We start from the raw sequence: 230,686 nt of genomic DNA on the forward strand, positions 1-230,686 counted from the left end.
TACCGGGGAGGGGCAACCCTGTTCATGTCATGACATGCCGGTCTACCGATGCCGCGCATTCTAGACCCGGTCGACCCATAAACATAATCAATATGATCTATTTTCGGTATTCATAAGATGAATATATAGCCAATCCCGGCCTTTAACCTTGCCTGGTGTGGCCGGGGCGAAGGCCGCTGGATGCAGGTATCCCGCCCAGACAGCTCTGCCCAGCGTTCTGACGTGACCTGTAAGTCAGCGTCAGCATCTTCGCCAAACCCCGGATTATGGGCCGCCCGAAAACCTCGTCCAGGGCGACGAAATCCACTCCCAGCTCGCTGAACTTCCTTCAAAAACATCGACCACTGAGACAGCCCCGACGCTTCTCCATAACGCCGTCATATTAGATGCCGAGACACAGTGACCCCCGCGCCCCTTTGCTACTATGATCGTCTCTGCACAGCGATTACGCCCAAGGTTGGCATGGAGAGTGCATTTCACGTCCAATAGACAGTCTGTGTACATGGAAATACCGATAAAGATAAGGAACGAGACTTTATGAAAGCGCTAAGCCCGGTGGATCAGTTGTTCTTGTGGCTCGAGAAACGCCAGCAACCCATGCATGTGGGTGGGCTGCAGTTGTTCCATTTCCCGGAAGGCGCCGGCCCCAAGTACGTCAGTGAGCTGGCGGAACAGATGCGTGAGTACAGCAGTCCCGTAGCCCCTTTTAACCAGAAGCTGACCCGCCGCCTGGGACAGTACTACTGGACCGAGGACAAGCAGTTCGATATTGATCACCATCTTCGCCATGAAGCGCTGCCCAAGCCCGGTCGTATTCGTGAGTTACTCTCGCTGGTATCTGCCGAGCATTCCAACCTGATGGATCGCGAACGCCCGCTCTGGGAAACCCATCTAATCGAAGGTATCCGCGGCCGCCAGTTTGCCCTTTACACCAAGATCCACCACTCCGTGGTTGATGGCATATCCGCCATGCGACTGGGCATGCGTGCCTTATCCAGCGACCCGGAAGAGCGTGACCTGCCACCGGTATGGGCCTATCAACCCAAAAAGCGGGGCCGCTCCCTGCCCAGCAATCCGGTGGATGTGGCTTCCAGCCTGGCTCGCCTTGGCGCAGGACTGAGCAAACAGGCCGCCACCGTCCCCGGGCTGGCCCGCGAGATCTACAAGGTCAGCCAGAAAGCCCGCAAGGACGAGAATTACGTTTCCATCTTCCAGGCACCGGACACCATTCTTAACCAGAGTATCACCGGTTCACGCCGCTTTGCGGCACAGAGCTTCAGCCTTTCGCGGCTCAAGGTCATTGCCCAGGCCTTTGGCTGTACCGTCAACACGGTAGTACTGGCCATGTGTGGCCATGCCCTGCGCGAGTACCTGATCAGCCAGCACGCGCTCCCTGATGAACCGCTGATTGCCATGGTGCCCATGAGCCTGCGTCAGGATGACAGTGCCGGCGGCAACCAGATCGGCATGATTCTGGCCAACCTGGGTACCCATATCTGTGATCCGGGTAACCGGATACGGGTGGTGCATGATTCCATTGAAGAAGCCAAGCAACGCTTCTCGCAAATGAGCCCCGAGGAAATTCTCAACTTCACCGCGCTGACCATGGCCCCCACCGGCCTCAACCTGCTCACGGGTCTTGCCCCCAAATGGCGGGCCTTTAATGTGGTCATCTCCAATGTACCGGGCCCCAAAGAACCCCTGTACTGGAATGGCGCCGAGCTCAAGGGCATGTATCCCGTCTCCATTGCGCTGGATCGCATTGCCCTCAACATCACCCTGACCAGCTACGTGGACCAGCTGGAATTCGGCCTGATTGCCTGCCGCCGCACCCTGCCCTCCATGCAGCGCCTGCTGGACTATCTGGAGCAGTCGATTCGCGAACTGGAGATTGCGGCGGGGATTAAGTGACAGGAGCGCGCTGAAAGTGAAAAGTTGAAACGCGGAACAGGGCGCCATTTTTTGCCATTGCCTGCCCGCGATTCACGGCGATGGCGCGGGCGCGGCCGTTCAAAACCGGGGACACACCACGCGCTTTTTCACTTTCAACTTTGAACTTTGAACTTTGAACTCGGACCGCAGGTAACGGATGACCTCATCAATCACGCAAATCACCCGTGGCGATCTTGCCTGTTGGCAGGTGCGTCATCGCGGCCAGACCCTGGTGATTGCCGAACAGGGTGCCCAGGTGCTGGAGTACCGACTATATAACGAGCCTCCCGTTATCTGGCTCAGTGAACAGGCCGAGTATCAACGCGGGAGCGGAGTACGCGGTGGTGTGCCGGTTTGCTGGCCCTGGTTCGGTGGGCTGGCATTCAATCCGGAACCCGTGCGCCAGCAATTTACCGTTACCGACGGGCCGGCCCATGGCTGGGTACGTACGCTGCCCTGGCAGCTGGCAGAGCAGGATCAAGACGAACAGCAAGTGACACTCATCTTCACGCCCGCTGCCGACAGCCTGCCTGAGGGAACCCCGGAGGTGGATCTGTGCCTACAACTGATCCTGGACGATGCCCTCACCCTCACCCTGATCAACCATAACCGCAGTGCTCAGCCGATCGCACTCAGCCAGGCACTGCACAGTTACTTCGCCGTCAGTGACAGCCGCAACGTGACCCTGCAAGGCTTCGATCAGAGCCCCTATGTGGACGCCATGGATCACTGGCAAAGCCACCGCCAAAGTGGCCCACTGACCTTCCGCGAAGAAACCGACAGACTCTACCTGCAACTGGGCCCAACCCTGCACATCGATGACCCTGACTGGCAGCGCCGTATCACTCTCTCCACCGTCGGCAGTCAATCTGCAGTGGTCTGGAACCCATGGGTGGAAAAGAGCCAGCGGCTCAGCCAGTTTGCCGATGATGCCTGGCAGAGAATGCTCTGTATTGAAACCGCCCGGGTGCTCGATGACATGCTTTTACTGGCTCCCGGAGAGCGTCACGAGATGTCTGTCAGATTTGTGACGAGTCCGCTATAACCGACTGATAACGGTCAATAAAAAGGGGTGGTGCTGGCCAAAAAAGGGGAGTAGAGTCGGAAGTGGCTGCGAATTATGGCCGGAGTTTGTGTTGGTAGTTGTCTTCCCTGCGTGAAGCTGAAGTTGTCTCCGAACACCCCATCATGGTTTGCAAGCAACACCCTAAGTAATAGATTTTGAGGTATAGATTCACATGGCTACTGGTACTGTGAAGTGGTTCAACGAGTCCAAGGGTTTTGGTTTCATTTCCCAGGACGATGGTGGTGCGGACGTATTCGTTCATTTCAGTGCAATCACTGGCTCGGGCTTCAAAACCCTGGCTGAGGGTCAGAAGGTTTCCTTCGAGATCCAGCAGGGTCCGAAAGGCCCTCAGGCTGCCAACGTAGTTGCTGAATAAGCGCTGCTCCGGCACACAAGAAAACCCGCTTCGGCGGGTTTTTTTGTTTTAGCACTCAACAACCCCCGCCAGCCCCCTAACTCCCCGCCTCTGCCGTAGGAGCGTCGGTTATTCGCTTCGCTCACCCCTTTCGGGGCCGCCTTGACAGACCTTCCTTCGCTGCGCTCGATGACGGCGCGATTCCAAACCAGGATCAGAACAAATAGGGTTCTAATTTCTGTGTACCCTTTGGCCTCTGTGGCCAATATCGCTTTTAAAGGGTTTTGGTGATCGCGCCGCGAGCGACGCTCCTACGGCGGGGAGGGGTTTCCCGTGTATGAGGTTATGGCTCTCTACAGCCAGACGGCATTCCAATAGGGATAAAAGCGGACGCTTGTTGTAATGCCTGCACGTAACGGGTTGGCAACGATATAGCGGGCTATCTGTACACGGTCTTCCTCTTCACGAAGAGCATGATCATGGAATCCCCGCTGCCAGATGGATTGCCCCATCGCTCTTGCTGTCTGGCTTTTCAGCATTCCGACTGTTTGTGACAGTGAATACTTGCCGGATAGAGACAACAGCCAATGAAAGTGGTCGGGCATGACCACAAAACACAGGGATTCACCCGCTCCGATATTTTCCATGGCGATGAAATTACGGCATAACAGCCTCGCAGCCTCTGTTTCATGAAACCAGGGAAGTCTGTTTCGGGTAACAGCAGTCACCAGATATTGTTGTTGCTGGATCGAGACACGTCCGCGTCGGAGCTTGTGTCCATGATGTAAGGAATCCATGAGCTCAAGGATGCTTGACGATGCTGCGCAGGGATAAGCGCCAAACGCTGAAAAAGGTGTAGGCAATACTCCAGCCTTGCCGTAGGAGCGTTCGCTTGCGGCGCGATCATCGAGCTTTTTTAGAAACGATGTTTGCACAGAGATCATCGGGCACGCAGAGAGTAGAACCTGCTTTCCTCAGTGAACTCTGTGCTCTCTGGGGTGCAATTGCTGTTGGTCTTGGTCTCGAATCGCGCCGTCACCGAGCGAAGCGAATAACCGACGATCCTACGCAAATGTATACGCCAGACGGTAACGCTACGGCTGGAACAGCGGTTGTTCGAGGATGGCCTTGCGGTGGCGCCAGTCGGGCATGCGGGCGTCCATGAGGGCGTGGAAGCCGGGACCGTGGTCCATGTGCTTGAGATGACAGAGTTCGTGCATCACCACGTAATCCAGCGCTTCAGGGGGGTAGTGCAGCAGCGCCATGTTCAGGTTGATGTAGCCGCGAGCAGAGAGTGACCCCCAGCGGGTGCGCATTTTCTTGATACGCAGGGTGGGCCGGGCAAAACCCTGTTGCTGAAACCAGTCAAACTGCCGCGCGATGCTGTGCTCAAACACCGGCTTTGCCTGCCGACGCATCCAGCCTTCCACCGCGGCGCGCACGGTGTTTTCGTCGTCCGGCTGCGCCACTCGCACCGACAAATAGCGACCACTGATCGCCACTCGCGTGCGCCCTTCACAGACATCCATCTGCAACGCCTCACCCCGCCAGGCCAGTACTTCACCATCCAGCCAGCGCTGGCGAGGACGGTCGGCCTGGCGCTGCTGCTGTTCAGCAATCCACTGGCGACGACTGTCCACAAATACCTGCACCAGCCGCAACGGCGCCCGCTGCGGTGCACGCACCTGCACACGGCCGTCTTCCAGAACACGCAGTTCCAGGCTGCGGCGTTTGCTGCGTATCAGTTCGTAGTCGGTCATGAATCAGCTACAAGCCTCAAGCTGCAAGCTAAAAGGCGCGGACAAACATTGTGGTTGCTTCCATGGCACTGCCCGCGACCAAGCCGATTGGAGCGCGGAGGAGATGACGTTCCGTATGGCCGCAACATAACCTCGCGTTGCAACTTGAAACTTGCTACTTGCAACTCAGTCCTCTCCATTAAAACGGGGTCGGGATCGCGCCGCTAGCGACGCTCCTGCTCCTGCGGTTGGCCCATCTCTTTATCCAGCTGCTGCTTTACTGCATCTGCGGGTGAGGCGTAGGGTGCCAGCCACTGGTACAGCACCGGGATAACGAACAAGGTTAACACGGTGGCGAACAACAGGCCGCCGAGGATAACCACACCAATGGTGAAGCGACTTTCTGCACCCGCACCGGTGGCCAACACCAGCGGAATGGCACCGAAGATGGTGGACACCCCTGTCATCAATACCGGCCGGAAACGCACGATGGCCCCCTGGTAAATCGCGTCTTTTACGCTACGCCCCTGATCGCGGAGCTGGTTGGCAAATTCCACAATCAGAATCCCGTTCTTGGCCATCAACCCCAGCAACATGATCATGCCGATCTGGCTGTAAATGTTCAGGCTGTCGCCGGTGACACTCATGGCCACCACGGCCCCGGCCAGGGCCAGCGGCACGGTGAGCATGATGATCAACGGATGGATCCAGCTTTCGAACTGTGCAGCCAGCACCAGGAACACAATCACCAGGGCCAGGGCAAACGTCACCAGGATCGCCGAAGACGAGCGCTGTAATTCTTCCGCCATCCCCTTGTAGCCAATCCGGGCGTCCAGCGGCAGGGTTTCATTGGCGGTTTTCTCGATGTATGCCATGGCACTGGCCATGTCATAGCCTTCGGCCAGGTTGGCTGACAAGGTGATGGCCGGCAGCCGGTCCACCCGGCGCAATTCCGGTGAATCCCCGGTGGTGCTGAGTTCCACCACACTGGAAAACGGCACCAGCTCGCCCCCCTCGCTGCGCAGGTAAATTGGCAATACATCTTGCGGGCCCTGGCTGGCACCTTCCTCGGCTTCCAGAATCACATCGTACTCGCGGCCGCGGTCCACATAGGTGGATACCGTGAGCGTGGCAAACATGGCTTGCAGGGTTTCCCCCACGTCGGTGGCATTGATTCCCAGATCCGCAGCCCGGTCCCGGTTCAGCGCCACATCCAGCTGCGGCTGGGTCTGTTCAAAATCCGTATCGATGCTGGTCAGGTTCGGGTTTTCCCGCATCCCGGCCATCAGGGTTTCGCTCCAGGCTTTCACCTGTTCGTAGTCCGGCCCGGCCACCACCACTTCCAGTGACTGGTCAAACGGACTCTGGCCCAGCCCGGGCGGGTTCACCGGGAAGGCGCGCAGGCCGGCGACCTGGGACAGCGGACCGCGAATGCTGTTAACGATTTCCTGCTGGGTGCGCTCTCGCTCGCCCCAGTCTTTCAGGCGCACAATGGTGAATGCCCGCTCGGCAACACCACGGAACCCAATGATTGCCAGTACCCGTTCGGCTTCTTCATTTTCCACCAGCGGCATGAGGATCTTTTCCAGTTGCCGGGCATGGTGCTCGCCATATTCCGTGGTGGAGCCCTGTGGGGCTGAGGCCGGAATAATGAATACTCCACGGTCTTCCGTGGGCGCCAGCTCCCGGGGAAGCTGGCGAAACAACAAAAGCGCAAAGGCACAAAGCAGCACGCAACCCAGCACCAGCGGCCACGGTGTATTCAGCGCCTTTTTTAACCCGGCCGCATAGCCTTGATTCAACCGATGCAGACCACGCTCCAGTGCATTACCCTGCCCTTGCTGTTCGCGCACGCTGTGCCGATGCAGCCAGCGCGAACTGAGCATGGGCGCCAGACTCAGCGCGACGATACTGGAGATAATCACGGCGGAGGCCAGGGTAAAACCGAACTCGCCGAACAGGCGACCCACGTTCCCGCCCATGAACGAAATGGGCACGAATACGGCCACCAGTGTCAGGGTGGTGGCCACTACCGCGAAGGCCACCTGCCTGGCGCCAAGGTAGGCAGCCACCAGACGACTCTCCCCTTCATCAATTCGGCGCTGGATGTTTTCCAGCATCACGATGGCATCATCCACCACCAGGCCGATGGCGAGAATCAGCGCCAGCAACGTCAATACATTGATGGAGAAATCCAGTGCGCCGAAGCCGATAAAGGCCCCCACAACGGAAACCGGAATCGTCACTGCCGGAATCAGGGTGGCGCGAAGATTCCCCAGAAAGGCAAAGATCACCGCGATGACCAGCGCCACGGAAATCCCCAGGGTGATCAGAACCTCGCGGATGGACGCACGGATAAACAGGGATTCGTCATAGTTGATATCCAGGCTGATGTCCGAAGGCAGGCTTTCCCGCACAGCCTCGATTTCAGCACGAACATTATCGGATACGGTTACGGTGTTGGCTTTTGACTGGCGCACCACGCCAAGACCAATGGCGGTCTGCCCGTTGGCGCGCAGTATCGAGTCATCATTTTCCACCCCCAGGGTCACGCGGGCCACATCCCCCAGGCGCAACAGGTAATCGCCGGAGCGGCGAACCACCAGGCGCTCAAAGGCAGCCACGGTATCCAGGCGATTGTCAGCCCGCACTGTGAAGGCACGGGATTCAGATTCCAGACGTCCCGCCGGCAGTTCCACATTATTACTGCGCAGGGCCTGCTCGATATCGGTGACCGTTATCTGGTTGGCAGCCATGCGTTGGCGGTCCAGCCACACGCGCATGGCGTACCGGCGCTCACCACCGATGATCACTTCGGACACGCCATCCAGCACTGCAAAACGGTCCACCAGGGAACGCTCGGCAAAGTCGGTCAATTCCTGCGGCGCCAGGGTAGTGCTGGTCAACGTTACCCAGATGATCGGACGGGCATCCGCATCGGACTTGGCAATCACCGGCGTTTCCGCTTCTTCCGGCAACCGGTTCAGTACCCGCGATACCGCATCGCGCACATCATTGGCGGCAATATCCACATCCCGATCCAGGGTAAATTCCGCGCTGGTACGCGCCGACCCCAGACGACTGCGCGATTCAATCTTGCGTACACCCTCCACCCCGGCCATGGCCCCTTCGATCACCTGCACAATCTGCGTGTCGATGACCTCAGGTGCCGCGCCGGCGTAATCCACCCGCACGGAGACTTCCGGCGGATCGATATCCGGGTACTCCCGCACCGGCAGTTTCATCAGGGCGCTGATGCCGAACACCACGATCAGCAAACTGATGACGGTGGCAAAAACCGGTCGCTTGATGGAGACATCCGACAGAATCATGCTGCCGCACCTTCTTTAGCTTCCGTTTCCTCTGCCGGATTCAGACTTGATGGATTCAACAGGGCACGCTGGCCCGGCAACAGGGCTTCCGGATCGTCGATCACATTGACTGCCTGGCCACTACCCAGCCGGCTGTGACCGTTGACGATCACATCCGGTTGCCCGCTCAGACCGCTGGTGATTTCCACCCAGCCATCCCGGCGTCCGCCCAGCGTCACCGGGTGGCGCACTGCCTGGTTTCCCTTGTCCACGGTAAACACATAGCTCTGCGCTCCCTGGGTAATGATGGCCTGTTCAGGCACCAGCAAGGCCGGTCGGCGGGCCAGCTGCACGGTAATGCGCAGGAACTGTCCGGGTAGCAGGGTGTTGCCGGGATTGTTGAGACTGGCCCGGGCAGTGAGGCTTCGGCTGTTGCTGTTTACCCGTGAATCCAGATGGGTAATCGATCCCTCGAACCGGGTATCGGGGAAGGCATCATTGCTGGCCAGTACTGCCAGGCCAACGGCCAGTTTGTCCAGAAAGCGCTCAGGCACCTGGAAATCCACTTCAATCTGCCCCTGGCTATCCAGGGTCGTAATGGGATTGCCGGTTTGCAGATAGGCACCGCCATCCACCTGGCGCAGCCCCAACACCCCGGCAAAAGGCGCACGGATGCTATGGTCATTCAGGTTGGCCTGGGCGGCCTCGCGATTGGCGCGGGCGGATTCCAGCGAGGTGCGGAAAGTATCCACTTCGGATTCGGATATGGCGCGCTTTTCCACCAGCTGCTGGCCTCGACGAAAATCATCCAGAGCGCGCTGGTATTCGGCTTCGGCACGGGCCAGATCGGCGCGGGCATTTCGATCATCCAGCGAAACCAGTAGCTCCCCGCGCTTCACTTTCTGGCCCTGCTCAAAATGGATCCTGGCCACCCGCCCTGGCACCTCGGCCAGCAACACCACAGCCTGGGCAGAGCGCGAGGTGCCTACGGCTTCGACCTGGTCAATCAGATCCCGCTCGATGCTTGGCGCCAGATTCACGGCAGTGGGTGGTCGTTGCCCGCGGGTAACCTCCTGCGGCGCCCACACCCACCAGACAGCCGCTACCACAGCAACAAGCAGCAGCCCCGCCGTTATTACTCGCCCCATGAAATTCTCCGTTTGATGATCATTGCCCAGTGAGTCTAGACATCAATTATGCAACTAATGCGTAGAGAGCGCGTTAGTGACAGCCAAATGTGAAGATAATTCAATGAAACACAACTGGCGGATGCAAACGCTGTTTCCCCCCGGAAGCCCGGGTACCGGTATCCGCTTGCCGGCACGCCTGGCGTGGCGAAACCCCATGTCGGGCTGCCTTTCGGAACGCGTCTATCGCAAGTCAGAATGTCATGGGCAAGACCCGCCGAACCTTCCAGCCTTTCCTAATCCCTTTGGCTAATAGGCGATAACCCTATCGACTGTTAGTGTGATGGCATTACGTCAATGCAGCCCATTTGGGTTCTTCAGGGAGTGAAGTCGCATGCGCTGGCTATTCAGCCTGGCTTTTTTGCCGGGCATTGTTCTGGCTGCCCCACCTTTTGAACGTCCCGGCCTCGGCCTGAATCCAGATACCCTGCAACAACACCGAATGGTGCTGGAACAGGGGCTGCCCGATGCCACCCTGGATCAACGTGGCAGCCCGGAAATCACCACTCTGGATTTCAACACCCTGCTGCGCTTGCGGGTGGTCAGCCGCATGGAAATCCAGGTGGGCATCAACAGCTACCGATACCAGAGATTTGAATCAGCCACTGACACTGGCGACCTGGACGGCCTTGGCGACAGTTCCATCGGCGCCAAGTTTGCCCTGTACCGGGGAGAAGTCTTCCGGGCGGCCCTGCTGGGCGGCATGTTGATGGATACTTCCAGTGACGGCTTCAGCGATGATGAAGACGGCAGCTTTGTGGCACTCAGTGGCGGCTGGTGGCTGGATGACCGTCATCAGCTGCAGTTGAGTGTGCGGCTCGACGACGACGGTACCGAATCCAGGACCACCGTGGTTCCCTCCTGGCATGCCCGACTCAACGATCAGTGGGCTGTGTTCCTGGATGCGGGTTTTACTCACAATCAGGACAATGGCGATGACAACCATCGCGCCGGCGGCGGCGTTACCTGGATGCTGACACCACAAGTTCAGTTTGACCTCTACGGCAGAGGCGCGCTGGAGTCGGACAGCGTGGATAATGAGGCAGGGCTGGGAGTAGCCATTGCGTTTTAGAAACGCAGACGCCAGCTCTTGCTGCCGTGGAGGTTAAAGAGTCGCCATGGCAGCAGGGGCTTCAACACAATGATTCTCGGTAATCATTATTCCTGTGGTAACAACCCAATGGTCGTTCTGATGCTGCCATTGGGGATAACAAGCTGTCCTAACCTGTCTGAACCGAAATAAACATCGGAGCTGACTACCTGACCAAGATCTGTCGGGGCAGGTGTAAGGCCTGAGATCCCATCTCCGAGGCGGGCTGCGGCGCTTCCCCCAAACACAATCTTGTTTGAAATTTCCAACTCGGGGCTTTCGCCATTGCCACCATGATTTCGTTCATACAATTCGATTTTGCTGTCTACGATGGCAAGGTCGCCGACGATATTGGCCAACCTGAGCTCTACGCCGGGGCGACCTGGTTCACTGATAGACCAGTAGGAGCCTCCTCCACTTGCCAGGACGCTATCCACGGTATCTGACAAAGGATAAAGTCGCATGGCAGCACTATATGCCAGATAATTTTCACCCGGCGGTGGGGGAGAAAGCCGGAAATTGATCCCCCCTTCCAGATTCAAATCCACATCTGCCACATGAACCTTGTCACTACCATCAGGCAAAGCCACACCGGCGAATTCTGCAGACAACTGCATCCGTGCCCGCGGAGACAGCAGATCGATACCACCCGCATAGGCTGAGGCATAACTGTCTGCCGGGGTATTCTTCAACCACACTCGCAGATCATCTGCCGCCAGCAGAAAGTTTGCATTCAACAAACCGATACCCATATTCACCGCCGGGTCCGTATCGGCAATCATGAAATGGGTACCTTTCGCCCAGTTTTCACCCTGATAACCTGAACCATCCAGCGTCTGTGTCATCAACAACAGATCAATCATGAAACCCTGATTTTCACTGTTTGAAGCAACATGAGACAGACTGCCACCGGGGTACATGGCAATGTTGGCATCAATATTCGCAAGCGTATAAATCAGACCCCAATTATAGGTTTCCGGCGCCATGGTATTTGAACTGACGGTAACCTGGTTTGAGTAAGCCAGGAGATTCCCGTCGCGTATGGCAGCCATAAGGGCACCGCTGCCAGTGCGATTCACCGCAGCGCTATACCCCCTGATCGTACCCACATCAAAGCCCAACATCTTGGCTCCACAGCCGCTGCCATGGGTCCCTTCACCCCAGCAGAGACCACCGGGGCCATTGCCTGCTGTAACCACGTCGAAAGTAATATTGGGGAAGTCAAAACCCAGGGGCACCCGCGTTGCGCCATTATGCAGGTTTATCCAGTCACCAAACTCGAGCAATACCTGCTCTCCCCCACCTTGACCAATTTGCCAACGCAAGTCTGTCGGCTTCACTGTGTCGCCCTGGTTCTTTTTGTAATTCCAGCCTACGCCAAAATTCAAACCCTGCGTACGAGCAGAAGTATCATACGCTCCACCGACTTCCGTTCCATCCCAGATTCCACCACCACGTACAACCAATTCAGTATCGTAAAGCGTTCCTTCCCAGCCAAAGTTGAGCATTCTCTTGTCATTGGCAGTCACCGTTGCCATGTCCTGGTCAGGATGGAATTTGTAAAGCAGATCAAAATTCAGCAAATAATTCACGTCACCAAAAATTCGCAAACCTTCGTTGGTAATACCAATGGAACCTTCCGGCATGTCCCAGACGAAATCCAGATTATCGAAGGTCAGGTTTGCGTGGTAATACCAGTTCTGCCGGTAAAACCACTTTGCATCGGTCAATGCGAAATAGAGCGAGGCGGGTTTGTTTGTCGTGTCATCAAAAAACAAGCCGCGATTCACCATTCGAAAATCCATACCGCCAACCAGTGCCCACTCCCCGAACGAACGGGAGGAATCCGAGAGCGTCATGGAGTTGAATGAAAAACGACTGATATCAAGGCGGCTATCAATACTCAGGTAGGCATCACCACTCACATCACTACCCACATCCACTTTCGTAGTCAGCCAGTTGTCTGCCGTCCCCGTTTGGGTCAGATTCAATGTATTGAGATACAGACCTTCAGCCTGACCCGCTGTTGGAGTATCCACCTGAATGGAGAATTGGTCAGCAGTAACGCCGGCCCCATTGAAATTGACTGTTACACCATCCCTACCTTGGACAGACGACATCTCACTTTCCGACATGGCTTCCAGTGCATAGGCCTGGGAAAAAAGCATCAAAAGGAAAATGAAATAACTTGATACTGTGGGAAGCTTAATTCTTCGCATTACCTTCCCCCTTAACAGAAGCGAGTGCTTCCGTGACAATTTTGTGCCGGCGTGAGATTAAACTCAGGATCCGTTAGCAGCAAACCTGGCGCACCAAGCAAAGCAATAGCTTCATCAACACCGCGATTGCCAAGATCTGCATTCGGGTTGTAAACATCCAGAAGCTTCACATTCGGCGCATTCAGCCACCACCCCGTATTGGCCGGTACTGAGTAAGCACTGTTACAACGCGGTGTAGCATAACCTGTATTACAGATATCAAACTCTGAACCGGTTAACTCCGAGTTAGGTGTAACCTTGCTATAACGGGGATAAGCAATAGGCTCTCGCTGAAATGACAGGAAAAAATCCGGTGTATCTTCAAATGTCATTTTATGAACATTTCTAAGATCCGTATTCATGCTTGCAAACACGGTGTCCATTACGGTTGCAGCAATACAAGCAATAGGGTTAAAAATCCCGCACGACCCACCAAAAATTTCCAATCTGTTTGTTTTGAGTTCAGCTGCCTGCAAACCTAGTGTCTGCATCCTTGTACCAGCCAGATCCTGGAAAAGTGCATCAGACAAATTTTCACCGCATGCATCTCTTCCGTTGTCATGTGTTCTGCCTGTACATCCTGTGGCAGTAACCGTAATCAAACTGACAAGGCGCGTTCTGATATCCATCGTTAGCGACAGTTCACTACCAAGGAAACCACTGACAGTATTGATTCCCGAATGACAACCCGCCGCGTTGGTGGCTCGCCCGGGAATACAGGTTGGTTCATAGGCGATGTTTTCCTGGTTAGTCGTGTTGGTGGTATAACGACGACCTGCGCTCATAGCCCCATCAGCACTTGCTGCACCAATCTTTATACCGGCCACTTCCCTCAGCGTCGGAGTACCATCGTTCTTGACGGCAACTTCAATATACGGACGAAGCAACGTAAAGAGACTCCCGGGCGCACCAAGATTTGTTCCATTTCGTCCCATCAACGACGCATAATCAATATCAATATCACAGCCAGCAAACCCCGTAAGGTGGTCATTGATACCACCACAGCCAAGCTGCAGCTTGGAAATATTCATATTCAGTTCAAGCCTTCCATTTAACCCCATACGATAGAAATCAAATGGGGAGGAATACTCGTTCGAGCCAGCCAATTCCGTTCCTGAAATATGGTCATTGAGTATCAGCCCTTGCCCTGAGATAGCCCTCATCTCGCTTTCTTCAAGTGCCTTCATTGACGAACTCGCCAATGTTTGCAGCGGGCATATCACTGTCATGAAAACCACGGAAACGATCATCCGGATAGTGAATTTTTTATTCTTTTTCATTTTCAGTATCCATACATTTTCACGTTACCATCGAACCGGATCTTTGCGGCTCCATCGATCCCGTTGGGTCCATCCGCCATTAACAGTCCGATGGCTGAGCCCGGTGTCATGTCTCTTAGATATCCTGGTGTTCCAGTCCCTGAATCATTGAATTCTGCAGCAACCTTACCCGCATGAAGAAACAACTCAGCATCCCCATAAAACGATTCTGAAGCCCCAAGGTCACTGTGGTCATAGCTGAGTTGGATTGCCGGTTTTCCATTGGGATCAAAACCTGAGAAGCGCGACAGACAATCTGCATCACACTTCCCAGATGCTGTTGAATCCATTCTTACGCCATCAACTCTCACTTCATTAAGGCTCATTAATCCGTAGTAATCCTTTACCACCAGCCAAGCGTTATCGACGCTATTGAATTGCAAGGCAAAACGGCAATCCGGTGTGCCAGATATTCCCGTCGATGGACATATATCCGGAATAATATTTCCCGCATTGTCTTGGGTTGCATTGATTAATACTTCGAGATTCAATGCGATTCCTTCTCGTGCCATCACACCCGAGAGAGCATCATCATCCAGTTCGGTTAGCTCACCTGATTTCCCCTCGCCACTGACCAGGAAAAGCAGGAGACCGGATATCACGTAAGCTAGCCTTATTCTCTTTAGCATCATTCAATCCTAGTATTGAGCACCAAGGCTGGTGAATCTGAATTCATTAATCATCAAGCCCTCAGCTCTGGAATCCCCCAAATTCGCAACACTTGTGTTAATTACAGGGATTGCGGTCGCGGAACCGGAACCAACGCCGAAGTAATACGCAGGATTTACCTTGTTTGCCGTGGTGAAATCTGTTCCAGCATTTATGCTGTATCCGCCACCATAGCCACAGCCGTAATCTGACCCTGATGACGGAGTACAGGAGGCTTGTTGACGGTAGTAACGGCCACCACCACCACGTGGTGTGTAGGCTCCACAGTTGGAACCACCCGGGCAGGTGTATTGACTTTGGCCTGGACGAACATCTACAGACGTCAGCATGAACGCCATGGCATTAAAATCTGAACAACCGGAGCACTTGCTGAAGAAGATGCCGTCCTCTGTGGAGTTGTAGCTATTCCTTTTAGCCACAATGTCTCCCATCGCATTGGTAATCGTTCCTGAGGACGGAACAGCAGGACAGCCTACTCCCTGACAGGGAAACCAATCCCCCCAGCGTGAGTATCCATGGGTTTTGTAATAGTTGGCTGGTACGGAAACAGCAGGCGTTGCACCATAGGTACTTTCAAGGATGGCAGCACGGGCGGTGGTATAACCTGCGTTTAGTGAATCAGAAACAGCAAGACTGTAGTGTCTTCGATATACCGCTAACTCATCAGGAATCGCATCAATCTGCAGGACAAAATTACCATCCTGAATTTCATTACCTGCCCCATCTTTAGGCACATCAATGGTTAACGCTTGATAAAATAACTGGCCTAACGGGATAAAGGCATCAACATTGCGGAAATGCAGACCTTCCTGATGATCAAAGGCAACCGGAACGCCCAGTTCATCGGACGATTTCCCGACCATTTGCCCCGCACTAAATCGAAAATCACCACGAAGTTGACTGTGATACATAATGGCTAAATTTTCATTACCCGGTTCCGTAAACTGAAAGAACCGAATAATGCTGTCAGCAGCATTACCCTGAATCAGGGTCTGGGTTTTTAACAATCCCTGATTTGTGCCAGCGCCAGGATTTTTGCCAGCCTCAATTTCGCCCCAGAATGAGAAACGGTATTCATCCTGTTCTGTCGGTGCCAGTAACTCGAGAACCGTCTTGGACGTTGAGGTATCACCGGTCCAGGTAACTACACCATTTCCAATCGCAGAGGCCGCACTTCCTTCGCCAGAATAATCCATGACTCGAAGCACATAGGGATTGTCATGTGCGGCAAAATCCGAGATTGTCCCGCCACGAGGACACCCCAACCCACCAAACCCCATATTGGCGCAGGCATCCATATTCCCGCCTGTTTCGGTCCAGTGCGTACCAGCACCAGTAGCAGAAACACTCAGGCCATACCATCGAAGGTCGCCACGTAAAAAAGTCGAAAAGGGATCCGCAGCACTCCCTACCTGTTCAAAGTAACTGGTGGGCTTGGTGAGCCAGCGAAAGTCTTCCCAGACAAACGCCATGCCTGCGCCACTGACGTCCGACATTGCAGCATCATCCAGGCGCTCAAGTGCTGTCATGCCGCTGAGAGGAAGCAGGGTGAGGGCGGCCACCAAGGCGATTGGGGCTGTGTTACACACTTTCCATATGCGTCGATGAGGCAATACCATCCCGCACTCTCCCGTTTATTTTGCTTATTCTTATTTCCTATCTGTTAACATTTGTTCATAGATGGTTTCTATAGTTCTACATAAATTGGCGCTAACCCGGCCATCCCGCAATTTCCATTAGGCGTTATTTTGTATACGCATTTTTATATTGTTGTTTTAAAAGGAAGTTCACCGTTTGTCCCAAGATGAGCGGAAAGGTCAGTTTTGGTTTTTTTGGGACAATCGTATGGAGGTAAGGCTTGGAAATGGGCTGGTTTCTGCCTGTTAGATCATTTCCACAGGGTGACTTGCGTTCCCCGCAGGGTTTTGCGGAAAACGGCCCGCCTTTTGCCCTCAGGTTCACTTTGTGGCAGGTGAGGTCAGCCTTTAAGAGTTCAACGGTCGTGGTATGGAAGCGGATTATTTGCCGATACAGAAGGAGGAGAAGATGCGGCCGAGCAAGTCGTCGGCGGTGAAGGCGCCGGTGATTTCTTCCAGCGCTTTCTGCGCGGCGCGCAGGTCTTCGGCGAGGAGTTCGCCGGCGGCGTGGCTGTGGAGTTGCGCTTTGCCGCTATCCAGGGCAGCGAGGGCCTGTTCCAGTGCGGTGATATGACGGCGCCGGGCGGAAAAACGGCTCTGGCCTTCGCCCAGGTAACCGGCCACATCTTTCAGGTGGGTACGCAGTTCTGCCAACCCTTCACCGGTGGACGCTGACAATATATAGGTGCCGTTATCTGCCGCCCCCGGCGACAGACCGGAAAGATCAGCCTTGTTGAGGATTACCGTGACTGGCAGATCCAGGTTTTCCAGCTGTTGTTGACTCTGTGGTAGCAAGCTGTGGATATCCTGTGGATCGACACCCTCTTCCCGGGAGTCCACCATCACCAGCAAGCGATCCGCCTTTTTGATTTCCGCATAGGCGCGGCGAATCCCTTCCTGCTCCACCACATCCCCGCTATCGCGTAGCCCCGCTGTATCGATGAGATTGAGCGGCATGCCATCCAGCTGAATGGCTTCACGCAGCACATCCCGGGTGGTGCCGGCGATATCGGTGACAATGGCGGCATCGAAACCGGCCAGGGCATTCATCAGGGAAGACTTGCCCGCGTTGGGCTTGCCCGCGATGACCAGCGTCATCCCTTCACGCACCAGGCGGCCCTGCCGCGCCTCATCCAGCACCCGTTCTGCCTGTTGATAAACCGCACTCAGATCTGCCGCCACCTTGCCATCGGAGAGGAAATCGATTTCCTCTTCCGGGAAATCAATGGCGGCTTCCACGTAGATGCGCAAACCGATCAGGTCTTCCACCAGCCGGTTTACTTCATCTGAAAACGCACCCTGCAAGGAATGCAGTGCCGCGCGGGCGGACGCCTCGGTCCCGGCATCAATCAAGTCCGCAATGGCTTCCGCCTGGGTGAGATCCATCTTGTCGTTGAGAAAGGCGCGCTGGGAGAATTCCCCCGCCAATGCCTGACGGCCCCCCGCATCAATGCAGGCCTTCACCAGCAGATCGAGGATCACCGGGCCACCGTGGCCCTGCAATTCCACCACCTCTTCACCGGTGAAAGAGTTCGGCGCGGGGAAATAAATGGCTAGCCCCTCGTCGATGACCTCATCGGTACCATCACGGAAACGGGCAAAATGGGCCATGCGCGGGGTCAGTTCACGGCCGCCGCAGATCGTTTTGGCGATTGGCAAGGCATCCGGGCCGGACAACCGTACCACGCCAACGCCGCCCCGACCGGGAGCGGTAGCAATGGCAACGATGGTGTCCTGACGTGTACTCGGCATGGCGCGATTATAGGGACTGTTCAGTTTCAGAGCGAATGACAGGCAATAAAAAGCCGGTCGTGGACCGGCTTTTTATCTAGCGTCTGGCGATTGCCAGCCGAGCTGTCACCCTTTCTCGATATTACGGGTGATCACCCACTGCTGAGCGATGGACAGAATGTTGTTGGTCAGCCAGTACAGCACCAGACCGGCAGGGAACCACAGCATGAACACGGAGAAGGCCACCGGCATCCACTTCATGACCTGCGCCTGCATGGGGTCAGCAGGCGTCGGGTTGAGGCGGGTCTGCAGGAACATGGAGGCACCCATGAGGATTGGCAGCACGAAGTACGGGTCCATCACTGACAGATCATTGATCCACAGGAAGAACGGTGCCTGGCGCAACTCCACGGATTCCAGCAGCACGTAGTACAGGGAAATGAACACCGGCATCTGAACCAGCATGGGCAGACAGCCACCCAGCGGGTTGATCTTCTCGCGCTGGAACAACTTCATGGTTTCCATCTGCGCTTTCTGACGGTCGTTCTTGTTCTGCTCCTTGATGCGCTGCATCTCGGGGGCGACCTTGCGCATTTTGGCCATGGAGCGATAGCTGGTTGCGCTCAGCTTGAAGAAGATGGCCTTGATGATAAAGGTCAGCAGAATGATGGCGACACCCCAGTTCACCACCCCAAAGCCCAGGTCGATATCCATACCGAATACGGAAACCTGACCGCTCTGCAGGAAGATCAGCAGGGCAAAGATGGGCTGGGCGATAAACCATACCCAGCCATAATCCACGGTCATGTCCAGGCCGCCGCTGATGGCGGCGAGATTATCCTGCTGTTTGGGGCCGGCATAGAACTCAGCGTAGAGGGCCTTTTCCTCACCGGGCGCCACAGTCACTGTGGGGCTCACAAAGCGCAGCAGATACTGGTCACGTTTGGGCAGGTACACGCTGGAGTAGTGATTACGCTGCTGCTGATCAGGCACCCAGGCAGACACGAAGTAATGCTGAACCATGGCAATCCAGCCGCCTTCAACGGTCAGGTTGAGGGCTTCTTCCTGCATGTCATCGAATTTCAGCTTGTTGTACTGCTTTTCGGAATCCCAGTACGCGGCGCCCAGGTAGGTGGGCATGGGGACCAACCCCTGATGGGAAGTGCCGGGATCTTCACTGCCATCGCGCTTGATCTGGCCATAAAGCGAGCCGGACCAGTCGCTATTCCCGCGGTTACGAACGATATGGCTGACACGCACCAGGTAGCTGCCACGCTCAAAGGTATAACGCTTGATGATTTCAGCGCCATTGTCCTGAGTCAGGGTCAGATCCACGTTCAGCTCACCGTCCCCCTCATTGAGGCTGTAACGGGTCTTGGCGGCAGACCACTGCGGGCGCCCTTTGCTGGAATCGGTCCCGTTCTTGCCCACCAGCCCACTCTGGGCCACGTAGGTCATGTCGGCGCCCTGCTTCATCAATACAAAGGGCTGGTCCGGGGTATCAACATGATTAGGGTATTCAGGCAGGGAGAGACGAACAATGTCCCCGCCCTGGGGATTGATTTCGAGTCGCAGCACATCAGTGCTGACCTCGATGAGGCTGGTCGCCGGGGTCGCGGCCCGGGCTTCTTCCACCACAGGTGCCTGGGCAGTGTCCTGAGGCGCGTCCGGCACAGTGCTGTCTTCAGCCTGAGGAGCAGGCAAATCATCGCCTGGCAGGCCGTTGGACTCGGCAACCTGTTCTACCGGGGTCGGCGTGGCGGGGTTGGCATAGTCGTTCTGCCAAGCCTGAATCATCAGGTAGGAGACGACGGCAATGCCGGTGATCACAAGAGCGCGCTGGATTTCCATAAATGGCTAGTCAGTGGCGTGAAAAACGGGCCGCAGTTTCTCAAGCTTGCCGACACTTAGCAAGCAGCTTGTCGAATAGTTGACCAAGTTGGAGGGTTACCAGCGCGGGGTCGGGGTGATCAATGCGGCCTCTTACCAGCAGAATGATGTCCATTCCGGCCAGTTCATCCTGCCTGAGGCGGAACTGCTCACGGGCGCGACGCTTGACACAGGCTCGGTCTACTGCGCGCTTGGCTCGCTTGCGGCCGATAACCAGCCCCAGACGGGGCTTGGATTGCTCACAGGGCGTAGCCAATAGCAAAAACGCCGCATTGCCCACCTTCCATTTGGGGTGGTCAAACACGGTTTGATATTGGGAACCGGTGAGCAGTCGGAGTTGGCGGGTAAAGGCCTGGGAGCCGGGCACAGTTACCTCTGCCGAAGGGAAGGGTAAAACGGTTGGCTTAGGCAGCCAACCGCTTACGACCCTTGGCACGACGAGCGGCCAGAATCTTGCGACCGTTCTTGGTGGCCATGCGGGCACGGAAACCGTGGGCACGCTTGCGCTTGAGTACGCTGGGCTGGAATGTACGTTTCATGTTCGCTTACCTGTGCTAGTAACAGCATTTCAGAAGGGCGGCAAGTCTATGGAATCGCTAGCGCAGTGTCAATGGGTGAATCGCTTCTGTTGGGCAGTCCGTCTGAAGATGGATATTTGATCGTGGTTCGCAAGGTCCTACTGGACTGCCCGCTTTTTAAAACGAATTGCATCGGCACCTGGACTCGGATGGCCTCCCTGAAACGGATACTGTTAATAGAATTAAATTATTTAAGTATTTATTAATTGTATTAGTAGTTGTAAGGGGTGCCGGTTTTCGTGGATAAGTTCTTTTTTGTTTTTATTTTCAGGGACTTGCGACATGGATAACTTGCGTATCACTGTGTGTAACCCCTGGGGGCGAGACGGGGACGACCTGTCATTAAATGTGGGTATAACTCGTCCCCATACTTTTCCACCGGGTTGTCCCTGTGGCCCCTAACAGGGTTATGAGCCTAGTTATCCACAGCCAAAACAGATAAAAAAAAGGCCGCTGGCCTGTGGATAGATGAGCGATCCTGAGGGTAGAATGGCTGGCTCGATTGGGGTTCATTGCCCCATCATTCATTTCTTTTTGAGCAAGGCGGTTTTGTGTCTGAGGAGCTCTGGCAACGCTGTCTGACGCGGCTAGAAGGTGAGTTGCCGTCGCAGCAGTACAACATGTGGATTCGCCCGCTTCAGGTGGCCGCATCCGCAGATGGCGCAGAGCTGACACTGTTTGCTCCCAATCGCTTTGTGGTGGACTGGGTGCGCGACAAGTATCTGGAGCGCATTGGTGAGGTGCTGGGCGAAATGCAGACGGGCGCCCTGCCCCAGCTTCGCCTGGAAGTGGGCTCCAGCCGGTCTGCGTCAGTAACCCCTGCCCCTGCACCCCAGCCGTCCAATAACGTCTCTGTGGCCTCTACAGGACCGTTACGCACCCCGGAGCCCGCGGACTCGCGTCCGCCATCAGGTCACGGAGAAGTGGGCGGCGCTCGCAAGCATCGCAGTAACCTCAACACCGGCTTCACCTTTGCCACCTTTGTTGAAGGCAAATCCAACCGTATGGCCGCGGCGGCAGCCCAGCAGGTTGCCGAGAACCCGGCCAGCCATGGCTATAACCCGCTGCTTTTATATGGAGGTGTGGGCCTGGGTAAAACCCACCTGATGCACGCGGTGGGTAATGAACTGATTCGCCGCAACCCCAATGCCAAGGTGGTTTACCTGCACAGTGAGCGTTTCGTGGCAGATATGATCTCGGCCCTGCGAAACAAGACCATCAATGAGTTCAAGCGCTTTTATCGCAGTGTGGATGCGTTGTTGATTGATGATATTCAATTCTTTGCAGGTAAAGAGCAGTCCCAGGAAGAGTTCTTCCATACCTTCAACGCCCTGCTGGAAAACGGCCAGCAGATCATCCTGACCTGCGACAAGTTTCCCAAGGAAGTGGATGGTCTTGAGGAGCGACTAAAGAGCCGGTTTGGCTGGGGACTGTCCCAGCCCATGGAACCGCCGGAACTGGAAACCCGGGTGGCGATTCTCAAGAAGAAGGCCGAAGAGGCCAAGGTGGATCTGCCCAACGATGCAGCCTTCTTTATTGCCCAGCGCATCCGGTCTAATGTACGGGAACTGGAAGGGGCGTTGCGCCGCGTTATTGCCCATGTGCGATTCACCGGCGCACAGATCGATATCGGTCTGATCAAGGAAGCCCTCAAGGATCTGATTGCCCTGCAGGCCAGACAGATCAGCATCGACAATATCCAGCGCGTGGTGGCTGAGTACTACAAGATCAAGATCAATGATCTGTTGTCGCCGCGGCGAACGCGCTCTGTTGCGCGACCGCGCCAGGTGGCCATGGCTCTGTCCAAGGAGCTGACCAGTCACAGCTTGCCGGAGATTGGTGAGAATTTTGGTGGCCGGGATCATACGACGGTATTGCATGCCTGTCGCAAGGTATTGGAACTGCGTGAGTCCAACCCGGAAATTGAAGAAGATTACCAGAACCTGCTGCGGACATTGACGTCCTGAGCAGGGTAAAACAGTGAAAGGCCCTGACAACCAGAACGGGAAAGCGCGATGAAATTCTCAATCAATAGAGAACAGCTCCTCAAGCCCTTGCAGCAAGTGGCCGCCGTGGTGGAAAAACGGCAGACCCTGCCGGTGCTGTCCAACGTCCTGCTGGAAGTCGGCGACGGGCAGCTCTCCATGACCGGCACCGACCTGGAGCTGGAGCTGGTGGCCCGTCTGGCCCTGGAGGGTGAGCTGCAGCCGGGGGAGACCACCGTGCCTGCGCGCAAGCTGGTGGACATTGCCAAGAGCCTGCCCGCGGAAGCCGAGATCCGCTTTGAGGTAGATGGTGAGCGCATGCTGGTACGTTCCGGTCGTAGTCGTTTCACGCTCTCCACTCTGCCCGCGTCAGAATTTCCCAGCCAGGACGAGGATGCCACTGGTTCCACGCTGGACATCCAGCCGGGTGTGCTGCGTAGCTTGATTGACCGCACCGCGTTTTCCATGGCCCAGCAGGATGTTCGTTACTACCTGAACGGCATGTTGTTCGAGCTCAAGCCGGGCCGTCTGCGTGCTGTGGCCACGGATGGTCACCGTCTGGCCCTGTGTGATGCCGAGCTGGAAGCGCCGGTTGAAGAGGCCTCTGTGATCCTGCCGCGCAAAGGGGTAATGGAATTGTCCCGCATCCTTGGTGATGCCGGTGAGCTGGCTCGCCTGACGGTGGGCCGCAATCATGTTCGCATCGTGGTAGGGGCTATCACCTTTACCTCCAAGCTGGTGGACGGCAAGTTTCCGGAATACGACCGGGTCATCCCCAAGGAAGGTACCCGGCACGTGATCGCCGACCGGGAAACCCTGCGTCAGGCCCTGGCCCGGGTGGCAATCCTCTCCAACGAGAAATACCGTGGAGTGCGGGTGCAGCTGTCAGAGGGTAGCCTGCGTATCGTGGCCAACAACCCGGAGCAGGAAGAAGCGGAAGAAGAAGTGTCCGTGGACTTCAATGGCCAGCCTCTGGAAATCGGCTTTAACGTGAGCTACCTGCTGGATGTGCTCAACACCATGAACGGCACCCAGGCGGAGCTGGAAATGGGCGACAGCAACAGTAGTGCGCTGGTGTTTGATCCGGAAAGCAAGGCGGCCCTTTACGTGGTGATGCCCATGCGCCTGTGATTGCCACGGCAATCCAGCCAATCCAAGAGCCCGGCCTGTGCCGGGCTTTTTTGTGCCCGTGGGAAATTTTGAGCCACGATCTACGAGCATTGCTACCTGTGGGTAACTCTGTGGGGAAGGTGTGCGTGGCTGTGGGTATCTCCGGGTGTCGAAAGTGAGCAACTCCCCTCCCCCTGCGCTACAATCTCTGGATGATTTTCACCTGCCTGCACTGCTGTCCATAGGATCCGGGATTTATGCTGAGTCGTCTCCAGTTGGGAGATTTTCGCAATTACCGCCATGCGGACCTGAGCCTGTCCCCTTCCCTGAATGTGATCCTGGGTGACAATGGCAGTGGCAAGACCAGCCTTCTTGAGGCTGTCTACTTTATTGGTAGTGGTGGTCGTTCCTTCAGGGGTGGTCGTCTTTCCCGGCTTGTTCGTGATGGAGCGGATGCTGCCACGCTTTATGCCGAGGTTCTCCACGAGAAAGAGTTGCACCGCCTTGGTGTGCGGCGAACCCCCGGGGGGATTGATGCGATCAAGCTGGATGGTCAGACCCCCAGGGCCTTGAGCGAGGTGGCCTCCCTGCTTCCGGTTCTTGCGCTTCACCCCACGTCTGTTGAGTTGGTTTTCGGGGCTTCAGCCCTTAGACGACGTTTTATGGACTGGGGAATGTTCCACGTGGAACATCAATTTATGCCCATTTGGCGACATGCCAGTGCAGCACTGAAGCAACGTAATGCCCTGTTGCGCTCAGGGGCAATAAACCCGCGAGAATTGGGCTTTTGGGATCAGCAACTGGCTGAGAGTTCTGATAGAATCGAAGGGTTACGCAGAGGCTATCTGGCTGCGTTACAAGGCGGTCTGGATCAGGTGATGGCAGTGCTGTCTCCCGAACTCAAAATCCGCCTCCAACTGCAGACAGGATTGCAGAAAGACGAAAATACCCTGGATGCGTTACTGCGTTTACGGCAGGACGATATTCGCCGGGGGTTCAGTCAGGCTGGTTTCCACCGCAGTGATATTCGAATTGCCACTGGCGATTTGGTGGCACGGGATCGTGTGTCCCGAGGCCAGGCGAAATTGATCGCCTATGGTCTGATGCTGGCTCAGTTACCGTTGATCAGCCAGGCCGGCAAGGTCTGCACCCTGTTGGTAGATGATCTTGCCGCCGAGCTGGATGAAGAGCATCGAAACCGGCTGCTGGGCTATCTGGCTGGCACCGGGCATCAGACATTGATTACGGCCCTGGACCAACCAGCCTGGGCTGCGGTTGTGAATGACAATAACGCACTACAGACGGTGGATAGCAAAATGTTCCACGTGGAACATGGCCAGTTACGGTCGCTGAAGCCAACCGGGAGTGAATAAGGAAAGAACATGGCGGAGAAAAATTACGATTCATCCAGCATCAAGGTGCTGAAAGGGTTGGATGCTGTTCGCAAACGCCCCGGCATGTATATCGGTGACACGGATGACGGCACCGGTCTCCACCACATGGTGTTCGAAGTGGTGGATAACTCCATTGATGAAGCCCTCGCTGGCTTCTGTTCCGAGATCAAGGTGGTGATCCACCCGGACGAGTCCGTATCCGTGCAGGATGACGGCCGTGGTATTCCGGTGGATATCCATGAAGAAGAAGGTGTGTCCGCGGCTGAGGTTATCCTCACCGTTCTGCATGCCGGCGGCAAGTTCGACGACAACACCTATAAAGTGTCTGGCGGCCTCCATGGTGTGGGTGTTTCCGTAGTGAATGCCCTTTCCGAAGAGTTGAAACTGACCATTCGCCGTAATGGCCAGGTTCACGAGCAGATCTATCGCCATGGGGTACCCGACAAGCCCCTGGAAGTTGTTGGCAATACGGAAACCAGCGGCACCAGCATTCACTTCCGCCCTTCCGGCGAGACCTTCAGCAATATCAAGTTCCACTACGATATTCTGGCCAAGCGCCTGCGTGAACTGAGCTTCCTGAACTCCGGTGTGCGTATTCATCTCAAGGATGAGCGAAACGGTGAAGAGGAAGTGTTTGAGTATGAAGGTGGCTTGAGCGCGTTTGTCAGCTACCTGAACACGAACAAGACCCCGCTCAACCAGGTGTTTCACTTCCAGTTTGACCGCGAGGAAGACGGAATCGCTGTAGAAGTGGCCATGCAGTGGAACGATTCCTATCAGGAAAACATCTTCTGCTTTACCAACAATATCCCCCAGCGGGATGGTGGTACTCACCTGGCGGGCTTCCGCGGTGCCTTGACCCGTACCCTGAACAACTACATGGACAAGGAAGGGTTGCTCAAGAAAGAGAAGGCCAATCCGTCCGGGGATGACGCCCGGGAAGGCCTGACGGCTGTGATTTCCGTGAAGGTGCCGGATCCCAAGTTCTCCAGCCAGACCAAGGACAAGCTGGTCTCCTCCGAGGTGAAAGCCGCGGTAGAGCAGACCATGGGTGAACTGTTCCAGGATTACCTGCTGGAAAACCCGGGCGAAGCCAAGGCAATTACCCAGAAAATCATCGATGCGGCCCGTGCCCGTGATGCGGCCCGCAAGGCCCGTGAAATGACCCGCCGCAAGGGCGCTCTGGATATCGCCGGCTTGCCAGGCAAACTGGCGGATTGCCAGCAGAAAGACCCTGCCCTATCCGAACTCTACATTGTGGAGGGTGACTCAGCGGGGGGCTCTGCCAAGCAGGGCCGTGACCGCAAGAACCAGGCGATTCTGCCGCTGAAGGGCAAGATCCTTAACGTGGAGAAGGCGCGCTTCGACAAGATGCTTTCTTCCCAGGAAGTGGGCACGCTGATCACTGCGCTGGGCTGTGGTATTGGTCGCGATGAATACAATGTGGAAAAGCTCCGTTACCACCGCATTATCATCATGACGGATGCGGACGTGGATGGTTCCCACATCCGTACCCTGCTGCTGACCTTCTTCTTCCGCCAGATGCCGGAACTGATTGAGCGTGGTTACATCTACATCGCTCAGCCGCCTCTCTACAAGGTGAAAAAAGGCAAGCAGGAAACCTATATCAAGGATGACCCAGCCATGGAGGAGTACCTCACTACTCTGGCGCTGGACAAGACGGCCCTGTATCCCGGTGATGATGCACCGCCGATCAGTGGTGAACCGCTGGCCAACCTGATTGCAGAATACCGCAATGTTATGAAAATTGTTGATCGTCAGTCCCGCGTCTTCCCGGAGGAAGTGCTGGAGCAGATGATCTACATGCCGTCCCTGACCGACGATAGTCTCAAGGATCAGGCAGGCATGGAGAGCTGGTGTGCGACCCTGGGCAAGCGTGTGGATGCCATTACCGATGCCACCCAGACGTTCACCATCACCGCCAAGCAGGATGAAGAGCGCGGCATCTATCTGCCACGTGTGCAAGTACTTGCTCACGGTGTACCCCGCGAATACCGGGTAACCATCGACTTCCTGCAGTCTCCTGACTACCAGAAGATCAAGGCGCTGGGTGAAACCCTTGAGGGCCTGTTGGCCGCGGATGCCTATATCCAGCGTGGTGAGACACAGCGCCCGATTCGACACTTTGCCGATGCCCTGGAGTGGCTGATGGCCCAGGCCCGTCGTGGCACGGCTATTCAGCGCTATAAAGGGCTGGGTGAAATGAACGCGGACCAGCTGTGGGAGACCACCATGGATCCGGAAAGCCGTCGCATGCTGCAGGTGACCATCGAGGATGCCATTGCAGCTGACCAGATCTTCACCTGTCTGATGGGTGACGATGTGGACCCGCGCCGTCAGTTCATCGAGTCCAATGCGTTGCAGGTATCCAATCTGGATGTGTAAACGCTGGGAAGCGAGATACGAGTAACGGGTTTCGAAAACCCGCATGTTCCGTTTCGGGTTCATGCCTTTCGAAACCCGCTCATCGCAACTCGCTACAGTGATTGAAGCATAAAAAAAGCGAACCCATTGGGTTCGCTTTTTTTTCGGCGTGTTGCCGGTTGCGTGCGATGACTCTACTTACACCGCAAAGTCTTCCAGCTTGGCGCCGTTTTCCAGGGCGGCCTGCAACCACAACGGGCGCTTGCCGCGGCCGGTCCAGGTGTTGCCGCTGTTGGCGGGATCGCGGTACTTCACCTTGGCAGGCTTGCGAACGCCGGCTTTTTTCTTGGCTGCGGTTTTCTTGCGAGTTGGCTTCTTCTTGTCGCCAGCACCCTTGAGAAGATCCTGCGGATCCACGCCCAGTTCCTTGGCCATCTTTTCCAGCACTGCCTGGGCATTTTTCAGCTCAGCCTTACGCTTTTTTTCCAGAGCAGCTTCCGCTTGCTTGATCAGTTTTTCCAGTTCGTCGATGGAAAGTTCATCAAGATTGATGGTCATTATTCAGCCCTTGTGATTAGTCATTTAACTGCGCGAGTGACTGTAGTTATTTTAAGGGGGGATGGCAATAAGGGGAGCTTAAAATGCTGTCAGCTACGAGCTACGAGCTACGAGCTACGAGCTACAAGCTACAAGCTACAAGCTACAAGCTACAAGCTACAAGCTACAAGCTACAAGCTACAAGCTACGCTTGGGTTGGATAAGAAAAGCCGACAAAGTTCCCGAAATCCTCTGCTTATCTACGCAGCTGCTGTAGGAGTTCCTCTTGAGGGACGAACCGTGCGGAGCATGGAATCGACTGTAGGGAGATCAGGGATTTCCGGGCTCGACATGTTTCTAAAGAATGATCTCCCTTCGGCAGCGTCGCTGAGTTCCGTTCCTACAGAGGGGAGGATTTTCCTTGAAGCTTGCCGTTGCTCTTTATTCAGAAAGAGCCCCAGGGTAATTGTCCCGGATCCACTGCTGCACCTCGCTGGTGACTTGCTGGGCTTTTTTGCCTTCCGTTTCAATGGTCGGGCTTATGCGAAGGGTGATGGTGCCGGGGTAGCGTAACCAGGAGCCTTTGGGCCAGCAATTGCCACTATTGTGGCTAATGGCAACCACTGGCACCTGGGCCTGGCAAGCCAGCATGGTGCCGCCATGATTGAATTTTCCCAGGGTCCCGGGTTGCTGTCGGGTGCCTTCCGGGAAGATCAGTACTGGCAGACCCTGATGGAGTCGTTCCTTCCCCTGCCTGAGCAGAGACTTGAGCGCGGCGTTGCCCTTGCTGCGATCTATGCGGATGGGATTGAGTAACGCCAGTCCCCAACCGAAGAACGGGACCCACAGCAGTTCACGTTTGACCACGGTGGTTTGTGGGCAAATCAGGGTTTGCAAGTAGAAGGTTTCCCAGCTGCTTTGATGGTTGGCAAGAATCACGCAGGGTTGATCAGGCAGATTCTCTGCCCCTTCCAGTTGAACCCTGACACGGTTGAGATGCCGGTCGAGCCACATGGCGCAGCGGGTCCAGCCATTGATAAAACGGTGGCGCGGGCGAATTGGCAGGAAGGGACCGATCAATACGCAGAGAAAACTGTAGAAAATACCGGCAAGGTTATACAGCACGAAAAACAGCGCGCTACGAACCTTGATCGACAGCGACGGTGCATCGTGCTGCATACCTAATCCTTCAAGGTGTGATCAACAAAGTCAGCAAGAGAATCAAAAACGGCCACGTCACCCAGTGAATCCGGCAGGCCCTTGTCCAGGGTTTTCTGCCCCTTCCCGGTGAGTACCAGTACCGGCTGGCAGTGGCGGGCCATTCCTGCTTCCAGGTCCCTAAGGCTATCACCAATCAGCGGTGCTCCGGTGACATCGCCATACTCGGTAACAATCTGGTCGATGAGCCCCGGTAATGGCTTGCGACAGTTGCAACCGTCATCCGGAGCGTGAGGACAGTGGAAGATCTTGCCCAGTTCGCCGCCCTGCTCTGCGACCAGGTTTCTCAGCCGTTCATGCATCGCTTCCAGGGTTTGCTCATCATAGTAACCCCGGCCAATCCCGGACTGGTTGGTTGCCACCACCACGGTATAGCCTGCCTTGCTGAGCCGGGCAATGGCGTCAATGCTACCGGGAATCGGGATCCACTCGTCCACGGTTTTGATGTAGGCATCGGAGTCTTCGTTGATGACCCCGTCGCGGTCGAGGATAACCAGTTTGTTCATGGGGTTCCTTGTACTTGCCGTAGGAGCGTCGCTGGCGGCGCGATAATCAGAGCCTTTAAAGCGATGTTTACCACAGAGGAAATAGAGCACACAGAGTTTAAACCGTCTTTTCTCAGTGAACTCTGTTCCCTCTGTGGTAAAACTGCTTTTGATCCAGGTCTTTTATCGCGCCGCCAGCGACGCTCCTACGGCGGTGCAGATTTATAAACAAAGGCCGCAGTATCTGCGGCCTCGGTTTTCGCGTGTTGCATGATGCAAGCCTGCTGCGTTATTCCTGCAGCAAACTGATATCCGCCACATTGAGGAACAGATCGCGCAAGAAGGCCAACAGGGCCAGCCGGTTGTTGCGCACCGCTTCATCATCCGCCATCACCATGACAGTGTCGAAGAAGGCATCCACCGGTTCACGCAATTCGGCCAGCATTTCCAGCACGCCCTGATAGTCGCCTTTTTCCAGCAGTGGTTCAGACTGCTCGTAGCTGGCCACTACCAGATTGGTGAGGGTCTGCTCGGCCTCATCTTCCAGCAGGGCACCGTCGATTTCTTCCGGCGGTTCCCCGTCCAGCTTGGCGAGAATGTTTGACACCCGCTTGTTGGCAGCGGCCAGCGCGGCGGCTTCTTCGCGTTTCTGGAAATCGGCCACGGCTTTCACACGACGGTCAAAATCCAGCGGCTTGCGACAGGCGTCGTCGATGGCCAGCACTGACAAAATCACCGGGGTAGCAATGCCCTGCTCCTGGTACATGGCGCGGTAGCGACCCTTGATAAAGTCGAAAGCGTCTTCCACCTGGGCAGCATCAATGCGCTCACCCAGCTGTTTGGCCGCCTGGTCCAGCAGCTCGCGCAGGTCGATCACCAGTTCGTTTTCGATGATGATGCGCAGCACACCCAGGGTCGCCCGGCGCAGGGCGTAGGGATCCTTGGTGCCACTGGGCTTCTGGCCAATGCCAAAGATGCCCACCAGGGTATCGATCTTGTCCGCCAGAGAGACGGCCATGCCGGTCTTGCTCTGCGGCAGGCTGTCGCCGGCGAAGCGCGGCAGGTACTGCTCGTACAGCGCCTTGGCCACCTCTTCCGGTTGCCCTTCTCGCTGAGCCAGGTAGTACCCCATGATGCCCTGCATGGTGTCGAACTCGTACACCATCTCACTGTTGAGATCGGCCTTGCTCAGTTCACCGGCCAGTTTGGCCTGGGCGGCATCACCACCAATCTGTTCGGCTATCGCTGCGGCGAGACCGCCGATGCGCTGGCACTTGTCGGCCACCGTACCCAGCTGCTGCTGGAATACCACGTTGGCCAGGCCTTCACCGTGCTGGGCCAGGGTCTTCTTGCAATCGTTGTCGTAGAAGAAGGCAGCGTCGGCCAGACGGGGGCGGATCACCTTCTCGTTACCGTGGATCACCTGCTGCGCATCCTTGGACTGGATGTTGCTGATGGTGATAAAGGTGGGCATCAGCTTGCCGTTGTCATCAAGCACGGAGAAGTACTTCTGGTGCTCTTCCATGGCGCTGATCAGCGCTTCCTGGGGAACGCGCAGGAAGTCTTGGTCGAAGCTGCCTGCCAGGGCCTGGGGCCATTCCACCAGTGCGGTGACTTCGTCAAGCAGATCCGGGTCGATCTGGGCGGTGCCACCAGCCTGCTTGCCGGCAGCGATGGCCTGCTCTTCGATCATGGCCTTGCGCCGATTGAAGTCGGCAATCACGTGGCCGTCATTTTCCATGCGGGCGAGGTATTCCCCGGCGTTGGCCAGTTCGATGGCGCCCGGCGCATGGAAGCGGTGGCCGTAGCTGGTGCGACCGGATTGCAGATCCAGTAGCTCGAAGGGAATCACCTCGTCACCGAACAGCGCCACCAGCCAGTGAGCCGGGCGCACGAACTGCACCTTGCGTTTGCCCCAGCGCATACGCTTGGGGATCGGCAGTTTCTGGATCGCCTGGGCGAAGAATTCCGGCACCAGTTCCACGGTGGGCTTGCCCTGCTCGGTGATCTTTGCCACCAGGCGCTCGCCTTTGCCGGTGTCCTGACGCCCCAGCTGGTCCACGGTGAGTCCCAGCGACGCGGCGAAACCTTCGGCTGCCTTGGTGGGGTTGCCGTCCTTGTCGAAGGCTGCCTGCACGGCCGGGCCCTGACGTTCGATATCGCGGTCGGCCTGCTTGTCATCCAGATCACGGACAAGCACCGCCAGACGGCGCGGTGCGGCAAAGCTTTCTACCTGGCCATGGGCAAGGCCGGCTTCGTCCAGCTGACGAACAAATTCATCGGTGAGGGCCGCGCTCAGGGTTGGCAGGGCTTTGGGGGGCAGCTCTTCGGTGCCCAGTTCAATCAGTAAATCGCGGGACATTATTTCTTCCCCTTCTTGTTCGCCTGCTTGGCGGCTTTCTCATCCTGCTTTTGCAGCTCAGCCATGACTTCCTCACGAATGGTATCGTCGGCCATGGGGAAGCCCAGCTTGCGGCGTGCATCGAAGTAGGCCTGGGCCACGGCCCGAGCGAGGGTGCGCACACGCAAAATGAAACGCTGGCGTTCGGTGACAGAGATGGCCTTGCGGGCATCCAGCAGGTTGAAGGTATGGGAGGCCTTCAGCACATATTCATAGGCAGGCAGCGGCAGGCCAGCCTCGATCAGCTTGGTGGATTCGCTTTCGAACAGGTCGAACTGCTTGAACAGTTCTTCCACGTTGGCGTGTTCGAAGTTGAAGGTGGACATCTCCACTTCGTTTTGCAGGAACACATCACCGTAGGTGACCTTGCCAAAGGGGCCATCGGACCACACCAGGTCGTAGACGGAATCGACTCCCTGGATATACATGGCCAGACGTTCCAGGCCATAGGTGATTTCTCCGGTGACCGGGTAGCAGTCAATGCCGCCCACCTGCTGGAAGTAGGTGAACTGGGTGACTTCCATGCCGTTGAGCCACACTTCCCAGCCCAGACCCCAGGCGCCCAAAGTGGGTGATTCCCAGTTGTCTTCCACAAAGCGGATATCGTGAACCAGCGGATCAAAGCCGAGCATACGCAGGGAGCCCAGGTAGAGCTCCTGGATGTTATCCGGGGACGGTTTCAGGACCACCTGGAACTGGTAGTAATGCTGCAGCCGGTTGGGGTTTTCCCCGTAACGGCCGTCGGTGGGCCGACGGGAAGGCTGCACATAGGCGCTGTTCCAGTTCTCCGGGCCGATGGCTCGCAGGAAGGTGGAGGGGTGAAAGGTGCCCGCGCCCACTTCCATATCCAGAGGCTGTACAACGACACAGCCCTGCTCTGCCCAGTATTGTTGCAAGGCCAGAATCAGGCCCTGGAAAGTCATGATGTCCGTCTGCGGTTGTTCCGCCATGGTGAATCCTGTTATTCGATTACGATTTGCCGCCAAAAAGCAGGCGCCAAGTATACCGGGCTGTGAGGACCGGTGATACCGTAGGGGATCACCCAACCATGATAAGGATTGTCAGCCCATGGAGCGTTGCCCCTGGTGCGGAGAAGACCCGCTGTATCAGCACTACCACGACCATGAATGGGGTGTCCCTGACTACGATGACCGCTCGTTGTTTGAGTGTCTGAATCTGGAGGGCGCCCAGGCGGGACTCAGCTGGATCACGGTGTTGCGCAAGCGCGATCGTTATCGGGAAGTGTTTGACGGCTTCGATGCGCAAAGGATCGTTGGCTATGACGACGCCAAGGTGGCCGAACTGTTGGCTGACCCGGGTATTATCCGCAACCGGCTCAAGGTCAGAGCAACAATCGGCAATGCCCGTGCTTATCTGGAATTGCGCGAAGAAGGCCGCAATTTCAGCGATTTTCTGTGGGATTTTGTCGATGGAAGCCCGCAGATCAATCACTACGCCACCCTCAAGGACGTCCCCGCTGCCACCCCCGAGGCCGAGGCCATGAGCAAGGCGCTCAAGAAACGTGGCTTCAAATTTGTTGGCCCCACCATTGTCTATGCCTTCATGCAGGCCACCGGGATGGTCAACGACCACCTTGTCAGTTGTCCGCGGCACCGGGAATTGAGCTGAAAAAACAAGCTACAAGCTGCAACACGGGGCACCGCTTGTGTGTATCTGCGGGAAAGCGATTCCGCGCTGAAACCCGGCAGCGCGGGCTCAGCGGTTCAGATTAAAGAACAAGCATTGATTCGTGTTGTAGTTTGCAGCTGGAAGCTTGCTCCTCAAAAGTTGGTACACCCCTTGCTCTGTTCTTCATTGAGGAGAGTGGAAAAACAGACAGGACGTCTGAAGGGTGCATCGTCATGAATAACAGCAAACCTATCGCCATTATCAAAACGGGCTCTACCTACCCGCAGATCAGCAATCATTATGGTGATTTTGAAGACTGGATAACCCAGGGGCTTGGCGTGGCGGCACCCGTTTGGGTGATCAATGTCCCGGCGGGGGACGCCATGCCGGAAGCGTCAGAGCTGGCAGGCGTTGTCATCACCGGTTCCCACGCTATGGTGACGGATCAGGCCGAGTGGATGACAGGTCTGATCCACTGGCTCTATCGCGTCATTCATCATCAGCCAGCTCTGCCGGTACTGGGGTTGTGCTTCGGCCACCAGCTGCTGGCCCAGACCCTGGGTGGCGAAGTGGCCGACAACCCCATGGGGATCGAGGTGGGAACGGTGGCGTTAAGGCTGACGCCGGCTGGCCACCAGGACGCCCTGTTAAGCGCCATGGAGAATCATCCGTGGGCACAAGTGGTGCACAAGCAGTCAGTGCTTACTCCGCCGCCAGGGGCTGCGGTTCTGGCCAGTAATGTCCATGATGCCTGTCAGGCCTTTCGCTACGGTGACCGGGTCTGGGGGGTGCAATTCCATCCGGAATTCAGCGCCGATGTGATGCGTGCGTATCTCCAGGCGCTCAGTGGCGACAGCCTGACCCAACAGCAGGTGGATACCTATCTACAGGACGTTCGCGAATGTGAGGATGCCAGCAGTATCCTGGCCGGGTTTGCGCGCTTGATTCTGCCGCAGGTGGCTTGAGAGCAGGAGCAAGCTACAACGCGGCAGTTATCGTCATGATCAGACCGTCTTGCCCGCGCACCCGGACGAGGTGCGCGGCGAGAGCATTTCGGAACACGATGAACATTCCCGTGGTGCAGCCTGTAGCTTGAAGCTTGCTTCTTATTCCGCCGGCTGGGTGTTGGAGCCGAACACCGCGCCGATCAGCGCACTGCCCTGCTGCATGGGGTTCTGGCGGATCAGGGTTTCCTGCTCACCGATGCGGGTATAGAGCTGGTCCATGCTGTTGTCGATAACATAGTTTTCCAGGTCCAGATTCGGCTTGTTAGTGAGCGGTAACTTATCGTAGGCGGCAAGGAACGTCTGGTATTGATCATAAAAACCGGTCTTGCGCAGGTTCTCTTCCACGATCGGCTGGAAGCGCTGGCGCAGGCTGCTTTCGGTCTCACCCCGGAAGTAACGGGTGGCGGCGGTATCCCCGCCCTGGATGATGCCCAGGGCATCGTCCACGCTCATGGCATTGATGGCGTTCTTGAACACCGGTGCCCCGGCGGCCACTGCCTTCTCGGCGCCACGGTTCATGGCGGTTTCCACCTGATCCACATACTTGCCCAGGCCAAACTGGCGGAGGGTGTTGGTAACCGGTTCGGCGGCTTCAGGCAACTTCAGATTCATGGCCCCTTCCTGGGACAGCTGCGCAGCCGCAGCATCGGTGCCCTTGATCAGTGCTGCCTTGATCCCGTCGGCCAGCTTTTCGTCGGTGTTGTACCCGGCGCTCTTGGCCATGTCATTACTCATGCTCACCCAGGGCATGACAGCTTCCATGTTCTGACAGCCGGCCAGGGCCAGGCCCAGAGAAAGAGGGACGATAGGCAGCAGTTTCTTCACGATGATCTCCTTGTTTTGGCTGTTCATGCTACTGCATAGGAAGGGGCTGCTAAACACTTCTTTGAGGGGCAAGTTGCAAGCTTCAGGCTGCAACGCGGATCAGGCTGGTTGTAACTGATGGAAGATGCGCCGCGATTCACGGATCAGTGTTGCGTGGGCATAGCCTTTCAGGGCTCAATAAGCATTCTCGTGCCTTGCAGCTTGAAGCTTGTAGCTTGCTCTATGACCGACGACGATTACCGCGAACAGCACAAACAACGCCTGGCCTATATGCCCTGGCTGTATGGCCGGCTGAAGCCGAAGCACCGCGCCTGGGCGGCGCCGTGGCAGGCGGCGATTCAGCAGCGGTTGATGCAATTGGAGACGGTACACTTCGGCGCGGACTGCTTTGTGGCACCCCAGGCTGTGCTGCTGGCTGAGCCGGGTCGCGACATTATCGTGGCAGATGGAAGCCAGATCGCAGCAGATTGCGTCATTCATGGGCCCGTTAGCCTGGGGCGTCGCGTCAGTATCAATCACCATGTGAGCCTGGATGGCGGGGCTGCGGGTATTCATATCGGCGATGACAGTCGCATTGCCGCCTACTGTACCCTCTACGCGTTTAATCACGGCATGGCTGCAGATCGCCCGGTTCGCGAACAGCCGGTGAGCTCACAGGGCATTCATATTGGTCGCGATGTCTGGATCGGCGCCCGGGTGGGTATCGTTGATGGTGTCACCATTGGCGACCATGCCGTGGTGGGCATGGGGGCGGTGGTAACGCGGGATGTGCCGCCCTGGACCATCGTGGCCGGCAATCCGGCCCGCCCCATCGGCCGCCGACCAGGTGCTCCTGAACAGCATGTGTCATAAGCCGTAACATTCTCTTTATTGAACATTGTTTAGCAGCTATGGCTAACTGTCATCAGTTAATTGAACATCGTTAAACAAAAACCGGTAAAGAGGGATTTTCAATGGATGAAAGCGCGATTCAACGCCACTCCAGCGGCTGGCTGTTCTATGTGAAGGCTGCCTTTGCCATCAGCCTGGGGCTCATGGTGCTGGGCATTGTCTGGCTGCCCACGGATCGGTGGATCAAGGGTTACCTGGTGATGGGCATCATGTTCGTGGTGGGCTCCACCATCACCCTGGCCAAGACCCTGCGCGATGACCACGAGGCACGGCGACTGATCAACCGTATCAGCGATGCCAAGACCGAGCGGTTGTTGAAGGAATATACAGAGTGAGACAGATCGGACGTCTGACGTCGGGAGTCGGACGCCAGAAGACAATAACGTTTTAGCGTCGGAGATCAGACTTCCGACGTCAGACAAGGAGATTTTCATGGCTACTGCATGGACCAAACTGAAAACCCTGATGCGCGGACAGGCGCGGGTGAGCATGGAACAGATCGTCAATGCCAACGACATGTTGTTGCTGGATCAGCAGCTGTATGAAACCGAGCAGGCATTACGTGATGCCCGCCGTCAGCTGGCGCGGTTGATGGCTGAGGAGAAGCTGAACCAACGCCGCAACACCGAACTGGCAGCCAAGGTACGGCATTATGAAGACGGTGCCCGCCAGGCACTGGCCGGGGATGATGAAACACTGGCGCTGGATATTGGCAAGCGACTGGCTGATCTGGAACAGCAGCAGAGCCGCCTTGCCCGCCAGGGGGTGACACTGGAACACCAGAAGACCGAGTTCCAGACGTTTATCAAACAGGCGGCGGATACCCTGAAAACCCTCCGTCAGGAACAATCCCTGGCGCGCACCCAGGAAGCGTTATTTGGTGAGTCGCAACAACGGGACAACGAACACCGCGGGCTGGCCCAGAGACTGTGTGACAGCCAACAGACGCTACAGCAGATTCAGCAACGGCAGGAAGAATGTCGCCTGTTGTGGCAAAGTGAGGTGCAACTGGGGGCGGACCTGACGGTATCCACAGGAGACAGCCTGGATCAGCGCATGGCGGAAGCGGGTATTGGCGATAGCCAGAGCCGTCGGGCGCAGGAGATACTGGCGGGGCTCCGTGAAGCAAAGGCTTAGGCATCCAAACAGTTTCCAGTTGCGAGTATCGAGTCTCGAAAGGCAAAACCTCACAGGAAAAACGGTTGTGAGAGATTCAGCTTGCTGAACGAAGCTTTTCGCTTTTCGCAACTCGCTTCTGGGCTTGGCGGAAATGCCCTGGGGCATTTCCGCCCACGACAAGATTAAAGAACAAGGAAATTCGGTGGCACGTCGTAACCAACACAGCCGTGAGGAACTGCAGGCCCTGGCCATTCAGGCGGTGCGGGATCTGGTGGCTGAAAACGGGCTGGAAAAGCTCAGTGTGCGCAAAGTGGCGGACCGTATCGGCTACACCGCCGGCATGCTTTACCACGTATTCGCCAATCTGGATGATCTGATTCTGCATGCCAATGCCGATACCCTGGCGCAGTTGCTTGAGGCCATGAAAGACTGTCCGGCCAGTACGCCCCGGGAACAGCTTCACCACATGGCCCGGGTGTATGTTTCCATGGCCCGTGAGCAAACCGCGCTGTGGAAGATGGTGTTCCTCCACCAGATGCAGAACGCCGCCGAGGTACCGGAATGGTATCGGGGAAAAACCGCTACCCTGTTCGAACTGGTGGAAAGCGGCATGTCGCAACTGGCGGAACGGCAAAGCGCCGAGCAGATTCATTTGGCTGCACGGACGTTATGGGGCAGTGTCCATGGTATTGCGGTACTGGCCGCGGATGACAAGCTGGTGGTAGCCGGGGATGTGGATGAGCAGGCGATGATTGAATCGTTGCTGCAGCATTATCTGAATAGCTGGGCGGGGGAGTAGGCAAGCTACAAGCTTCAAGCTGCAACACGGGGTCAGGTCTGCCCTTGCTGAAAGGAATGCGCTCCGCGCTGTGATGCTGCGGCGCGGCGTTGGCCTTTCCGTATGGCAACAATCTTGAGTCGCGTTGCAGCTTGCAGCTTGAAGCTTGTCTCTTCTGCAAACCAAGGAAGAAAAAGGCATCACCATGAAAAAAGGGTTGTTCTCATTACTGGCGTCACGTCGTTTCGGGCCGTTCTTTTTTACCCAGTTCCTCGGGGCCTTTAACGATAACGTTTTTCGTCAGGCATTGATCCTGCTGATCGCCTCCGGCGTGGTGACGTCGGTCAGCGTCAACACCCTGAACAACATGGCGTTGGCCTTGTTCATCGTCCCGTTTTTTCTGTTTTCTGCCCTGGCGGGACAAGTGGCAGACAAGTACGACAAGGCCTTTCTGGTGCGCAAGATCAAGTTCGTGGAGATCTGCATCATGGTCGTGGCGGCCATCGGGTTCTATTTTGATGCTGTTTACTTCCTGCTTGGCGTGCTGTTCTGCATGGGTCTGCAGTCCACCTTCTTTGGCCCCATTAAATATTCCATCATCCCCCAGCATCTGGATGACCGGGAACTGGTATCGGGCAATGCCCTGGTCGAGATGGGCACCTTCCTGGCTATCCTGTTGGGTTCCATTTCCGGTGTGTTGTTGAAAATGGATGGTGTAGGTGATGGCGTGGTGTCTATCGCCGTGATTGGTCTGGCGGTACTGGGTTATCTGGCCGCACGGGGTATACCCCATGCCCCCGCTGCAGACAGTTCAGTGAAGTTGAACTGGAATCTGTTCAAGGAAACCTGGCACATCATCGGCTATGCCCGTGAAGTGAAATCCGTCTGGATGTGTGTGCTGGGGATCTCCTGGTTCTGGTTTCTGGGCGCGGCCTACACCACCCAGCTCAAGGTCTATGTGGATGACTACCTGTTTGGTACCGATGGCCTGTATGCCCTGCTGCTGGGCACCTTCTCCATCGGTATTGGCCTGGGTTCTTTCCTCTGTGAAAAGCTGTCCGGCAAACGCGTAGAGCTGGGTCTGGTGCCATTGGGTTCCATCGGCCTGAGCATGTTCGGTGTTGACCTGTTTTTCTCTTACGCGGGGCTGGCAGGCGCTGGTCAGGTCGATGTGGCGGGCTTCCTGCAGCAGGCTGGTGGCTATCGGGTGTTGATGGATCTGCTGGGTATCGGGGTGTTCGGTGGTTTTTATATTGTGCCGCTGTTTGCCTTTATCCAGCACCGCTCCAATCCGCACCACCTGGCGCGGATCATCGCCGCCAACAATATTCTTAACGCCCTGTTGATGGTGCTGTCGGCGGCGGCGGGCATTGTGTTTATCGGCATGCTGGAATTCACCGTGCCGGAATTTTTCCTGGCCTTGGCCCTGGCCAACATTGTGGTAGCCGCCTATATCTATACCGTGGTGCCGGAATTCCTCATCCGTCTGCTGGTGTGGATGCTGACGCATACCATGTACCGGGTGAAGCACGAAGGCATGGATAACATTCCCGACGATGGCCCCTGCGTGCTGGTATGCAACCATGTGAGTTATGTGGATGCCCTGCTACTGGCCGGGGCCATCCGTCGCCCGGTGCGGTTTGTCATGTTCAAACCCATCTATGACATGCCTTTGCTGAACTATATTTTCCGTACCGGCAAAACCATTCCCATCGATTCGAAAACCCGCAACCCGGAAATCTACGAGCGTGCCTTTGTGCGTATCGAGGAGGAGCTGGCCGCGGGGGAAGTGGTTTGTATCTTCCCGGAAGGAAAGCTGACCGGCGATGGCGAAGTGGATGAGTTCAAAGCGGGTATCGAAAAGATCATCGCCACCACCCCGGTACCGGTGATCCCCATGGCCTTGTCCGGTCTGTGGGGCAGCTTTTTCAGTCACAAGGATGGTCCTGCCCTGTCGCGCCTCCCCCGCCGTTTCTGGTCACGGATCAAGCTGACCGTGGGTAAGGCGGTGGCTCCGGAGGCCGTGAATGCCGTGGATCTGCGCAATCGGGTAATGGCCATGCGCGAGAGGCCCTGACACAACAGATTAACCGTTCCTTTTACCGGGTTGCGCAATCCATACGCACAGTAACTTGCAGATTGGCGAAAACCCCGCACACTCAATAATAATGATCGGGGCGTTTACCTGCCCCCCATGACAATAACAACAGGAACATGGCGTGTCGGAATCTACCCTGTCTCCCTCTGGTTTACGGACCAAGCTACAGCAGCTGCTTTTGCAGCTGCCCCCGGTGCAACGTGCCGATGAACGCTTTCATCAGGTAGAGCACGATGTGCTGCAGAACCTCAAGCTGCGGCTGGAAGCGCTGCAGACCCCTGGCGAACTGGCGGCCCCCCCGGAAACACTGGGCCAGTTGCTGGATGTCTCCATGGAGCAAAGCCAGGCCCAGGCCCAGACCATGCTGGTACGGCAGATCCTGTCTGGGTTGTCTGCAGACGAAGCGCGCATTCTCGCGGCCCTGTCTGACGGCAGCGCCTTTCCCATGTTGACGGTTTACAGCGGTGGCCGATTTTCACGGGGAGATGTGGTGTGTCGGCATTCCAATGTGGGCCGGGCCGCCGGCACGCAATGCACCGACATGATCGGGTATTACCTGCACCGTCTTTTTCAGCGGGGCTGGCTCATGTCGACGGCGTTTGAAGAAGCGAATCGTACGGATTATGAGCTGCTGGAAGGCGACAGCGATTTTCGCAAGGCGCTGGGACAGTTACAGCAACACTGGCCCAAGCTGAAACCCCAACGGGAATCGCTGCGTTTCAGTCCGTTGGGCCATCAGCTGTGGCAGCAACTGGTCGCTGACGGGGAAGAGGGGTAAACCGTGATTACTGATCTGGATCTGATTCTGGCCGATCTGCAGGCCAACTGGCTGCTTTATCTGTCCATGCCCTTTGTGGCTGCGGCCATTGGTTATGGCACCAAGGTGGTGGCCATCAAGATGATGTTCAAGCCGCTCAAGTTTGTAGGGATTCGCCCCTATCTGGGCTGGCAGGGCATTGTGCCGAGCAAGTCCGCCACCATGGCCAGCATTGCCTGTGACCTGATGATGGAACGGCTGCTCAAACCGGAAGATGTGTTTGATCGTCTGGACCCCAACCGCGTCGCAGAAGAAATCCGCGAACCGTTAATTCGTTCAGTGGAAGACATCACCCGCGAGGTGGCGGCGAAATACCAGCCGGGGCTGTGGGAATCGGCGCCGGAGCGGGTCAAGACCATGATCATCCAGCGCATCCAGAATGAAGCGCCGCACATGGTCGAGCTGATCATGGAGGACATCAAGACCAACATCACCCGGGTGTTCGATCTCAAGGACCTGGTGATCAATGCGCTGGTGCGGGACAAGGAACTGCTCAACCGGGTGTTCCTCGAAGCGGGCCATGTGGAATTCAAGTTCATTCGCAACTCCGGCATCTGGTTCGGCTTTGCCATCGGTATTGTTCAGGCGGTGGTGTGGGCTTTTACCCACAACATCTGGGTGATTCCCCTGTTCGGGCTGTTCACCGGCTGGTTCACGGACTGGCTGGCCCTGAAGATGATCTTCAATCCGAAGACCCCTACCCGGTATCTGGGCCTGTTCGAGTGGCAGGGGCTGTTCCTCAAGCGTCGCAAACAGGTAGCGGCCCGCTATGGCGAACTGGTGGCCAGCGAGATCGTCACCCCGGCGGCAGTGATTGAAGCCATCCTCAAGGGGCCCCTGTCGGACCGTCTGTTCGGCCTGGTGCAAAAGCAGGTGCAACGGACCATGGATGAGCAGGCCGGTCTGGCCAAGCCGCTGGTGGTGTTTGCCGTGGGCAGCACCAAGTATCAGGAAATGAAGCGCACCGTGGCTGACAAGGTGATGGAGCACTTGCCGGAAACCCTCGGTCATATGGAAGCCTATGCCGAAGAAGCCATGGACCTGAAGAACCTGCTGGTGAACAAGATGCAGGAGCTGACCGAAGAGGAATTTGAAGGCCTGCTGCGACCCGCATTCCAGCAGGACGAGTGGATCCTGATTACGGTGGGGGCCGTGTTGGGCTTCCTGGTGGGCGAGCTACAGGTCCATGTGATGCTGCACTTTGCAGTGCCGATATCGTGAAAGGACCAATGTTATTGGCGGTCGTCACGCTGCTGTCGGGTTGTACCCTGGGCGGCAGCAGCGGGAGTTTTTCCGACTGGGATGATGATGAATGCGACCGCAACATGTACGGTCACAGCGCTGGCATGGCCGCCTATAATCAGCAATCTGCCCATACGGAAGAACTGCGGGAGTTCTGGGCGGAAGACCGCCGCTTCTATGAAGAGCGGGCCGGTGACGATTGTGATGACTGAGTCGGCGGATCAGTGTCTGCCTTCCTGCTCCGTCACCCTCCCTCTTCCGTCTCCTCCCTTCTCCAGGAGTGTGCAAATTCAGCAGGCTGAACGCCTGTTCACGTAAATGTAAGACATTAGCCACTATCCATCTTGTTTTTGCGCATTAAAATGTCCCGCTTGAATAATAAGGAGTGGGGGACATTGGAATGCTGGAACAACTCAAGAAACTGATGCCATTCAAGAGTGTGGCCGGGGCGGTGGTGATCGGCCTGGTGCTGCTGATCGTCGGTAACAAATCCATTTTTTACGCTGAGCCGGGTTACGTGTATCACGTGCGGACCCTGATGGGGAACGAAGAGGTGGTCTCTGATGTGGGCTACCAGTTCTACCTGTTTGGCCGCTGGAACTCCTGGAAGCGTGCGCTCACCGTGCAGGCGGTTCGCGGGGGTAGCGAGACCCTGGATTATGTGGAAGTGGAGAGTTCGGAAACTTCTGCGGCCCTGCCTCCCCAGAACATCATGTTCCTGGATCAGGTGGACGCCAACGCCCAGGCCACGGTGCGGTTCACCATCCCCACCGACAAGGAAAGCTTCCTGCATCTGGCCCACGAATACCGCACCCCGGAAAATCTGCTGCGCACAGCCTTGATTCCGGCGTTCAAGGAAACCCTGCAGGCCAATGCTTCTTTGATGAGTGCAGAAGAGTACTACTCCGGTGGCCGTACCGAGTTCAATACTGAATTTGAAAACCAGATGATCAACGGCATCTATATTGTCCGCCGTGAGGAAGTCAGCGAAAAACGGGTGGGAGATATCAAGGGCTCCGCCAACGTGGCCATGGGCACCGAGCAGCAAGACTATGGCGATGACAGCAAGGTGGTATTCGTGGTTCGCAAGATGACCGACGAAGCAGGTATTCCGTTGCGTAAATCCCAGCGTTTCATCGATTACGGGGTGACGGTTGTTGAAGCCCGTGTTACCCAGATGGATCCCAACCAGCGTTTTGTGGAGCGTATGCAGCTCAAGCAGAAAGCGTCTGCGGATCGTGCCATAGCCCGCGAGCAACGGGTGCAGGAAGAGGAGCAGCGTCTGCTGGCCATTGCCCGCGGTGAGCGTGAAGTGGCCGAGCGTCAGGCCAAGGCCAAGGTAGACCAGATCCAGCGCACCACCGAAGCGGAAACCGAGAAGCAGCTGGCGATTACCCAGGCACAGAAACAGAAAGAGCAGTCTGAAATCGAGAAAGAAACCGCACAGATCCAGCTGGAAAAGGCGCGCATCGAGGCCGAGACCCGTCGCACCCTGGCCGATGCAGAGGCCTACCAGAAGAAAGCGGTACTGCAGGCGGATAACGCCCTGGCGCAGAAGCTGGATGCGGAAATCGAGATCCAGAAGATCTGGGCCCAGGCCTTTGCCAACCGCAAGGTGCCCCAGTACGTGTTTGGTGGTGGCGATGGCAGCACCCCCACGGGCTCTGACGGGGAAACCCGCGCCTTCATGCAGATGCTGACCCTGGATGCGGCCAAGCGTCTCAGCTACGACCGGGATGTGAAGAAATAAGCTACAAGCTGCAACGCGACTCATTGTGAGCGCCAGCCTTATAGCCCGTGCCCGCGCCGATGCTATCAGCGCGGGGTCCGGGCAAAAGAGGATCCACAGGCCTGGCTTCGTGTTGTAGCTTGCAGCTTGAGGCTTGTACCCCTTTCCCTGCAGCCGCTACAGTAGCCCCATGCTGCAAATCACCCGTAACATCATCATCCCGGAAAACGAAATCGACCTGCAGGCCATCCGTGCCCAGGGCAGCGGTGGGCAGAACGTCAACAAGGTGTCCTCTGCCATCCACCTGCGTTTCGATATCCGCGCCTCCTCCCTGCCCGATATTTACAAGGAACGCCTGCTGGCCCTCAGCGACCAGCGCATCAATAGCGATGGGGTGGTGGTGATCAAGGCGCAGCAGTTCCGTACCCAGGAAAAGAACAAGGAAAACGCCCTCGCCCGTCTGGGCCAGCTGATCAAGAGCGTTACTGTGGAGCAGAAAACGCGCAAAGCCACCCGCCCGACGCTGGGTAGCAAGAAGCGCCGCATGGACAAGAAAACCAAGCGTGGCCAGATCAAGTCCCTGCGTGGCAAGGTAGATCCGGGGTAACCAGCCGCAAGCTGCAAGCTACAACGCGACTCACTATGAGTGCCGATTGTGATACTCGGGCCCGCGCCCATACCATCAGCGCGAAGTCCGGACAAAAAAACGGCACCGTCCTTGATCCGTGTTGCAGCTTGCAGCTCGCCGCTCATTGACACAATCCCTCTCCCCCCTTGGCATTATCGGACCGTCATCTTCACGTACACCTCTGTTAGTCTTGATCCGCACCGAACAACAGGGAGTGACGCCATGAAAGCCATTACCACCACCGGTTGGGGTTCCAACACCCAGCTGATTCTCACCGAGACCGATGCGCCTAAACGACTCGGTCCGGACGATGTGCGGGTAGAGGTGCATGCGGCGTCGGTGAACCCCAAGGACTGGAAACTCAATTATCACCTGGCCATGGCCGCCACGCCGGTGGCCACCCGCCGGTTGCCGCCGATCTTCGGTGATGATCTGGCCGGAGTGGTTATCGCCAAGGGCAGCAATGTCCGTCACTTCGAAATCGGCGATGAAGTCTATGGCATGGACATGCGCCTGCGTACGGCTTCTCTCGCGGAACAGACCATCATCAGCCAGCACCGGGTAGCGAAGAAACCCTCTACCCTCAGTTTCAACGAAGCCGCTTCCCTGCCGCTGGCGGCGCTCACCGCCTTGCAGGGCTTGCGCAAGGGCGGCGCCCGGGCGGGCAAGTCGGTGTTGATCATCGGTGCGTCTGGCGGCGTGGGCACCCTCGCGGTACAAATTGCCAAACAGATGAAGATGCATGTCACCGGAGTATGCAGTACCCGCAATCTGGATTTCGTTCGCGAACTGGGCGCCGATGCCCTGATTGATTACACCCAAGGGGATTACCGCAAGACTGCGGGAGAATTCGATATTGTCTTCGACGTGACGTCCTATGAAACGCCGCTTACCTGCAAGGCCCTGCTGGGTAAACGCGGACATTTCATTTCCACCGGGGGACAGGGCGCGTCCATGTTTGCTACCCCGTTGTATCGGGTGCTGGGCAAGAAGGCCGATACCGTGGTGGTAGAGTCCTATCGACAGGATCTCGATACCCTTGCCGACATGGTGGAGCAGGGACAGCTGAAGCCGATCATCGACAGTGTTTATCCGCTGGCAGACAGCGAAGCCGCCTACGAGCGCAATCGCAGTGGCCGCTGCCGCGGCAAGGTAGTGATTGAAGTCATCAAGGATTAGGCACATTGCGGTGCCGGTTGCCACGACCTCGCAACACGTCGCGAGATGGGCGGCAGGAAGCACCAGGTTCCAGAAGGCGTCACTCATACTGACGATGAGAAGAATCAAGCGAGACCGCGAAAAAAGTCTGAACCGGATGGACGGAGTTCAGCAAGGGAAAAACATTGATCTGTGTCTATGTCATGGACGGTAGCCACTGTTAGCGTGAGAGCCTGAATTCCTCCCGGAGGTGGAACATGCGTATCGCGTGGGGCCCGGAATATGAACTGGGCATATTGGTTATTGACCAACAGCACAAACGGATTGTGGACTATATCAATGCGCTGGATCGGCTCGCTGGGGAACCGGATGCCTATCTGGGTATTGCCCGCATTCTTTACGATCTTGTCGACTACACGGAATCCCACTTCAGTTTTGAAGAGGCGCTCATGGAGCGAGCCGGCTATAAGGAACTGGATGATCATCACCATGTTCATCGTCAGTTCACCCTGCGCATCGAATCCCTGCTGCGCAGCAACGAACAGGGCGAAGATGTGGCGGAGTCATTACTGCAGTTGCTGGAGAAATGGCTGCTACATCATATCCTGGAAGAGGATCGGGCTTACACGGATCAGGTCAGGAATTTCATCAACAGCATCGGTCGTGAACGACTGGGGGGCTGGGTGAACGAAAATGTCCGCAAGCATTTCCGGGTGTCCTAGGGCAGAACGTCAGCGTTAGCGTCACTTCTGTTTGGATGCCCAGATCGCCAACTTGTGCTGGATGGCAGGTTGCGACACCTGGTCTTCCGGCAACGGCTGGATAACCCCGTCATGGACCAGTAGCCGGTAGATGTACAGCAGCTTCTCGCTGGCAGAGTCCGTGGCTTCGAATTCCACCACTCCCCTTTCCTCTGCGTAGGCCACACCAATCTGCATGGCTTTCTTCACCAGCGCTTTCTCGTTCTTGAGCTTTTTCATGCCTGCTCCATGGAGGCTGGATCATTCAGGACAGCGTGACACAAAGTGGAATCAGCGTCTTGGCAAATCCACAGCGGAATGAATTCGTGGACGCGGTGTTGAGGCTTTATGGAAGTCTGTTTGGCATAAGGATATAAGCAAACAGCCTCAGAATAACGACTAATGCGGCAATATGCCGCACTCCTTTTGCGTGGCGCTCCCCTAGAATCCCCGCCGCCTTGCGACCAAAACGTTCCAGGCCGTAGTCGGCTTGTCAGGGGGAGTTCTTCATGCTGTTTCCGTTTGTCCGTAAAACCGTTGTTACCAGTCTGTGTCTGTGTGCACCCATGGTGGCCCTGGCCGTCGAGCCTGAGACCAATGAACTGGCGCCGATCCAGGTTGAAGGGCAGTCAGCGAACAGCGCAGAAGCGACAAAAGTAGAACTGCAGCGCGAGCAGACATTGACTCCGGGGGGCGTGACCCTGATCGAGGCAGAGGAACTGAAAGGGCGCAATGTGGTTAGCCTTGGGGACATGTTGCGCTATGTCCCGGGTATGTGGACCGCTACCGGTTCCACCGGTGACGGGACCTTTATTTCCAGCCGTGGCTCCAACCTGGATGCAGTTGCCTACGATGGCAACGGCATCAAGCTGATGATCGACGGTCTGCCGGTCACTGCTGCCGACGGCAATAACCACAACACGTTCATTGACCCCCTGGCGGCGCGTTATGCGGTGATTGCCCGTGGCGCCAATGCCATGACCTATGGCGCCAGCACCCTGGGCGGCGCCATCGACTTTATCAGCCCCACGGCGCGCACTACCGATAATCAGGCTTATCTGAGCGTGGGCAGCCACGGCACCGTGCAGAACAGTGTCACCGGTGGCACCGTGGCGGGCGATCTGGATGCGCTGGTGACGGTGGAGCAGCGCAGCTATGACGGTTTCCGTGGCCATCAGGAACAGCAGCGCAGCAGCGTCTATGCCAACACCGGCTGGCAGATTTCCGATAGCGTTGAAAACCGCTTTTACCTCACCTATGTGGACAACGATCAGGAACTGGCCGGCGCTCTGACTCAGGACCAGTTTGATGAGGATCCCTACCAGGCGGGCAGCAACAACGAGCGCGGCAACTTCCTCAAGAATGTGGAGAAGTGGCGGGTGGCCAATCGCACCCAATGGGACCTCAGCGATACCAGCAGTCTGGTGGTGGGCTTTTCCTTTGAAGACCAGTCTCTCTACCACCCGATTGTGGGCGGTGTGGCCCCCGGTGGTTTCAGCTTGTTGATTGATAATGATCAGACCACCTTCGGCAGCACCGTGCGTTATAACACCCTGATCGGCAATCACGATCTGCTGTTGGGCCTCAACTATGGCGAGACCCGGGTTAAGGGGGGAAATTACAATCATCTCGCCGGTATCCGTGGAGCACAGACTATCCGTACCGATAACCAGGCCAACAACCTGGAAGTGTTCGCCATGGATCGCTGGCACCTGAGCGACCGCTGGACTCTGGTGTACGGTGCTCAGGCAGTCACCGGTAACAGGGAAGTGCGCAACGTGGCCATCCCCAGTGGCGTTGAGCGCAATCCGGAAGACGACTATGAGTCCATCAACCCGCGCGTCGGGGTGATCTATCAGGTGGCGGATCGCAGCGAACTGTTCGCCAGCGTCAGCAAACTGTTTGAAGCGCCGACCGTCTATGAGCTGGAAGACGATGTGGCGGCCAACAACAACACTCTCGATGCCATGCAGGGGCAGGTGGCAGAAGTGGGTACCCGTGGTGCTGCAGCTCTGGGCGTCGCCAGTGAATGGAACTGGGAATTCACCGTTTACTATGCGCAGATCGAAGACGAAATTCTCTCTCTTGATGATCCCAATGCCACGGGCACCAGCCTGGCTACCAATGTGGATGACACCATCCATGCCGGTGTGGAAGCCCTGTTCGGTGCCAGCATCGCACTTGGCAACAGCGATCACCGTATCGCCCCGCTGGTCAGCCTGACCTGGAACGATTTCAGCTTCGACAATGATCCGCTCTATGGCGACAACCAGCTGCCGGTGGCCCCCGAATTCTTTATCAAGGGTGAGGTGATGTACCGCCACGCCAACGGCTTCTATGCAGGCCCCACCTTCGACATTGTTGATGATCGCTACGCAGACTTTGCCAACAGCTATGAGGTGGAAGGTTACGAACTGGTGGGCCTGCGCACCGGTCTGGATCGTGATCGTTGGGAAGTGTATCTGGAAGGTCGCAACCTGACGGACGAAGCCTATGTGGCCAACGTGAGCGCACGTAATGACCTGAGCGCGCCGGCCACCGCAGCGGGTGCAGCGATTCTGCAGGCCGGCGAGCCGCGCGCATTCTACGCCGGTGTTCGCTTCGACTTCTAGCCATCCATCAGGAACGGACCACCATGAACGCCACCGCGCATTCTTCATCTCGCCCCGGCCGCTTCCATGCAGCTGTGTGGCGCTGGCATTTCCTGATCGGAATGCTGGTGATTCCGTTCCTGTTCATGCTGGCGGGCAGTGGTGCCCTGATGCTGCTGAGCAAGCCACTGGATAACGCCCTGAACAAGGAGCTGCTGGTGGTGGAAGCCGAGGGCAATCCCCTGCCCGCGTCGCTACTGCTGGAACGGGTGCGAGAGGCATTTCCCCATGCCACGGTGAAACTGTATCTGCCACCGCAACAGCCAGATCAGGCCGCACGGTTCTCGCTGCAGAGCGGTCACGGCGGTGGCCACGGTGGTCATGGAGCACCGAGCACCGTGGCATACCTGAATCCCTATACCGGGGAATTGTTGGGCAGCAATGATCCTGCTGACAGTGTTTACGCCATGGTGAAGCAGTGGCATGGCTCGCTGTATCTGGGGCGCACTGGCGAGCTGCTGATCGAAATGGCCGCCGGGCTGGCGGTGTTGATGATCGTCACCGGCCTGTATCTTGCCTGGCCGAAAAAGGGCTGGCGTGCACTCATGCCAAGCCGTTCGCTGGCCAACCGTGCCGCCTGGCGGCGCTGGCACCTGAGCCTTGGCTGGCTGATCGCCGTGCCGCTGCTGTTCTTCCTGATCTCCGGCATGGCCTGGACCAGCATCTGGGGCGGCAAACTGGTACAGCCCTGGGGGTCCCTGCCCGGCACCCGCTTTGAGCTGCCGGAAAATCCAACCGCGCCCGCCATGGATCACGCCAGCATGAATGAGCACGGTCTGCACCGGGTGCCCTGGGCTGTGGAGCAAACGTCCCTGCCGCAAGGATCACCTGGCCCCGCCCGTCTGGACGTGGATGCCGTGGTCGGGCTGGCCGGTGAGCAGGACTTTGAAAACTTCCGCGTGCACTTCCCACAGGGGGAGCGCGGCGTCTGGACGGTGTCTGCCACCACCATTGCCGGCGACATCAGTAACCCGCTGGACGAACGTATCCTGCACCTGAATCCGGCCAACGGTGAACCCCTCAAGGACATCCGCTTTGCCGATTACCCGGCCATGGGCAAGGCCATGGCGGCGTCCATTCCGTTCCATCAGGGTGATCTGGGATGGTGGAACTGGTGGCTTAACCTGCTGCTGGTGACGCTGGTCATGGCGTTGGTGATCAGCGGCGCCATTGTCTGGTGGAAGCGTCAGTCCCGGCGGGCGCCGCCGAAAGGTGAGCGGTCTTCCGGGCGCGTGGTGGCGGTGTTGATGGTGGTCGTTGGCTGTGCGTTCCCGCTATCCGCCGCGGTGCTGGTGGGCATCATTCTGCTGGATGCCTTCTGGCCGCAACGGACAACAAGGAAACAGCAACAAGCCAACTAACGGTTTTTTTCACCTTGCCGTGGCGGGAAGTGTCCCGTCACGGCCGCCACACACAGATTCTGATACCGTGTCTTGAAGCTGGCAGACAGGGCACAGGATTCTCCCGAATGATTTCACAACTGGTCACGGTTATCCGCAGTACGCTGGCGTTTGTCTTGCCACCGCTGGTCGGCATGCTGTGGTTTCTGGTGTGTTTGCCTCTGGGGCGACGTCGCGCCATCAACAGCGGCATCCGTGTGGTCACCTGGCTGGGTCTGGGGCTGGCGGGCATCCGATTGCAGGTGGAGGGGGACGTCGCCCTGCTGGAACAACGCCCTGCCATCTTCGTGATCAATCATCAGAGCGGTACCGACCCGATTATTGGTGCCCGTCTGGTGCGCCATGACATGGTCGCCATCGGCAAATACGAACTGCAGTTCCATCCCCTGTTGGGGCCCTTGATGAAAGCCTTCGGTACGGTATTCGTCAAACGGGAACAGGGCATTGGCCCGCAAGTGCTGGCTCCGCTGTTACCGGCGCTGGCAGCGGGTGATGCGGTGGTGCTCGCGCCCGAGGGCAAGCGCAGCAAAAATGGTCAGTTGCTGCCGTTCAAGCCGGGTGCGTTATGGCTGGCACAACAATCCGGTGCGCCATTGATTCCGATCGTGCTGCATAACAGCGGTGACATACTGCCCGCCAAAGGCTTGCTGATGAAACCGGGCACTGTCAGGGTCACGGTGCTACCGCCGCAGCCGGCGAACCTGACCACCGAGCAATTGCGACAGGTGTTTGCCAATGCGCTGGATCGCTAGCGTCGTTTTGATGTTGCTGTGGCTGCCCGCCCTGGTTGCTGCCGAGGGTGTGGTCCGCACGCCCCTGCCCGGTCCGGACCGCTTCGAGTTGCAAACGGCACTCCCCATCCCCCTCCGTCAGTTGCTGCCGATACTGGAAACCCCCTGCCATGTGCGCCAGTGGATGCCAGGCATCGAAACCCTCACCATTCTTGATCGCCCCTCTGCAACGCAGACCCTGGTGTATATGGCGCGCAAGGCGCCCTGGCCACTGAGTGGCCGTGATGCGGTGACGCTCTTTGAGCGCCATCCCGGCGATCCGCTGGTGCTGACCATGTCGGGCCAACCCGATGCCTGGCCTGACCAACCGGGCCATGTGCGCGTCCCTTATACTGAAGGCAGCTGGACCCTCACGGCTCAGGGGAACACCACCCATGTCATATACCGACAACAGGTAGACCCGGGCGGCGGGATTCCGCAATGGCTGGCTGACCGGCTGGCCCCGGGGCAAATGGAAGCGGCACTGACCGCACTGGAGAGTTATGTACGCGATCCACACCGCAAGGACTGCGCTGCTGCTGATGATGCTGTGGGTGCAGGCAGCACAGGCCGACACTGACTGCGAGGAAGGATACTTCGCCCTTCAACAGGTGTTGCAGCAGGCCGGCATCGAGGATGCGCAGGCAACGACGTTGCCGGACCACCCCCATCTGGGCATCAACCGTTGGCTGGCATACCAGCAACAGCAGGCAAAGACCCCGGCACAGCAGCAACAGTGGATCCGGTTGGCCACGGAAAAAGCCTGGCAGGACCAGTCCCTGATGATCCAGCGGTTGCCCAAGGGTGGCGATGGCCCGACCCCTGACACCGCTCAGGCGCTCCTCGATCGCTGCTTGCCGATTCTGGCCGCGCGTACAGACTTCAGCCGTTTGCCCCAGGCCACCGTGGCGGACAGCTATGCGACCTGGTTGCGGGCAGTGGGCATTTATCCCCTCACGGCCTGGCTGGCTACGGGGTCCATCAAAAACTATCACGAAGAGATGCGCGCCCGGTTCAGCCAACCGGCACCCGAACCGCACCGGCAATATGTGCCGCCAACGGCGGTGGGCTTTCCGGTGGCACCCTCGGCCTTGTCCGAAAATCCCCTGCAAATTCCTCTGCCCACCGCCGCGCAGCGCCAAGCCCTGCTGCTGAACTACGCGCCCGTGCTGACGGTGGCAGATGGCCAACCCTGGAACCAGCCGGGGCGCATTGAGCTGGATGAAAACGGTGAGCCAGGCGTTTATACCCGCGAGCATGTGAGCTACACCTGGATCAGCTGGACCCGCTACCGTGAACAAAACCTGCTGCAACTCAACTACCAGTTCTGGTTCAGTGAACGCCCCAAAAGCAGCTGGCTGGATGGTTACGGGGGGGAGCTGGATGGTTTGATTTGGCGAGTCACCCTGAAGCCGGATGGCAGGGTGCTGTTTTACGACAGCATTCATCCTTGTGGTTGTTACCACAAAGTCTACCCGGTGGAACCGACGCTGAAAAAAGCGGAGATCGACGGGGACAAACCGGTTTTCTACCCCCATGCCGTGGCGGATGCGTATGAACAGCGGATCAGTCTGCTGCTGACGCCCGATACCCACTATGTGGTACGCATTGGTTCAGCACAGGAGCCATTGCCAACCGACAGCTATGGGTTCGTTGATGCAGACCGCCTGCGGGCCCTTCCCCGGCGCGATGGCCAGGTGGGCAGTCTGTTCAATGACAACGGCCTGGTCTCCGTGTCAAAACGGGGCGAGCGTTTCTATCTCTGGCCCATGGGCGTGCCGTCCGCCGGTGCCATGCGCCAGCCCGGCGAACATGCCATCGCCTTCAAGGGCCGTCGGCATTTTGATGACCCTGCATTGCCCGGCATCTTGTTTGAATAACAAACCCGGCCAGCCTTCGATTTGCCGCAGGGGTAACCCTTGAGGCGCGAACGGCCTGACGGCTTACGACGACACCAGATGAATAAGGTTGGCGGGGTTGGCGATCCAGAACGCCTGCATCCCCGCGGGCAGCGGCTCGATCTCATCCCGCCGCGTGCAACCCTGGGCATCAAACTGATAGCGGCACCGCGATAAAGCACAATGCCATGATAACGATCTGGTGGTCGAGGTTGTGGTAGGTAGCGGGCATAGGGGGTAGTCCCGGGGAGCGTGATAAAACTTATACGCGAGATACGGGAGGGTGGCTAGATGAGTGCGTGTTCCTTTCCTCCCCCTCGCTGATCAGCCGTGAGGCAAATCCAGCCACCAACCCAGGGCGGCAATAAGCAGAATAAAGCCAGTGAAAAATATAGCGCCCTGCCACATCGCCCTGTGTTTTTTCTTCTCGTGGCTCACGAAAAACGCATGCCGTTGATCCAGGTCCTGCACATAGCCACAGTGGGGACATTCTTTATCTGACAGATACATGTGCATTTTGCAGGCAGGGCAGTTTTCGGTTTCGTGGGTGACAAAGATAGAGCGGAACCAAACTGGTTCGCGTGACGGAAGCTGGGGCTTTTTTCCTTTTGCCACCTGCCAGTTATCCAGGGTTTCCCCATTGGCCGCTGCTGGACAGCCACAGGAAGCACAGCGATTGTCTTCCGCGTAATTGGCGTCGCCACAGGATTGGCATGACCAACGGTATTCAGGCATGGAGGCTTCTCGTCAAAAAAAGGCAATAAAAAAGGGCACGCGCAGACTTGGCAAGAAAAATCACAGGGTTACAGATTGCGGACTCTAGAAAAGCGTACGTGCCCCGAGTATTTTTTAACGCTACGCAGGAAATCCAAATAGAGTGACTCATGCTTTCCATTATGATTTTCCTTTCCAGGCTTTGTAAGAATACCTTTCGGAGGGATGTGGCTTTTGATGCACTTCTCAGGCGTTTGACTCCAGCGAATATTTACTGCGGCAAGCTTGGGAAAGAAGTACATTGATGAGTATTCAGGAACATTGTCATGAATCCACCACGCAAGTGCCTGCCAATCACCTGTTTTCTCGTAGTATTCAACAAACGAATTCACCACGATACAAGCAGTGGCGCCAATCTCCCCATTCTTATCCGTATAATCCCAAATGTGGTGAGCATAATTCGATTCATTGCTTGAGCAATTGTATTGATTTTTGTTTTCCGCACCTTTTGCATTGACAGCTGGACAGCGATATCCAGACCTGATTGAAATGCGCCCCAAAGCATCCTGAATGGGCTCGAGAACGTTTTGACACAGGCCACGTCCCGCCTCAATTGCTATTTCAGGATATTCCGGAACGTTTGGGATGCACTCGATTTGGGAGATTTCCGAGTACAAGAAATCCCTCATGAAAAAAGAATCAGACAAACGCACTCGACCTAGATCTTCAAGCGCCTTCACGGATTGAGGTGATCGCAAACTGCCCTCCCTGAGGAAATTTGCCACCTCCTCTGGTTAAGAGGAGGTGGCCACTAAAGCTGGGGGAACCACATGTCCTGCTGACTTGACTTGATACTAAGTTTGCTACCTGGAAACTTGAAAAATGCCATCTTGATTTTTTAACTCTATAATATATTGCCTAGGTATAAAAAAAGGCTCACCTGAATAGTACCCTTGGTTATTTGCCTTTCCTTCTCTGACATCTTTTCTAACCCCGGATTTTCCATCATACGCAATCTCACTAGCCAGAACCTCTACACCATCAGACTTCACTTCCACGACTTTAAGAGTTCCATACTTAAACTTTTGATCTGTGTCAGTAAATATCTCAGTAAAATCAACAGAGTAAACATCATTAACCGCTGGAGATTCAATAAAAGCCATTTCTTTTGCGTCAGTTTTAGCAGTTTGGATTTGCATCCAGAAGAACAAAACTGGAATTATCACGGCCCAAGCCTCGACAGGAATAAAAAACAATGAATGAGCAGGTGATTTTTTCTTTTTCCCTGATTCTTCATCAATAGTTACTTGTCTTTTTTTATAATTTAAAAAGTATCCAAGCGAAGCTATGAGTAATGAGATGAAAACAATAGCAACAATTTTTGGCCATTCATTGGCCTTATAAAAGCCTTCACCATATATAGAGTTGAGAGCAATTTGGGATAACAAAAAAGCCCCAAAAACTATTACTGGTATCAGCCAGCCAAAACCCCTCCAAATAACCAACATTATTCTAGTGCTCCTTTTTGTTTTAAATGTAAAAGTTCATTCAATTGCAGATGCGATATAACACTTTGCTGTATATCCCCGATCTATTCTTACCCAATAATCAATGCAAAACTCTTGCTGATCAGTGGCTTATCCGAAACCCGGGAATCACTCTCAACAGACTTTTCTTGCATCCGCTTTTTTGAAAAACCAATTTAGCTCAATCATTTACAAAAATATGTAAGCCATATCCTACAAATTCAACGTGCGCTCGGGTGAAAAACGGCCGACAGGCATCGCTTGCAGGCAAGCTCCTACGGCCAGGCAGTAGAGTCCTGGTCAGGCAGAATCCCACTACCATTTCAGCACGGCGATTCCCCGTTAGAGTGCGTCGAGGAACGGAATAATCTGAAGGCGTAGAGCAAAAAACCTGTCTGAGCGGAGCGAGTCTTTTTTGCGTCCTTCAGATTATGAGTACCGGAGTGTGCCTGCGGAGCAGGCCGAACGGAGTCGGGGTAAGGGGGCGTAAGCGGGGGTTTGCAAAGCATGTTTTGCCCGCTGGAGCGCCATTCCCATACCGGGGAATGGCCGGAACGCCAGAGGGGGCAGCCAGTTCCCCCTTTGGGAAGAAAGGGCTGCGTGCCCTCGACTCTCCTTTGTCCATGCTCGGCAATGAGGTCAGTAGGTGTTGGAAGATATCGCCGCGGTTACGCGTTGCTGTGAATAATTACTTGCTGATCGAGCATGTGAACAGCATATGCACTTCACAGCGAAACTCATCGTTGTTGTTCTTGTTGCAGCTTTTTTTGGCCAGTGTTCCGCTGCCTTTCTCGAGGCGGCCATGCTGTTTGGCACAGGAACTGGCGGCCGCGGTATAGGCATTTGTTTCTGCCAGGTTCAAGGCTTGTTCATGAGGAAAATGCATATCGGTAGTGCCATGAGACTCAATGCTTACCTTGGTATATTTTGTCCCTTTAACGGGCTCTTTCTGTTTGTTATTGCTATGTTTGCTGTGGCTTTTATCTATTGCATCCGCAACCATAATGGTTTCGTTCATTTCTTGTAGGCGGGCGGCATTTTGTCTGCTGTTGCGGCCTGAATTCTGGCTCGAGCTAGTGTCGGTAGTGCTGCCAGACGATGCCCATTGGCTACGCTGGTAAATTTGATCAGCCTCGCGGCGATAAGCATTCATGGTCTGATTATGATTGTTTGCAAAGGCTGCGGTTTGAGACATAACGCGGCTGTAGGTGTTAGCAAAATGTTCTGCACTTCGCTTTCTGTCTTCTTCACGCTTTTTGGCAAAGTAGGCACTTCTTGCTTCGTTTCTTTGTGAGTTTTCCTCCAGGTCTTCTTCGTAGCTTTTGCTAATGGCGCGAGCGCTTTCATCAACATATGCAGCAGCTTTCAGGAACGCGTCTGTATTAGTGAGTGGCTGATATAGCCTGGCTATATCAGGCTCTGCATCAAAACTGGTGAGACGAAAGTATTGCTTCACCCTGGCGGTTGTCATTTTAAGGTTTACGAGATTGCAGCCAATTGCTGGATCGATCAAGTTCTGAAATATCGCCAGAATCTGGCTTCCATCACCAACGACATATAACCGGTATGTGGTTTGGTTCAGCTTTGGGTTGTTGTAACTGTAATCCCAGAAAAAACTGTTTACACCTTGGTACTCATGCAAAATACCATAACGCTGGTCAATGGCCCGGCGTAGCCCATCATCAGTATCGGTAATATCAATCCCGGAATTCGGCCACAGTTTCCCGGCACGCAAGCAGGTCGTTTTGGCATAATGAATGTGTGGGATTTCACTCGATTGGTTGTTCGCGTCTTCTTTCTTTTTAGCTGTATAGTATTGAAAATCTTGAGTAGCAGAGTCGTACTGAGAATATTCAGAATTCGTAAAAGCTCCGTCCCTGAAATCATTTTCAAATCTATCCAAATAAAAATTTGCATAAAAAAGAGCCTGATCTTTATCGGGCTTGGGAGCAGAAAGGTACATTGTCGGTCCGCATCCGGCGAGGGAAATAGCCAGGAAAGCAACCATTGCCACTAACGAGGTTTTATGAGGTGTCATAGCGTTTTCCGGCACAATTGGCAGGTTGTTTAAATATTAAGAAATGATTTTCTGGCTATTTTCCAATCATACCTGTGTGGGGTTCGGGGATAATCACCCAATTAGGGTATATCAGGATATGGAACTGCGTTGGGGTTTCGAGACGGATGCCTCGATCAAGGAGGGTTTGCAGGACTGTCTCGTTGTTGGTCAGGAAAGGTGCTGCCTGCATGCGTCAAATCGCTTGCAGGCATACCCTAAAGGGCACAGAGAGCTACCACAGCAAAACTCGATCAGGCGATGCTGCCGAACACCTGGATGATGTTGCCGAGCCGGGCGGTGAACTTGTCGCCGCTGTTCAGCGGGCCGACGCCGGCGGGGGTGCCGGTGAAGACCACGTCGCCGGGTTCCAGGGTGAAGGTCTGGCTGATTTCGGCCAGCAGTTCGAAGGTGGGGAACAGCATCAGGCCGGTGTGGCCGTGTTGCTTCACTGCGTCGTTGATCTCCAGGGTCACGTCCAGGTTCTGGCGCACAGAGATGCCGCGGGCGTCGATGAATCCGGACACCGGGGCGGCACCGTCGAAGGCCTTGGCGCGTTCCCAGGGCAGGCCCTTTTCCTTCAGATGGTTCTGCACTTCGCGCAGGGTCAGGTCCAGGCCCACGCCGTAGGCGGCGATGCTGAAGCGGATGGCTTCCAGATCGGTTTCCTTGCGGATGCGCTTGCCGATCAATACCACCATTTCCACTTCGTGATGCACCGGGCCCTGCCCTTGCGGGATCACTACCGGTTCATGGAGGCTGGCCAGGGCGGTGGCCGGTTTCATGAACAGAATCGGCGACTCTGGCACTTCGTTGCCCAGCTCGCGGGCGTGATCCACGTAGTTGCGGCCCACGCAGACCACCTTGCCCACCGGGATGTCGATGGGGGCGCCGTCGATCCAGCGGTGTACGTAGCTGTCGTCGTCGCTGTTGAGGGTGATGGCGTCATCAAACATCGAACAGCTTCCCAGGGTTCATCACGTTGTTGGGATCGAATACCTGCTTTACGGCTTTCATGCAGGCGATTTCTTCCGGGCTGCGGGAGTATTCCAGGTAGGGCTTCTTGGTCATGCCCACGCCGTGTTCCGCAGAGATGGAGCCGTTGTACTTCTGCACGATCTCGAACACCCACTTGGAGACGTTGTTGCACTTGGCAAAGAAGTCTTCCTTGGCCAGGTCGGCAGGCTTGAGGATGTTGAGGTGCATGTTGCCGTCGCCGATGTGGCCGAACCAGACGATTTCGAAATCCGGGTAGGCATCCTGTACCACGGTGTCCACGTCTTCCACGAAGTCCGGCACCTTGGCGATGCTCACGGAGATATCGTTCTTGTACGGGGTGTGCGGGGCGATGGATTCGGAGATGCGTTCGCGCAGCTGCCACAGCTGGTCCAGCTGTTGCAGGGACTGGCTCATGACGCCGTCCAGCACCCAGCCTTCTTCCACACAACGTTCGAAGATGGCCATGGCCTGCTCGCCCACTTGCTCAGAGAGCTGTTCGAATTCCAGCAGGCAGTAGAACGGGCAGTCGGTGTCAAAGGGCTTCGGTACCCCGTGGTGCAGCACGTGGGCCATGGCCTTGTCAGAGAAGAATTCGAAGGCGGTCAGGTCGATGTCCTGCTGGAAGGCGTGCAGGATTTTCATCACTTCCCGGAAGCCCGGCGCGCCCAGTACCAGGGCGGTGAGGTCTTTGGGCTGGCGGGTGAGCTTGACGGTGGCTTCCACCACGAAGCCCAGGGTGCCTTCGGAACCAATAAAGAGATGACGGAAGTCGTAGCCGGTGGCGTTCTTGATCAGGCCCTTGTTCAGGTCCAGCAGCTCGCCCTTGCCGGTGACCACTTTCAGGCCGGTGATCCAGTCACGGGTCATGCCGTAGCGAATCACCTTGATGCCGCCGGCATTGGTGCCGATGTTGCCGCCGATCTGGCTGGAGCCCGCGGAGGCGAAATCCACCGGGTAGAACAGGCCTTTCTCTTCAGCGAAGTCCTGCAGCTGCTGGGTGATGACCCCAGGCTGCACGGTGACAGCGCGGTCGAATTCGTTGAAATCGAGCACCTTGTTCATGCGATCGAAGGCGACCACCAGCTCGCTGTTGGCAGCCACGGCACCGGCGGAGAGACCGGTGCGGCCCCCGGACGGTACCAGGTGCAGACCGTGCTCATTGGCGATTTCCACGATCTGCTGCACTTCATCAATGGTTTCAGGCAGGGCCACGGCGCAGGGAGACGGTGCCCACACCTTGGTCCAGTCGACCCCGTAGCGCTCGGCGCTTTCCTGGTCGGTGAGCAGGCGTTTGCCAAGCAAATCAGTCAGTTGCTCCATTGCGGCGTGGGCAAAAGCGGTCATCAAGGGTCTCCTGAACGGGGTAAAACGCGCGATCTTGAGGCGTTCTCACGCCAACTTGAGCAATCCGACTGCCGGGTTGCTCTCAATTTGAGCGCGCTATGTTAACATACGCGCCCATTTCACAGGCTACCGAGACTTCAATCATGGCCGATACTTCTCTTGAGAAGGACAAGATCCGCGTTCTCCTGCTCGAGGGCATCCACGAAAATGCCGTGGAGAACCTGAAGGCACACGGTTATTCCAACGTGGAGCTGCTGCCCACCGCGCTGACTGGCAGCGATCTGACCGACAAGATCAAGGATGCCCATTTCGTGGGTATTCGTTCCCGTACCCAGCTCACCGAAGAGGTGTTTGCGGCGGCGGAGAAGCTGATCGGTGTGGGCTGTTTCTGTATCGGCACCAACCAGGTGGACCTGAAGGCTGCGCTGGTACGCGGTATTCCCGTGTTCAACGCGCCCTACTCCAACACCCGTTCCGTGGCCGAGCTGGTGATTGCCCACACCATCAACCTGATGCGTGGCATTCCCGAGAAGAACGCCTCTGCCCACAAGGGTGGCTGGTTGAAGTCTGCCAAGGACAGCTACGAAATCCGTGGCAAGACCCTGGGTATCGTGGGTTACGGCAACATCGGCGCTCAGGTGTCTGTGCTGGCGGAATCCATGGGCATGAAGGTGAAGTTCTACGACGTGATTCCCAAGCTGCCGCTGGGTAACGCCGAGCAGGTCAGCAGCCTCAATGAGTTGCTGGGCCAGTCCGATGTGGTCAGCCTGCACGTGCCGGATACCGCCGACACCCGCTGGATGATCAAGGAAGAGCAGATCCGCGCCATCAAGCCCAAGGGCTACCTGATCAACTATGCTCGCGGCAAAGTGGTCGACATCGACGCCCTGGCGGCAGCACTGAAAGACGGCCACCTGCTGGGTGCCGCCATCGACGTGTTCCCGGAAGAGCCCAAGGGTAACGACGACGAGTTCATCAGCCCGCTGCGTGAATTCGACAACGTGATCCTGACTCCGCACATTGGTGGCTCCACCCAGGAGGCCCAGGTGAACATCGGTACCGAAGTGTCCGAGAAGCTGGCGCGTTACTCCGACAACGGCGCCACCCTGGGCGCGGTGAACTTCCCGGAAGTGGCCCTGCCCGCGCACCCGGAGATGCACCGCCTGCTGCACATCCACAAGAACGTGCCCGGCGTGCTGACCCAGATCAACACCGTTTTCTCCGAGAACGGCATCAACATCTGTGGCCAGTACTTGCAGACCAATGAAGAGATTGGTTATGTGGTGATCGATGTGGACAAAGGCTACAGCCAGCTGGCGCTGGAGAAGCTGCGCACCATTGAAGGCACCATCCGTACCCGGGTGCTGTTCTAATTCGGCAGCTGCCCGAGCGCTTCTGCGCTCGACAAAAAGCCGGAGCCAGACTACCTTGTCTGCTCCGGCTTTTTGTTTTGTACGCCTGATGTCCGGCGCCGGACGCCGGACGCCAGCATGCGGTTTTGAACCGACGGGGGCGCGGGCAGTCTGACTTTTTAAGCTGTTGGCTAATGATGGGAACAGGGATCACGCACCGTCTATGGACTGGATAAGAAAGGGATGTCTTTCGCTGGCTGTCATGGCTCTGCTGTCTGGCTGTGCCAGCCAATCGCTGTTTGTCTCCTACCCCAGCCAGGCGGCCAAGTGGAAGTCCGAGCTGGCGCATACCCCTGCGCAACCTGTTTTACCGGCCGCCGACGCCCAGACCGGCGAAAGCAGTAACGCTTCTCCCGCGGGCCTGGCCCCGGCCAATACGCTGGCCCCCAGCCCTTCCGTGAGCCCCGTGATCAGTAAACTGGAAGGTGCCACCGCAGGCGCTGACGGTGTCCTGTATCTGCAGGAACTGGGGCGGGTCAGCCAGTTGCAGGGCCGGCGTGAGGCCAGCCGTAATGCCTTTGCCTCGGCAGTTGCCGCCTATGATGCCGAAGATGCCAGTGCCAGGATTCAGGCTTCCTCTCTGGCCGCCACAGGCACCGCGCTGCTCACCAATGACAACGCCCGCCCTTATATTGCACCGGATTATGAGCGCATTTTCACCCGTGCCTACCAGGCGTTGAATTATTGGGCGGCCAATGATGCCACCGGCGCGGCGGTGGAGTTTCGTGCGGCGGCCCTGGAGCAGCAGGTGGCGGCCAACAAGCGTGAAAAGGAAATCGCCAAGGCCGAAGAAGAGGCGGAAGAAAACAAGATCGACCTGAACCAGTTTGACGGTTACTTCGACGGCCTCAATGCCGTGGCAGGTGAAGTGAAATCCAGCTTCCAGAATGCCTGGACCTTTTATCTGTCCGCCCTGTTCTGGGAGGCCCACGGCGAATACAACGATGCGCTGGTGGACTACAAGAAGGCGCTGGAGATACATCCGGATTCGACCATGCTGAAGGAAGATGTGCAGCGGGTGTCCGCAGCCATGGACCGCAAGCGCGGGGACGAGGGCGGACTGGTGGCAGTGATCTATGACCAGGACTTTGTGCAACCCCGTGCGGAATTCAGTCTGCCGATTCCTACCGTGCACGGTTTTTTCTCTGTGGCGTTTCCCACCTACTCCCTGCAGGACAAACCGCGGCCCAACAGCCTGAGGGTGCTGGATACCGGCAGTCAGCCGCTGGGAGAAACCCAAGTGCTGGCCGATGTGGGAGCACTGGCCGCCAAGGATCTGAAAGAACGGTTGCCCGGCATGCTGGTGCGCCAGACTCTGCGCGCCACCGCCAAGTACAATTTGCAGAAAGAAGCCAACGACAATTATGGCGCTCTGGGGGCCTTTGCCACCCAGATTTACAACCTGGTCAGTGAACAGGCAGACCGGCGCAGCTGGCTGACCCTGCCCGCCTACGCCCAGGCCACCCGTTTTTCCCTGCCCCAGGGTGAGCACACCCTGATATTGAGCACCCCGCAGGGCGATGCTACGTTGACGGTACCGGTGGTAAACCGGGGCCTCACCGTGATTCATGCCGTGGCCGTGCCCGGCCGTTTGATTACTCGCGTGTTACCCGTTCAGGAGGGACCCTTATGAGTATTTTTCGCCCGATGATGGCGTTGCTGGCAGCCCTGCTGCTCGCCGCCTGCTCGGCCAGCAACATGGGCCAGATGGAAGTGGATGAAAACGGTGAGACCGTTACCAAGGTCTACTCCAACAACAGCTTGTTGGGCAGCCGCATTTCCATTGCCGATCTGAAGCAGAAGAAGGTCGGTGATCTGTTGTATGTGCAGGCCACCCTGGAAAACGACTGGAAGTTCCAGCTCGACTTCCAGTACAAGATCAAGTTTTTCGATGCTGACGGCTTCGAACTGCAGCCGGAAGCCCAACCCTGGCGGCAGGTGGTCATGGCCGGCCGCAGCATGAACAGTGTCAAAGCCATCGCCCCGAATCCCAGTGCCGTACGGTTTGAAATCTGGGTTCAGGAGTAATTTCAGGATTTTTGCGGTCCAATCCGCTATCAAGGAGACAAAAGAATGCGACGTGTACTTACCATGATGATGCTGGGCGCGGCAGTGGCCCTTTCCGGCTGCGCCTCCAAGGTGGATTACGGGGATGCCCAGGCGCGGGAAACCGTGAATACCGATTTCGGTTCCACCGACCTGCAGATGATCGCCAGCAAGATGGTGGACGATATGCTGGTCTTCCCGCCCATTGTGCAGCTCACCCAGAACCGTCGTCCGGTGGCGTTTGTAGACAGCATCAAGAACAAGACCACCGAGCACATCGACACCGAATCCATCACCGACACCATCCAGTCCAAGCTGCTGAACTCCGGCAAGTTCCGTTTCGTGGACATGACCAAGGTAGAAAGCGTGCGTGAGCAGCTGGATTACCAGAGCGAATCCGGCCTGGTGGACCCGAATACGGCTGCCCAGATGGGCCGTCAGATTGGTGCCGAATTCATGATGTACGGCAACTTCTCTTCCATCGTTAAACGTGATGGCAGCACCAAGGACGTGTACTACAAGTTCACCCTGAAACTGATGAATATCCAGACCGGTATCATCGAGTGGGCAAACGAGAAAGAAATCCGCAAGACTCGCAACAAGAGCTTGTTCGGGTTGTAAAAAGGCGCGGCACGCAACTGCCTGCACGCAGACGGCCTCTGCCGTAGGAGCGTCGCTGGCGGCGCGATTCAAGCCCTGGATCAAAGGCAGTTCCACCACGGAGGGCACAGAGTAAAAACCGCTTTTTCCCGGTGATCTCTGTGCACTCTGTGGTAAATCATTCTTGGGCTATCGCGCCGCGAGCGACGCTCCTACGGCGTGGGTTGGTTTAACAAGGAGGTCACATGTACAAACGACTTTTCGCCCCGCTCTTCGCAGCGTTAATGCTGCTGTCGTCGCTGGGCCATGCACTCACCGAGACCGTGTCGGTAAGTGCCCGTGGCTTCGGTGACACTCCCGAGCAGGCCATGACCAATGCGCTGGTGGCAGCAGTGCGTCAGGGCGGCGGTGTCACTCTGGCCGTGGATCCCAACTTCCGTACCGACGTGTATGAGTGGGTGATCCAGTCCCAGGGAGATGTCTCCACCTGGATGGGCAAGGAAACCTCTGTGCCGGAACCGCAGCTGCCTACCCTGGGCAATATAAAGACCTACCAGGTGCAATCGGTAAAGAAAGTGGATGACGGCATGTGGCAGGCGGACGTGCAGGCGGACATCCTGCGTCCCAAATCCATCGGCCCGGATCGTTCTCATTTGCCTGGTATCGCCATTGCCAGCTTCGACACCCGTGCCAGCAGTTATGACCTGGGTGACGTAAAGGTGTCGGCCAGTGAGGTCCAGCGAGACCTGGCAGAGAATCTGTCCATGGCCTTCACCCAGTCCGGTCGCTTCCGGGTGCTGGATCGTGCCTACCTGGCCGATGTGGAAAAAGAGCTGGATACCGTCTCGGAAGGCAGCGTGGCGCCGGAAGAAATGGCACGCCTTGGCCAGCGTAAAGGCGCTGACCTGCTTCTGGTGGGCACCATTGAAGACTTCCAGATTGGTGACAGCGAGCGCGAGTTCTATGGCGCCAAGATGGGCGGCTATGAACCCTATGTGCGGGTGCGCTACCGCCTGATCGACACCACCACCACGGAAATCCTGTGGAGCGACCTGTACGTGTGGGACAAGTCCGAAGCGGAGATTCGTGAAGTGGCGCGACAGCTCAACATCGATGACCGCAACCATCCCGAGCGTCTGGCGGATGTGATGTATCCGGAGATCGCCCGGGCCATCGCCGGCGACGCCACCGACGTGCTCTACCCGGTGCAGGTGATCAAGGTGGATGGCAATACCGTGTTCCTGACCCAGGGCGAAGGCCGTCTGGAGCAGGACGGCATCATGAAGGTCTACCGCCCTGCGGGTGAGATGAAAGACCCGGACACCGGCATGACCATCAAGATGGAAGGTGCGGCACTGGCTACCCTGAAAGTGACGGATGTGCGCCCTGACTATGGCGTCGCCATGATCGAAGGCGATGCCAACACTCCCCTCAAGGTGGGTGATCGCGTGCGCCCGGACAAACAGGCTCGGGCCCAGGCGGCACGACCCGCCGGCCAGGCCGACAGCCCCGGCTCCTCGGCAGCGCCCATTCAGTGGTAATCAAACAGCCCCGCGAAAGCGGGGCTGTTTGGTTGGGGCTGGCAAGCCCTCCGCAGGAGCACCTCTCGAGGTGCGAACAGGCCGTTCTGTCTTCCCCAGGGCTGTGCCCGTCCCGGGCCGGTTTCGCACCTCGAGAGGTGCTCCTACATAAAAATCAGCGATTGCCTATATTTTGGAAAGGCATGTCAGGCCAGGATCCCTGTCATGACCACTATCTATCGCGGTGCGAGACTTCGCCAAGGGCGACATTCAGAAGAAGGGCGCATCTACCATGTCACCACCGTAACCAACGGCCGCTATCCGTTTTTTTCTGATCACCGGATGGCTGCCGTGGTGTGCCAGACGCTACAGTGGAGCGACCAGGCTGGAGCAACCTCGACACTGTGTTATGTGCTCATGCCCGACCATCTACACTGGCTGTTTCAACTCGGAGAGAATCAAACCCTTTCAAAAGTCATGCTGCGAGCCAAGGGCCGTAGCGGACGGCTTTGCGGTTCGGCCGTTTGGCAAAAGGGTTACCATGATCATGCCCTGCGAAAGGAGGAATCCCTCAGGGACGTGGCGAGGTACATTGTCGCGAATCCAATGCGCGCAGGATTAGTCCGCTCTCCCATACTGGAATGCCATCTGGCTATAGCGCCATCCCTCCGTAGGAGCACCTCTCGAGGTGCGAACCGACCCTTCTGTCATGGACCCAACCTGGGCCGGTGTTCGCACCTCGAGAGGTGCTCCTACGGTGGTGTAGGGTGCGGTTACGTATTCTGTACGGCGGGGGTGGCAATCGCGCCTTTACGCTTACGACTCGCTACCCTCGCCTTCCGTTTCTTCCACCAGATCACAATGCCGGTAAATGACAGCATGGCCACGGCGATGCCCATGATGGAAATAATGATGCGGCCCGGCAGGCCGGCGATGCGGCCGGAATGTAGCGGGAACTGCAGCTGGTTGAACACATCGGCGGCGGTACCGGTCCAGGGTACTTCGTCACCGATCAATTCACCGTTGTTGCCATCGTAATAGAGGCTTTTCACTTTCATGCCACCGCTGTCGTGGTCTTCACCGGGGTAGTAAAAGCGTGCACCGTACACCGCAAAGTTGTCACTGTAGAAGCCATCACCAAGGGGTTCAGCCCAGCCGCGGGCATGGGCTTCCTGGCGGGCCTTGGCAAAGAGTTCGTTCCAGCCCAGTTGTGGTTCCACCGGATCATGCAATGCCGTGGGGGTGCGGGTTTCAAACGGACCCGGGGTGGTTTCCGACACCGTGGACATGATCGGGTAGAACACTTCCCGGTACAGGTTCAGGGAAAACGAGGTAAAGGCCAGTATCAACAACAGGCCGAATACCCACAGGCCCACGGCCCGATGCAGGTCGAAATTCAGTTTGTAGGCGCCGGCACCCTGACGGATTTTCCATGCCGGTTTCCAGCGTTGCCACCAGCTTTTGCCGCTGGCGGTGCGTCGCTTGCGTGGCAGGGTCAGCACCATGGCGATAAAGGTATCGAACAGCCACACCAGGGCCGCGATGCCCATGAGCCAGACGCCCCAGCGATCCGTGCCTTTCCACTCTGGCAGATGCAGTGAAAAATGCAGCTTGTAGAGAAATGACATGAGGTGCTCAGGGTGCAGGGAGATCTGCCCCCACAGGCGCTTGCCGACAATCTCGCCAGTCACCGGATCCACGAACACATGGTCGTAGTCCAGCTCGTAGCGCCGCCCAGTGTCCGGGTTTTCTTTGGCATCCACCCAGATTTCCACGTTATGGCCCGGCTCGGCTTGCAGCGGGAAGAAGCTGGCCCGTACTCGCGGATCCGCGGCCTCAACCTGTGCCACCAGGTCCATGACGGGTAACGTCTGGCCCTGACTCTGGTTTTCGAACAGGTGGGGGTTCAGCCATTCGTCCAGCTCATGATCCCAGGAAATAATCGCTCCGGTGAGGCCGGCAATGATCAGGAAGACGGCGATAAACAGACCGAACCAGCGGTGGAGGACGACAAGCAGGGGGCGCATTTCACAGGCTCCGGATGAGAAAACCCGGCCACACTACCATGAATGCAAATCGTTATCATTAATATATGGGTGGGCTTTGCTTGCCCGGGCGCCATAACGGATAGGGAATTCCGGCCAGACGATTTATCAGGAAGGCCTGGCACACCAACAGGGCCACGGCACTGATCAGCACGGGCATCTGCTGGAGTTCGTGCATCAATCCCAATGAGACGATCAGTGCAGTGGCCCCGGCCGGGGGATGGGCAACCCGGAACAGGATCATCAGGCTGCTGGTGAGCCCCAGGGATAGTCCGGCGGCGGCCACCCGTGACCATTCCACCCCGGTGAGAAAGGCCGCGGGCGCGTCGTGAAGTCCAAACAACCATAGCGACGTCCAGCCGCACAGGGCTCCGATCACGTGAGCGGAAATGACATTGCGCGGACAGGCTGCCTCTGCCAGGGGAACATGGAACAGCAGAAAGGCGGTGGCACCCAGAGACGGGAAGATAAAGGCCTGTTGAGTCACCAGCGCGACCATGGCGATGAGGGCAATGCTCAGCCCGCCGTTCACCAGGTTGAATGCCGCCAGCACCAGGCGTGGATTGAAGCGCTGGCTCATCACTTCAAGGTGCAGTTGACGTAGCACTCCGGATACCAGCCGCTGTCGTACCTGATCGCTTTGTTCACTCATGCGTGCACTGATAGTGGGCAAAAAAGAGCGCGCATGGTAAGGCTTTCAAAGTGGCTGGGCAATTATTGTGCAGACATGCGCCCCTTGATGGTGCGTTACTCGGCATTGAAAAAGGGTGGCGGCTTCAGGAAGCCAACATGCTTGCCCCTTTGAGGTGAAATTCCGCTAGCATCGGCCCATCAACAAGGAGAGAAATGTGGACGGATTTTTTGCGCAGGCGCTGGCCTTGCTGGGCGCCACCCTGATCCTGTTGCCTCTGTTTCAAAAACTGGGGCTGGGCAGCATTTTGGGTTACCTCGCGGCGGGGATTGCAGTGGGGCCGCTGGGGCTAGCGTTGATCAGTGACGGCACCGATGTGCTGCACTTTGCGGAACTGGGCGTGGTGCTGATGCTGTTTCTGGTGGGCCTGGAATTGGCGCCGCAACATCTGTGGGCGCAGCGCCGCAGTCTGGTGGGGCTGGGTGCTACCCAGATGGTTGCCAGTGCCCTGCTGCTGACGGGGGCGTTTCTGCTGCTGGGGTTCGAAACCCAGGTCAGTCTGGCGATAGGGGTCATCCTGGCCCTGTCCTCCACGGCGTTCGTTATCCAGATGCTGGTGGAAACCAATCAGCTTGGCACGCCCCATGGCCGGTCGGCCTTTTCCATCCTGCTGTTCCAGGACCTGGCAGTGATTCCGATCCTGCTGCTGTTGCCGGTGTTGGCAGGGGGCGGCGCTGGCGAAGACGGGCCGCAATTGCTGGCGGGTCTGGCTGCCCTGGTGGGGATGGTGCTGGCAGGGCGTTATCTGCTTAACCCCTGGTTGGGCTGGCTGGCCAAGCTGCGTAACCGGGAATTGATGAGCGCCAGTGCCCTGATGCTGGTGCTTGGTGCGGCCGGGCTGATGGAGCATCTGGGTTTATCCATGGGCCTGGGTGCCTTTGTAGCCGGTGTGCTGCTGGCGAATTCTCCGTATCGGGAACAACTGGAAACCGATATCCAGCCTTTCAAGGGACTGCTGCTGGGGCTGTTTTTCCTGGCGATTGGCATGACCATGGATCTGCGTTTGCTAAGGGATTTTCCGGGTGAGATTGCGCTCTATTTAGGGGTGTTGCTGGCCGCCAAGGCGCTGGTGCTGATGGTCATTGCCCGGATTCGCAAGGCAGACTGGCGCGGCACCATGATGTTCGGCATGTTGCTGAGTCAGGGGGGCGAGTTTGCCTTTGTGCTCTTGACCCAGGCCGTGACCCTGAATCTGCTGGACACGACGCTGGCGGGGCAGCTCAACCTGGTGGTGGCCCTGTCCATGGGTTGTACCCCGTTGTTGATGAAAGCGGTGGCGACGCTGTGGCCGGAAGCGGACCGTGCAGAGCGCCATGACATGGAAGACGAAACCATGCCCAGCCACCATCCCCGTGTGGTGATTGCCGGACTGGGGCGCTTTGGCCAGATCACGGCACGGATTCTGGTGGGTCGTCAGATTCCCTTCACCGCCCTGGATTCCGATCCGGATGAGATCGACATGCTGCGTCGCTTTGGCAATGAAGTGTACTTTGGTGATGTGACCCGTCTGGATCTGTTGCGCAATGCCGGGCTGGAACATGCCCGGGTGCTGGTGGTGGCGGTGGATGATGCCGAGGCGGCATTAAAGACGGTGGAACTGGTGCGTGATCACTTTCCCCAGGTGGCCATCATTGCCCGGGCGCGGGATCGCTTCCATGCGTTTCAGTTGCGAGCGTTGGGGGTAAAGATGGTGATTCGGGAAACCTTTGAATCGGCGCTACTCAGTGCTCGCCTTACCCTCACCGAACTGGGGGTGCCCGAGTCCACCGCTATCGACCTGGTGCGCAGCTTCCGGGAACTGGATGAGCGCATGCTGGAAGAACAGGTGGAACACCGCGATGATCGGGAAAAACTGTTGGAAGCCAATGCCCGGGGGCGGGCGGAGCTGAGCTCACTGCTCAATCAGGAGTAGCCAGCCTCAGGCAGGAGGGGGAGCTTGCGGGCACAGCACCTGGCTGGCCCGCAGCGGGGCTTAAAGCTTGAGCTTCTTCAGCCCACGGCGGATCCCCTGATCCAGCGCGGCTTTAACGATCGGCCCGACCAGTGGCAGTTTGCCTTCGAATTCGATGGTGTAGTGAAGCATGCTGCCGCCGTTGCCGGTTTCGGAGAAGTGCATCACCCCCTGGTGGTTCTTCAATGGGCTGCCTTTGCTGATGGTGTAGCGGATCAGCTTGTTCTGCTCCACTTCGGTGACAGTCTCATGGAAGGCGGGGGCCAGTGGCAGTTTCATCCAGCGGGTGGAGCCCACACCGTTGACGCTGTCGCTGCCATCCTTGATGCGCTTGATCTTGGCCGGGACAAAGATCCGCTCCAGATTGTGGTGGTCACTGAGAAAGTCGAACAGCTTGTCCACGGAAAAAGGAAAAGTCTGGATAATTTCAATGCGTTGCATATTCGCTCCTGGGGCACCCGGTTACTGGGGAATGGCCACGGAAAAGTGGCAAGTAAACAAGGTGTCGATTCTGCCGCAACTGAGCCCGCTCACCAAGTTAGTTTGAGCCAGAGCAGCCCTCTGCCAGCCAGTGGGTAATGTCCGCTGCCGGTGCGTTCCGGCAGGCAGTGGCAAATTGCCCTGCCCACAACGGTGAGAAATCAGCGCTGCCCATGGCTTCGGCAGCCGCCCTGAGTGGCCCATTCGCGTTTCCTGCAAGGGGGAACTCGGGGGCCTGCACGGGAAAGCAGCCCAACTCTTCCATGAGGCGATTCACCATGCCCCGGGCCGGCCGCCCGGAAAAAACGGTGGTGAGCGCGGTATGGCGTGCCCGGGGGCTGGCCAGCCACTCACGGTGAAGGGCGCGCGTGGTGGCTTCAGGCGCAAGCAGGTAGGCCGTGCCGATCTGTACCGCAGTGGCACCCAGTGTCAGAGCAGCGTGTACCCCGGCTGGGGTGGCAATGCCGCCCGCCGCGATCACCGGCACCGTCACCGCCTCGACAATCTGCGGCAGCAGGCTGAGCGTACCCTGTTGCAGCGTCAGATCGTCACTGAGGAAATGCCCACGGTGGCCGCCCGCTTCCAGGCCCTGTGCAATCACGGCATCAATGCCCTGTTGCTGAAGCCAGCGTGCCTCGTCGACGGTGGTGGCGCTGGACAGGATTCTGGCACCGGTGGCCCTGACCCGATCCAGCAACGCGGTGGCGGGCAGGCCATAGTGGAAACTGACCACCGCGGGGCGAAACTGCTCGATAACGCTGGCACAGTCTTCGTCGAAGGGCTTGCGTGAGGGGCCCGTGGGGATCGCGGCAGGGTCGGCACCCACTTCCCGATAGTAAGGTGCCAGAAGCTCCGCCCACTCCCGTTCTCTGTGGGGGGCAGCAGCCGGTGTCGTGTGACAGAAAAAGTTGACGTTGTAAGGCCGGGCCGTTGCCTGTTGCAGCTGGTCAAGCTGCTCGGCCAGCTGCGCCGGAGCCAGCATCCCGGCAGGGAGTGAGCCGAGCGCCCCGGCCTCACAGACGGCGGCGGCAAGCCGCCAGTCCTGTACGCCTGCCATGGGCGCCTGGATCAAGGGCAAACGGCTGATAAAGGGCTTGGTCATGGGCATGCTCTGCCAGGCGGTTGGGATTACGGATTGTCGAGCGTAGCACGAATCAGGGCATGCAGAGCTTCACCACCGGGTTCCGTTTCAAGCGCGGATAACAGCGAGGCCTGATTGGCGGGCGGCTGATTCTGGCTGGCCTTGTTTTTGCCCTCCAGCCGGTGGATCAGAATCTCGATGCCTACCAGAGCACCCACCATCCTGTCGATATAGTCTGCGGGTGCATCATCAACGGCCCAGGGGGTGTCCCTTCCCTGCTCCTGTTGTTCGGTCAGATGCTCAATCTGCTGCTTGACCCAGTGTGGGTCATCAATCACGCGCAGCGTGCCGTGCACATGGGTGACGGCATAATTCCAGGTTGGCACCACCTTGCCGTGTTCCGCCTTGCTGGCATACCAGGAGGGGGAAATATATCCCTGTGGGCCATGGAAGATCACCAGCGCTGGCAGTGGGTCGGTCAACTGACTCAGAGGGTTGGCGCGGGGGATATGGGCAAGCAACCGTTCATCATGGGCATCTGCCTGCAGCACGAAAGGCAGGTGGTTGGCATCGAGTCCTGAGTCGCCCTGCAGTACCAGGGTGCCGAGTGGAAATGCCTTGATCCGGGCCCGCACTGAGTCCGGATCGTTGTCACTGAAAATCTCAGGCTTGAACATGAGGCGGGTTATTCCACCGACAGCGTTTCAGGTAACTCAGGGGCCATGATGCCGCCTGCCTCAGGGGGGCGAACGGTGGCTTCACCAACGCCTCGCGGATCACTGGCGGCAGTGACTTCGTTACTGTCGCGACGCCACAGGATGGCCTGCATGTTGCCGTAATTGCGGCCGGTGGAAACCACCTTGTGGCCCAGTAGCATCAACTGTTTGGCGGCTTCGCTGCCGACGAATTCCGGTTCGGCCTGCACTTCGTCGGGCAGGTACTGGTGGTGATAGCGCACTCGCCCTACCCAGTCTTCCACCGGCTTGTTATCCGCCGCTTCCAGCACGCCAAGCATCACCATGGAAATAATGCGGCTGCCGCCGGGGGTGCCGAGGATCGCCACCCGGTCATCAAACTCCACGAAGGTGGGGGTCATGGAGGATAACGGGCGCTTGCCCGGGGCGATGGCATTGGCGTCGCTGCCCACCAGTCCGTAGGCGTTGGGGCTGCCGGGTTTGGCCGAGAAGTCGTCCATTTCGTTATTGAGCAGTACGCCGGTGCCGGGTGGGACAAAGCCACTCCCGAACGGCAGGTTGATGCTCAGGGTGGCTGCCACCCGGTTGCCATTCGTGTCGAGGACGGACAGGTGGGTGGTGTGGGTGCCTTCCTGAACACCGATGGGCTTGCCGAGGCTGGCACTGGGGGTGGCCTTGTCCAGGGTGATGCTGGCGGCGCGTTGCTGGGCGTAGTCCATGCTCAACAGCTTATCCACAGGCATATCCACAAAGTCGGGGTCGCCCAGATAGCGGGCACGGTCCTGATAGGCGCGGCGCATGGCTTCGATGGCGATATGGGGCGTCATGTCACCGGTCTGGCCCTGATTGAACTGGCTGATGATGTTCAGGGCGTTGGCCAGGACGATCCCACCGGAGGACGGGGGTGGCGCGGATACGACCCGGGCGCCACGGAACTGGCTGACGATGGGCGTGCGCTCTACCACCTGGTAATCGGCCAGATCTTTCAGGGTCCACAGGCCACCGGTCTGCTGTACGCCATCCACCAGCTGCTTTGCCACTTTGCCTTGATAGAAACCGGCGTTGCCCTGTTCGGCGATGGCGGTGAGTACCCGGGCCAGATCTGGCTGGCGGATGGTGTGATTGGTCGGTGGCACCTTGCCGTTGTGCAGGAAAATGCTTGCTGATTCCGGGAAACGATTGAGCACGTCTTCCCGGTAGCTGGCCAGCTTGCGGTATTTCTCATCCACCGGGAAACCGTTCTCTGCCAGCCTGATGGCAGGCGCTAGCGTGGTAGTGAGTGGTAACTGACCATATTTTTCCGCCACATGCACAAAGGCGGCGGCCTGGCCGGGAATACCCGCTGCACTGGGGCCGTTCACTGCCCAGTCGCGCATCACCTTGCCGTCCTTGTCCTGGTACATGTTGGCGGTGGCGGCACCGGGCGCGGTTTCGCGAGCATCCACAAAGGTCTGGAAACCATCCTGTTCGCGGTGCAGCAACCAGAACCCGCCGCCACCCATGCCGGCAGAGTATGGCTCCACCACGGCCAGAGCCGCCGCCACCGCGATGGCCGCATCAAAGGCGTTGCCACCCTGATCAAGAATCTCCATGCCGGCCTGGGTGGCCAGCGGATGGGCGCTGGCCACCGCATTCTGTCCCGGCCCGGCGGCCTGGGCGGAGAGGGTTAACAGCAGCAATAACGGGATCAGGATGCGCATGGGGTTCCTCCTTGAATGCCGGTGTTTGTTTTGGTGTCCGGCGTTGTTGTTGTAAGAGCTGCAAGCCACAAGCTTCAAGCTACAACGCAGCTCAATACCTGATTGTACGGAAAGGGACTCCCCGCGCAGCGAACATGGGAGCGCGGGCACGGCGTAAAATAAACCCCTGCCCTTATCCGTGTTGTAGCTTGAAGCTTGCTGCTTGTAGCTGCTCTTTATTTCTGCCGCGCCTTGCGTTTTTCTTCCAGCGCCTCGGCCACCAGCGGCGGGACGAAGTTGCTGACGTTGCCGTCCAGCAGGGCGATTTCGCGGATCAGGGAGCTGGAGATGAAGGACAGGTGTTCTGCCGGGGTCAGGAATACGGTTTCCAGATCCGGGGCCAGTTGGCGGTTCATGTTGGCCAGCTGGAATTCGTATTCGAAGTCACTCACGGCGCGCAGGCCACGCAGCAGGATGTTGCCCTCTTCTTCCTGACAGAAGTGTGCCAGCAGTTTGGAAAAGCCTTTCACCTTCACGTTGGGAAGGTGGGACAGCACTTGCACGGTGAGGTCCACGCGCTCGTCCAGGGTAAACAGCGGGCCCTTCTTTTCGCTGGCGGCAATGCCGACCACCACTTCGTCGAACATCTTGGCGGCCCGCTCCACCAGGTCCAGGTGGCCGTTGGTGATGGGGTCGAAGGTGCCGGGGTAGATTACGCGGTTGGTCATGCTTGCCTTGCCTCTGTCGCGGTAAACACTGTGCCCGGGCTCTGGCCCGGGCACCACATTGCCCGCAAGGATACCCCAAGCGCACCCTGTCGTGCAGGGGCCGGGGGATTACGGCCCCTGTAAAGGGCTTGCTGCGGCGTCTCCGCCGGGAACCTGTTGCTGCTGGTAGAAGCGGGTGCTGGCGGCAATCACCTGTCCGATGGGCGGGTGGGCCAGCCCCTCCTGCGCCATAAAAGCGTCACTGGCGCGGGTATCGAAACGGGTAGTCTGGATGAAGTGCAGCGCCTCCGGCCAGGTGTTCATCAACCGTGGCAGACCGGGTATCCGCAGCAGGGCCGCCAGAATCGGCATGGGCAGAAAACGGCGGGGCGGCTTGCGTCCCAGCGCTGTGGCGGCCTCGCCCAGCAATCCCTTGAGTGAAGGGGTGGCCGGGTCCAGGGCCAGCAAGGTGGCGGGGACCTGGTCGGCGGTAGCCGCCCGGGCGATCAGCCGGGCCAGCAGATCCACGGCCACCAGCGGCAGCCAGTGCTCCGGGGTGCCAGGAATGGCCGCCATGCGCCCACGGGCCAGATTGTCGATCAGTTGATACAGAGGTTGCTGTTGGTCCAGTTGCCCATTGCCACTATCGCCGGCCACGGTGGCCGGTTGCACTTCCACCAGTGCCAGCGATTGGGTCCGGGCGTAGTGGCGAACACGGATAGCAGCTTCCAGCTTGCTGGCTTCATAGCCGCCGGCATGACGGTATACGTTTTGCCAGTCGGTCTGTTCCGGGTCATCCAGATGAATGCCAAGACGGGCAAGGTGGGCCAGATTTTCCAGCATGAAGCCACTGATGAAGACCAGCCGGGCCTGTTGCTGGTGTGCCAGTTGTGCCACGGCCAGGGCACCATCCACGTTGGTGCGACGAGCGGATGCCATGGGCAGTTGCCAGGCAAAGCGTGCGCCAAGATGAATGACGGCAGCAAGCGCGGGCAAGGGCTCGCTCAGGCCAAGGTCGGGCTGATCCAGATCCCCGGCCACGGCCTGTAGCAGACTGCCCTCGCCGCCCAGGGAGTCCACCGCCGCGCGCAGGGCGGGCAGTTGCTGTTGTGGTTGGCGCAGCATGGCGAGCACGGGGCGCCGGGCACGGGTCAGCTGTGCGCATACCTGGCGGCCGATAAAGCCGCTGGCTCCGGTAATCAGGATGGGGTTGTGGTGGTCCATGATGGTTTTCCTCGCCGAAGACTGATTTCCGGTTAGCCTAAAGGGTAGAGTAAGCTCTAAGGTCAAGGCCCTGTTTGAAGGCATGCGGGAGACATCACCATGCGTATTGCTGAGCTGGAACAGCGCACCGGGATCAACCGGCACACGCTGCGGTATTACGAAAAGGAAGGGTTGCTGCTGGAAGTGGTGCGCGGTGAGAACAATTACCGTGACTACCCGGAAAAGGCGGTGGAGCGAGTGGCCATGGTCAGTCAGTTGAAAGACCTGGGTTTTTCATTGCGGGAAATCCGCGACCTGCTCAATGCCCTGCGTAGCGACAGCATCGATTGCGCACAAGGTGCGCGGCTGATGGCCGAGAAGAAACAGGCGGTGGACCAGCGCATTCGCGAGTTGAGGCAGGTAAGCCGGATGCTGGGTGCCGAGCAACAGCGCCTTGAGGCCAGTGCCGAAGCGCAACGATTGCGCGGCGATTGTTCCGTCTGAGGGGGCCAGACAAACAATCCGGTCAATTCTGGTATTTTTGGTATACCCGGTTGCCGGACAATCGCGACCAGGCGCTGGTGATTGGCAGTCACCGCTACTAACGTTGATGCCCCGATCAAACAGGCTTTCAAGGAGCATGGCATGGGTGCATCAACGAACGCGACTCAGGGTCTGCAGGAAATCAGTTTTGCTGCGGCACAGGCGCAGGGGAAGGTAACCTGTGAGGATGCCCTGGCCATTTTTGATGCCCTGGAACCGGTGGAAACCGACTTCATGCTGGGCGCCTGGAAAGGGGAAGGTTTTGAGACCGGTCACCCCATGGACGGCATGCTGGAACGTTGTCACTGGCACGGCAAGCGTTTTGAAACCACCGAACATGTTCATCCGCTGGTATTTCGCAAGCGCGATGGCGCCCTGTCCAGTGTGCGCCCGCTGCTGGCCATGCCCGGGCTGGGTGTGCTCGACAAGCTGCCCATCCTGAAGAGCGAAGCGGCGGGCAGTGTCTTTCAGGTATTGATTCCGCTGCTTTCCGGCAGCAAGTCGGCGGCCCGTCTGCGCATGACCACCTACCGCGGCAAGCCCACCGCCACCATGGTGTACGACAACCTGCCCATCAACGATGTGTTCCGCAAGGTGGATGACGACACCGTGCTGGGCATCATGGATCTCAAGGGCATGAAGACGCCGTTTTTCTTTGTGCTGCGTCGGGATAAATAACGCCTGACGCTGACTCTCCCGGCGCTTACCGTGGGAGCGTGCCTGCACGCCAATCTCCTCCGTTGAGGTCACACCCTTCGCGTGCAGGCACGCTCCCACAGGGGCCAGTCTGAAGACGTTGCTGATTCTCTCTTTCGGTACGGTCTCCAAACAAGACGCGAAAAATCTGGCACACTTTTCCTGAGCATTGTCAGGGGGACCGGATGGAACAGTGGGCGCCACAATATTCCCGCGCGGAGCGGTTACGGCTGTTGGCCTTTCACGGGGCCTGGGCGCTGCCGTTGGTTCTGATCACCCAGTTCCTCTTCTTTCCCTGGTTTGAAACCTTTGTGGAGACAGCGCCGTGTCGTCAGCTGGGGCCGTTCAGTGCCCTGGATGTGCTGATCCATGGCATTTTTGTGGGTTTGCCCGGCACCTTTCTGTTGATCGTGCTGGCCATGGAAGGCCGACATAGCCTGCGAGTCTGGCAACTGGCCCAGCACCCCTTGCCCGGTGAGAAAGTCCTCAAGCCCACCCGCTATGTCTAGGCCGTCGTGCGCGGCTGCGTCCGTTATTGTTCTTGCTGGTGATGGCCGGTGTGGCCGGGTTCACCGTGCAGGGTGTGTTCTGGGCAGGGGAGCTTCTGGACCAGATCGGGGTGGTGCAAGGCTGTTGATCAACAAGTGTGTCGCTTGCGGGACCAGAGGCTTTTCTTCTCCCGCTTTTGCTGCAGGCCGAAACCTGTTCGCTTGGTCTTTGCTAAGATTCTGGCCAGCTGAAGAAGGGAAAAGGACAAGGCATGAGCGCAGCACAGTGGGTGTGGATCAGCGTGTTACTGCTGGCCGTACCGTTTGGTCTCAGTATGTTGGGCATGGGAATTGCCCGCCTTAAAGGCACCCGCCTGGATGCTGCGCAAGCGGACCCCTGTTATGTCATGGGCCGGGATATCAGTGAGCTGCTCTATACCCTGTTCATGTGTTACTGGCTGGTGCTGTTTACCGCGCCTCTGGCCATGGGGTGTCTGATCTGGGCCGGGATCAAGGCCTGGGGGTAGTCATTTTTGTCGACAAGGAGTCTGTCATGCGAGCAGTGATGCTGTTGCTGGTCTTGGTTTCGCCACTGGTGCTGGCTGAATCTGTAGGTCGCCTGGAGGGCAAGAGCGGAACCGGCAAGGTGTTCCGTTTGCCCATGGAGAGCGTTGGGGTAGCACGTATGCCGACCGGTTCAGACAGCGGGATTGAATCGCTTTATGCCTTTACGGATCAGCCCTGTATTTTTCTGCAAGGCAAGGCCATGACGCTGGTGTGCAGAGCGCAACCGGAGGCTGACCTGAGCGGCACGATCTATGAGCAGGAAGGGAAAGCGGATCTGCAGACCGGTGAGGTCCTGATGGAGTGCACTCAGGGGTGTTCGCAAAGTGTGCCGGCGGTGATGCGTTTTATTCCGGTTCAGTGCTGAAGAAACAGGTTTGGAAAATGCCATGCGGCTTGAGGGCTGTTCCAACAAGAAAGGATGCCCATAAAAAAGGCGGAAACCGGCTTGCCAGGTTTCCGCCTTTTTTTCGCCATCGGCTCAGGCAGTCAGGGTCTCAGCCAGTTTGGTGGCGTTCCGGGCACTGATGCCATAGATGGTCAGCTGTGGGTTCACGCCGAGGCTGGTGGGGAACACCGAGCCATCGATAACGTACAGGCCGTTGAGGTGCTTGTAGCTGCCATCGCTGTTGACGGTGCAGCGGCTGTCGTCCTGGCCCATGGTCAGCCCCCCCATGACGTGGGCACTGCCAAGGCCGGTGATGGTGGGTGCGTATTCCAGGTTTGCCACGCCGGCCTTCGCTTCTTTCCAGCTTTTGTAATACGGCGCATGGGCATGGCCGGGACGGACTTCTTTTGCGCCGGCGGCGAACTGCATTTCCAGCTGGGTCAGGTGGGCGCGCTTGGTGCCCTCCAGCAGGTAGTCGTTCACCGGGTAATCCAGCAGCGGTTCGCCGTTGTCACGCAATTCCACCTTGCCGCCGGTGTTATCCTCGTGGAAGCCATCGCGCAGCAGTGCGATGGAGGCGGCCAGGTTGGGCAGTCGCTGCATATGTTCGAAAGCCGTTTCGCCATACCCGCCGACCAGGGCACTGTTGAGGCCCGGGTGCATGGGCATCATTTCCAGCTTGTAGCCCGCCGGCCCGTCCACGCCGTGCTTGAATACGAACTCGTCGGAGTACATGGATTGGGGGGCACCATAATACGGCGCGATTTCCTGATCATAGATGCCGTAGGCAAAGTTGGTGGGATGCAGGAAGGTGCGTGTGCCCACCAGACCGTGGGGATCTGGCACCCCGGAGCGCAACAGCAACGCAGGGCTTTGCATGCTGCCGCCGGAAGAGATCACCGCACGGGCCTTGAGAGTGAGGGTGGCGCCGTTGGGGGTCTTGTCATCCTTGAGTGGATGTACCTTCACACCGGTAACCGTGTCGCCTTCGATGATGAGGGTGTCGGCCTGGGCACTGTGAATCAGGGTGGCACCGCTTTTCAGGGCACCGGGCAGAGTGGTGACCAGCATGGACAGCTTGGCATTGGTGGGGCAGCCCATGCCGCAATAGCCAATGTTCCAGCAGCCACTTACATTGCGGGGAATGGCTTCGGCGTGCCAGCCCAGGGCATCACAGCCCCGTTTCAGTACGTCGTTGTTGGCGTTGGGGGGGACCAGCCATTTCTCGATGTTGAGGCGCTTTTCCATGGCGGCAAACCAGGGGTCCAGTTCCTCACGGCTGAGACCGTCCACGGCATACTGGTCACGCCAGAAATTCAGGGTCTCTCTCGGAGTGCGGAAGGAGCTGGTCCAGTTGACCACGGTGGTGCCGCCCACTGCCCTGCCCTGCAGGATGGTCATGCCGGCGTCCTTGGTGGCCCGCATGGCGCCTTCCTGATAGAGGTCCCGGTAGGCTTCGCCTTCGTCCAGATTGAACTGGTCGGAGGTCTTCAATTTGGCGGCTTCCAGGACGATAACCTTGAGGCCGCTCTGGGAAAGGATTTCGGCGCTGACGCCGCCGCCGGCTCCGCTGCCGATAATGACCACGTCGGCTTCCAGGGTGCGGTTGTCGGTGATGGTGCGGCCGTCGATGACGTCCCAGCCGTTTTCGGCGGGGTTCTTCCAGGGGTCATCAACCTTGATCTGTAAAGTGCTGAGGTCCTTCATGGGGATTCCTTGTTCTTGTCGTCTCAGGCGATGACGCGTTTCGGCGGGCCGGGATAGCCGGTGGTGCTGGCCGCTTCGGGCTTCACATACCAGGCCATGTGCATGGGCTGGGTAAGGCCCTTGAACGCCATACGGGCGATGCCGTTTTCCTTGGCGGACCAGTCCGCGAGGGTCTGCTGTAGCTCCTCGTCACTCTGATCCGCAAAGTGTGCCCAAGTGCCGGTCAGGAACCAGCGGGCAGCGCCGAGTTGCATCAGGTCAAGAATCTGGAAAAGGGTGGCGCGGGTGCCGGGCATGGCGCCTTCAAGCAGGTCGTCGTAGGCCTTCATGCCATCTGCCGCGGTGGCGCCAGCGGCTGCCAGTGCGGGCCCCATGACGGCGCCGACCAGCGGGGTGAGTAAATCTACATCCTGTTGACGGAAATAGCGGTAGCCCTCAGCGGGGCCATCGTTGCTGGAACAGCCGGACAGTAGCGTCAGTCCGGATCCAGTGGCCAGCAGCGCACTGCCGGCGGCGCCCAGCTTGAGAAAGCCGCGGCGGTTGATTCCCTGGTCCATGTGAGTTCCTTTGTTTTTCTGTTCTTGTTTGATCACCTGCTGCAAGCATTAAACAGGTATCCCCCCGCCACAAGCCCGTGTTGATAAACGGACGATGGCAGGGGGAATAGGGTTACTTGATGAGGTGTTTTTCGATCAGCTTGTGCATGCCACGCCCATAGGGCGGCAGGATAAAGCGGGTGGCGTTGAACTTGCCCTTCTTGTAGATGCCCTTGGCCTTGGAGAAGGTCTTGAAGCCTTCCGGGCCGTGGTAGGCACCCATGCCGGAGTCGCCAACACCACCGAACGGGATGTCGTCCACGCCCACGTGGGAGATGGTGTCATTCAGGCAAACACCGCCGGAGTGGGTTTGCTTGAGGACCTGATCGCAGTTGGTGTTGTTCCAGTCGAAGTAGTACAAGGCCAGCGGACGGGGACGTTCGTTCACGTAGGCGATGGCGTCGTCCAGGGTCTTGTAGGGCACCACGATCATCAGCGGGCCGAAGATTTCATCCTTGGCGATCTGCATGTCGTCGGTGACATTCAGCACCAGGGTATGGGGAATCTTCTGGCTGTTGCTGAAGTCTTCGTTGGCCGGGTTGATCTCGATGACCTCGGCGCCTTTTTCACGGGCATCCTGCAGGTAGCTGCGCAGACGCTGGTGCTGGCGGCCGTTGACGATGGCGGTGAAGTCCGGGTTATCGAGCATGGTCGGGTAGGACTGGTGGACCTGGGCCTTCCAGGCCTCCACGAATTCCTGTACCCGGTTTTCCGGGCAGAGGATGTAGTCCGGGGCCACGCAGGTCTGGCCGGAGTTCAGGCACTTGCCAAAGGCGATGCGCTCACAGGCATCCTTCATGGGGAAGTCTTGGCCGATGATGCAGGGGCTCTTGCCGCCCAGCTCCAGGGTTACCGGGGTCAGATTCTCGGAGGCCGCACGCATGATGTGGCGGCCCACGGCGGTGGAACCGGTGAACAGCAGGTGATCAAACGGCAACTGGGAAAAAGCCTGGCCCACTTCCACCTCGCCGTTGAAGACGGCGACCTGGTCTTCCGGGAAACTTTCGCCAATCAGCTTTTCCAGCAGGGCGCCAGCGCGGGGGGTGGCTTCGCTCATCTTCACCATCACCCGGTTACCGGCGGCCAGGGCAGTAATGATCGGTACTACCGCCAGCTGGATCGGATAGTTCCAGGGCACGATGACACCCACCACGCCCAGCGGCTGGTATTCCACCCAGGTCTTGCCGGGCCAGCTCAGGGCGCTGACGCTGCGCTTGCTGGGCTTCATCCACTTGCGCAGTTTCTTGGTGGTGTACTTGAGACCTTCCAGGGTAATCAGGATTTCTGCCAGGCGGGTTTCGTCCGCGGCCCGGTTGGTAAAGTCGGCATTGATCGCTTCCACCCAGTCATCGGCGCGTTCGGCAAGGATCGGGCGCAGCCGGTTGATCAGCTCAATGCGCTGCTCCGCGGTGGGAAAGGGGTGCTGGCGGAATGCGGCTTTTTGCGCTGCGAAAACGCGCTGCATGCGTTCGATGTCGGTGCTGCTCTGATGTAGCTCTTTCACTTCGGCGACCATGGTCTTCGCCTCCCGAGTTTGTTTGTTGTGTAAGATAGGCTGGCGGACATAAACCGGTCCGCTCAAATTTTAGCCTTGATAGGGATTTTTAGAGTAATTACTCTAGGAGTCAACTCACGGTATCAAAAACACAACAGTTGTCCCAAAATGACCAGCACCAAGCAGAAAATCCTGGATACCAGCCTGGCCCTGTTCAACCAGCAGGGGGAGCGCAATGTGACCACCAATCACATTGCCGAAGCGCTGGGTATCAGTCCCGGCAATCTCTACTATCATTTCCGTAACAAGGGGATGATCGTCTCGGCACTGTTTGATCGCTACCAGGGGCAACTACTGGCTTCGCTGGAAGCGCCCCAGGCGCCCATGACCTGGCGGGTCAAGGTGTACTATTTTGAAAGCCTGCTGGCCTCCATGTGGCAGTTCCGTTTTTTCCACCGCGACCTTTCGCACCTGCTCCATGCCGATGAGGAACTGGCCCGGCGGTATCGCACGTTTGTGCAGGCAGTCACCGAACGTGGTGCTTTGATTTTTGGCGAGCTGCGAAACAGCGGCATCATTGCGGTGGATGACGAGCAGCTTCAGGGGCTGATGGTGAATACCTGGGTGATCATGTCGTCCTGGGCGTCACTGGTGCACGGCCTGCGCCCGGATGCCGCCGGCGATGAAGCGCTGGACGAGAAGCTGATGCGTCATGGCATCTATCAGATGATCTGCCTGGAGGAGCCCTTCCTCACCGGTGAGGCCCGCGAGCACCTGGAAGAAATGCGTGCCCGTTACCGGGGGGCCGATAACACCACCGGCTTGCTGCTGGGAATGCCGACGGAAGAGGAAGAGAAAGCCGGCTGAAAGGGAATAGTTGCAAGCCTCAAGCTACAACGCGATACAGGCTGTGGAGGCCCTCAACGTCGTGCCCGCGCACAGGGTTTTGTGGTTCGCGGGCACGGCATTTCAGAAAATGACAGTGTTGGCCGCGTTGTAGCTTGAGGCTTGTAGCTTGCTCCTACTGAAACCCGTACCCCTGCACAAACGCCAGCAGCCGCTGTTCCAGCCAGTAACGATTCTCTGCTCCGCCCACGAAACCCACATGACCGCCATGCTTGCTTACTTCCAGGGTCACTGCCGGGCCCAGTTCTTCCCTGCGCGGCAGGGTGGCCGGGGTCATGAAGGGATCATCAAGGTTCTGGAGGATCAGTGTGGGGGTGCGTATTTGCAGCAGACGGGATCCGGCGGAGCATTCGGCGTAGTAATGGCTGGCGCCGCGGAATCCGTAAAGCGGCGCGATGATCTGGTCGTCATACCGCCAGAAGGATCGAATGCCGGACATGTTCAGCCGGTAAAGCCGTTTCGCTTCCGGGGGATTGATCTGGTCCAGGTGTTTTTTCTTGGCGTCGAAATTGTCCAGCAGGGCCTTGATCAGGTGCTGGCGGTACATTCGCGATACACCCCGATCAAGGCGGTTGGCGCAGATATCCAGCCGTAACGGCGAGCAGACAGTGGCGACCCCGGTGAGGCGCCCGTTATCGCGGTGCGCCAACCAGTTCAGCAAGCGGCTACCCCCCAGGGAGACACCGATGGCCAGACGATTTCCGCTGGGGTCCTGATGAAACACGTGCTCGATGACTGCGTCCACGTCGTCGGTTTCGCCGGCGTGATAACACAGCGCGGTATCGTTGGGCTGTTTGGCGCCACGGCTGTTGATGGCGACGGAACGAATCCCGGCATCCGCAAAGGTTTTCTGGAAACCCCGAATATAGTGAGAGTCGCTGCAGCCGGACAGACCGTGGAGCAGGATCACGGTGAGCTGGCCGGGCTTGGCAGCGGGGCCGGCCCAATCCAGCAACAGGTAGTCTCCGTCGGGTAGATCCAGCCGTTCCTGTTGCCGTTCCACCTCCGGTAACTGTCGTCCCAGCGGCCCCCACAAGGTTTGCAGGTGGGGATTGCGCAGCCACAGCGGGGCGTGGAAGGAGGAGCGGATAATCTCACCCATGGACGTTTCTCACAGCAAGAGGGTTTGGCGACAGCGCGCCTATGGTAGCCTTTTGCTTTTCCCGCGACACCCTGAACGTTGGAGCCTCCATGTCACGCCGTTTTTATGATGATCAGGATTTTCAGACTGGCCAGGTTGTTGAGCTGGGCACGGCGGCCAGCCATCACATTGGCAAGGTGCTGCGCATGGCAGAAGGGGATGACATCGAGGTGTTCAACGGGCGTGGCGGGGAATGGCAGGCGCGTATTGAAAGCGTCAGCAAGAAAGCTGTATCCGTGGCGTTGCTGGGGTTCAATGCCGACAATCGTACCCCTCCCCTCAGCGTTACCGTGGCCTTGCCCATGATCAAGGGCGACCGCATGGATTACGCCATCCAGAAGGCCACGGAAATGGGCGCGGCACACATTGTGGTGCTGGACACCGAACGTTGCGAAGTCCGCCTCAAGGGCGAGCGCGCGGAAAAGAAACTGGCCCAATGGCAACAGATTGCCATCAGCGCCTGTGAACAGTGTGGGCTGAATATTCCCCCCACGGTCACCGGCGTGGAGCATCTGAAAAACTGGCTGACCCGCGACCTGCCCGGCCACAAACTGATTGCCCACCCTGGCGAACAGCCCTTCGATCCCGCGGTATTAGACCGGGGGCAGGCCCTGGCATTGCTTACTGGCCCGGAAGGCGGCTTCTCCGACGAGGAGCTGGCCGCGGCCCGGGGTGCCGGCTTTGTCTCTTTTGCCCTGGGCGAGCGGGTGCTGCGCGCCGAAACCGCCCCGGTCGCGCTGCTGGCAGCCCTGTGGGCATGGCTGGGCTGATGAGACCATTACCGCTTGCTCTGGGCATCGCCCTGATCTGGTTTGCTGTTGTTTACTGGCTGACTCGCAGCTACACGTTTTGGTCGTTCCTGCTGGTGGGGCTGGTTTCACTCAGTCTTGTCACCCTGCTTTGTTATGGATGGGACAAGCGCGCTGCCGTCCGCGAGCAATCACGTATCCCTGAAAAAAACCTGCACCTGCTGGCACTGATGGGCGGTTGGCCCGGTGCCCTGATCGCACGACCGCTATTCCACCACAAGACCCGCAAGCAGCCATTCTCGACGCTTTTCTGGTGCTCCGTGGTTGTTAGCGCCGTCGCGCTAGGTGCTTTTCTGCTGCTGCAGCAAACGGCGCCTGCCCGGCACTGGCTGGATGGACACGCGGCGCAGTGGCAGTTTCTCGTGCAGCAATACCTGTCGTCGTACCACTGAACCCGTACTCTGCAACGGTCACCCGTCCGCGAGAAACACCGTTCGCCCCCGGTCCCTTGAATGCGGGCACGGATGCCGTATTACTGACCGATAAATCAGCTACAAGCCCCAAGCTGCAAGGCGCGGATCGGGCCTTCTTGAACATAACCTCAATGCCCGCGTTCACGGTTTCAGGGTTTTGCTTGTAGCTTGAGGCTTGCAGCTTGTAGCGGCTTTCAAACAAGGGACGGACATGCTTAACACTCTGGCTATCAGCAATTATCGCTCGGCGCTGGACCTGGCGTTGCCGCTGGGGCCGTTGAATGTGATTACCGGGGCCAACGGCAGTGGCAAGTCAAACCTCTATCGTTCCCTGCGGTTGCTGGCGGCCACGGCCAGGGATGATGTAATTGCCGCGCTGGCCAGTGAGGGCGGGCTGGAGTCCACGTTTTGGGCCGGGCCGGAAACGCTGACCACGGCCATGCGTCGTGGTCTGGTGCCGGTGCAGGGAGGGCCGCGGCAGCACAACCGCCGTTTGAAGCTGGGCTTTACCGGTGACGATTTCGGTTACCTGATCGAGTTGGGGTTGCCCAAGCCGGATAGCACCACGGCCTTCAATCTGGATCCCGAGATCAAGCGGGAGATTATCTGGGCCGGCGGCACCTATCGGCCGGCCTCGGTGTTGGTGGATCGTCGCGGGCCCATGGTCAAAGTACGCAGTGAAAGTGGCTGGAAACTGATCGCCGCCCACCTCAACAGCTTTGACAGCCTGTTCAGTCAGGTGGCCGATGCCAACAGTGCGCCGGAAGTGCTCACCCTGCGAGAGAGGATTCGCGGCTGGCGCTTCTACGATCATTTCCGCACCGACCGCGATGCCCCGGCTCGCCAGGTACAGATCGGCACCCGCACCCCGGTATTGAATCATGATGGCCATGATCTGGCCGCTGCGCTGCAGACCATCCGCGAGATCGGTGACAGCCGGGCGCTGGATGCCGCCATTGAAGATGCCTTCCCCGGCGCCCGTCTGGAAATTGCCCCGTTGCCAGACGGCCGTCTCAAGCTGGAATTCCACCAGCACGGTTTGTTGCGACCGTTGTCGGCGGCGGAACTGTCCGACGGTACCCTGCGCTATCTGCTGCTTATCGCTGCGCTACTGACGCCACGTCCGCCATCCATGATGGTCCTGAACGAACCCGAGAACAGCTTGCATCCTGACCTGTTGCCTGCCCTGGCACGGTTGATCGAGAAAGCCTGCGAGCACAGCCAGCTATGGGTGGTGAGCCATGCCAATGCTCTGGTGGAGGCGTTGGGGGTACATCCGGATTGCCAGCATACCGAGCTCACCAAGGAGTTGGGTGAAACCCGTGTTGTGGGTCAGGGGATTCTGGATACACCCCGTTGGCAATGGCCTGAGGCTGGTTGACCGGGGTTGTGCACCAGGGTTGAGATGAAAGTATTTCTGGCCTGTTTGACCTGCGCGGGAATGGTATAACCGGGAGACCAATCATTTCGGGAGCGCCCGCATGCCTATATCCAGTCCGATTCTTACCCCCCTCGTTGTGCTTGTCGCCTGGTCCATGGTGATGTGGCTATGGATGTATGTGACCCGCCTGCCGGCCATGAAAGCGGCCAACATGAAACCCGACCCGCAGGCGCCCAGTGGCCAGCAGATGAGCACCCTGCCCGCCCGGGTACGCTGGAAAGCCGATAACTACAATCATCTGATGGAACAACCCACGGCATTTTATGCCATCGTGCTGGCTCTGGCCCTGTTGGGGCTGGGGGATGGCATTAATCTGACCCTGGCCTGGACCTATGTGGGGATTCGCGTTGTGCATTCGTTGCTGCAAGCCCTGGTGAACAAGATCGAAGTGCGTTTTGTGCTGTTCTTCCTGTCGTCCCTGGCGCTGATCGGCCTGACCATCAATGCCCTGCGGGCCGTGTTCTGAACAATGGCATTTGATCCCGGTCTGGCAGAAAGGGTTCGTGAAAGTCTCAATCACCAGGCCGGCACGTTGCTGGACGAAAAAAAGATGTTTGGCGGCCTGTGCTTCCTGTTGGCTGGCAATATGGTGGCCGGGATTCTGGGTGACGATTTGATTGCCCGGGTAGGGGCGTCGGCCTATACCGGTTTGCTCAGGGAGCCGGGAGCGGCAGAAATGGATTTTACCGGCCGACCCATGAAGGGCATGATCATGGTGGACGCTGCCGTTCTGGATGATGATGCGGCGCTGCAGTTATGGTTATCTCGCTGTCTGGCCTTTGCCATGACATTACCGCCGAAGTAGTGGAGTTTTCATGCGCACCATTGGCATCGTGATTTATGACGAAGCAGAAGTACTGGATTTCGCCGGCCCCTTTGAAGTGTTCTCCACCGCGGCCCGCTTGTGCGACAAGAAACCCTGGTCAGTGTGTCTGATCAGCGAACGGCAGATGGTGAAAGCGCGGGGTGGATTCACGGTGCAAAGCCATTTCACGCTGGACAACCATCCACCGCTGGATGTGCTTTTGGTGAGTGGTGGCGTGCATACCTGGGCCATGAACAATACCCGCTTGCTGTCTGCCATTCGGCGTGCCGGTGAGTCTGCCCGCTGGGTGACGTCAGTGTGTACCGGCGTCTTTCTGCTGGCTGAGGCCGGCCTGCTCAGCAAGGAAAAGGTAACCACTCACTGGGAAGATATGCCGGAGCTGCACCAACGATTTCCGGACCTGAGAGTGCAGGAAAATATTCGCTGGGTAGAAGACGGAAACCGCATTACCTCGGCGGGCATTTCTGCCGGTATCGACATGAGCCTGCATCTGGTTGAAAAGTTACACAGCGCGGACCTGGCCGAGGTCACTGCTGGCCAGATGGAGTATGACTGGGTGCGGGCAGAGGACTAGCTGGCTGATTTCAAACTTTACCAACGAAAATCTGGGCATCCAGGCGGCGCGGAGGGTGGTCAGCTGATCAAGCATGTGACTGGCCAGCGGCTTTACCCTGCCCTGTTGCTGAGGCGGTCAGCCATGGCTGCGACTGTAACCCCAGTACACCACTGCCAGTAGTCCGGCCAGCGTGGCCGGCAGTGTCAGCGCTACAAAGTGGAGCCAACGAAACAGCACCGTGCCAACAATCCCCCCGCAGATAAAACCACTGATCAGTAACAGGAAAAGCAGCAGGCGCCGGCTGTCGAGGGGGATGCCCCGTAGCCAGTTACCGAGCATGATGCCGAGGTCGGTAAAGATGCCGGACAAATGGGTGGTACGGATAATAGAGCCACTGTAGGTGGTTACCATGGCGTTCTGCAGACCGCAGGCCATGGATGCGAGATATATGCCGAAATCACTGCCCTGCTGAAGCGACACCATGGCAAAGGTCAGTAGCGTCGCTTCGATCAGCAACGAGAAACCGTAATGTCGCCCGAGTTTCAGGGCGGTGCTGGTGATCAGCAGGCCACTGAGGGCCGCTCCCGCCAGAAAACTGAGCAAGGTCAGTAACAGGTGCAGAGCGTTGCGCAGGTCCAGGTCTGCCAGTGCCAGTCCCAGCAACGAAGAGCTGCCCGTGAGGTGAGAGACGGACTGGTGACTGAAGCCCAGCAAGCCCACGGCATTGACGCTGCCCGCCAGAAAGGCGAGCAGGAAGGCTCCGACTTCTACCCAGGGTGGTAAACGTGTCAGCAAGACATTCCCCAGTGTGGCTGGTGGTCAATCCAGCAGTGTAGCACGGGGTCTGACGCTGTTTTGAATTCTTGCGTGTGGCGTGCAGCGTTACATCATTTCTTTTTCTTCTTGCTGTCTTTGCTGTTTTTCTTCCCTTTTTTCTTGCCGCCGGCTTTTTTTCCTGACGCTTTCTTGCCGTCTTTCTTGTCTGGCTTGTCGTCCGGTTTTTTCTTTTTCCCGGGTTTGATGGGTGTCAGGCCGCGGGCTTTTTTGCCGCTCTTTTTGCCACTTTTTTTGGCATTCTGTTTGCCCTTCTTCTGGCTGTTCTTGCCGGTTTTTTTACTGCTATCGGGTTTCTTGTTTTGCTCGGTTTCCCGGGCGGCAGGAGCGACGGTTTGGGCGGCCGGCTTGGCAGGGCTGGAAGGGGTCGCAGAGAACAGATCCAGCGCCACACTACGGAAACGTCGCAACGTGTAGCGGACCTGCCCCAGGGAAAGTCCGGCTTCCTCTGCAGCCTGTTGTTGTGTGAGGCCCCTGTCCAGGGCCAACAGTGCCCTGGCACGGGGGCCATTGGGTGTCGGCTGGTTAATACGGGCCTGGCAGCCCTTGCGTTGCGCAGCGGTCAGTAAGGAGGTGGTGGCCACGGATTGTCCTCTCGTTGAGTCTTGCGGATGAAAGCCAGAATTTCACCTTAGGGACAAGTCGTCAGAGTGGCAAAAAATCTTTTTTCTGTCAGAAAACTGTCACGGATCAGCCGTTCTTTTGCTGCTTTTCGAGCATGTCGGCCTGAAGAATTTCGATCCAGTAACCGTCCGGGTCCTTGATAAAAGCCAGCCCTTTCATCTTGCCGTCGTCCGGTCGTTTCACAAATTCCACATCCAGTTTTTCAAAACGTTCGGCAGCGGCGTACACGTCCGGCACGGTGATGCCGATGTGGCCAAAGCCCTGGGGCTGGGCGTTACCGTCGTGGTAGGCAAAGTCCGCGTCGTCTTCCGTGCCCCAGTTATGGGTCAGCTCCAGCATGGCTTCGCGGCCAAACGTGAAGGTCAGGCGTTTGGCGTCATCGGCGGGCACCTGTCCAGCTTCTTCTTCGTTCAGGTAGCCGAGAAAGTAGAGGCTGAATTGCATCTCGGGGAAATCAATCTTGCGCACCAGACGCATGCCCAGCACCCGGGTATAGAAATCGAGACTGCGTTTGGGCTCCTTGATGCGCAGCATGGTCTGGTTGAACAGGTATTCCTGGGTGACCTCGTCAGGATGTTCGAACAGGCCTTGGGCTTTTTCGAAATGGCGGGACATGGGCGCTCCTGGTTGATGGGACGGGTGGACTACAGGATATCGGGATGCGGGGGGTGGATTGCAAGCGCCGGGGACAAGATCGAGTGGCGTAGCAACGAAGCTGCTGTAGGAGCACCTCTAGAGGTGCGAACCGTGCGAAGTACGGAATCGACCGAAGGGCGGTCATGGCCTATCAGAGCTCACCGGATGTGTGGATAGCGATATTCAGGAAAGGGTTGTTGTCGCCCGTGACGAATTTCCTCGCCAAGGCTCGGATTCGCACCTCAAGAGGTGCTCCTACAGGTGTGAAAGGGAAGATTTCGAGTTACGAAGACCACAACCCGATGGGCCTGATGGTTGATTTTCGCAACTCGAAACTTCTACCTAGGGAGCTCGTTGTCGCTCCTCAGGCGGGGGTCTTGTCCACGGTCTTGAGGACTTTTTGCAGGCCGGCCACGGCGCCACCGATATCGCTGAGGCCGTTCGGCAGCAGCATGGTGGTGGATTCCTTGGCGACTTTCTCGAAGGCGGCAACGTACTGTTCAGCGATGCGCAGGCTGACGGCCTGTTCGCCACCGTCTTCGCGCACAGCGCGGGCCACCATGTTCAGACCCTTGGCGGTGGCGAGAGCAACCAGCTCAATTTGCTGGGCGCGACCTTCCGCTTCGTTGATCTGCTTCATCTTTTCACCTTCGGAGATATTGATCATCTCCTGCTTCTCACCTTCCGAACGGTTGATGGCCGCCTGGCGGTCACCCTCGGAACGGTTGATGGCGGCCTGACGCTCACCTTCGGATTCGGCGACCACGGCGCGGCGCTCACGTTCGGCACGGACCTGTTTCTCCATGGCATCCTTGATGGATACAGGCAGGTTGATGTCGGCCACTTCGTAACGCAGCACCTTCACGCCCCAGGGTTGGGCCGCTTCGTCCACGGCTTCCACCACTTCCATGTTGATCTCGCCGCGTTCCTCGAAGGTCTTGTCCAGATCGATTTTACCGATCACCGAACGCAGGGTGGTCTGGGCCAGCTGCTGGGCCGCCATGACGTAATCATCCACGCCGTAGCTGGCGGCTTTCGGATCGACCACCTGCAGGTACATCACACCGTCGATGGACACCTCGATATTGTCCTTGGTGATACAGCTCTGACGCGGTACATCACGAACAATTTCCTTCAGGGAATGCTTGTAGGCAACGCGATCGATAAAGGGCATCAGGAAATGCATGCCGGCTTCCAGCGAGGTCTGGTATTTACCGAGACGTTCCACCACATACACCTGCCGTTGGGGCACGATGCGGATGACCATGAACAGCAGCACGACGGCGCCCAGTGCTAACAGTCCGGAAATAATTAATCCTGCCATGGGTAATGCTTCCTTGTTGTCGAGTGATCAGGAGGGGGTGTTGGTCCAGGGCTCTACGGTGAGCCAGAGACCGTCATGTTGGGTAATACGCACCATCTGCCCGGCGTCCAGGGGCTGGCTGCTCTGGGCCTGCCAGCGTGCGCCACGATAGTTGACGGTACCGGTGCCATTGTTGAACGGTTCGGCCACGGTGGCGCGCTGGCCGATCAGGCCGGCGCTGTCTTCGTTGCCCTCGCTTTCCCGTTCCTGGCCCATCAGCTTGTCATTGAGAAAACGGCGCACAAAGATCAGCGACATCAGGCTGATGACGGCAAACAGGGTCAGTTCCCAGGTGGTGTCATCCAGCAAGCCGAGAAACTTCAGGCTGCCAACGATCAGGGCGGCGATACCGAAAAAGATCACCACCAGTCCGGAGACCACAAACTCTCCAATCACCAGCACCAGCCCCGCGATAATCCAGTAACTGTATTCCGGCATTCCTGCGCCCTCTTCTCATGCTTTTGGGTTAGCACAATAGCATAGAAACCCGGAGGAGTAGGTAGGAAAAGGCTGAAAATGGGATGAAGCAAGCTACAGGCTTCAAGCTACAACGCGGGAAAGTGTGTTGGATCGGGCGATGTTTTCGGCCGCGCTTCGGGGGGAGTCGCGAGTCACAAGTTTCGAGTTGCGAAAAGCGTAAACAGTGCGCCCGGTTTTGCCTTTCGCAACTCGAAACTCGTACCTGGCTTCTCTGGGATCCTTACCTTGCCATGGCTCGGATCGCTTGCAGGAAGTTATTCGCTGCGCTCACCCTTCGGGCCCGCCTTCGGCTGTTACCTCCGTTGCACTCCGGTTCCTACAGCGACTCCGCGGAGAATGCCTTTGGGTTCAAACCGGCCTTGCCCCGCGTTGTAGCTTGAAGCTTGAGGCTCCCTAAATCAGTGCGAATGCCCGCCGACCCCATGCGCATGCTTGTGGGCGATTTCTTCTTCGCTGGCATCGCGCAGATCGGTGATCTCGACCACGAAGCGTAGTGCCTTGCCGGCCAGCGGGTGGTTGGCATCCACGTCTACGGTTTTCAGGCCCACTTTCAGTACTGTGAGCATGCGCGGCCCTTCATCGGTGCTCACGGTGACCACCTTGCCGGGGGCCAGTTTGCCTGCGTGTTTGAGGTACTTGCGGGAAATCCGCTGGAACAGGGTGTTGTCGTATTCGCCGTAGGCATCCTTGGGCTCAATGGTCACATCCACCTGCTCGCCCACGTCTTTGCCTTCCAGCGCTGTTTCCAGGCCGGCAATGATGTTGTTGTAACCATGCAGGTAGGCCATGGGCTCGCCGGTGCTCTGGGAGTTTTCAATTTCGCTGCCGTCTTCTGCGTTAAACAGCTGGTAATGCAGGGTGACGACCTTGCCTTTTTCGATAGTCATGAGGGTCTCCGGATGCGGGGCCTGATGGCGATTAACAATGGCGATGCATTGTGCCGCTGACGCCCGGCGGGAGCAATTGTTTGGTGTGACAGGCGTTTCCGGGTGCGCGTTATCCTGATCGAGTTACTAAAGGCGAAACCGTGCGTGGGTTTGCCTTTCGAAACTCGTACCTCGCCACTCGCTTGCCTTGTTGATATGGGGCGTTGTTCTTGCGGGGCTTCAGGTCTAGCGTCGTCCGGGCAGCATTCTGCGCAGGGTGGCATCCTTGTCGATAAGGTGGTGCCACAGGGCGCCGGCCACATGGATCGCCACCAGCACCAGCAGCGAGGTCCACAGGAAATCCTTGTGGATCCAGGCCACCTGTTTGGCCAGGTCCATGTTCACCTCGGTGAATTGGGGTACGGAGAACAGCCAGAACAGTTCAGTTTCCTTACCTGCCAGCTGGCGCATTCCCATACCGGCCAGCGGCATGGCCAGCAGCACCAGGTAGAGTAGAACATGCACGACTTTGGAGGCCAGTGCCTGCCAGGGGGATGCGATCAGTGCGGGGCGCGGATAGCGGGCCCGTCCATAGAGACGCAGGACGATGGTCAGCAGCAGAGTGAAGCCGACGGTGAAATGCAGCAGTTCCCACCATTGCCGCCACGGATTGCCCTTGGCAAATTGTTCGTGCAGCTCAATCGCGGCCCAGGCCGTAATGATGAGGGCCAGGGTCAACCAGTGGAGGCCCTTGTGGAGCGGATGCCAGCGTTCAGTTGGGTTCATGAAAGTTATCCTTATCCGTTGACAGCATCATCCTTGATGCAGGTTAAGGCAAGATTAAGTGTTGCTGCCTTGATTCCTGTCAGTATCAGGATGCAGTCCAAGCGCCTTGCGGTCTGCCCCTGCGGCAATTTCCTTCAGCAAACGCTGTGACTGACGGTACCAGTTGCGCCGGCCGTACGGACTCCACTTGAAGCGTTTGTAGGTCCACTGGTACTGCGACAGGTTGCGATCGATGCAGCGCTGCAGACCGGCATTCATTTCAGTGAGGATTTCGGTGCAATCGCTGGCCTGTTCAATGGCGGGAGAGGGCTCGAAATGCACATGGATATCTTTTACCCCGCCTTCTCCCCGGTGGCAGGAGACGATGAATACGTGGGGGCGATAGCGCTGCACCAGTTTGTCGATCAGTGCCGGGGTGGGCACGTCGTAGCCGAAGAACGGTACACAGGGATTGCTGCGGTTGCCGGGGTTATGGTCTGAAAGTATGCCCAGGGTGCCACCATTTTTCATGGCAGCCAGAGCCTGTTTAACACCCTGGCTGTTGGTGGGGATCAGCACCGACCCGGTACGCTCTCGAGCCGCTTTCACCATGGCGTCCATCAGCGTTGCCGGGTGCGGCTGGTACATGATCAGGGTCTTTCCGGCGTCGGTCTTGTCGCCCAGATAGAGGTTGCTGATTTCCCAGCTACCCTGATGAAGTGACAGTAACAGCACTGGGCGTTCACTGGCGGTGGCTTCCAGAAACGCCTGTTCGCCGTGAATATGGGTGACACGTTTGAGCGTTTCTGCCGCAGGACGATGCCACACGTGGCTGAACTCGGTGAGGGTTCGGCCCAGTTCAGCCATGCTTTTGCGGCCGATGCGCCTGGCCTCGGCCAGGGGCATGTCAGGGTGAGTGGCCAGCAGGTTGATCAGCACCACCCGGTACGCACTGGCATAGCGCAGTGGCACAAAGGTAATCAGGGTGGCCACGCAGGCGCCAAAGGCGGTAACCAGCGGTAGGGGAAGCCAGGCCAGAAGGCGAACCAACAGCCACATACGGCGGCCCTGGGATTGTGTCGTCATGATGCTCGTTTTCAGTCCTGCTCAAGGATCAGGGTTTCGCCGTGTTGGGGAACACGAAACTGATCCGGGTGAATCGAATGGCTTTCCATGGCCATGGCCAGCGCCTTGGGGGGCGCATCCATGGGCTCATCCGTGAGGACAAAGGTACCCCAGTGCATGGCGACGGACTGCCGGGCCTGGATATCCATGTGGATGCGCACGGCTTCTGCCGGGTTAATGTGGACCGGGGACATGAACCAGCGCGGTTCGTAGGCACCGATGGGCAGCAGCGCCAGATCCACCGGACCGAATATCTCACCGATCTCCCCGAAAAGGGGGGCATAGCCGGTATCGCCCGCAAAATACAGGGAGAAGTCGGGAAACTCCAGACGCCAGCTGCACCACTGGCTGCGGTTATGGTCACCGGGCCCACGGCCACTGAAGTGCTGTGCGGGCAGACAGAAGGCTTCTACCTGGCCGTGGAACTCGCTCTGCCACCACCCCAGTTCGATGATGCGTTCCACGCCCAGCTTGCGCAGCCAGCTGGCCACACCAAGGGGGGCGAACCAGAGAATGTCCTTGCCGAAGCGGGCCTGTAGTTGCTTTACCGAGGCCTTGTCCAGATGGTCGTAGTGGTTGTGTGATACCAGCACAGCATTGATCGGTGGCAATTGATCAATGGTCAATGCGGGCGGCACCGCCCGTTTCGGGCCGGCAAAGGTAAACGGTGAGCAGCGGTCAGAAAATACCGGGTCGGTGAGCAGGTTCCAGCCCTTGTACTGAAACAGGAAGGTGGAATGACCAATCCAGGTCAGCTGGGGAGCTGCACCGGGGGCTTCAAGTTGTACGGCATCCGGTGTTTGCTGCGGAAAAGGCAGGTGGCGGGGAAACTGTCCCCGAGAGTCCCACTGCCATCGCAGAAACTCTCGCAGGCCATGATGTGGCGTCTCGTACAGGTTACGAAAGACATCCGGGTTGGCCGGTTGTGCTGCCGCCAGTGCGGCAAGGCGATCCCGGTCGATCATGTTTGCAGGCCGGATACCGCGCCTTCAATGGCGTCCAGATCCGGAATCACGGCAAGATCCCCCGCGACCTGGATGTACATGGATTCCGCCGCGCCGGTCTCCACAGGTTCTTCCACAGGATCATCCTTGCCAACCTTGATCAGGCGGGGAATACCCTGCACGATCACCGCATAGAAGGGGCGCTTGCCGGCCACGGTATTGAGCACCGCGATACGGGCGTCCTGACCAATGGTGATCTGCCCGGATTCATTCAGCCGCTCGAAGGAGACCAGAGGAATACTCTGGTCACGCCAGCTGAGCCAGCCCAGCAGCCATTCCGGGCCATGACCGGGACGGTCCGGTTGGCGCAGGGGAATCACTTCCGCCACCACGATGTTGGGTACCAGCCAGGGCCGTCCCTGCATGGGGATCAGCAGGCTGGAAATTTCCGTTGGCAAACTGCTCATAACAAACCTCAAATGGCGCTGGACGCCTGATGCCGGGTGCCTGACGCAAGGTTGCGCATCAGGCGGTCGGGCTTTCGGCGTTCTTTAATTCTCTTCTTACCTGTTCCACCAGTTGCTGTGCAAGTTGTTCCGGGGAACCGCTAAAACTGACGCAGCCGGTTTCGCGGACCGAATCCGGCTGGCTGCTGCAGGCGCAGGTCTCGCTACTCTGCGCCCACACTGGCCGCCCGGTGGCGGCCAGTTTGGGGGCCGCAATGGCGCCGTCATTGCCCATGCCGGAAAACAGGATAGCGCCGCCAGCCTGCTGCCCAAAGTCTTCACTGACATGCTGGATGACCTGGTCAATGGAAGGCGCATAGGGGCCTTCCCAGGGTTGGCCGGTGGACTGGATGCGCCCGTCATGACGAAAGCTGATGGCATATTCCACCGGCGCAATCGCGAGTTCTCCGTGATGCAGGGTTTCGCCGTCCACGGCAACCTTGCAGGTGATGTGGTTATCGCGGCTGAGCACCCCGCACAGGGGCTCCAGAAAACTGCCATCAATATGCTGGGCGAGGACGAAGGCCACTGGCAACTTGGCAGGCAGGCAGTCGAGAAATTCCTTCACCGCCGCCGGGCCACCCAGACTGGCACCCAACACCCATACCCGTTGCGGTCGTTTGGCCGGGGGAATAGCCTGAAACTCCCGCGGCTCGGGAATGCGCGTCTTGGCTACCCGTTCGGGGATCACATCCAGCCGTTCCTGGATTTGCGGTTTGCCGATGAAATCCACCAGCTTGGTCACCAGGCGTCGTTCCCAGCGGGGATACTGGGCATCGGTGCGGGACGGAGCCTGACCATCGCAAAACAGAATCGGGGCGCTGGCTTCTTCCAGCAGGGTGTCGAGAAAATCCTGCCAACGATCTTCACTGGACAGATCCACCACCCATAGATCGAGAGCGTCTGCATCAAACCAGCGTGCTTCCAGATTGTCGGGTTCGGTGTTCACCACCACTTGATAACCCTGGCCCTTGACCGCGCTGGAGAGCAGGTGCCCCTGCAATGTGCTGTCGGCAATTACCCCGACGCGGGCCGCGTTGGTCATCCCTCAGTGGTTTCCTGCAGCTCGCCCAGCAGTTCGCGGATGGTGGACAACAGTTCGTTCTCCTGGAAGGGCTTGCCCATGTAGCAGTTCACGCCAATGTCGAAGGCGCGGTCGCGGTGCTTCTCGCCGGTACGGGAGGTGATCATGATGATCGGCACATCCTTCAGTCGGCTGTCATGACGCACGTGGGTGGCCACTTCAAAGCCATCCATGCGAGGCATTTCGATATCCAGCAGCATTACATCGGGACGGAAATCTTCCAGCTTGGCGATGGCATCCATGCCGTCCTTGGCGGTGACCACTTCGTAGCCGTTCCGTTCCAGCAGACGCGTGGTGACCTTGCGCACGGTCACCGAGTCATCGGTGACCATCACCACCGGCGTATCACGCTTGCTGCTTTCTTCCTCAATGGCCTCAGGTCTTACAGGCGCTTCGTCTGCTGCCAGTGGCAGGGTCGGAATCTGTACGTGAGCGGCACGGATCAGGGAGTGGATATCGAGAATAATCACCACCGAGCCGTCACCGAGGATGGTGGCGCCACTGATACCGGCCACACTGGCCAGCTGTGGGCCAACAGATTTCACTACCACTTCGCGGGAGCCCACCAGATCGTCCACCACAATGGCCACGGTATGCTCGGTGCTGCGGATCAGCAGTACTGGCATGGGGGTGCTCTGGTGTTCCAGATTCGGGGCGCGGGTACCGTGGACAAAGTTGCCCAGGTATTGCAGTTCGTAGTCCTGCCCCACATAGGTGTAGACCGGCTCGTCTTCCTGGAAATAGTGCTGCAGTTCGAAGGGGCTGATTCGCACGATACCTTCGATCTGGTTCAGCGGGATGGCATAGCTGTCTTCGCCAGCCTTCACCATCAAGGCGCGGTTCATGGCCAGGGTGAACGGCAGGCGGATAATAAAGCGGGTGCCCTGCCCTTTATGGGAATCGATGGTGACCGAGCCACCCATCTGCTTGATCTCGCTGGCGACCACATCCATGCCCACACCGCGACCGGAAATCTGCGTGACGGCGGCGGCGGTAGAGAAGCCGGCGTGGAAGATGAACTGCTGGATTTCCTGCTCGGAGAGCTGGGCATCCTCGGCAATCAGGCCGCGCTCGATGGCTTTTTTGCGTACCGCGTCAGTGTCGATGCCCTTGCCGTCATCGGACAGGACGATGACCACTTCACCGCCTTCCCGACCCAGTTCAAGATTGATGCGCCCGGTGCTGTCCTTGCCAGCGGACTGGCGGCCTTCGCGGGTTTCGATACCGTGATCCACGGCGTTACGCAGCATATGCTCCAGCGGCGCGACCACGCGCTCCATCAGGGAGCGGTCCAGTTCGCCTTCCGGGTTGAGCACATCGAAATCGACCCGCTTGCCCACTTCGCCGGAGATCTGCCGGACGATACGGCGCAGGCGTGGCACCAGGCGGCTGAAGGGCACCATGCGCGTGCGCATGAGCTTTTCCTGCAGCTCGGTGTTGATGCGCGACTGCTGCAGCAGCAGGGTCTCGGTGTCCTTGGTGCGGTCCAGCAGGGTGTTCTTCAAATCCAGCAAGTCAGAGGCGGATTCCGACAGCTGCTTGGTGATCTGGTGCAGCTCGGAGTACTGATCCATTTCCAGCGGATCGAAGTCCTCGTCGAATTCACCGCGGTCCACGCCCTGCTGGTAGTTGGACATGATCTGCGCTTCGGTTTCAGAATCCAGGCGGCGCAGCTGTTCGTAGAGACGCTGAATGGTGTTGCCCATTTCCTCTACGTTGAAGGTGAATTCCGTCAGTCCCTGTTCAACCCGGCCACGGTTGATGGATGTCTCCCCGGCCAGGTTAACCAGCGCTTCCAGCACGTCTGCACCTACCCGCACCATTTCCTGGGGCTGGGCCTGATTCTGGCGCTGACGGCGGTCATCTTTCTTCGGTTGCTGGGTTTCGGGCTGGCTGGCAGCAGGCATCAGCTCGCCGCTGACCGCTTCGGATTCGGCAGCCGGTGCCGGCTGCGTGTTCCGGTTGGCCCGGGCACCGCGGGCCACGGTTTCCATGCCCTTGGTGATCTGGTCATGCCAGTCGAGCATGGGCTGAAAATCTTCCTGGCTGGGGGCGCCGGTGCGCTTGTCCAGATCCAGCAGGTAGGTCTCAAAATCGTGGCTGATGTCGCCCAACTGTTTCAGGCCCGCCAGACGTGCACCGCCCTTGAGGGTGTGCAGGGCGCGCTTGATATCGTCGACGAAATCCCGGCTTTCCGGATTGTCTTTCCATGAGCTCAGGTTGCCGTCGATGATTTCCGACAGTTCTTCGGATTCTTCCAGGAAGATTTCCAGAATCTCGGGATCCGTATCCGGCTGCCAGTTTTCGTCGGCCGGATCGCTGGTGCCTGCTGGTGCCTTCTGGACAGGGGCTTCCACTTCAGGGGTAGGCGCGGGGGCCTCGACCGGCGCGGCGGCAGCCATGGCGGGCAGGGTAAAGCCGGCTGGGTCTGCCACGTAACCATGGATGCACTCGATCAGCTGCTCGCCACCGGGCAGTGGGCGTCCGGCACGCAGGGCATCAACCATTTCGGCGAGGCGATCATGGCAGCGGTGCAGCAGGTCGAACAGGCTCGGCTCCACGGCCAGTTGACTCTGGGCCAGGCCTTCGTAAAGGGTTTCCAGTTCATGGCCCAGATCACCCAGTTCGGGGACCTCGGCCATGCGTGCACCACCCTTGAGAGTGTGCAGATCACGCTGCAGGGACTGCAGTTCAATCAGGTTATCCTGCTGGCCAATCCACAGCTCCAGACTGTTGCCGGCGGACTCGAGAATCTCATCGGCCTCTTCCAGAAAAATCTCGACCAGCTCAGGGTCTCGCTCCGGTTGAGGGGGAGCCTCGGCAGCGGGCGCGTCCTCAACCGCAACGGGCTCGGGGGCCGGTTCCTGGACTGATGGCGTCACCGCGGCGGCAGCCACCGGTTCGCCCTTGAGGTAAGCCTGGATAGCGCTGACCAGTTCCGGAGCCGCTTGCGGTGAACGATCCGCGCGCAGCGCGTCGATCATGTCCGCCAGGCTGTCGTGACAGCGGTGCAGCAGGCCGAACAGGTCGCTATTGGCGTCCAGCTGCCCGGCGTTGTAACCCTCGTAAAGGTTTTCCAGCTCGTGGGCCAGGTCACCGACCGGGGCCACACCGGCCATGCGCGCGCCGCCTTTCAGGGTGTGCAGGTCCCGCTGCAGGCTGTCCACGTTACTGTGATCACCCTGTTCCCACTGGTCCAAAGCGTTGCTGGCGGTTTCCAGAATTTCTTCCGCTTCTTCCAGAAACAGGGAGACCAGTTCCGGATCGAGATGCGCCTGGTAATCGCCGTTGTCAGTGGCGTCGGGTTGCTCGCCGGTGCTGTCGGATCCCGTTTCGGCATCTTCCTGGGGTAGCGGAATGCCGCCGTCGGGGCCGTCATTGTCCGGACCGTTTTCGGTCAATTCGCGCAGGGAATCCACCAGCCCGATCTCGGGACGTACAGTCTGGCCAGCGGCGAGACAGTCCATCATGTTCATGAGCGCGTCCTGGCCCTCGCTGACCAGCGCGAACAGCACATCGCTGTAGGCCAGATGACGACTTTCCACAGCGCTGTAGGTGTTCGCCAGGGCGTCTGCCAGCTGATGAATCTCGCTGAGACCGGCGGTGGCGGCACTGTTGCCGAGCAGCTGCAGTTCGTCACGCAGGCTGACCAGTTCTTCGGTCTGCTGCGGGTGCTGAGCCCACTGAGCCAGCAGCTGTTCTGCGTCCACAATCAGGTCCATGCCTTCAGACAGGAACACAGACAGGATGTGCGGATCGGTGTTGGGGGCCGTGGTGTCACTGTCGCTGAGCGCATCACGCTGTTGTTGCAGCGCCAGCACCAGTGGCTCGGCGCCGGGCAGGTGAGCCTGGTCCAGGCTGCCCAGATTGTCGTCAATCAACTGGCAGGCCTGACGCACCAGGTCGGCCTGTTCAGTGGTGGCGCGACGGTTGTTGCTGATCAGATCTCGGATCAGTTTTTCCGCTGGCTCAGCCACTTCTGCCACGGCTTCGATTTCGGCCATGCGCGCGCTGCCTTTGAGCGTATGCAGGGCGCGATGTACTTCGTCATCCACATCGTGTTCGGACAGGTCGCTGTCGAGGCTTTCCAGCCAGGTGCTCACCAGGCTCAGATTGCGGCGGGCTTCGCTGGCAAAGATCTCGCGCAGCACCGGGTCAGGGCTGTCGCCGTTATCCGCTTCGCTGGACAGGTCAGGAATATCAGCAAGATCGTCTTCGCCATCAAATTCCACCACATCCATGGCGGCTTCAGCGGCAGCATCATCGATGCCGTCCGCAGCCAGGGCGGTAATCTCGAGGGTGTCGTCCTCACCGTTGTCTTCGCCGGTCTGGCTGTCTTCCGGTAATTCGTAGCTGATCTCGTCGTGCTGTTGGAAGCTTTCGCTGTCTAGGGCTTCCAGGGTGATTTCGTCTTCGGCGTCGTCCCTGTTCGCAGCGGCAGTGCTGCCTGTTTCGCCATTTTCCGGGAGGTCATCCAGAATCAGGGTGTCGTCGCTCTCAATACTTTCAACGCCCGCATCATTCTGGTCATCATTTTCTTCGCTGACGGGTTGAAGCTCAGCGGAGAATTCGATGTTCTCGATCTGGCCCGGATTCTCGCTGTCGCCGCCGGGCTCAGCATTCGCATCGACGGGATCAGCGGCTTGGCCGGTCACACTGGGGATTGCATCAATCTGGCCGCCGGCGGCAAGGGTGTCGGCGGCATCGGCCAGTGGCTGCGGATCAAACGGATCCGGCTGGCGGGTGCAGAAGGCATCCACAAGCGGCTGGATGTGATTACGGACGGTCTGTACCAGTTCAATCAGAATCGCGGTGGGGGTGATGGTCTTGTCGATCACCCGGTTCATCATGTTTTCCACCGACCAGGCCAGCTCGCCCACGGTGGTAGCACCGACCATGCGTCCGGAGCCTTTCAGGGTGTGGAAGGCGCGGCGGAATTCCACCAGGGATTCCTCATCGCTGGTATTGGCGGCCCAGCGGGGGAAATACTCATCCAGGGCGTCCAGCACTTCGCCGGCTTCTTCCTGAAAGATGTCGATGATCTCGTCGTCGATCAGATCATCATCGTCGTCTTCGGCGGAAGCCGTTTCGACTACCGGCTCTGCCGGGGTCGAATCGGTGATGTCTTCAGCGGTACTGTCTTTGTTGGCGGGCAGTTCGATGGCCGTAATGTCGATGTCATCGGTTTCTGCCTGGTCGGGGGTGATCTCCTCAGGACGATATTGCGGCTCAAGGCCCGCTGCAGAGGCGTCGTCCGAGCCTGAGGCGGACTTGCTGTCATGGCTGGCCACGTCGGCATCCAGCTCGATGCGCTCGACCGCAACACCGCTGTCAAAATCGCTTTCCTGATCCAGTGGGTAACCAAGGGCTTCTACGCTGGAGCGGGCCAGCTGGAGGATGTCATCGCTGGTTTCCGGATCATCGCTAAGACGTTCCAGATAGTATTCCACCGAGGTGATGGCGTCGGCGAGGGTGTCCATGCTGCGCCAGTCCGGCTTGGGACGATTGGCTTCCAGCAACTGCTCTTCAATGTAGCGTACGCATTGGCGCAGGATCACGGCAGGACGGTTGAGCTGGATGACTTCCAGGCCGCCGCGCACGGCATTGAGACGCTCTGGCACCGGCATCAGATGCTCGGTGCTCCATTGCGAGGCAATGAATTCGACGATCCCGTCCTTGGCTTCTTCCAGGCCGGCACGGCATTCGCGCAGTACCGCATCCATGGCCTGGCCCACGTGGCCAGGCATGGAAGATGGTTCGTTATTTGCGCCGCCGCCATGGCGTTCGTTGCCTGTGAGCCCTGCCAGGGTGGCTTCCACGTAGAGCAGGGCGCCGGCGATATCCATCAGCACATCACGGTCAGCGGGACGTTTGCCGCCAACAATGTCTTCCATCACGCCAAGTTGTTCTTCCACCAGTTTGCGTGGCTGGCCGAGGCCAAGCACAGCGACGGTGTCTGCCACCTGTTTCAGAGTGACAGTCTGCGCTTGCAACTGTTTGGCATCGTTTTCGCCATTGTGTACGAAGCTTTCCAGGGCATCCTTGACGGTGGTGATCTCTTCGGAAAGAGCCAGCACGACGGAGTTCATGGCTTCGGCATCGGGCCCGGTCATGCGTGCCCGTTCGGCGGTGACCAGATCATCGGATGGCAGCGCGTCTTCCAGTCGGAAACGGGCTTTCACATCCCTGATGCGCGGGCTTTCCACTTCCGCCTTGGCCACATAGTAGAGCAGGTTCTTGAGCAGATCGGTGGGGGCCGGCTCATTGAGGCTGGCGGCGCCGCTGGTAGTCAGTTCACGCAGGGCGCGATCGACCTGCCCAAGCATCATCTTCACCGAGGTGCCGAGGACGATGGCGTCTTCGGCAAGGCCTTCCACCAGTGCGTTACTGATGTTCCATAACGGTGCCCGTGGGGCATCGCCAGTGACCTGTTCCAGTTTGGTGAACACCTTGGCCATATAGCCCAGGTTCTCACCCATGCGGTCGTTGCGCAGCACGCCCAGCAGGGCGATCTGGAACATCTGGCGAATTTTCTTCGCCAGCCCGGCAAAACGCGGGTCATTCAGCAAGGCTGCAGGAATCTGGCCGGGGCCGGTGGCGTCGGTGAGATCCGGTTTGAACAGGGACGTTTCGGAAAGCAGGGATTCGCCGCGGGCGGCGCGCAGGTCATTGAGCAGCGGCAGCAGCACAACCGGCAGGTCGCGACGGTTGCTGGCCACCCGGTCAAGATATGGCGGCAGCTGAAGCAGCGCCCGCATCAGGGTTTCCTGACCGTCACTCACATTGCCAACACGCCCTTCCAGCAGGGCCTGGGCCAGCTTTTCCATTTCTTCGGCGAGCAGGGCTGCGCCGTAGAATTCGACCATCTGCAAGGTGCCGTACACCTGGTGCAGGTGTGCCTGGCAAAAACGCATGCGGGTGGCGTCGTCCGGGTTTTCCACGAACGCTTCCAGTGCCTGCTGCGCCTGGTTCAGGGTTTCCTGGATTTCCCCGCGAACCCAGTCCAGAGCCAGATAGTCGTGACGGTCACTCATGACGTCTCCTGTCATACATAAACCTGCCTTCTTTACAGGCAGATTTCTTGTTATCTACAGCGGCGGAAAGCCAGTGTGTCGGCAAAGTGCACCCGTTCCAGATCAGGGTGTTGCCAGTCAGTCACTTCACCGGGGCCCAGTACCAGTAGTCCCCCGGGAGCCAAACGTTCCGCCAGCCGGTTAACAATCTGGCGTTTTCGCCAGCGGCGGAAGTAAATCAACATGTTCTGGCAAAAGATCAGATCCATGTTGTTCATGGGCGCATTGCCCAGATCGAGCACGTTAAGGCGGGCAAAACAGATGTGCTGCTTGAGCTCTGGCGCGATTACAACGGTCTGGCCACTGTCTCCCGGCTTGAAGTACTTTTCCCGCAACAGCGGGTCCACCTGGAGAGCGCGTCGGGCCGCGTATTCACCTTTGCGAGCCTTGGCCAGAGTGGGCAGGCTGATGTCGGTGGCAGTAATGCCATAGAACATCTTGCGTGCGTTATCACCCAGTTGCTCGTTGATCAGCATGGCGAGGGAATAGGCCTCCTCGCCGGTGGAGCACCCCACGCTCCACACATCCAGATTGGCGCCATCGGGCTGTTCTGCCACGAAGCGCTGTACGTACTCTTCCACCAGAGCATAGGAGCCCTGATGGCGGAAAAAACTGGTTTCCTGAACGGTAAGACGGTCCACCAGGATGGACCATTCCATGGCACGGGATTCGGTTGTGCCTGCCATCAGGTGTTCGTAATAGGCTTCGTAATCCACAAAGCCCAGCTCGCGCATGCGAATGCTCAAGCTGGTTTCGAGAAAGCTCTTGCGCGCATCAGACAGGGTCATGCCGGTACGATCTTCCAGCAGCGCCTGCCATAGCTGGAACTGCTCTCCATCCATGGCGGGCGTGCTTCTGATTGACCATCGGTCTGTCACGGCAGCACCCATATCCCTGTATCCCGGGCCGGCTCAGGCCGGATCAGGAATGCTCCGGCAAGCGGAAGCCGGCTACGGAGTTACGCATTTCCTGAGCCATCTCGGCAAGGTTACCAATAGACCGCGCGGTGGCGGTGGTACCGGCGGAAGTCTGAGAGGTAATTTCCTGGATCACGTTCATGGTGTTGGAGATGTGACCCGCGGAGGCCGCCTGCTGGCGCGCCGCGTTGGAAATGTTCTGGATCAGGTCCGCCAGCGTTTTGGATACGTTCTCAATTTCTTCCAGTGCCACACCAGCATCCTGCGCCAGGCGGGCCCCTTTCACTACCTCAGCGGTGGTCGCCTCCATGGAGATTACCGCTTCGTTGGTATCGGTCTGAATTGTCTTAACCAGGGTTTCAATCTGCTTGGTTGCCGCCGCAGAACGTTCCGCAAGGCGCTGTACTTCATCCGCAACCACCGCGAAGCCGCGGCCCGCTTCACCGGCCATGGACGCCTGAATCGCGGCGTTCAAGGCGAGGATGTTGGTCTGGTCGGCAATGTCGTTAATCAGGGATACGATGTCACCAATCTCCTGGGAGGATTCACCCAGACGCTTGATCCGTTTGGAGGTTTCCTGAATCTGCTCGCGGATGGTGTCCATGCCGTGAATGGTGGCCTGTACCACTTCGGCGCCCTTGTTGGCGATGGCTACCGCCCGTTCCGCTACCGCTGCCGATTCGGAAGCGTTGGCGGATACCTGGTCAATGGAGACCGCCATTTCGTTCACCGCGGCAGAGGCGCCGGCAATTTCCTGGGCCTGGTGCTCGGAAGCCTCGGCCAGATGCATGGCCGTGGACTGGGTTTCCTGGGCAGCTGATGCCACCTGTACCGCCGAGTTGTTGATGGTCTGTACCAGGCTGCGCAGCTGGTCAATGGAGTAGTTGATGGAGTCAGCGATGGCACCGGTGAAGTCCTCGGTTACCGTCGCCTGTACGGTCAGGTCACCGTCAGCCAGATCGCCCAGTTCGTCGAGCAGACGCAGAATCGCGGCCTGGTTACGCTGGTTCTCGCTCTCCAGTTCATCCTTTTTCTTCGCCGCCTGACGGTTACGCTGGGCCATGATCAGGAAGAACAGCAAAATGGCGATGGCGCCGCAGACCGCCCCCAGCCATACCGACGGAAACAGGCTGGTGGTGGTGCCTTCAAACTGGTTGTTCAGGTTGGTGGATTCCTGCAGCAGATCCTGAGAGCGGCGGAAGATGGTGTCGGCCGCGTTCCGTACCTGGAACAGTTCCGGTGCAGTCTCGAGGATCTCATCCACGGACTGGTTAACGAATTCGTCAAACAGGTCGGCAATCTCGGCCAGGTAGTCCAGGGCATCCGGGTCGTTCACCTGGTCAATGCCCATGGCGCTGTCGCCTTCGATCATGCCGTTCATGACGCGGCCAAACTGACTGGCGTCACGCCCGAAGGAGTCCGCCGCGATCACCGCGCCGTCGCCCCCTTCCAGTACCTTGGAGATGGATCGCACAATACGCTCGGCCAGCCAGGATTGGCGCTGCGCAAAGGCGATCTGTTCCGGGTCGGCCCCGGTCATTACCAGAATTTCCACAACGCCTTCGTACTCGGCCTGAAGGGCAGGAATGGTCTGGGCCAGGGTGTCTGCCACTTCGTGCAGATCCAGAACCGTATCTTCCCCTTTCAGAATGGTCCCGGTGTTCTGGTCCACCTCTTTCCAGAGGGTTTCCAGACGCTGGATTACCTGAGGGTCAGAGACATTCTCATCTTTCACCTCATCCCAGGCTGCCTGGAAGCTCTTGCGGGATTTGTCCAGCAGCTCGAAGGCGTCGGCGTTACCGGCCGCCGCTTCCAGGGAGTTCTTGGCAATCTGCTGGGACACAACGCGCATCTCGGAGGCAAAGGTAATGTTTTCCTGGGCCTTGTTCGCGTTGGTTGCAGAGAGGAGGAAGTTGACCAGTGCCAGTACGATAAAGATGGCAAGGCCGAAATACAGTGCAAGGTTCAGCGAATTGCCACCGCTGCCTGCACCCCCCCGCAGTTTTTCAAAAAATGCTCCCGGATTGAACTTCATAGTCTGGCTCCTGGCCTGGCGTTCACTCTTCTTATGTACCCCAAAGTACGCGCAATGCGGTTAGCCGGTACGGGCTACCTGCATGAAACGCGGGTCCTCTGCCAGCCGGGACAGGCTGAACACGGACCAGTACTCCCCGTCGCGCCGATAGGCCCCGCGCACATAACCTGTGACACTGGGATCACTGACCGGCAGTGATTCGACAAATTCATCAATGGGGAAATGCTGCATCCCCAATACCTCATCCACGGTCATGCCGGTGTAGAGGTCGTCCTGATCCAGGACCAGCAGCCGCCGGCGCTTTTCCTGAATCGGTGAACTTTTTTCCAGAAAGCCGCTGAGATCCATGACGGTCATCAGGCGGCCACGTACGTTGGCAATCCCCTTCATCCAGCTTTGAGCGCCTGGAATGCGGGTATAGGACGGCACGGTAAGGATTTCGGAAACCTCATCCAGCGGTGCCACGTATTTCTTGCCATCGAGCACAAAGCCCACGCCACTCCAGTAGCTGACCGCATCCTGCTGCATGGGCAGGTCTTTGGCCTGTTCCCGGCAGCGCTGGTTGTATTCAGCGAGTTTGATGTAGGCGGCGGAGGCGCTAGCACTCATTCATGGCTCCTTGCAGCTCAGCTGTCGGCCAGCATGCGGTCGACGGTTTGCAGGAGCAGATCTTCATCCACCGGTTTGGTCAGGTAATCCCTGGCGCCCTGGCGTTTGCCCCAGACACGGTCGGTTTCCTGATCCTTGGTGGTGACGATCACGATGGGAATATGGGCGGTATCGGCGCCCTTGGTCAGCTGGCGGGTGGCCTGGAAGCCGTTCAGACCCGGCATCACCACATCCATCAGCACCAGTTCCGGCAATTCGGAGCGGGCCATGGCCACGCCATCGGCGCCGTTGGCGGCCTCGAGTACCTCGTGGCCGTGCTTTTCCAGAATCTCCCGCAACTTGTAGGTTTCGGTGGGAGAATCATCAACAATAAGAATTCGAGCCATTTTTTCCTCTATCCGGTCAGCAGTTGTGCTGCCTAACCTGCCATGTGCTCGCGAATTGCGCCCAGCAGCTCGTCCTTGGAGAACGGCTTGGTCAGGTATTCATCAGAACCCACGATACGGCCCTTGGCCTTGTCGAACAGGCCATCCTTGGAGGACAACATGATCACAGGGGTGGACTTGAAGGCGCTGTTGTTCTTGATGAGTGCACAGGTCTGATACCCATCCAGGCGCGGCATCATGATGTCCACGAAGATGATATTGGGCTTGGTATCGGCGATTTTGGCCAAGGCGTCGAAGCCATCGGTGGCGGTGATCACTTCACAACCTGCTTTTTTCAACAAGGTTTCCGCGGTCCGACGAATCGTCTTGGAGTCGTCGATAACCATCACCTTGAGGTCTTGGAAATTGTCAGTCATGGAAACTGCCTTTAACCGTGAACCGTAATTGGCCACAACTTGTTGTAATTTTTGGCCTTTCTAATAATGCGACGGGCGGGGCCTGTGGCGGTGTCAGCCCAAGGAAAGTTTTTAACACAGATTCTACAATCAATCTATAAGGCCCTATGAAACTTGGGAAAACTCCCTCGCCTCAGACAGCGTCATGCCGCATGGCGATCCCCTTCTGGCACTGCTAATATTGCCCGGCCTGCCCCCGAGTCTGTGGAGACCCCATGAGCCTGAAAATCGGCGTGGTGATGGATCCCATCGCCAAGATCAAACCCTGGAAAGACAGTACTTTTGCCATGATGCTGGAAGCCCAGCGGCGAGGCTGGTCTCTCTACTACATGGAGCCTGGCGATCTCTACGTGCGCGATGGTCGCAGCTTTGCGGCCACCCGGGCAGTCACTGTGACCGACAATAACGACGATTGGTACCGTCTGGCCGATACGGTGAACCAAGATCTGGCAGATTTTGACATTATCCTGATGCGCCAGGATCCGCCTTTCAACACCGAGTACATCTATGCCACCTATCTGCTGGAGAAGGCAGAACGTGAAGGTGTGCTGGTGGTGAACCGGCCCGGCAGTGTCCGTGACAGCAATGAGAAGCTGTTCGCCACGGATTTTCCGCAATGCTGTGCGCCGACCCTGGTATCCAGCCAGTCTGGCCTGCTGCGCGATTTTGTACGGGAATTCGATGACACTGTCATGAAGCCCCTGGATGGCATGGGTGGCAGCAACATTTTCCGGGTGCGCAAGGACAGCCCCAATATCTCGGTGGTGATCGAAGTACTGACCCAGCACGGCAAGACGCCGATCATGGCCCAGCGCTTCGTGCCGGAGATCAAGGACGGCGACAAGCGCATCCTGATGATCAATGGCGAGCCGGTGCCCTATGCGTTGGCGCGGATCCCCAAAGAAGGGGAGCTGCGCGGTAACCTGGCCGCCGGTGGCACGGGTCAGGGCCGAGAACTGACTGATCGCGATCGCTGGATCTGCGAACAGGTTGGTCCCACCCTGAAGCGCAAGGGGCTATATTTCGTGGGGCTGGACGTGATCGGTGACTATCTCACCGAGATCAACGTGACCAGCCCCACCTGCATCCGTGAGCTGGATGCGATTTTTGACATCAATATTGCAGGCCAGCTGTTTGATGCCCTGCTGGCGATTCGGGACGAGCCCTGACCGCCTTACCGTAGGAGCCTGCCTGCAGGCGAAAGGCGTTGGGAAGCGAGTAACCAGTTTCGAGTAGCGAAAACCTTCAGGCCTTGCCGTATCGGGGGTTGGCCTTTCGAAACTCGCTTCTTGTTACTCGGTACTTTCTTTTCGCTTGCAGGCAACCTGGTAAGAGCCCAAAGAGCTCAAAACACAAAAAGCAGTAACCAAAAGAAGAATTCATGGCAGCCAATTCCACCGTCAGCGCCTCCGACCGCCTCACCTTCACCGTGTTTCTGGCGTTGGCCTTCCACGGCATCCTCATCTTCGGGGTCAATTTCGCCCCCGAAAAGCAGCGCGCGGCGCCCCACACCCTGGAAGTGACCCTGTCCCAGTTCCGCAGCGACGACGCGCCGGAAGAAGCGGATTTCATCGCCCAGAGCAACCAGCAGGGCTCCGGGGATCTGGCGGAAAAGCAGGAACTGACTACCACCGAGCAGGCGGATTTTGCCGACAGCAAACTGGAGAATGTCCAGCTCAAGGAAAAAACCACTCGCCAGCCGCGTGACCAGCAGTCACAGCTGCTGGTGATCACCACGGCTCGCGAGAGCGAGCAAAAGGTGCAGGCGGAACAAAAGGAAAAGGCCGAGCAGAAGCCGCTAAAAGTTGCTGAGCAGGAAAACCTGCTGGACATGAGCCAGCAGATCGCCAGCCTGCAGGCACGTCTGGCCGAGCAGAAGCAGGCCTATGCCAAGCGCCCGCGAATCCGCCGGCTTACTTCGGTATCGGCCAAGGCCCACTACGAAGCCCAGTATATCGACAGCTTCCGCCGTGAAGTGGAAGCCATGGGCACCCGCAACTTCCCCGCCCAGGCCCTGAACAGCAACACCTTCGGTGCAGTACGCTTGATGGTGGCAATCCAGAAGGATGGCAGCCTCAAGGAAGTCCGTGTTCTACAGAGCTCTGGTCACAAGTTCCTCGACCAGGCCGCCATCCAGAGCGTCCGCCTCGCCGCCCCCTTCGATACCTTCAGTGCTGAAATGCGCCAGAACATGGATGTCCTGGAAATCATCCGCACCTGGAAGTTCGACAGTAGCCGCAAGGTGTCGTCGAAATAACGCGGCAAGCTTCACGTAACACGCACACGCCAGATCGAAGTCGCTGTAGGAGTTCCCTTCCAGGGGACGAATTCGAGCCTTGGCGAGAAAATGGCGTAATGACAGCCGCAAGCTTCAAGCTGCAACGCGGGGTGAGGCTCGGCGCTGACTGAGCGCTGGGTGTTCCGCGCTGATCTGTTGAGGAAAACCACAAGAGATTACGGCGCGGCTCATACGCCAGAAGAGTGGCTACGGATTGCTCCTCGCGTTGCAGCTTGTAGCTTGAAGCTTGCAGCTCTCCCCCCGGCGCCGGATACTGTCCCAATGGACAACACAAGCCTCAAACACCAGTTGCTGGTGGCCATGCCACAGATGGCCGATCCCAACTTCGAACATTCCGTCACCTATATCGTTGAGCACAGCAGCGAGGGTGCCATGGGGCTGACGCTCAATCGCCCGGTGCAGATCAGTCTGGGCGATATTCTGGAAGACATGGATATCGAAATTGAAGTGCCGCCTTCCGAGCGCCACCGGGTGGTGGCTGGGGGACCGGTTCAGCAGGAAGCGGGCTTTATCCTTCATGCGGCGTCCACCCACTGGGAATCCAGCGTGCTGCTCAGCGATGGCCTGATGCTAACTACCAGCCGCGACATTCTTGAGGCCATCGCCATCGGCGAAGGTCCGGAGCAGTCGTTGATTTGTCTCGGCTACGCTGGCTGGGAAGCCGGTCAGCTGGAACAGGAGCTGGTAGACAACGCCTGGCTCAGCACTCCCGCTAGCCGCGAACTGGTCCTCGACACCCCCTTCGAACATGCCTGGCACGATGCCGCTGCGTGCATCGGCGTGGACATGAGTCTGATTGCCACACAGGCGGGGCACAGCTGAAAGGCAATTAATAATGAATAGTTAATAATTAATAACGGGCTCGGTGCTGGCTTCTTGGTTAGCGCGGCCACTAGCCATTCTGAGTGCTCTCCCGTCAGGTCGCGCAACTATTAACTATTCATTATTAACTATTAATTTCTCCTATGATTTTGGCCTTCGATTACGGAACACAAAAAATTGGTGTCGCCAGCGGTAACGAACTGCTGGGCACCGCTTCCCCCCTGAAAGCCCTGCCTTGCAAAAACACCCAGCCTAATTGGGATGATATCGCTGCGCTTTTGAAAGAATGGGAGCCGGAAGCATTGGTGGTAGGTTTGCCGCTGAATATGGATGGCAGCGAAAGTGAGTCCACGACGCGGGCAAAGAAATTTGCCAATCGTCTGAAAGGACGTTTTGGCATGAAAGTCTGGCTGGTGGATGAACGCTTGAGTACCCGTGAAGCGCGCGAGCGAACCGGTATCCAGAAGGCAGACTCGAGAGTGGATTCCATGGCGGCGGTGATTATTGCCGAAGGGTTCTTAAGTGAGGGGGGGGAAGCGGTTTGAGAGGGAAAATGTTCGCAATAAGGTTTTTTTTCGTGGCTGTTGTTTCCTGCCTGATCGTTGCCTGTGGCGGTGGAGGCGGAAGTGATAATGGCGTTTTAAGCGGGTCTTACAAACCGGTTCCGGATTCAGTGATGTATCTAGAGGACGGAATGATTATAGGAATGCAGGTTTTTGATTACAGTGACAATGATGTGGTCAGATCCCGATTTGTGACTGGCCCTGGTAGTGATGGACAGTGGAACACGGCAGATGATGTGCGCAAAGGTGGATTGATCTGCAAGTACCAACAATCCAGGAACCCTCTGCCACCAGCACTTCTTTCCGTAGTACAGAACATGGACACCAATGGAAACGGCAGCTTCGCGCTCCAGCAGTTGAAGCTGGAAAGTGATGGTCGGATTTCCATATGCCCGGCGGTGGCAGGCAAGCAGTTGGTGAAAGAAGAAGTGCTCTGTAAAAATGATTTTTGCCCGGCGAGATATCAATTCGGCTACAAGATAACGGTCAAGCATGAGTCTCAGGAAAATGGTGGCTGGAAGCAGACTCAAAATGTGGTCTTTTATGGTGAAAATGACCAGATTGCAACAGCGCCTCCTTTCCCTTCCCATATTCAGACTACAAGTTTTTCTGGTGATGCAGAAACTGGCTTTGATTTTCTGGTTACGGTAGAGCCCTCTCCGGAATACTCCGATAACGTTAGCCTGGTTCAGGCTTTTCTTTATGCGGGCAACGGCTACCAGAAAAAAATTGTGCAGTGGCTGCCTGGCGTGCTTGAGAGTCGAGTGGTGATGGATCGATATGGTGAAAATGAAAGCTATGTGGATACTCGGTACCGCACCATGACTTGGCTTCCTGAAAAAGGAGAGCTTCAGGATAGTCAGGCCAGCCAGAATCCGCCACCGCTATACCCGCTTATGCGGATTTATGAGTTTGATGAGGATGGAAGGCCTGCTGGTCAAGTGGATCTAATGAAGGGTGAGGATAATGCCTGGTTTACTGTTGATGATGTTGTCTATGGTTTTCCGGATTTTATTTATGATGAAAGCGGCTTGCTTCAGGAGATGAAAACACTTGAGGGAAATATCGCAAGATCGTTTTTTTATGAGGATAACGGAAAGGTCAAAGGTATCAACGTCTTCGGAGAAAATCGAAGAGACTATCAGTATCAAAATGGAAAGATGAGCAGCCTGAATTTGATTTCGTATGATTCAGGAAAAGGAAAAATTGAGCAAAGGATTCGCTTTCGAGATGATGTTCAGGGCGTGGTGACGTTCATTCCGGACCAGCGCTTTCCGAGGGGTGAAGAAGGAAGGTTTCTGGATCCGCTGATCCCTAAAAGCAAAGACGAGATAATGCTTCTGGGGCGTCCTTTCTGATTTCTCAATCCCGGACAGCGGGAATTGGTGTTTGCCAATTCCCGCGACACTGCAGGATGCAGGTTCCGTTACTTCTTGATCCCTTCCACCGAAATAATAATCTCAACGGTTTCAGAGGCCGGGCCGAGATCCTTTGTGATGCCAAAGTCTGCCAGTTTCAGGCTGGTGCTGGCTTCCAGGCCCATGCGGTAGCCGCCCCATGGGTCATCGCCGTAACCGATCATTTTGGCATCCAGAGTCACAGGCTTGGTCACACCGTGCAGGGTGAAGTCGCCGGTGATTTTGGCGGTGTCGTCGCCAGTCTGTTCGATGCTGGTGCTCTTGAAGGTGGCGGTGGGGTATTTGTCCACGTCCAGGAAATCATCGCTGCGCAGGTGCTTGTCGCGCTCGGCATGGTTTGAATCCACGCTGGCGGTCTGGATGGTGGCTTCCACGGTGCTGTTTTCCGGGTTATCGGCGTCGACGGTGAAGCTGCCGTTGAAATCATTGAAGCGGCCGTACAGCCAGCTGTAACCCAGATGGGAAATCTTGAACATGACAAACTGGTGGGCGCCCTTCTTGTCGAACTGGTAGGTGCCGGCAGGTTCGGCAAAGGCCATGCTGCTGATCAGAAGTGCGGCGGCGGCCAGGCCGGTTTTTTTCATCAGGCTTACCATCATTGTGAAGCTCCATTGGATGATGTGTTGGTGGGTGTAATGTGACGTGGCGAGAGACCGAGCATGCGGCGCAGGGTGTCGTCACGGTCGAGAAAGTGATGTTTGAGGGCGGCCAGACCATGGAGGCTGGCCAGCACGATGATGCTCCAGACGGCGATCTCGTGGATGTCGCCAGCGATATCTTCCAGGCCGGATTGATGGCCGGTGATGGACGGCACGGAGAACCAGCCGAATACGGAAACCGAAGAGCCGTCAGCGCTACTGATCAGGTAGCCACTGGTCATGGCCACAAACAGCAGGGCATAAAGTGCCCAGTGTGCAAGATGAGCGAGTACCACTTCCCAGCGTTCATGGGTGGGCAAGGCGGGGGGCGGGGGTGAGAGCCAGCGCCACAGTAGCCGGCCGGTCATGGCCATGAACAGCAGAATGCCGATGCTGCGGTGGATATCCGGCCCCTTGCGGTACCAGGGGTCGTAGTAGCCCAGGTCCACCATCCACAGGCCCAGGGCAAACAGGCCGATGACGGCGGCCGCCACCAGCCAGTGCAGACTGATGCTGATCCATCCATAGCGTTGACGGTCGTTGCGCAGTGGCATCCCTGCTCCTTTGTTCATCATCCCACACGGGTTTGGAGTGGCTGGTGGCGAACAAGTTTCATCAATGTACAAAACTTACCGTGATGACGCTTATGACTCCCATCCCAAAAAACTGAAGGGATTGATCGGATTGTTGGTGGGGAGGGCACTGGGGCTGCTGTGGGAGCGTGCCTGCACGCGATGGGAGGACACAAAAGCGAGTTTCCAGTGACGAAAACCCGGCGTGAGGGGTTGCCGGGTTTTGCCTTTCACAACCCGCTTCTTGTTACTCGCTCCTGATCAGGCTTTATTCTTTGCACAACAGACGCCATGCTTGGGTCTTTCGCCATGCAGGCATGGCGCCAACAGTCAGTATTGATTTTCTGGAGAGCCCCTTGAGCTGGGACGAACAACAACTGCAGACCCGCCTGGACGCCATGGCTGCTGCCGTGGCAGAGCGTTTTGCCGGGCAGAACCCGTTGCTGGTGGGCATTGAATCCGGCGGCGCCTGGGTTGCCGAGGCCCTGAATGCCAGGCTGGACACACCGCTGCCACTGGGCACGCTGAACCCGGCATTCTATCGGGATGACTTCGACACCCGTGGACTAAAGGCCACCGTAACCCCGTCGAACCTGCCTTTTGAGATCGACGGTCAGCATATCGTGCTGGTGGATGATGTGCTGATGACCGGCCGGACTATCCGTGCGGCCATGAACGAGTTGTTCGATTTCGGACGTCCCGCGTCGATCAGCCTGGTGGTGCTTTTCGATATAGGTCATCGGGAATTGCCAATCCGTGCCGATATTTGTGGCGAAACTTTGGCATTGCCCCCCCATCAGCGGGTAGAATTACGCGGGCCCTCACCGCTAATCGCGGAGATCCGCGAACTGGTCAGTGAGGACAACAGAGAGACAAGGTCCCAAGAATGACGCCGACGCTTGCGCCATCCTCCCGCGTACAACTTACCGAAGACGGTAAGCTTCGCCATTTCCTCACCACTGAGCATCTTCCCCGTTCCCTGCTGGTAGACATACTCGATACCGCCGCCAGTTTTGTGGATGTGGGTGGCCGGTCGATCAAGAAAGTGCCGCTGCTGCGCGGCAAGACGGTGGTGAACCTGTTCTTCGAATCCAGCACTCGCACCCGCAGTACCTTCGAGCTGGCCGCCCAGCGCCTCAGTGCGGATGTACTGAATCTGGATATCGCCAAGTCGGCCACCAGCAAGGGCGAGACCCTGCTGGATACGCTGCGCAACCTGGAAGCCATGGCGGCGGACATGTTCGTGGTGCGTCACCAGGATTCCGGTGCGCCCTTCTTCATCGCCAATGAAGTGACGCCCAATGTGGCGGTGATCAACGCCGGTGACGGGCGCCATGCCCACCCCACCCAGGCCATGCTCGACATGTACACCATCCGCCACTACAAAGGCGGCTTCGAAGGCCTCAAGGTGGCCATCGTCGGTGACATCCTGCATTCGCGGGTGGCTCGTTCACAGGTCCATGCGCTCAACACCCTGGGTGCCGAGGAAGTGCGCCTGATTGCCCCGAAAACCCTGTTGCCGGTGGATGCCGAAGTCCTTGGCGCTACCGTCTTTACCGACATGGCCCACGGCCTCAAGGATGTGGATGTGGTGATCATGCTGCGCCTGCAGAAGGAGCGTATGGATTCCGCGTTACTGCCCAGCGAAGGCGAGTTCTTCCGCCTCTACGGTCTCAACAACGAGAAACTGCAATACGCCAAAGAGGACGCCATCGTGATGCACCCGGGCCCCATTAACCGCGGTGTGGAAATTGCCTCGGAAGTGGCCGATGGCCCCCGCTCGGTGATCCTCAATCAGGTCACCTTCGGCATCGCCGTCCGCATGGCGGTCATGTCCATGGCCATCAGTGGCCAGGACAGCAGTCAGGCGGGAGGTGCCCATGGCAGCTAAGGCCAACATCCTGATTCGCAAAGGCCGAGTCATTGACCCGGCCTCCGGCCGTGACGATGTGGCGGATCTGCTGATTGAAAATGGCAGACTGACCCGCATCGGCGCCAGCCTGGATGCCCCCGGCGCTGACATCATCGAAGCGGAAGGTCACTGGGTGCTGCCTGGTCTGGTGGATGCCTGTGTGCATCTGTCCCTGCCCGGTAGCGGTCGCACTGGCGATATCGCCAGCGAAACCCGTGCCGCTGCGGCGGGCGGGATTACCCATCTGGCCGCCCAGCCGGACTGTGGCCCGGTGGATTCCACGGCGGTGGTGCGGCTGATCCGCGAGCAGGCGGGTCAGGCGGGCTTTGCCCGTATCTTGCCTATCGCCGCCATGACCCAGGGGCTCAAGGGCGAACAGCTTGCCGAGATGGCCACCCTGGCGAAGGCCGGTTGTATCGCAGTGGGTAACGCCGGTGGCAAGGTGGCCGATGCGCTGGTGCTCAAGCGCTGCCTGGAGTACGCCGCTACCTTTGATCTGCCGGTCATGTTCCGGCCCCAGGATGCGGCCCTGAGTGCTGGCGGCTGTGCCCATGAAGGGCCGGTGGCCACGCGTCTCGGCCTGCCGGGTATCCCGGCGGTGGCGGAAAGTGTGGATCTGTCACGGGATCTGTTGCTGGTGGAAGCCACCGGGGTGCGCGCCCACTTCCAGCAAATCTCCACGCGCCAGTCCCTGCGTCTGCTGCGTGCCGCAAAACAGCGTGGCCTGCCGGTGACGGCGGACGTGAGTATCCAGCACCTGCTGCTGGACGAGTCCGCGTTGGAAGGTTTCAACAGTCACTGCCATGTGATTCCGCCGCTACGCAGAGCGGAAGACCGCGAGGCACTGCTGGAGGCGGTGTCCGACGGCACCATCGACGCTATCTGCTCCCAGCACACCCCCATCGGCTCCTCCAGCAAGGCGGCGCCCTTCCCCTCTACCAAACCGGGCATGGCCGGGGTGGACACCTTGCTGTCACTGGTGCTGGGGCTGGTGGAAGACGGCAAGCTGGCCCTGCCCCGTGCCCTGGATGCCATCACCGCCGCCCCGGCCCGTTGCCTGGGTATCCAGGCCGGGCAACTGGAAACCGGCCGCCCGGCCAGTCTCTGTGTGCTGGATGTTGATGCGGAAAAGGACTACGGGGAACACTGGCTGTCTGCCGGCAGCAATTCCCCCTGGCGCCACAGCGTGCTCAAGGGCAGCGTCAAGTTGACCGTGTGCCAGGGCAAGGTGAGTTGGCTGACGGATTAAGCAATGAATAATTAATAGTTAATAATGAATAACTCGCGGTAAGCGTTAGCGAGTCGTCAAACGCAAGAGGCCGCGCCCTTGTTATGGGCGCGGCCTCTTGCGTTTGAAAAACAGACAGGGCGCATTCGCGCCGTTATTCATTATTAACTATTAATTATTCATTGCAGTTGAAACACCGCCTCCCGCAAATCCTCGTCCCCCAACACCCCGGGTGCGACGCGCCATCGTCCCTCCGGGTCCTGGAAGACCAGGGTCGGGGTGGCGCCCAGGCCAAGGCCGATCATCAAGCCGGTGTTGTTGTGGATCTGGCTGCGTACCGCGGCGGGAACCGGTTCCAGTGGGGGGATGCCGCCCTGCTTGAACTGGCTTTCATGGCGGGCCAGGGCGACGGCGGGGTTGATGGCTGCCAGTACCGCGGCGCCCTGGGTGAAGCTGCGTTTGGGATGGATCAGGCCGACGATGATGTGGCGCACCTGCAGGGTGTTGGCCGGGTCATTCACCATGGGCTGCATGCTTTGCCACAGCGTGGCGCAGTAGGGGCAGGCCATGTCGGTAAACACATAGGCCACTCGCTCCGGCTGCTGCGGCCCCTCGGCGACCCAGTGACTGGCTTCGAGTTTGGCCAGCAGGCTGTCCATGGTGGCCTCGCTGGCCTGGGTTGCCAACGGCAGCAGCAGACCCAGCAACGGGGCAAGCAACAGGGGCACAATCTTCATGGGGAGGCTCCGGGCAAGTGTGGCTGAACAAAATGATGCAGGCTGGCGGCAGACAAGGGACCAAAGTGGCGTGCCAGTTCGTTGCCTGCTGCGTCCACTAGCAAGGTGAGCGGCAGGCCGCTGCTACCGGCATGCTCGCTGAGGCTGGTGTGTGGGTCCAGCAACAGAAAATCAAACTGCAGGGCCTGTTCGAGGAGATAGCGGCGCACCGACACGGATTGCTCGCCCTGGTTGGCGAGCACGATGCGCAGCTGCGGGTAATCGGTTTGGGCTGCCTGCAACACCGGCATTTCCCGGCGGCAGGGCGGACACCAACTGGCCCAGAGATTGATCAGCGTAAGCTGGCCGGCGCTGACCTGTTTCAGCGACACCGGCTCTCCCTGCAGGGTATACAGGGTGGTATCCGGTAGCGGTGTGACCGGATCACGCAGGGCCAGCAGTATCACCACTGTTGCTGCCGCGCTGGCAGCACCGGCGCCCAGCGCCACCAGCAATCCTGCCCGCTGTTGCGGGCTGCGCCATAGCAGCAGGGTCGCCACTGGCACCGCCAGGATGGCGCCGGGCCACCACCACCCGCCATCGCGGATATCCAGCATGGCCGCAAGGCCGGGATACTGCTCCTGATAGCGCCACAGAAAAGCCAGTCTGGCGCCGAGCAGGCCAGCCAGGACGATCAGCCACAGGGCTTTTTCATTCCCTGTCCGGTGACGCCGCTTTTGCCACCATTGAAAGCAGAATGCCGCGGTCAAGAAGGCGATCAAAATAACGAAGGCGGCAGCGGGCATGGCCAGGGGGCCGATGATTACGGCGTCCAAACGGTTTCCTTGTCAATGAGAGGGTGGGGTCAGTCAAACCGTTCGAACATCTCTTTCACGGCCTTGTCGATATGGGCCTGGCGCCGTTCACTGCTCATTTCATCGTGCAGCCGGTCGCGGCTGGTGGCCTGCCACACCACATTGTTGCTGGCCGGGTCCACAAGCTGCACCACCAACTTGTATTCCTCGGTCATCTCGCCCTCCACCGGTGTACTGGCGCCCAGGGCCACATTATTGAAGCCGTAGCCAAAGCCGAACTGCATCACGTCACCATCATAGCGCTGCTCGCGCTTGAAGAAGTGGCGAACCTGGATGTCGGCCTGGTCTGCAGGCACGGATTTGATCCCCTGACTGGCAAGGGCGGTTTCCAGTGCCTTGCGGGCGCGCTGATCATCCAGGGCGCGGGGAGTGTCTTCATCCTGTTCGATAAAGGCGTAGGTCTGGTACTGGCTCGGCGTGACATTGTCCTGGCGGTCGATTACCACCGGGCTGACGCAGGCGCTGAGGAGCAGAAGGGCAATGAACAGGGTCAGTGAACGCATGAATCTCTCCATTCAACGAGTCAGTCCAGTGTCAGGCACCTGTTGTCAGGAAACCGTGACGCCCGGACAGGGTTGGGCAACAGCCAGACGAATCTGTTCCCCAAGATAGCGCGCGGCCTGGCCGGCGTATTGTCCGTCGGCATAGATCAGGTGCAGGTCCACAAAGCGCTCGAACCCCTCGGCAAGGGGCAACACCTTGAGTTCACCGGTCTCCAGGCTGGTGCCGATGTCCGATTCCGGCATCCAGGCGAAGCCCAGACCGCGGCGGATGGCGGCATTGCGGGTGGAGGAGTGAGACACGGTCCAGCGCTGCTCGGCGCCCAGCCAGCCCGCATCGATGCGCCGGCTGCCGGAATCGCGAATCACAATCTGTCTGTGCTGGCGGAGATCCTCGTGGGTCAGGCTGTCTGCCTGGTTTAGCGGGTGATCGGCAGCGGCCACGGCCAGAAAGCGCACCCGCATCAAGGGTTCGCCAACGAAACCTGGGGGGATCCGCGCGTTGACGACCACATCGGCTTCCTTGCGCAGCAGCGCCTCATCGGTGCCGGAGAGCACCGTTTCGGTGTATTCGATCCGCGTCAGCGGGCTCTGTTGGGCAAAGGCATCCAGTGCGGTGAGCATACAGTGCTGCGGGAACAGCGCATCGGCGGTGACGCGCACCAGTGGCTCCCATCCCTGGCTCAGCTGGATGGCGGTGCTTTCGATGCGCTCAGCCTCTTCCACCAGGATCTTTGCCTGACGATAGAGCATTTGCCCGGTTTCCGTGAGTTTGGCCTTGCGGCCTTCCAGGGCAAAGGCGCGGATGCCCAGCTCGGTCTCGATTTTCTGTACCGCATAGCTGATGGCGGACTGGCTTTTCTCCAGTGCTTCTGCGGCATTGGCATAGCCGCCCTCGTCCACCACGGCGATCAACGCCTGCCACTGATCCAGCGAAATTTTGGCTGACATATCGAATTACCTGACCTAAACAAGCAAATTTACTCCGTTTTATATCGGTTAAACTGAAATCACAATAGCTCCATCAATTAAATACCACTGACCAAGGTGGTCGGTGAGCAAAAGATGGAGTGAGTGTGATGAATATTCTGGTGATCAAGAGCAGCGTTTTCAGCGATGGCGGTAACTCCTCTGCCCTGGTGAACGCAAAGGTCGAGGCACTCAAGGCCGCGCACCCTGAAGCACACATCGTGGAGCGGGATCTGGCCGCCAACCCCATTCCCCATCTGGACGGTGAGCGTGTCGGGGCCTTCTTTACGCCGTCGCAAGAGCGCACTGCGGAGCAGCAGCAGGTGGATGATTTCTCCATGGCGCTGATTGAAGAATTGAAGGCAGCGGATCAGGTGGTGGTGGGCCTGCCCATGTACAACTTTGGCATTCCCAGCCAGCTGAAAAGCTGGATTGACCACGTGGCTCGTGCCGGCATCACCTTCCGCTACACGGAAAATGGTCCCGAAGGCCTGCTGGCAGACAAGCCGGTCACAGTGCTCGCTGCCCGCGGAGGTTTGTACGCCGGCACCGACAACGACACGGTGACCCCGTACATCAAACTCTTCTTTGGCTTTGTCGGCATTACCAGTGTGGATTTCGTGTTCGCCGAGGGGCTGAACATGGGAGACGACACCAAGGCAAAAGCCTTGGATGAAGCGAAGGCGGCAATAGAAAACAGTTAAAAGTTGAAAGTTCAAAAGCGCGGGATAACCAAGCGTGATTTCTAAATCTTTGTGCCCGCGACGTTACCAGTAATCGCGGGCAGGGCCTTGCGGAAACGACAGCCTGGCCCGCGTTAAAACGTTCAACGTTCAACGCAACCTCGCTGAAGACCGGTACAAAGATCAGGAGACATCATGGGACTGTTGGTAGAAGGCAAATGGCAGGACAAGTGGTACGACACCAAGAGCACCGGTGGCCGCTTCAAGCGCTCTGAAAGCCAGTTTCGCAACTGGGTTACCACCGAGGGTGAGGCTGGTCCCAGTGGTGAAAGTGGCTTCGCGGCAGAAAGCGGCCGTTATCATCTGTATGTGTCCTATGCCTGCCCCTGGGCCCATCGCACCCTGATCGTACGAGCTCTGAAAGGGCTTGAGGATCATATTGGTGTGTCCGTGGTGCATCCGCACATGCTGGAAAAGGGTTGGGAATTGCGTGATGACTTTGACGGTGCCAGCGGTGATGCGCTGTATGGATTCAGCAAACTGTATGAGCTGTATCTGAAAGCGGATGGAAACTATACCGGCCGCGTCACGGTGCCGGTGTTGTGGGACACCAAACGCGAAACCATCGTCAGCAATGAGTCTGCCGAGATCATCCGGATGCTGAATACCAGCTTTGATCATCTTGGTGCCACCCCCGGGAACTTTTATCCGCAAGCGTTGCAGGCTGACATCGATGCCATCAACGAGCCCGTGTACCACGACGTTAACAACGGTGTGTACAAGAGCGGCTTTGCCACCAGTCAGGAGGCTTATGATGACGCGGTAACCACGCTGTTTGATCGACTGGATGAACTGGAAGCGCGGCTTGGCGAGCAACGCTATCTGGTCGGCAATACGTTGACGGAAGCGGATCTTCGCCTGTGGACCACCCTGGTGCGATTCGACCCGGTCTATGTCACTCACTTCAAGTGTGACCGCAACCGCATCAGCGATTATCCGAACCTTCAGGGGTTCCTGAAAGACATTTACCAACTGCCCGGTGTGGCAGACACCGTGAACATGGCGCACATCCGTCATCACTATTTCTGCAGTCACCCGACGGTGAATCCCCACGGGATTATTTCCACGGGTCCGCAGCTGGACTGGGATTCCCCTCATGGTCGTGAGCGGTTGGGGGAAAGAAAAATCAGCAGCTAGCGATGAGCTGCCAGCTGCGAGAAAAAGATTTTGATTTTAACTCGAAGCTAGTCGCTCGCAGCTCGTAGCTTCTTACACAGGAGGTTCCCATGGAACGCACAATTCTCAATACAATTCGGGCCCTGGATACATCTGACGGTGCGGGCGTACGCCTCAAGCGCGCGCTGGGTTACAACCCGATGGTGCGCCTGGATCCGTTCCTGATGCTGGATGCGTTTTCCTCGGAAAACCCGGACGATTACATTGCCGGGTTCCCGGCCCATCCGCACCGCGGCTTTGAAACCGTTACCTATCTGGTGGAGGGCCACATGCGCCATCGCGATCACCTGGGCAATGAAGGCGACCTCAAGCAAGGCGGTGTGCAGTGGATGACTGCCGGCCGCGGCATCATTCATGAAGAAATGCCTCAGCAACAAGATGGCCTGCTGCGTGGTTTCCAGTTGTGGATCAATCTGCCGGCAGCAGAAAAAATGAAACCTGCCGGGTATCGGGATATCGGCGACACCGAGATGCCGCGCCTGGATCTGGCCAGCGGTGGTCAGGTGAAAGCCATTGCGGGTGAAGTGACACTGGCAGGGCATGTGCTTACTGCACCGGTAAAAGGCGGCGCTACCGATCCGTTGTATCTGGATGTGGTGTTGCGTCCACAGGAAACGCTTGAGGTGCCCATCTCCCGTGGCTACGGCAGCATGCTGTATGTGTTTGAAGGCGAACTGCAGGTGGCGGGTGAGACTGTACAGTGCGATCACCTGGCGACGCTCACCGATGGTGATGCCGTGACCGTGCAGGCCGGCAAGGACGGTGCCCGGTTATTGGTGCTGGCGGGCAAACCCCTGGGCGAACCCATTGCCCAGTATGGCCCCTTCGTGATGAACACTCAGGAGGAAATCAACCAGGCTTTGAGTGATTATCGTGAGGGTAACCTGACGGCAGAGCCGTCATTGCTGTAACGCATGAAAAGCCCCGGCCTTGACCGGGGCTTTTCATTTTTAGCGGGAGGCAATTACCCAGACCGCATGCACAATGCCGGGCAGATAACCAAACAGGGTCAGCACGATGTTGATCCAGAAATGTTTGCCGATCCCCTCCTGGAGAAAGACACCCAGCGGCGGCAGCAGAATGGCGATAAGAATGCGAAGCAGATCCATGGTGCGTTTCCCCTTGATTTATCTTGTCGTTGATATCGCTGTAATAATGAAACGATATTTTTAATCCACCCCAGATAATCATGGATGGCGCTGGATGTCAGCTGTGATACGTAAAAAATGGCAAGGCCTTTGCAAAACATGATCATCATTGAAGGTTTGCCGCAAGGCAGCCTGCGGTGGCAAGGTGGACGTCTGGCTTCAATCAAGACAACAGGAGATCACACATGCACGTATTGGCGTTTTCAGGATCCCTCAGGCAGGCATCGTTCAACAGCGGGCTGATTCGTGCGGCGACAGAATTGGCCCCGGACGGGGTAACCGTTGAACGGGCCGATATATCTGCGGTCCCGCTCTACAACGGCGACCAGGATGGTGAAAGTAAACCCGCTGCGGTGGAGCAGTTGGCCCAACAGATCCGCAAGGCCGATGCCCTGTTGTTTGCCACCCCGGAGTACAACTACTCCATTCCAGGGGTGCTCAAGAATGCCATCGATTGGCTGTCGCGGGTGCCGGGCAGTATTTTTGCCGGCAAGCCGGCAGCCATTATGGGCGCGTCCATGGGTGGTATGGGCACCAGCCGCAGCCAGTATCATCTGCGTCAGGTGCTGGTTTATCTGGATGTGCATCCACTGAATAAACCCGAAGTGTTTGTCTCGGCAGCACATCAAAAATGTGATGAAAACGGCAACCTGACTGATGAGAAGACGCGGGAAATTATTGGCAAACAGCTTCAGGCCTTGAAGGACTGGCACGATACGTTGAAAGGATAAAGGTAGGGTCGGACGCCTGACGTCGGAGGTCAGAGGCTAAAAACAAAAGACAAATGCCGAAAAACAAAGCCTCACGCTGAATGAGGTGCGCACCTTTCAGTGGGTCGAGGCCTGGGGTGGCGTCCGACTTCCGACGTCAGACGTCCGACCATCATCAAAGCTGCTCTTTACGCTCGATCCAGATGTCTAGAAGCGGAGCGGGTTCGTTGAGGAAGCTGTCCAGCAGGGTTGCCGGGCTCTGATCAACCCGAAGTAGCTCCCGATGCGGTTGCCGCAACAGTCCCTGATCCACAGAGTGATTCAGAAAATGGATCAGGTGATCGTAGTATCCATCAACATTGAGTAGCCCAATGGGCTTGTTATGAAACCCGAGCTGACCCCAGGTCAGGATTTCAAACAACTCCTCCAGTGTGCCCATGCCGCCGGGCAAGGCAATGAAGCCGTCAGACTGATCCGCCATGGCTGCCTTGCGCTCATGCATGGAATCCACCACCTGCAATTCGGTGAGATGATCATTGCCGATTTCCCGCTGCATCAACGCCTGCGGCATGATGCCGATGACCTCGCCGCCGCGTTTCATCACCGCGTTGGCCAGGGCGCCCATGATGCCCACACTGGCACCGCCATACACCAGTCCCAGTCCACGTTCGACCAGGGCGTCAGCCAGTGTTTCCGCCGCCGCAATATAGGCGTCGCCGTTGCCGGAACTGGAACCGCAATACACACAGATTTTTTTCATGGATTTCCTGTTTCCTTGGCCGTAGGAGCGTCGGTTATTCGCTTCGCTCTCCCTTCGGGCCGCCCTGCGGGCGTTCCTTCGCTGCGCTCGGTGGCGGCGCGATTTAAACCCAGGATCACCACAGAGGCCACAGAGAAATGATGGTTTTTTTACTCAGTGAACTCAGTGTCCTCTGTGGTAAATGTGTCTTAACGGCGTCAGGTTATCGCGCCGCGAGCGACGCTCCTACGGCTGGGGGTGGAGTGTGTTGTAGCCCATCACCCCGCCACTGCCGTGGGCTTGCTTACCAGTCTTTCCGGCGGGAAGTGACAAATGAAAGTGCTCCCCTGCCCCAGCTGGCTTTTGATTTCCAGTTTGCCGTTGTGGCGGATCATCACGTGCTTGACGATGGCCAGGCCCAGGCCGGTACCGCCGGTCTGGGTGACGCGACTGTTGTCCGGGCGATAGAAGCGCTCAGTGAGGCGCGGAATATGGGCGGGGTCGATGCCAAGGCCGTTGTCATTGACGGACAAGTGCGCACCGCGTTCATCCTGCCACCATTGAATCCGGATTTTGCCTTCCGCAGGGGTATATTTTACCGCATTGGTAATCAGGTTGCCGAAGGCACTTTCCAGTTCGGCGGGGTTGGCAACCAGCCGTGCATCTTCCGGCACATCCAGCTCAATCTGGTGGTGCTTGTCAGCGCTCATGGCCAGGGCATTCTCGCGCATGCGGTTGAGCATGCCATGCACGGCCACGGCTTGTTTGTCGTTATCGGCGTCGGTATTTTCCAGTCGAGACAGCAGCAACAGATCGGTGACCAGGGCTTCCATGCGGTTGGATTGACTTTCCATCTGGGTGAGTGCGCGGCGTAACCGGGCCTGCTCATCCGGTACGGTATCGAGCAAGGTTTCCAGATACCCCTTTAACACGGTGAGCGGAGTTTTCAGTTCGTGGCTGACGTTGGCCACGAAGTCCTTGCGCATCTGTTCGAGATGGTGGATGCGGGTGACATCCCGCGCCATCAGCAACTGATCGCCCACCCCGAATTCCGTGACCCGAAATTGCAGAATCCGGTTGTCATCCATGGGCGAGGGAATTTCCAGCGCTTCGCGAAAGTCCCCGCCATGGAGATAGTCAGTAAAACCGGGGTGGCGAATCAGGTTGGTCAGCGGCTGGCCAAGATCCTGGGCAGCGTTGAAGCCCATATAGCGTTCGGCAGCCAGGTTCCAGTATTCCAGATAGCCGTGCTGGTCTATGAGGATGACCACATCCTCCAGAGCGTTTACCGATTGCTGGGCACGGTGAATGATCCCCTGCAGGTTCTCCTGGGCGCGGCGCTCTTTCTGGAAAAGGTGCTCAAGGCGGGTGTAGAACTCTCCCCAGAGGCCGATGCTGTCCGGGGGTTCGGTGTGGTCATCGCGCACCAGCCAGCTGTACAGGGCGAAAAGCTGGCGGGTGCTCCAGATGATATAGCCGACCATGCCCGCGATGAGAGGCCAGATATGGCCGACGGAGATGGCCGCGATGGAGGCCAGGGCAAGCAGCCCGATAATTCGGTTAACTTCTTTGGCCAGACTGGCTTTCATGTCTGCGTCGCCCTTGCCAGGTCACGGGTGCGAATACTGCGTGCACCCTAGCACATTTTTTTCTTCAACGACCCACTAGGAGGCTTTGGCCGCCTTCACGGAAAAACGGTAGCCGGTGCCGCGGACCGTCTGGATAAAACGATCATAACCGAAGGGGGCCAAGGCTTTGCGAAGACGACGGATATGCACATCGATGGTCCGGTCTTCCACGTAGACATTGGCGCCCCATACCTGATCCAGCAGCTGGGTGCGGGAGTAGGCCCGTTCCTGATGGCTCATGAAGAATTCCAGCAGGCGATACTCGGTGGGGCCCATGTCCACGGGTTCGTCGTTGGCGCTGATACGGTGGCTCACCGGATCCAGGCACAGTCCCTCCACTTCGATGGCCTTCTCTGCCGCCGCGCTGGAGGCGCGGCGTAGCACGGCCTTGATACGGGAGATCAATTCACGGGTGGAAAACGGCTTGGTGATGTAGTCATCGGCACCCACATCCAGCCCTTGCACCTTGTTATCTTCCTCGCTCTTGGCGGTGAGCATGATGATGGGGATTTCATTGGTGGTCTCGTCGCGCTTGAGACGGCGGGCCAGCTCAATGCCTGTCACAGACGGCAGCATCCAGTCCAGCAATACCAGGTCCGGGCGCTCGTCCACAATGATTTCATGGCCACGTTGAGCGTTCTCGGCTTCGAGCACGTCAAAGTCGGCTAGTTCCAGGGCGACAGCCACCATTTCACGAATGGCGGGCTCGTCATCAACAATCAAGATCCGGTTACGGGACATGGCTTCCTTCCTTCGCCTGTCATTCTAGGTATGGTGACCCATTAGATTGCTTTTTTATGACATGTGTATGACAAGTTCGGCGGAAATTGGAGGAAATGCAAGAGTAGTGACAAGCTTCAAGCTGCAAGCTACAACGCGGATCGATTGAGTAGCCACCCGAAGACGCCGGGAGCCGCGTTTCCTGGTCAGAGTGGGTAAGCAATGGGCTGGACTTGAATTCGTCAGGTTTGATCAGCCATTAATCGCGGGCACGGCATGGCAGATCTTGAAACCCTGACCCGCGTTGTAGCTTGCAGCTTGAAGCTTGCTACTTAGAAGTACTGGAAGAACAAGCCCACAAACACGCACGCCCCACTCCAGTGATTGTTCAGGAACGCATGGAAGCTGGGCCAGCGCTCCCGGTAGCGGATCAGGGTGTGCTGGTAAATAAAGGTCACGGACATGGCCGCGATGCCGGCATACCAGGGCCAGGTAAATTCCAGCCGTTGGCCGACCATGATCAGCGCCAACAATGTCAGCCCTTGCAGAATGCCGATCATCAGGCGGTCCGCATCGCCGAACAGGATGGCAGTGCTCTTGATGCCCATCTTCAGGTCATCTTCCCGGTCGCACATGGCGTATTCGGTGTCATAGGCTACCGTCCACACCAGGTTCGCCACATACAGCAGCCAGGCGATTTCCGGTACATGGCCGGCCTCGGCGGCAAAGGCCATGGGGATGGCCCAGCTGAAGGCAGCGCCGAGGAACAGCTGCGGCATGAAAGTGAAGCGCTTGGTGAAGGGGTAGAGCACGGCCAGCCCCAGGCCGCCGAAGGACAGCCAGAAGGTCAGCTCGTTAAGGAACAACACCAGCACAAAGGCCATCAGACCCAGCCCGGCAAACAGGGCCAGGGCTTTTTTGCTGCTGATGGCACCGGTGGCCAGTGGCCGCCCCTTGGTGCGTTCCACTCCGCCGTCGAAATCCCGATCGGCGAAATCGTTAATCACACAGCCCGCCGCGCGCATGATCACCACGCCCAGGAAGAAGATCACGATGGTCTTCAGACTTGGCGTGCCCTCCCCGGCGATCCACACCGCCCACATCGTCGGCCACAGCAGCAGCAGGGTGCCGATGGGCCGGTCCAGCCGCATTAGCTGGAGATAGGGCCACAGGGCGGGATAGCGGTGTTCAACGAAAGCAAACATGGGACATCCGGTTGTCAGTGCGGGATAAGTTTCTAGTCACAAGGAGCAAGTTGCAAGACGCGGATCAGGGCTTCCTGTAGGCGCAGCTCTTGAGGTGCGAATGGAGCGACAGTGAGCCCCCAAGGTGGAAGCGAGTAACGAATGTTGAAAACCAACCCATGGGTCCGCCAGGTTTTGATCTTTGATACTGGCTGCTCGTAACCCGGAATTCCCCCTTTCGCACCTCAAGAGGTGCGCCTACAGGGACCCTGTAGAAGCGGTGTCATCTGACACCTTCTCCCACAACGCCGGCAGGAAGTATTCTGCCACCAGCAACGGTGCGCCGCGTTTGATGAAGCGCGACTGCCTGCCCCAACACAGCGGATGACCGTGGCCGGGCGACGCCAGCCGGGCCCAGACCTGATCGCGTTGGCAGAGCGGGCGTTTGTAGAGTTCAAGCCCCAAGGAGCGGCTGCCCATGTGGCCCAGGGAGCGGTTGGCACCGCGCAGGCTACTCACTGGCAGGATACTGCGGGCGGCCACCACTGGAATGTCATCCAGCATCAGGGTCACTTCGCGAACCAGCGCCGCCTGTCTGATGGGCAAATCAAGTAGCCGCCGTTCGTCCAGGGTGGGCACGGCCATGGCATGGAAGCCGGGGACGACCTGAAAATGCCCATGACGCCTGAGACGCAGGGTCAGGGAATCCGGATCGGCCATCCAGTCGCGGATCAGCGGCGGCATCACCAGCTGGCCAAGCGGGCGCCAGTGGCTGTCAGGATGGAGGGCGGCAGGCAGCATGAAGGTCTCGGCGGATCAACAAAACAGGGGCGGCAGGACTATGGCCCATGCCGGCACGCAGGGCAAGCCAGCAACCTGTGTATGCCCGCTGAGACCTAACATGACAGCGCCCACTGTCATTGATTTTTGGGGCTGGCACCGATAGGTTAGGCACCCCCGAGAAACGCCCTGTATGCGCCAATGTAAGTGGGCGCTTACTTTTATTTGATGAGGTTCACCATGAAGAAGTGGGAATGTGTAGTGTGCGGTTTCATCTATGACGAAGCCGAAGGTCTGCCGGAAGAAGGCATTGCCGCAGGTACCGCCTGGGATGACGTACCGGAAGACTGGGTCTGCCCTGACTGCGGCGTCGGCAAGGAAGACTTTGAAATGGTGGAAATCTGAGTCCGGACATTGCCCTGTCCGGAGTCTGCCCCGCACCGGATGCGGGGCCTCCACCGTGCGGTCTTGCATCGATCCTCACCCCCAGACCTGCCCATCCATAGCACCGTAAAGGAACACCCATGAACCCAGTAGTCATCATCGGCACCGGCCTGGCCGGCTTCAACACCGTCAAGGAATTCCGCAAGCTGGACAAGGAAACGCCCATCGTCATGCTGACCGCCGACGACGGACGCAATTATTCCAAGCCCATGCTGTCTGCCGGTTTTACCAAGGAAAAGACCGCTGATGACCTGTGCATGGCGACCCCGGAAAAAGTGGCCGAACAGTTCAATGTGGAAGTGCGCACGGGTATCCACGTAGCCGGAATCGACACTGACGCCAAGCGTGTGCTGCTGCCGGATGCGCATCTGGATTACAGCAAGCTGGTGTTGGCGCTGGGTGCCGACACCTGGACGCCGCCGCTGGAAGGCGATGCCGTGGGCAAGGTGTTTTCCGTCAACGACCTGATGGACTACGGTCGTTTCCGCGCGGCCCTGGAAGGCAAGAAGAAGGTGACCATTCTGGGTGGCGGCCTGATCGGCTGTGAGTTCGCCAACGATTTGTCCAACGGTGGTTTCGACGTGGAATTGGTAGAGCCCATGGGCCGCTGCTTGCCGTTGTTGCTGCCGGAAGCGGCCTCCGAAGCCGTGGGCCGTGGCCTGGCTGATCTGGGCGTGACATTCCACTTTGGCCCGCTGGCCAAGGCAGTGCACCATGGTGACGGCGACAAGCTGGTCACCGAATTGTCTGACGGCAGCAAGATCGAATCCGATGTGGTGTTGTCTGCCATCGGCCTGCGCCCGCGCATCAGCATGGCCCAGGAAGCCGGCCTGACCACCAACCGCGGTATCCTCACCGACAAGACATTGCGTACCAACGCCGAAGACGTCTATGCACTGGGTGACTGCGCCGAAGTACAGGGGCATGTGCTGCCCTACGTGTTGCCCCTGATGGCTTCCGCCCGTGCCCTGGCCAAGACCCTGACCGGTGAGATCACGGAAGTCAGCTACGGTGTGATGCCGGTGACCATCAAGACGCCGGCCTGTCCGGTGGTGGTTTGTCCTGCTCCCCAGGACAGTGAAGGGGAATGGGAAATCGAGGCGGATGGCAACACCGTCCAGGCCCTGTTCCGCGGCAAGGATGGTAACCTGCTGGGCTATGCCCTCACCGGGGATGCGGTGAAGGAAAAGATGAAGCTCAACAAGGAATTGCCGGCGGTAATGCCTTAGTCGCTACTCGCTTCAAGCTGCGAGCTACGAGGCGCGTGATAGAAAGGGGGGGCAGAACGCCTTCCCCGCGCTTCGGGCAGCGGTAGCTGCGATTTTTAATTTGCATGGTCTGTGATCGTGTTGCAGCTTGTAGCTTGAGGCTCATACCTTGAATAAGGACTTTCCATGAAATTTGCTCTGGTTCTGCTGGTCCTCGGCTGGCGTTTGCGCTGGCTGGCATGGCGCAATGAAGGCTTTCGCAAGCAGCTGGAAAACCGCGACGTGGTAATGCAGTGGCGGACGTTTTCCGGCAAGCCGGCGCGCTGGTTTCATTTCACCCCCGGCAAGGTGGTGTCGAAAGGCGGCTTGAATCCGTCCCCCTCCGTTACCCTCAATTTCAAGGATGCGAATTACGCCTTCGCCACCCTGAAAGAGGCCGGCAAGAACCAGATGGCCTTCATGGAAGGCATGCAGGCCGGCGACATCAAGATCGAGGGTGATCCTGGGCAGCTGATGTGGTTCATGACCCTGATGAAATTCATCATGCCCGGCGGAAAAAAATAACCCTTTTCGAGGTGCGAGAAGCGAGTTTCGAAAACCCGCCCTTCCATTCAGGTGGGTTTTGCCCTTCGCAACTCGAAACTTGTCACTCGCTCACGCCTTGCCAATCCGCATAACCTGATCCACAGGAGTGCACCGAGGAAGATCCGTTTTCCGGTGTTGCTTGTGGCCTCTGTGGTAAAAACGCCTTACCCTGTCAGCATTCTTTCCCTTGCATAACGAAGGATTTCCCATGCAGATGGTTCAACGTGCTTTTGTGTTCTGTGCGGTCCTGTTGCTGGCGGCCTGTGCCACCACCACAGAAACCCAATCAACCTGGCAGACCAAGACCGGCGAACCTCGCCCGGCGTTTGGACACATCTTCGTGATTGTTCTCTCCGAAAGCGCAGTAACCTCTGCCGCGGTGGAACAGCAGGTCAAGAAGAGTCTGGCCAAACGCTCCGTAGAGGCTACCCTGGCCTCCGCCGAACTGGGCGGTGAAAGCCAGCAGGCAGAGCAATACCGTGCTCATGTTGAAGCGGCAGTGAAAGAGAGTGGTGCCGATGGTGTGATGGTGGTGAGTCTGCTGAAAGTGGAGGAGCGTGACGAATACGTGCCGCCCCAGGTGGACTACATGCCCATGACTTCCGCACCCATGTATCTGGGTTACGGCCCCTACGTGGGCTACAGCTACAGTGCGGTCTACCAGCCTGGCTACTACCAGAACGCCACCGACTACTACCTGCAGACCCAGCTCTACAATGTGGCCAACAAGAAGCCGGTGTGGCAGGCACAGTCGCGGAGCATGAACCCCTATAGCCTGAATGCCGGTGCCGAAGGCTATGCCAAGAGCGTGGTCGGCCAGCTTGATCGCGACGGGGCGTTGAAACGCTAGGAATCAGATACACGCTTCAAGCGTCACGGCGGAACGGAAAATCGGCAGACCGTGAATCGATCCGTGGTGTGATTTGTTTCACATTTTTGCCCGAGCGGTAGTCGGCGCCGGACGTGCGTAAGTTTGGACTATAGTGTTCCCTCCCCTGCGGGGTATGATGAAAAGACGCCGTTTTGCATGGAGCCAGGAAGGCTCACGGGGCGAGGGAACAGAGATGCCAGTCATGAAAACGCTGCTGGAGCAGCTGCGCTTCACTGAAGCGGAAATCCGTGTTCGCAAGCGACTGCTGGATTTCAGCGATGAAGATGTGGATGCCCTGACTCAGTGCTCTACTCTGGTGGAGCAGCGTCTGGACAGCATTGTTGAAACCTTTTACGGCATCCAGACCAGCAATCCGGAAATCGCCGCCCTGATCGGTGATGCAGATACCCTCGACCGCCTCCAGTCTGCCCAGCGGCGCTATATCCTCGATCTCTTTGCCGGCACCTATGACCTTGAGTACGCCAACAACCGGTTGCGCATTGGGCTGGTCCACAAGCGCATCGGTGTTGAGCCCAAGTACTACCTGTCAGCGGTCTACCTGCTACAACGTCTTCTGGTGGAAAATCTCAATGATCTGGTGGGCCAGCATGATCTCTCCATGCGGGTGGTCAAGGCACTGGACAAGCTAATCTATTTTGACGTTACCCTGGTGTTTGAAACCTATATCCAGAGCATGCTCTCGGAAATCGAAGCGGTAAAAAACCGCACCGAAGATTATGCCCGCGCACTGGAAGAAACGGTGGCCATGCGCAATGGGGAGCTGCGTACCGATTCGCTCACCGGGCTCACTACCCGGCGTTTTCTCAATGAGGCCCTGCAACGTACTCTCAAGGCCGCCCAACGCCGTGGCGAGCCGGTGTGTCTGATCTTCGTGGATGTGGATGATTTCAAAGAGCTCAATGATCAGCGCGGTCATACCTATGGCGATCAGGTGCTGCGTGAACTTGGCAAGGTGCTGCTGGACGCCGCCCGAGGAGAAGATACCTGTGTGCGCTATGGTGGCGATGAATTCTGTGTGGTGCTGGCGAACAGCACTGAGGATCAGGCATTAGGGAGTTACTGTCAGCGCATCAAGAGTTTGCTGGCGGAACGACTGCCCAACGTGAAAATCAGCCTGGGTGTGGTACAGACTGGCCCGGAAAATTTCGAAAATGCCGAAGTTCTTTTGCAGCATGCTGACCGTCGCATGTACAAGGAAAAAACGGTCAAAAAGAATGGGCTGGCAAAGCATTAAACAGTGATGGGTAACGAGTTCTCAACGACAACACCCACTGAAGCGGCTTGCCGAAACAGGACGACGCCCGGTTGCCGGCAAGCTTCCATGAGAAACCGGTTAGCCTTGAATGCTCTCTCATGATGATGGTGATTTCGGCGCGACTTCAGCATCTGTTATTTTCGGAAAGAGCGTCAGCATTTCATCTCCCGCCCCCTTGATCCAGAACTGATTTTTTTCAAATTTCTTGACGGTAAGCGGCAAGGGTTTGACGAGCGAAAATATTATCATGGCTACCATGCTGGCGATGGCAAGCCAAAGCGGGACAATGGATTCCAGTGCGGCGCAGGCGATCAGGAAAAGTATGATGCCCGCTCCGAAGCCAGCCAGTGTCCAGTTACGCATCCGTTTCTCTTTCGCATGCCTGGCACACAGGGAGTAAGACACCGCGGTGGTCTTGCGGGTAACCAGATAGACGATCAGTAGCACCAGAATATTTATCAAGAAGCACAGATACACCCATGGGGAAACCCAAAATAGTTTCTGGGTATAGCGTTTTGCCGGTGGCTCGCTGCATTTGAGGCAGCGTTCTGGCAGGGAGGTGTTCTTGGGCATTAGCAGAAAGCGATCGTTGACGTAAATGTTGGCCTGGGCCGGTTCCGGGTTCTGTGGTGCCTGGTAGGGATTGCCGAATTCCATATCGATTCCTGTGTGGGCCTCTCTCCATTTTGAGAAAAATTATTGCATAAAAATTATGGGCTTGCAGGGATTTGCATTCGGCGCCACAGCATCCAGCCCATACAGATTCCCCGTGTTGCCATGAAACCGTTCATGGTTAGCCAAAGGCCATGGTTGTCCCAGCCCCGGGTCAGGGCCCAGATGAGAAAAAATCCTGCCACTGACACCAGCATGGTGTTACGCATGGCGGCGCCCCAGGTGGCGCCCACGAAGATGCCGTCCAGCCAGAAACCAGCGCTGGCAGTGAGCGGTAGCAACAACACCCAGGGCAGGTAGTGGATGGCGGTGTCGCGAATATCCGGCAGGTCGGTAAGCAGGCCGATCAGGGGAGCGCCGACGGTCGCAAACAGTGCCAGACCGAGTGCGGCACAGCCCAGCGTCCAGCGACCGGTGGCGGCAATGGCCAGTCGCAATTCGGTATTGTTCTTGCGACCGTGAGCCTCGCCCACTAACGCCTCGGCGGCATTGGCGAAGCCATCCAGCAGGTTGCTGAGAATCAGCAGAAAGGTGATCAACACGGCGTTGGCGGCCAGCACGGCGTCACCCAGCCGGGCGCCCTGGGCGGTGAAGAAAAAGAAAGTGCTGAGCAGGGCCAGACTGCGAATAAAGATATCCCGGTTTACGCTCATCAGGGCGAGAATGGCGGGCAGTTGCCAGACCCGTTCCTGTTGACTGGGTGGGCGCAGGGCATGACGTAGCCAGAACAGGCCGCCAGCCAGGCCGATGTATTCCGCACAGGCACTGGCGGTGGCCACACCGCGCACATCCCAATGCCACACCTGCACCAGCAGCACATCCAGCAGGGCGTTACTGCTGTGCATCAGCAAGGTCATCTTCAGGGGCACCCGGGTGTTGTGGGTGCCGATGGCGAAACCGATCAGGGCAAAGTTGGCCAGCGCCGCCGGGGCGCCGAGAATGCGGATGTTGATGTAATCCCGCGCCAGCTCCTGCACCTCATTGCTGCCCCCCAGCAACCACAGGCCGGTGTCCCGCAACAGCGGTGACAGCAGTATCAGCGCCAGCCCCAGTCCGGCGGAGAGCAGCAGGCCCCGGAACAACACCACCCGGGTGTCTCGCGCCCCGCCCTTTGCCTGGGAGGCAAAGCCGGTGGTGCCCATGCGCAGGAAGTTGAACGAGAAGTACAGGAACATGAAAAAGTTGCCACCCAGCGCCACCGCCGCCAGATAACGGGGATGATCAAGGTGTCCCACCACCGCGGTATCCACCAGCCCCAGCAGCGGCGCGGTCAGATTCGACAGCAGCAACGGCCAGGCCAGCATCCAGATGCGTTGGTTAAGGGTCAGGTTCATTCACACTCCGGGAAAATGCTCTGCTGTAGGTGCGTCGCTGGCGGCGCGATTCAGGCCCGGGATCAAAAGCATTTTCACCACAGAGGGCACAGAGTAACCCTCTTCATTTCCTCAGTGATCTCTGTGCCCTCTGTGGTAAATGTGCTTTAACGACGTTGGGCTATCGCGCCGCGAGCGACGCTCCTGCGGCACGGTTTTTAGGCACTCCGCCGGAACAACGTCAGCACAAACAAGCCGCTGGCAGCGACGACAATGGATGGCCCCACCGGGGTGTTGGCAAACCAGCTCACCGTCAGGCCCGCCAGCACCGAAAGTGTGCCGAACAGACTGGCAACCATGGCCATCTGCGCCGGGGTATGGGTCAGGCGGCGGGCACTGGCGGCGGGGATCACCAGCAGGGAAGTGATCAACAATACCCCTACGGTGCGAATGGCGCCGGCAATCAGCAGGGCCAGCAACAGCATCAGCAGCAGCCGGGTGCCCTGCACCGCTACCCCTTCCACCTGGGCCAGTTCCTCACTCACGGTAATGCTCAGCAGTGAGCGCCATTGCCACAGCATCAGCAGCATAATCACCATGGCCCCGCTCCACAGGCCAACCACATCGCTCCAGCCCACCGCCAGCAAGTCACCAAACAGGTAGGCGAACAGATCCACCTGGATGCCGGTTTGCAGGCTGATGGCGATGACACCCAGGGCCAGAGTGGTGTGGGCGACAATGCCCAGCAGGGTGTCGCCGGCCAGTTGTCGCTGTCGCTGCAGGCCGGTGAGTGCCGCGGCCAGGCCCAGGCAGACGGCCACCACGGCCAGGTACAGGTTGATATCCAGCGCCAGCCCCAGGGCGGCACCCAACAAGGCGCCATGGGCCAGGGTATCGCCAAAGAAGGCCATACGGCGCCACACCACAAACGCGCCCATGGGGCCGGACACGATTGCCACGGCCAGGCCGGCGAGCAGCGGGGGGAGCAGCAGTTCAATCATGGTTACAGGGGCCTTCGTGGTCGTGATGATGGGCGTTGCCGTGCAGATCATGGTCGTGGTCATGATCGTGGGTATACAGCGCCAGGTTCGGGGTGCCGGCAGCGGGGCCGAACAGCTCGTGGTAAGCCGGGTCGCGACTGACGGTTTCCGGACTGCCGGAGCAGCACACGTGGCGCTGCAGGCAGATCACCTCGTCGGTGGCGGCCATGACCAGATGCAGATCGTGGGAAATCAGCAGGATGGCACAGCCCAGTTGATCGCGGACATCCTTGAGCAGGCCATAAAGGGCATTCTGGCCGGCCACGTCCACGCCCTGGGCGGGTTCATCCAGCACCAGCAGGTCCGGCTTGCGCAGCAGGGCGCGGGCCAGCAGCACCCGTTGCATCTCGCCGCCGGACAATTGCTGAACGGCACGACGGCGCAAATGGGCCACACCGGCCCGTTCCAGCGCGGCGCGACGGGCAGAGGTGGGTCCCGTTGCCGCCAGCCACAGAAAACGATCCACGGTGAGCGGCAGGCTGTCATCCACCTGAATCTGCTGGGGCATATAACCGATGCGCAGGCCTTTGCGACGGGTGACGGAACCGCTGTCGGTCTTCACCAGTCCCAGCACCACCCGGGCCAGGGTGCTTTTGCCGGCGCCGTTGGGTCCGATCAGGGTAGTGATGCGGCCCGGTGCCAGGGTCAGGCTCACATCGGCCAGCACCGAGGTGCCACCGAGAGTGACCGAGACGGCATCGACATTGACCAGTGGTTCCGACATAACAAGGGGCCCGTAATACAAAGGCGCAATGATATACTGCGCGGCTTTCGCCTGCACTGAAGGGCTAGCTGCAAGCTTCAAGCTACAAGCTACAAGGCGCGCCATAAGCCTTGCGGCGCGGCTCAAAGGTTTTCAGGTGGCAACGGGCCAGCTCGCGCCTTGTAGCTTGAAGCTTGCAGCTAGCCCCGCCTTCGTCATTCAAGTAAGAGGGAATTCCATGCGCCATTTCTGGCTGACAATCCTGCTAATGCTTTGCTCCCCCGCCTGGAGCCAGACCATTGTGGCCAGTGTGGAGCCGCTGGCGAAGCTGGTGCGCAGTCTCTATGGCCCGGAAGTGGAGGTGGTGACCCTGTTGCAGGCCAACCAGAATCCCCATCAGTTGGCGCTGTCGCCGCGGCAGGCGCTACAGGTGCAGCAGGCGGATCTGATGGTGTGGCTGGGGGCGGCGGTGGAAGCCCCGCTGGCCCCGCTGGTGGCCCGCCGCCACAAGGCGTCCGTGGCGTTACTGGGTCTGCACGGCGTGGTGCGCCGGGAAGGTGGCCCCCATGGGCATGACGACCACGAGGAAAGCCACGGGAGCCACGAAAGTCACCATCATGATGCCGGTCAGGACGATGCGTACCTGGATCCGCATCTGTGGTTGTCCGTGGACAACATGATCCTGTTGTCCGATGCGCTGGCAGCGGCCCTGCCGGCAGGGCTGGCGGACCAGCAACCGGGACAATGGCAGGCCCGGGCGAAGGAAACCGTGGCGGGGCTGCACGCCCGTCTGGCGCCGCTGACGCAGGTCCCCTGGCTGACCTATCACCATCCCTGGGGCTATTTCACGGATCCGCTGGGGCTGGCAGAACCGGTGGTGGTCAGCCAGCAGCTGGACGCCGGGCCGGGCAGTCGACGCTTTGTGGCGCTGGCCGCGGAAATCCGCGAGCAGGGTGTGCAATGCATGATCCGCGAACCGGAAGCTCGCCTCGCCATGCTGAAGCGCTTGTGTGTGGATTGCCGCGAGGAGCCTCTGGACCCTCTTGGCCGTGACCAGCCATCACTGAACTATCTGGATTGGCTGGAGTACCTGGGGGATGGTTTCGAGAGGTGTTTGCAGGGCGATTCCTGAGCATACCCACAAGGGCAGCGGCGCGCCGGTTATTCGCTTCGCTCGGTGGGGTGCGAACTGAGTGCAGCACGGCATTGGCCCGAGGGACCACGCTATCCGTATTGACGATCGCGGCGTGCAGTATGCCGCGTCTCTCCTACAGATCCCGCACAGGCATCAGCGTCGGTGGTGGTGCCGGTGGAGTGTCGTTCGGGGTGGGGATGACCTGCACCGTGTCACGCTGGCGTTGCAGTAACTCCTGCTGCTCGTTTTCCAGATAGCGGGACTCCGAGCTCAGGGCATTGAGGCCCTGGCTTTCGTCAGTGGTATCCAGCTCGACCGGCGATTGCAGATACAGCGCTTCCAGCTCGTGGCTTTCCAGCGCCTGGCTGGGGCCTTTCTCACGGCTCTGTGGCGCCTTGTCATCCGGGGGGGCACTGTCCGGCAATTGCTCATTGGCCAGCAACGAGACTGGTGCCAGAGAAGCCATTATCAGGGTGCGGAGCATGATGGTTTTCATACCCCGATCATAGCCTGAGTACCCGGTGAGGGGAATTGTGTGCGGTCCCGGTTATGTCAAGGTGGGTCATTTCACCGATAACAGGCCCAGAGCCATTGAGGCCGGTTCGGAAACCGGTATGCTGGTGCGCTTGATTGGGAGAACTGGACCGATATGCCTCAACCCCTGGCAATAGCTCGCTGGGATTTATCCTGGCTACTGCACCGCGACTTGCGCGACGGTGCCTTTGCCTCGTTGGAGCGTGTCCTCGACGAAACCCAGCTGCGTGGCTTCAATGCCCTGCGTCTGGATCCCTGTCCACACCTGATCGCCACCCCGGAAAACGGCATCCATCTGGATCGCTGCGAGCTCATGCCCCCCGGTGAACGGGCCGTGGAAGTGAAGATCCGCAGCGCCCTTCAGCACCTGATGCAGTCCACCCATGAACGCGGCATGAAGGTCTGGTTCAGCAGCCGCTTCGTGAACGACAGCCGGGCGCGACGCTCCTTTGTGCGGCGCCCGGAAGATTTTGTCTCGGTGTGGAGCGATACCCTGTCGCTGGTGTCGGACTGGGGCTACCTCAATGATGTGGCCGGGCTCGATTTCTGCTACCAGTTCCCCTCCTTGCCGGCAGCTCACGGTGTGACCCGGCGGGTGTTCCAGCGTTCCCCGGAGCGGTCCCTGCCGTCTCACTGGTCGGAGCAGGCCAATCGTCGACTGGAAGATTATCTGCTGGAAATTCCCCGCGCACTGCATGCCCTGTTCCCGTCCGTGCCGGTGGGGTTGAGTACCACGGTGGCACTGAGCGAACAGCTGCGTCAGCTGGATACCAGCGAGTTGGATTTTCTGGATTTCAGCCTGTGGCTGGATGATGACCCCCGTTATCGGTTGGCCAGTGGTGAAGGCATGCCCATGTCGGGCCTGCTGAGTAGATTTGCCAGCCCGGTAAAACAGATTCTGCTGGATGCGGCGGGCAATCACTGGCAGCGCCGGCTGGAAGAACAACTCAACCGGCGCATGGCCTTTACCCGCCTGCGGCGCATGCATCCGGTGATCAGTGAAGGGTTCGTCAACCAGCCCCGCGATCTGCGTCGCCTGCCCACCGGCTGGGCCGACCTCCATGAAATGATGGTAGTTAACGCGCTCACCCAGGGCGTGGAAGCCCTCACCCCCAGCTCCCTGGCCTGCCCTGATTACCCCTGGTTATGGCAAGAGCAGGAATACCTGGCTCATCTTAATCACATGATTCTGGCGGGCAGTGGCTGAACGTCAGGCGCCCGGCTCAAGCGCCTTCATCCGCCAGCGATAAATGCGCGCAAACTCGTCCGGGTCCTTGCTCCCCTGCCCTTCACTGTGATTGGCCACCGGGCCGGCCAGGCGGGATAGCCAGAAGCGGAGAGCGGCCACCGCCAGCGCCAGTTTGAGGCGGCCCGGGTCAAACAGGCCGCCGTGGCGCTGGTAGGTGCTGAGCAGGGCCTGTTCCCGTTCCGGGGCGGGCTTGCCACAGGGTTCCACGCACCAGTCATTGAGGGTGACAGCCAGATCGTATTCCGGGTCATCCAGGCAGGCGTTGTAGAAATCCAGCAGGGCGCTGATGTGGCCGTCCTGCCACAGCAGGTTGTCGCGAAACAGGTCGCCATGGATCAGGGTGCGGCCAGTGGGGCTGGCCTGCCAGGCGTCGAGCAGGGCGCGGGCCGGTGCTTGTTGGTTGGCGGGCAGGTGGCTGAGATGTTTACTGAGCGTTGCCAATCGCTGGCGTTCATCCGGCAGCGGCAGCAGGCTGCCCGGGTCGCACTGGTGCAGCCGCGCCAGCAACGCGCCAACCTGCCCGCAACGGGCCTCGTCCACGGCAAAATCATGGTCGCCGGGCAGGCGCGGCATCAGCACTGCCGGCTTGTCCGCGACGGTGATCTGCCAGTGCCCCTGATCATCAGCAAGGGGGCCGGGTACCGGTAACTGAGAGTCCCTGGCCAGCTCTGCCAGCAGGTGCAGGTAAGGCCGCACGGCATTACTGTCCAGGGTCTCGAACACCGTCAGCACCAGATCGGCAGGGGTGCCTTGACGGTCTTTCGCCTCGATCAGAAAGGTGCTGTTCTCGATGCCATGGCTGGCGCCATGGTAATGCACCAGCGAATAGCCAAAAGGGGCCAGTATCCGGGTCATCTGGGGCGCGTCGAGCGGGGTGTAGACGGACATGAATGATTTCCTGATTCGGCTGCAGGGCAAAGACTCTGCCTGCCGGCGATGGTATAACAGGCAGCCGTTACTCGAACAATAACAAAAAGGACGACCTTCCATGCGTTACTGGATGCTTATCGGGTTGCTGTTCAGTCCTGCCCTGTGGGCCGCGGACCAAGCCGACGACACTCAAACTGCCCAGGTGGCCCACTTTCAGGATTCCCGCTACGGCTATGCCGCAGCCAACCTGATGCACCTCAATCTGGATTACGACAACTACGAACTCACTCCCTCTGGTCTGATGCTGCGCCTGGGCGGCATGGTGGACGAGAACTGGGGTGTGGAACTGCGGGTGGGGACCGGGCCCTCCGGCGACACCCGGCGTTCCGAAACCAGCCGCAACAAGGTGGATTACACCGTGGACCATGTGGGCGCCCTGCTGGCCACCGGCAAGTGGTCGTTCGATTCCCCCGTAGTGAAGCAGCATGTGGAAAGCTTTTTCGTGCAGGGCTTTGCCGGGGTGGCGGATGTGAAGGTCAAAACCGTGGCCCGTCGCTGCAATGCCCAGGGGTGTCGCAGTGGTGTCGATCGCAACGATGACACCAGCCTGGCCTTTGGTGCCGCCCTGGGTATGCGCACCGCCTACAACATCGGCCTGAGCCTGCAGTACATGCAATATGTGGACAAGGAATACATCACCGTCAGTGGTATCGAAGGCGGTCTGGAGTGGTATTTCTGATACACTCGCGCAGGTTCTGTTTCCGGTCTGCCGCTGTGATGGGGGCGGCCGATTGCCAGTGATATCACCCCCTAAGGAGTCCCGATGAGCCCTGTTGCCCTGGAGCGCGCTGCGCTGAAGTCCCTGATGCTGCTGCCGCGGCCCGTTCTGTCCCGGCTGGCTGCCGGCATCGAGACCCGCGGCCGAGATCATCTGGACCCCCACGTGCGGTTTCTGCTTGCCCTCAGTGGTGCCAAGCCCACCCTGGACAGTGGCACGGTGGCCAAGGCGCGTCAGCTGTATGCCGACATGATCGAACTGATGGATGTGGCGGAGCGTCCGTTGCCCGTGGTGGTGGATCATCAGGTGCCGGTGGAGGGCGAGACTACAGTGCAGGTGCGTCGCTACCGTCCGGAAAATGCCCCGCGTCTGGCTCCGGCCATTCTGTTTTTCCATGGTGGCGGATTTACCGTGGGGGGCGTGGAAGAATACGACCGCCTGTGCCGCTACATAGCCGAGCGCACCAATGCGGTCGTACTGAGTGTGGATTATCGCCTCTCCCCGGAGCATCCGTCGCCCACCGGCGCCAACGATTGCCTGGCAGTGTGGCGCTGGCTGTTGGACAACACCGCAGGGCTTGGGCTCGATCCCGAGCGGCTGGCAGTGATGGGTGACAGCGCAGGCGGCAACCTCAGCGCTGTCGTGTCCCAGCAGGCAAAACTGGCCTGCCTGCCGGTACCGGCCCTGCAGGTGCTGGTTTACCCCACCACCGACGGGGAGCTGAAACATCCGTCGGTGCAAAGCCTCGGCCAGGGTTTCGGTCTCGATCTGCCGCTGCTTACCTGGTTCCGCAGCCACTTCATTCAGGATGAAGCCTTGGTGGAGGATTACCGGGTCTCCCCTCTGCGCAACCCGGACCTTGCCGGTCTGCCGCCCACCATCCTGATCACCGCCACCGACCCGCTCCGTGATGAAGGGCTGGAATACGGTGAAAAACTGCGTGACGCCGGTGTGGCGGTGACCAGCCTGGATTACCCGGAACTGGTCCACGGGTTCCTCACCATGGGCGGCGTCATCCCCGCCGCTCGCAAGGCGGTAAACGCCATCTGCGACGCTACCGCCCAGCGGTTGTGAAGCAGCCACAAGCTTCAAGCTTCAAGCTGCAACACGGGCAATACTCTCATCCGCTGACATGCCGTGCCCGCGAACCACAAAGGCGGTGCGCGGGCACGGCGCTGGATTCATCCTGGAACTTTACTCGTGTTGCAGCTTGAAGCTTGCAGCTCGCTTTCAAAACCCCCCCACAAACTGATTATAAAACTGCCTCGCCGTGCGCCCGGAGCGCACGCCTTTTTCAATGGAAAAGCGGCGCGCCCGGATGTGCAGTTGCTGGCGGTCTTTTACCTCGCCGAACAGGTGGTCAACGATCTCGAAATACTGCGGTTCGCTGATCGGATAAAAACTCAGCCCCAGCCCGAAACGGTCTGCCAGAGAAATTTTTTCTTCCACCGCATCGCCATGGTGAAGCTCTCCGCCAATTACCCGGGACTCGGCGTTGTCCTTCATGTATTCGGGCAATAAATGGCGGCGGTTGCTGGTGGCATAGATGCGCACATTGTCCGGGGGCAATTCCAGCGAGCCTTCCAGCACACTCTTGAGATGCTTGTACTGGTTTTCACCCTCCTCGAACGACAGGTCATCGCAATAAATAATGAACCGCTGGCGGCGCTCGCGAATGTCGTCGACGATCTCGGGCAGGTCGTGAAGATCATCCTTGTCCACCTCAATGACCCGCAGCCCCTTGCCGGCATATGCATTAAGCAGGGCTTTCACGATGGAGGATTTGCCGGTGCCACGGCTGCCCCACAGCAGCACATGGTTGCAGGGTTGCCCAGCCAGAAAGCGTTCGGTGTTCTGGATGATCTTCTGCTTCTGGGTGTCGATACCCAGCAGGTCTGCAAGCCGAACCGGATCCGGGTGCGGCACCGGTCGCAGTGTGCCGGTGCGTCCCCGCCAGATGGCAGCGGGCAGGGTGCGCCAGTCGATAGGTTGGGACGATGTCATGAGGTCCTCGCGGCAAGGTATTTTCAGGAAGGGTAAATTTTAGAGAATTTCGTTCACACAGGCATGCGTTGGCGGTTCGCTTTGACTATGCTTGCAGCAGAACATACCTCACTGTTTCAGGAGAAACCGGATGAAAGCTGCGTACCTGGCCCTGCCGGCACTGGCGCTGATGTTTGCTGGCTGCACCTACAAGTACGACACCGATTACCCCATGGGCCTGCCGGAAAGCACGCAAACCTGCCCGGAGGATCCGCCTGAGCAGTGCACCCAGGATTATCGACCGGCCTTTGGTTATGACGAAGCGGGCGGCATTCTCGGTGAGTTCGGCAATGCCTGCATGGCCTGCGCCCAGGACGAGGTGATGTACACCTCGCCGAAGCAAGAGGCCTCGCCGCGCCCGGCGGATGCCCCGGCTGATGCGGTCGAATAAGCGAGCCCCTCATTGACGTCATCCCTGACCCGGCTGCTGGACTTTGATGACCAGTACCGTCGCGACAGTCAGCAGTCCCAGGCCTTTCTGCACCGTCGCGACCGGCGCTTTGCCCAGCAGCAGCAAACCCAACGCCGGCCACTGACCGTGCCCGCCTGGCTGGCTGAATTACATGCCCTCAATGATCAGCGCCAGGCCCATGGCCATGATTCACGCCTGCGCCGCTGGCGACAGGCCCGCTGGGTCTTTGCCGGTCTGGGGGCCGTACTGGGTGCCGCCTTCATGGCAGGCCTGCTGGTTTACGATGGCAGCCGCCAGATCAATGTGACCCTGGTGCTGGTGCTGGTGGGGTTGCAGCTGGCGCTGGCCTTGCTCACCAGCCTGCAGGCCTGGCTGGGCTGGCAGCCCTGGGGCAGTTTGCTGGGGCGTTCCGGGGAGCAGGGCGACCCCTTGCAGCCGCTACGCCCTGCCCTGTCCGCCCGCATTGCCCACACTGGCGGCCTGCTGTTTGCCCTCAGTGGCCTGCTCACCTTGCTGGTCATGGTGCTGGTGCAGGATCTGGCCTTCGGCTGGAGCACCACCCTGCAGGCCTCGGCGGACAGCTATCACCGGCTGGTCTCCACCATCGCCCTGCCCTGGCACACCCTGTGGCCGGATGCCGTACCCGGCGCCGAGCTGGTGGCCGCTTCCCAGTATTATCGTCTCACCGACAATGCCATGGCCGATCCGGCGTTACTGGGCACCTGGTGGCCCTTCGTGCTGATGGCCTGGCTCACCTATGTGTTGCTGCCGAGACTGGTGTTTTTGCTGCTGGCGGCCCTGCAAGTGCGCTGGCAGGCGGCAAACGCGCTGCGCCAGCACCCGGGTTATCAGCCGTTGTTCTACCGGTTCGATACCCCCTGGGTAGAAACCCGTGGCGAGGAAGAAGCGCCGCGGGAACCGGCGCCGGTGCAGGTGAGTCTGATGCCGTTGCCAGAGACCGGTACGCTGATCCATTGGGCCGGTGCCGGCCAGCAGAGCGCCGGGCTGGTGCGCCGGCTGAGCCAGGCCCCGGCGCCGTTGCAGCTGCGGGCCGGCGGTAACAGCAGCCTGGAAGAGGACGCGGCCACCCTGCGTCAGGCGGGCGAGCAGCGCCAGCCAGTGATACTGGTGGCCCGTGGCTGGGAACCGCCCACCGCCGAGCTCAGCGACTTTATTTTTGACGCCCGTGAACAATGGCCCCCGGCCACCATGCTGGCGTTGGTGCCGCTGGCCGATGAACAGGGTGATCCGCTCGCCGATGCGGGGTTGCTGTCACAATGGCAGCGCTTTATTGAGCGCCAGAAAGACGCCAACCTGCTGCTGTGCGCACCCAAGGCGACCTGGGGCGGAAATCGCTGATTTCCGCCGTCACACATTGATAATGACAACGCGCTGAGACCATGGACGATAACGGCAATACCGACATCATTGACGACCGGCAGAGCGACAGCGCCCTGCCCCGCTTTGCCGTGGTGGGCCATCCCAACAAGGGTAAATCCAGCGTGGTCGCGACCCTGGCGCAGAACGATTCCATTGCCATCGCCATGGAGCCGGGCACCACCCGTGATAGCCACCGTTATCCCATGAAGGTGGATGACGTGACCCTCTACGAGCTCATCGATACCCCTGGCTTTCAGCGCCCCCGCAAGGTGCTGGCCTGGCTGCAGGGCCACAGCCTGTCCGCGTCCGATCGCCCGGACACCGTGGCGGCCTTTGTCACCCAGCACCGAGACGATCCCCGTTATCACGATGAATGCGAGCTGCTGGGGCCTATCGTGGAAGGGGCCGGCATCATCTACGTGGTGGACGGTTCCGTGCCCTATAACCGCGAGCACGAAGCAGAAATGAACATTCTGCGCTGGACCGGCCGGCCCAGCCTGGCGCTGATCAACCAGATCGGCAGCGATGACTACAGTGCAGACTGGGAGGCGGCCCTGGGGCAGTACTTCCAGATCGTCCGCCGCTTTGATGCGGTGCGGGCGCCGTTCGAGAAACATCTGGAATTATTGCGTAGTTTCGGCGAACTGGCGCCTAACTGGCGCGAACCCCTTGATGCGGCCCTGGAGTACCTGCAGGCCCTCAAGTTCGGGCGTGACCATCAGGCCCTGGAGCATCTCGCCGATGCCCTGATCGAGATGCTGGGGCACCAGGAAACCAGCCGGCTGGGCGAATTTGAGGCTGCGGAGCCCTTGCAGCCCAAGCTGCGCCAGCGCTGGCAGGCCTGGCAGCGTGAGCGCGAACAGCGCCTGCGGCACAGCGTGGAAGACCTGTATCAGCATCGCCGTTTGCAACGGCAGGAGTCCGACCTGTGCCTGCCGGACGGGGATGACCTGTTCGGTGAACGCACCCGCCAGCTGTGGGGCATCAGCAAGAACCAGCTGGCCGCCGCCGGTTTCGGGGCTGGCGCCGTGGGCGGGGCCGGGCTGGATGCGGTGACTCTGGGGCATTCCCTGGGTACCGGTGCCCTGATCGGCGGGTTGCTGGGCGCGGCGGGCAGCTACTACTACAGCGACAAGCTCACCCGGGTGAAGCTGGGGCCACTCAGTGGCGGTTTTCGGGAGGCCACCTATGGTCCCCTCAAGGATCCCCAGTTCGGTTATGTGGTGCTGGGCCGGGCCTTGGTGCACTGGTATCAGATCAGCCAGCGTAACCACGCCGGCCGCGACGTGCTGGTGGTCACCGACAGCGATGGCCACTGGCTGGAAGAATTATCCCGCAGTGATCGCAATGGCCTGCAGAAATCCCTGCAGGCCCTGGCCCGTCGGCGTTTCGAGCCCAGCAAACGGCAGCGACTTATCGAGCAACTGGAGCTCGCCCAGCAGGCGTTTGCCCAGTGGCAGATGAAGCAGTTTTCAGAATCTGGCTAATGCAATTTGGGTCACAGATTTCGCGCGAACCCTGTCACATGTACAAAAATTGCACGCCGCTCAGCCTGTAAAAATGGCCTGGCAGCGGTTTGTGAAGGCTGTTCGGAGTTGTTGCTGGCATGGTGAACTCGAGAAAACGAGGACACCCCATGCTGCCCGAAGAAATCAAACTCAGACTGGCTTCCTTTTCCCGCCCCGCCTGGCGTCCCCAGGCCGGACCGGCGGTGCCTGGTGCCATGTCCAAGTTCGGTGGCTTGCCGTTACTGAAACCGGATGAATCCTGGCCCTGCTGCGGCCATTGTCATCAGCCCATGCAGCTGTTCCTGCAGCTGGAATCCCGGGACTTGCCCCGTACCATGCGCTCTCCGTTCGGAGATGGCGTGCTGCAGGTGTTTTACTGCACCAATGGCGAAGAAGACTGCGAAGTACTGGGTCAGTCCCATCTGCCCTTCTCGGATGCTGCGCTGGTACGGGTGATACCCCGGGAGCAGGCCAACGGTTTTGATGCCTTGCCGGTGCGACAGCCGGATGCCTTGCCGGAGCGTTCCCTCACTGGCTGGATCCCCCTTGCCGATTATCCGGATTGCAAGGAAACCGCCGCCATCAACGATGAGGATCGTGACGGCACCCTCGCCCTGCTCCACGCCCACCGTCCGGCCCCGCGCCCCGGTGACAAGCTCATGGGTTGGCCTCACTGGACGGCCGGTGTCGAGTATCCCACCTGCCCCTGTTGTCAGGAGCCCATGCAGTTCCTGCTACAGCTGGATTCCATGGACACCCTGCCGTTCCGCTTCGGCCACTACGGCTGCGCCCACATCTTCCAGTGCGATACCCATCGCGACATCATGACCCTGACCTGGCAAAGCCGACCATAGAAAGAGGCGCTCCTGCAAAAACCTCTCGCGCCGCCGATGACGCCCCAATGTTCACGAAGTCGCTGTAGGAGTTCCCTTCCAGGGGACGAACCGTGCGCAGCACGGCATCGCCCGTAGGGCGGTCAGGTGGCATTTTGCGCGGCAGCGTTCCTACTGCCCCCGCTCCTGCCGATAACGCTGCGGCGATACCCCCATCACCTTCTTGAATAACCGGGAAAAATAATAGGGGTCGTCATAGCCCAGCCGGGCGGCGATCTGCACCACGGTATCCTCGGTAATATCCAGCAGATAACAGGCATGGCTCACCTTGATACGCTGAAAGGCCTGCATGGGTGTCTGTCCGGTCTGCCGTTTGTACTCCCGAATAAAGTGATAACGCGACAGGTCGCTGGTAGCCTCCGCCAGCTCATCCAGTGACAGCCGCCGGTGCAGCGCGGTCTGCAGATAGCCGTTCACCCGGTTCACATCCAAGGTGGCGTGGCGCACATCATGTTGATGGCGCATCAGCGCCGCAAAAGCCAGCAGGCTGCGCAACAGATTGGCGGCATACACCAGATGCTCCGGCTGTACCCGGGTGGCAGCGGCCAGCAGGGCCTGAAACTCCTCTGCCAGCCGCGAATGCACCCCCACGCGGACAATTCGCCCATCGGCGCGCCCGGCAATTTCGTCAAAAAACCGCGGCACCTCATGGCCACCAAGATGCACCCAGTAAATGCTCCAGGGGAGCTGGCTGTCAGCCTGATAACGGTGGGCGAGGGCGGCGGGCAGCAGCACCAGATCGCCACCCGCCACCCCATGGGTTTGGCCGTCCACCTGCAATTTCCCTCGCCCGCTGACACAGTAGATGAGCAGATAATCCGCCAGGTTGTCGCGCACCATACGGTGTCCGCGGGCCTGGGGGTAGAAGCCGACACCGTGAGGCATGCAGCCTTCACAAAGGGGGTGGCCGGCAATGCTGTCCAGCACGGCAGGGGGAATGACCGTGCGCTGGCCGGTGGCCGGTAGTGGCCAGCTGGAGGGTTCGGCCGGGGCATGCGCGGTGGGCAAGTGCTTATCCATATACAGCAATATAATCTATTAAACGGCAAAAGACGCTATCTGCCTGAGCCTGTCCCTGTGCTACAACAGGGGCATACCGATAATGTGTACCCCTAAACCTGTTCCGGAGAGCCCCATGAGCCGTCGCCTGCCCCTGCTGATTAACGGTGAATTTGTCGCCAGTACCACTGACCAGTGGATCCCGGTGACTAATCCCGCCACCCAGGAAATTCTCTGTGAAGCACCGGCGGCCACAGCTGATGAAATGGAGCAGGCCATCGCCGCCGGCAAGGCCGCCTTTGAAAGCTGGAAGGAAGTGCCGGTGTCCGAGCGCGCCCGCCTGATGCTGCGCTACCAGGCGTTGCTGAAAGAACACCAGGAAGAGATCGCCGAGATCCTAAGCCAGGAGACCGGCAAGACCTTCGAGGATGCCAAGGGCGACGTGTGGCGCGGTATCGAAGTGGCAGAGCAGGCCGCCAATATCGCCTCCCTGATGATGGGCGAAACCGTGGAGAATGTGGCACGCAGCATCGACACCCATTCCTGGACACAGCCCCTGGGCGTGTGTGCCGGTATTACCCCGTTCAACTTTCCGGCCATGATTCCCCTGTGGATGTTCCCGCTGGCCATCGCCGCCGGCAATACCTTTGTACTCAAGCCCTCCGAGCAGGACCCCATGACCCCCAACCGTCTGGTGGAACTGTTCCTGGAAGCGGGTGCGCCTCCCGGCGTGCTGCAGCTGGTCCACGGTGGCAAGGAACAGGTGGATACCCTGCTCACGCATCCAGACATCAAGGCGGTCTCCTTCGTGGGCTCCGTGCCGGTGGGGCAGCACGTTTATCGCACCGCCACCGATCACATGAAGCGCGCCCAGTGTTTTGCCGGTGCCAAGAACCACATGGTGATCATGCCGGATGCCAACAAGGATCAGGTGATCAACAGTCTGGTTGGCGCGTCCTGTGGTGCTGCCGGCCAGCGCTGCATGGCCATCAGCGTGGCGGTGTTCGTGGGCGATTCAAAAGCATGGATCGATGAACTGAAAGACGAATTCGCCAAGATTCGCCCCGGCGCCTGGAATGATCCGCAAGCTGCCTACGGCCCGCAGATCAGCCCCCAGGCCAAACAGCGTGTGCTGACCCTGATCAAACAGGGCAAGGAAGAGGGCGCCACCTGTTTGCTGGATGGCTCTGACTGCACCGTGGACGGTCTGCCCGATGGCAACTGGGTCGGCCCGACGCTGTTCTCTGATGTGACACCGGAGATGTCCATCTACAAGGAAGAAATCTTTGGTCCGGTGTTGTGCTGCGTCACCGTGGATTCTTTGGAAGATGCATTGCGGCTGGTGAACAACAGCCCCTATGGCAACGGCACTTCCATCTTCACCGCCAGCGGCGCGGCGGCGCGCAAATATCAGCACGAAGTGGAAGTGGGGCAGGTGGGTATCAATGTGCCGATTCCGGTGCCGCTGCCGTTCTTCAGCTTCACCGGCTGGAAAGGCTCGTTCTACGGCGATCAGCATGCCTACGGCAAACAGGCGGTGCGTTTCTACACCGAAACCAAGACCGTCACCAGCCGCTGGTTTGAAGACGACATCCCGGCCAGCGGTCCGAACATGAGTATTCACCTGAAATAACTGCGGGCGGAAATTCTTGGGGGAAATGTCTGTAAGGGCATTTCCCTTTTAGAGGCGGATGCATTTCCGTAGGAGCGTCGCTTGCGGCGCGATAATGAACGCGGGTATCGCGCCGCAAGCGACGCTCCTACGGCGAAAATGGTAAGTGAATACACGATCTTGAAGGGATCAAACCGTGGACTTTTCTTTTACTGAAGAACAGATCGCCTTTCGCGAAACGGCACGACAGTTTTCTGAAAAAGAACTGGCGCCGTTTGCTGCCGAATGGGATGCAAAAAGTATTTTCCCCAAAGATGCCATCCGCAAGGCCGGTGAACTGGGTTTCTGTTCTCTGTACTGCGATGAAGAGCACGGTGGCATGGGGTTGTCACGGCTGGATGCGGCGCTGATCTTCGAGCAGCTGTCGCAGGGCTGCACTTCCACGACGGCGTTCATCACCATTCACAACATGGCCACCTGGATGCTCACCCGTTTCGGCAACGATGCCACGCGAGCGCGTTGGGCGGATGATCTATTGGGTGGAAAAAAACTGGCGTCGTACTGCCTGACAGAACCCAATGCCGGTTCCGATGCGGCGTCATTGTCCACCACCGCCAAAAAAGACGGCGACAGCTATGTGCTCAACGGTGCCAAGGCATTTATCTCCGGCGCCGGTGATACCGATGTGCTGGTACTGATGGCGCGCACGGGCGGGCAGGGCGCCGGTGGAATTTCCTGCTTTGCCGTGCCTGCGAACACCCCGGGTGTTTCCTACGGCCGGAACGAAGACAAGATGGGTTGGAAAAGTCAGCCCACCCGCGCGGTGATCATGGAGGATGCGCGCATCCCTGCCGAATGCCTGATGGGTGAAGAAGGGCAGGGCTTCAAGATCGCTATGGCAGGATTGGATGGAGGGCGCATCAATATTGCCAGCTGCTCCCTGGGGGTCGCCCAGGCCGCTTTAAAACAGGCACAGCAATACGTGCAGGAACGTAAACAGTTTGGTCAGGCCATCAGCGATTTCCAGACCGTGCAATTCACCCTGGCCGACATGGCCACCGAACTGATCGCGGCGCAGCAGATGGTGCGACTGGCCGCCTGGAAACTGGATCAGAATCACGGCGACAAGAGCATGCTCTGCGCCATGGCCAAGCGGATGGCGACGGATCTGTGTTTCAACGTCTGTAACCAGGCGCTGCAACTCCATGGTGGCTATGGCTACATTCGCGAGTATCCCTTGGAGCGTTACCTGCGTGATGCGCGGGTACACCAGATTCTTGAAGGCACCAACGAAATCATGCGCGTAATCATCGCGCGCAATGTGCTCAAGGATTTGTCGTTTTTGTAAAGAAAAAGTCGGACGTCGAAGGTCGGACGTCGAACGACAAGGAAATCCAGAATGGGTTTAGCGTCTGACTTCCGACGTCAGACATCCGACCCGTCTCTAAACGCACAACAATATCCGCTCGGGAAAGCGGCATGGAGAGACAATCATGAAAATCGGATTCTTCGGTGTCGGTCACATGGGTGGCCCCATGGCCGCCAATCTGGTCAAGGCCGGTCATGAGGTAACGGCATTTGATCTGGTGCCCGCCTTGTTGGCGGCCGCAGTGAATGATGGCGTCAAGGCTGCCGAGAGTGCCGCTGAAGCGGTGCAGGGGGCGGACGTGATCGTGAGCATGCTGCCATCGGCGGGGGCGGTGCGTGGCCTGTACCTTGGCGACAGTGGCGTCCTGCAACACATCGATAAAAGCGCCCTGATTATCGACTGCTCCACCATCGATGCGGATACCGCCCGGGATGTGGCCGGTATCGCGAAAGAGCAGGGCAGGGAGATGATCGATGCGCCGGTGTCCGGTGGTGTCGGCGGTGCCAAGGCCGGCACGCTAACCTTTATCTGTGGCGGTGAAGAAGGCGCCATCGAACGCGCCCGCCCGGTGCTGGAATGCATGGGCGCCCAGGTTTTCCGCGCCGGCGACAACGGCGCAGGCCAGCTGGCAAAGATCTGCAACAACATGCTGCTGGCCATTCACATGATCGGCACCGCCGAAGCGCTGCAAATGGGCGCGGATCATGGTCTGGATCCGGCCGTCCTCTCCGAGATCATGAAAGCCAGCTCTGGCGATAACTGGTCCCTGGACAAGTACAACCCCTGGCCAGGCGTCATGGAAAACGTGCCGTCGTCAAAAGATTATGAGGGTGGCTTCGCCGTAAAACTCATGAACAAGGATCTGGGTCTGGCCCTGCAGGCTGCGCTCAGCACCCAGTCCGCCACCCCCATGGGCAACCTGGCCAAATCCCTGTATGCCGCGCATGGCAACCATGGCTATTCGGACAAGGATTTTTCCAGTATCCAGCGCTTCTTCCGCCACAAAGAAAGCAATTAATAATGAAAAATTAATAGTTAATAACGAAAGCAAAAGGCTGCGCACATGACGGTCAGGTGTATGGCGAACAATTAACCTCTGATGTGATAAGGGTTACTGATAGAGCTTTTCAAAAGTCGCGGCGCTGAAACCATTCATGCGCTTTTTGCCAACCAGAATAATGGGCACTCCCTTCCCGTTCAGCTTCTCAAAGCCGGCTTTTCCTGCCTGGCTGGTTTCAACATCGTATTCGGTAAAGTCAATGTTGTTGGCTTCAAAATAACGCCTTGCCTTTGTGCACACACCACACCAGCTGGCGGAGTACATGACAACTCGATGGCGTTTATCAGAGGAGGGGAGATCAACAGAGAGGCTGTCGTAGGTGACGCTTTCGAAGGTGTTGATTTTGAGCTTCAAACTCTCCGAAGCATGCGCTTCGGAAGGGGAGTCAGAAAAGTGAACATTGCCCTGATCGTCTACCCACCGGTAAATGCCGGATGACCACGCAACGGCACACAGGCAAAGCATTAACAGCGAAAGCAGAGCCTTCATGGTTGTTCCTTCTGATTTTCCAGTCGGCAGGGCGGGCCATGCCATTGATCTCGGTTGCGATATTGTTTCACGTATCCAGCAATCACCGCAGCGTACCCTTTCAATTTCATTGCCCTGTCAGGATGGGGGAGACCACATCTCAAAAAAGCTGTTTATCCTGGCCTTGTGCGAGTTGATGGTGTCGTAAATGGCTTCAACCATGTCACCGATCTGTTTATCACACTCGCAGCCCGAAGGGCGATTGCATGGTAGTAAGACATACATTCTTCCACACGCTAACGCCCGCATTTGCGGCTGGTTTGGAGCGCAGCGGAAAGCCAGTCCGACAACATGCGCTTGTTAGCCATTGACCTCTACTATGGGTAAAAACCTAGAGCTCGCTATACCAACACCACTTTGATATTTATACGTTTTATAATCTATAGGACATTGCTTTAGATTTTCTGTTTCTAGGTATTGACGAACTCTATCCAAAACTGATGCATCAGTATCTTTTTCACTGGCATTAGCCCCTAAGCCTGTAAACTCAGCTTCGCACTCTATTTCAAAGGGCACGCGTTCTGAGTACTCTTCGTCCCAATGAATATCACAAAGACCTTTCCAGTCTAGCTTAAATTTATTTCCCTTTCTTTGACCAATTACCAAGCGAGACTCGTAAATATTCTCATGTTCAAAAACGTAGAAATTGCCTTTTGGTTCTTTCCACTCGTGGGTAGTATTCTCAAGCCCATGCCAATTTCTAATTGGTAGAATGAGTTCTTCAAGAGATGCACCTGGCTCCCAGCAATAATCATCAAACTCTTGCTCTTTTGCAGTTACGCTTACAGACCAAAAGAATTCGTGATCGAACTCTGAACCATATTTTTCAAACCAATATGGATCTTGGATAGACACAGATATCTTTGCTTTATAGATATCAAATTTACGGTCTCTAATTTTAAACATTCGGTATCTCAATGTTTGTGTGGCTAGCAGCGTATTAATTAGAACGTTCCGTATAACCCGGTTCTATATAACTCCGGAACCGCAGTTGCTCCCCGTCCGATAAAATCCTGCCATATCAACAAGCTATGACGTAATGGCAAATTTCCTACACGGAGTTATATAGACGCCTCCTGATAACTCCTGGCGGGCATTTCCGCATTCGATGACAGCAAAGTGCTTGATTATAAAGAGAATTGCAAAAGGAGAGGGTGGCAGGAGGAGGGGTTTCCGTTGAAAACAGAAAAGCCCGCACAGGGCGGGCTTCTGTTGGTGAGCGTTTGCTGATCAGACGGCTTGCGGTTTGTCGTGCATGCGGTTGGCGCGGCGGAAGGTGCCCAGGTCGTTGAAGCGCACGCCGTTTTCCTTCAGCACCACATGGGCACGCTTGGCGGTCATCTGGCGAACATAGAAGGGATCGCGAACCACGAAGTGGTGGATGGCGTGGGTGCTGCCGAAGTTGAAGCAGAACGCCTGCAGGGGCCACAGCCACCAGACATTGAGCACCTGGCACTGTTCGGTGATTTTGCCGGGTTCGTTGTCGCCGTAGTAATGCATGTTGGACGAGATGAAGTGCAGGCAGAAGGTGCGCAGCATGTTGGGGGCGATCAGTACCACCACCAGCGGGGTGATCCAGGTGAACTGGGCGGTGACCACTTCCGGCCACGGGATGCTGATGCCGGCCACCCAGGCGGCGCCGTTGAGCAGGTGGTAGAGCACGAAGAAGTGCCAGATGGCGTGGACGATAACGCCCAACGGGTTGTAGCTCACCAGCCCGATCAGACGGAAGTTGCGAATGTCCTTGCGGGTGATGACGCCACGGCGGTAGAGCTTCACCGGTTCGGTCAGGTATTTCACCGCACGCAGATAGACGGCCAGCATATTGTCGCCCACCATGATCAGACGCTTGAGGCCCCATTTTTCGCCGTTGGTGATACCGCGCTCTTCCAGATCAGTTTCGCTGCCGGAGTGCTTGTGGTGATGGAAGTGCAGGTGACGGCGCACCCAGGGGTTGATGGTGGTGGGACGCCACAGGTACACGCCGAGCATCATCAGGTGATGGACCAGCTTGTTGTTCTTGAAGTACATCCAGTGAATCAGGTCGTGCTCCAGCTCATGCAGCAGGGAGGTCCAGAAGGCGGTGAGCAGGATTACCGCCCAGCCAGGCATGATGCCTTGCAGGTAGAGCACGGCGTTGAGGGTGCAGCCGGCAATAGCTATGGCAAAAATGCCGAAGCCGATGGCGTTCTGGTGCTTGAGCCAGCCGTGGCGTTGCCGTATATCATCACTGATGGCGATGATGTCGCGTTGAATCTTTTTATCTGTTGCGGACTTGCCGCGAGCAGGTGCTGTAGCCATGGGAAATCTCCATTTCTCGATGGCAGTCACTGTAGGCGGGGCCGGCAAGGAAAACTCGGCTTTGCCCGCCAACCGTTTGACCGGGGACGCCAATGTCAGAAAAAAAACAGGCGACAGCGCTGTTGATGGGGCCGCTTTTGCATTTGCTGCATGAGCGCGGCCTGGATGGTGAGGCGATTTTGCGCCGTAATGGCCTGGATCCGCAGATGGTGCAGGACCCGGAGGCAAAGCTGGACGCGGCGGTATCCACGGCCTTGCTGGACGATTGCCTGCAGGAGCTGGGCGATCCGGGCATGGCCATCGAAGTGGCTCGCCACGCGGAATACAGCACCTTCGGGGCACTGGGACTGGCGGTGGCGGCGGGCGGCGACCTGTATAGCGTACTTAACCGCATTACCCGGTTTCACCGGCTGATCAGTGATCTGGTGGTCACCGAGCTGGTGGCCGATGACGACAGTGTGGCCCTGCGCTTTACGTCCAATACGGATCATCAACCCCACCCCCAGGCCATTGCCTTTGTGATGGCCACCATCGTGCGCCTGCTGCGTATTCGTATTCACCGTGATCACAACCCGGTGGCGGTCTCGGTGCCGGAATGGGTGGAAGAGGGATTGAAGCAGGCCCTGGCCCGTTATTGTCGCTGTGAAGTGGTGGTGGCGGAGCATTACAGCCTGGCGTTTGACAAGCGCAATGCCCAAAAAATGCTGGCGGCCAGCGATATCCAGTTGGCGGCTATGCTGGATGCCACGCTGACCCAGCGGCTGGCCGATGCCGAGCCGGCCTCGCTGGCCAGCCGGTTAACCCTGTGGATCGAGCAGCGCCTGCCGGACGGGGAGCCGGCGCAATCGGAGGCGGCGGAGGAATGCTGCATGAGCACCCGCAGCCTGCAGCGGCGCTTGAGTGATGAGGGCTTGAGCTGGAAACAGCTGCTGGAAGACACCCGCAAGACGTTGGTGGAACGACACCTGCGCACACCGGGGATGACGGTGACGCAGATGGCGTTCCTGTTGGGTTTTTCTGAAGTGAGCGCGTTTTCGCGGGCCTTCAAGAAATGGTACGGGGTGTCGCCCAGTCAATTCCGGTAGGCGGTACCGGGCAAGACTCAGCTTGCCGCACCACCCTGCTGCACATGCTGTTCTGAAAAATCCCAAAGCCGTTTGGCCACTGCTGGGTTGGCGGCTTCTTTGGAGCGACGAGCCGGGCGGCAGTGAGAGAAATAACCGCCGGCAATGTCTTCACTGTTGTCGTGGGTGGCACACATGACACTGGTGGCGGCCCCCTGATTCGGCGTTTTGGTAAACGGGCTGGCAACCTTGAAGGCCAGCTGGGTGAGCCAGGAGCCATTGCCGAAACCGGTTGTTACCAGCGCACCGGGGTGGACGGCGCAGGCAGTGAGCCCCTTGGCGCCATAGCGCTGTTGCAGCTCCAGTGCCATCAGGGCGTTGCAGAGTTTGGCTTGCCCATAGGCATTGAAGGCGGTGACGGCGCCTTGTTTTCTGGAAACCAGCAGGTTGTCGAAGTCGAGCTTGAACGGGTATTTGTGCGACTCACTGGATACCACGACGACTCGCGGTGCGGGCGCAAGAAGAAGGGTGTCGAGCAACTCCCTGCAGAGCAGGAAGTGACCGAGATGACAGACTGCCACGGTTCTTTCGATGCCTTCTTCCGTGAGGAGGTATTGCATCGACATGGAGCCTGCGTTGCAGATCAGGATATCCAGCTGCGGAATATCTTCGCGCTCTCGAATGCCGTGGGCACAGGCGCGCACACTGGCCGGTGATGCCAGATCCAGTAGTGCCAGCTCCACCTTGGCATGGGGATGGGCAAGGCGAATTCTGGACAGGGCCTGTTCGCCAAGTTCCGGGTTGCGACACGCAAGAATTACCTGGGCACCGGCGGCCGCCAGGGCGCGGGCCGTTTCAAAACCGATGCCACCATTCGCGCCGGTCACCAGCGCGATTTTGCCAGTCAGGTCCTTGCCTTCCAGAACCTGATCAGCCGTGCTGTTGCGATTGAACGTCCAATGGCCTTTCATTTTTGCCCTCCGTTTCTTTTGTCTGAGTGAGCAGGGTGGTGGTCTTGTCTTTGGTCCAGACGCGCAAACGGCTGCGCCTCTTCCAGTTCAAAGGCCAGCTCCAGCAGGGTGCGTTCGTCGCCGTGACGTCCATTTAGCTGTACGCCAATAGGCAGGCCGGTGAGTGTCTGACCCAGAGGCAGGGAGAGGCCGGGGCTGCCGGCGGCGTTGTTGGCCGGGGTGAAGCTGGTGTAGCGCAGTAGTCGCTCAAGGTGGGTATCGAAATCCACCTCGGGACCCAGATAACCCAGTTCCGGTGTGGTGTGCGCCAGCACCGGGGTGAGCACCACATCATATTGATTAAACACCTCTGCATAGTGAGCCTGGCTTTTTTTCAGCTGGCGCAGCATGCCCGGGGTTTTCAGAAAACGTTGCCGATAGTAACGGGCAAGCCCCAGGGTCAGTGGATCCAGTTGCTGGCTGTCAAAGCCCTGGGAGAAAAGTGCGTTGCCAAATTTACTGACAAAGAAGGCGAGCATGGCCCAATAGAGAAGAAAGTCGTCCACGAAGCGCTGGGGCAGGTTGATGTGGGCAATATCCACATGGTGGCCCATGTCACTGAGTTTTTTTGCGGTATTTTCCACGGCCAGACGAGTCTGCGGGCAAGTGCTCTCACCGGTGATGGAGTCCACCATCAGGCCAATGCGCAAACGTTTGCGGCTCGGCCCACGAATCTCGCCCAGTGGTGGAAGCTTGGGGTTGCGATAGTATTTTTCGGCTTCCATGAAGAAGTTGGCGGTATCTCGCACCGTGCGGGTGAGGACACCATCACTGACGATGTTAACAGGCAGACCCTTGGCGGCTTCCTGGGTGACAAGTCGGCCGCGGGTGGATTTCAGGCCGACCAGCCCGCAGACCGCCGCAGGGATACGAATAGAGCCGCCGCCGTCATTGCCGTGGGCGATGGGGATAGCCCCGGCAGCCACCAGGGCGGCACTGCCTCCGGAGGAACCGCCGGCGGAATGATCCAGGTGCCAGGGATTGCGAGTGGCGGGCGTATGGGCCATTTCCGTGGAAGCAGTAAACCCAAAGGCGGGCAGGGTGCTCTTGCCCAACAAGTTGAAGCCCTGGGCAAGGTACTGTTTGGCCAGTGCGCTGGTTTTTTTCATGGGTTTGCTGCCCAAAGCCGCACTGCCGTGACAGGTGGCCAGACCACGCAGGTCGATGTTGTCCTTGATCAGGCTGGGGACGCCAGCGAAAAATCCGTTGAAGGTCTTGTGCTCGGCACGATGGCGGGCTTCCTGAAAGGTGTTGAGCACCAGCCCACTCAGGTCACCGGCGGCGTTGAGCCGCGCAATGGCGGCTTCGGTGACTTCTGCAGACGTGATTTCTCCTTGCCGCAAGCGCTGGCCAAGTTCAGTGGCATCACTGGTGCCGAGGGCGTCGTCGCTGTAAACATGCAGGCGCGATCGAAGAGGGGTATGGGTTGTCATTATTAAAGGTCTCGTTGCGCACGTTATTTGGCACGAGTGTACCTATTTGTTCGGGTTCGAATAGGCCAATCGTCAGTTGCGTGCGCGTTCAACCCGTTTGTGCTGCGCCAGTAAAAGCCGGGCCAGATCGGTGAGTTCGGCAATGCTGCCGACTACCGCATCCGGGCGGTGGGGGTGCTTGATGGTGTCGGGGAAAATCTTGTCCAGCCAGTTCTGGTCCCAGCCGGCACCGTTGTAGAAGATGGAGGTGATGTTGGCTTCCTTGGCGGCGATCACGTCGGTGGTGCTGTCTCCGAGATACCAGCAGTTACGGCTGGGACGTTGGCCCAGTGCCTCAAGTGCTTTCAGCAACATGTCCGGTGCCGGTTTGCGTCTGCCCACATCGCTCCCGCAGACCACCACATCGAACAGGTCTTCCCAGCCGGTGCCGTCCACCAGTGCCAGTTCGTGTTCGAGAAAATCCCGTTTTCGGTTGGAAATCAGGCCGGTTTTGATGCCGAGGGCACGGAGGTGTTCCAGTTGTTCGCGAATTCCGTCTTCCATGGGGAAGACATCCTCCACGTATTTTTTGTAGGCGTTGTCGAAAGCCTGATGGGCGCGGGCCTTGGCATCCTGATCACTGCCAAACAGCACTTCGAAAATATCGGTACGGGAAATCTTGCGTTGGGCCACGATCTTGGGGTGAAGACGGTTATGGTCCTTCACGTAGATCAGCAGTTTTGCATCTTCAATGGTCTTGGAATCGTCCGGGTCGAGCAGGTTATCCCACAGTTCCAGTTCCCTGAGGCGAGGCAGCACATCATCCACGGCGTGATACATGGCGTCGTGGGTGTCCACCAGGGTGGCATGCCAGTCCAGCAGGATGGTTTCAGGATGGGCTTCGGGCAGTTGCAGTATGCTCATTGACGAATTCCTGGTGCCAAACGTTGATAGAAACCCATAGTGATTACAGTGTGAGGCTGTCGTCAAAAATGTCCCGTGATGTGTTGTCATTTTTTGGACGCAATTGCGCACCGCTATGGTGACTATCATTCAAATCTATGTTCATATCAGGCTTGGAACAGATGCAACACTTTAGTGCCACTGCTGCTGATTCCGTGCCAGGGAGAGGCGGCTGACCAAGAACAACCAGGGATGAACATCATGGGCAAGACTTTTCCTCTCAAGGGCCTCGGCGCAGCTATGCTGGTGGCACCTCTCGCGTGTTTGGCAGCAGATTCCGATTCCTCCTTTGAAGTCTATGGCTTCGGGATGGTGGATTATGTACAAGGCTTTGATCGTGTTACTCCCGAATGGGAAGACACCCTGCGTCCGGGCCGAATTCCCTATAATCAGGATGCTGTGGGCAGTGATGGCCAAGCGGTACTCAGTGTGCGTCAGAGTCGCCTTGGTGTGAATGCCAGCACCATGGCTGGAGACAGCCCACTGACCACCAAATTCGAATTCGACATGTTTGGAGTCGGTGCCGACGAAGGCCAGACGACGATTCGTTTGCGCCATGCCTACGGGGAATGGAAATCCATTCTTGCCGGTCAGACCAACAGTGTGTTCATGGATGGCTCCGTGTTCCCCAACACCATTGATTACTGGGGGCCTTCCGGCATGGTGTTCCTGCGTAATCCGCAGATTCGATGGACGCCAATCCAGGGTGAGTCCTCGTTTGCTGTGGCCATCGAAAATCCCGGCAGCGGGGTGGACAGTGGCAATGACCCCAACGCTACCTCCGGTGATGACGAGTACCCGGATCTGACCGCGCACTTCCGCCAGGAAAGCGACTGGGGTCATTTCCAGGTCGCCGGCATCCTGCGTCAGGTGGGTTATGACACACCCGGTGGGCTGGACGGTGAGCCGGATGACAGTGAGTTGGGCTGGGGTGTAAACCTGACAGGCACCATCAACATGTTTGAGAAAGACCGCCTTATTCTCGGCGTGGTTCACGGTGAGGGTATTTCCAACTACATGAATGATGGCGGTGTCGACATGGCACCCGATGGTGATGCGGCCGATCCGGACTACAAGGTAGTGCCGCTTACCGGTTTAGTCGCTTATTACGATCATTACTGGAACGACCAATACAGTTCTTCCATCGGATACAGCTCCACGGAAATCGATAACATGGATTTTCAGACGGCAGACGCCTTTGAGAAGGGCGAATATGCCTCTGTGAACTTGCTGCACACCCCTAACGACAAAGTGCTGATGGGCGTGGAATACCTGTATGGCAAGCGTACGGCGAATGATGGCACTACGGGCTTCGATCGTCGCGTCCAGTTCAGTGTCAAATACAGCTTCTCCAGCGGAAACCTGTTGTAAGCAAACGAAAGAATGACTCAGAGGGAGCATGAGCAATGCAATATACACATAAATTTTTCAGCCTGATGTTTGCAGGCATGCTGGCCATGGCCAGTGCCAGCTGCTCGGCTGAATCCGACGCAACTGCTGCCACCGGTCCGGTGGACAGCAAACTGACTGAAAAGAACATCAACGCCGAATTGAAGAAGGCCTATGACAAGTACAAGGGCCTGAAAGAAGGTGCCAACGCGGATTACATCCCGGCGCTGGACAAGGTGGATTCCAACATCTTCGGTATCGTACTGGTGACCGTGGACGGCAAGGTCTACAGCGTGGGCGATATTGATTCCCAGGTCTCCATTCAGTCCATCTCCAAAGTCTTCACCATGGCCAAGGTGACTGAAGAGAAAGGCATTGATGCGCTGCCCAAGAACGTGGGTGTGGATGCCACCGGACAGGTGTTCAACTCCATCTACGCCATCGAGCAGAACCAGGGCCACGAGATGAACCCGCTGGTGAATGCCGGTGCCATCACCACTACCAGCATGGTGTCAGGCAAGAGCTACAACGAGATCTGGAACAAGATCCTCGGTTACTACAGCGACTTTGCCGGTCGCGAGCTGACAGTGCTGGAAGATATTTACAAGTCTGAAGCCGCCACCAACCAGCGTAACCAGGCTATCGCCCACCTGATGTATGCCTATGGCCACATCGAGGGAGATCCGCTGCAAGCCACCGACATCTATACCCGTCAGTGTTCTGTCGGTGTGAATGCCAAGGATCTGGGCATGATGGCGGCGACTCTGGCCAATGCCGGTACCAACCCGGTGACGGGCAAGCAGCTGGTGAAGCCGGAAGACATGCCGGAGATCCTGGCGGTGATGGCCACCGCTGGCCTGTATGATGATGCCGGTAAGTGGCTGTACAAGACCGGCCTGCCTGCCAAGAGTGGTGTTGGCGGTGGTATCATTGCCGTTTCCCCGGGCAAGTTCGGTATTGCGGCGATTTCCCCGCCGCTGGATGCGGCCGGTAACAGCGTGCGCGCCCAGAAAGCCATTGCCGATATCTCCGCCGCGCTGGGTGGTAATCCCTACGAGACTCAACCCTACGGTAAGTAATGACTGATGTCGTCTCTGCCGGACCGGCACTGCCGGTTCCGGCCTCAATGCCCTGCTACAAGACAGGCATGATGAAAAAGGCAGCCTTTCTGGCTGCCTCTTTCGTTGTGGCTGCGATGCCTGTTTGTGCATACGCCGAACAGACCTTTGATAGCGCCGCCAAACCCCCGGAAACCTGGACGCCACCCCTGTTCGACGTGCAGCAGTGGGACTGGATTCAGGTGGATACCGGTGAGTGGGTAAAGGGGCGCCTCAAGGTATTGCATGATGAGTCCGTAGAGATCGACAGTGATCATTTCGACCTGATTTCCATCGACTGGGAAGACATTGCCTATATCCGCACCGGACGTGTCATGTCGGTATTGCTTGAAGGTGGCGAGGTGGTGCTCGGTCGGCTGACAACGGTCAATGGCAGGCTGCTGGTGGGTGGCGAGGAAGTCACCTTCGAGGAGGTGGTTGGCATTGCCAGTGCTTCCCCTCGTGAGTTTGATCTCTGGTCTGCCGATGTGTCCGTGGGTTTGAATTTTCGCAGCGGTAACGTGGAGCAAAAGGACCTGAATACCAAGATGGTTCTGAAGCGTCGCACAGTGAAGAACAACACACGGATGAGCTATACCGGGAATTATTCCGAGTCTTCATCGGAGCAAATAGCCAACAATCATACCGCTGAAGCGTCGCACGATTACCGGATCAGTAAGCGCTGGTTTTTTCGGCCAGTGCAGGCCCAGTATTATCGCGATCCCTTCCAGAACCGGGCGGCAGAGTGGACGCTAGGATTTGGAGGCGGCTATCAGATTTTTGATACCCCGAAACTGGACTGGAGCATTGCAGCGGGGCCGGGTTACCAGCGAACCGAGTATGTGGACGTGGCACCCGGAGAAGATAGAACCGTTTCGACACCGGCGTTTCTGATTGGCAGCTTTTATGACAGCGAAATCACCGAGAATATCGATTTTATTGCCGAGTACCAGGTAACCCTTACGGAGCCCAAGGGCGGGCGAGCCAAACATGATTTTTACATGGCACTGGATGTGGATCTGACCAGTCGCCTGGATCTCCGTCTTGCGGGCACCTGGAAACGCATCGAAACTCCGCAGCCGGATAGTGATGGCATTACCCCAGAGAAGGATGACTTTACCGCAACCCTGGGCTTGTCGCTGGAAATCTGAACCCCCCGCTTCGACTATCCGGTCTTGCGCTCTTTCCTGCAGAAGTCCGGTTTGTCCAGAAGAATGGACGGCAGAAGTGTGCACCTCGGTCATTCGCTCAGGCAATCTGATCGCCGGCAAACCGGAAACGCGCCTCTTTGTTTAACGCATCAACGTGGGCAGGTACTAGCTTTTTGGCTAAGCAAATCTGGATTGGCTTTAGGCTGGAAAGATAGAATTCTTGAAAAAAACGTTACCCCAGTCGCTTTCGCTAGAATGGGAAATGTGACGGATCTATGCTCAGTATAGATCTCAGGCGCCATTCAGGAGGCGTTGTCATGAAGCGTTTAAGGACGCTGCTGACGGGGTGTTTTCCGATTTTTTTGACTGTTATCGCGAGTGGCCCCGTCCTGGCAGCAATGGATTTCCAGGTGCGAATACTCGCTGTCGGAGAGGGCAATGTGGTGCCTCCCGGTGAGCCCTTTCCGATTCGCTATGTGGTAACCGCCAATAGTTATTCCAGTCACTATTACTATGTTGATGGTGTACTCAGGAAAACCCGCAGCAACAGCAGTACGGGTTCACAGGCGGGAGAATTCTCGGTGACTTACCCCGGCGGATTTTCCGACGGTGACAGGAAAACGATTGCCATTTGTCTGCAGCATGATGGTGATCTGGTCTGCGATGAGATCAGTATTCGTGCCGGTCAGGTATTGCAACTGGATCAGGCGGTGGAAGTGCACACCGTCGGTATCAACAATCATGTGCCTGCTGGCCAGCCCTTCGACATTTCCTATGACGTGTTAAAGCCCGGCAGCTCAAGTCATTACTACTATGTGGATGGGAGTCTGGCTGCTACGCAAAGCAAGGGCAGCAATGATGGTGGGGAGTTTTCCATTACCTACCCCTGGGGGCTGGCGGTGGGTGAGAGTACCCATGTGAGGATTTGTGTGGACACAGCTGCAGAGCAGGCCTGTGGTGAGAAGCTGATTACGGGTGGCCCTGCGCCTGCAGGTGCCGACGCGCCGGCTGCCTTTGATGCAGATGTGATGAATGATCACTTTGTGACGTATGGAAGCTGTAACCCGGTTTGCGGTTATTACGAAAATATTTATTACGGCGACAGCTCGGTGAGCTGGTTGCCAATTGTGGGGCCGGATAGTGAGCCCAATGGGCTGCGAATCGACGTGTATTACCCCACCCAGGATGGCAGGGTGCATAGCGGTAGTGAAACCAACACTCTGGTGATCTATGCCCATTCGGCAAACCATACCAAGGAAACCATGCTGGGTCCCAAAAAGGGAACTTTGGCATCGTATCTTGATATCGAAGGTGGAGGGGCTGGCGGCGTTACGGTAGCGGCACTGGATTTTCGACATCCCGCGAAGGATATTGATGAAAACGGTTATCCTGTTTCAAAGGATGACATGAGCCATGCCATCCAGTTCTTTCGCTATTATGCGGATGTCTTCAAGATCAATCCTGATGATATTTTTATTACTGGTTCGTCGCTGGGTGCCGGTGCAGGTATCCATGCTGCAGTGAAGGAGATTGCCAATCCTGATGATCCCTCACCGGTACGTCGGGTTTCCTCTCGCGTTCGAGGGGCATTCCTTGCCACAGGGCAAAGCTCCTTTTCTCCACAATGGTTTCGACGTAATTTTCTGGAAGAGGAAGTCTGGCCTTATTACCAGCCTGATTTCTATGATGACGAGGAGCGTTCCATCTACGGTCACGCGGTGGCGGACGTAGATGAAAATTCGCCGATCCTTGAGCTTGGCTATGAAGCTGATTTCATTGATCACAAGGTCACGGCCAGCGAAAAAAGCAACAAGGAGGTCGATCTGACTCACTTGCCGAATTACGGTCTGACCATACTGAACCAATACAAGCTACACGGTATTGATGACCGGATCATGGTGCGGGAAAGCTATGGTGGGTCTTTCGGGGGAGATTCTACCCGGTTCATCATGCGGAACCGTATATCGGGGGACTGAAATAGCAATGAGTGGCGAGTTACGAGTTACGAAAATCAAAACCTGCATGGGGATAAATGTTCTCCGCTCTTGAATTTCGCAACTCGCAACTCGTGACTCGTAACTCGCTTCTTTGGATTTTCAGACGTCAGGCAATAATTACAACTGCGCCAGCACCGTCTCGGCGCTGCTCTTGTCCACGCCTTTATCATCAACGCCGATGTATTCCACCACGCCATCGTTAACGATCATGGCAAAACGTTTGCTGCGTGGGCCCATGCCGAAGCCGCTGGCATCCAGTTCCAGGCCCAGTGCTCGGGTGAAGTCCGCATTGCCATCGGCCAGCATGGTGATGTGCTCGGCATTCTGGTCTTTTTGCCAGGCATCCATCACAAAGGCATCGTTCACCGCCATGCAGGCAATGGCATCTACCTTTTCAAGCAAGGCATCGGCATTGACCACAAAGCCGGGCATGTGGGTGTTTGAGCAGCCGGGAGTAAAGGCGCCGGGTACTGCAAACAAGACAACCTTGCGGCCTTTGAAAAAGGCGCCGGTATCCAGATCTTCCGGGCCATTGTCTCCATTGGTCTTGATGGTAACGGCGGGTAGGGTGTCGCCTTGGGAAATGCTCATGGTGGCTCCTTCAGAATCGCTGAAAAAATAACGCGTGGACTCACACTGTGGGGGTCTTGGTTGTCGAGTTCAAGTAAACCATGACACAGGTGAAGACAGGAAAAATCCAGGTGTCGGTGTCTCCACGGTTTTCTCATTTTTGCTTTCGGGCAGCGCTGCGGGGGCGTGCTTTGCCAGTGGATCGGCTATTGCCTCTTGCCTGCGCTGACGGGAAACGCCACTCTGTGGCGGGATTGATGATTGGGGGCGGGGGTGTAAATGGCGAGAATTCTGTTCTGCTGGGAAATGGGCGAGGGCATGGGGCACGTGGTGCCGGTGCGCAAGATGCTTGAGGGACTTGTGCGGCAGGGCCATGAACTGGTCGTCGCTGCCGTGGAGGTGCATACCGCCCGGCGTGTACTTGGGCCGCTCTGCAAGGCCATTGTTCAGGCCCCCAGCCCGGTGGATAAACGCTATCCGCTGGGGAGACAGGCAGAAGGTTTTGCCGATCTGTTGTCGCTTAATGGCTTTGCGGATGAGGCCAGTTTGCAGGGACGCCATCATGCCTGGTGTCAGCTGGCCGGTTTGTTCAAGCCGGATCTGCTGATTACCGAGCACAGCCCCGGCGCCCTGTTGATGGCCAGGGCTCTGAGTATACCTGCCGTGCATGTGGGCACCGGCTTTACCTTGCCCCCTGAACAGTCGCCCATATGCTTTCCCGGCTTCAAGGCTGGCGAAAACGGGCAGCGTGAAAAGCAATTTCTGACCATCTTCAACAAGCTGATCCAGGCATCCGGGGGGCAACCGTTAGGGCAGTTGTCTGATCTGTTCAACGCAGTGGCGGGGCGGTACCTGCTCACCTTCGAAGAGCTGGATCACCTTGGCCCCCGTGAAGGGGTTCCCTACATGGGTGTGGAGGTGCCTGTGGATGGTGAGGGGCCACTGTGGCCGGAGGCGGGTCGCCATCAACTGTTTGCCTACCTGAAGCCGTTTGCCGCTCTTGAGGGTTTTCTGACTGCGGTAAATGCCATGGGCCTATCTCTGTTGATGGTCCCGGACCGGATTGACCCTGCTATCCTGCGTCGTCATCAGAGTTCCAATATCCGCATCGTCACTGAACGGCAGAGCATGCAGGCGGTGATCGAACAGTCGGACCTGATCATCTCCAATGGCAACCACGGCACTGCGGCGGCGGCTCTGCTTGGCGGCGTTCCCATGCTGTCTTTCCCGCTCCACCAGGAGCAGGAAACCTGTGCCCGCCGTGTGGCAGGTTCCAGTCTTGGCGCCACGTTGCCGGTCAAGGACGGCAAGGTCATCCCGTCCCTGCTGGAGACCATGCTGGGGAATAACGCCATGCAGGCAGCCTGCAGCAAAACAGCGGCACGTTATCAGGGCTTTGATTATCAGGACAGCATTACCCGGATGGTGCAGGAAATCGGAGTCATGCTGTGAACCGCCGGCAGTTTCTTCGTGATTTTGGGTTGAGCTTGTCGTTGTCTCCAGTAGCATTGCTGTCAGGGTGCCAGAGCAAGCTTTCAGCGGAGTTCGTCATCGTGGGCTCCGGGCCGGCCGGTATTGCCCTGGCTGACCGCCTTGCCCAGGCTGGAAAGCAGGTGTTGGTGCTGGAAGGGGGCGGGCTAAAACCCGACAGAACGCAGCAGGAAATGCACGCCGTGGAGCCCGGCCGCTGGGGCCTGGCCTATAACTTTGGTTGGGCGACCCAGCGTCTGTTGGGTGGCACCACCAACCTGTGGCAGAGCCATTCCCCGCGTCCCCTGGAGCAGGAACTGCATTCCGCCAGCCTGCGTGGCGTGGGCAAGGACTGGCCCTTTTCACTGGCGAGCCTGACACCCTGGTTGCAATCGGCTGAGCAATGGCTCCATGTGCGGCCGTCCGAGCCGGCCATGAATCCGAGCTTGCCCGTCAATCCGTTCATTGCCAGCAGCGAAGGGCTTCGCAAGCGGTTGGCGGAAGCGGGCTATCAGCACCTCGAAGCCGGTGCCTACGGCATGGTTCACCATGAAGGCATGGATGCATTGAGATTACTGGAAGACGGGGAAATTGACCGCGTAGCCGGCTTGAGAACGGTGGCACTGAAAGATCACACCACGGTCCGCCGTATCCGCATGAGCGGCGGGCGTGCCGTGGCGCTGGAATGTGCTGACCGACAAGGCAAACCGCTGGAGGTGGAGGCGGGCACAGTGATTCTCTGTGGTGGCGGTGTACAGACCCCCCGGCTGTTATGGAACAGTGCCAGCAGCAATGGCGGGGTGGCACCGGGCAATCACAGCGACTGGCTGGGTGCCGGGTTTATGGAGCATCCCGGACAACAGATTTATGGACGACGGGAGAAGGCGTTGTTGCCGCAAGGGGCACAGGAAACCCATGTGCATGTCCGTGACATGCTCCATGACCCGGCCTGTGACGGCATCCGGGGTACGCTATTCCACGTGGGCCTCAAACCCGGGCCGCAGGGCTCGGAGTTCACCATGGTCGAGGTCTTGTTTGAGCAGGAACCCGATAAACAAAACCGTATTCTTCCTGGCCAGAAGACCGATGCCCTGGGTGACCCCCTGCCACGGGTTGATTATCGCCTCACACCGGAAGACCGGCGCACCATCAAGGTCGGCAGCGATCTGCAACGCCAGCTTGCTGAAGCAGTGGGAAGTATCGACAGACAAACTCCGCTGCGGCCCGGGTCTCACCATTTGATGGGGGCGACACGTCTTTCACGGGATCCCCGCGACGGAGTGGTGGATGCCAACCTCAAAGTCTGGGGTACTGAAAATCTGTATGTAGCCGGCAGCAGTGTCTTTCCCAGCGGAATGACCGTGCCGCCAACCCTGATTCTTACGGCGTTGAGTCAACGCTTGGCGGCGCTACTTTTGGAGCAGAAGAAGAACGAATTAAGTTCATAAAACATTTTCTGAGAACTATTTCACATTGTTGAAAAAGTAACCTAATATCATCAGCAATTGTAAAAAAATGGCCAAGAGTTAACGGCCAGAATCTGGGGTTAATGGGGGAAAATCATGTCTTTATTCAGTCGACAGCCACTGGCTGCCGCCGTGCGTGCGTCTGTGCTTGGCGGTGTCGCCATCATTGCCAGCCCTTCATACGCTGGTTTCACCGAAGTGACAGAAAATAATCCGTTCGATGCCATTACATCTGGCACGGTAATGCCGTCCCTGACGCTGCAGGATTTCGATGATGATGGTGATCTGGAAGCGGTTGTCTTTCATGCCAGTGATGAGGATGTGTCGCCGTTTGATGGCCACGATATCAGCTTCTATGAGAATACCGGCTCTGCACAAAGTGCCGAATTTACCCAGATCCCGGACTCTTATGCTCCTGGTTACGGTGGCGGCGATACCTTCGAGGAAAACCCTTTTGCCAGTAGCTGGTCCTATGCGTCCTACGGTCACCCGGTAGCCTCCGGGGATCTGGACGGTGATGGTGACGCAGATTTTATTGGCGGTTCCAACACCTCTAGCGTGGAAATGTGGTTTGGGGTCACGACGACAGATGCCTATGGCGAAGCCGCCAGCCTGGCCGACGGCTACCACAACGGCACCTATTACTGGTCTGAGAGTCCCTATTACGGCCAGGGCCTGGTGCCTTATCTGGACGCATACGGTGGCTATGCCTCCGCGGTGCCTTTGGATATTGATGGCGATGACGACATGGATCTTGTCGTCATGGATAACCAGTTTGTCCGTGTTTATCAGAATAATGGCCTTATCGAAGGCGTGGTTCAGCTCAATGAGCTCACCGGTAGCACTAACCCCTTTTATGCTGGCGCTTCCAATAGCGTCCATATGGGCATCCCGGGAAATATTCCAGCCGTGAATCACTCGGCACACTACGGCGCCCCGCTGGCTGCTGGCGATGTGGACAATGACGGGGATATGGATGTGATTATGGGGGTCCGTAACGGTCCCGGTGACATGCTGTTGTTCGTGAATACCGGCACCGCGGGCATGGCGGTGTTTGAGCAACAGTCCGATGCCTCTCTGGATGTATCCACCGACATTTTTGCTGCTCCGGTGATGGCCGACATCGATAACGATAACGATGATGATCTTGTTGTCGCCGAGCAGCAGGCCAGTGGCACTGCGTCTTATCGGTTGTTCCTGAACGATGGCGCGAGTGCTGTGGCGGACGACAACAACACAGGTAACAGTAGCAGTTCTTCAGGTGGTGCCATGGGGGGGCTGCTTGCCGGCCTGTCTCTGTTGCTGCTGCGCCGTCGCCGGCGTTAACACTATAAAGCCCGACAGGTAGTCGGGCTTTTATTTATCGGATACATAAAAAAAGGGGAAAATCATGAAATCATTCAAGCGTCGCCATCTTGTTGTGGCGATTGCCGCTTCCGTCGGCTTCACCGGGGTCGCTCACGGCGCCTTTGAAGAAATCACTGAAAACAATCCGTTTGCAGCCATCACTTCCAAGGGAGAAAACCCGTCCCTGGTGATGATGGATCTGGATAATGATGGCGACAAGGATGCACTGCTGTTTCACATCTACGAGCAGAATGATTCCTATCCGTATAACTACGGTGGTATCAGTGTCTGGGAAAATGTGGGTAGTGCCACGGCGCCGGAGTTCTCTAATGTGCCAGACCTCTATGGCGGTGCTCAGTATGCGGGCCAGGAAATTGCGGTAAGCCCGTTCGAAAATGATTACGATAGCTACTACGGCCACCCGGTTTCTGCAGCAGATCTGGATGATGATGGCGACCTGGACTTCTTTGGTGGACAGGATTGTGCCTATAACAACTTGCAGCTTTCCTATTCAGAAGTGGAAAGCGATGAGGGCGGCGTTGTTACCGGGCTGACCCAGTACCAATACAATAACGAAGGATATGGCTCAAACCCCTTCTACCAAAACAGCCTGGCACCTTCTGCGGCCTACTCTGGTTGTGGCGATGCCGCCTTTGCAGCCGGAGACCTGGATAACGATACCGATATCGATATCGTCAGTGTGGACTCTAACGTACTGCGCGTTTTCAAAAATGATGGTGAAGATAGTAATGGCGCCTTCATTTTCAATGAGCTGGTTGGTGCTTCCAATCCGTTGATGGAAGCCAGCGCGTTGACGTCTGCGTATTACGGTGCGCCTGCAGTCTTGCACGATGTGGATGCCGACGGAGACCTGGATCTGGTGATGGGCACCGTGTCTGCCGCGCCGCTGCGTCTGTTCATTAATGAGGGTACCGCGTCCACAGCGGACTTTGCCGAAGTGGAAGACACCACCGGCAGCATTGATGTGGAATCCTCCGGTTGGGCGGCACCGACCTTTGCGGACATGGACGGTGACGGCAAGGATGACCTGATTGTCGTGGAGCTGGCGGCTGCAGCCCCCATGACGGGCGAAGCTGTGTCCAAAGGACCTGCGCCAACCACGCAGACCATTCGTTATTTCCGCAACACCACTGTGGACAACAGTGCCGAGGAGCAAGGTTCCTCCTCTTCCAGCGGTGGTTCACTGGGTATCGCGGCTGTGTTGATGGGCATGCTGTTCGGGCTGCGTCGTCGCCGTCGCTAAGCCTGCTCGCGTGATAAAGAAGCGTCCGGGTTTTGCCCGGGCGCTTTTTTTTCGTCTCAGGCATGATGAAGCAAACAGCAAAGAGTGGTGAGTCCATGTCCCGTATTGCTATTTGTGGCACCGGTTTTATCGGTACTGGCCTTGCGCTTGCGCTGGAGCAGCACCCACGCCTGACGGTCAGCCAGGTGTTCACCCGTCGTTCGCTGGACCAGGTGGCGCATCCGTTGCCTGCTGCGCTGACCAATGACCGCGATGCCCTGTTGTCTGACTGCGACCTGCTGGTGGAATGCAGTGGTGATGTGCTGCTGGCCACGGAGATGGTCGTTTCTGCCCATGCGCGTGGCATCCCCGTTGTCACCATGAACTCGGAGTTTCATGTCACCGTCGGTAGTGCCTTTGTGGAGACGGGTTATCTCACCGAAGCGGAAGGAGATCAGCCTGGCAGTCTGGCGGCGCTGAATGAAAAAGTGACGGCCATGGGATTCAAGCCGGTTGTATTTGGCAATATCAAGGGCTTCCTGAACCCGACGCCCAATCCGGACGACATGGCTTTCTGGGCAGAAAAACAGGGTATCAGCCTGCCCCAGGTTACGGCTTTTACCGATGGCACCAAGATCCAGATTGAACAGGCGCTGGTGGCCAATGGCCTTGGGGGGACGCTGCTGTGTCCGGGGATGCAGGGACCGACATCTGCCGATCTGGAAGCGGCTGCCAGGCAACTGGCTGCTGAGGCCGAAGCGATCGGCGACGTGCCAGTGAGTGACTATGTGCTCAATGCGGGCGGGCCGGCGGGCGTCTTTATCGTGGCTCGTCATGACGACGCCCAGCAACGGTTCCTCAAGTACCTGAAACTGGGTGAAGGGCCTTACTATTTTCTTCTGCAGCCATTCCATCTCTGTCACCTGGAAATGGTGGGTACGATCGAAGCAGTACTCGATGGTAGAGCTCCATTGCTGACCAATGGCCGTTCTCCCACGGTGGGGGTGTGTGCCATTGCCAAGACGGACCTGGGGCCGGGAGACAGGATCGAGCGGGCGCTAGGCAGTTTCCAGTTCCGGGGAGAAGCCATGGCCTTTGAAGCGCACCGGGAGTATGCGCCCATCGGACTGATGCAGGATTGCCAGGTGGTGGGTACCATTCAGGCCGGGCAGCGAGTTCGCTGGGATCAGGTGGAATTACCGGATTCCCTGGCTCTGCGCTGTTTCAGAAACTTGCTGGAAGAGAGCTAAGGCATGGCGCATCTGGTAGTAGGCTGGGAGCTGGGTCATGGCATGGGACATATCATGCCACTACGCATGCTGGCTGAAGTCCTGCTGGAAAAAAAGCACCGCCTGACCTTCATCGTTCGTGATGTGGCGGTTGCCAGGCGTGCCCTTGAAGGGCTCGATGTTGCCTGGCTGCAAACGCCCAAGGTGACCTATCGACCCTGGGAGTTGACCCGGACGGACTGTTATTCGCAGTTGCTGGGCAACGTGGGGTTCCGTGATGCGGAGAAGCTGGCGTCCACGGTGAACGGTTGGTGTGGGTTGCTGGAGGCGTTGAATCCGGACGCGGCCTTGCTGGAATTCGCACCGTCGGCAATGATCGCCTGCTATCTGCTGGATATTCCCTTTGCCCTTCAGGGCAATGGCTTTTTCTGTCCGCCGGTTGAGGGAAAAAATTTTGGCACCATGAAGGAAAAAATGCCGGCAGCGCAAAGAGAGCGCGAAGATCTCATGCTGTTGGAGAGCATTAATCATGTCATCGGAAATCGCCGCCCGTCACTTCAGAGTGTGGCTGATCTTTACCGACTCTCGCGACATTCCGTATTGACCAGTTTTGCCGAGTTGGATCATTTTTGTCGCGAAAACAGTGACGGATTCCGCGGGGTCTGGGTGCCCTCAGTGCCCGTCGCCCCCAAATGGCCAAAGGCAACAGGGAAGCGGGTGTTTGCTTATCTGAATGGTCGGCCCGGTGTCGACAGGGTGCTGGCCATGTTAAGCAAGACCGGGCTTCCTACCCTGATTTATTGCCCGGAAGTACAAGGCAAGTTTCGGGCGCCTTTCGAGAACGCGCATTGCCAGTTTCTGGATGGGCTGGTGGATATTCGCAAGCTGGCGCAGCAATCCGATCTTGGGGTTTTCCACGGCAACCATTCTTCCACTGCCATCTTCATGCTGGCGGGAACGCCGACCATGCAGATCCCGTTGTACATGGAGCAATTGATGTTTGCCCGTCGGGTAAAGGCTCTGGGTGCGGGGGAAATTGCCACCCTGGATCAGCCTCAGCGAATTGCAGCTGGCCTGAATGCCCTCTTGACTCGACCGGAGTATAAAGAGAACGCGTTACGTTTTTCGGAGCGCTATGGTGATTATGATCAGCAAGCCTCCATCCGGCAGGCAGCGGGTGAAATGGAAAAGGCATTGAACCTTCCCTGATAACTTCCTCGCTGTGTTACTGGTCGGATAAGCTTGTCGGGACTGGAAATCCAACGGAGGACAGCATGAGCAAAACAATCGTTATTACCGGGGCGAACCGGGGCATTGGTCTTGCCATGGCAGGCATCTGGAAGGCCCGCGGAGACCGGGTGATCGCCACCTGTCGTGAACCGTCCGCGGCGCTTGCTAAGCTGGGTGTGGATGTCATTGATGGCATTGATGTGAGCCGGGAAGACGGTGTGATCAATCTGCAGAGCGGATTGGGCGATACATCAGTGGATGTGCTCTTCAACAATGCGGGCATCATGCTCAGCGAAACGGTGGAGCATATGAACTATGACCAGATTCGTGACCAGTTCGAAGTGAATACCCTGGGGCCCCTGCGCGTCACCCTGGGTTTGCTGGATAATCTCCATGCCGGCAGCAAGGTTGGCCTGATGACATCGCGGATGGGTTCCATTGCGGACAATACCTCCGGGGGCAAGTATGGTTACCGGATCAGCAAGGCAGGACTTAATGCGGCGGGCAAATCCCTGGCGCATGACCTGAAACCGAAAGGCATTGCGGTGGCGATTCTTCACCCGGGCTGGGTGCAGACGGACATGACTGGCCACAGCGGCAACCTGACCACGGAACAGGCTGCGGCGAATCTGATTGAGCGCATGGATGCGCTCAATCTGGATAACACTGGTACCTTTTGGCACAGCGATGGTTCGGTCCTGCCCTGGTAGCCCCGAATGCCGGCTCCGCTTTAACGGGCGGTCAGCAGGCTGCATTGTTCATACAGTGCGGTGAGGCCACGTTCCGCAAAGCGCGGCTCGTGGCAAATGATGTTTTTTTCGCTTAATCGTTCGATGAGATAAGTCTCGTCATACAGCGAAGAGACCAACTGCGGGTCTACCGAGAAGGGTGGGCCTTCCATTTGTGGTTGATCATAGCTGAGTGTAATGAGCAGCTGCGGGGAGCGCTGGGTCAGCGTTACCAGATGCCGGGCATAGCGTTGCCGCAGGGTATCGGGCAGCGCAATCAGCGCCGCGCGATCATAAATCGCATCCACCTTGCCCAGGGTGGCGATGTCCAGCGCGAAAATATCGCCCTGGAATACGCTGAAATTACCGTGCTGATAGTATTTACCCGCAGTCCACTCGTGCACCTCGGGCTGTACTCCCCGCTGTTCAAACAGGGCAATAACGGCCTTTTCCGATAACTCTACGCCCACCACGGTCAGACCTTGCTCAAGCAGGTACCCCAAGTCCAGACTCTTGCCACACAGGGGGACAAAAATTCGTTGCCCAGGCGCAAGAGACAGGGCTGGCAGGAAGCGTTTCAGCAAGGGGTGTACCTGGTTCAGATGAAAGCCGATTTCCCCTTTGTCCCACTTATCCTGCCAGAACCCTTCATCCATCCTGCTATCTCCTGTTGTCTTATGATCGACGACGTCGCTGACCCGCCACCAAGAGTATCAGGAAGGGCAGCAGTGCGCCGAGGCTGAATGCGCCGCCACCACCGCCACCGCTGAAAGATGGACGCGAAGAGGTGTACATGGGCTGTGCATTATCTACACGGTTGCTGGTGGGCGGGACGCTTTGCCGTTGTGCCTGTGCCAGCTTTTCCAGTTCACGACGCTTGGCGTTGCGACGATCAATCCCGTATTGGGCAAACATCTCATCGCGCAGTACCACCATGGAGGTGTAGTTGGTGACCAGCCCGTATTCGATGCCCAGATCCACAATCCCGTTTTGCAGGTCTTTTTCTTCACCGAAGTTATCGATCTCCCGTTGCATCTGCTGGATGGTCGCGTAGGCCCACAGGCGCTCCAGCTCGGGGTTTGCCCCGCCCTGTTTGGGGAAATCAAAACCAGTGCGATAGGTTTTGTCTTCGCCGCCCACATTGGCTTTAAACGTGACGTTTGCCGGGCCATCGCCCCAGTAGTGCCCCATGAGGATGATCTGACGCCCGTGATAGACGGTGCCGATTCGTTGCGGTTGCAGGTCTGCGGTGCGCACGCCATCAATATCAATGTGCACGTCGTTCATCGCCTGATGCGTCAGTTTGCTGGTGGCGGTGAGAATCTGGCCGACGATGTCGTCGCTGTTCGAGACACTGATGGCGAAGCCATTACTGGCATCGGTCATGGCGGTGAGCAGTGGCCGGTTGGCGCTGTTGCCCATGACAAAGGTGAACAAACGGACGTCATGTTTTTCCAGTAATTCGAGAAAATCTTTTTGCCGGGTTTTCCCCACATTGGCGACACCGTCCGTGACCAGCACAATGCCGGTAGGGCGGTCCGCATCCAGGGGGTTCAGGGCCAGACTGAGTCCGCCAAACAGGTTGGTGCCGCCACGGGTTTGCAGCCGGGAAAGTTTGCCAGTGTAACGCTGCACGGATTCCGGGGTGGCGGTGACAAAACCGGAAGTCATCTCCTCGGCGCGATCATCAAACAGCACGATGCGAAAACGATCCTCGGGGCGCATTTTGCCCAGCGCTTTACTGACACCATCGGCCAGTGTGGCCAGTTTGCCTTGCATGGAGCCGGAAATATCCAGCACAAAGATCCAGTCGCTGCCATTGCTGATTGGCGGCAAGTCGTCGCCGGGGGTGAGTGTCATCATGAAGGTACCGCGGTCCTTGCCGGGTGCCTTGTAGGCAACCAGATCCACAGCACCAGGCAAGCCTGCCTTGTGACGCCAGTACACCACGATATCCTGATCGAGCCGGAAGGCAGGTGGGGCGGCATTATTCTGCGGCTGGCCTTCCTGATGGGCCACGGATCGGTTGTCTATTTTGACGGTCCATTTTTGCGGGCCGCTCTGGGTAACCAAGGCCTGGGGATGAGCGGGGAGTCGTACGGCATCGACGGGATAACTGCTGCGCAGGTTCATCGTGAAGGTGAAATGTTCTTTGACTGCTTCGTTGGCAGTCCAGAACGAGAGTGTTTGTTCATCCACGCCGCCTTCTTCCAGAGGGTAGACGTACCGCCCGATGCTGGTATCGATAAATGCCGGCTGCAGGTAAACCAGCTTTACGCGGGTGTTCTGCCCTGCGCGTACCGGGCTGACGAATACGTCGAAGGCTTTATAACTGTCTTTCTCGGTGAGCCCGGCGTCGCGCCCTGCGGCCTTTTCCTGTTGGTAAACCTCGCGAGCCTTTTGCTTCTCCAGCACTTCGCCCGTCACGGGTTTGCCATCTATCCAGACAGTGAATTCGGCGACGGTGCCTTTTTCCGGAACCGGAAAGCGGTAGTAAGCCTCCAGATCCTGATCGTTGGGGTTATGGAAAACCTGTTCCACTTCCGTGATGGCGTAACCGTCTTCCACATCCACGGTGACATGTTGTTCGCGAATCTGTAGCGCGGGGAATGTGGTGTTGACCGGTTGCATCAGGCCTGCGGCATGCAGGCTTTGCGAAAGCGTGAGCGTCAGCAGTAACGATAGCCCTGCCAGGAGATGTCCGAGTCGATGTGGTAAGGCCATGGTCTGGCTCCCTGTTGTTGTCATCAAGCCTGTTATAGGCGGGAGCCGGCATTTTGTTAAACGATGTTCATTAACAGGATTTTACCCAGGGTGTTCAATAGAAATTGTTACATCGCCAGAAAGGGAAAAATCACATCAACGCAACTGCTGCGCATCAGGCGAGATGCTGTCACGACACCAGAGTTATGTTGTCTGGCGAAGTTGCTTTGCAGTGTCTGTAATCAACATGGCGAAATCCGGTTTGGCGACCACGGCCAGTACCAGAGTGAAGATGCCATTTAGCAACGCCAGCTCGGCATCGGCCTGCATCAGACTAAGTGCAATGATGATCACCGAAACGAAGTCCAGCGCACCCAGCAGCATGAACATGCTGGCCTGGGTTTTGGCCGCGGCCTGCTGATCCATATCCTCACTCACTGTATGGCTCTGCAGGGGGCGTCCGGCAATGGCGGAAGGAGACAGGACAAGGTTTCGCAGCGGGCGGGCAATCACCAACATCAAGCCCATGGCTCCCATGGCGACCATACGCAGGGTGTCGGCGGGCAGGAGTTCAGCAGGTGCTTTGAAGTTACCAAACCAGACCAGCAGGCTGATGGCGATACCGATCATCAAGGGTGCAGATAAGACGGTGAACCAGAGAAGGGTCATGCGTTGCGCATGGCTGTTCACAGTGTTGCTCATGAGGATTCCTTTCTTTTTGTAATGCGGGGACGGTAGCAGGTCACCGGTGGATAAAAAAGTGCATTCTGTTTCTGTCATAGAAGGACATTATGCCCGCGATATCCTTGCCAGCGCGCAGCCTCACGGACAAGGTATGGCAATTAGAACTTGTCAGTTTTTATTTGCCCAGTCATGGGCAGAAAGGAGAGAACCATGACCGCCATGTTGCAGGAGCTGCCGCTGGATCCCGCCCGGCTTAACCGTGTGGGTGACCCCAATCGTCCGGGCGTCAAGAAAGTGCGGAGACTGTTCAGGTGGATACTGGGTTCTGATCCCCAGCCAACGGAAGGGCAGATGAAGGTGATCCGTGAATCCATCCTTTCCGGTGATCCCCTGGCTGATGCCGTGGTCGCCATGTATGGCCAACTGCCTGCCGGGCAGGGTCGCAAGATGTTGGACCAGGCGCTGGAGCATGGCATCAACAGTGTCGAGGCGCCGCCGGAAGAGCTGGTTGACTTGTTTCGGCAGGTCGATCATGAGCCTATCTGGCTGGATCGTGACCTGATCCGTCTGGGTTGCGAAGTGTCCTATCGGGTGGGTATCTCCGGGGAGCTGGTGCTGCGGAACATGTCGCTGATGGGCGGCTATTTAGCTGGTGCTGCGGCCAAGCCGCTGGTCTTTACCGGGCAGCTGGACCGGATGGCAAACCGCCGTCTGGTAGAGACCGGGAAATTCTGGATGGATGTGACCACCCCAGGTGGACTGGAGCGGGATCAGGAAGGCTTCAAGAGTGCCGTGCGGGTTCGTCTGATGCACGCCCAGGTACGCAACATGCTGCTCAAATCGGATAACTGGGACATGCGCTGGGGGTATCCACTCAATCAGTGGGATTCCATGGGGACCATTCTGGAATTCTCGGTGATTTTCCTCACCGGGTTACGCTCCCTGGGGTATTTGTTCTCCCGTCGTGAGCGGGAAGCAGTTGTCCACCTGTGGCGTTATGTGGGTTACCTGATGGGCGTGGATGAGCGCATCCTGCCCACCAATGAGCAGGACAGCATGCGCGCCCTGTATCACCTGATCGCCACCATTGGCCAGAGCGATGAGGATACTCGCAGGCTGGGTGAGGCGCTTGGGAATGCCTCGTTGCAGAATCGCGAGGGCTGGCTGCAGGAAAATCTCGGCAAGCTGGAGTACACCCTGCGTGCCGGTTACTCCCGCTATATCCTGGGCGACGAAGCGGCGGACAAGCTGGGTCTGCCACGGACCCTGACAAAATATTTCTGGCCCGCCCAGGCGCCGCTGCGGATGAGTGCGGAGCTGGTTCGCAAGGCCACGCCCGGTGCCAACAAGGCGTTGATGTGGCTGGGCGAAAAGGCACGCAAGAGCCAGTTCCCGGAGCAGGTGAAGAAGTTAAAGGCGGATACCACCTTTACGCCGGTGAAAAAACTGTTTCGATGATGAGAGCTACGAGCTACGAGAAGCGAGTTTCGAAATTCAAAAGATAACCTTTCCTTTGTAGCGAGTTTTGATCTTCGCTTCTCGAAACTCGACACCTTTTATTCTCACCTCAAGCGGTGCTCTTACAAAAACCGTCTGTCAAAACGCAAGAGGCCGCGTCCGAATTCCAGGCGCGGCCCCTTGCGTTTCAGTATCTACAACGATTCACTCTCGTTGTAGCTTGTAGCTTGTAGCTTGTAGCTAGAAGCTGATGTTAGTCCCTGAAATTATTGAACTGTAGAGGGATCTCCAGTTTGGATGCTTTCAGAAGTGCAATGGCTTCCTGAAGATCGTCGCGCTTCTTGCCATTCACGCGCACCTGTTCACCCTGGATGGAGGCCTGTACCTTCAGTTTGGCGTCCTTGATCATTTTCACGATCTGCTTGGCGGTGGGCTGATCAAGGCCTTGCTTGAAGGTCAGGGTTAGGGAAAAGGTCTTGCCGCTATGCTCCGGTTTTTCAGGGCGATCAGCGCCAGCGGCACTGATTCCCTGCTTCACGGCGGCCTTGGCAAAAATATCTTCCAGCTGCTGAACCTGAAAGTCAGAGACTGTTTTCAGAGTGACGGTCAGGCCCTGCTGCTCGATGCTGGCTTCTACACCCCGAAAATCGAAACGGTTTGCCAGGTCTCGGTTGGCGTTTTCCACCGCGTGGCGCAGGGCCACTTCATCAATCTCGGAGACAATATCAAAGGACGGCATGGCGTCGGCTTCCCTCGGCTATTCAACGGCTGCCAAGTATAACCGCTGACGGCCCGCTGTGGCAGGTTGCAACCCAGGTCACATTCCTGAAAATTGGTACCTTTGAAGCATATCAGTGAACCCGCCTCGGGATTATGTTGCCTGTGCTGCACGGGATTGTGCAGCACCATACATATGCCAGGAGGCACTATCATGTCATTGAAGGAACGACTGTCTGCGGACAGTCTCATGGAATCCCTGCCTGTTTCACGGGATCTACTCACCCGCCTGGGGCTGCTTGGCGCCCAGGTGTCCCGCAAGATTGCCATTGACCAGGTCAGCATTGATAACGGCACGCTGCATAACCTCAAGGTGGAAACGGTCAATCTGGGCAGTGCCAGCATTGGCAGCCTGAAGGTGGAAAACGGCTCGGCCAGCGTGAACAACGCCAACGCAGTGCTGAATCAGGTGCGCAGCATTGTGGAGCTGGGCTTTCACCTTGACTGGAAAATTGATCTCGGCTGGATCGGTAGCTGGGACGGCAGTGAGGACATGGGCAGTCTCGATATCCCGGTGGATCTGGGCACTATCACCGTGCCGGATCTGGGTGATATCGACCTGCAGATACCCAGCATTGATATCCCCGGCCTGGTGGCCGAAATGAAACCCATTGATCAGCTGGATCTAGGCAACCTGGATCTTGGCGGGGTGCGGTTGGACAAGCTGAGCCTGCCCAGCGCGGGTTTGTCTATTACCGGGATGGGAGTCGGGGAGCTGACACTCAGCTCCGTCACGGTACCCTCAGCGGACGGTGAGGCCATACGGGTGAATCGTGCAGCACCCACCCGCCAGCTTTCTCTGCCCGGTGCCAGTCTGGCGAATGTGTCGATTCCCTCCATCAGCATGCCCACTGCCACCAGCGGCGCTTTCAATGCCGATGCAACCGCCTCGGACAAGTCTGTGGGTATCGATGTGGGCATCCTCAGGGTCAGTGTGCGGGTAACGCCCACGGTGCATCTCAATGTGGGCAGCATGACCCTCAGCGATGCTCAGCTGGCAGCGGATCTGGGCAAGGTATCGATCAATGACATCAGTTTGCCGGTTTCCCTGGAAGGGATTACTGGCGGTGAGCTGGGGCTGAACAGCATCAGCGTTAACAAACTGACATTCTGAACAAGGAGAGGGACATGTCACTGAATCACAAGCAATTTGAAAAGCGTTGGGAGCAGGCACACCGCAAGCAGCGCCCACAAATGAAAAAGGCATCGATTGCCCCGGTGGTGCACCTGTCGGTGATTTCTGTACTGGACAACTACATGAGCCAGTTGCACAAGGCGGTGGAAGGTCATGCTTTGAGCAAGGAAGAGTGCGATGAAGTCTGCAAGAAAATTGCAGAATTGAAACCGCTGGCCAAGAAGGCAGATAGCAAAGCGGCCAAGTACCTGCGGGTGTAACGCCTTCCCGCAGGAACCGGAGTGCAACGGAGGTAACAGCCGCAGGCTGGCCCGGAGGGTGAGCGCCGCGAATAACCTGCCTGCAGGCGATCCGAGCCTAAGCGAGGAAACAAAAACAGTTTCGAGTTACGAGAAGCGAGTTTTGAAAGGCAAAAACCTGAAACTCGCGCTTGGTCTCGGATCTCCTTCAAGCATGGGTTCATAGTCGCTGTGGGAGCCTGCCTGCAGGCGATGGGATATATATCGAAGGCAAATCGCTTGCAGGCAAGCTCCCACAGCAGTTTCATTCTTGGCGTCAGGCGTCAGGCGTCAGGCGTCAGGCGTCAGGCGTCAGGCGTCAGGCGTCAGGCGTCAGGCGTCAGCTGCGTGCAGCGTTTCTTAAAACGCCAACACCATATCCGTGGTAAAGGCCCAGCCGTTGCCGCCCAGCTGGAAGGGGACACTGCTGTAGCCCACTGGTGAATCCTTCAGATACAACCCCTGCACATTGAAACGGAACTCCTTGCGCTTGAACGGGAACCAGTTGAAGCCCACGCTCAGGTCATGGGGGGTGCCGTATTCGCCCTGAATTTCCGAATACGCCACATAGGGTTGCAGCACTTTGGGGATGGCCATCATGGAAGCCTGAACGGAATAGCCTTTGTCATCCAGTTCGTCCACCGGCAGCGGGCCGGTGGCATCGAACTTGTCCACCCAGCGATGGTAGAACTCGGCCTCCAGGAACCAGCCCCGGTACTTCAGGCCCGCATTGGCAGCGGCCATCTGGTAGGTGGCCTGATTGATGGCCGTGCCGTTACCGAATGGATCGGCCTGGAAGATCAGGGTGCCGTCAGACAGGCGGATCTGTGAATTTTCGAATGAGTTGGTGCCCGGCTGGGCCTGGGCATCCTCCCGGCTGTGGGTGAAGTGAATGCCAAAGCGGGTGGCCAGTTGTTCGTGGAATTCGTAATCACCGAATCCTTCGCCGGGGCCGAATTCTCCGGTGGTGGGCATCCACCATAATGAACCGGAGGCAGTATTGAGCCCGTCATCCAGCTGATTGCCGCTGACGCCCAGCTGGCTCAGGTTGTTGCCGAGCATGGCGCGGTACATCAGGCCGTCGGCGATTTTGCCTTCGGCCCAGATGCCGGTGGTGTAGGAACCACGGAAGAATTCATCGGCGATGGTGCGGTGGTCGTTCTTCAGCCAGTTGGGGAAGGTGTAGTTGGTAGACCGGGTAGAGGGCAGAGCACCGATACCGGCATACAGTTTGAACGCCGGGTTAAAGTGATAACCCAGGTTCCCGGCCACCACCACCTGGGCCGGGTCGCCCTGGCTGGTGTTGGAAGTCCAGGTATAGAACAGGTATTGCAACTTGGGATCAAAGATCCAGCCCTTGAAGCTGATGTTCACTTTCTGGAACTGGAAGTCATTGCGTGGATCGATGTTGCTGGTGTTCCCGAAGCTGTCGGTATAGGTGCGGTCGAAGTCTTTCTGGTTCAGGTAACGGGTGTAGCTGAAGACTCCGAAATTTACCTCGCCCATGTCTGAACTGAACAGGTTGAAGCCCCGGCCGGGACGGTAGCCCAGGCTTCTGCCTGGCTGGGGCGTGGCGGCCGGTGGCGCGGCGCTTTCCCCATACAGCTCGGTCTCCAGCTGCTGGATGCGTTGATCAAATTGCTGGCTCTGTTGTTCCAGGTTCTGGCGCAGGGTTTTCAGTTCCTGCAGTTGTTGCTCTACATCCTGCGAACCGGTTTCCGCAGTGGCGGGTGACGCAAGCGTGGCGACGCAAAACGCCGCTGAAAGAGTGGCTAATTTTCGCATTCCCGATTCCTTTCGTTATCAGTTGTTTTCATCTGCCGGACAGACATTGGGTGCGTTGTAATCCAGTTCCATCAGCTTGAAGTAGTTGGCGCCCAGGGCAATGTTGTGGAACGCCTGGTCATCCAGAGCCCTGAGCACTCTGCTGGTGACTTCCAGCTCCTTGGCATACTGGTCATCGGCCTTGTAACCCGCTGCAACGAAGTCGGTGCCGGGCAGAATGCGAGTGGAGTATTTGTTGAGGAAGGGGACATAGATCTCGCCCCACTGATGATACTCGTTGTAGAGCACGTCCCAGGAGATATCCAGCATCAGGTGCGGATAGGTATCCAGCAGGTTGCCGAGAATCTCCACATGGCGGGCAGGATCCATGTTGCCCAGTTCCTTGGACAGCCCCATATGGGCCCAGACGATCTTGTTGTCCGGATAGGTCTCCAGAATGTGTTGCATCAACGGCAGGAACTCGGTGGGGTTGGCGTCGTTGCCCAGATCGGAATGGAAAGTGACCGGGATGCCGCGCTCGCGCAGCACCTTCATGAACGGACCCCACTGGTTGATGGATTCTATGGTGGCGGGCTCGTGATTGTTCTTCAGCAAGGCCTGCTTCATGACATTCAGTTCACCACTCCAGCTGAACATGCCCGGGTACTCGCGGTCGTAGAGTTCAATCAATTCCGCGATGTTGTCGGGGTGTGCCAGATCCATGAAGGTCATGGACAGGGTGATGTGCAGGTTCTCGGAGGGATAGGCCACCGTTTCCATGCCATTCACGAAATCATTCTTGATGCTGGGCATGGCGGTGACGCCGGGGCAATCCAGGTAATAGTTGCAGCCGGAATCCAGTTCCAGAATTTGCCCGATACCAAAATAGTTCACAAAGCGAACGCCCTGGTCTTCCAGCATGGTGTGGAGCTTTTCAACCGGGATGGCAGCGCCACCGAACGGACGCGGGTGGAAGTGGGCATCCACCAGCGGGGTATAGGGTTCGCGGTCGCGGTCGTAACAGGCCTGCTGATCACTGGGTTGGCTCAGCGAGGCCAGAGTGCGGGGATTATCGCTGCGGGTGCCTGCGTCGCTGCCCAGGGAAGCACAGCCACTGATTAAGGCGCCCAGGGAGAGGGTCAGCAGAGCGGTGCGAAGAGGTATAATGGTGCTGCGTGCAGCAGGAAGATTAGCCATATCCGTTAGCCCTTTTAGAAGATCCAGATCCTTTGTGGCCAGGTAAACGCCTGGCCAGCATTTGTCTGATACTAAGTGAATTGAAATCAATGAGCCATGGGTGTCTGAGGCTGTTGTGAAGGGTGACATAACCTTCACGGCAACCTTGTTAAGGCGTTGACTCCAGTCGCATGAATATACAGGTGAAGTTGTTGCGTCTACCTTTGCGCTTTCACAGTCAGGAGATGGTGTTTTTGGTCAGTTGAATGAAGCAAATCTCATGGTGCCGTCCCAGTACCCGTGAAACACTCTGTTTCCAGTTGCAGTGTTTGCAGGCACATCAAGGAGACAGGTCATGGGTGCGGTACTCGACGACAAAAATATCAATCAGTCACAGGACTGGGCCGCGGAAGCGGTGACCAGGCAGCGTCGTTATTTTGAATCCGGCGCAACGCGAAGCTATGCATTCCGCATCCAGCAGTTGAAGAAGCTGAAGAGTGCGCTGGTAAAGTATCAAACGGAAATTCAGGAAGCGCTGAAAGCCGATATTGGCCGCCCGGAATTCGAAGCCTATATCGAGATCAGCACTGCCTACGAGGATCTCAAGCACACCATCAAGCACCTGAAGAACTGGATGAAGCCCAAACGGGTGGCCACCACCATGTGGGCGCAGCCGGGTCGCAGTCGCATCGAGTCCGTCCCCCAGGGCGTGACCATGCTGATGGGACCGTATAACTATCCTTTCCTGTTGCTGGTGCAGCCGTTGATTGGTGCTATCGCGGCGGGTAACACCGCTGTACTGAAGCCTTCTTCCCTGAACCCCACCGTGGCAGATGTGGTTGAGAAGATGATGAAGGAGTGCTTCAGCGAAGAGTATGTGGCCACGTTCAAGGGTAGCACCGAAGTGACCAATGCCCTGCTTGAGCAGCGCTTCGATCACATCTTCTTTACCGGCAGCCCGCGGGTGGGCCGTATTGTCATGGCGGCCGCGGCCAAACACCTCACCAAGGTGACGCTGGAGCTGGGCGGCAAGAGCCCCACCATCATCCACAAGGATGCCAACCTGAAGATCGCCGCCCGTCGTACCCTGGCCGGCAAGATGCTCAACGTGGGCCAGACCTGCGTGGCACCGGATCACCTGCACGTCCACAAGGACATCAAGGATGCCTTCGAGAAGGAGCTGGTGGCTACCCTGAAGGAATGGTACGGCGACAATCCGGTGCAAAGCCCGGATCTGGGCCGCATGATCAATGATCGTCACTTCGAGCGGGTCGCGGCTCTGATCGACAAGGCCAAGGTGCTGACCGGTGGCCAGACGGATGCAGGCCAACGCTTTATCGCACCAACGCTGTTAAAAGATGTGAGCATGGATGATGCGGTGATGCAGGAAGAAATTTTCGGTCCGGTATTGCCAATGGTGACCTACTCCTCGCTGGAAGAGCTGATCGGCAATATCAAGAAGCTGCCGGAACACCCGCTGGCGTTGTATCTGTTCACCGAGAGCAAGGATGTGGAACAACACGTGCTGGCCAACACCCAGTTCGGCGGTGGCTGTATCAACAACACGGTGATGCATGTGGCCAACCCCAACCTGCCTTTCGGCGGAGTGGGTGAGAGTGGCATGGGTGCCTACCACGGCCAGAACTCGTTCAGCGTGTTTTCCCACCAGCGCAGTATCCTCAAGGCCACCACCCTGTTCGATATCAAGATGCGCTATGCGCCCTATGGTGACAGGGTCAACATGATCAAGAAGATGATCAAGTAGGGGCCTTCCAGCCATAAAAAAAACCTGGCAAATCGCCGGGTTTTTTTATGGTTCTTCGCGGATGAGCACGAAAAAGATTGGTCGAACGTCTGAAGTCGGACGTCTGACGCGAAAGACAGAAAACGGCAGCATCAAAGCTGCTGGCACAAACACAAGAACAATCACAAGGACAAAAGCTGGTCGCGATCCACTCCTGCATTGCACAAATCAGCTATCACCTGACCGCGTGATTTTGGGTTCAGCGTCAGACTTCAGACGTCCGACCTCTGGCATGACGGCATAACATTCCCTCAAATCTGCGATGAACCTTTTTATGGCTGAAAAGCAGCAACACGCTTTAAAAGTCACAAGCGGAAAGGTTGGATGCATTCGTAACGGATGTGGCTGCCGGGATTTTCGATGCCACTGCAGGAGCGCCGCTTGAGGCGCGAACCGTGCGAAGCGCGGAGTGGATCGCAGGGTCGATCAGGGGTTCCAGGCTATGGAAGGTTTCAAAAAGGTGTGCACGAGCTGGCAGAATCTTCCCTCGCCAGGGCTCGGGTTCGCGCCGCGAGCGACGCTCCTACAGCGGCCGGATATTGTTGTAGGAGCGATCGTTCGACCGCGATAGCTGGTTGAAAGCGGTTAATCGCGGTGGAACCACCGTTATTCGCTACGCCTACCCTTCGGGCCGCACTGCGTGCGTTACTGCGCTACGCTACGTTCCTACAGCGGCTTCGTAGTGAGGTTAGCAGCAGTGTGCTGGCCGTCATTGGGTAAAGCACAATCCTGAAAACTCGAAACTCGAAACTCGAAACTCGAAACTCGAAACTCCTACTTCAGCAATTTCTGTTTCAGGGTTTCCCGGGTGCTCTGCACGATGGCATAGAACGCGGGAATCATCGGTGTGCCTATCAGCAGTGCTGCCAGCATCCCCCACATCACCGTATGGCCCAGTGAAAGCTGACTGAACATGCCGGCGCCGCTGGCAAAGGCCAGCGGCAAAATGCCCAGCACAAACGACAGGGCGGTCATGCACACAGCGCGGAAGCGCAGGCGGCCGGCTTCGGCGGCGGCTTCCAGAATGGACAGGCCGCCTTGTTCTCGCCGTTCACGGGCGAATTCCACAATCAGGATGGCGTTCTTGGCGGCCAGGCCGATGAGTAACACCAGCCCCACCTGGGCAAACAGGTCCAGCGCGCCCAGCTGGGGAATGCCGATCTTCCCTACCATCAGCAGCCCGCCGATGGCCCCGGCCACGGCGATGGGAACCACCAGGATAATCGCCGCCGGCACCGACCAGCTTTCGTATTGCGCCACCAGGAACAGGTAGATGAACACCATGGCCAGGGCAAAGGCGATACCGATCTGGTTGCCGGCCTTGCGCTCCTGATAGCTCTGTCCGGTCCATTCCACCTGATAGCCCTCCGGTAATACCTCGGCTGCCACGCGTTCCAGTTCGGCCATGGCATCACCGCTGGAGACGCCCTCGCCGGGCTGGGCGCGGAGAATGGCGGAGCGGTACAGGTTGAAGCGGTTGGTGATGTCGGCGCCCAGCACCGGTTCGGTGGTGAGCAGGGTGGACAACGGCACCATGTTGCCGTTGCTGCTGCGGGCATAAAGCCGTTCGATGTCCTTCAGGTCGGACCGGTAGGCCGGATCGGCCTGCATCATCACCCGGAAGGTGCGCCCGAACAGGGAGAAGTCATTGATGTAGCTGGAGCCCAGCTGGCTCTGCAGGGCGGAGAAGATGTTGGTCAGCGGTACCTGCAGGGTCTTGGCCTTGTTGCGGTCAATATCGATGCGGTACATGGGCACGTTGGCCCGGAAGCTGGTGGAGGCGCTGCCAATCAACGGCGACTGGTTGGCCGCCGCTGTCAGCAGCTGCATGGCCCCGGCCAGATCCGCATGGCTGCGCCCCAGGGTATCTTCCAGCACCAGTTCCAGGCCGCCCACGGCGCCCATGCCCGGTACGGAGGGCGGCGGGAAGGACTGGATCTGGGCTTCGGGAATGGTCTGGTAAGCCTGCTGGGTAACCCGCGCCGAGACGGCCAGGGAAATGTCCTGGAAATCCGGCCTTTCATCCCAGTGCTTGAGCACCACAAAGCCGGTGCCGCCGTTACTCTGCACCCCGCCGGTGAGCATGGAGAAGCCGGCAATCATGGTGGCGGATTCCACCGCCGGGTCATTGTCCAGCAATGTCTGCACCTGTTCGATAACGGCTTCGGTGCGGTTGATGGACGCCGCGTCCGGCAGCTGGACATTCACCAGCAGCAAGCCCTTGTCCTCCATGGGCACAAAGCCGGTGGGCACGGCGCGGGCACCAAAGAACAGGCCCAGCATGATCAGCGCATACAGCACCAGAGTCAGGCCGCGTCGGCCCAGCAGGCCGCCGACTACCCGGGAGTAGCCCAGGGTGACCTTGGCAAAGCCCTTGTTGAAGGCGCGGTACCAGGCGGCTTCGCCTTTATCCCGGCGCAGTACCAGGCTGGCCACTGCCGGGCTCAGGCTTAATGCGCAAATGGAGGAAATGACCACGGCCACACAGATGGTTACCGCGAACTGGTTGTACATGATGCCGGTGATGCCAGGCATCAGCGCCACCGGGATGAACACGGCCAGCAACACCAGGGTGGTGGCGATGATCGGCCCGGTCACCTCTTCCATGGTGCGGGTCACCGCGTCACGGGTGGTGATGTTGGGATCTTCATGAAGGTGCCGGTCGGTGTTTTCCACCACCAGGATGGCATCATCCACCACGATGCCGATGGCCAGGATCAGGCCAAACAGGGTAATGGTGTTGATGGACATGTCCGCCACCAGCATGATCGCCAGGGTCCCGATCAGGGATACCGGGATCACCACCGTGGGGACCAGCGTCGGACGCCAGTCACCGAGGAAAATGAAGGTGATCAGGATGACCAGGCCCACGGCCATCAGCAGCGAGGTGGTGACCTGGCGAATCGCCACTTCCACATAGCGGGTGGTGTCGTAGCCGATGGCGTATTCGAGACCGTCGGGGAAGGTTTTGCTCTGTTCCTCCAGTGCCTGCTTGAGGGCATTGCCGGTGGCCAGGGCATTGGCGCCCGGTGCCAGATAGGCGGCCATTACCGTGGTGGGATGATTCTGGTAGTTGGCGGCAATGCTGTAGGAGAGCTGACCCAGTTCGATGCGTGCCACATCCCCCAGCCGTACCATGGCGCCGTTTTCGTCGGCACGCAGGATGATGTTTTCAAATTCCTTCACATCCTTCAGTCGCCCCTCCAGCTGCAGGGCATACTCGGTGCTGAGGGTGCCATCGAAAGGCGGCGCGCCGATTTTGCCGGCGGGTGCCTGCACGTTCTGTTCGCGCAGGGCATTGGAAATGTCGTCCGGGGTAATGCCCAGCGCGGTCATCTGTGGCGGGTCCATCCACAGGCGCATGGAATAGTCCGCGGAACTGAACACGCTCACATCGGAGACACCTTCTACCCGCTTGAGCGGGTTCTGCACATTGAGCAGGCTGTAGTTGGCAATGAACAGCTCGTCCAGGGAACCGTCCGGGGAATACAGGTTGATGGTGAAGAGTATATCCGGGGAACGCTTGTCGATGGTCAGGCCCTGGGCGCGGACTTCTGACGGTAGCGAGGGCTCGGCCAGCTTGACGCGGTTTTGCACCCGCACCAGGGCCATGTCCGGGTCTTCGCCTACCTCGAAGGTAATGGCGAGGCTATAGCTGCCATTGTTGGAGGAGCTGGACGACATGTACGCCATGCCTTCCACCCCGTTGACCACATCCTCGATCACCTGCCCCACGGATTCTTCCATGATTGCAGCGGAGGCGCCGGGCCAGCTGGCGCTCACGGAAATCTGCGGCGGCGCCACTTCCGGGTATTCGGAAATGGGCAGCAGTTTCATGGCCAGCAAGCCGGTGAAAGTGATCACCAGGCCCACCACCATGGCCAGCTTGGGTCGTTGAATAAAGACGCCGCTGATCACGGAGCAGTACCCCCGTTGTTGTCCGTCTCCGCTGACGCGTTCGCCTTGGCAGTGTCGTCGCTGTGGGCTTTTTCGGACTGGCTGCCGATATGGGGGGCGGTGGCGGGCTTGTAGCTGGATGCCCGGACTTCACTGCCGGGGCGCACTTTCTGGATGCCACGCAGGATGACTTTTTCCCCGGCCACCAGCCCTTCGGTGACCAGCACATTTTCGCCGAAGCGGTCGCCGGTCATCAGGTTGTTGCGCAATACCCGGTTATTGGCGTTGACGGTAAAGACGTAGGTGCCTTGTTGATCCACCTGCAGGGCGGCCTGGGGAATCATCAGGCCGCTCAGACTTTGCTTGAGGCGGACATGGGCCTGCACAAACATGCCGGGGCGAAGCAGGTCGCGGGGGTTGGGCATGGCCGCGCGAACTTCCACGGTGCCAGTGTTGCTGTCCACCCGGTTGGAGACGTAAACGATGTTGCCGGTGTAGGGGTACTCGCTGCCATTGGGTAGTTCCAGACCCACTTCAATCTCTGACGGTTTGGGCTGGTTGTCACTCATGGCCGCTTCAGTGAGCAGGCGCTCGGGGATCTGGAAAACCGCCTGCATGTCGTTGCCGCCCACCAGGGTGGTCAGGGTGCCGAAACCGGGGCTGACCACATCGCCAACCGAGGCAATGGAGCGTCCCACCCGCCCGGCCTGGGGCGCCTGGATATGGGTATAGGACAGATCCACCTGGGCACTTTCCCGTGTGGCGCGAGCGGATTGTTCCGCGGCTTCCGCTTCCTGCTGACGGGCCTTGAGCGTGTCGTACTCCGAATCGGAGATATACCCCTTGTCCACCAGCTTGTTGGCACGGGCAAAGTTGCTTTTCGCTTCTGCCAGGGTGGCTTTGGCCCGCTCATGCTCCGCCTTGGCCCGCGACAGGGCGGCCTCATAGGGGGCAGGGTCGATATCGAACAGGGGGGCCCCGGCTTCCACCATGTCACCCTCGCGGAAATGCACGGCGGTGAGCTTGCCGGACACCTGGGCGGTGATGTTCACATCGCTGCGCGAATCAATCCGGGCGGTGAAGGTGCGCTCGGGCTGGTAGGGCTGCTCGCTGGCGGTGACCACAAACACTTCCGGTGGCGGGGCTGCCGGGGGCGGTGCGTCGTCGCAGGCACCAAGCAAAAGGGTGGTAAGAGGCAGGCCCAGTTTGATCCAGCGCATGGCAGATTCTCTCCGTGATTCCGTCGGTGTAGTTCACCGAATCCTTTATTCCAGGCTCACTCTAGCATGAAGCCTGTGACAGCGGAGCGAGAGGGGAGTCGCTGGAAGGGTGCTAGCGGTGAGCCTCTTCGGCCTGTCAAAACGCCAGGGATTTCAGATTATTCCGTGTTCAGTGCAGGCATGACGACATGGGGCTGGCTGGCTCAATTAGCTTGCGTGCCAGAATGCCCGGCAGGGGAGTGCGCAGGCCGTTGCCGGGTCAATGCTGCCTTGCATCAGGGGATTTGGCTACCTGAAACCTGCTGATTTCCACTGTTCTTGCCGTTTCCCCCGGCCTTTTCGCTAACTTCCTGACATAAATCAATTTTTAATCTTTCTTTAAGCTGTGACGGGTACTATTATTTTCGTATCTGTGACGGGGGTCACAAACCAGAATAACGACAGGGGTTCTCCCCCTATTTGCGGCTTGTGACAAGGATGTGCTCAGGATGGATCGGGATGGGATCAAAAATGTCACTGGCTGGCTCTTTGTGACACAAATCACACTTATTTTGTCTAAAGTCGCACGGTTTGTGACGCTTTTGTGTCGCCATCGGGCCGTATCCCGGGTCGATCATGACCACATATCACTCCAATGGCGCCTTTCGTCGCCAAATCACTGTCAGTGGTCACTAATGGCACATTTCTTTCTTTTTCCAACGGGATACGCGGCTTGTGAAGCCCGCGATGCCCATACCTGCATGACCTGACTCCCCCAGGAGGACAACCATGAACACGCGACTACGTTTTCTCACGGTACCGGCAGCCCTGCTGTGCTCCGGGCTACTAATGGCCGGTGCGGCACAGGCTGCCCCGCAGGTCAGCGTCACCGTCAAGGTTGAGCGCGATGTGCAGACGACGGATGCCGACGGCAACACCGACGTTCAGCGTCAGGAGGCTGGCGACGCAGCGCCGGGCGAGACCTTGTACTACACCATCACCTACGCCAACAGCGGCGATGAATCGGCCACCAATGTGAAGCTCGATAACCCCGTGCCTGATGGTGCGTCTTTTATCGCCGGCAGCGCCTGGGGCGAGGGAACAGACATGCTGTTTTCCATTGATGGCGGCAAGAGCTTCAAGAAAGCCGCTGCCCTGACCTACTCGCAAGGTGGCGAAACACGCACGGCGATGCCGGAGCAGTACAACGCGCTGCGCTGGGTGGTTCCTGATATCCAACCGAATACAACGGGCAGCGTGGGCTTCAGCGTGCTCGTCAAGTAAGTGTCGACCTGACACGAATCCAGGCATTCCCCGGGTGATGATTGCGCCGCGCCATCCGGGTGGTTCCAAAACGGCGCGTACATAGAGGACACCTCTTATGAAATCGCAAGCTGTACGCTACCTTGGCGCAGCCTTGCTGGCAGGCTCGATGATCTCACCGATCACGGCTTATGCCAGTACAGCGGCCAACACCTCCATCACCAATACGGTGACGGTCAACTTCGATGATGCCGCGGGGAATGCGCAAACCGCTGTCACTGCCTCGGTATCTTTCTCTGTCAATCTGGTTGCTTCGGCGCCGATTCTGTCTGCACCTGCAGACGTGGATCCGGCGACGGAAAGCACCCTGTACAACCAGGTCTATACGGTCACGGCCACGGCCAATGGTAATGACACCTACAACATTACCAATGCGTCTGTGAATACCAATATGGATGGTGATCCGGCGTTTGGTGGCGATGCCTCCATCGTGCTGGGTGGCAGCACCACCGCCGCAGCCATCACCGCCGGCGCGACCACCTTCACGGTGCCATTTGATGGCACAGACGATAGCGAAGTGAACCTGATTGCGGTTGGCGACACCATCGTGCTGGACCCGACGGGTACTGCCGAGGTGGCTACCGTGACGGCCATCGATGAATCCACCGGTGCAGCCAACAACACGGCCACGATCACTGTTGGCTCGGCGCTGGCAAACAGCTTTGCTGCCGGTCTGATCATCGGTGAACAGGGCACGGCGACGATCACTGTCACCACCGATACCGTGACCACGCCGCCTACCGGTACGCACAACGTGACGGTGACCTATACCTCCGTCGCAGATGCTGGCGTGACGGCAGACGACAGTGTGCTGTACACGGTCTATCGCTCCGCGTTGACGGTAACCAAGTTTGTTCGCAACGACAGCAACCCCAACGGCACGGGTACGTCTACCAGCTTCAATGGCCAGACCTATTACGACAGCGGTGTGAACGGTAACCCCGGCGACACCATGGAGTACCTGGTCGTAGTGGAAAACCCGGCGGGTTACGGCGATGCCCAAAACATCGTGGTATCCGATCCTGTACCGCAATTCACCACCTATGTTGCCAGCTCCGTACAGATGGATGTCGACGGCGGCGGTTTGGTGGGTTATGCCGACACCGCAGACAACGGTGATGCCGTAGAGACCGATGGCAGCACCATCTATGTCTACGCGGGTGTGGGTGGTGACGATACGGCTGCAGGCCTGGGTAACGGTACCGGTGGCACGCTTGCCGGTGGCGAAACGGCTTCTGTGCTGTTCCAGGTCACTATCGACTGATAGTCCCCCTTGATCGGGGCCGGAGTCCTCCTGGCCCCGTTTTTTTAAGGAGAAAAATGACATGAAAGCCCTGACAAGGATCCTCGTCAGCATGGCAGCCGCGTTTGCGTTGCTGCCGGCGACGGCATGGTCTGCGGTGGGCGGTGGTGCGGTCATTCATAATGCCGCAACCCTGTCATTTGCAGGTGGTCAGGTTACGGTGACGGTAGACGTTACTGTGTCAACGGTCGCCTCGGCACCGGTGTTTGATGTCAATCAGACAAACATAGACAGCTACCCGGGTAGCGTCTCTGACTTCCTCTACACCATTAGTGCCACGGCCAATGGTTCTGATACCTATAACCTTTCCACCAGCAGTGTTGATGTGGATGTCTCCGCACCCGGAGCATTGACTATTACGCCGGCAACGGTTGTTTTGGGCGCGTCGATTGCGTCGCAGGATTCCGATGCTGCCGGTAACGTTTATATTCCCGCGAACTCGGAAGCGGACCTTGCGGTTGGCGATCGGGTTCTGGTGACGGTTTCAGGGAACGATTACGTTTACGAAATCGCGACCCTGACACCCGGCACCCCGACCAGCACCGCAGGCAATAGCACCACACCGGAAACACCAACTCGCCTGACGCTGACACCGATAACCGGTGGTGCACCGGCGATCAGCACCGGTGTGATTCCGGCAGGCACACAAATCGGTGAGCAGCAGGTGCTTACCGTGCAGGTTACCGCTGGCACGCCTGCAGCGGCAGGGGTGAATGGTCTCCACACTCTGACAGTATCGGGCTCCACCACGGCATTAAGTGGCGGTAGTGCGGTGTTGTTTGATGACGGCCTTAACGCCACGAACACCGTGTTGTCTGGTGAGGGGAGCTTCACCAAGGAAGTGCGCAATGTCACTAATGGTGGCAGCTTCGCTACCAGCGGGGTTACGGCAACCACCGGTGACGTACTTGAGTATCAGCTAACCGCAGCGAGTCTTGCCGGTTCAAATCTGGTGGCAGCGGTGGTGGAAGATACGGTACCGACGTATACCGCTTACGTGGCGAACAGCACCACCCTCAATGGCAATCCGGTTGCTGATGCGGGTACCACTCCCTTCCCGCTTGATGAGGGCGGTATTCCGGTGAATACGCCGTCGGGCGCCAGTGGTGAGTTGATAGATGGTGAAAGCGCCATTGTGATTTTCCAGGTCACGGTGGACTGACGCCATTATGAATGCAGCGTTGCGACGCCTCAGAGACACGCGATTCCAGTCTGGCATGATGCCGGACGGGATGGTTGCGCGTGTCTGCGTCCTGCTGCGTTTGTGGTTCATGTCGTTGTGTCTGCTCGGTCTTGCATCAGGCGCGCAGGCTGCATACCTGATTCAGGGCGCGACGCCAGCAACGCTGACCTGGAATGGTGCGGTTGCGGCAGTAGAAGCCAGTGTGGTTGTCACTCGCTACGAAAAGATCACTCTTTTCCGCTATGCAGACGGGGCCACGCCGGTAGCCTCCCCCACGGTTTTTAGCGGTAACTATGCCAGTGCGGACAGTCTGTCGGGTTCGACGCCGGCATTGCTGGGTGCTTTGCCCGTACCGCTGGACAGCAACGGCAACCCCATCCCATTGGATCAACCGGTCCCTCTGATCCCGGCAGACAGTGGAACTGGCAATCAGGTTAGCAACAACGAACCGCTGTTCATCCTCGTCGAACAGCCGGCACTACCACCCGGTGCCTTTGGCACACGACCGGATGGCCGGAACTTCATGGCTACCACGCTGGTTGTGGACGGCACTAGTGGCACCAGTAGCTACATCATCACGCTGGTGGAAACGGCACCGGGCAGTGGTGACTACGCCGGTTACTTCATGCCTTCCCCTTCAACACCGGTTTTGGCCGGGGATACCTTGAGTCTGGCCTATGACCAGTATGGTGATATTGACGACAGCAACACCGCCAATGGGCCGTCCTTTGTATCGCCGGTGGTTGTCGATAGTTTCGAATTGAGCAAACAGGCTGGTGTGTCTGCCGCTGCGCCCCCTTCGCCTACTGGCAAGTCACTGTTTCTGAACAAGGAGGCAGTGCGAGGCCAGGTCACGATTGGTGATATTGCTCCGTATCGTCTCAGCCTCACTAACAACGGTGCCAGTGTCAGCAATGTGCAGCTGGTGGATACCTTGCCGCCAGGTTTTCGTCTACGCGAAAATTCTGTAATGAGTAACGGCCGCAAATTGCCCGCTACGGTTGATGGTGATGGCCGAACTGTCAGGATTAAACTCGACACTCTGGGTGCCGGTGAACAGGTAATCGTCAGTTATGTGGCCGACGTGACGCCACTGGCGAGTGTGGGGGTGGCCACCAATATTGCGATCGCCCGAAGTGGCGGTGATGCCTCCAATGAAGCGCGCGCAGATATCACGGTCGAGCAGCCCTTCTTCAATGATCGTGCCTTCCTGATGGGGCGGGTGATGGTCGGTCAGTGTGGAGATTACAGCGCAGAAGGTCTGGAAGGCGTGCGTGTCTATCTGGAAGACGGCACCAATGTGGTGACCGATGCCCGTGGTCGCTGGCATCTTGAAGGCGTTCGTCCCGGCACCCATGTGGTGCAGATCGACGATGATTCCTTCAGTCGTCGTTACAGTTTGAAGCTGTGTGAAGACAACAGCCGAAAAGCCGGTAATGCCCGCTCCCGTTTTGTTGAAGTGCAGGGTGGAACCCTGTGGCGTGAAGATTTCTGGGTGGATGCCAAGCCGGAAGTCAATGCGCTTCTGCAACAACGAATGATTACCGAATTCCGTGATGGTCGCGCCCATGTCCGCTTGCCCATCAGCAATGGCGAAACCGAGTTTCGCAAGATTGAAATCCGGCTATTCCTGCCCGACAACATTAGCCCCGTTTCCGGCACCGCCCGCATCAATGGTCAGTCAGTTGGTGACGGTCGCGCGGTTGAAAACTACTGGCTGTTTGAGCTGGATGGCAGCGGTGATTACTGGCAGCAGGAGCTTGAGCTTGATCTGGATATTGATCCTGGCTCCAGAATGACGGGCAGCCAGTCCATTCTGGCAAAAACCACCGGCATCACGGCCCGCGGCGAGCGACACGAATTGATGTCGACGAATCAGATTCTTGCAGATGCGGCCAAAGTTGAAACCCGGGAACTGACGTTGCGTCCCCATTTCGAGCCTGGTTCGGATGTGCTTGGTGCAGAAGATGAAGCCATGCTGGATGACATTGCCGATTCACTGCGTGGTTATGACGGCATCCGCTTGTACGCGGTAGGTCACTCCGACAATGTGCCTTTCAAGCGCAATACGAAAGCGCTGTTCAAGAACAACAAGGCGCTTTCCCGTATGCGCGCCCATGCTGTGGCCGAGTATCTCCGTCCTCTTCTTGGCTTGTCTGATGAGGCAGTGACGGTCGAGGGCGCTGGCGAGGATTTCCCCCTTGCCAGTAATGACAGTGAGGCCGGCCGTGCCATGAACCGTCGCGTGGAACTGGTAATCATCAGGGAGCTGCGAGTCAAGGATGCGAATTTCAGTGTGGTCGAGGGTGATAGCGGGATGAATACCACCGACGCCATGCAGAAAGGATATGCGGAAAGTGCCCCAACAGGCTTTACCAGCCTGCACGATAATATGAAGGTAAGCCTTCCCGTATTGAGTATCAGTGCCGCCATGGACAGCAGGCTCAAGCCTCGACTGTTGCTCAATGGCGAGGAAGTCAGCAATGACCGCCTCGGCATGACGCTGCAGGATTCAGCAACTGGCCTGACACGCTATACCTGGGTGGGTATTGATCTCAAGCAAAGTGGTGACTATACCTTCGAGCTGCAAGGGACAGGGCCGTTTGGAAACGTTCGTTTCAGTGATGTGGCCACCGTTACGCGTACTGCTGAAATAAAATCCATCAAGGTGCTGGATAGCAGCGGCAATGTGGCAGATGGCAAGACACCGGTACGCGTCAAGCTGGAGCTGATCGATGACTTTGGCCGCAAGGTTGAATCGCGCACCGATCTGCGCCTGCTTAGCGGTAATCTGCGCCCGCTGCTGCCTGAAGGGCAGCAAGACCCGCTCAATCTGAAAAGTCATATTGTGCAGGTGGACAGCGAGGGTTATGCCTGGTTTGAACCGGTAAGTAATGCCGGGACTTTCCGTATCCGGCTGGCCTCAGACAAGATTGAAACCGATGATCTGGAGGTCAGCGTTGATCCGTACCTCAGAGACTGGATTCTGGTGGGTTTTGCGAAAGGCACGGTGGGTTATAACACCCTGGATCACAACCTGGAAAACATGCCGGGTGCAGAAAAAGATGTGTACACCGACGGTGAGTCCACCTTCTATGCGCGCGGTCGGGTAAAAGGCTCATGGTTGATGACTGTTGCTTACGACAGTCAGCGGCAGGCCGGTTACAACCCCCATGGGGAAGTGCTTGATCCCGACGCCTGGTACATTCTCTACGGTGATGACACCACCCGACTGCACGATGCCCCTAGCCAGGAAAAACTATACCTGCGACTGGAGCGTAAAGATTTCTATGTCCTGTTTGGTGATTACCAGACTGACATGACCATCACTGAGTTGAGCCGCTATCAGCGTTCGTTGACCGGTCTTAAGAGTGAATACCAGGGCCGGAATGTCAGTGCCAACCTGTTTGCTGCCGAAAGTGCCAATGGCTTTATTCGCGACGATATTCGCGGCGATGGCACCTCCGGGCTTTACCGCCTGACACGTCAGAACCTGATGCCGGGAACAGAGCAAATTCGTATTGAGGTACGTGACCGTTTCAACAATGAGCTGCTTTCCAGTGAGTCGCGCACCCGTTTTATTGACTACAGCATCGATTACCGAACCGGCACGCTTTTCTTCCGTGAACCCATCCCGGTACAGGACGGGCAGTTCAACCCGATTTATATTGTGGTGGATTATGAGGTGGACGCCGGTGAGGAAAATGTCACTGGCGGTGGCCGTGTCGCGGTACATACCCAGGACAAATCGCTTGAGATCGGCTTGAGTGCGGTGCATGAAGGCACCGAAGGTGCCAACGGTGATCTGGGCGGCGTGGACCTGACCTGGACACCGGATGAGCACCACACTCTGCGGGCCGAAGGCGCCTACAGTGATCAGGAAATCGCGTTGTCGTCCACTGACAGTCAGGATCGTGCCTGGTTGGTGGAACATGAATACCTGTCTGACAGATTCGATTCCCGTTTGAGAGTGGAGCAGCGTGACGGCGGGTTCGGTCTTGGCCAGCAGGCGGCAAACGACGACGACATACGGCAAAGTTCAGCTCAGGGGCGCTACCGGTTTACCGAAGCCTTGTCCGTCAACGGTGAGTTGCGTCGTCAGGAAGTGCTCAGCAATGATAATACCCGTGACAGCGCCGAGAGCACGCTGCAGTACGATCGGGAAGACTGGCGTGTCTATGGCGGCGCACGTCGTATCTCGGATCAGGTTGCCGGTGAGCAGTACTTGTCCAATCAGATGATTGCCGGGGCAGAGCGGGATTTCATGGAGGATCGCTTACGGCTTTCTGCCAAGGGCGAATCCAGCCTGGGCGGTGAAGATAGCAATACCGATTATCCGAAACGCCTTACCCTGGGTGCGGATTACCGGCTCAACAAAATCGCCAGCCTGTACACCAACCAGGAAATGGCCTGGGGCCACAATTACCGCAGTCAGGAAACCCGCAGCGGCGTGCGTGCCACCCCTTGGTCTGGCGGCACGGTTACGACCGAAGTAGGGCGCGCAGCAGATGAGTACGGCCCTCGCCTGTTCAGCCATGCGGGTCTGTATCAGACGCTGCAGCTCAACAGTCAGTGGAGTGCCGATGTGGGTTTTGATCGGGCGCAGACATTGAGTGATGACACGCTGACACCGACCTTTGATGACCGGCGCCCTCTGGCCAGCGGCACACGTTCCGATGACTATACCGCAGGGTCCCTGGGGCTCGGCTATCGGGATGGCGCCTGGAGCCTGACCAATCGGGCTGAATTCCGTCATGCGGATACCGATGACAAGATCAGCCTGTTGAGCGGTTTCCAGCATCGTCTGGATAACGTGAATACCATTGCCGGGCGACTGTTCTATTTTGATCGTGATTTTGCCGGTGGCGAGGAAGAGTGGGAAGGGCAGCTGGATTTCAGCCTGGTGCACAGGCCGCTGCACGGCAACTGGTTTGTGCTCAATCGCACCCAGCTTATTCTGGATGCCCTGAGCGATAGCAATGGCGATCTGCGTGGACGACGTCTGGTCAATAACACTGCCGCTAACTTCAAGCCATCAGAGCGTCAGCAGCTGGCCCTCAATTATGGTGCTCGTTATGTTATGGACACCGTCGACAGTGAACGCTACACCGGTTACACCGACCTGATTGGTGTTGAGTACCGCTACAACCTGACTCGCCAATGGGATGTGGGCGCACGCGGTAGTGTTATGCATGGCTGGCGTACCAAAACCATGGATGTGAGCAGTGGTGTGATGGTGGGCTTCTCTCCGATCCGTGATGTGTGGATGAGTCTGGGGTACAACTTCAAAGGGTTCTACGATGCCGATTTCACCGGTGCCGAAAGCCGTTTGGGTGGCATCGTGTTTGATTTCCGCATCAAGTTTGACCAGGACACTTTTCGCCGCAACGGGGATTGATCGCCTGCGGTGAGCGAGATGATGACAAAGTGAGACGTGGCCATGAAGGAAGATGGCCTGAACCAAGGTGATGGCATGTTGCCGATAAAATGGCATAACAAGATAACCGCATTCCAAGCTGCCGGGTGGCTATTGCCCCTGGTGCTGGTGTGTGGGCCTGTGCATGCTGCCCAGACCTCCTGTGCCAATAACGGTGGTGCGGGTTGGCCGATTACCAATGGCTCGCAGACGACCATCGACATCAACTACGACTTTGCTGATCTCGGTGAAGTCACGGACATCAATGTGGATGTGGATATTTCCCACACCTACACCGGTGACCTGACGGCGCGTATCACGAGTCCGCAAGGGTCCACAGTGAGCCTGTTTGAACGCCCCAATACCGCTGCGGCCTTTAACCAGGATACGGGGCCCTATGGCTGTTCCGGTAACGATATTGACGTGCTCTTCGACGACGAATCACCGAATGGTCCATTGGAGAATGCCGCCTGCGGCAATAACCCGGCGTTTAGTGGCACGCATCGTACCCACAATCCCGCGCCAAATAATTTGAGTGCCTTTGACGGGCAGAATCCCGTTGGCATCTGGAATTTCTTTTTCATGGATCCGGTCAGCCAGGATACGGGAACCATGAATGAAGCCTGTATCGTGGTGTCTTCGGCGGCGGTGACCTTTGATCAGTGGGTCAGCAGTAATGCAACCTGTAGCGATCAGCTGGATAGCCTGAGCATTCTCAATGGCAGCAATGTGTATGTCTGCTATACGTTGACCAATCCCGGTGATGAGGCGCTGGTTCTCAATAGTGGCGACTGGAATGACAGCCTGGGGAATGATCTGTCATCGCTTGAAGGCAGTTACGCCCCTGGTGCCACCCAAACACTGAACTTTGGTCCCTTTGTTGCCGGCAGCACCACCTTCCCCCTGGGTGTTACCAATGCGACCGCCGATGTCACGCTAACCGGAAACTCGGTGAATTTCCCTTCGTCGCGAACCCTGTTTACTGATGAGGCAGCTACCGTTGCGGTCGCTAACTCGCCGCCGGCCACGGGTAACAAGCCGCTGTATCTGTATAGCAACAATGATCTGTCGAGGGTGCCCACAGCGGCGAATCAGGCAGAGATCACCTTCAATGCAGGCATTAGCCGCTCTTGGACGTTGACGCCTGCGCTACAGAGCAGCCTGGATTTGAATACGGCAGGTGGGCAGATTCCCGTTACGCTTTATCTCCGTAGAAATGGAAACTACGGGGGATCGTTTCAGCGGGACATGACTCTGACCATTGCTGGTTCAGCCTCCGGAGTCATTGGTACAACATCTACTTCAATCAGCATGGATGGTACGTCGACCGCTTACACCATCAATGTACCTATCACCGGAGCCAGCACCCTGGTGAGTGGGGAAGCCATTACCTTTACCTTTACCAACAATACGTCCGGCCAGCGAGGCATTCTGTTGGACCCGTCCGATGGCGCCAACAATCGCTCCCTGATCAATCTTCCCTCCAATACCGTCATCAATATCGACAGTATTCAGGTCTATGACCAGAGCTACGCGACCAACCCTGCTGCTACGCCGGTGAGCAGCATCCAGCCGGGACAGACCGCCTATATCCGTGCCCTGATCAGCGACCCGTTCGGCAGCTTTGATATTTCCTCGGCAACCATCGACCTGACTGACCCGGCGTCGACGCTACAGGTGGATGATGGCGCAATGACTCTGGTATTCGACTCAGGCACCAATACCGGCCTGTATGAATATGCTTTCAATGTGTCGCCCTTCGTGGTGCAGGGGGAATGGCAATTCTCGGTAACGGGCAACGAAGGCACGGAAGGGGTGTTCCATACGGATTACATCGACTTCCCCATTGTCGCCCCGCCGGCCTTGAGTGTCGTCAAGACAGCCAGTGTGGCCAGTGCCAGCCCGGGAGATCCGGTCACGCACTTCATTACCGTGACCAACTCCGGCAGTGGGCCGGCCAGCAATGTGCATTTGTCGGATAACCTGAGTCCGTTTACCACCCTGAATACGGGAAGCTTCAGTTGCAGCAGTGGCTGTCCTGGCTCAGGGGTAACGCTGGGAACGCCCAGCTACACCATGGATGGTGGTGGCAAGATCATTCAGTGGGAAGTCGACATGGTGGGTAGCCTCAATGCCGGTGGTGGCAGTTTTACCATCCAGTATCAGGTCAATGTGGATTGATCGTTGGCCCCGGCGGGTTTTCTGAGGGGAAATGAGGCATAAAAAAAGGCGCCCTAAGGCGCCTTTTTTTCACTGGAACAGTTGCTTACAGAGCAACGATGTTCTCAGCCTGCGGGCCTTTCGGGCCCTGAGTCACGGTGAACTCGACAGCCTGACCTTCGGCCAGAGTCTTGAAACCGGAACCAGTGATAGCGCTGAAGTGAGCGAAAACGTCCGGGCCGTTTTCCTGCTCCAGGAAACCAAAACCTTTAGCTTCGTTGAACCACTTAACGGTGCCTTTAACTGTAGACATAACAATCTTCCTGAGAATGAAGTTTATAGGTGTAGCTGAAAAACGATGACTTGGACTTCAGGACTGCAGGACGAGTTATACAGAGAAAACAACGAAATGAAGTACGTGATTCAAGTGCGATCTTTTAGCTAGGGTGAACGTTATAGGGATTGCCGGCGGCTGTCCACCTAATTCGTGATTATTTGTCGGCAGGCAGGGCGGGGCACTGTGGCTGCGGTGTTCCGGGCCCAGCGGCTTCGCTATGCTGAAGAGGACGTCTACAGGAGGGCAGTGGTATGCCAGAAGAGAAGGACCCGAGAGTGCTGTTTGCGGCTGAGCGAACCCTGCTGGCCTGGAATCGCACCAGCATTGCCCTGATTGCGTTCGGGTTTCTGGTGGAGCGCTCCGGCATGCTGATGCGGATGCTGTCATCGGATACCCCGGATCAGGTGGGGCAGACGGTGACCGTGCTGGTCGGCCTGTTGTTCATTCTCATTGGTGCGGGCGTGGCGATATTTGCTTCCCGCCAGTACGCCCGTCTGTTGTCCACCCTGAAACCCGCGGATTTCCCGGACGGTTATGCCGCGCGCTGGGGGATCGCCGTGAATGTGGCGGTGGCTCTGCTCGGGCTGGCGCTGGCGGTTGCCCTGTTTCTGGCCCGATAGGGCAGGGGCGGAAGGGGGCGCAGTGCTAAGCTTGGCAGGACTATCATCTGCAAGGTGTCCGCGTGCCTGATCTGACCTGGTTAAAGACGGTTCGTCCCCAAAAGTTACCCTTTCGACGCCATGTCACCCGTGCGGCGGTGGCGCTCATCGAGCGTGGCCAGCGTGAAGACAGGGAGCTGTTCTTTATTCAGCGTGCCCAGCGCCAGGGGGATCCCTGGTCGGGCGACATGGCGTTTCCCGGTGGACGGCTGCAATCCGGGGACAGCTCCAGCCGCGACACCGCCATGCGTGAAACCCGTGAAGAAACCGGCCTCGATCTTTATCGCAACGGCGACTACCAGACCCGGCTGTCTGACCTGCTAACCCGCCATCACAGCCGCTGGCGGCCCATGGTGGTCACGCCCCATGTGTTCACCTGGGGCGGTGACGGTGCTCTCAGCCTCAACCATGAGGCCCGTCGTGGAGTCTGGATACCGGTCGATTACCTGGCTGATCCGGCGAATCACTCCACACTTCAGGTGTCCACCCCGCTGGGGCCGCTTCGCTTTCCCTGCTGCCGTTATGAGGATTACTGCATTTGGGGATTGAGCTACAGCATGATGCGCGAGTGGCTGGATTGACGGTAGACGTTTGCCGTTGAGCCCTCGGGCCACTTTGTCACAATGCGAAAGCCTGCCCTGACCGGTACACTGCTTCTTTTGTTGCATAGGGGGTAGTCATGCAGGCACCACAACAGGTGGGTAAACGTCGCACTCCGCTGGCCCAGTTAATCGGCCAGGCTTTATTGCGCATGACCGGCTGGAAGGCCGGCCCTTTTCCGGATATCGAACGTGCCGTGATCGCGGGCGGTCCACACACCTCCAATTGGGATGGCGTGATTGCCCTGGTCAGTCGTTCTGCCCTGCAGAAAGACGTGAATATCATGATCAAGCACAGTCTGTTCAAGGGACCGCTGGGCTGGTTGCTGCGCAAGCTGGGCGCCATGCCCATTGAGCGCGGGCGAGCCGGGGGTGTGGTCACCCAGACCGTGGCGCAGTTCAAGAAGCGCGATAAACTGCTCATCGCGGTGACGCCAGAAGGCACCCGCAGCAATGCTACGGAATGGAAGCTGGGCTTCTATCACATCGCCAAGCGCGCCAATGTGCCCATCATCCTGGCACTGGCGGATTATCAGAAAAAAACCTTCAGCTTCCCGGCGGTGATTTATCCCACTGACGATATGGAAGCGGACTTGCAGAAAATCTATCAGCACTTTGCCACGGCGACGCCACGCCACCCTGACAAACTGTCTTTGCCCGTCAAGGCGTACTACGGATAACTCCTGCGTCTCGGTTGGCGGCTCGCCATTCTGGAAGCAGGGGCATCCTGATTGCCTGAAATAGGGTATAAAGGCGGCATGAAAACCCCCAAACGCATACAGCCCCTGGTCGATGATGGTCTCGTCGACGAAGTCCTCAGCCGCCTCATGAGTGGCAAGGAGGCGGATGTCTTTGTGGTGCGCTGTGGCGACGAGATCCGTTGCGCCAAGGTTTACAAGGACGCGGTGAAGCGCAGTTTCAAGAAAGCGGCCCAGTATCAGGAAGGCCGCAAGGTGCGTAATACCCGCCGTGCCCGGGCCATGGAAAAGGGCTCCAAATTCGGTCGCGAGCAGCAGGAAAAAGTCTGGCAGAGCGCCGAAGTGGATGCCCTGCGTCGCCTGGCCGATGCCGGTGTGCGGGTGCCTCGTACCTACGGCATGCTGGAAGGTGTGCTGCTCATGGAGCTGGTCACGGACGGAGACGGGGAGGTGGCCCCGCGTCTTGGCGAAGTGGTCATGGATGCCGAGCAGGCTCGCGAAGACCACACCCTGATGATGCGCTTTATCGTGCGCATGCTCTGCGCCGGTCTGATCCACGGTGATTTGTCTGAATTCAATGTGCTGGTGGACGAAGAAGGACCGGTGATCATCGACCTGCCCCAGGCCGTGGACGCCGCCGCCAACAACAACGCCCGTGCCATGCTCGAGCGCGACGTGAATAACATGCGCCGCTACTACAGCCTGTTCGCCCCGGAACTGGCAAATACCCGCTATGCCCAGGAAATCTGGGATCTCTATGAAGCCGGGGAACTGACCCCGGACACTGAACTCAGCGGCGATGCAGAAGAAGACACCCACGAAGCGGATGTGGATGACGTGCTGGCGGAGATCAAGGCGGCGTTCGAGGAAGAAGAAGAACGCAGGCAACGGCTAAGGGACGCCGAGCAGCCGGATTGATGGCCAAGATACCGAACAGGCGATCCCAGACAATAACGGTGCCACCGAAGTTGCGGTCGTCCGGGTTGCGGCCTTGGTGCACGCGGTGGTGTGAGTGGCGGTAATGCGTATGCCCGCTTTGTTCATGATTGCACTACTATGCGGGCAGGACAGGACGGAGCAGGGCTTGCCTCTTATGCCGGATGTGTGTCGTCCAGACACTGAATGACGCTACGGGTGACAGGGAGCATGGAAAAAGACTGGAAACTGGATATCGTTTTTTCCGACAGCGTCGCCATCTTCCGGGGGCATGTGGGGCCCAACAAGCCGCACAGTCACTGGGCATCACAGCTGACCATTGCACTGGACGGGGAGCTGGAATTCGAGGCCGGTGACGCCGGCCGCCGTCATGCCAGGGCGCTATTCCTGTCGTCCAACGTGAAACATCAGCTGTACTCCGGTTATGTCTGTTCCATTTACTTCGACCCTCTGGCGCGATCGTCACTCACGGCGCTGGGCGAGGGACGGGACGCCGGCTGGGCGGCGTTGACGGCTGCAGAGCTGCCCGCGCCCCTTCGCCAGCTGTCGGCGGACAGTGACCTTCGCGCCCTGCTGGAATCGGACCTGCTGACGGTGACGCCGCCTGATACAGCCGAAGAAGGGCGCTTTCGCGACATCGTTAACGTGATCACCGCCCAGCTGCGCGCCGGGAACGATCCGGACCGGGAGGTGCTGGCGGCACAGGCACGCCTTTCGCCCAGCCGCTTTTCGCACTGGTTTGTGGAGCAATCCGGCATTCCGCTGAGGAGCTACAAGAAATGGCTCAAGCTGCGCATGGCCATGGATGCATTGCTGGACGGCGTGAATCCCATGGAGGCAGCCATGCAGGCGGGCTTCAGTGATTTACCCCACATGAGCCGTGCCTTCGCCGAGTCCTTCGGCCTCACCTACATGGACGCGCTCCACGCCTTGCAGCAGGCTCAGCACCAGTAGCTGTTTCGTTCAATACGGAACCCGCCTTCATCGCTACGCTTATCCCATGACGTGACCGTCGCCAAACGGCGTGACAACAATCGGGAGAGCGCATGGACGTGAGAAACGGGTTTGTGGATATCGAAGGCCATCGGCTGGCGTGCCTGGCGGTGAATGAACACCTGGCGCAACCTGACGAGCCGGCAGTGGTGTTCATTCATGGCGTGCTGGCATCGGTGAACTTCTGGCGCGCGGCCCTGCCGGCGGACTATCGCGACAACCGCCCCTGGTATGCCCTGAGCCTGCCCGCGCATCCGCCTTCCACCGCCCCGGCGGACTTTCAGCCGGAGCAGGTGGATGATGACTGGTTCTACCGGATCATGAACGGGGCCCTGGAACAATTATTACAAGGCCGAAAGGCCATCGTGGTGGGCCATTCCACCGGCGGCTTCGCGGCCCTGAATCTGGCCCTTCACCATTCGCCTCACGTGGCGGGCATTGTCAGCATCGCGGGTTTCCACAGTGGCCAATGGGGCGGGGTGGAAGGGGCGTTGGTGAAGCTGGCGGGCCTGGGCCACTGGGCGCGGCCATTGTTTGCGGCCAATCTTGCCATCGCCCGGCACAGCCGTTTTGTTCAGAAAACCTTCGCCAGCCTGCTTGCCAATGATCGCAAGGCGTTCCTGCGCCACCCCCTGAGCAAAGCCATGCTCGACAACCTTCAGGCAGACACCCAGGCCCAGGATGCCAGGGCCCTGTTCTGCCTGTTCAACGGCATCAGCAAGCTGGAAATTGGCCACCGGTTGGAGGCGATCCGCGTGCCGTGCCATCTGTTTATCGGCACCCACGATCCCGTGGTGCCCACGTCCCAGTCAGCGCTGCTGGCAGCCCGCGTGCCCCACGCCCGCACGGAGGTGTTCTGGAATGTGGGCCACATGCCCTTCATGGAGAGTCCTGAGCGCTTCGCCACCGCCCTGGAGCGGGCGATCACCGATATCCATCAACGTTACCATCGGGTAGCCCCGGCTGCCTGACCTGAGGAGAACCCAGATGAGCTACCCGGAATACCAGGCTGACCTGCAGCGGATTCATGAATCGGAAGTCTATGGCCGCGCGGTGTTTGATACGGCCGCGCGATTGGCTCGCGATCCGGCGCGCCGAAAAAAATGGCTGGCGCTGAAAGCGCTGGAGGAACAAACCCTGCAACACTACCTGGACTACATGGCACGCACCGGGCAGACCGTCGTAGAGCCCAAGGGGTGGGCCGTGAAGGGCCGTGCGGAGGGGGCCGCCCTGGCCGTCATGCCCTGGCGTCTGGCCATGATTCTGGTGCGTAATGCCACGGGCCCCTTCCAGGAAAAATTCCTGCGCCTGAAGACCCATGCACAGGAAGAGGAGCGCGAATTCTTCGCCTATGTGTACGCCCATGAGAAAGCCATTGAAGCCTTCGCGAAAAAGGAACTGGCCAGAGAGAAAGGCAGCCTCAAGGCCATTGAAAGCCTGTTGGCGGGATAGGCAGGACTACTTGGGAGGGTGTGGATGAGGAGCAGACAATGGCGCAGGCTAGGCCTGCGCCATGTGCTTTAGAATGTGTATGCCGCGCCAACTTGCAGGGTCTGGCTTACGACTTCTACATCTGCTTCAACCCCGAAAGACTCTCCCAGTTCTTGGGTGACGGGGGACAGCTCGGCAGTGCCAAGATCCGCGTAACGATACTCGGCTTTAACAGAAAAGTTATTGCCGAGCGATTTTTCTACGCCTACGCCGAGCGCCCAACCGCTGATATCGTCATCATCCTTGAAGGACTTCGGAGCAGACCCAGGGTTACAAATAAAGCCGTCGGAAGGACAGAAAGAGGAAGACTCAACCTCAGTTTTGGTAGCACTAAGGGTGCTATAGACCATGGTCGTTTCATCAAGCAGATAGCCGCCTTTTACACCCAGCAGGTAAGTCGCATTAACGTCTACTTCGGTGCTGGTTGAGTTGTTGCCGCCATCATCAAAGCCGGGGACGAAATTAATGGAATCGCTGATGTCACTGTCCTGGAATGCCAGCTCGAAACCGAGAATGACCTTCTCGCTGATAGCCAGGTTGTAGCCAGCAAATACGCCATAGGCGAATGCAGAATCGTCCATGGATTCCGTCTTGTCGCCAACGGCCGCGAAGGTATCGTTATTGCTAAAGGCGCTTGAAAAGGTTGTCGTCTCCCAATCCATGCTGACATCTTCGTAGCCCAGGTTGGCCCCGGCTTGAATACCGGAAAATGCATTGTCCGCAAAACCGCAGACAGGCAGTGCGGCAATCGAAAAAGCTGCAAAAGTGAGCTTCATTCCTGATTTCATATTGTTCCCCGAAAAGTGATAAACCGGTGATACTATTACGCCGGGCATGGATCGGCAAGAAGCCAGAGCAAATGTAGGAAATCGCTTACAGGATCGTGAGATAAGGCTGACATCCTGTAAGGGTCGCAGCCTATGCTGATGGGTTTTGCTAGCGTTCGTTTCCATTTTCTGTGTATTCGGCCCGCTTGGGCTTTTCGTATCTGGCTAGTGGGAGAGACAATGATTAACACCAAGATATACAAGGCCGTTTACAGTCTGGCGGAAAAACTGATGGAAGCGGCCAGGAAAAATGATCAGGCGGAGTTCGATGCGCTGTATGCCCAGCTCAAGGCCATTTGCACCGACAACGACGGCACTGACAAAGACCACCCCGAGCAATGGGAAACCCTGGCCGACTTCACCGACGATCTGAATGCCGCCCTGGTGGTTTACGAAACAGCGCGGGGCAAGGCACTGGCCATTAACGCCAAGGACCACCTCGCCTCCATTGGTTTTTCCATGGCGAAATTGCAGCTGGAGCTGGGGCAAAAAGTGGAGGCGATCCGCAGTCTTGAGGACGCAAAAATCAGCGCCAACAAGATCGAGGATAAAGAACTGAAAGCGGAAATTGATACGCTGCTTGCGGGGTTGCTGGAGGGTTAACTGGAGCGGTATCAGAAGCGGTAAAAAAACCGGGAGCAGACCTGCTCCCGGTTTCCTCGTTCTCATGTCGTCATCACTTTGCTACAGCAGCGCAAACGCCAGATACAGCATCAATGCCACCTGAGCCAGGAACAGACTGGCGCGGATGAACACCAGCGGGAAACTGGTGCCGGCAAGATGCACCAGGCTTTGCCCGATACGGGCCGCAACGACAAAGCCTGCCACCGCGTTGACGATCTCGCTCTGACCCGTAGCGGCGGCGACCAGCACCAGCGCCGCAAACAGCGGCAGGTTCTCCAGGCAGTTCAGGTGGGCGGCCTTGGCGCGTACCAGAATCGCCGGATCATCCACCGGTTCACCCCGCTCCCAGTGGTTGGCGGCTTTCTTGCCCGTGAGGACCAGCGGCAGCCGATATGTGGCGTAACTGAGCGCCAGAATCAGCGTCCAGACGATATAGATAAGTAGTGCAGTCATTCCAGTCATGGGGCGGCCCTTCCATCTCAAAAGAAAACAGCGTGGTGAGGGGCGCGGCAAGGTGGCGTGAAGTATGGGGTTTGGGCGCTTCACAGCCCTCGCGGTGAATGCCTTCTTTCATGCAGCGATTTTCGATTAAACAGGCCGCCAATGCGCTTTTATGTAAGAGATGGCTTACATAAAAAAGGGACTGCACTCGGTAGAATACCCCTTCAGCGTGCCGTCATGTAGCGAAATCTGCCTAACTGAAGCGAGCAGTCACGGCAAATGGGTGCCTCCTGGCTCACCGGTTGGTTCAGGGAAATAAAAACAAGGAATGTATGTGAAAACATTGCTAAGTGTCGGTCTTCTGAGTGGCCTCTCTTTATTTTTGGCGGGTTGCGGAGGCGGCGGCTCGTCGTCGCCTATGCCGTCGGCGTCCACGGGCTCTTCCCCGGTGGTGCCGGCCTCCATCGAGTACTTTGATAGAAGCTCCGGCAACCTGACCGGCAAGGTGGTGTATGACTACAGCACCTCCGGCCAGCTGCGTTCCCGTTATCTCTCTCCCGGCGAAGACGGTCTCTGGGATACCACCGACGATACCGATTCCCTGTTCCTGGAATGTGACTACGTGGCCCACGAGGAGGCCGACAGTGCCTTGCCGCGTCAACGGTTTCTGCCTGTTCATGCCATAGCCCGTTCACCCTCCGGTGCAGCGGCGTTGGCCGAATCCGGTCAGCCCGATGGCGAAGCCATGTATTGCCCCGCGTTTGAAGGCTATCGAGTCACCCGTGAGGAATATTGCACTGGGGCAAGTTGTCCCCACGGGAATGGCGGGTATCTGATGATGCTCTCTCGGGTGAGAGAAGGGAGTGTCGTGACCGATTCGCAAACCCTCACCGCGTATCAGGAGGGTGTTGAGGATGGCTTGTTAGGACAATCCCAACAGACCACGATTCCACTGGATGAAGCAGGCAGACCCGAAACTATCGAGATCGAGGTTCTGGAAACGGACTTTGTTTCAGCGGGGCTCGCCGATGTCTGTGATACCGGCTCCAATGCCGCTCTTGAGGCGTTGGACTATCGCAGCTGCAAACTGCTGGACGAAACAGTGCGTTACACCTACGCCGATAACAGCGTCGGGCGTGAAGTGGATTACTACCACGACTATGTGTTCAACCACACCGAGCACAGCGTGCGTACCCTGGATCCCGAGCTGAATACCTACACAGTCGAGATCGACAAGGACTTTGTCTCCGGTGAGCCCGCCCCGATGCGGGTGGTATACCAGCTCGATGCCCGTGATCAGGTTACTGGGTCCACCACCCGGGAAGCCGGTGAGGATGGTCTGCTGGATACGGCTGACGATGTGCTAACCCTCGGTCCGTCGTACGAGTACCGCCCCGATGGCAGCCCGAAGAGCACCTGGCAAGCGCTGGGGGATCAGGGGGTTCACTACCAGTACGACGCAGCGGGCCGCCTGAAAACCCAGACAGTCTATCCAGACACCTCGGGCGTTGCGTCCATCAAATACGAATTTTCTTATGCGGGCGGCAGGCTGAAGGAGGAAGATGTGTTCAGGCCACGGTCTGCTGAAGACCCGACCCTGGTCTTGGCGCGCCGCATCACCTACCGCGCAGCGGCGGCAGGCTTTCCTGCCGGTTTTAACGCAGATGGCCCGCAGTATTTTTCCAATACAACGTTGTCAGGATTGCAGCGGCGGTTTGATCTGCCGTAACTAGATGAGATGCAGGCCTTGGGGTTGGGCTGAGTCTTTATATTTCCTGGGATAATGTGTGCGTATTCCTTCTTTCGAGATGGATTGTCGACTAATGTTGTCGATGTTTTTTGGGGTTGTGATTTATATTCAAGAGGTATTGAAAAACTATGAAAGTGGTATTTGTTGTATTTATTTTTCTTTTTCTTTCTGCGTGCGCATCAAAATCAGGGTTTGAGCCGTATGAAGCAACGCCGGGTAATGAAAAAACAGAAGCGATGAGTTACAAGATTGAAGAAGGTGATTTTTCATTGTCTGGTCCGGATGTGGGCGAGAGTTATCCTGGCGAAGCTGAGCTTAAGTCAGATTTCTATGGATATCTAAAAGATAGCATCGATGAAAGAGGGGTGGACGGCGAGAGTTATACGCTAAGGGTCTCGGTCGAGTGGGAAAGGCGCATGTCGGGTATAAAAAAGGACAGCGTTTTCTCCTCCGCGGTTTGCCGTTTTAATTCTGAAATAATAAAAAACGGCGAAGTTGTTGCCGTTGACTACGGCGACCCCTTGAATGCCGATTCAGCAAAATACAATAACAAAAACTTCTTTAATAACTTAAAAAGAATGGCTGACACTTTGACTCAAAGTGGAGATGCCGATTCAGAGCAAAGAGAAATGAAACGCTGCGCGATGCTGCTTGTAGAGCGATTGCCCAAGTAGGGCGCTGTTGCAAGAAGGTTAGAAGCAAACCTGGGGTCAGATACCCTGTTACGTCGCTCCGTCCATCAAATACCAATTTGCTTATGCGGGCGGTAGGCTGAGGAAGGAAGAGGTGTTCAAGCCAGGGGCTGCTGAAGACTCGACCCTGGTCTTGGCACGCCGCATCACCTACCGCGCAGCGGTGGCCGGCTTTCCTGCCGGGTTTAACACGGATGGCCTGAAGTATTTTCCAATGCCACCTTGTCAGGGTTGGAGAGGCGGTTTGATCTGTCGTAACCAGGCGGAGTGCAGGTCTGGGGTTGGACTAAGTCTTTATATTTGCTCCGCTAATGTATGCGTGTCCCTTCTTTCTTGCCCAGCTTAACTGGACTACCGTCGAGGCCGGCAGCAAGCGCAACCAGATCCCCGCCCAGGCGCAAGCCGGCGGCGATGTGCGTATCCTCAACGAGAAAGCCGGTGAACGCCTGCTCAAGGCGCTGCAAAAAAAGATCAGCGAAAGCAAACAGGTGGCCGACACCACCACCCAGGTGCGTATTGAGCCGGGTCGCCCGCCCTATGTGGCCGGCCCAAAAGGCGAGGCCCTGGCCCGCAGGGCCCAGGCGATCTATCAGGAGCTGGATGGACGCAAGCTGATCCTGATTCCGCATACCTTCGGTGGCACCGATGCCGGCTACGCCGCCCGTTCCGGCAAACCGGCGGTACTGGAAAGCCTGGGTCTGGCTGGCTGGGGCTACCACGCGCGTAACGAATACATCGAGATCGACTCGATTGCTCCGCGCCTGTATCTGGCTTCGCGTTTACTGATTGAATTGGGCAAGGACTACAGCAGGCCGTAATGCGGTACACCAGGTCGGGGTGTCCTGTGCCAGCGCAGGCAGGCTGAATTGATGCGTGCCCCCTATTTCCATTTCCATTCCTCCCCCGCCGGGTCAGCGTTTAGGCAGGGAATCGTCGATGTCCACGGTGCGGCGGTCATAGAAAAAGTGTGCGTTGGGTTGGCAGCTTTCCGGCAGGGTGCCGTGGTGATTCTTTCGGAATAGCCATTGCGAAACGATCTTCCAGCCCATGGCGTTGGTGTTGTAGAGCACCTCGCCACATTGCTGGCAGAAGACGCGAGTCATGTTGCTGGTAGCGGATTGGAACACGGTCAGCACGTCACTGCCCTTGGCGACACTCACCTGATCACTGTCCCAGGCCAGCACGGAATGAAAGGGCACCTGTAGCAGGTTTCGGCAATCTTCGCAGTGGCAATGGGCGTGGACTCTGGGGTTGCCGTTCAGAGTGATAACCACCTCTCCACAGTCGCAATGCACCTGATGTTGTTCCGTCATGTTGGGCTCCTTTTGTTAGAGGCGCTGGCGAGCGCGGTGGCCCGCCAAGCTTTACATTGCCTCAGGGCTTCTCTTCGACAATGATCGCCATCACGGGCTCGCTTCCCGTATTGGTCACCTGGTGAGACCAGGCCTTGTGCCACATTACATGGCCATCCGGCACGGTCACGTCCATGGCGTCGCCGCCGGGCAGGGTAATACGCAGGGAACCGCCTTTCTGAAAATAGACGGTTTCATCGCGGTGGTCATGCGGGCGGTCCGATTCGCCCGGTTCGAGCACCATTTCCAGTACCAGCACCTGATCATTCTCCAGCAATACCCGGTACTGATCCGGGGAGGTCACGTGGGCGGATTTGTGCTGTGCATGGCTGGCGGTGCTGCAACCGGTCACGTTCAGGGCCATGCCAAATAGCAAAGCCGGAGTAGCGTATTTTTTTAGCATGTTTGCTCCCTCAGACTGCGGGTAGGTGGGTGTCGAGATGTTGCTGGAAACGCACAAAATCGTTTTCTGCCTGGGCATTCTTCATCACGTCGAAGCATGCAAAGGTATCCAGCGGTGTCATGCCGAAAAAGCGGAAATTCATGTGCATGGGGAACAGCAGGTCGTCGACGCCCTTGCCCTGAAACAGGTATTCCTGTGGATCGTCGAAGGCTTCTTGCGGGGCATTGAAGGTCAGCGAGAGCATGTAACGCTTGCCGTTCAGGGTGCCGCCGGCCCCGTAGTTGGCCTTGGGGGCGGCTTCGGTGCGGCCATCGCCATGGCACAGGGCGCCACCCATGCCGGCGGTGTACACCTCGTCCATGTATTTCTTGAACACCCACGGCACTCCCATCCAGTTCACCGGGGTCTGCAGCAGGATCACATCGGCCCACTGGTGGTGGGCCAGTTCCTGCTCCACGTCCCAGCCCTTGTCGACTTCCACAATGCGGATCTGGTGGCCATTGGCCTGGAGCTGCTCGCTGGCCCGTTGCACCAGTGACGCGTTGAGTTTGCCCTCGGCAAACGGGTAGGGGTGGTGGGCATTAATAATCAGGATGTTGCTCATCAGGGTCTCCATGAAACAGGTGAAGGTGACAGCGGGTTGCTGGTTACCAATCTATTTCAGGTATACTATTTATACCTGTTGGCGTGGATCAATTAGTATCCTTTTGGAAACCTGGTGCTTAGGGCGGTGAAAAAATGAAAAGTCGCATCGAAACAGATGGTTATGGCAGGAAAAAAGTCATCGATGCCTGCATGGAACCCTGCGCCATCGAGCGGGGCATGCGCATTATCGGCGGCAAGTGGACCGGCTCGCTGATCTATCACCTCAAGGATGGCCCGGTACGCTTCAATGATCTGAATCGCCTGCTCGGCGGCGCCACCAAGAAGATGATCGACCAGCGGCTCAAGGCGCTGGAAGCTCGCGGGATGGTGCTGAGAACGGTGATCAACGACAGGCCTATTGCCGTGACCTATGAGCTCACCGAGCTGGGGCGCAGTGCGCTGGATATTCTGGAAGATCTGCGGTTGTGGTCGGAGAAGTATGATATTCGGTAGGGGGAGCGTACTCCCCCCTTCTATCACTGTCGCTCAAAATGCGGCATGTCACGTGCCGCCCGATAAAGCGGCACGGCAATTTGCGAGAACAGCGCCAGCCCCCAGAGCAGGTTGCCGATAATCGAGGGCACGAAAGGATGCACGGCCAGCACGACCAGGGCCATGACAATACCGAATAGCCGCAGAGCCGGGCTGTGACCGCGGCAGGCATGGCTGTCCTCCGCCACGAGCCGCTGCAGTATCCATAGCGCGGCGAGAAAGACGGCGAGACCCACCGAGCCGAGGGCCCCGTAACCCGTCGGGTAGGGCTCCAATAGGCCAACATAGACTTCGCCGGCCAGCGCCACGCCAATCGTCACCGCGCTCCACAGGATGGTAATGTGCGCCAGCCAGTATCCCACCAGGACACCGATGTCGCGGCTCTTCGGTTTGGCGTTGCCGGCGCTGTCGAAATAGACCCAGGCCAGTGCGAAGAGCGACAGGCCGCCCATGGCCACATTGAAGAAGGTGCCGGCGCCGATCTTGTAGACCCCTTTGTCGGCCAGTGTCAGCACCAACTTGAAAAAGCCTTCCCCCAGCAGGATCAGCATCAACAGGCCGAAGCGCTCAGAGATATGCCCGAGTCGCGGGACGAATCGGGCGAACCGCAGCGTCCCTACCCGCGGCAGCATGTACTGCAGCTGGATCAACGCAACGCTGGCGCCGAACACCCAGTAGGCCAGGGGTTTAGGCAAAAACGCGGACAGCGCGAACAGCCCGGCCAGCACAAAGAAATTCCGTCCCTGCTCGTGTGCCAGCGTATCGGAGGCGTCGCCAACACAGCGCGCCCGCCAGTACAGATAGGCGGTGATCGTCCGGTTCAGTGCGTAGCCCAGCGCAAAGTAGGTCCACCCTTTGCCGGTCACGTCAGGAATGGCCGCGGCGATGAACATCATGGTGACGATCTGCAGCGCCATGGCAGCGCGATGGGGCATGTCCGTGGAGATATAGAGGGAGTTGTAGACGGAGCTGTCCGCCCAGGCATAGAAAATCGCCAGGAACAGCCCGGTAAATACCCAGAAGCCCTGCCAATCCATATGGTGGGAGAGGTAGTTCCCCAGAATGAAGATCGTCACCACATGGATCAGATCGAAGAACAGCTCGACCCAATGCACATGATCGTGGGCGTCGTCAGCATCCATGTAATGGCGTGGCCGCCGCCAGAGAGGATCGTTCGCTGCCATGGGGGGCTCCTTGTGGGCGTTGCATTCTCTTGGGGGCGGATTATAGGTTGGCCAGCCTTATTGATCTAACTGGTGACGCTGCGCGACCAGTGCCGTGCTCCTTGGCCTTCGGGTAAGTGTCAGGCCATTTTTTACAGCTTATATATGTGCGTGTCCCTTCTTTCTAACCCCTGATCCCATTGCTGAAATTAAGAGTTAATAATTGACTCTAATATGCACTCCATTTCTTTTGGCCTAATTTTATTTAGCCTCATTCTTTCAATTATTAGATTTCTGAGGTGGCGATACTGACATCCGATTCCAGATTTCTGACACATCTTGTTTAAAACGTCTCTTCCTCGAAAGGTTGTCTTCCAGTCTCCGTTGAGAAGATCATTTTTTAGATTTTCTCGGATAGATTTCTCTAGTTCCATCAAAGATTCTTTGCTTAATTCACTAGATGATAATTTTTCTAAGCCTTTAATCGTTTCATTGATGGTTTCTGAATATTTTTCGGGGAGGTTCTCGCTATCGGTTTTGTTTATATTAAGTCGGATTTTTGACTTGAAAGAATTTTTAACAAAGTGGTCTAATTTTATGGAGATTAAATTTTCTAAGGTTTCTTCGGCTGAATCAAAGAGTAGAGATCTAACCTTTTCAAGGGTGAATCTCCCCTGCCTGTTATCTAAGCTTTCAAGAACGTAAGAAATGGCTTCTTCGTCTAGAAGGTAGTTTTCTATATGGTAAGATGGCCATTGGAATATATGATCGTCGTCCGGCTTTTCTTTATCGAAGTCGCTATCAACAATGGCATAGAATTTCCTGGCATAAATATCACTGTTTTCGGCGGCCCTGAGTAATGGGGTTAGACTTAGGGCTGATCGTTTTGATCCAGATGAGATTATGTTTAGTTTATCGATCTTGTCAGGTAGCAGGCTTCGCAGAATGGTTTCGTCTATTCCTGGATCCCCTTGTCCCTCCAGGAGCAGTACCTTTGAGTGTGGATTGAAAGCTGCCACATCACCAACCAGATCTATAATGGTTGATTCGAAGTCGTTGGGGTTATCTTTGGTGAGGCGTTTGGCCTGATTCTCCTCTCTGTCAGCGTGAAAGGGCTCCAGGTGAAAAACTTGGTATCCGGGTAGTGACATTGCCTCCCGTAAAATTGCGTCAGAGTGAGTGATCATGATTATTTGGTTGCCTGCATTTTTTCCAAGGTTTTTTTCATAAAATCTGGCGAGACCCTTTGATAGGGCTGGGTTTAAATGTAGCTCTGGTTCATCTAGTAAAACGATGGAGTTGCGGGGTACATTGTTATGTAGGCGCAAGTATCCAAGTAAAAGCTCCTTTTCTCCTGAACTTAATTCGTCAATGTCGTGCTGTCCTCCCCCTTCTAAATATACAGGGAATTCTAAGCCTCCATCTTCTACTGGAACTGGGCCGTCAAATCGCTTTCCAGGGAAGAAAATCGAAAATAGCTCTTTTAGAGATGAGATTAAATTCGCGGAATCTTCTTGAGGTTTCTTTGTGGCTCTTTCTGATAAGAGTTGTTTTATGTAGGCGCTTGCCATCTCGCCTTTTATGCCGTTGTATTTGTTTTGTGAGTTGTAAAGTCTATGCTGTGCAGCTCGTTGGTTTCTGGCTTCAACATTAAGGTTTATATTTGCGATCCGTTCTTTATTATAAGATCTATTGGGGCTATGAAACTCAATTACTCCCAAATCAGACGGATTGTCTGTGCTGAATACTATTTCCATAACAAGCGATGGCCGTATCATTACTTCTGCGCTGGGAGTAACATAAATTCCTAAATGGTATTCACTCAATGCCAGCTCTTGCTCTATCTTCTCAATGTCTAGTCTGGCTTGCTCTTCCACTTGAGCTTCAAATCGTGCTCGTTGAGCGGGTGGAACAACTATCGCTTCTTCTTTGATTAGTCCTAGCGAGGACCTCTGCGATTTTCTGCCTGTGTACTGCTCCCACATTCTGTTTCTTATCATTAAGGGAGCTGTTTTTCGTATATACTCTTTTTCATCCTTTTCAAGGGTAAAACTAATTTCTATTTCTAAAGGCTTGGTGTGGTCTCTTGTTATTTTTTTTGCATCCGCCGAGAGGTCTTGAATGCTTAGTTCTGTGTAAAGCTGCTTTAATTCATTGTCGTACCACTGTCCGTAGGCTGATTTGATTAGCTTGATAGAGTCCAGGATTGTCGATTTTCCGCACCCATTTGCGCCTGCAATTACAATGCTTTCCCCAAGCTTATCCATCTCTGCATGCTGTATTGACTTAAAATTTTTCACGCAAAGCGAAACGATTTTCATTGACTGTCCCTGTTTATTGAATGGTGGGCAGCATTAATGCGCCTCGTCCCAATTCTCCCCAATCCCCGCATCCACAATCAACGGCACCTTCAATGCCGCCGCTGATTCCATGCGAACCTTCACTTCCTTGACCAGATCCTCCACCTGATCCTCGGCCACTTCAAACACCAGTTCATCGTGCACCTGCATGATCATCTTGGCGTCGAAGTCGGTGGTGTCCAGCCAGTCGTGTACCTGGATCATGGCCATTTTGATGATGTCGGCGGCGGTGCCCTGCATGGGGGCGTTGATGGCGGTGCGTTCGGCGGCCTGGCGGCGTTGGCCGTTGCTGCTGCGGATTTCCGGCAGGTAGAGGCGGCGGCCGAACAGGGTTTCCACGTAGCCTTGTTCCGAGGCCTGGGCGCGGGTTTCTTCCATGTAGCGTTTTACGCCCGGGTAGCGTTCGAAGTACAGGTCGATGTAGTCCTGGGCTTCCTTGCGCGGCAGGCCCAGCTGTTTGGCCAGGCCAAAGGCGCTCATGCCGTAGATCAGGCCGAAGTTGATGGCCTTGGCGTTGCGGCGGTCGTTGTCGCTGACCTCGTCCAGGCTTTTGCCCCACACTTCCGCGGCGGTGGCGCGGTGAATATCCAGGCCTTTTTCGAAGGCGTCGGTGAGGCCCTTGTCGCCGCTTAGGTGCGCCATGATGCGCAGTTCGATCTGGGAGTAATCACAGGCGACGATCTTTCTGCCTTCGGGGGCGAGGAAGGCCTGGCGGATCTTGCGGCCTTCCTCGCTGCGCACCGGGATGTTCTGCAGGTTGGGATCGCTGGAAGACAGACGCCCGGTGGCGGCCACCGCCTGGTGGTAGGAGGTGTGCACGCGGCCGGTGCGCGGGTTGATCAGCTCCGGCAGCTTGTCGGTGTAGGTGTTCTTCAGTTTGGCCACGCCGCGGTAATCCATGATCACCTGGGGCAGGGGGTATTCCAGGGCCAGTTCCTGCAGTACCGGTTCCGCCGTTGAGGGCGCGCCCTTGGGGGTCTTCTTGATGACCGGAATTTCCAGTTTCTCGTAGAGGATTTCGCCCAGCTGTTTGGGGCTGGCCAGGTTGAATTCCTGCCCGGCGATCTCGAAGGCTTTTTCCTGCAGTTCCGCCATGCGCTTGGCCAGGAACTGGCTCTGGTGCTTGAGCAGGGTGGCGTCCACGTAGGTGCCGTTGCGTTCGATGCGGCTGAGTACGTTGACCAGGGGCAGTTCGATGTCGCGGAACACTTCGGGCAGGCGGCCTTCCTTTTCCAGTTTGGGCCACAGGGTCTGGTGCAGGCGCAGGGTCACGTCGGCATCTTCGGCGGCATAGCGGCTGGCTTCGTGCAGGCCCACCTGGTTGAAGGTGAGCTGCTTGGCGCCCTTGCCGGCGATCTCTTCAAAGCTGATGGTCTTGCGGCCCAGGTACTTGAGCGCCAGGGAATCCATGTCGTGGCGGGTGGCCACGGAATCCAGTACGTAGGACTCCAGCATGGTGTCGTAGGCCACGCCGCGCAGGGTGATGCCCACATCTTCGGCCAGCACGCTCATGTCGTACTTCAGGTTCTGGCCAATTTTCTTGAGGTTGTCGTCTTCCAGCAGCGGCTTGAAGGCGTCCATGACGAGCTGCTTGTCGAGCTGGTCCGGGGCGCCGGGGTAGTTGTGACCGAAGGGGATGTAGGCGGCCTTGTCGTCCACGGCCACACAGAAGCCCACCAGTTCGGCGTTCATGTAGTTGAGGCTGGTGGTTTCGGTGTCGAAGGAAAACTCGCCGGCGCTTTTCAGTTTGTCGATCCACTTGTCCAGCTGCGCCTGGGTGTAGACGATGTCGTAGGCGTCGCGGCCGAAGGTGGGGGCCGGGGGCGCATCGTCATCCGCGTCCATTTCCACGTCTTTGCCCGCGTCTTCGGCCACCGGGTCCTTGCCGCCCAGCAGCTCCTTGAGCCAGCCCTTGAATTCCAGGCTGCGGTAATATTCGGCCAGTTTTTCCGCGTCCGGGGTTTGCAGTTTCAGGTCGTCCAGGTCTTCGCTGAGTTCGCAGTCCAGCTTGATGGTGGCGAGCTTGTAGGAGAGGAACGCCTGTTCCTTGTGTTCTTCCAGTTTCTTGCCCAGGGTCTTGGCGCCCCGGAAGCTGAGCTCGGCCACCTTGTCGAGATTGGCGTAGATATTCTCCAGAGAGCCCAGGCCCTGGATCAGGCCCAGGGCGGTCTTCTCGCCCACGCCGGGGACGCCGGGGATGTTGTCCACCTTGTCGCCCATGAGGGCGAGGAAATCGATGATCAGCTCCGGGCCCACGCCGAACTTCTTCACCACGCCGTCGATGTCGTAGAGGGCGTCGTTCATGGTGTTGATCAGGGTGACCTGGTCGGTGACCAGCTGGGCCATGTCCTTGTCGCCGGTGGAGATCAGCACCGGTTTGCCCTGTTCGCCGAAGATGCGCGCAAAGGTGCCGATCACGTCGTCCGCTTCCACGCCTTCTTCGATGATCAGCGGCAGGCCCATGGCGCGGATCAGGTCATGCAGGGGCTGCACCTGCTCGCGCAGGTCGTCGGGCATGGGCGGGCGGTTGGATTTGTATTCTTCGAACAGTTCGTCGCGGAAGGTCTTGCCCTTGGCGTCGAAAATCACCGCCATGTATTCCGGGTCGTAGTCCTTCATCAGTTTGCGCAGCATGGCGGCGACCCCGCGCACCGCCCCGGTGGGTTGGCCGCTGGAGGTGGTGAGCGGCGGCAGGGCGTGAAAGGCGCGGTACAGGTAGGAGGAGCCATCGACGAGGATGATGGGTTTTTCGGCTGCGGACATGGTGCTCGGCTTCTGCTGATGAGTGAGTGGAGAGAGTGTAGCGGAATTGGGCGGGTTCGGCAGGCGGGGAGCTACAAGCTTCAAGCTGCAAGCTACAACGCGGGTTAGGCATCAGTTAAACGGGAATGCCGTGCCCGTGATTCTTTGGCGGTCTTCATTCAGCAAGTTGAATCTCCCACAAAACAATCATCTGGTGTAAAGGCAGGGCCCTTGAGGGAGGGGCAGCTTGCTGAACGAAGGTTCTCGCGCCCAGCCCAGGATCGCGGGCACGACCCTGTCAGCGAAGGTATGCCTTACTTCGCGTTGTAGCTTGCAGCTTGAAGCTTGTAGCTGTCCTTAGGCATACTCAGTGCTCCTTTCTATCAATACGGATGCCATGACCGCTTCTTTGGTCCAGCCCTGCCGCATCATTCTGTCCCAGTGCCCGCGCCGGGGGCGTCGTCCGTATTTTCCTGATCCGCCGCCGTTGTCATTGTCTTTCTAGCCTAGTCTGTTCAAGCTATCGGGCGGGTTGCCGCCTGTGAAAACGACGAATCCGCTTACGGGAAGCGGTATTCATGACAACGGATTGATCTATGAACCTTGCCTTTGTGGTGATGCTCCCGTTTCTGGGGGCGTGCCTGCCTCCGCTGGTGGAGAGGGTGTCGGCCAACCGCACCCTGATGGCGTGTGCGGTGGCGTTGATGCCGGCCACGGCGCTGGCGCTGCTGTTCAGCCCTGCCATGCAGGTGTTTGCCGGGGAAACCCTGCACAGCACGTTGCGCTGGATTCCCTCGCTGGATCTGTCGCTGGCCTTCCGTCTGGACGGGCTGGCATTGCTGTTTGCGATCCTGGTGCTGGGCATTGGCCTGCTGGTGATTCTCTACGCCCGCTATTACCTCTCCGCCAAGGAGAAGGCCGGGCGTTTCTATGCCTATCTGCTGCTGTTCATGGGCGCCATGCTCGGGGTGGTCACCAGTGACAACCTGTTGTTGCTGGTGGTGTTCTGGGAGCTCACCAGTCTTAGTTCCTTCCTGCTGATCGGCTTCTGGGGCCACCAGACCGGGGCGCGCAAGGGCGCACGCATGGCCATGACCGTGACCGGTATGGGTGGCCTGGCGCTGCTCGCCGGCGTGTTGCTGATGGGCAATGTGGTGGGCTCCTTCAATCTGCAGACGGTGCTGGAAAGCGGCGATGTGATCCGCGCCAGCAGCTGGTATCCAGTGATTCTCTGTCTGGTGCTGCTGGGGGTGTTCACCAAGAGCGCCCAGTTCCCGTTCCACTTCTGGCTACCCCATGCCATGGCGGCGCCTACGCCGGTGAGTGCCTACCTGCATTCGGCCACCATGGTGAAGGCGGGGGTGTTCCTGCTGGCGCGGCTCTACCCGGCCCTGGCCGGCACCGACCTGTGGTTCATGCTGGTGTCCCTGGCCGGCATGATGACCTTGCTGTGGGGGGCGTTTGTGGCCCTGTTCCAGCATGACCTGAAAGGGTTGCTGGCCTATTCCACCATCAGCCATCTGGGCCTGATTACCCTGTTGTTCGGCCTGAACAGCGAAATGGCGGCGGTGGCGGCGGTATTCCATATCATCAACCACGCCACCTTCAAGGCGAGCCTGTTCATGGCCGCCGGCATCATCGATCACGAGACCGGTACCCGCGACATGCGGCGCATTAATGGTTTGTGGAAGTACATGCCTTATACGGCGGTGCTGGCCATGGTGGCCTCCCTGGCCATGGCCGGGGTGCCGCTACTGAATGGCTTCCTGTCCAAGGAAATGTTCTTTGCCGAGACCCTGGACTCCCATCAATTGGGGGTGCTGAGCTGGATACTGCCGGTGGGGGCGACCCTGGGCGGGATGTTCTCGGTGGCCTATTCGGCACGCTTTATCCACGACGTGTTCTTCAATGGCGAGCCGGTGAATCTGCCCAAGTATCCGCCCCATGAGCCGCCGCGTTACATGAAGGTGCCGGTGGAGATTCTGGTGGCGCTATGTGTGGCGGTGGGCGTGTTCCCGGCGATCACTGTGGCCGCCCTGCTGGCGGTGGCCGCCAAGGCGACCCTGGGTGGCACCCTGCCGGACTACCATCTGGCTGTGTGGCACGGTTTCAATCTGCCGCTGCTGATGAGCTTTATTGCCACCGCGGGCGGGGTGCTGGTCTATACCCAGCGCCGTCGGCTGTTCGATTTGTGGGCCAGGGTGCCGCAACTGGATGCCAAGCTGGTCTTTGAAGGGCGGGTGCAGCAGCTCAACCGTGTTGCCGCCGCGATTAGCCGGCGTTTCCAGAATGGCTCACTGCAAAGCTATGTGGCCTGGCTGATTGCCCTGGTGGCCGTGATTCTGCTGACCCAGCTGGTGCGCCTGCCTGCAATGGACCTGAGCCAGTACACATTGCCCATGGACGGGGTGGCGATTCTCTGTACCTTCATGCTGGTGGCGGCAGCCCTGCTGACCACGCTGCTGCACCGTCACCGGATGACTTCCATCATGTCGTTAAGCGTGGTGGGACTGATGGTGTCGCTGTTGTTCGTGCGCTTCTCGGCGCCGGATCTGGCTCTGACCCAGCTCTCGGTAGAAGTGGTGACCATACTGTTGCTGATGCTGGCCATGTATTTCCTGCCGGTGCGCACCAAGGCGGAATCCTCCTCGATCCGGGTGATTCGTGATATTGCGCTGGCGCTGATCTGTGGTGTGGGCGTGGCCGTGATGGCTTTCCTGGTGATGACCGGTGAGACCAACACCATCAGCCAGTTCTTTATGGACAACAGCAAGCCTGGCGGCGGCGGGACCAATGTGGTGAATGTGATCCTGGTGGATTTCCGTGGCTTCGATACCTTTGGTGAAATCGTCGTGCTGGGCGTGGCGGCCATGGGCATTTATGCCTTGCTCAAGGACCTGGAGCTGCGTTCCGCCAAGTACGATTCCCTGGGCCGGCCCTGGGCAAAGGATGCGCATCCGTTGGTGCTGGTGACCATTTCGCGTCCCCTGTTGCCGCTGGCGCTGCTGATTGCGGTGTACATCTTCCTGCGAGGACACAACCTGCCTGGTGGTGGTTTCGTGGCGGGCCTGATCACCTCGGTGGCGCTGGTGCTGCAATATGTGGCGTCCGGGGTGGCGTGGGTGCACAGCCGCATGCCGGGGGACTATCACCCGGTGGTGGCGCTGGGTGTCTTGCTGGCCGGGCTCACCGGGGTGGGTAGCTGGGCGTTTGACCACCCCTTCCTGACCAGCAGCTTTACCTATGTGTACTGGCCGGTGGTGGGCAAGTTCGAGCTGGCCACCGCCATGCTGTTCGATATCGGGGTGTTCCTCACGGTGGTGGGCGCGACGCTGTTGATGCTGGCCAACCTGGGCAAGCTGTCGCTGCTGGATGACAAGAGGGAGGAGGCCTGATGGAACTGCTGGTCGCAATCATTATTGGTGTGCTGGTGTCCACCGGGGTCTACCTGTGCCTGCGGGCGCGGACCTTCCCGGTGGTACTGGGCCTGACCCTGCTCAGCTACGGGGTGAACGTGTTCCTGTTCTCCATGGGCGGGTTGAAAATCAACGAAGTGGCGGTGGTGGGCATGAGTGACAACCCCACCGACCCGTTGCCCCAGGCGCTGGTGCTCACCGCCATCGTGATCGGTTTTGCCATGACCGCGTTTCTGGTGGTGCTGGCCCTGCGCAGTCAGGGCGAGCACTACACGGATCATGTGGACGGCAAGGACGGTGAAAATCAGGGAGGGGCGCAATGAGTCACTGGATAATTGCACCCATCCTGTTGCCGGCGCTGGCCGGGCTGCTGTTGTTGCTGGAAGTGCGTGAGCGGCACCGGTTGCGACGGCTGACAGGTTTGCTGTCCTGTGCGGCCTTGCTGGCGGTGGCGGTCGTGCTGGTGGGGCAGGCCTGGGATGGTACCTATACGGTGTACAAGCTGGGTAACTGGGAGGCGCCGTTCGGCATCGTGCTGGTGCTGGACCGGTTCAGTGCCCTGATGGTGCTGCTCACTGCCGTGCTGGCCTTCCCGGCGTTGTTGTATGCCAGCTGCGGTGATGACCGCAAGGGCGCCAACTTCCACGGGTTGTTCCAGTTTCAGTTGATGGGCATCAACGGGGCGTTTCTGACCGGTGACCTGTTCAACCTGTTCGTGTTCTTCGAAGTGTTGCTGATCGCTTCCTATGGGCTGGCATTGCACGGTCGCGGCCCCGAGCGGGTGAAAGCCGGGTTGCATTATGTGGTGCTGAACCTGGTGGGGTCAGGCCTGTTCCTGATCGCCCTGGGGCTGATCTATGGCACCACTGGCACCCTGAACATGGCGGATGTGGCCACCAAGGCCCAGGTCTTGCCAGTGGGTGATACCACCCTGTTTACGGTGGCGCTGTTGTTGCTGTGGGTGGTGTTCGGGCTCAAGGCGGCCCTGTTCCCGTTGTATTTCTGGTTGCCGGCCACCTATGCCAGTGCCACCCCGGCCGTGGCGGCCCTGTTTGCCATCATGACCAAGGTGGGGATCTACGCCATGGTGCGGATGATGTCGCTGCTTATTGCGCCGATTCCGCCCATCGGCCAACAGGCGCTGTGGTGGATGGGGCTGGTTACCCTGTTGCTGGCCTGTGTCGGGGTGCTGGGGGCCAGGCGACTGGGCACCGCGGTGGCCTACCTGGTGGTGATGTCGGTGGGCACGCTGGTGGCAGCGTTCTCTGCGGGCTACGGCACTGCACTGGCCCCGGCGTTGTACTATCTGGTGCATTCCACCCTGATCTGTGGCGCCTTGTTCTTGCTGGCCGGCCTGATTGCCCGCGGCCGTGGCGAGGTGGGTGACGAACTGGTTGCGGGGCCGGCCATTCTGGGCGGCGGCCGGTTGTCCCTGTTGTTCTTTGTGGCGGCCATTGCGGTGGTCGGCTTGCCGCCGCTGTCCGGTTTCGTCGGCAAGGTGGCGCTATTGCAGGCCGTGCCCGAGCCGCTCTACTGGGCGTTGCTGCTGTTTGCCGGTCTGTGTGGCCTGATCGCCATGAGCCGTGCCGGGTCCACCCTGTTTTGGCGCACCACCGGTGAAAGTGCCGGCTTGCGGCCTTCCCGTCGACGGCTGCTGGCGGTGCTGTGGTTGCTTGTCCTCAGCCCGGCCATGGCGGTGTGGGGTGAATCGGGCCTGCAGTGGGCGGATGCGGTGGCGGATCAGCTGAAAATGCCGACGGCCTATATGGACGCTGTGCTGGGGGAGGATGCGCAATGAGTCGTTTCTGGAATCATGTGCTGCCGTTTCCCAGCCTGAGCCTGATACTGTGGCTGGCGTGGTTGCTGCTGAACGGTTTTAGCGCCGGGCATGCCTTGCTAGGGGCGGTGTTGGCGGTAGTGTTGCCGCTGACCACCAAACCGTTCTGGCCCAATGTGCCACGGGTTCGCAACTTGCCGCGCATGTTGGGTTTTGTGGTGGTGGTGTTGTACGACATTGTGGTGGCCAATGTATCGGTGGCCATCAAGGTGCTGGGGCCGCTCAAGTCTCTGCGGCCGGGGTTTGTGGAGTTCCCGCTGGAGCTGGATGACGATTTTGCCATCGCCCTGCTGGCGAGCACGATTTCCCTGACCCCCGGTACGGTGTCGGCAGATGTGAGTCAGGATCGCAAGACCCTGCTTATTCATGGTCTGGATGTGGAAGATCCGGCGGCCCTGGTGGCCGAGATCAAGCAGCGTTACGAGCGCCCGTTGAAGGAGATCTTCGAATGCTGAGCACTGCCTTATCGATTGCCATGGGCCTGTTTGTGCTGGCCTGGGTGTTGAATCTGGGCCGGCTGATTTTCGGCCCCAGTCTGCCGGACCGGGTGCTGGCGCTGGACACCATGTACATCAACAGTATTGCCCTTATCGTGCTGTATGGCATTCAGCAAAGCAGCAAGATGTATTTTGAAGCAGCCATGCTGATTGCCCTGATCGGGTTTGTCAGCACCGTGGCGGTGGCCAAGTACGTCACCCGCGGGGATATTATTGAATAAGCCGAATGCTGGAGGCCTGACGCTGGACGCGGTTTCGTCTGGCGTCGGGGATAAGGCGTCAGGCGCGGAGCGATTATGGATTCTC

Annotated in this window: 211 protein-coding genes and 1 pseudogene (1 of these 212 only partly in view); 114 read left to right on the forward strand and 98 right to left on the reverse strand. The window is 57.9% G+C overall.

Features of this window, described 5'->3' with window-relative positions:
- The first annotated feature begins 537 nt into the window (after nt 1-537).
- The 3 genes from GQF00_RS09155 to GQF00_RS09165 all read left to right on the forward strand — a co-directional run bounded on the left by GQF00_RS09155 (nt 538) and on the right by GQF00_RS09165 (nt 3,374).
- Entirely contained in the window at nt 538-1,911 is a 1,374-nt protein-coding gene (locus tag GQF00_RS09155; protein ID WP_161318847.1) for a wax ester/triacylglycerol synthase family O-acyltransferase, read from the forward strand.
- Nucleotides 1,912-2,089: 178 nt separating this feature from the next.
- Nucleotides 2,090-2,977 carry a D-hexose-6-phosphate mutarotase gene (locus GQF00_RS09160; RefSeq protein WP_161318848.1) on the forward strand — a complete coding sequence of 296 codons (888 nt, stop codon included), beginning with the start codon at nt 2,090-2,092 and terminating at the stop codon, nt 2,975-2,977.
- 193 nt (nt 2,978-3,170) lie between these two features.
- Nucleotides 3,171-3,374, forward strand: coding sequence for a cold-shock protein (locus GQF00_RS09165; protein ID WP_011590014.1), 204 nt, complete (start codon nt 3,171-3,173; stop codon nt 3,372-3,374).
- Nucleotides 3,375-3,706: 332 nt separating this feature from the next.
- Here the strand turns inward: GQF00_RS09165 and GQF00_RS09170 are convergent, their stop codons facing one another.
- The 4 genes from GQF00_RS09170 to GQF00_RS09185 all read right to left on the reverse strand — a co-directional run bounded on the left by GQF00_RS09170 (nt 3,707) and on the right by GQF00_RS09185 (nt 9,551).
- Nucleotides 3,707-4,297 carry a transposase gene (locus tag GQF00_RS09170; RefSeq protein ID WP_237440447.1) on the reverse strand — a complete coding sequence of 197 codons (591 nt, stop codon included), beginning with the start codon at nt 4,295-4,297 and terminating at the stop codon, nt 3,707-3,709.
- 150 nt (nt 4,298-4,447) lie between these two features.
- Nucleotides 4,448-5,113 (reverse strand): M48 family metallopeptidase, encoded by a 666-nt coding sequence (locus tag GQF00_RS09175; RefSeq protein ID WP_161318849.1) that lies wholly within the window; start codon nt 5,111-5,113, stop codon nt 4,448-4,450.
- Between the two features lie 203 nt (nt 5,114-5,316).
- Nucleotides 5,317-8,424 (reverse strand): efflux RND transporter permease subunit, encoded by a 3,108-nt coding sequence (locus GQF00_RS09180; protein ID WP_161318850.1) that lies wholly within the window; start codon nt 8,422-8,424, stop codon nt 5,317-5,319.
- Nucleotides 8,421-9,551 carry an efflux RND transporter periplasmic adaptor subunit gene (locus GQF00_RS09185; protein ID WP_161318851.1) on the reverse strand — a complete coding sequence of 377 codons (1,131 nt, stop codon included), beginning with the start codon at nt 9,549-9,551 and terminating at the stop codon, nt 8,421-8,423. Before GQF00_RS09185 ends, GQF00_RS09180 begins: the two co-directional genes overlap by 4 nt.
- Before the next feature lie 373 nt (nt 9,552-9,924).
- On the opposite strand from GQF00_RS09185, the gene GQF00_RS09190 reads away from it, so the two are divergent.
- Nucleotides 9,925-10,662 (forward strand): transporter, encoded by a 738-nt coding sequence (locus GQF00_RS09190; protein ID WP_161318852.1) that lies wholly within the window; start codon nt 9,925-9,927, stop codon nt 10,660-10,662.
- 86 nt (nt 10,663-10,748) lie between these two features.
- On the opposite strand, the gene GQF00_RS09195 is transcribed toward GQF00_RS09190, so the two are convergent.
- From GQF00_RS09195 to rpmH, 8 genes are all read right to left on the reverse strand, one after another.
- Nucleotides 10,749-12,899 (reverse strand): hypothetical protein, encoded by a 2,151-nt coding sequence (locus GQF00_RS09195; protein WP_161318853.1) that lies wholly within the window; start codon nt 12,897-12,899, stop codon nt 10,749-10,751.
- 11 nt (nt 12,900-12,910) lie between these two features.
- Nucleotides 12,911-14,218: a hypothetical protein gene (locus GQF00_RS09200; protein ID WP_161318854.1), complete on the reverse strand. Its 1,308-nt coding sequence runs from the start codon at nt 14,216-14,218 to the stop codon at nt 12,911-12,913.
- 2 nt (nt 14,219-14,220) lie between these two features.
- Nucleotides 14,221-14,859, reverse strand: coding sequence for a hypothetical protein (locus GQF00_RS09205; protein ID WP_161318855.1), 639 nt, complete (start codon nt 14,857-14,859; stop codon nt 14,221-14,223).
- Between the two features lie 36 nt (nt 14,860-14,895).
- Complete coding sequence (locus tag GQF00_RS09210; RefSeq protein WP_161318856.1) at nt 14,896-16,545, reverse strand: hypothetical protein; 1,650 nt, start codon at nt 16,543-16,545, stop codon at nt 14,896-14,898.
- A 399-nt stretch (nt 16,546-16,944) separates the two neighbouring features.
- The gene (gene mnmE / locus GQF00_RS09215; protein WP_161318857.1) at nt 16,945-18,315 is read right to left on the reverse strand and encodes a tRNA uridine-5-carboxymethylaminomethyl(34) synthesis GTPase MnmE; all 1,371 of its coding nucleotides are present in this window, start codon (nt 18,313-18,315) and stop codon (nt 16,945-16,947) included.
- A 105-nt stretch (nt 18,316-18,420) separates the two neighbouring features.
- A complete protein-coding gene (gene yidC, locus GQF00_RS09220; protein WP_161318858.1) occupies nt 18,421-20,145 on the reverse strand; it encodes a membrane protein insertase YidC in 1,725 nt (574 codons plus the stop codon).
- Nucleotides 20,146-20,185: 40 nt separating this feature from the next.
- A complete protein-coding gene (gene rnpA, locus GQF00_RS09225) occupies nt 20,186-20,551 on the reverse strand; it encodes a ribonuclease P protein component (protein WP_161318859.1) in 366 nt (121 codons plus the stop codon).
- Nucleotides 20,552-20,588: 37 nt separating this feature from the next.
- Nucleotides 20,589-20,723 carry a 50S ribosomal protein L34 gene (rpmH, locus tag GQF00_RS09230; protein WP_011590025.1) on the reverse strand — a complete coding sequence of 45 codons (135 nt, stop codon included), beginning with the start codon at nt 20,721-20,723 and terminating at the stop codon, nt 20,589-20,591.
- A 590-nt stretch (nt 20,724-21,313) separates the two neighbouring features.
- Here rpmH and dnaA point away from each other — a divergent pair.
- From dnaA to gyrB, 4 genes are all read left to right on the forward strand, one after another.
- On the forward strand, nt 21,314-22,729 hold the full coding sequence (gene dnaA, locus GQF00_RS09235) for a chromosomal replication initiator protein DnaA (protein WP_161318860.1): 1,416 nt from the start codon (nt 21,314-21,316) through the stop codon (nt 22,727-22,729).
- A gap of 48 nt (nt 22,730-22,777) precedes the next feature.
- Nucleotides 22,778-23,878, forward strand: a complete 1,101-nt coding sequence (gene dnaN, locus GQF00_RS09240) for a DNA polymerase III subunit beta (protein ID WP_161318861.1) — start codon at nt 22,778-22,780, stop codon at nt 23,876-23,878.
- A gap of 236 nt (nt 23,879-24,114) precedes the next feature.
- Complete coding sequence (gene recF, locus GQF00_RS09245) at nt 24,115-25,230, forward strand: DNA replication/repair protein RecF (RefSeq protein ID WP_161318862.1); 1,116 nt, start codon at nt 24,115-24,117, stop codon at nt 25,228-25,230.
- Nucleotides 25,231-25,239: 9 nt separating this feature from the next.
- Nucleotides 25,240-27,657: a DNA topoisomerase (ATP-hydrolyzing) subunit B gene (gene gyrB / locus GQF00_RS09250; RefSeq protein WP_161318863.1), complete on the forward strand. Its 2,418-nt coding sequence runs from the start codon at nt 25,240-25,242 to the stop codon at nt 27,655-27,657.
- Nucleotides 27,658-27,834: 177 nt separating this feature from the next.
- Here the strand turns inward: gyrB and GQF00_RS09255 are convergent, their stop codons facing one another.
- The 5 genes from GQF00_RS09255 to glyQ all read right to left on the reverse strand — a co-directional run bounded on the left by GQF00_RS09255 (nt 27,835) and on the right by glyQ (nt 33,227).
- On the reverse strand, nt 27,835-28,194 hold the full coding sequence (locus GQF00_RS09255; RefSeq protein WP_161318864.1) for an H-NS family nucleoid-associated regulatory protein: 360 nt from the start codon (nt 28,192-28,194) through the stop codon (nt 27,835-27,837).
- Between the two features lie 420 nt (nt 28,195-28,614).
- Complete coding sequence (locus GQF00_RS09260; RefSeq protein ID WP_161318865.1) at nt 28,615-29,352, reverse strand: 1-acyl-sn-glycerol-3-phosphate acyltransferase; 738 nt, start codon at nt 29,350-29,352, stop codon at nt 28,615-28,617.
- Nucleotides 29,353-29,354: 2 nt separating this feature from the next.
- Nucleotides 29,355-29,897: a D-glycero-beta-D-manno-heptose 1,7-bisphosphate 7-phosphatase gene (gmhB, locus tag GQF00_RS09265; protein WP_161318866.1), complete on the reverse strand. Its 543-nt coding sequence runs from the start codon at nt 29,895-29,897 to the stop codon at nt 29,355-29,357.
- Nucleotides 29,898-30,165: 268 nt separating this feature from the next.
- Nucleotides 30,166-32,238 (reverse strand): glycine--tRNA ligase subunit beta, encoded by a 2,073-nt coding sequence (gene glyS / locus GQF00_RS09270; protein ID WP_161318867.1) that lies wholly within the window; start codon nt 32,236-32,238, stop codon nt 30,166-30,168.
- Entirely contained in the window at nt 32,238-33,227 is a 990-nt protein-coding gene (gene glyQ / locus GQF00_RS09275; RefSeq protein WP_161318868.1) for a glycine--tRNA ligase subunit alpha, read from the reverse strand. The genes glyS and glyQ overlap by 1 nt, the downstream gene beginning before the upstream one ends.
- Before the next feature lie 118 nt (nt 33,228-33,345).
- Here glyQ and GQF00_RS09280 point away from each other — a divergent pair, with 118 nt between their 5' ends.
- Together GQF00_RS09280 and GQF00_RS09285 are read left to right on the forward strand one after the other, a co-directional pair.
- Nucleotides 33,346-33,906, forward strand: coding sequence for a DNA-3-methyladenine glycosylase I (locus GQF00_RS09280; RefSeq protein WP_161318869.1), 561 nt, complete (start codon nt 33,346-33,348; stop codon nt 33,904-33,906).
- Between the two features lie 233 nt (nt 33,907-34,139).
- Complete coding sequence (locus GQF00_RS09285) at nt 34,140-34,871, forward strand: glutamine amidotransferase (RefSeq protein WP_161318870.1); 732 nt, start codon at nt 34,140-34,142, stop codon at nt 34,869-34,871.
- Between the two features lie 141 nt (nt 34,872-35,012).
- Here GQF00_RS09285 and GQF00_RS09290 read toward each other — a convergent pair whose 3' ends face one another.
- Nucleotides 35,013-35,738 carry a DUF4197 family protein gene (locus GQF00_RS09290; protein ID WP_370519478.1) on the reverse strand — a complete coding sequence of 242 codons (726 nt, stop codon included), beginning with the start codon at nt 35,736-35,738 and terminating at the stop codon, nt 35,013-35,015.
- A gap of 222 nt (nt 35,739-35,960) precedes the next feature.
- Between GQF00_RS09290 and GQF00_RS09295 the strand changes: the two genes are divergently transcribed.
- The 12 genes from GQF00_RS09295 (at nt 35,961) to GQF00_RS09350 (ending at nt 46,920) form a co-directional block, all read left to right on the forward strand.
- Entirely contained in the window at nt 35,961-36,590 is a 630-nt protein-coding gene (locus GQF00_RS09295) for a DapH/DapD/GlmU-related protein (protein ID WP_161318872.1), read from the forward strand.
- Nucleotides 36,591-36,691: 101 nt separating this feature from the next.
- On the forward strand, nt 36,692-36,964 hold the full coding sequence (locus GQF00_RS09300; RefSeq protein WP_161318873.1) for a YiaA/YiaB family inner membrane protein: 273 nt from the start codon (nt 36,692-36,694) through the stop codon (nt 36,962-36,964).
- Between the two features lie 97 nt (nt 36,965-37,061).
- Nucleotides 37,062-37,766, forward strand: a complete 705-nt coding sequence (locus tag GQF00_RS09305) for a PspA/IM30 family protein (protein ID WP_161318874.1) — start codon at nt 37,062-37,064, stop codon at nt 37,764-37,766.
- A 184-nt stretch (nt 37,767-37,950) separates the two neighbouring features.
- Nucleotides 37,951-38,547, forward strand: coding sequence for a TetR/AcrR family transcriptional regulator (locus GQF00_RS09310; protein WP_161318875.1), 597 nt, complete (start codon nt 37,951-37,953; stop codon nt 38,545-38,547).
- A 184-nt stretch (nt 38,548-38,731) separates the two neighbouring features.
- On the forward strand, nt 38,732-40,603 hold the full coding sequence (locus tag GQF00_RS09315; RefSeq protein WP_161319215.1) for an MFS transporter: 1,872 nt from the start codon (nt 38,732-38,734) through the stop codon (nt 40,601-40,603).
- A gap of 142 nt (nt 40,604-40,745) precedes the next feature.
- Nucleotides 40,746-41,402 carry a hypothetical protein gene (locus GQF00_RS09320; RefSeq protein WP_370519479.1) on the forward strand — a complete coding sequence of 219 codons (657 nt, stop codon included), beginning with the start codon at nt 40,746-40,748 and terminating at the stop codon, nt 41,400-41,402.
- A 66-nt stretch (nt 41,403-41,468) separates the two neighbouring features.
- On the forward strand, nt 41,469-42,662 hold the full coding sequence (locus GQF00_RS09325) for a DUF445 domain-containing protein (protein ID WP_202560477.1): 1,194 nt from the start codon (nt 41,469-41,471) through the stop codon (nt 42,660-42,662).
- 8 nt (nt 42,663-42,670) lie between these two features.
- Nucleotides 42,671-42,895 (forward strand): hypothetical protein, encoded by a 225-nt coding sequence (locus GQF00_RS09330; protein WP_161318877.1) that lies wholly within the window; start codon nt 42,671-42,673, stop codon nt 42,893-42,895.
- Nucleotides 42,896-43,083: 188 nt separating this feature from the next.
- The gene (locus tag GQF00_RS09335) at nt 43,084-44,433 is read left to right on the forward strand and encodes an SPFH domain-containing protein (protein ID WP_161318878.1); all 1,350 of its coding nucleotides are present in this window, start codon (nt 43,084-43,086) and stop codon (nt 44,431-44,433) included.
- A gap of 169 nt (nt 44,434-44,602) precedes the next feature.
- Nucleotides 44,603-45,019 carry an alternative ribosome rescue aminoacyl-tRNA hydrolase ArfB gene (arfB, locus tag GQF00_RS09340; protein WP_161318879.1) on the forward strand — a complete coding sequence of 139 codons (417 nt, stop codon included), beginning with the start codon at nt 44,603-44,605 and terminating at the stop codon, nt 45,017-45,019.
- Between the two features lie 243 nt (nt 45,020-45,262).
- A complete protein-coding gene (locus tag GQF00_RS09345) occupies nt 45,263-46,219 on the forward strand; it encodes an NAD(P)-dependent alcohol dehydrogenase (protein ID WP_161318880.1) in 957 nt (318 codons plus the stop codon).
- Nucleotides 46,220-46,455: 236 nt separating this feature from the next.
- The gene (locus tag GQF00_RS09350) at nt 46,456-46,920 is read left to right on the forward strand and encodes a bacteriohemerythrin (RefSeq protein WP_161318881.1); all 465 of its coding nucleotides are present in this window, start codon (nt 46,456-46,458) and stop codon (nt 46,918-46,920) included.
- Between the two features lie 21 nt (nt 46,921-46,941).
- Here the strand turns inward: GQF00_RS09350 and GQF00_RS09355 are convergent, their stop codons facing one another.
- A complete protein-coding gene (locus tag GQF00_RS09355; protein ID WP_161318882.1) occupies nt 46,942-47,178 on the reverse strand; it encodes a DUF5062 family protein in 237 nt (78 codons plus the stop codon).
- Nucleotides 47,179-47,447: 269 nt separating this feature from the next.
- On the opposite strand from GQF00_RS09355, the gene GQF00_RS09360 reads away from it, so the two are divergent.
- The 5 genes from GQF00_RS09360 (at nt 47,448) to GQF00_RS09380 (ending at nt 53,639) form a co-directional block, all read left to right on the forward strand.
- Entirely contained in the window at nt 47,448-49,550 is a 2,103-nt protein-coding gene (locus GQF00_RS09360; protein WP_237440448.1) for a TonB-dependent receptor domain-containing protein, read from the forward strand.
- 23 nt (nt 49,551-49,573) lie between these two features.
- On the forward strand, nt 49,574-50,950 hold the full coding sequence (locus tag GQF00_RS09365) for a PepSY domain-containing protein (RefSeq protein WP_161318883.1): 1,377 nt from the start codon (nt 49,574-49,576) through the stop codon (nt 50,948-50,950).
- A gap of 107 nt (nt 50,951-51,057) precedes the next feature.
- On the forward strand, nt 51,058-51,741 hold the full coding sequence (locus GQF00_RS09370) for a 1-acyl-sn-glycerol-3-phosphate acyltransferase (protein WP_161318884.1): 684 nt from the start codon (nt 51,058-51,060) through the stop codon (nt 51,739-51,741).
- Nucleotides 51,725-52,339, forward strand: coding sequence for an START domain-containing protein (locus GQF00_RS09375; RefSeq protein WP_161318885.1), 615 nt, complete (start codon nt 51,725-51,727; stop codon nt 52,337-52,339). Before GQF00_RS09370 ends, GQF00_RS09375 begins: the two co-directional genes overlap by 17 nt.
- On the forward strand, nt 52,263-53,639 hold the full coding sequence (locus GQF00_RS09380) for a hypothetical protein (RefSeq protein WP_237440449.1): 1,377 nt from the start codon (nt 52,263-52,265) through the stop codon (nt 53,637-53,639). Before GQF00_RS09375 ends, GQF00_RS09380 begins: the two co-directional genes overlap by 77 nt.
- 342 nt (nt 53,640-53,981) lie before the next feature.
- On the opposite strand, the gene GQF00_RS09385 is transcribed toward GQF00_RS09380, so the two are convergent.
- From GQF00_RS09385 to GQF00_RS09410, 6 genes are all read right to left on the reverse strand, one after another.
- A complete protein-coding gene (locus tag GQF00_RS09385; RefSeq protein ID WP_161318886.1) occupies nt 53,982-54,272 on the reverse strand; it encodes a hypothetical protein in 291 nt (96 codons plus the stop codon).
- 188 nt (nt 54,273-54,460) lie between these two features.
- Nucleotides 54,461-55,129, reverse strand: coding sequence for a peptidase M15 (locus GQF00_RS09390; protein ID WP_161318887.1), 669 nt, complete (start codon nt 55,127-55,129; stop codon nt 54,461-54,463).
- Between the two features lie 105 nt (nt 55,130-55,234).
- A complete protein-coding gene (locus GQF00_RS09395) occupies nt 55,235-55,879 on the reverse strand; it encodes a hypothetical protein (RefSeq protein ID WP_161318888.1) in 645 nt (214 codons plus the stop codon).
- Nucleotides 55,880-56,585: 706 nt separating this feature from the next.
- Nucleotides 56,586-57,935 carry a hypothetical protein gene (locus GQF00_RS09400; RefSeq protein ID WP_161318889.1) on the reverse strand — a complete coding sequence of 450 codons (1,350 nt, stop codon included), beginning with the start codon at nt 57,933-57,935 and terminating at the stop codon, nt 56,586-56,588.
- A gap of 272 nt (nt 57,936-58,207) precedes the next feature.
- Nucleotides 58,208-58,909, reverse strand: coding sequence for a fumarylacetoacetate hydrolase family protein (locus GQF00_RS09405; RefSeq protein WP_161318890.1), 702 nt, complete (start codon nt 58,907-58,909; stop codon nt 58,208-58,210).
- Nucleotides 58,902-60,296, reverse strand: coding sequence for an FAD-binding oxidoreductase (locus GQF00_RS09410; RefSeq protein ID WP_161318891.1), 1,395 nt, complete (start codon nt 60,294-60,296; stop codon nt 58,902-58,904). The genes GQF00_RS09405 and GQF00_RS09410 overlap by 8 nt, the downstream gene beginning before the upstream one ends.
- Nucleotides 60,297-60,439: 143 nt before the next feature.
- On the opposite strand from GQF00_RS09410, the gene serA reads away from it, so the two are divergent.
- From serA to GQF00_RS16685, 6 genes and pseudogenes are all read left to right on the forward strand, one after another.
- Nucleotides 60,440-61,669 (forward strand): phosphoglycerate dehydrogenase, encoded by a 1,230-nt coding sequence (serA, locus tag GQF00_RS09415; protein ID WP_161318892.1) that lies wholly within the window; start codon nt 60,440-60,442, stop codon nt 61,667-61,669.
- A gap of 241 nt (nt 61,670-61,910) precedes the next feature.
- Nucleotides 61,911-63,341 (forward strand): COG3014 family protein, encoded by a 1,431-nt coding sequence (locus tag GQF00_RS09420; RefSeq protein WP_237440450.1) that lies wholly within the window; start codon nt 61,911-61,913, stop codon nt 63,339-63,341.
- The gene (locus GQF00_RS09425; RefSeq protein ID WP_161318893.1) at nt 63,338-63,736 is read left to right on the forward strand and encodes a YcfL family protein; all 399 of its coding nucleotides are present in this window, start codon (nt 63,338-63,340) and stop codon (nt 63,734-63,736) included. Before GQF00_RS09420 ends, GQF00_RS09425 begins: the two co-directional genes overlap by 4 nt.
- A 45-nt stretch (nt 63,737-63,781) precedes the next feature.
- A complete protein-coding gene (lpoB, locus tag GQF00_RS09430; RefSeq protein WP_161318894.1) occupies nt 63,782-64,375 on the forward strand; it encodes a penicillin-binding protein activator LpoB in 594 nt (197 codons plus the stop codon).
- Between the two features lie 224 nt (nt 64,376-64,599).
- A complete protein-coding gene (locus GQF00_RS09435) occupies nt 64,600-65,895 on the forward strand; it encodes a CsgG/HfaB family protein (protein WP_161318895.1) in 1,296 nt (431 codons plus the stop codon).
- Nucleotides 65,896-66,216: 321 nt separating this feature from the next.
- Nucleotides 66,217-66,411: pseudogene (locus tag GQF00_RS16685) on the forward strand (transposase); the annotation flags it as partial.
- A 236-nt stretch (nt 66,412-66,647) separates the two neighbouring features.
- Here the strand turns inward: GQF00_RS16685 and GQF00_RS09445 are convergent.
- Entirely contained in the window at nt 66,648-67,901 is a 1,254-nt protein-coding gene (locus tag GQF00_RS09445) for a PepSY domain-containing protein (RefSeq protein WP_161318896.1), read from the reverse strand.
- Nucleotides 67,902-67,959: 58 nt separating this feature from the next.
- Nucleotides 67,960-68,571, reverse strand: a complete 612-nt coding sequence (locus tag GQF00_RS09450) for an HPP family protein (RefSeq protein ID WP_161318897.1) — start codon at nt 68,569-68,571, stop codon at nt 67,960-67,962.
- Nucleotides 68,572-68,767: 196 nt separating this feature from the next.
- Here GQF00_RS09450 and GQF00_RS09455 point away from each other — a divergent pair, with 196 nt between their 5' ends.
- The gene (locus tag GQF00_RS09455; RefSeq protein WP_161318898.1) at nt 68,768-70,522 is read left to right on the forward strand and encodes a monovalent cation:proton antiporter-2 (CPA2) family protein; all 1,755 of its coding nucleotides are present in this window, start codon (nt 68,768-68,770) and stop codon (nt 70,520-70,522) included.
- A gap of 60 nt (nt 70,523-70,582) precedes the next feature.
- On the opposite strand, the gene GQF00_RS09460 is transcribed toward GQF00_RS09455, so the two are convergent.
- The 6 genes from GQF00_RS09460 to GQF00_RS09485 form a co-directional block, all read right to left on the reverse strand.
- Nucleotides 70,583-71,002 (reverse strand): SRPBCC family protein, encoded by a 420-nt coding sequence (locus GQF00_RS09460; protein WP_161318899.1) that lies wholly within the window; start codon nt 71,000-71,002, stop codon nt 70,583-70,585.
- Nucleotides 71,003-71,099: 97 nt separating this feature from the next.
- On the reverse strand, nt 71,100-72,149 hold the full coding sequence (locus tag GQF00_RS09465) for a nitronate monooxygenase (RefSeq protein WP_161318900.1): 1,050 nt from the start codon (nt 72,147-72,149) through the stop codon (nt 71,100-71,102).
- Between the two features lie 20 nt (nt 72,150-72,169).
- Complete coding sequence (locus GQF00_RS09470) at nt 72,170-72,799, reverse strand: FMN-binding negative transcriptional regulator (protein ID WP_161318901.1); 630 nt, start codon at nt 72,797-72,799, stop codon at nt 72,170-72,172.
- Nucleotides 72,800-72,807: 8 nt separating this feature from the next.
- Nucleotides 72,808-74,517 carry a gamma-glutamyltransferase gene (gene ggt, locus GQF00_RS09475; protein ID WP_161318902.1) on the reverse strand — a complete coding sequence of 570 codons (1,710 nt, stop codon included), beginning with the start codon at nt 74,515-74,517 and terminating at the stop codon, nt 72,808-72,810.
- A 215-nt stretch (nt 74,518-74,732) separates the two neighbouring features.
- On the reverse strand, nt 74,733-75,224 hold the full coding sequence (gene coaD / locus GQF00_RS09480; RefSeq protein WP_161318903.1) for a pantetheine-phosphate adenylyltransferase: 492 nt from the start codon (nt 75,222-75,224) through the stop codon (nt 74,733-74,735).
- A gap of 108 nt (nt 75,225-75,332) precedes the next feature.
- Complete coding sequence (locus GQF00_RS09485) at nt 75,333-76,427, reverse strand: SDR family oxidoreductase (protein WP_161318904.1); 1,095 nt, start codon at nt 76,425-76,427, stop codon at nt 75,333-75,335.
- Nucleotides 76,428-76,526: 99 nt separating this feature from the next.
- Here GQF00_RS09485 and GQF00_RS09490 point away from each other — a divergent pair, with 99 nt between their 5' ends.
- From GQF00_RS09490 to GQF00_RS09510, 5 genes are all read left to right on the forward strand, one after another.
- Nucleotides 76,527-76,910: a MerR family transcriptional regulator gene (locus tag GQF00_RS09490; RefSeq protein ID WP_161318905.1), complete on the forward strand. Its 384-nt coding sequence runs from the start codon at nt 76,527-76,529 to the stop codon at nt 76,908-76,910.
- Between the two features lie 141 nt (nt 76,911-77,051).
- Nucleotides 77,052-77,627, forward strand: coding sequence for a DUF4334 domain-containing protein (locus GQF00_RS09495; RefSeq protein ID WP_161318906.1), 576 nt, complete (start codon nt 77,052-77,054; stop codon nt 77,625-77,627).
- 203 nt (nt 77,628-77,830) lie between these two features.
- Nucleotides 77,831-78,154, forward strand: a complete 324-nt coding sequence (locus GQF00_RS09500; RefSeq protein ID WP_161318907.1) for a hypothetical protein — start codon at nt 77,831-77,833, stop codon at nt 78,152-78,154.
- Nucleotides 78,155-78,405: 251 nt separating this feature from the next.
- Nucleotides 78,406-78,660: a hypothetical protein gene (locus GQF00_RS09505; protein WP_161318908.1), complete on the forward strand. Its 255-nt coding sequence runs from the start codon at nt 78,406-78,408 to the stop codon at nt 78,658-78,660.
- 26 nt (nt 78,661-78,686) lie between these two features.
- Nucleotides 78,687-79,064, forward strand: coding sequence for a hypothetical protein (locus tag GQF00_RS09510; RefSeq protein WP_161318909.1), 378 nt, complete (start codon nt 78,687-78,689; stop codon nt 79,062-79,064).
- A gap of 114 nt (nt 79,065-79,178) precedes the next feature.
- Here GQF00_RS09510 and GQF00_RS09515 read toward each other — a convergent pair whose 3' ends face one another.
- The 3 genes from GQF00_RS09515 to GQF00_RS09525 all read right to left on the reverse strand — a co-directional run bounded on the left by GQF00_RS09515 (nt 79,179) and on the right by GQF00_RS09525 (nt 82,904).
- The gene (locus tag GQF00_RS09515; protein WP_161318910.1) at nt 79,179-80,792 is read right to left on the reverse strand and encodes a GMC family oxidoreductase; all 1,614 of its coding nucleotides are present in this window, start codon (nt 80,790-80,792) and stop codon (nt 79,179-79,181) included.
- A 23-nt stretch (nt 80,793-80,815) separates the two neighbouring features.
- Nucleotides 80,816-81,349, reverse strand: coding sequence for a twin-arginine translocation signal domain-containing protein (locus tag GQF00_RS09520; protein WP_161318911.1), 534 nt, complete (start codon nt 81,347-81,349; stop codon nt 80,816-80,818).
- Between the two features lie 112 nt (nt 81,350-81,461).
- Nucleotides 81,462-82,904, reverse strand: a complete 1,443-nt coding sequence (locus tag GQF00_RS09525) for a coniferyl aldehyde dehydrogenase (protein WP_161318912.1) — start codon at nt 82,902-82,904, stop codon at nt 81,462-81,464.
- A gap of 147 nt (nt 82,905-83,051) precedes the next feature.
- On the opposite strand from GQF00_RS09525, the gene GQF00_RS09530 reads away from it, so the two are divergent.
- Nucleotides 83,052-83,750, forward strand: a complete 699-nt coding sequence (locus GQF00_RS09530) for a TetR/AcrR family transcriptional regulator (protein WP_161318913.1) — start codon at nt 83,052-83,054, stop codon at nt 83,748-83,750.
- Nucleotides 83,751-83,904: 154 nt separating this feature from the next.
- On the opposite strand, the gene GQF00_RS09535 is transcribed toward GQF00_RS09530, so the two are convergent.
- Complete coding sequence (locus GQF00_RS09535) at nt 83,905-84,891, reverse strand: YheT family hydrolase (protein ID WP_161318914.1); 987 nt, start codon at nt 84,889-84,891, stop codon at nt 83,905-83,907.
- 89 nt (nt 84,892-84,980) lie between these two features.
- Here GQF00_RS09535 and GQF00_RS09540 point away from each other — a divergent pair, with 89 nt between their 5' ends.
- From GQF00_RS09540 to GQF00_RS09565, 6 genes are all read left to right on the forward strand, one after another.
- Nucleotides 84,981-85,700: a 16S rRNA (uracil(1498)-N(3))-methyltransferase gene (locus GQF00_RS09540; protein WP_161318915.1), complete on the forward strand. Its 720-nt coding sequence runs from the start codon at nt 84,981-84,983 to the stop codon at nt 85,698-85,700.
- Nucleotides 85,700-86,131 carry a DUF1294 domain-containing protein gene (locus tag GQF00_RS09545; RefSeq protein WP_202560440.1) on the forward strand — a complete coding sequence of 144 codons (432 nt, stop codon included), beginning with the start codon at nt 85,700-85,702 and terminating at the stop codon, nt 86,129-86,131. Before GQF00_RS09540 ends, GQF00_RS09545 begins: the two co-directional genes overlap by 1 nt.
- A 232-nt stretch (nt 86,132-86,363) precedes the next feature.
- Nucleotides 86,364-87,533, forward strand: a complete 1,170-nt coding sequence (locus GQF00_RS09550; protein ID WP_161318917.1) for an AAA family ATPase — start codon at nt 86,364-86,366, stop codon at nt 87,531-87,533.
- Between the two features lie 100 nt (nt 87,534-87,633).
- Entirely contained in the window at nt 87,634-88,059 is a 426-nt protein-coding gene (locus GQF00_RS09555) for an MAPEG family protein (RefSeq protein ID WP_161318918.1), read from the forward strand.
- Between the two features lie 3 nt (nt 88,060-88,062).
- On the forward strand, nt 88,063-88,398 hold the full coding sequence (locus GQF00_RS09560; RefSeq protein ID WP_161318919.1) for a TfoX/Sxy family protein: 336 nt from the start codon (nt 88,063-88,065) through the stop codon (nt 88,396-88,398).
- A 10-nt stretch (nt 88,399-88,408) separates the two neighbouring features.
- On the forward strand, nt 88,409-88,993 hold the full coding sequence (locus tag GQF00_RS09565) for a DJ-1/PfpI family protein (RefSeq protein WP_161318920.1): 585 nt from the start codon (nt 88,409-88,411) through the stop codon (nt 88,991-88,993).
- A 117-nt stretch (nt 88,994-89,110) separates the two neighbouring features.
- Here the strand turns inward: GQF00_RS09565 and GQF00_RS09570 are convergent, their stop codons facing one another.
- From GQF00_RS09570 to pilG, 17 genes are all read right to left on the reverse strand, one after another.
- Nucleotides 89,111-89,770 (reverse strand): YoaK family protein, encoded by a 660-nt coding sequence (locus tag GQF00_RS09570; protein ID WP_161318921.1) that lies wholly within the window; start codon nt 89,768-89,770, stop codon nt 89,111-89,113.
- Nucleotides 89,771-89,862: 92 nt separating this feature from the next.
- Nucleotides 89,863-90,393, reverse strand: coding sequence for a helix-turn-helix domain-containing protein (locus tag GQF00_RS09575; protein WP_161318922.1), 531 nt, complete (start codon nt 90,391-90,393; stop codon nt 89,863-89,865).
- A gap of 106 nt (nt 90,394-90,499) precedes the next feature.
- On the reverse strand, nt 90,500-91,048 hold the full coding sequence (gloA, locus tag GQF00_RS09580; protein ID WP_161318923.1) for a lactoylglutathione lyase: 549 nt from the start codon (nt 91,046-91,048) through the stop codon (nt 90,500-90,502).
- A 385-nt stretch (nt 91,049-91,433) separates the two neighbouring features.
- Complete coding sequence (locus tag GQF00_RS09585) at nt 91,434-92,393, reverse strand: SPFH domain-containing protein (protein WP_161318924.1); 960 nt, start codon at nt 92,391-92,393, stop codon at nt 91,434-91,436.
- Nucleotides 92,394-92,420: 27 nt separating this feature from the next.
- A complete protein-coding gene (locus GQF00_RS09590; RefSeq protein WP_161318925.1) occupies nt 92,421-92,870 on the reverse strand; it encodes an NfeD family protein in 450 nt (149 codons plus the stop codon).
- Nucleotides 92,871-93,310: 440 nt separating this feature from the next.
- Nucleotides 93,311-93,799, reverse strand: coding sequence for a peptidylprolyl isomerase (locus GQF00_RS09595; RefSeq protein ID WP_161318926.1), 489 nt, complete (start codon nt 93,797-93,799; stop codon nt 93,311-93,313).
- A gap of 225 nt (nt 93,800-94,024) precedes the next feature.
- Nucleotides 94,025-94,564 carry a cytochrome b gene (locus tag GQF00_RS09600; RefSeq protein ID WP_161318927.1) on the reverse strand — a complete coding sequence of 180 codons (540 nt, stop codon included), beginning with the start codon at nt 94,562-94,564 and terminating at the stop codon, nt 94,025-94,027.
- 54 nt (nt 94,565-94,618) lie between these two features.
- Nucleotides 94,619-95,629 carry a lysophospholipid acyltransferase family protein gene (locus GQF00_RS09605; RefSeq protein ID WP_161318928.1) on the reverse strand — a complete coding sequence of 337 codons (1,011 nt, stop codon included), beginning with the start codon at nt 95,627-95,629 and terminating at the stop codon, nt 94,619-94,621.
- Nucleotides 95,630-95,640: 11 nt separating this feature from the next.
- Complete coding sequence (locus tag GQF00_RS09610; RefSeq protein WP_161318929.1) at nt 95,641-96,633, reverse strand: MBL fold metallo-hydrolase; 993 nt, start codon at nt 96,631-96,633, stop codon at nt 95,641-95,643.
- On the reverse strand, nt 96,630-97,079 hold the full coding sequence (locus GQF00_RS09615) for a chemotaxis protein CheW (protein ID WP_161318930.1): 450 nt from the start codon (nt 97,077-97,079) through the stop codon (nt 96,630-96,632). Before GQF00_RS09615 ends, GQF00_RS09610 begins: the two co-directional genes overlap by 4 nt.
- Nucleotides 97,080-97,137: 58 nt before the next feature.
- Nucleotides 97,138-98,163 (reverse strand): chemotaxis protein CheB, encoded by a 1,026-nt coding sequence (locus GQF00_RS09620; protein ID WP_161318931.1) that lies wholly within the window; start codon nt 98,161-98,163, stop codon nt 97,138-97,140.
- Entirely contained in the window at nt 98,160-105,236 is a 7,077-nt protein-coding gene (locus tag GQF00_RS09625; protein ID WP_161318932.1) for an Hpt domain-containing protein, read from the reverse strand. The genes GQF00_RS09620 and GQF00_RS09625 overlap by 4 nt, the downstream gene beginning before the upstream one ends.
- Nucleotides 105,237-105,286: 50 nt before the next feature.
- Nucleotides 105,287-106,165, reverse strand: coding sequence for a protein-glutamate O-methyltransferase CheR (locus GQF00_RS09630; protein WP_161318933.1), 879 nt, complete (start codon nt 106,163-106,165; stop codon nt 105,287-105,289).
- Between the two features lie 31 nt (nt 106,166-106,196).
- A complete protein-coding gene (locus GQF00_RS09635) occupies nt 106,197-108,227 on the reverse strand; it encodes a methyl-accepting chemotaxis protein (protein ID WP_161318934.1) in 2,031 nt (676 codons plus the stop codon).
- A 60-nt stretch (nt 108,228-108,287) separates the two neighbouring features.
- Nucleotides 108,288-108,836 (reverse strand): chemotaxis protein CheW, encoded by a 549-nt coding sequence (locus tag GQF00_RS09640; RefSeq protein ID WP_161318935.1) that lies wholly within the window; start codon nt 108,834-108,836, stop codon nt 108,288-108,290.
- A 17-nt stretch (nt 108,837-108,853) separates the two neighbouring features.
- Nucleotides 108,854-109,222 carry a twitching motility response regulator PilH gene (pilH, locus tag GQF00_RS09645; protein WP_161318936.1) on the reverse strand — a complete coding sequence of 123 codons (369 nt, stop codon included), beginning with the start codon at nt 109,220-109,222 and terminating at the stop codon, nt 108,854-108,856.
- Nucleotides 109,223-109,254: 32 nt separating this feature from the next.
- Entirely contained in the window at nt 109,255-109,638 is a 384-nt protein-coding gene (gene pilG, locus GQF00_RS09650; protein WP_161318937.1) for a twitching motility response regulator PilG, read from the reverse strand.
- Nucleotides 109,639-109,892: 254 nt separating this feature from the next.
- Between pilG and gshB the strand changes: the two genes are divergently transcribed.
- The 5 genes from gshB to GQF00_RS09675 all read left to right on the forward strand — a co-directional run bounded on the left by gshB (nt 109,893) and on the right by GQF00_RS09675 (nt 114,719).
- Nucleotides 109,893-110,846, forward strand: a complete 954-nt coding sequence (gene gshB / locus GQF00_RS09655; RefSeq protein WP_161318938.1) for a glutathione synthase — start codon at nt 109,893-109,895, stop codon at nt 110,844-110,846.
- Between the two features lie 212 nt (nt 110,847-111,058).
- Nucleotides 111,059-111,934: an energy transducer TonB gene (locus tag GQF00_RS09660; RefSeq protein WP_161318939.1), complete on the forward strand. Its 876-nt coding sequence runs from the start codon at nt 111,059-111,061 to the stop codon at nt 111,932-111,934.
- A 303-nt stretch (nt 111,935-112,237) separates the two neighbouring features.
- A complete protein-coding gene (locus tag GQF00_RS09665) occupies nt 112,238-112,798 on the forward strand; it encodes a YqgE/AlgH family protein (RefSeq protein ID WP_161318940.1) in 561 nt (186 codons plus the stop codon).
- Between the two features lie 143 nt (nt 112,799-112,941).
- Complete coding sequence (gene ruvX / locus GQF00_RS09670) at nt 112,942-113,343, forward strand: Holliday junction resolvase RuvX (protein WP_161318941.1); 402 nt, start codon at nt 112,942-112,944, stop codon at nt 113,341-113,343.
- Between the two features lie 32 nt (nt 113,344-113,375).
- On the forward strand, nt 113,376-114,719 hold the full coding sequence (locus GQF00_RS09675; protein ID WP_161318942.1) for a hypothetical protein: 1,344 nt from the start codon (nt 113,376-113,378) through the stop codon (nt 114,717-114,719).
- Nucleotides 114,720-114,787: 68 nt separating this feature from the next.
- On the opposite strand, the gene GQF00_RS09680 is transcribed toward GQF00_RS09675, so the two are convergent.
- Together GQF00_RS09680 and GQF00_RS09685 are read right to left on the reverse strand one after the other, a co-directional pair.
- Nucleotides 114,788-115,363, reverse strand: a complete 576-nt coding sequence (locus GQF00_RS09680) for a YceI family protein (protein WP_161319220.1) — start codon at nt 115,361-115,363, stop codon at nt 114,788-114,790.
- A gap of 11 nt (nt 115,364-115,374) precedes the next feature.
- The gene (locus tag GQF00_RS09685) at nt 115,375-115,971 is read right to left on the reverse strand and encodes a cytochrome b (RefSeq protein WP_161318943.1); all 597 of its coding nucleotides are present in this window, start codon (nt 115,969-115,971) and stop codon (nt 115,375-115,377) included.
- Nucleotides 115,972-116,306: 335 nt separating this feature from the next.
- Here GQF00_RS09685 and pyrR point away from each other — a divergent pair, with 335 nt between their 5' ends.
- The 3 genes from pyrR to GQF00_RS09700 are packed head-to-tail and all read left to right on the forward strand — an operon-like array spanning nt 116,307 to nt 119,150.
- Entirely contained in the window at nt 116,307-116,879 is a 573-nt protein-coding gene (gene pyrR, locus GQF00_RS09690) for a bifunctional pyr operon transcriptional regulator/uracil phosphoribosyltransferase PyrR (RefSeq protein WP_161318944.1), read from the forward strand.
- A complete protein-coding gene (locus tag GQF00_RS09695) occupies nt 116,876-117,880 on the forward strand; it encodes an aspartate carbamoyltransferase catalytic subunit (RefSeq protein ID WP_161318945.1) in 1,005 nt (334 codons plus the stop codon). Before pyrR ends, GQF00_RS09695 begins: the two co-directional genes overlap by 4 nt.
- Nucleotides 117,870-119,150, forward strand: a complete 1,281-nt coding sequence (locus tag GQF00_RS09700; protein WP_161318946.1) for a dihydroorotase — start codon at nt 117,870-117,872, stop codon at nt 119,148-119,150. The genes GQF00_RS09695 and GQF00_RS09700 overlap by 11 nt, the downstream gene beginning before the upstream one ends.
- A gap of 158 nt (nt 119,151-119,308) precedes the next feature.
- Here the strand turns inward: GQF00_RS09700 and dsbG are convergent, their stop codons facing one another.
- Genes dsbG through GQF00_RS09720 form a run of 4 tightly spaced genes read right to left on the reverse strand, consistent with a single transcriptional unit; the run spans nt 119,309 to nt 122,171 of the window.
- Nucleotides 119,309-119,866: a thiol:disulfide interchange protein DsbG gene (gene dsbG, locus GQF00_RS09705; protein WP_161318947.1), complete on the reverse strand. Its 558-nt coding sequence runs from the start codon at nt 119,864-119,866 to the stop codon at nt 119,309-119,311.
- Nucleotides 119,863-120,681 carry a TlpA disulfide reductase family protein gene (locus GQF00_RS09710; protein WP_237440452.1) on the reverse strand — a complete coding sequence of 273 codons (819 nt, stop codon included), beginning with the start codon at nt 120,679-120,681 and terminating at the stop codon, nt 119,863-119,865. Before GQF00_RS09710 ends, dsbG begins: the two co-directional genes overlap by 4 nt.
- Nucleotides 120,682-120,710: 29 nt before the next feature.
- Nucleotides 120,711-121,223, reverse strand: coding sequence for a DUF4136 domain-containing protein (locus GQF00_RS09715; protein WP_237440453.1), 513 nt, complete (start codon nt 121,221-121,223; stop codon nt 120,711-120,713).
- A 45-nt stretch (nt 121,224-121,268) separates the two neighbouring features.
- A complete protein-coding gene (locus GQF00_RS09720; RefSeq protein WP_161318949.1) occupies nt 121,269-122,171 on the reverse strand; it encodes a LysR family transcriptional regulator in 903 nt (300 codons plus the stop codon).
- Between the two features lie 128 nt (nt 122,172-122,299).
- On the opposite strand from GQF00_RS09720, the gene GQF00_RS09725 reads away from it, so the two are divergent.
- The 3 genes from GQF00_RS09725 to GQF00_RS09735 all read left to right on the forward strand — a co-directional run bounded on the left by GQF00_RS09725 (nt 122,300) and on the right by GQF00_RS09735 (nt 125,019).
- On the forward strand, nt 122,300-122,893 hold the full coding sequence (locus GQF00_RS09725) for an FMN-dependent NADH-azoreductase (RefSeq protein ID WP_161318950.1): 594 nt from the start codon (nt 122,300-122,302) through the stop codon (nt 122,891-122,893).
- 174 nt (nt 122,894-123,067) lie between these two features.
- Nucleotides 123,068-124,069, forward strand: a complete 1,002-nt coding sequence (locus GQF00_RS09730; protein WP_161318951.1) for a glutathione S-transferase family protein — start codon at nt 123,068-123,070, stop codon at nt 124,067-124,069.
- Nucleotides 124,070-124,158: 89 nt separating this feature from the next.
- Nucleotides 124,159-125,019 carry a pirin family protein gene (locus tag GQF00_RS09735; RefSeq protein ID WP_161318952.1) on the forward strand — a complete coding sequence of 287 codons (861 nt, stop codon included), beginning with the start codon at nt 124,159-124,161 and terminating at the stop codon, nt 125,017-125,019.
- Between the two features lie 39 nt (nt 125,020-125,058).
- Here the strand turns inward: GQF00_RS09735 and GQF00_RS09740 are convergent, their stop codons facing one another.
- On the reverse strand, nt 125,059-125,217 hold the full coding sequence (locus GQF00_RS09740; protein ID WP_161318953.1) for a YqaE/Pmp3 family membrane protein: 159 nt from the start codon (nt 125,215-125,217) through the stop codon (nt 125,059-125,061).
- Between the two features lie 224 nt (nt 125,218-125,441).
- Here GQF00_RS09740 and GQF00_RS09745 point away from each other — a divergent pair, with 224 nt between their 5' ends.
- A complete protein-coding gene (locus GQF00_RS09745; RefSeq protein ID WP_161318954.1) occupies nt 125,442-125,987 on the forward strand; it encodes an NADPH-dependent FMN reductase in 546 nt (181 codons plus the stop codon).
- Nucleotides 125,988-126,141: 154 nt separating this feature from the next.
- On the opposite strand, the gene GQF00_RS09750 is transcribed toward GQF00_RS09745, so the two are convergent.
- The 5 genes from GQF00_RS09750 to GQF00_RS09770 form a co-directional block, all read right to left on the reverse strand.
- Nucleotides 126,142-126,726 carry a TIGR00730 family Rossman fold protein gene (locus GQF00_RS09750; RefSeq protein ID WP_161318955.1) on the reverse strand — a complete coding sequence of 195 codons (585 nt, stop codon included), beginning with the start codon at nt 126,724-126,726 and terminating at the stop codon, nt 126,142-126,144.
- A gap of 257 nt (nt 126,727-126,983) precedes the next feature.
- Nucleotides 126,984-128,294: a phosphate regulon sensor histidine kinase PhoR gene (gene phoR, locus GQF00_RS09755; RefSeq protein ID WP_161318956.1), complete on the reverse strand. Its 1,311-nt coding sequence runs from the start codon at nt 128,292-128,294 to the stop codon at nt 126,984-126,986.
- 75 nt (nt 128,295-128,369) lie between these two features.
- The gene (gene phoB, locus GQF00_RS09760) at nt 128,370-129,074 is read right to left on the reverse strand and encodes a phosphate regulon transcriptional regulator PhoB (RefSeq protein WP_161318957.1); all 705 of its coding nucleotides are present in this window, start codon (nt 129,072-129,074) and stop codon (nt 128,370-128,372) included.
- Between the two features lie 311 nt (nt 129,075-129,385).
- The gene (ubiA, locus tag GQF00_RS09765; RefSeq protein ID WP_161318958.1) at nt 129,386-130,258 is read right to left on the reverse strand and encodes a 4-hydroxybenzoate octaprenyltransferase; all 873 of its coding nucleotides are present in this window, start codon (nt 130,256-130,258) and stop codon (nt 129,386-129,388) included.
- 237 nt (nt 130,259-130,495) lie between these two features.
- Nucleotides 130,496-131,038 (reverse strand): chorismate lyase, encoded by a 543-nt coding sequence (locus tag GQF00_RS09770; RefSeq protein ID WP_161318959.1) that lies wholly within the window; start codon nt 131,036-131,038, stop codon nt 130,496-130,498.
- A 219-nt stretch (nt 131,039-131,257) separates the two neighbouring features.
- On the opposite strand from GQF00_RS09770, the gene rd reads away from it, so the two are divergent.
- From rd to GQF00_RS09795, 5 genes are all read left to right on the forward strand, one after another.
- Nucleotides 131,258-131,422: a rubredoxin gene (gene rd / locus GQF00_RS09775; protein WP_035234079.1), complete on the forward strand. Its 165-nt coding sequence runs from the start codon at nt 131,258-131,260 to the stop codon at nt 131,420-131,422.
- Between the two features lie 119 nt (nt 131,423-131,541).
- Nucleotides 131,542-132,690 carry an NAD(P)/FAD-dependent oxidoreductase gene (locus tag GQF00_RS09780; protein ID WP_161318960.1) on the forward strand — a complete coding sequence of 383 codons (1,149 nt, stop codon included), beginning with the start codon at nt 131,542-131,544 and terminating at the stop codon, nt 132,688-132,690.
- A gap of 165 nt (nt 132,691-132,855) precedes the next feature.
- Nucleotides 132,856-133,233, forward strand: coding sequence for a hypothetical protein (locus GQF00_RS09785; protein ID WP_161318961.1), 378 nt, complete (start codon nt 132,856-132,858; stop codon nt 133,231-133,233).
- Between the two features lie 229 nt (nt 133,234-133,462).
- A complete protein-coding gene (locus GQF00_RS09790; protein WP_161318962.1) occupies nt 133,463-134,104 on the forward strand; it encodes a DUF4136 domain-containing protein in 642 nt (213 codons plus the stop codon).
- 223 nt (nt 134,105-134,327) lie between these two features.
- Nucleotides 134,328-135,380: a GGDEF domain-containing protein gene (locus GQF00_RS09795; protein WP_237440454.1), complete on the forward strand. Its 1,053-nt coding sequence runs from the start codon at nt 134,328-134,330 to the stop codon at nt 135,378-135,380.
- A gap of 117 nt (nt 135,381-135,497) precedes the next feature.
- Here GQF00_RS09795 and GQF00_RS09800 read toward each other — a convergent pair whose 3' ends face one another.
- From GQF00_RS09800 to znuC, 4 genes are all read right to left on the reverse strand, one after another.
- Nucleotides 135,498-136,058, reverse strand: a complete 561-nt coding sequence (locus GQF00_RS09800) for a hypothetical protein (protein ID WP_161318964.1) — start codon at nt 136,056-136,058, stop codon at nt 135,498-135,500.
- A 53-nt stretch (nt 136,059-136,111) separates the two neighbouring features.
- A complete protein-coding gene (locus tag GQF00_RS09805; protein WP_161318965.1) occupies nt 136,112-137,407 on the reverse strand; it encodes an MATE family efflux transporter in 1,296 nt (431 codons plus the stop codon).
- A 197-nt stretch (nt 137,408-137,604) separates the two neighbouring features.
- Complete coding sequence (znuB, locus tag GQF00_RS09810; protein WP_161318966.1) at nt 137,605-138,387, reverse strand: zinc ABC transporter permease subunit ZnuB; 783 nt, start codon at nt 138,385-138,387, stop codon at nt 137,605-137,607.
- Nucleotides 138,380-139,150 (reverse strand): zinc ABC transporter ATP-binding protein ZnuC, encoded by a 771-nt coding sequence (gene znuC, locus GQF00_RS09815; RefSeq protein ID WP_161318967.1) that lies wholly within the window; start codon nt 139,148-139,150, stop codon nt 138,380-138,382. Before znuC ends, znuB begins: the two co-directional genes overlap by 8 nt.
- Nucleotides 139,151-139,367: 217 nt before the next feature.
- Between znuC and GQF00_RS09820 the strand changes: the two genes are divergently transcribed.
- Nucleotides 139,368-140,261 carry a metal ABC transporter solute-binding protein, Zn/Mn family gene (locus tag GQF00_RS09820; protein WP_161318968.1) on the forward strand — a complete coding sequence of 298 codons (894 nt, stop codon included), beginning with the start codon at nt 139,368-139,370 and terminating at the stop codon, nt 140,259-140,261.
- 136 nt (nt 140,262-140,397) lie between these two features.
- Here GQF00_RS09820 and GQF00_RS09825 read toward each other — a convergent pair whose 3' ends face one another.
- Nucleotides 140,398-140,760, reverse strand: coding sequence for a hypothetical protein (locus tag GQF00_RS09825; RefSeq protein ID WP_161318969.1), 363 nt, complete (start codon nt 140,758-140,760; stop codon nt 140,398-140,400).
- Between the two features lie 153 nt (nt 140,761-140,913).
- On the opposite strand from GQF00_RS09825, the gene GQF00_RS09830 reads away from it, so the two are divergent.
- Nucleotides 140,914-142,005, forward strand: coding sequence for a cellulase-like family protein (locus GQF00_RS09830; RefSeq protein WP_161318970.1), 1,092 nt, complete (start codon nt 140,914-140,916; stop codon nt 142,003-142,005).
- A gap of 3 nt (nt 142,006-142,008) precedes the next feature.
- Here the strand turns inward: GQF00_RS09830 and GQF00_RS09835 are convergent, their stop codons facing one another.
- Complete coding sequence (locus GQF00_RS09835) at nt 142,009-142,935, reverse strand: homoserine kinase (RefSeq protein WP_161318971.1); 927 nt, start codon at nt 142,933-142,935, stop codon at nt 142,009-142,011.
- Between the two features lie 100 nt (nt 142,936-143,035).
- On the opposite strand from GQF00_RS09835, the gene GQF00_RS09840 reads away from it, so the two are divergent.
- Both GQF00_RS09840 and GQF00_RS09845 read left to right on the forward strand, forming a co-directional pair.
- Nucleotides 143,036-143,656: an outer membrane beta-barrel protein gene (locus GQF00_RS09840; protein WP_161318972.1), complete on the forward strand. Its 621-nt coding sequence runs from the start codon at nt 143,036-143,038 to the stop codon at nt 143,654-143,656.
- Nucleotides 143,657-143,740: 84 nt separating this feature from the next.
- Nucleotides 143,741-144,769, forward strand: a complete 1,029-nt coding sequence (locus tag GQF00_RS09845; protein WP_161318973.1) for an alpha/beta hydrolase — start codon at nt 143,741-143,743, stop codon at nt 144,767-144,769.
- A gap of 156 nt (nt 144,770-144,925) precedes the next feature.
- Here GQF00_RS09845 and GQF00_RS09850 read toward each other — a convergent pair whose 3' ends face one another.
- Entirely contained in the window at nt 144,926-145,699 is a 774-nt protein-coding gene (locus GQF00_RS09850) for an ATP-binding protein (RefSeq protein WP_161318974.1), read from the reverse strand.
- Between the two features lie 130 nt (nt 145,700-145,829).
- Here GQF00_RS09850 and GQF00_RS09855 point away from each other — a divergent pair, with 130 nt between their 5' ends.
- The 4 genes from GQF00_RS09855 (at nt 145,830) to GQF00_RS09870 (ending at nt 149,892) form a co-directional block, all read left to right on the forward strand.
- Entirely contained in the window at nt 145,830-146,129 is a 300-nt protein-coding gene (locus GQF00_RS09855) for a hypothetical protein (protein ID WP_161318975.1), read from the forward strand.
- A 12-nt stretch (nt 146,130-146,141) separates the two neighbouring features.
- Nucleotides 146,142-147,509, forward strand: a complete 1,368-nt coding sequence (locus GQF00_RS09860) for a DUF2868 domain-containing protein (RefSeq protein ID WP_161318976.1) — start codon at nt 146,142-146,144, stop codon at nt 147,507-147,509.
- Nucleotides 147,510-147,550: 41 nt separating this feature from the next.
- Entirely contained in the window at nt 147,551-149,017 is a 1,467-nt protein-coding gene (locus GQF00_RS09865; RefSeq protein ID WP_161318977.1) for a GTPase/DUF3482 domain-containing protein, read from the forward strand.
- A gap of 149 nt (nt 149,018-149,166) precedes the next feature.
- Nucleotides 149,167-149,892 carry a DUF1963 domain-containing protein gene (locus tag GQF00_RS09870; protein WP_161318978.1) on the forward strand — a complete coding sequence of 242 codons (726 nt, stop codon included), beginning with the start codon at nt 149,167-149,169 and terminating at the stop codon, nt 149,890-149,892.
- Nucleotides 149,893-150,042: 150 nt separating this feature from the next.
- On the opposite strand, the gene GQF00_RS09875 is transcribed toward GQF00_RS09870, so the two are convergent.
- Complete coding sequence (locus GQF00_RS09875) at nt 150,043-150,939, reverse strand: AraC family transcriptional regulator (RefSeq protein ID WP_237440455.1); 897 nt, start codon at nt 150,937-150,939, stop codon at nt 150,043-150,045.
- A 127-nt stretch (nt 150,940-151,066) separates the two neighbouring features.
- On the opposite strand from GQF00_RS09875, the gene GQF00_RS09880 reads away from it, so the two are divergent.
- The 3 genes from GQF00_RS09880 (at nt 151,067) to mmsB (ending at nt 154,929) form a co-directional block, all read left to right on the forward strand.
- The gene (locus GQF00_RS09880; protein ID WP_161318980.1) at nt 151,067-152,563 is read left to right on the forward strand and encodes a CoA-acylating methylmalonate-semialdehyde dehydrogenase; all 1,497 of its coding nucleotides are present in this window, start codon (nt 151,067-151,069) and stop codon (nt 152,561-152,563) included.
- Nucleotides 152,564-152,738: 175 nt separating this feature from the next.
- On the forward strand, nt 152,739-153,890 hold the full coding sequence (locus GQF00_RS09885) for an acyl-CoA dehydrogenase family protein (RefSeq protein ID WP_161318981.1): 1,152 nt from the start codon (nt 152,739-152,741) through the stop codon (nt 153,888-153,890).
- Nucleotides 153,891-154,035: 145 nt separating this feature from the next.
- Complete coding sequence (gene mmsB / locus GQF00_RS09890) at nt 154,036-154,929, forward strand: 3-hydroxyisobutyrate dehydrogenase (protein WP_161318982.1); 894 nt, start codon at nt 154,036-154,038, stop codon at nt 154,927-154,929.
- 93 nt (nt 154,930-155,022) lie between these two features.
- Here the strand turns inward: mmsB and GQF00_RS09895 are convergent, their stop codons facing one another.
- A complete protein-coding gene (locus GQF00_RS09895; protein ID WP_161318983.1) occupies nt 155,023-155,460 on the reverse strand; it encodes a DUF4124 domain-containing protein in 438 nt (145 codons plus the stop codon).
- Between GQF00_RS09895 and GQF00_RS16690 the strand changes: the two genes are divergently transcribed.
- Complete coding sequence (locus tag GQF00_RS16690; RefSeq protein WP_237440456.1) at nt 155,459-155,647, forward strand: hypothetical protein; 189 nt, start codon at nt 155,459-155,461, stop codon at nt 155,645-155,647. The genes GQF00_RS09895 and GQF00_RS16690 overlap by 2 nt on opposite strands.
- A 152-nt stretch (nt 155,648-155,799) precedes the next feature.
- Here GQF00_RS16690 and GQF00_RS09900 read toward each other — a convergent pair whose 3' ends face one another.
- A complete protein-coding gene (locus GQF00_RS09900) occupies nt 155,800-156,405 on the reverse strand; it encodes a hypothetical protein (RefSeq protein WP_161318984.1) in 606 nt (201 codons plus the stop codon).
- A gap of 324 nt (nt 156,406-156,729) precedes the next feature.
- On the reverse strand, nt 156,730-157,800 hold the full coding sequence (locus GQF00_RS09905; protein WP_161318985.1) for a fatty acid desaturase: 1,071 nt from the start codon (nt 157,798-157,800) through the stop codon (nt 156,730-156,732).
- A 92-nt stretch (nt 157,801-157,892) separates the two neighbouring features.
- Here GQF00_RS09905 and GQF00_RS09910 point away from each other — a divergent pair, with 92 nt between their 5' ends.
- On the forward strand, nt 157,893-158,885 hold the full coding sequence (locus GQF00_RS09910) for an AraC family transcriptional regulator (protein ID WP_161318986.1): 993 nt from the start codon (nt 157,893-157,895) through the stop codon (nt 158,883-158,885).
- 17 nt (nt 158,886-158,902) lie between these two features.
- Here GQF00_RS09910 and GQF00_RS09915 read toward each other — a convergent pair whose 3' ends face one another.
- The 3 genes from GQF00_RS09915 to GQF00_RS09925 all read right to left on the reverse strand — a co-directional run bounded on the left by GQF00_RS09915 (nt 158,903) and on the right by GQF00_RS09925 (nt 162,210).
- Complete coding sequence (locus GQF00_RS09915) at nt 158,903-159,835, reverse strand: SDR family oxidoreductase (RefSeq protein WP_161318987.1); 933 nt, start codon at nt 159,833-159,835, stop codon at nt 158,903-158,905.
- Nucleotides 159,832-161,307, reverse strand: coding sequence for an amidase (locus GQF00_RS09920; protein ID WP_161318988.1), 1,476 nt, complete (start codon nt 161,305-161,307; stop codon nt 159,832-159,834). Before GQF00_RS09920 ends, GQF00_RS09915 begins: the two co-directional genes overlap by 4 nt.
- A gap of 72 nt (nt 161,308-161,379) precedes the next feature.
- Entirely contained in the window at nt 161,380-162,210 is an 831-nt protein-coding gene (locus tag GQF00_RS09925) for an HAD family hydrolase (RefSeq protein ID WP_161318989.1), read from the reverse strand.
- Nucleotides 162,211-162,450: 240 nt separating this feature from the next.
- On the opposite strand from GQF00_RS09925, the gene GQF00_RS09930 reads away from it, so the two are divergent.
- The 4 genes from GQF00_RS09930 to GQF00_RS09945 all read left to right on the forward strand — a co-directional run bounded on the left by GQF00_RS09930 (nt 162,451) and on the right by GQF00_RS09945 (nt 167,862).
- On the forward strand, nt 162,451-163,620 hold the full coding sequence (locus GQF00_RS09930; RefSeq protein WP_237440457.1) for a DcaP family trimeric outer membrane transporter: 1,170 nt from the start codon (nt 162,451-162,453) through the stop codon (nt 163,618-163,620).
- A gap of 35 nt (nt 163,621-163,655) precedes the next feature.
- Nucleotides 163,656-164,717 carry a glutaminase A gene (gene glsA / locus GQF00_RS09935; RefSeq protein WP_161318990.1) on the forward strand — a complete coding sequence of 354 codons (1,062 nt, stop codon included), beginning with the start codon at nt 163,656-163,658 and terminating at the stop codon, nt 164,715-164,717.
- On the forward strand, nt 164,717-165,886 hold the full coding sequence (locus GQF00_RS09940; protein ID WP_161318991.1) for a YdiY family protein: 1,170 nt from the start codon (nt 164,717-164,719) through the stop codon (nt 165,884-165,886). The genes glsA and GQF00_RS09940 overlap by 1 nt, the downstream gene beginning before the upstream one ends.
- 410 nt (nt 165,887-166,296) lie before the next feature.
- On the forward strand, nt 166,297-167,862 hold the full coding sequence (locus GQF00_RS09945; RefSeq protein WP_161318992.1) for a hypothetical protein: 1,566 nt from the start codon (nt 166,297-166,299) through the stop codon (nt 167,860-167,862).
- A gap of 138 nt (nt 167,863-168,000) precedes the next feature.
- On the opposite strand, the gene GQF00_RS09950 is transcribed toward GQF00_RS09945, so the two are convergent.
- Nucleotides 168,001-168,474 (reverse strand): peroxiredoxin, encoded by a 474-nt coding sequence (locus GQF00_RS09950; protein ID WP_161318993.1) that lies wholly within the window; start codon nt 168,472-168,474, stop codon nt 168,001-168,003.
- A 258-nt stretch (nt 168,475-168,732) separates the two neighbouring features.
- Here GQF00_RS09950 and GQF00_RS09955 point away from each other — a divergent pair, with 258 nt between their 5' ends.
- The 7 genes from GQF00_RS09955 (at nt 168,733) to GQF00_RS09985 (ending at nt 177,148) form a co-directional block, all read left to right on the forward strand.
- The gene (locus GQF00_RS09955) at nt 168,733-169,905 is read left to right on the forward strand and encodes a glycosyltransferase (protein WP_161318994.1); all 1,173 of its coding nucleotides are present in this window, start codon (nt 168,733-168,735) and stop codon (nt 169,903-169,905) included.
- The gene (locus tag GQF00_RS16830; protein ID WP_161318995.1) at nt 169,902-171,371 is read left to right on the forward strand and encodes a GMC family oxidoreductase; all 1,470 of its coding nucleotides are present in this window, start codon (nt 169,902-169,904) and stop codon (nt 171,369-171,371) included. The genes GQF00_RS09955 and GQF00_RS16830 overlap by 4 nt, the downstream gene beginning before the upstream one ends.
- Before the next feature lie 114 nt (nt 171,372-171,485).
- Nucleotides 171,486-172,715 (forward strand): FG-GAP-like repeat-containing protein, encoded by a 1,230-nt coding sequence (locus GQF00_RS09965; RefSeq protein ID WP_161319223.1) that lies wholly within the window; start codon nt 171,486-171,488, stop codon nt 172,713-172,715.
- 64 nt (nt 172,716-172,779) lie between these two features.
- Nucleotides 172,780-174,000 carry a VCBS repeat-containing protein gene (locus GQF00_RS09970; protein ID WP_161318996.1) on the forward strand — a complete coding sequence of 407 codons (1,221 nt, stop codon included), beginning with the start codon at nt 172,780-172,782 and terminating at the stop codon, nt 173,998-174,000.
- Nucleotides 174,001-174,095: 95 nt separating this feature from the next.
- Nucleotides 174,096-175,229, forward strand: a complete 1,134-nt coding sequence (locus tag GQF00_RS09975; RefSeq protein ID WP_161318997.1) for an NAD(P)-dependent oxidoreductase — start codon at nt 174,096-174,098, stop codon at nt 175,227-175,229.
- A gap of 3 nt (nt 175,230-175,232) precedes the next feature.
- Nucleotides 175,233-176,417, forward strand: coding sequence for a hypothetical protein (locus GQF00_RS09980; protein ID WP_161318998.1), 1,185 nt, complete (start codon nt 175,233-175,235; stop codon nt 176,415-176,417).
- A gap of 65 nt (nt 176,418-176,482) precedes the next feature.
- Nucleotides 176,483-177,148, forward strand: a complete 666-nt coding sequence (locus GQF00_RS09985; RefSeq protein WP_161318999.1) for an SDR family oxidoreductase — start codon at nt 176,483-176,485, stop codon at nt 177,146-177,148.
- 20 nt (nt 177,149-177,168) lie between these two features.
- Here GQF00_RS09985 and tmpT read toward each other — a convergent pair whose 3' ends face one another.
- The 3 genes from tmpT to GQF00_RS10000 all read right to left on the reverse strand — a co-directional run bounded on the left by tmpT (nt 177,169) and on the right by GQF00_RS10000 (nt 180,571).
- Nucleotides 177,169-177,822 carry a thiopurine S-methyltransferase gene (gene tmpT / locus GQF00_RS09990; RefSeq protein ID WP_161319000.1) on the reverse strand — a complete coding sequence of 218 codons (654 nt, stop codon included), beginning with the start codon at nt 177,820-177,822 and terminating at the stop codon, nt 177,169-177,171.
- A gap of 19 nt (nt 177,823-177,841) precedes the next feature.
- Nucleotides 177,842-179,890 carry a VIT and VWA domain-containing protein gene (locus GQF00_RS09995; protein ID WP_161319001.1) on the reverse strand — a complete coding sequence of 683 codons (2,049 nt, stop codon included), beginning with the start codon at nt 179,888-179,890 and terminating at the stop codon, nt 177,842-177,844.
- 183 nt (nt 179,891-180,073) lie between these two features.
- On the reverse strand, nt 180,074-180,571 hold the full coding sequence (locus GQF00_RS10000) for a hypothetical protein (protein ID WP_237440458.1): 498 nt from the start codon (nt 180,569-180,571) through the stop codon (nt 180,074-180,076).
- Between the two features lie 192 nt (nt 180,572-180,763).
- Here GQF00_RS10000 and GQF00_RS10005 point away from each other — a divergent pair, with 192 nt between their 5' ends.
- Nucleotides 180,764-182,011 carry an oxygenase MpaB family protein gene (locus GQF00_RS10005; RefSeq protein ID WP_161319002.1) on the forward strand — a complete coding sequence of 416 codons (1,248 nt, stop codon included), beginning with the start codon at nt 180,764-180,766 and terminating at the stop codon, nt 182,009-182,011.
- Nucleotides 182,012-182,264: 253 nt separating this feature from the next.
- Here GQF00_RS10005 and GQF00_RS10010 read toward each other — a convergent pair whose 3' ends face one another.
- Nucleotides 182,265-182,750: a YajQ family cyclic di-GMP-binding protein gene (locus tag GQF00_RS10010; protein WP_161319003.1), complete on the reverse strand. Its 486-nt coding sequence runs from the start codon at nt 182,748-182,750 to the stop codon at nt 182,265-182,267.
- Nucleotides 182,751-182,942: 192 nt separating this feature from the next.
- Between GQF00_RS10010 and GQF00_RS10015 the strand changes: the two genes are divergently transcribed.
- A complete protein-coding gene (locus tag GQF00_RS10015) occupies nt 182,943-183,902 on the forward strand; it encodes a hypothetical protein (RefSeq protein ID WP_161319004.1) in 960 nt (319 codons plus the stop codon).
- Between the two features lie 14 nt (nt 183,903-183,916).
- Nucleotides 183,917-184,183: a hypothetical protein gene (locus GQF00_RS10020; protein WP_161319005.1), complete on the forward strand. Its 267-nt coding sequence runs from the start codon at nt 183,917-183,919 to the stop codon at nt 184,181-184,183.
- 378 nt (nt 184,184-184,561) lie between these two features.
- Here GQF00_RS10020 and GQF00_RS10025 read toward each other — a convergent pair whose 3' ends face one another.
- Both GQF00_RS10025 and GQF00_RS10030 read right to left on the reverse strand, forming a co-directional pair.
- Entirely contained in the window at nt 184,562-185,986 is a 1,425-nt protein-coding gene (locus GQF00_RS10025; protein ID WP_161319006.1) for a hypothetical protein, read from the reverse strand.
- Nucleotides 185,987-186,004: 18 nt separating this feature from the next.
- Nucleotides 186,005-187,162 (reverse strand): amidohydrolase family protein, encoded by a 1,158-nt coding sequence (locus GQF00_RS10030; RefSeq protein ID WP_161319007.1) that lies wholly within the window; start codon nt 187,160-187,162, stop codon nt 186,005-186,007.
- 334 nt (nt 187,163-187,496) lie between these two features.
- Between GQF00_RS10030 and GQF00_RS10035 the strand changes: the two genes are divergently transcribed.
- Nucleotides 187,497-188,906 carry an aldehyde dehydrogenase gene (locus GQF00_RS10035; RefSeq protein WP_161319008.1) on the forward strand — a complete coding sequence of 470 codons (1,410 nt, stop codon included), beginning with the start codon at nt 187,497-187,499 and terminating at the stop codon, nt 188,904-188,906.
- An 813-nt stretch (nt 188,907-189,719) separates the two neighbouring features.
- Here GQF00_RS10035 and GQF00_RS10040 read toward each other — a convergent pair.
- Together GQF00_RS10040 and GQF00_RS10045 are read right to left on the reverse strand one after the other, a co-directional pair.
- Nucleotides 189,720-192,863, reverse strand: coding sequence for an efflux RND transporter permease subunit (locus tag GQF00_RS10040; RefSeq protein WP_161319009.1), 3,144 nt, complete (start codon nt 192,861-192,863; stop codon nt 189,720-189,722).
- A complete protein-coding gene (locus GQF00_RS10045; RefSeq protein ID WP_161319010.1) occupies nt 192,860-194,062 on the reverse strand; it encodes an efflux RND transporter periplasmic adaptor subunit in 1,203 nt (400 codons plus the stop codon). Before GQF00_RS10045 ends, GQF00_RS10040 begins: the two co-directional genes overlap by 4 nt.
- Nucleotides 194,063-194,830: 768 nt before the next feature.
- Between GQF00_RS10045 and GQF00_RS10050 the strand changes: the two genes are divergently transcribed.
- The 5 genes from GQF00_RS10050 to GQF00_RS10070 all read left to right on the forward strand — a co-directional run bounded on the left by GQF00_RS10050 (nt 194,831) and on the right by GQF00_RS10070 (nt 205,447).
- A complete protein-coding gene (locus GQF00_RS10050) occupies nt 194,831-195,325 on the forward strand; it encodes a DUF11 domain-containing protein (protein WP_161319011.1) in 495 nt (164 codons plus the stop codon).
- Between the two features lie 97 nt (nt 195,326-195,422).
- Nucleotides 195,423-196,628, forward strand: a complete 1,206-nt coding sequence (locus GQF00_RS10055) for a hypothetical protein (protein WP_161319012.1) — start codon at nt 195,423-195,425, stop codon at nt 196,626-196,628.
- Nucleotides 196,629-196,689: 61 nt separating this feature from the next.
- On the forward strand, nt 196,690-197,829 hold the full coding sequence (locus GQF00_RS10060; RefSeq protein WP_161319013.1) for a hypothetical protein: 1,140 nt from the start codon (nt 196,690-196,692) through the stop codon (nt 197,827-197,829).
- A 7-nt stretch (nt 197,830-197,836) separates the two neighbouring features.
- The gene (locus tag GQF00_RS10065) at nt 197,837-203,248 is read left to right on the forward strand and encodes an OmpA family protein (protein WP_161319014.1); all 5,412 of its coding nucleotides are present in this window, start codon (nt 197,837-197,839) and stop codon (nt 203,246-203,248) included.
- 42 nt (nt 203,249-203,290) lie between these two features.
- Complete coding sequence (locus GQF00_RS10070; protein ID WP_161319015.1) at nt 203,291-205,447, forward strand: proprotein convertase P-domain-containing protein; 2,157 nt, start codon at nt 203,291-203,293, stop codon at nt 205,445-205,447.
- 85 nt (nt 205,448-205,532) lie between these two features.
- Here GQF00_RS10070 and GQF00_RS10075 read toward each other — a convergent pair whose 3' ends face one another.
- The gene (locus GQF00_RS10075) at nt 205,533-205,739 is read right to left on the reverse strand and encodes a cold-shock protein (protein ID WP_007149147.1); all 207 of its coding nucleotides are present in this window, start codon (nt 205,737-205,739) and stop codon (nt 205,533-205,535) included.
- Between the two features lie 275 nt (nt 205,740-206,014).
- On the opposite strand from GQF00_RS10075, the gene GQF00_RS10080 reads away from it, so the two are divergent.
- The 7 genes from GQF00_RS10080 to GQF00_RS10110 all read left to right on the forward strand — a co-directional run bounded on the left by GQF00_RS10080 (nt 206,015) and on the right by GQF00_RS10110 (nt 211,100).
- Nucleotides 206,015-206,383, forward strand: a complete 369-nt coding sequence (locus GQF00_RS10080) for a YidH family protein (RefSeq protein WP_161319016.1) — start codon at nt 206,015-206,017, stop codon at nt 206,381-206,383.
- Between the two features lie 62 nt (nt 206,384-206,445).
- Nucleotides 206,446-207,003 carry a CoA pyrophosphatase gene (locus GQF00_RS10085; protein ID WP_161319017.1) on the forward strand — a complete coding sequence of 186 codons (558 nt, stop codon included), beginning with the start codon at nt 206,446-206,448 and terminating at the stop codon, nt 207,001-207,003.
- 98 nt (nt 207,004-207,101) lie between these two features.
- A complete protein-coding gene (locus GQF00_RS10090; RefSeq protein ID WP_161319018.1) occupies nt 207,102-207,701 on the forward strand; it encodes a lysophospholipid acyltransferase family protein in 600 nt (199 codons plus the stop codon).
- A 78-nt stretch (nt 207,702-207,779) separates the two neighbouring features.
- Nucleotides 207,780-208,637, forward strand: coding sequence for a PA4780 family RIO1-like protein kinase (locus GQF00_RS10095; RefSeq protein WP_161319019.1), 858 nt, complete (start codon nt 207,780-207,782; stop codon nt 208,635-208,637).
- 228 nt (nt 208,638-208,865) lie between these two features.
- Nucleotides 208,866-209,609, forward strand: a complete 744-nt coding sequence (locus tag GQF00_RS10100; RefSeq protein WP_161319020.1) for a helix-turn-helix domain-containing protein — start codon at nt 208,866-208,868, stop codon at nt 209,607-209,609.
- 92 nt (nt 209,610-209,701) lie between these two features.
- Nucleotides 209,702-210,619, forward strand: a complete 918-nt coding sequence (locus GQF00_RS10105; protein ID WP_161319021.1) for an alpha/beta fold hydrolase — start codon at nt 209,702-209,704, stop codon at nt 210,617-210,619.
- Nucleotides 210,620-210,635: 16 nt separating this feature from the next.
- Nucleotides 210,636-211,100, forward strand: coding sequence for a hypothetical protein (locus GQF00_RS10110; protein ID WP_161319022.1), 465 nt, complete (start codon nt 210,636-210,638; stop codon nt 211,098-211,100).
- A 68-nt stretch (nt 211,101-211,168) separates the two neighbouring features.
- Here GQF00_RS10110 and GQF00_RS10115 read toward each other — a convergent pair whose 3' ends face one another.
- Complete coding sequence (locus GQF00_RS10115; RefSeq protein WP_161319023.1) at nt 211,169-211,927, reverse strand: outer membrane protein; 759 nt, start codon at nt 211,925-211,927, stop codon at nt 211,169-211,171.
- Nucleotides 211,928-212,146: 219 nt separating this feature from the next.
- Between GQF00_RS10115 and GQF00_RS10120 the strand changes: the two genes are divergently transcribed.
- Nucleotides 212,147-212,569: a tetratricopeptide repeat protein gene (locus GQF00_RS10120; protein ID WP_161319024.1), complete on the forward strand. Its 423-nt coding sequence runs from the start codon at nt 212,147-212,149 to the stop codon at nt 212,567-212,569.
- 81 nt (nt 212,570-212,650) lie between these two features.
- Here the strand turns inward: GQF00_RS10120 and GQF00_RS10125 are convergent, their stop codons facing one another.
- Nucleotides 212,651-213,052 carry an MAPEG family protein gene (locus tag GQF00_RS10125; protein WP_161319025.1) on the reverse strand — a complete coding sequence of 134 codons (402 nt, stop codon included), beginning with the start codon at nt 213,050-213,052 and terminating at the stop codon, nt 212,651-212,653.
- Nucleotides 213,053-213,365: 313 nt separating this feature from the next.
- On the opposite strand from GQF00_RS10125, the gene GQF00_RS10130 reads away from it, so the two are divergent.
- The 3 genes from GQF00_RS10130 (at nt 213,366) to GQF00_RS10140 (ending at nt 216,291) form a co-directional block, all read left to right on the forward strand.
- Nucleotides 213,366-214,760 (forward strand): hypothetical protein, encoded by a 1,395-nt coding sequence (locus GQF00_RS10130; protein ID WP_161319026.1) that lies wholly within the window; start codon nt 213,366-213,368, stop codon nt 214,758-214,760.
- Between the two features lie 149 nt (nt 214,761-214,909).
- Nucleotides 214,910-215,455, forward strand: a complete 546-nt coding sequence (locus GQF00_RS10135) for a hypothetical protein (protein ID WP_161319027.1) — start codon at nt 214,910-214,912, stop codon at nt 215,453-215,455.
- A 329-nt stretch (nt 215,456-215,784) separates the two neighbouring features.
- Nucleotides 215,785-216,291 carry a M20/M25/M40 family metallo-hydrolase gene (locus tag GQF00_RS10140; protein WP_237440459.1) on the forward strand — a complete coding sequence of 169 codons (507 nt, stop codon included), beginning with the start codon at nt 215,785-215,787 and terminating at the stop codon, nt 216,289-216,291.
- Between the two features lie 93 nt (nt 216,292-216,384).
- Here the strand turns inward: GQF00_RS10140 and GQF00_RS10145 are convergent, their stop codons facing one another.
- The 3 genes from GQF00_RS10145 to GQF00_RS10155 all read right to left on the reverse strand — a co-directional run bounded on the left by GQF00_RS10145 (nt 216,385) and on the right by GQF00_RS10155 (nt 217,832).
- Complete coding sequence (locus tag GQF00_RS10145) at nt 216,385-216,786, reverse strand: GFA family protein (protein WP_161319028.1); 402 nt, start codon at nt 216,784-216,786, stop codon at nt 216,385-216,387.
- A gap of 61 nt (nt 216,787-216,847) precedes the next feature.
- Complete coding sequence (locus tag GQF00_RS10150) at nt 216,848-217,228, reverse strand: hypothetical protein (RefSeq protein ID WP_202560441.1); 381 nt, start codon at nt 217,226-217,228, stop codon at nt 216,848-216,850.
- 10 nt (nt 217,229-217,238) lie between these two features.
- Entirely contained in the window at nt 217,239-217,832 is a 594-nt protein-coding gene (locus tag GQF00_RS10155; RefSeq protein WP_161319029.1) for an NAD(P)H-dependent oxidoreductase, read from the reverse strand.
- 134 nt (nt 217,833-217,966) lie between these two features.
- On the opposite strand from GQF00_RS10155, the gene GQF00_RS10160 reads away from it, so the two are divergent.
- Nucleotides 217,967-218,326 (forward strand): helix-turn-helix domain-containing protein, encoded by a 360-nt coding sequence (locus GQF00_RS10160; protein ID WP_161319030.1) that lies wholly within the window; start codon nt 217,967-217,969, stop codon nt 218,324-218,326.
- 23 nt (nt 218,327-218,349) lie between these two features.
- Here the strand turns inward: GQF00_RS10160 and GQF00_RS10165 are convergent, their stop codons facing one another.
- From GQF00_RS10165 to polA, 3 genes are all read right to left on the reverse strand, one after another.
- Nucleotides 218,350-219,549: a low temperature requirement protein A gene (locus GQF00_RS10165; RefSeq protein WP_161319031.1), complete on the reverse strand. Its 1,200-nt coding sequence runs from the start codon at nt 219,547-219,549 to the stop codon at nt 218,350-218,352.
- Nucleotides 219,550-219,737: 188 nt separating this feature from the next.
- The gene (locus GQF00_RS10170) at nt 219,738-221,849 is read right to left on the reverse strand and encodes an AAA family ATPase (protein ID WP_161319032.1); all 2,112 of its coding nucleotides are present in this window, start codon (nt 221,847-221,849) and stop codon (nt 219,738-219,740) included.
- 33 nt (nt 221,850-221,882) lie between these two features.
- The gene (gene polA / locus GQF00_RS10175) at nt 221,883-224,651 is read right to left on the reverse strand and encodes a DNA polymerase I (RefSeq protein WP_161319033.1); all 2,769 of its coding nucleotides are present in this window, start codon (nt 224,649-224,651) and stop codon (nt 221,883-221,885) included.
- Between the two features lie 575 nt (nt 224,652-225,226).
- Here polA and GQF00_RS10180 point away from each other — a divergent pair.
- The 6 genes from GQF00_RS10180 to GQF00_RS10205 all read left to right on the forward strand — a co-directional run.
- A complete protein-coding gene (locus GQF00_RS10180; protein ID WP_161319034.1) occupies nt 225,227-228,025 on the forward strand; it encodes a monovalent cation/H+ antiporter subunit A in 2,799 nt (932 codons plus the stop codon).
- Nucleotides 228,025-228,369 (forward strand): Na+/H+ antiporter subunit C, encoded by a 345-nt coding sequence (locus tag GQF00_RS10185; RefSeq protein ID WP_161319035.1) that lies wholly within the window; start codon nt 228,025-228,027, stop codon nt 228,367-228,369. The genes GQF00_RS10180 and GQF00_RS10185 overlap by 1 nt, the downstream gene beginning before the upstream one ends.
- Nucleotides 228,366-229,844, forward strand: a complete 1,479-nt coding sequence (locus GQF00_RS10190) for a monovalent cation/H+ antiporter subunit D (protein ID WP_161319036.1) — start codon at nt 228,366-228,368, stop codon at nt 229,842-229,844. The genes GQF00_RS10185 and GQF00_RS10190 overlap by 4 nt, the downstream gene beginning before the upstream one ends.
- Entirely contained in the window at nt 229,841-230,338 is a 498-nt protein-coding gene (locus GQF00_RS10195) for a Na+/H+ antiporter subunit E (protein WP_161319037.1), read from the forward strand. Before GQF00_RS10190 ends, GQF00_RS10195 begins: the two co-directional genes overlap by 4 nt.
- The gene (locus GQF00_RS10200) at nt 230,332-230,601 is read left to right on the forward strand and encodes a K+/H+ antiporter subunit F (RefSeq protein ID WP_161319038.1); all 270 of its coding nucleotides are present in this window, start codon (nt 230,332-230,334) and stop codon (nt 230,599-230,601) included. Before GQF00_RS10195 ends, GQF00_RS10200 begins: the two co-directional genes overlap by 7 nt.
- A gap of 75 nt (nt 230,602-230,676) precedes the next feature.
- Nucleotides 230,677-230,686, forward strand: the 5' end (the start) of a protein-coding gene (locus GQF00_RS10205) for a Na+/H+ antiporter subunit G (RefSeq protein ID WP_161319039.1). The gene runs 323 nt beyond the window's last position; the window shows 10 of its 333 coding nt (coding positions 1-10); its start codon is at nt 230,677-230,679; the stop codon falls past the right edge of the window.

It is taken from the genome of Alcanivorax sp. DP30, from assembly GCF_009882945.1.
Classification (GTDB): domain Bacteria; phylum Pseudomonadota; class Gammaproteobacteria; order Pseudomonadales; family Alcanivoracaceae; genus Alcanivorax.

Coding starts and splice junctions, on each gene's coding strand:
- GQF00_RS09155 (WP_161318847.1), top strand. CDS start 538: ATGAAAGCGCTAAGCCCGGTGGATCAGTTGTTCTTGTGGCTCGAGAAA.
- GQF00_RS09160 (WP_161318848.1), top strand. CDS start 2,090: ATGACCTCATCAATCACGCAAATCACCCGTGGCGATCTTGCCTGTTGG.
- GQF00_RS09165 (WP_011590014.1), top strand. CDS start 3,171: ATGGCTACTGGTACTGTGAAGTGGTTCAACGAGTCCAAGGGTTTTGGT.
- GQF00_RS09170 (WP_237440447.1), bottom strand. CDS start 4,297: ATGATCTCTGTGCAAACATCGTTTCTAAAAAAGCTCGATGATCGCGCC.
- GQF00_RS09175 (WP_161318849.1), bottom strand. CDS start 5,113: ATGACCGACTACGAACTGATACGCAGCAAACGCCGCAGCCTGGAACTG.
- GQF00_RS09180 (WP_161318850.1), bottom strand. CDS start 8,424: ATGATTCTGTCGGATGTCTCCATCAAGCGACCGGTTTTTGCCACCGTC.
- GQF00_RS09185 (WP_161318851.1), bottom strand. CDS start 9,551: ATGGGGCGAGTAATAACGGCGGGGCTGCTGCTTGTTGCTGTGGTAGCG.
- GQF00_RS09190 (WP_161318852.1), top strand. CDS start 9,925: ATGCGCTGGCTATTCAGCCTGGCTTTTTTGCCGGGCATTGTTCTGGCT.
- GQF00_RS09195 (WP_161318853.1), bottom strand. CDS start 12,899: ATGCGAAGAATTAAGCTTCCCACAGTATCAAGTTATTTCATTTTCCTT.
- GQF00_RS09200 (WP_161318854.1), bottom strand. CDS start 14,218: ATGAAAAAGAATAAAAAATTCACTATCCGGATGATCGTTTCCGTGGTT.
- GQF00_RS09210 (WP_161318856.1), bottom strand. CDS start 16,545: ATGGTATTGCCTCATCGACGCATATGGAAAGTGTGTAACACAGCCCCA.
- mnmE (WP_161318857.1), bottom strand. CDS start 18,315: ATGCCGAGTACACGTCAGGACACCATCGTTGCCATTGCTACCGCTCCC.
- yidC (WP_161318858.1), bottom strand. CDS start 20,145: ATGGAAATCCAGCGCGCTCTTGTGATCACCGGCATTGCCGTCGTCTCC.
- rpmH (WP_011590025.1), bottom strand. CDS start 20,723: ATGAAACGTACATTCCAGCCCAGCGTACTCAAGCGCAAGCGTGCCCAC.
- dnaN (WP_161318861.1), top strand. CDS start 22,778: ATGAAATTCTCAATCAATAGAGAACAGCTCCTCAAGCCCTTGCAGCAA.
- recF (WP_161318862.1), top strand. CDS start 24,115: ATGCTGAGTCGTCTCCAGTTGGGAGATTTTCGCAATTACCGCCATGCG.
- gyrB (WP_161318863.1), top strand. CDS start 25,240: ATGGCGGAGAAAAATTACGATTCATCCAGCATCAAGGTGCTGAAAGGG.
- GQF00_RS09255 (WP_161318864.1), bottom strand. CDS start 28,194: ATGACCATCAATCTTGATGAACTTTCCATCGACGAACTGGAAAAACTG.
- GQF00_RS09260 (WP_161318865.1), bottom strand. CDS start 29,352: ATGCAGCACGATGCACCGTCGCTGTCGATCAAGGTTCGTAGCGCGCTG.
- gmhB (WP_161318866.1), bottom strand. CDS start 29,897: ATGAACAAACTGGTTATCCTCGACCGCGACGGGGTCATCAACGAAGAC.
- glyS (WP_161318867.1), bottom strand. CDS start 32,238: ATGTCCCGCGATTTACTGATTGAACTGGGCACCGAAGAGCTGCCCCCC.
- glyQ (WP_161318868.1), bottom strand. CDS start 33,227: ATGGCGGAACAACCGCAGACGGACATCATGACTTTCCAGGGCCTGATT.
- GQF00_RS09280 (WP_161318869.1), top strand. CDS start 33,346: ATGGAGCGTTGCCCCTGGTGCGGAGAAGACCCGCTGTATCAGCACTAC.
- GQF00_RS09285 (WP_161318870.1), top strand. CDS start 34,140: ATGAATAACAGCAAACCTATCGCCATTATCAAAACGGGCTCTACCTAC.
- GQF00_RS09295 (WP_161318872.1), top strand. CDS start 35,961: ATGACCGACGACGATTACCGCGAACAGCACAAACAACGCCTGGCCTAT.
- GQF00_RS09300 (WP_161318873.1), top strand. CDS start 36,692: ATGGATGAAAGCGCGATTCAACGCCACTCCAGCGGCTGGCTGTTCTAT.
- GQF00_RS09305 (WP_161318874.1), top strand. CDS start 37,062: ATGGCTACTGCATGGACCAAACTGAAAACCCTGATGCGCGGACAGGCG.
- GQF00_RS09315 (WP_161319215.1), top strand. CDS start 38,732: ATGAAAAAAGGGTTGTTCTCATTACTGGCGTCACGTCGTTTCGGGCCG.
- GQF00_RS09325 (WP_202560477.1), top strand. CDS start 41,469: ATGCCCTTTGTGGCTGCGGCCATTGGTTATGGCACCAAGGTGGTGGCC.
- GQF00_RS09330 (WP_161318877.1), top strand. CDS start 42,671: ATGTTATTGGCGGTCGTCACGCTGCTGTCGGGTTGTACCCTGGGCGGC.
- GQF00_RS09335 (WP_161318878.1), top strand. CDS start 43,084: ATGCTGGAACAACTCAAGAAACTGATGCCATTCAAGAGTGTGGCCGGG.
- arfB (WP_161318879.1), top strand. CDS start 44,603: ATGCTGCAAATCACCCGTAACATCATCATCCCGGAAAACGAAATCGAC.
- GQF00_RS09345 (WP_161318880.1), top strand. CDS start 45,263: ATGAAAGCCATTACCACCACCGGTTGGGGTTCCAACACCCAGCTGATT.
- GQF00_RS09350 (WP_161318881.1), top strand. CDS start 46,456: ATGCGTATCGCGTGGGGCCCGGAATATGAACTGGGCATATTGGTTATT.
- GQF00_RS09355 (WP_161318882.1), bottom strand. CDS start 47,178: ATGAAAAAGCTCAAGAACGAGAAAGCGCTGGTGAAGAAAGCCATGCAG.
- GQF00_RS09360 (WP_237440448.1), top strand. CDS start 47,448: ATGCTGTTTCCGTTTGTCCGTAAAACCGTTGTTACCAGTCTGTGTCTG.
- GQF00_RS09365 (WP_161318883.1), top strand. CDS start 49,574: ATGAACGCCACCGCGCATTCTTCATCTCGCCCCGGCCGCTTCCATGCA.
- GQF00_RS09370 (WP_161318884.1), top strand. CDS start 51,058: ATGATTTCACAACTGGTCACGGTTATCCGCAGTACGCTGGCGTTTGTC.
- GQF00_RS09375 (WP_161318885.1), top strand. CDS start 51,725: ATGCGCTGGATCGCTAGCGTCGTTTTGATGTTGCTGTGGCTGCCCGCC.
- GQF00_RS09380 (WP_237440449.1), top strand. CDS start 52,263: ATGTACGCGATCCACACCGCAAGGACTGCGCTGCTGCTGATGATGCTG.
- GQF00_RS09395 (WP_161318888.1), bottom strand. CDS start 55,879: ATGTTGGTTATTTGGAGGGGTTTTGGCTGGCTGATACCAGTAATAGTT.
- GQF00_RS09400 (WP_161318889.1), bottom strand. CDS start 57,935: ATGACACCTCATAAAACCTCGTTAGTGGCAATGGTTGCTTTCCTGGCT.
- GQF00_RS09405 (WP_161318890.1), bottom strand. CDS start 58,909: ATGTTTGATGACGCCATCACCCTCAACAGCGACGACGACAGCTACGTA.
- GQF00_RS09410 (WP_161318891.1), bottom strand. CDS start 60,296: ATGACCGCTTTTGCCCACGCCGCAATGGAGCAACTGACTGATTTGCTT.
- serA (WP_161318892.1), top strand. CDS start 60,440: ATGGCCGATACTTCTCTTGAGAAGGACAAGATCCGCGTTCTCCTGCTC.
- GQF00_RS09420 (WP_237440450.1), top strand. CDS start 61,911: ATGGCTCTGCTGTCTGGCTGTGCCAGCCAATCGCTGTTTGTCTCCTAC.
- GQF00_RS09425 (WP_161318893.1), top strand. CDS start 63,338: ATGAGTATTTTTCGCCCGATGATGGCGTTGCTGGCAGCCCTGCTGCTC.
- lpoB (WP_161318894.1), top strand. CDS start 63,782: ATGCGACGTGTACTTACCATGATGATGCTGGGCGCGGCAGTGGCCCTT.
- GQF00_RS09435 (WP_161318895.1), top strand. CDS start 64,600: ATGTACAAACGACTTTTCGCCCCGCTCTTCGCAGCGTTAATGCTGCTG.
- GQF00_RS09445 (WP_161318896.1), bottom strand. CDS start 67,901: ATGCGCCCCCTGCTTGTCGTCCTCCACCGCTGGTTCGGTCTGTTTATC.
- GQF00_RS09450 (WP_161318897.1), bottom strand. CDS start 68,571: ATGAGTGAACAAAGCGATCAGGTACGACAGCGGCTGGTATCCGGAGTG.
- GQF00_RS09460 (WP_161318899.1), bottom strand. CDS start 71,002: ATGCAACGCATTGAAATTATCCAGACTTTTCCTTTTTCCGTGGACAAG.
- GQF00_RS09465 (WP_161318900.1), bottom strand. CDS start 72,149: ATGCCCATGACCAAGCCCTTTATCAGCCGTTTGCCCTTGATCCAGGCG.
- GQF00_RS09470 (WP_161318901.1), bottom strand. CDS start 72,799: ATGTTCAAGCCTGAGATTTTCAGTGACAACGATCCGGACTCAGTGCGG.
- ggt (WP_161318902.1), bottom strand. CDS start 74,517: ATGCGCATCCTGATCCCGTTATTGCTGCTGTTAACCCTCTCCGCCCAG.
- coaD (WP_161318903.1), bottom strand. CDS start 75,224: ATGACCAACCGCGTAATCTACCCCGGCACCTTCGACCCCATCACCAAC.
- GQF00_RS09485 (WP_161318904.1), bottom strand. CDS start 76,427: ATGGACCACCACAACCCCATCCTGATTACCGGAGCCAGCGGCTTTATC.
- GQF00_RS09490 (WP_161318905.1), top strand. CDS start 76,527: ATGCGTATTGCTGAGCTGGAACAGCGCACCGGGATCAACCGGCACACG.
- GQF00_RS09495 (WP_161318906.1), top strand. CDS start 77,052: ATGGGTGCATCAACGAACGCGACTCAGGGTCTGCAGGAAATCAGTTTT.
- GQF00_RS09500 (WP_161318907.1), top strand. CDS start 77,831: ATGGAACAGTGGGCGCCACAATATTCCCGCGCGGAGCGGTTACGGCTG.
- GQF00_RS09505 (WP_161318908.1), top strand. CDS start 78,406: ATGAGCGCAGCACAGTGGGTGTGGATCAGCGTGTTACTGCTGGCCGTA.
- GQF00_RS09510 (WP_161318909.1), top strand. CDS start 78,687: ATGCGAGCAGTGATGCTGTTGCTGGTCTTGGTTTCGCCACTGGTGCTG.
- GQF00_RS09515 (WP_161318910.1), bottom strand. CDS start 80,792: ATGAAGGACCTCAGCACTTTACAGATCAAGGTTGATGACCCCTGGAAG.
- GQF00_RS09520 (WP_161318911.1), bottom strand. CDS start 81,349: ATGGACCAGGGAATCAACCGCCGCGGCTTTCTCAAGCTGGGCGCCGCC.
- GQF00_RS09525 (WP_161318912.1), bottom strand. CDS start 82,904: ATGGTCGCCGAAGTGAAAGAGCTACATCAGAGCAGCACCGACATCGAA.
- GQF00_RS09530 (WP_161318913.1), top strand. CDS start 83,052: ATGACCAGCACCAAGCAGAAAATCCTGGATACCAGCCTGGCCCTGTTC.
- GQF00_RS09535 (WP_161318914.1), bottom strand. CDS start 84,891: ATGGGTGAGATTATCCGCTCCTCCTTCCACGCCCCGCTGTGGCTGCGC.
- GQF00_RS09540 (WP_161318915.1), top strand. CDS start 84,981: ATGTCACGCCGTTTTTATGATGATCAGGATTTTCAGACTGGCCAGGTT.
- GQF00_RS09545 (WP_202560440.1), top strand. CDS start 85,700: ATGAGACCATTACCGCTTGCTCTGGGCATCGCCCTGATCTGGTTTGCT.
- GQF00_RS09550 (WP_161318917.1), top strand. CDS start 86,364: ATGCTTAACACTCTGGCTATCAGCAATTATCGCTCGGCGCTGGACCTG.
- GQF00_RS09555 (WP_161318918.1), top strand. CDS start 87,634: ATGCCTATATCCAGTCCGATTCTTACCCCCCTCGTTGTGCTTGTCGCC.
- GQF00_RS09560 (WP_161318919.1), top strand. CDS start 88,063: ATGGCATTTGATCCCGGTCTGGCAGAAAGGGTTCGTGAAAGTCTCAAT.
- GQF00_RS09565 (WP_161318920.1), top strand. CDS start 88,409: ATGCGCACCATTGGCATCGTGATTTATGACGAAGCAGAAGTACTGGAT.
- gloA (WP_161318923.1), bottom strand. CDS start 91,048: ATGTCCCGCCATTTCGAAAAAGCCCAAGGCCTGTTCGAACATCCTGAC.
- GQF00_RS09585 (WP_161318924.1), bottom strand. CDS start 92,393: ATGGCAGGATTAATTATTTCCGGACTGTTAGCACTGGGCGCCGTCGTG.
- GQF00_RS09590 (WP_161318925.1), bottom strand. CDS start 92,870: ATGCCGGAATACAGTTACTGGATTATCGCGGGGCTGGTGCTGGTGATT.
- GQF00_RS09595 (WP_161318926.1), bottom strand. CDS start 93,799: ATGACTATCGAAAAAGGCAAGGTCGTCACCCTGCATTACCAGCTGTTT.
- GQF00_RS09600 (WP_161318927.1), bottom strand. CDS start 94,564: ATGAACCCAACTGAACGCTGGCATCCGCTCCACAAGGGCCTCCACTGG.
- GQF00_RS09605 (WP_161318928.1), bottom strand. CDS start 95,629: ATGACGACACAATCCCAGGGCCGCCGTATGTGGCTGTTGGTTCGCCTT.
- GQF00_RS09610 (WP_161318929.1), bottom strand. CDS start 96,633: ATGATCGACCGGGATCGCCTTGCCGCACTGGCGGCAGCACAACCGGCC.
- GQF00_RS09615 (WP_161318930.1), bottom strand. CDS start 97,079: ATGAGCAGTTTGCCAACGGAAATTTCCAGCCTGCTGATCCCCATGCAG.
- GQF00_RS09620 (WP_161318931.1), bottom strand. CDS start 98,163: ATGACCAACGCGGCCCGCGTCGGGGTAATTGCCGACAGCACATTGCAG.
- GQF00_RS09625 (WP_161318932.1), bottom strand. CDS start 105,236: ATGAGTGACCGTCACGACTATCTGGCTCTGGACTGGGTTCGCGGGGAA.
- GQF00_RS09630 (WP_161318933.1), bottom strand. CDS start 106,165: ATGGGTGCTGCCGTGACAGACCGATGGTCAATCAGAAGCACGCCCGCC.
- GQF00_RS09635 (WP_161318934.1), bottom strand. CDS start 108,227: ATGAAGTTCAATCCGGGAGCATTTTTTGAAAAACTGCGGGGGGGTGCA.
- GQF00_RS09640 (WP_161318935.1), bottom strand. CDS start 108,836: ATGAGTGCTAGCGCCTCCGCCGCCTACATCAAACTCGCTGAATACAAC.
- pilH (WP_161318936.1), bottom strand. CDS start 109,222: ATGGCTCGAATTCTTATTGTTGATGATTCTCCCACCGAAACCTACAAG.
- pilG (WP_161318937.1), bottom strand. CDS start 109,638: ATGACTGACAATTTCCAAGACCTCAAGGTGATGGTTATCGACGACTCC.
- gshB (WP_161318938.1), top strand. CDS start 109,893: ATGAGCCTGAAAATCGGCGTGGTGATGGATCCCATCGCCAAGATCAAA.
- GQF00_RS09660 (WP_161318939.1), top strand. CDS start 111,059: ATGGCAGCCAATTCCACCGTCAGCGCCTCCGACCGCCTCACCTTCACC.
- GQF00_RS09665 (WP_161318940.1), top strand. CDS start 112,238: ATGGACAACACAAGCCTCAAACACCAGTTGCTGGTGGCCATGCCACAG.
- ruvX (WP_161318941.1), top strand. CDS start 112,942: ATGATTTTGGCCTTCGATTACGGAACACAAAAAATTGGTGTCGCCAGC.
- GQF00_RS09680 (WP_161319220.1), bottom strand. CDS start 115,363: ATGAAAAAAACCGGCCTGGCCGCCGCCGCACTTCTGATCAGCAGCATG.
- GQF00_RS09685 (WP_161318943.1), bottom strand. CDS start 115,971: ATGCCACTGCGCAACGACCGTCAACGCTATGGATGGATCAGCATCAGT.
- pyrR (WP_161318944.1), top strand. CDS start 116,307: ATGGCGCCAACAGTCAGTATTGATTTTCTGGAGAGCCCCTTGAGCTGG.
- GQF00_RS09695 (WP_161318945.1), top strand. CDS start 116,876: ATGACGCCGACGCTTGCGCCATCCTCCCGCGTACAACTTACCGAAGAC.
- GQF00_RS09700 (WP_161318946.1), top strand. CDS start 117,870: ATGGCAGCTAAGGCCAACATCCTGATTCGCAAAGGCCGAGTCATTGAC.
- dsbG (WP_161318947.1), bottom strand. CDS start 119,866: ATGAAGATTGTGCCCCTGTTGCTTGCCCCGTTGCTGGGTCTGCTGCTG.
- GQF00_RS09715 (WP_237440453.1), bottom strand. CDS start 121,223: ATGCGTTCACTGACCCTGTTCATTGCCCTTCTGCTCCTCAGCGCCTGC.
- GQF00_RS09720 (WP_161318949.1), bottom strand. CDS start 122,171: ATGTCAGCCAAAATTTCGCTGGATCAGTGGCAGGCGTTGATCGCCGTG.
- GQF00_RS09725 (WP_161318950.1), top strand. CDS start 122,300: ATGAATATTCTGGTGATCAAGAGCAGCGTTTTCAGCGATGGCGGTAAC.
- GQF00_RS09730 (WP_161318951.1), top strand. CDS start 123,068: ATGGGACTGTTGGTAGAAGGCAAATGGCAGGACAAGTGGTACGACACC.
- GQF00_RS09735 (WP_161318952.1), top strand. CDS start 124,159: ATGGAACGCACAATTCTCAATACAATTCGGGCCCTGGATACATCTGAC.
- GQF00_RS09740 (WP_161318953.1), bottom strand. CDS start 125,217: ATGGATCTGCTTCGCATTCTTATCGCCATTCTGCTGCCGCCGCTGGGT.
- GQF00_RS09745 (WP_161318954.1), top strand. CDS start 125,442: ATGCACGTATTGGCGTTTTCAGGATCCCTCAGGCAGGCATCGTTCAAC.
- GQF00_RS09750 (WP_161318955.1), bottom strand. CDS start 126,726: ATGAAAAAAATCTGTGTGTATTGCGGTTCCAGTTCCGGCAACGGCGAC.
- phoR (WP_161318956.1), bottom strand. CDS start 128,294: ATGAAAGCCAGTCTGGCCAAAGAAGTTAACCGAATTATCGGGCTGCTT.
- phoB (WP_161318957.1), bottom strand. CDS start 129,074: ATGTCCCGTAACCGGATCTTGATTGTTGATGACGAGCCCGCCATTCGT.
- ubiA (WP_161318958.1), bottom strand. CDS start 130,258: ATGTTTGCTTTCGTTGAACACCGCTATCCCGCCCTGTGGCCCTATCTC.
- GQF00_RS09770 (WP_161318959.1), bottom strand. CDS start 131,038: ATGCTGCCTGCCGCCCTCCATCCTGACAGCCACTGGCGCCCGCTTGGC.
- rd (WP_035234079.1), top strand. CDS start 131,258: ATGAAGAAGTGGGAATGTGTAGTGTGCGGTTTCATCTATGACGAAGCC.
- GQF00_RS09780 (WP_161318960.1), top strand. CDS start 131,542: ATGAACCCAGTAGTCATCATCGGCACCGGCCTGGCCGGCTTCAACACC.
- GQF00_RS09785 (WP_161318961.1), top strand. CDS start 132,856: ATGAAATTTGCTCTGGTTCTGCTGGTCCTCGGCTGGCGTTTGCGCTGG.
- GQF00_RS09790 (WP_161318962.1), top strand. CDS start 133,463: ATGCAGATGGTTCAACGTGCTTTTGTGTTCTGTGCGGTCCTGTTGCTG.
- GQF00_RS09795 (WP_237440454.1), top strand. CDS start 134,328: ATGAAAACGCTGCTGGAGCAGCTGCGCTTCACTGAAGCGGAAATCCGT.
- GQF00_RS09800 (WP_161318964.1), bottom strand. CDS start 136,058: ATGGAATTCGGCAATCCCTACCAGGCACCACAGAACCCGGAACCGGCC.
- GQF00_RS09805 (WP_161318965.1), bottom strand. CDS start 137,407: ATGAACCTGACCCTTAACCAACGCATCTGGATGCTGGCCTGGCCGTTG.
- znuB (WP_161318966.1), bottom strand. CDS start 138,387: ATGATTGAACTGCTGCTCCCCCCGCTGCTCGCCGGCCTGGCCGTGGCA.
- znuC (WP_161318967.1), bottom strand. CDS start 139,150: ATGTCGGAACCACTGGTCAATGTCGATGCCGTCTCGGTCACTCTCGGT.
- GQF00_RS09820 (WP_161318968.1), top strand. CDS start 139,368: ATGCGCCATTTCTGGCTGACAATCCTGCTAATGCTTTGCTCCCCCGCC.
- GQF00_RS09825 (WP_161318969.1), bottom strand. CDS start 140,760: ATGAAAACCATCATGCTCCGCACCCTGATAATGGCTTCTCTGGCACCA.
- GQF00_RS09830 (WP_161318970.1), top strand. CDS start 140,914: ATGCCTCAACCCCTGGCAATAGCTCGCTGGGATTTATCCTGGCTACTG.
- GQF00_RS09835 (WP_161318971.1), bottom strand. CDS start 142,935: ATGTCCGTCTACACCCCGCTCGACGCGCCCCAGATGACCCGGATACTG.
- GQF00_RS09840 (WP_161318972.1), top strand. CDS start 143,036: ATGCGTTACTGGATGCTTATCGGGTTGCTGTTCAGTCCTGCCCTGTGG.
- GQF00_RS09845 (WP_161318973.1), top strand. CDS start 143,741: ATGAGCCCTGTTGCCCTGGAGCGCGCTGCGCTGAAGTCCCTGATGCTG.
- GQF00_RS09850 (WP_161318974.1), bottom strand. CDS start 145,699: ATGACATCGTCCCAACCTATCGACTGGCGCACCCTGCCCGCTGCCATC.
- GQF00_RS09855 (WP_161318975.1), top strand. CDS start 145,830: ATGAAAGCTGCGTACCTGGCCCTGCCGGCACTGGCGCTGATGTTTGCT.
- GQF00_RS09865 (WP_161318977.1), top strand. CDS start 147,551: ATGGACGATAACGGCAATACCGACATCATTGACGACCGGCAGAGCGAC.
- GQF00_RS09870 (WP_161318978.1), top strand. CDS start 149,167: ATGCTGCCCGAAGAAATCAAACTCAGACTGGCTTCCTTTTCCCGCCCC.
- GQF00_RS09880 (WP_161318980.1), top strand. CDS start 151,067: ATGAGCCGTCGCCTGCCCCTGCTGATTAACGGTGAATTTGTCGCCAGT.
- mmsB (WP_161318982.1), top strand. CDS start 154,036: ATGAAAATCGGATTCTTCGGTGTCGGTCACATGGGTGGCCCCATGGCC.
- GQF00_RS16690 (WP_237440456.1), top strand. CDS start 155,459: ATGGTTGTTCCTTCTGATTTTCCAGTCGGCAGGGCGGGCCATGCCATT.
- GQF00_RS09895 (WP_161318983.1), bottom strand. CDS start 155,460: ATGAAGGCTCTGCTTTCGCTGTTAATGCTTTGCCTGTGTGCCGTTGCG.
- GQF00_RS09900 (WP_161318984.1), bottom strand. CDS start 156,405: ATGTTTAAAATTAGAGACCGTAAATTTGATATCTATAAAGCAAAGATA.
- GQF00_RS09905 (WP_161318985.1), bottom strand. CDS start 157,800: ATGGCTACAGCACCTGCTCGCGGCAAGTCCGCAACAGATAAAAAGATT.
- GQF00_RS09910 (WP_161318986.1), top strand. CDS start 157,893: ATGTCAGAAAAAAAACAGGCGACAGCGCTGTTGATGGGGCCGCTTTTG.
- GQF00_RS09915 (WP_161318987.1), bottom strand. CDS start 159,835: ATGAAAGGCCATTGGACGTTCAATCGCAACAGCACGGCTGATCAGGTT.
- GQF00_RS09920 (WP_161318988.1), bottom strand. CDS start 161,307: ATGACAACCCATACCCCTCTTCGATCGCGCCTGCATGTTTACAGCGAC.
- GQF00_RS09925 (WP_161318989.1), bottom strand. CDS start 162,210: ATGAGCATACTGCAACTGCCCGAAGCCCATCCTGAAACCATCCTGCTG.
- GQF00_RS09930 (WP_237440457.1), top strand. CDS start 162,451: ATGGGCAAGACTTTTCCTCTCAAGGGCCTCGGCGCAGCTATGCTGGTG.
- glsA (WP_161318990.1), top strand. CDS start 163,656: ATGCAATATACACATAAATTTTTCAGCCTGATGTTTGCAGGCATGCTG.
- GQF00_RS09940 (WP_161318991.1), top strand. CDS start 164,717: ATGACTGATGTCGTCTCTGCCGGACCGGCACTGCCGGTTCCGGCCTCA.
- GQF00_RS09950 (WP_161318993.1), bottom strand. CDS start 168,474: ATGAGCATTTCCCAAGGCGACACCCTACCCGCCGTTACCATCAAGACC.
- GQF00_RS09955 (WP_161318994.1), top strand. CDS start 168,733: ATGGCGAGAATTCTGTTCTGCTGGGAAATGGGCGAGGGCATGGGGCAC.
- GQF00_RS09965 (WP_161319223.1), top strand. CDS start 171,486: ATGTCTTTATTCAGTCGACAGCCACTGGCTGCCGCCGTGCGTGCGTCT.
- GQF00_RS09970 (WP_161318996.1), top strand. CDS start 172,780: ATGAAATCATTCAAGCGTCGCCATCTTGTTGTGGCGATTGCCGCTTCC.
- GQF00_RS09975 (WP_161318997.1), top strand. CDS start 174,096: ATGTCCCGTATTGCTATTTGTGGCACCGGTTTTATCGGTACTGGCCTT.
- GQF00_RS09980 (WP_161318998.1), top strand. CDS start 175,233: ATGGCGCATCTGGTAGTAGGCTGGGAGCTGGGTCATGGCATGGGACAT.
- GQF00_RS09985 (WP_161318999.1), top strand. CDS start 176,483: ATGAGCAAAACAATCGTTATTACCGGGGCGAACCGGGGCATTGGTCTT.
- tmpT (WP_161319000.1), bottom strand. CDS start 177,822: ATGGATGAAGGGTTCTGGCAGGATAAGTGGGACAAAGGGGAAATCGGC.
- GQF00_RS09995 (WP_161319001.1), bottom strand. CDS start 179,890: ATGGCCTTACCACATCGACTCGGACATCTCCTGGCAGGGCTATCGTTA.
- GQF00_RS10000 (WP_237440458.1), bottom strand. CDS start 180,571: ATGAGCAACACTGTGAACAGCCATGCGCAACGCATGACCCTTCTCTGG.
- GQF00_RS10005 (WP_161319002.1), top strand. CDS start 180,764: ATGACCGCCATGTTGCAGGAGCTGCCGCTGGATCCCGCCCGGCTTAAC.
- GQF00_RS10010 (WP_161319003.1), bottom strand. CDS start 182,750: ATGCCGTCCTTTGATATTGTCTCCGAGATTGATGAAGTGGCCCTGCGC.
- GQF00_RS10015 (WP_161319004.1), top strand. CDS start 182,943: ATGTCATTGAAGGAACGACTGTCTGCGGACAGTCTCATGGAATCCCTG.
- GQF00_RS10020 (WP_161319005.1), top strand. CDS start 183,917: ATGTCACTGAATCACAAGCAATTTGAAAAGCGTTGGGAGCAGGCACAC.
- GQF00_RS10025 (WP_161319006.1), bottom strand. CDS start 185,986: ATGCGAAAATTAGCCACTCTTTCAGCGGCGTTTTGCGTCGCCACGCTT.
- GQF00_RS10030 (WP_161319007.1), bottom strand. CDS start 187,162: ATGGCTAATCTTCCTGCTGCACGCAGCACCATTATACCTCTTCGCACC.
- GQF00_RS10035 (WP_161319008.1), top strand. CDS start 187,497: ATGGGTGCGGTACTCGACGACAAAAATATCAATCAGTCACAGGACTGG.
- GQF00_RS10045 (WP_161319010.1), bottom strand. CDS start 194,062: ATGCGCTGGATCAAACTGGGCCTGCCTCTTACCACCCTTTTGCTTGGT.
- GQF00_RS10050 (WP_161319011.1), top strand. CDS start 194,831: ATGAACACGCGACTACGTTTTCTCACGGTACCGGCAGCCCTGCTGTGC.
- GQF00_RS10055 (WP_161319012.1), top strand. CDS start 195,423: ATGAAATCGCAAGCTGTACGCTACCTTGGCGCAGCCTTGCTGGCAGGC.
- GQF00_RS10060 (WP_161319013.1), top strand. CDS start 196,690: ATGAAAGCCCTGACAAGGATCCTCGTCAGCATGGCAGCCGCGTTTGCG.
- GQF00_RS10065 (WP_161319014.1), top strand. CDS start 197,837: ATGAATGCAGCGTTGCGACGCCTCAGAGACACGCGATTCCAGTCTGGC.
- GQF00_RS10070 (WP_161319015.1), top strand. CDS start 203,291: ATGAAGGAAGATGGCCTGAACCAAGGTGATGGCATGTTGCCGATAAAA.
- GQF00_RS10075 (WP_007149147.1), bottom strand. CDS start 205,739: ATGTCTACAGTTAAAGGCACCGTTAAGTGGTTCAACGAAGCTAAAGGT.
- GQF00_RS10080 (WP_161319016.1), top strand. CDS start 206,015: ATGCCAGAAGAGAAGGACCCGAGAGTGCTGTTTGCGGCTGAGCGAACC.
- GQF00_RS10090 (WP_161319018.1), top strand. CDS start 207,102: ATGCAGGCACCACAACAGGTGGGTAAACGTCGCACTCCGCTGGCCCAG.
- GQF00_RS10095 (WP_161319019.1), top strand. CDS start 207,780: ATGAAAACCCCCAAACGCATACAGCCCCTGGTCGATGATGGTCTCGTC.
- GQF00_RS10100 (WP_161319020.1), top strand. CDS start 208,866: ATGGAAAAAGACTGGAAACTGGATATCGTTTTTTCCGACAGCGTCGCC.
- GQF00_RS10105 (WP_161319021.1), top strand. CDS start 209,702: ATGGACGTGAGAAACGGGTTTGTGGATATCGAAGGCCATCGGCTGGCG.
- GQF00_RS10110 (WP_161319022.1), top strand. CDS start 210,636: ATGAGCTACCCGGAATACCAGGCTGACCTGCAGCGGATTCATGAATCG.
- GQF00_RS10115 (WP_161319023.1), bottom strand. CDS start 211,927: ATGAAATCAGGAATGAAGCTCACTTTTGCAGCTTTTTCGATTGCCGCA.
- GQF00_RS10120 (WP_161319024.1), top strand. CDS start 212,147: ATGATTAACACCAAGATATACAAGGCCGTTTACAGTCTGGCGGAAAAA.
- GQF00_RS10125 (WP_161319025.1), bottom strand. CDS start 213,052: ATGACTGGAATGACTGCACTACTTATCTATATCGTCTGGACGCTGATT.
- GQF00_RS10135 (WP_161319027.1), top strand. CDS start 214,910: ATGAAAGTGGTATTTGTTGTATTTATTTTTCTTTTTCTTTCTGCGTGC.
- GQF00_RS10140 (WP_237440459.1), top strand. CDS start 215,785: ATGTATGCGTGTCCCTTCTTTCTTGCCCAGCTTAACTGGACTACCGTC.
- GQF00_RS10145 (WP_161319028.1), bottom strand. CDS start 216,786: ATGACGGAACAACATCAGGTGCATTGCGACTGTGGAGAGGTGGTTATC.
- GQF00_RS10150 (WP_202560441.1), bottom strand. CDS start 217,228: ATGCTAAAAAAATACGCTACTCCGGCTTTGCTATTTGGCATGGCCCTG.
- GQF00_RS10155 (WP_161319029.1), bottom strand. CDS start 217,832: ATGAGCAACATCCTGATTATTAATGCCCACCACCCCTACCCGTTTGCC.
- GQF00_RS10160 (WP_161319030.1), top strand. CDS start 217,967: ATGAAAAGTCGCATCGAAACAGATGGTTATGGCAGGAAAAAAGTCATC.
- GQF00_RS10165 (WP_161319031.1), bottom strand. CDS start 219,549: ATGGCAGCGAACGATCCTCTCTGGCGGCGGCCACGCCATTACATGGAT.
- GQF00_RS10170 (WP_161319032.1), bottom strand. CDS start 221,849: ATGAAAATCGTTTCGCTTTGCGTGAAAAATTTTAAGTCAATACAGCAT.
- polA (WP_161319033.1), bottom strand. CDS start 224,651: ATGTCCGCAGCCGAAAAACCCATCATCCTCGTCGATGGCTCCTCCTAC.
- GQF00_RS10180 (WP_161319034.1), top strand. CDS start 225,227: ATGAACCTTGCCTTTGTGGTGATGCTCCCGTTTCTGGGGGCGTGCCTG.
- GQF00_RS10185 (WP_161319035.1), top strand. CDS start 228,025: ATGGAACTGCTGGTCGCAATCATTATTGGTGTGCTGGTGTCCACCGGG.
- GQF00_RS10190 (WP_161319036.1), top strand. CDS start 228,366: ATGAGTCACTGGATAATTGCACCCATCCTGTTGCCGGCGCTGGCCGGG.
- GQF00_RS10195 (WP_161319037.1), top strand. CDS start 229,841: ATGAGTCGTTTCTGGAATCATGTGCTGCCGTTTCCCAGCCTGAGCCTG.
- GQF00_RS10200 (WP_161319038.1), top strand. CDS start 230,332: ATGCTGAGCACTGCCTTATCGATTGCCATGGGCCTGTTTGTGCTGGCC.